The sequence below is a fragment of the Streptomyces sp. NPDC032745 genome, assembly GCF_055579465.1.
The window spans coordinates 247,711-471,801 of record NZ_JBVING010000003.1 but is presented as its reverse complement, the minus strand read 5'-3'; the positions used below and the strand labels follow the sequence as shown (position 1 = coordinate 471,801).

The window sequence follows — 224,091 nt, the reverse complement described above, 5'->3', positions numbered from 1 at the left end:
GCGCACGCCGCCGCGGTGGCCGTCGCCGAGGCGCCCGCCAAGGCGTACAACCCCCTCTTCATCTACGGGGAATCGGGTCTTGGCAAAACGCATCTGCTGCACGCCATCGGGCACTACGCGCGGAGCCTCTACCCCGGCACCCGGGTGCGGTACGTGAGCTCCGAGGAGTTCACCAACGAGTTCATCAACTCGATCCGCGACGGCAAGGGCGACGCGTTCCGCAAGCGTTACCGCGAGATGGACATCCTGCTCGTCGACGACATCCAGTTCCTCGCGAGCAAGGAGTCGACGCAGGAGGAGTTCTTCCACACCTTCAACACGCTCCACAACGCCAACAAGCAGATCGTGCTGTCCTCCGACCGGCCGCCCAAGCAGCTCGTCACCCTCGAGGACCGGCTCCGCAACCGCTTCGAGTGGGGCCTGATCACCGACGTCCAGCCGCCCGAGCTGGAGACCCGTATCGCGATCCTGCGCAAGAAGGCCGTCCAGGAGCAGCTCAACGCCCCGCCGGAGGTACTGGAGTTCATCGCCTCCCGCATCTCGCGCAACATCCGCGAGCTGGAGGGGGCGCTGATCCGGGTCACGGCGTTCGCGAGCCTGAACCGGCAGCCGGTCGACCTGGGCCTGACCGAGGACGTCCTCAAGAACCTGATTCCGGGCGGCGAGGACTCCGCGCCCGAGATCACCGCGTCGGACATCATGGCGGCCACCGCCGACTACTTCGGCCTCACCGTGGACGACCTGTGCGGCTCCTCGCGCAGCCGCGTCCTGGTCACCGCCCGGCAGATCGCCATGTACCTGTGCCGGGAGCTCACGGACCTGTCCCTGCCGAAGATCGGGGCGCAGTTCGGCGGCCGCGACCACACCACCGTCATGCACGCGGACCGCAAGATCCGCGCGCTGATGGCGGAGCGGCGCTCCATCTACAACCAGGTCACGGAGCTCACCAACCGCATCAAGAACGGCTGAGCCGGCTCTCCCCGCCGCGGGCCCCGTGCACGAGCCGTGCACGGGGCCCGCGGGCGCACTCACAGGGCTGTGCGCGGGCCGTCAGGGCCTCTTCAAACGCATCCAGAGGGCGCTTCCGGGGTACTTCGGGGGCGCCCTTCTTCGTCCGCGCGCCCCTGACCTGTTCGAATACGCCCCCTGTGGAGCAACTCATCCACAGATTCCCGGACTTTCCTCCGTCCACAGGCTGGGGACGGCTTCCGTCGCCCACAATCTGTCCACAGGGGTGCAGCATGAGGCTCCATCAAGCCTGGTCAGCTGCCTGTGGAATTGTGCGCAAGCGTCATCCACAGGCTGTGGACAGAAACTTCATCCACAGGCTCATCCACTCCTCTGTCCACCGCCGACCCACAGGTTGCCGGATCCTGTGCACAGGATCCGACGAGTTACCCACACCGTTGTCCACTGTTCGGCAACATCGCACCCCCCGTCACTGCCCCGAGTGAAAGCCGTCACACAGAAGTCGACGTTTGGGCTGTGGAGTACCGGGGGAAAGCTGGGGACACACCTGTGGAGTAGTCGGGGTCACCTGGGGATGGCCTGTGCAGAACTTTTCGTTCTCCACAGAGACACCGTGTTGTCCACCGGTGTCACCCACAGGGCCGGTGGATAAAAAACGCGGGTTGACCTGCGAGAACGGGCTTATCCACCGTTTCCACAGGCCCTACTACTACCCCCATAGAGAGTTAGGCCGGTTTCGGTTTTCAAGCGGGTCCTGTGCACAACTCGGTGGGGACGCCTCCCCGACACCTCGCTCCCGACTTGACCTCCGGCAGCACCGACTGTCGGCGCCGTACGTCAGACTGGTCCCCGGCAACGAGGCCCCGAGCCAGCCAGGGCATCGAGGCATCGAGCCGACGACGAAGGCCGGCAGACGAGCGAGCAACAGCAGGAGGCGGTTCCGGTGAAGATCCGGGTGGAGCGCGACGTACTCGCGGAGGCGGTGGCCTGGGCTGCCCGTAGCCTCCCGGCCCGGCCGCCGGTGCCCGTTCTCGCGGGCCTGCTGCTGAAGGCCGAGGAGGGCACCCTGTCCCTCTCCGGCTTCGACTACGAGGTCTCGGCCCGCGTCTCCGTCGAGGCGGACGTCGAGGAGGACGGCACCGTCCTCGTCTCCGGCCGGCTGCTCGCCGACATCTGCCGCGCCCTCCCCAACCGCCCGGTGGAGATTTCCACAGACGGTGTACGGGCGACCGTGGTCTGCGGCTCCTCGCGATTCACACTCCACACCCTGCCTGTGGAGGAGTACCCGGCGCTGCCGCAGATGCCGACCGCGACCGGCACCGTGCCCGGTGAGGTCTTCGCCTCCGCCGCCGCCCAGGTCGCCATCGCCGCCGGCCGCGACGACACGCTGCCCGTGCTGACCGGTGTCCGCATCGAGATCGAGGGCGACCGCGTCACCCTGGCCTCCACCGACCGCTACCGCTTCGCGGTCCGCGAGTTCCTGTGGAAGCCGGAGAACCCGGACGCCTCCGCCGTGGCCCTGGTGCCCGCCAAGACGCTCCTGGACACCGCCAAGTCCCTGACCAGCGGTGACACCGTCACCCTGGCGCTCTCGGGCTCCGGCGCGGGCGAGGGCCTCATCGGCTTCGAGGGCGCCGGCCGGCGCACCACCACCCGCCTGCTCGAAGGCGACCTGCCGAAGTACCGCACGCTGTTCCCGACGGAGTTCAACTCCATCGCCGTGATCGAGACCGCCCCGTTCGTCGAGGCCGTCAAGCGCGTGGCCCTGGTCGCCGAGCGCAACACCCCGGTCCGCCTCAGCTTCGAGCAGGGCGTGCTGATCCTGGAGGCCGGCTCCTCCGACGATGCACAGGCTGTGGAACGTGTGGACGCCAAGCTCGAGGGCGACGACATCTCGATCGCCTTCAACCCGACGTTCCTGCTGGACGGCCTGAGCGCGATCGACTCCCCGGCCGCGCAGCTGAGCTTCACCACGTCCACGAAGCCGGCGCTGCTCAGCGGCCGCCCGGCGGTCGACGCCGAGGCCGACGAGGCGTACAAGTACCTGATCATGCCGGTGCGCCTGTCCGGCTGACGCACGCCCACGTCGGGCCCGGTCTCGCAGGCTGCGGGGCCGGGCCCGACGGCGTTCGCCCCGCGCACGCCCCCCAAAACCGTTCAGCGCCCCGTACGGGCTCCCGTACGGCCCGCCCCTGGAGCGCCCGTGGGGCCGGGCGGCACGGCCCGGCGTAGGCTCGGAGCCTGGGTGTCCCCGGGGATTCCGGGGAACCCGGCACAGACGGCCACAACGCTTAAGGAACCACCTGATGGAGCTTGGTCTCGTCGGTCTCGGCAAGATGGGCGGCAACATGCGCGAGCGCATCCGCCGCGCAGGCCACACCGTCATCGGATACGACCGCAACCCGGACCTCGCCGATGTCCACAGCCTGCGGGAACTTGTGGACAGCCTGCAGGCCCCCCGCGTCGTGTGGGTGATGGTCCCGGCGGGCGCGGCGACGCAGTCCACCGTCGACGAGCTCTCGGAGCTGCTCTCGATCGGCGACATCGTGGTCGACGGCGGCAACTCCCGCTGGACCGACGACGAGAAGCACGCCGGGGAGCTGGCGGCCAAGGGCATCGGCTTCGTCGACTGCGGTGTCTCCGGCGGCGTGTGGGGCCTCGAGAACGGCTACGCGCTCATGTACGGCGGCGCGAAGGACCACGTGGCACGGGTCCAGCCGATCTTCGACGCCCTCAAGCCGGAGGGTGAGTTCGGCGCCGTGCACGCGGGCAAGGTCGGCGCGGGCCACTTCGCGAAGATGGTCCACAACGGCATCGAGTACGCCATGATGCAGGCCTACGCCGAGGGCTGGGAGCTGCTCGAGAAGGTGGACTCGGTCACCGACGTCCGCGAGGTCTTCCGGTCCTGGCAGGAAGGAACGGTCATCCGTTCCTGGCTGCTCGACCTGGCCGTGAACGCGCTGGACCAGGACGAGCACCTGGAGCAGCTGCGCGGCTTCGCGCAGGACTCGGGCGAAGGCCGGTGGACGGTGGAGGCGGCGATCGACAACGCCGTGCCGCTGCCCGCGATCACCGCCTCGCTCTTCGCGCGGTTCGCGTCCCGCCAGGACGACTCGCCGCAGATGAAGATGATCGCCGCGCTGCGCAACCAGTTCGGCGGCCACGCGGTCGAGAAGGCGTAGCCGCCCGCCGAAGAGGCACGGCACCACAGCAGCACAGAGCAGAGCAGCAGGAAGCCGGGGGAGGTCGGCGTCGCATGCATGTTTCGCATCTCTCACTGGCCGACTTCCGCTCGTACGCCCGGGCCGAGGTTCCCCTCGACCCGGGCGTCACGGCCTTCGTGGGCCCCAACGGCCAGGGCAAGACGAACCTGGTCGAGGCCATCGGCTACCTGGCGACGCTGGGCAGCCACCGTGTCTCCTCGGACGCCCCGCTGGTACGGATGGGCGCGGACCGGGCGGTCATCCGCGCGGCCGTCACCCACGGCGAGCGCCAGCAGCTGGTGGAGCTGGAGCTGAACCCGGGGCGGGCGAATCGCGCCCGGATCAACCGGTCCTCGCAGGTCAGGCCCCGGGACGTACTGGGCATCGTACGGACGGTGCTGTTCGCGCCGGAGGACCTGGCCCTGGTGAAGGGGGACCCCGGGGAGCGCCGGCGGTTCCTCGACGAGCTCGTCACGGCCCGCTCGCCGCGGATGGCGGCGGTCCGGTCGGACTACGAGCGGGTGCTCAAGCAGCGCAACACCCTGCTGAAGTCGGCGGCGATGGCCCGCCGGCACGGCGGCCGCTCCATGGACCTCTCCACCCTCGACGTATGGGACCAGCACCTCGCGCGCGCGGGCGCGGAGCTGCTGGCGCAGCGCCTCGACCTGATCGCGACGCTGCTGCCGCTTGCGGACAAGGCGTACGAGCAGCTCGCACCCGGCGGCGGCCCGCTGGGGCTCGCGTACAAGTCCTCGGCCGCCGGCGAGGCCGGCGAGACGGTGGACAGCGGTACGGCGCGCACGCGCGAGGCGCTGTACGAGGTGCTGATGGCGGCCCTGGCGGAGGTGCGCAAGCAGGAGATCGAGCGGGGCGTGACCCTGGTGGGCCCGCACCGCGACGACGTGCTGCTGCGCCTCGGCGACCTCCCGGCCAAGGGGTACGCGAGCCACGGTGAGTCCTGGTCGTACGCGCTGGCGCTGCGCCTGGCCTCGTACGAGCTGCTGCGCTCGGAGGGCGCCGAGCCGGTGCTGATCCTGGACGACGTCTTCGCGGAGCTGGACGCACGGCGCCGGGAGCGGCTGGCGGAGCTGGTCGCTCCGGGCGAGCAGGTGCTGGTGACGGCGGCGGTGGACGACGACGTTCCGGGTGTCCTGGCGGGAACCCGGTTCGGGGTGTCCGGCGGTGAGGTGACCCGGCTGTGAGCGACGAGAAGAAGGAACCGCGCAAGGTCCCGGAGCCCTCGGGCGTGGACCTCGCGCGGCAGGCGCTGGCGGCGGCCCGGGAGCAGGCGCGGGCCCGCGGCAATGCGGCCGGGGCGAAGAAGGGGAGCCGGCAGCCGGGACTGCGCTCGGGTGCGCGCGCGGACGGCCGCGACCCGATGCCGTTGATGGCGGCGCTGGACCGGCTGCGCACGGAGCGCGGCTGGGAGATGCCGATGGCGGTCGCGGGCGTGATGGAGCGCTGGCCGGAGATCGTCGGGCCGGAGATCGCGGCCCACTGTGAACCGGACCGGTACGAGGACCGTGAACTGGTCGTGCGGTGTGATTCCTCGGCATGGGCGGCGCAGCTGAAGCTGCTGGCCCCGCAGCTGGTGGCGCGGCTGAACGCGGACCTGGGGCAGGGCACGGTCCGGATGATCAAGGTCCAGGGCCCGGGCGGACGCCCGAAGCGGTACGGACCGCTGCGCTCGCCGGGCAGTACGGGCCCGGGGGACACGTACGGATAGCCGCGCGGCCGCGCCCGCCGCGGTCCGTGGGAGGGCCGGTCCACGGCCCGGCATACCGGTCGGTGCGTCTCTTTCGCGCACCCGGTGCGCCCGTCGTCCCGGGTGGCGTCCCTCACGGTAGCGGGAGGTTGACAGGCCGAAGCGCTGGATGCCCGTGTGAGCCTCTTTGAGCCCCTTCCCGGATATGGGGAGTCGGAGAGAGGAGGTTCAGGGCGGCACATGCGGACTCAGGTACCGGCAAACCCCCATTCATGTCCGTGGTACCGGTAGACTGAAGCGAATCCCGCCCGCTTGCGGGATTCGCTGATACACGCTGACAACGCAGATCGACGCAGCCGCTCCTGCTTGCATGCCTGCTGGCCCGGAGTACGGCCTGTGCTGTGCCAGAAAGGGCGCTTCGTGGCCGATTCCGGCAACCCCAACGACAACCAGTCCACAGCCGGCGAGAACGGCGAGGTAACCGCCTCGTACGACGCCAGCGCGATCCAGGTCCTCGAGGGCCTGGACGCGGTCCGCAAGCGGCCAGGCATGTACATCGGCTCGACCGGTGAGCGCGGGCTGCACCACCTCGTGTACGAGGTGGTGGACAACTCGGTCGACGAGGCCCTGGCCGGGCACGCGGACACCATCGACGTGACGATCCTCGCCGACGGCGGTGTGCGGGTCATCGACAACGGCCGTGGCATCCCGGTCGGCATCGTGCCGTCCGAGGGGAAGCCGGCGGTCGAGGTCGTCCTGACGGTCCTGCACGCGGGCGGCAAGTTCGGCGGCGGCGGCTACGCCGTCTCCGGCGGTCTGCACGGTGTGGGTGTGTCCGTCGTGAACGCCCTGTCGACGAAGGTCGCGGTCGAGGTCAAGACCGACGGCTACCGCTGGACCCAGGACTACAAGCTCGGTGTCCCGACGGCGGCCCTCGCGAAGAACGAGGAGACCGACGAGCACGGCACGTCCGTGACGTTCTGGGCCGACGGCGACATCTTCGAGACGACCGAGTACTCCTTCGAGACGCTGTCGCGGCGCTTCCAGGAGATGGCCTTCCTCAACAAGGGCCTGACCCTGACGCTGACCGACGAGCGCGAGTCGGCGAAGGCCACCGTCGGCGCCGACGACCCCGACGCGGACACGGCCGAGCCCACCGCGCGCACGGTCAAGTACTACTACGAGGGCGGCATCGTCGACTTCGTGAAGTACCTGAACTCGCGCAAGGGCGAGCTCATCCACCCGACCGTCATCGACGTCGAGGCCGAGGACAAGGAGCGCATGCTCTCGGTCGAGATCGCGATGCAGTGGAACTCGCAGTACACGGAGGGCGTGTACTCCTTCGCGAACACGATCCACACCCACGAGGGCGGTACGCACGAAGAGGGCTTCCGCGCGGCGCTGACGGGTCTGGTGAACCGTTACGCGCGCGACAAGAAGCTGCTGCGGGAGAAGGACGACAACCTCGCCGGTGAGGACATCCGCGAGGGTCTGACGGCGATCATCTCGGTCAAGCTGGGCGAGCCGCAGTTCGAGGGCCAGACGAAGACCAAGCTGGGCAACACGGAGGCCAAGACCTTCGTGCAGAAGGTCGTCCACGAGCACCTCAACGACTGGTTCGACCGCAACCCGGTCGAGGCCGCGGACATCATCCGCAAGTCGATCCAGGCGGCCACGGCGCGCGTCGCGGCCCGCAAGGCCCGTGACCTCACCCGCCGCAAGGGTCTGCTGGAGAGCGCCTCGCTGCCGGGCAAGCTGTCCGACTGCCAGTCGAACGACCCGACCAAGTGCGAGATCTTCATCGTCGAGGGTGACTCGGCCGGTGGCTCCGCGAAGTCCGGCCGCAACCCGATGTACCAGGCCATCCTGCCGATCCGCGGCAAGATCCTGAACGTCGAGAAGGCCCGTATCGACAAGATCCTCCAGAACACCGAGGTCCAGGCGCTGATCAGCGCCTTCGGTACCGGTGTGCACGAGGACTTCGACATCGAGAAGCTCCGCTATCACAAGATCATCCTGATGGCGGACGCCGACGTCGACGGCCAGCACATCAACACCCTGCTGCTGACCTTCCTGTTCCGCTTCATGCGGCCGCTGGTCGAGGCCGGTCACGTGTACCTGTCGCGCCCGCCGCTCTACAAGATCAAGTGGGGCCGGGACGACTTCGAGTACGCGTACTCGGACCGCGAGCGCGACGCCCTCGTCGAGCTCGGCAAGCAGAACGGCAAGCGGATCAAGGAAGACTCGATCCAGCGCTTCAAGGGTCTGGGCGAGATGAACGCCGAGGAACTGCGCGTCACCACCATGGACGTCGACCACCGCGTGCTCGGCCAGGTCACCCTGGACGACGCGGCCCAGGCCGACGACCTGTTCTCCGTGCTCATGGGCGAGGACGTCGAGGCGCGGCGCTCCTTCATCCAGCGCAACGCCAAGGACGTTCGGTTCCTCGACATCTGAGTCGGCCTCCGCTGACCGCCTGAAAGGACTTCTGACCAGCAATGGCCGACGAAACCACCCCCACCGCCGAGAATCCCGCGGAGGAGCAGCCCGTGCTGCGCATCGAGCCCGTCGGGCTCGAGACGGAGATGCAGCGCTCCTACCTCGACTACGCGATGTCCGTCATCGTCTCGCGCGCGCTGCCCGACGTACGGGACGGCCTCAAGCCGGTCCACCGTCGTGTGCTGTACGCGATGTACGACGGCGGCTACCGGCCCGAGAAGGGCTTCTACAAGTGCGCCCGCGTCGTCGGTGACGTCATGGGTACGTACCACCCGCACGGTGACAGCTCCATCTACGACGCCCTGGTCCGCCTGGCCCAGCCGTGGTCGATGCGGATGCCGCTGGTGGACAGCAACGGCAACTTCGGCTCCCCGGGCAACGACCCGGCGGCCGCGATGCGCTACACCGAGTGCAAGCTGATGCCGCTGGCCATGGAGATGCTCCGGGACATCGACGAGGAGACCGTCGACTTCACGGACAACTACGACGGCCGCAACCAGGAGCCGACGGTCCTGCCGGCCCGCTTCCCGAACCTGCTGGTCAACGGCAGCGCCGGCATCGCGGTCGGTATGGCCACCAACATCCCGCCGCACAACCTGCGCGAGGTCGCGGCCGGCGCCCAGTGGGCGCTGGAGCACCCGGACGCCTCGCACGAGGAGCTGCTCGACGCGCTCCTGGAGCGGATCAAGGGTCCTGACTTCCCGTCGGGCGCCCTGGTCGTGGGCCGCAAGGGCATCGAGGAGGCGTACCGGACCGGGCGCGGCTCGATCACGATGCGCGCGGTGGTCGAGGTCGAGGAGATCCAGAACCGCCAGTGCCTGGTGGTCACGGAGCTTCCGTACCAGACCAACCCGGACAACCTGGCGCAGAAGATTGCCGACCTGGTCAAGGACGGCAAGATCGGCGGCATCGCCGATGTCCGCGACGAGACCTCGTCGCGGACGGGCCAGCGTCTGGTGATCGTGCTCAAGCGCGACGCCGTCGCGAAGGTCGTGCTGAACAACCTGTACAAGCACACCGACCTCCAGACGAACTTCGGCGCGAACATGCTGGCGCTGGTGGACGGCGTGCCGCGCACGCTGTCGATCGACGCGTTCATCCGCCACTGGGTCACGCACCAGATCGAGGTCATCGTCCGGCGGACGAAGTTCCGCCTGCGCAAGGCGGAGGAGCGGGCGCACATCCTGCGCGGCCTGCTCAAGGCGCTGGACGCGATCGACGAGGTCATCGCGCTGATCCGGCGCAGCAACACCGTCGAGATCGCGCGCGAGGGCCTGATGGGCCTCCTGGAGATCGACGAGATCCAGGCCAACGCGATCCTCGAGATGCAGCTGCGGCGCCTGGCGGCCCTGGAGCGGCAGAAGATCGTCGCCGAGCACGACGAGCTCCAGGCGAAGATCAACGAGTACAACGCGATCCTGGCCTCGCCGGAGAAGCAGCGCTCGATCGTCAGCGAGGAGCTGGCGGCCCTCGTCGAGAAGTTCGGCGACGACCGGCGCTCCAAGCTGGTGCCCTTCGACGGCGACATGTCCATGGAGGACCTGATCGCCGAAGAGGACATCGTCGTCACGATCACGCACGGCGGCTACGTCAAGCGCACCAAGACCGAGGACTACCGCTCGCAGAAGCGCGGCGGCAAGGGCGTGCGCGGCACGAAGCTGAAGCAGGACGACCTGGTCGACCACTTCTTCGTCTCCACCACGCACCACTGGCTGCTGTTCTTCACGAACAAGGGCCGGGTCTACCGCTCCAAGGCGTACGAGCTGCCGGACGCCGGCCGCGACGCCCGCGGGCAGCACGTGGCGAACCTGCTGGCCTTCCAGCCGGACGAGAAGATCGCCCAGATCCTCGCGATCCGCGACTACGAGGCGGCTCCGTACCTGATCCTGGCCACCAAGGGCGGCCTGGTGAAGAAGACGGCGCTCAAGGACTACGACTCGCCCCGTTCGGGTGGTGTGATCGCCATCAACCTCCGCGAGACGGAGGACGGCAGCGACGACGAGCTGATCGGCGCCGAGCTGGTGTCCGCCGAGGACGACCTGCTGCTGATCAGCAAGAAGGCGCAGTCGATCCGCTTCACGGCGACCGACGACGCGCTGCGCCCGATGGGCCGCGCGACCTCGGGCGTGAAGGGCATGAGTTTCCGCGAGGGTGACGAACTGCTCTCCATGAGCGTGGTCCGGCCCGGTACGTTCGTCTTCACCGCGACCGACGGCGGTTACGCCAAGCGGACGCCGGTCGACGAGTACCGCGTCCAGGGTCGTGGTGGTCTGGGAATCAAGGCCGCGAAGATCGTGGAGGACCGCGGGTCGCTCGTCGGTGCGCTCGTGGTGGACGAATCGGACGAGATTCTCGCCATCACGCTCGGCGGTGGTGTGATTCGTACGCGAGTCAATGAAGTCAGGGAGACCGGCCGTGACACCATGGGCGTCCAGCTGATCAACCTGGGCAAGCGCGATGCCGTGGTCGGTATCGCTCGTAACGCCGAGGCCGGTCAGGATGCTGACGAGGTCGAGGAGACCGAGGCAGCCGAAGGACAGGCCGCCGAGGCCGCCGAGGGCACGCAGCCCTCGGCCGGGGAGCACGAGGAGTAAGTCGTGAGTGGAGCCACGGGCGCCGGACCGGCCAAGACTGGGGACGACGGTGCCCGTGGCCCCGCCGCGGACGCCCCTAGTGGGGGCGCGGCCGCCGAGGGCAGTGGGAGAACCGTGACGGACACCCGCAAGCCGAAGCAGGAGAAGGCCGCGGCCGGCCAGCAGCCGGAGCAGCCGTACCACCCGCCGCAGGCGTACGCGGCGCCCTCGGGCCCGGGCGCGCCGCGGGGTGCCGGGGACTCCGGTGCGCAGCGCAAGCCGCGTACGGGGGCCCGTACGACGCCCAGGACGCGCAAGGCGCGGCTGCGGGTGGCCAAGGCCGACCCGTGGTCGGTGATGAAGGTCAGCTTCCTGCTGTCGATCGCGCTGGGCGTCTGCACGATCGTGGCGTCGGTGGTGCTGTGGATGGTCATGGACGCCATGGGCGTCTTCTCGACCGTCGGCGGCACCATCAGCGAGGCGACCGGCTCGAACGAGAGCAACGGCTTCGACCTCCAGTCGTTCCTGTCGCTGCCGCGCGTTCTGATCTTCACCTCGGTCATCGCGGTGATCGACGTGGTGCTGGCGACGGCACTGGCGACGCTGGGCGCGTTCATCTACAACCTGTCGGCGGGCTTCGTCGGCGGTGTGGAGCTCACGCTCGCCGAGGACGAGTGACCGCCGAATGACCTGCGGGGACGCCCGCAAGGAACGGATTTTGGCGTGACCGTGTCTGTGCGCTAATCTTCAGGAGTCAGCGCGCAGCGCGGATGGGGCTATAGCTCAGTTGGTTAGAGCGCATCCCTGATAAGGATGAGGCCACAGGTTCAAATCCTGTTAGCCCCACAGTGTCGAAGACCCCCAGGCCCATGGCCTGGGGGTCTTCCTCGTAGGGTCAGTTGAGGCCTTCCCAGGTCACCGAACGGTATCGGTGCGTGTGTATTGTTGGCCGTCAGAAGTCCCCAACGTCAATGAAAGACGAGGTCGCGCGGTGAAGAAGCTGCTCCTGGTCGCACTGGCCGCCATCGGCGGGCTCCTCGTGTACCGCCAGATCCAGGCGGACCGCGCCGAGCAGGACCTGTGGACGGAGGCAACTGACTCCGTGCCTTCCGGTTCCGGTGTGTGAGACCGAAAGCTGATCTCATGAAGCCCCGGCTGCCGCTGCGGCCGGGGCTTTGTGCTGTTCTGTGACAAAAAGTTACGTTATGCAAAGATTTGGCTTGCGTTAGCAAAATCGGGGTGGGCGTGATGGCTCGGGTGCGGAAGACGGTGCTGGTGGGGGCGGCGGCCCCGGGGCTGGCTCTGGCGCTGGCCGTGGGCCTGCCGGGGGTGGTGCAGGCCGCCACGGCGCCTCCGCAGCCGCTGCCGGCGTACCAAGGCGCCCCGGGCGCCAAGAGGATCGAGGGCAAGGCCAGCAGCGCGGACGCCCCGCTCGTGGCCGCCGGGCAGGTCTACACGGACACCGTGGCCCCGGGTGAGCGCGTCTACCGGCTCAACCTCGACGACGCCTCCAGCGCGTACTTCTCCGCGGTGCTCCAGCCCCCGCGCGGGGCCAAGGTCGGATACGGCGACGGCCTCGAGGTCGCGATCATGACCAAGGAGGGCGCGCGCTGCCCGGACAACCCCGGCCGGGCCGGCTTCGGCCACGACCCCGTCCCGATCGGCGCGGCCGCCGTACGGCGGCTCGAGGAGGACGCCGAATGCCAGGGCGCCGGGGTCTATTTCGCGAAGGTCACCCGCACCGCCGCCAAGGACTCCGACCAGAGCGCGTGGCCGGCGGAACTCCTGCTCCGGCGCGAGCCCGGCCTCGCCACGGGCAGCGCCCCCACCACTGCGCCCAGCGTCTGGCCCTCGGCCTCGCCGACGCTGCCCGCCGCCGAGCCGGTGGCGCGGACCGGCGGCACCGGCTTCAACGACGCCCGCGCCCTGGGCAGCGGGGTCTGGCGCGACGACCTGCGGCCCGGGCAGACCCGCTTCTACCGGGTACCGCTGGACTGGGGGCAGCAGTTGGGGCTCAGCGCCGAGGTGGCCGACGCCAGGATGACCAAGTCGTACGGGTCCGCCTCCAACGGGCTCACCGTCTCGCTCTACAGCCCGTACCGGAGCCTGGTCACGGACAAGGACATCTCCTACAGCGGCAAGCAGGCGGGCCTCACCCTGCCGAAGACGGCCCCGGTGGCGTACGAGAACCGCTTCTCGGACACGGAAGGGGCGCGCGGGGCCGGGGTGGCCGGCTGGTACTACATCGCCGTGACCCTTGGCGGGAAGGTCGCCGAGTTCACCGAGGACGCGAGCCCCGTGCCGCTGACCTTGCGCATGGACGTCACCGGCAGCCCGGCCAAGGCGCCCGCGTACAAGGAGAGCCTGACCGCCGCCGGGTTCGGGGTCGGCGCCGACGACCGGGCCGCGGCCAAGGACGGGCTCACCGCCCCCGAGGCCACGGAGGCGGCCGGCAACCGCTCGGTGATGCGGGTGGTGGCCGGCGCGGGCTTCGGCACCGGGACGGCGCTGCTGCTCGTGCTCGGCGGCTGGATCCTGCTGGCCCGGCGGGGCCGGAGCGCATAGCCCCGCAGCCGGATGCCCGGGGCCGGGTGCCGGGGCCGGCTGCCCGGGGCCGGGTGCCCGGGGTCTCAGACCCCGGTCAGTGCCCAGACGCCCACGGCGAAGCAGAGCAGCGCGGCGACCAGGATCCCGGCGGTGACCTTCGGCGGGGGCGGGGCGATGCCGCCGGTCCGGGCGGGCGGCGGGGCGGGAGCCGCCGGGTGCGGTACGGCCGGCGGCCCCGGCGGCGCCAGGTGGAAGCTGCTGGTGCCGGTCCCGTCGGCCGGGACCGCGTACGGGGAGGCGGCCGCGTACGGGGACGTGGCCGGGGCCGCGTACGGGGAGGCGGGGGAAGCGGCGTACGGGGAGGCCTGGGCCGTCGTGACCGTGCCGCGGGGATCGGCGCGGGCGGGCTCGGACGGCGCCGCCGCGGTCGTAGCCGCCGCGGGCGGGGCGCCGGACGGCTGCACCGGCACCGCGGCCGCGGTGGGCGCCCCGGGGGTCACCGCAGCCGTGCTCTGGGGGCCCTGGGGGCCGAAACCGGCGGGGAGCGGGCCCAGTTGGTCGAACACCTCCACCGGCTCATCGTCCGGCGCGGGCGGCGGGAGCAGCTCCACGGCCTCGGCAAGGGCCTTGCGGGCCCCTGTGGCGGTCCGGAACCGGCTCTGGGGGTCCGGCTGCAGGAGGTTCGCGACGACGTCCCAGAGCGGCGCGGGGACGCCCTCGGGGGCACCGGGGGTGCCGTGGGCGAGGAAGTGCTCCACCAGGGCCCGGGAATCGGGCTTGCGGCCCTGGAGGAGGTACAGGGCGACCAGCCCGACGGCGAAGAGGTCCGCGGGGAAGTCGGGTTCGGAGCCCAGCAGTTGTTCGGGGGCGAAATAACCGGGCGTCCCCACCACGTAGTCGGTCTCGGTGAGCCGGGGCTCGCCCTTGCGCATCGAGATGCCGAAGTCGGACAGCCGCAGGTGCGGCCGTCCGGTTCCCGTGGCCTCCATCAGGATGTTGGCCGGCTTGATGTCGCGGTGGACGACACCTTCCGCGTGCACCGCGGCCAGCCCCGACAGGAGCTGGTCGAGCAGCGTGCACACGAAGCGGGGCGGCAGCGGCCCGTAGTCCGCGATCACGTGGGCGAGGGAACCGCCGGCGACCAGGTCCATCGTGAACAGGACCTTGTCGTCGTCCGCCGCCCAGCTGGCCGGGGCCAGCACGTGCGGGTGGTCGATGCGCAGCGCCTGCTCCCGTACGAAGCGCAGCAGGGTGTGGGCGTCGCTCTGCTGGAGGACCTTGGCGGCGACGTACCGGCGGCGCCGGTGGTCCCAGGCCCGCCACACGGCGCCCACGCCGCCGCGGCCGATCGGATCGATCAGCTCGTACCGGCCGGCGAAGATCTCACCCATCGCTGCGCCCGTCCCCCGTACCCGTCCGCCGTGTCAGTTCTGGTGCGACTCGTAGTGGGCGACCGCGTCCGCGGTACGGCCCGCGCCGTAGACCCGGAGGAACTCTGCCAGTTCCGGATGGCTGGGGGCGAGGGAGTCGGCCGCGTCGATGATGTCGCCAGCCGCGGAGACCGAGCGCAGCAGCGACTGGATCTCCCGGACGACGCGCTTGACGGTGGGCGCGCCGGAACCGGTCGTGGTCTGGCCGCTGTTGCTGAGGACGGAGCCGCCCTGGGTCTTCTTGATCTCGTCCATCCGGTCGGTGGCCTCGGCCGCGCTGACGCTTCCGTCCGCCACCTGGCCGGCGAGGTCCTGGAGCGCCTGGACGCGCTGGACCACGGCCGGGTTCCCGATCTTGGCCCGCTGGCCGCTCATCAGCTGGGAGAGCATGGGCGCGGACAGGCCGAGGACGGCAGCGAGGCGGGCCTGGTTCAAGCCGAGGTCATCTATGAGCCGTCGGAAGAGAGCGCCGAGCGGCTCCCCGTACCAACTGCGCTGAAGTTCCCGGGCTCTGGCCGTGGCCTCTTGCTGTACAGCGTCCACTCTTAGTACTCCCCTACTTCGCTGGTGCGAACCTCGCGAGCATCTTACGGAGAGTGGTCGCAGGGCGGGAGTCCCTATCATTTTGCGAGATGCGGGGGTACACCCGGTACTCTGTTCTGCGGAACGGCAACTTCTTCGCGGGAGAGGGCCGCGTCCACCCTTTCGGGGCTTTAGCTCAGTTGGTAGAGCGCTGCCTTTGCAAGGCAGATGTCAGGAGTTCGAATCTCCTAAGCTCCACAGCATCAGAGGCCCCCTGGCCAGCGGAAACGCCGGCCAGGGGGCCTCTTCGTGCGTGGTGGGGCGGCCGCGCGCGGCCGCTGCTAGAGGTCGATCCAGTAGCGGCGCTTGGGGCCGATGAGCGTCTCGCGGACGTCCTCCAGGACGCCGCCGCCGCGCTCGATCGTGCGCACGGACCCCGTGTTGTCCGGGTCGCACGTCAGCAGGACCCGGTCCATTCCCATGATCCTGGCCTCGTGCAGGACCCCGCGGAGGGCCCAGCCGGCCAGGCCGCGGCGGCGGGCGGAGGGCCGCACGCCGTAGCCGATGTGGCCGCCGGCGTCGAGGAGGAACCCGTTCAGGTAGTGGCGCAGGTCGATGGCGCCCAGATAGGTGTCGTCCTCGGCGATCCACCAGTACGTGGCGTGGACGCGGCCCTGCTCGACCGGGACGGTGCGGTCCCCGTACCGGCGCAGCCGCTCGGTCCAGGCGGCGAAGCCCTCGGCGCTGTCGACGTCGTCGTCGGAGCCGAGGCCGGCTCCGTCCATGTGGGCGTCGGGACCCCATTCCTCGCGGGCGGCGAGCCAGGAGGCGTGCAGCCGGGGGGAGGGGAAGATGAGCTCGGGCATCCGGGGACAGTAACAGCCCGGCGGCAGCCCGGGCGGCCCGCCGGCGGGCGGGCCCGGTGTCCCCCGGTTGGCGCCGTCACAGGGCCGGGCGGCCGCTCCTGTCCGACAGTGGGGGAAGGCACCGAGCCAGGGGGCGACACCACCGCCGGAGGCGTAAAGACATGGGACTCTTCGACTTCCTCAAGTCCGACAAGAAGAAACACGAGGCGGCCGGGAAGGCAGCGGCGGCCTCGTCCGCCGACTACGCGTCGAAGTACAGCGACGCCGTCTCGGCCACCAAGGCCGCCGCCGAGCGGATGGCCGCCGCGGCTCCGCCGAAGGCCGCACCGGTTCCGCCGAAGCCCACTGCGGCACCCCACTCGCCGTACACCCCGACCCCGTCGTCCGCCGCGCACAAGGCGGTTCCCGCGGCCCCGGCGTCGCGGCCCGCGCCGGCCGCCGCGCAGCTCGTGTACACCGTGCGGGCCGGGGACTCCCTCTCCTCGATCGCCCGCCGGGAGCTGGGCAACGAGGCCCGCTGGCGCGAGCTCTACGCCATGAACAGGGGCGTCATCGGCTCCAACCCCGAACTGATCCGCCCGGGGCAGGTGCTCACCCTCCCCCGCTAGCCGGGCGGGAGGGCGGGAACGGCGAGAGGCCCGGATCCACCGGATCCGGGCCTCTCGCCTGCCGTCTGCGTCGGACGCCTGCCGTCTACATCAGGTTCTCGGCTACATCAGGTTCTCGTCCGCCGGGCCGGACCCGGCCTCGCGCTCCTTCGCCGCCAGCTCGTCGTCGAAGCTGGCCTGTTCGCGGTCCCGGGACAGCTCCGTGGCCGCCGGCGGCTCGACGAGCCAGTCCGGGTTCGACTGCTGGTCCCACCACCGCCACGCCATGTACGCTCCGGCGGCCACGACGCCGACCACCGCCACCCACTTGAACGCCCGGCCGGTGCAGGCCCGCCGCTCGTTGCGCCTCACCAGCTTCTGCACTTCCTTGGCCGACACCTGGCCGCGCAGCGCCGCCAGGGCCGCCGTCGACCGTGACGCGGCCTCCTCGGCCACCGGCTGGGCCGCCGCCAGCGCGCTCTCGAGCCTCGGCTGCGTGTAGTCGGCCGCCTGGCGTGCCGCCCGGCGCGTGTGGTGCACCGCCATGGTCGCCGCCCGGTCGACGTTCGGCGGCACGTGTGTGCGCGCCGCCTTCATCCGCGGGTGCAGATGGCAGTCGTACGCCGTACGGGCCTGCCGTGCCGCCTCGGCGGTCGCGTACGACACCTTCGGTGCCAGCCGCTCGTTCGCCTCGGTCGCGTAGTGCACGGCGGCTTCCCTGGCGGTTGCTGCGTACGGCGCCACCACTTCCGCTGCGTGCCTGACCGTGTCCCTGGCGCTTTCGGCGGCCAGGTGCACGCTGTCCTTGCGGGTCACGGGATCCTCCTCCTCGGTGGCGGACACAGTTCACCTTTCCACCCTTTGTCGGATCATGCCTGCCATATCACCGAGCGGCATGCGTGACAGGGCATACGGGTGGAGGATTTCTGTGCCGTGCAGCCCTCCGTGGGAGGATCTGGAACCGACAGTGATGACTATGGAAGGCAGATCCGTGGCCGAGAAGCTCTACGCCACCCTGAAGACCAACCACGGCGACATCGAGATCGAGCTGCTGGCGAACTTCGCCCCGAAGACGGTCAAGAACTTCGTGGAGCTGGCCACGGGCGCCCGCGAATGGACCCGTCCCACCGACGGCCAGAAGACCACCGATCCGCTGTACGACGGAACCGTCTTCCACCGCGTCATCAGCGGTTTCATGATCCAGGGCGGCGACCCGCTCGGCAACGGCACCGGCGGCCCGGGCTACCAGTTCGCCGACGAGTTCCACCCCGACCTGGCCTTCACCAAGCCGTACCTGCTCGCCATGGCCAACGCCGGCCCGGGCACCAACGGGTCCCAGTTCTTCATCACCGTCGCCCCCACCGCCTGGCTGACCCGCAAGCACACCATCTTCGGCGAGGTCACCGACAAGGCCAGCCAGAAGATCGTCGACGACATCGCCGGCCTGCAGACGAACCCGCGCACCGAGCGCCCCCTCGACGACGTGATCATCCAGTCCGTCGTCGTCGAGAAGCGCTGACCGCAGAGCCCGGGCTGCCGGGCCCCGGGAACCTTTCCGCCCCGCCCGTCCGTCCTGGATGTGTACCGGACCGGCGGGGTGCGCCCCTGCCCCGCCGCTGATCGAGGGGACCGATGGACACCGACCGTCTGCCGGGCTGCTACCGCCACCCGGACCGCGACACGGGGATCCGCTGCATGCGCTGCGAGCGGCCCATCTGCCCCGAGTGCATGATCAGCGCCTCGGTCGGCTTCCAGTGCCCCGAATGCGTCCGTGACGGCTCCGGCACCGGCCACGGCCCGGCCGCGAACGCCCCGCGCACCGTGGCGGGCGGGGTGGTGGCCGACGATCCCCACCTCATCACCAAGATCCTCATCGGGATCAACGTCGCGCTGTTCCTGGTGGGGCAGCTCGCGCCGGCGGTCGTCGTCCAGCTGGAGCTGCTCGGGCGGTACGTCGAGTACTTCGGCGGCCCCGTCGAAGGCGTCTCCACCGGCCAGTACCACCGGCTGCTGACCTCGGTGTTCCTGCACGTGGAGTGGTGGCACATCGCGGGCAACATGCTGGCCCTCTGGGTGATCGGCGGCCCGCTGGAAGCGGCTCTGGGCCGGGCCCGCTACCTCGCCGTCTTCCTGCTGTCGGGCCTGGGCGGAAGCGCCCTCGTCTATCTGCTGACCGCCCCGAACACGCCGACCATCGGCGCCTCCGGCGCCATCTTCGGCCTGCTCGGCGCCACCGTCGTCCTGGTGCGCCGGCTGCGCTACGAGATGCGCCCGGTGATCACCATGGTCGTGCTCATGCTGGCGCTGACCTTCGTGCCCTTCGGCGGCAGCCTGTCCGTGTCCTGGCAGGCCCACATCGGCGGCCTGGTGACCGGCCTGCTGGTCGGTCTGGGCATGGTGGGACCGGCCGCCGGCAGGACGCGCACGCTCATCCAGTGGGGGACCTGCGCGGCGGCATTCCTGCTGGCAGCGGCGGTGGTCCTGATCCGTACGGCCGAACTCACCTGATCACACCGGCGTCAACACTCCACAGGGTTATCCACAGATCTTCTGTCTTTTCCTCAGGTGTGGATGACGCTGTGGATAACTCATGGGGAGAGCTTGTCGGACCCGGTGCGCCTGTGCTTGTCGGCGCCGGGAACGGGCCCGGCTACTTCCACTGCGTGGAGACGCCGAACCCCGCCGCGATGAAGCCGAAACCGACCACGATGTTCCAGTTGCCCAGTGCCTCGATCGGCAGCTGGGTCTCGGTCACGTAGAAGACGACGATCCACGCGAGACCGATCAGGAAGAACGCCAGCATGACCGGGGCGACCCAGCTGCGGTTGGTCAGCCTGATGGTCTGCGCCTGCTTCGCCGGCGGCGGCGTGTAGTCGTCCTTCTTGCGGATACGTGACTTCGGCACGAGGGGCTCTCCTGTCGATGCGCTGGGGACCTTGCCTGCCCCGGGCGTCCGTTAGCGTAGTGGACCTGTGGCGTTGAAGGAGAAGGGTACGTTGAGCAATTCCGACGACTCCTCCGCGGGTCCCCGTCGCCGGGCCAGACCGGTCCGGCTGCTGACGGCCGCCGTTTTCGCCCTGGCCGGTCTCATCTTCGTCACCAGCTTCAATACGTCCAAGGGTACGAACATCCGGACGGACGCCTCGCTCCTCAAGCTCTCGGACCTCATCCACGAGCGCAGCCAGAACAATGCGCTGCTCGAGCAGAGCACCGCGGCCGTCCGCAACCGGGTGGACGCCCTCGCAGAGCGTGACGACGGCAGCACCAAGGCGGAGGACGCCAAACTGGCCGCCCTGCGTGTCGCCTCCGGCACCGAGCCGCTGTCCGGCAAGGGCCTCACGGTCACCCTGAACGACGCCCCGCCGAACGCCACCGCCCGCATCCCGAACGTGCCCGAGCCGCAGCCCAACGACCTGGTGATCCACCAGCAGGACCTCCAGGCCGTGGTGAACGCCCTGTGGCAGGGCGGCGCCCAGGGCATCCAGGTCATGGACCAGCGGCTGATCTCCACCAGTGCGGTGCGCTGCGTGGGCAACACGCTGATCCTCCAGGGCCGGGTCTACTCGCCCCCGTACAAGGTGACGGCGGTCGGCGACCCGGCCGCGCTGCGCAAGGCCCTGGCGGCCTCCCCGGCCCTGCAGAACTACCAGATGTACGTGACGGCGTACGGGCTCGGCTGGAAAGTGGACGAGCACAAGGAGCTGACACTTCCCGGGTACTCCGGCACAGTGGACCTCCACTATGCGAAGCCGCTGGATGCCTCTTCCGCGACCAGTACGCCGTGACGTCGTACTGCGCCTGGTGGTGCGGACCTTCAGCGAGGTGTGCCTGACGGCGGGCACGCTGATCGTGCTCTTCGTCGCGTACGTCCTGCTGTGGACCGGGGTCAAGGCCGACCGGGCCATGGACGGGGAGATGGCGCGGATGCGCGACCGCTGGTCCTCGGCCGCCGTGCCCGCACCCGCCCCGGCCGCGAGCCCGCCCGCGAGCCCGGCCGCCACGCAGCCCGCACCCGCGCCGCCGGCGCAGGACCGGCCCGGATACGCACCGGGCCAGGCCTTCGCCGAGATGTACATCCCGCGCTTCGGCCCGGACTGGAACAAGCCGGTCCTCGAGGGCACCGGTACGGAACTGCTGAAGAAGGGCCTCGGCCACTACGCGGGCACCGCCCGCCTCGGCGGCACCGGGAACTTCTCGGTGGCGGGTCACCGGCGGACCTACGGCGACCCCTTCAAGGACTTCCCCGAGCTGCGCCCCGGCGACGCCGTGATCCTCAAGGACGCGACGGCCTGGTACACGTACACGGTCCGCAGCGAGCCGCTGCGCACGCTGCCCACCGACGTCGGGGTGGTCGACCCGGTGCCGCGCAGGTCGCCGTTCACCGGCCCCGGGCGGTACCTGACGCTGACGACCTGCGATCCGGAATGGGGCCACAGCCACAGGCTGGTCGTGTGGGCGGAGCTGACGCAGACCCGGACGGTCGCCCAGGGCCGCCCGGAGGGTTTGCCGAGCTGACCCACCCGGCCGGGCCGCTGCCTTTAGTCTGTTTGCGTACCGCCCCCGCGGTGCGGTGGGTTGTTCGTGGACGGATAAGGAAACAGACGGCATGTACGGCTGGATCTGGCGGCATCTGCCGGGCAACGCGTGGATTCGCGCGATGATCTCCCTCGTACTGGTCCTCGCGGTGGTCTTCGTGCTGTTCCAGTACGTCTTCCCGTGGGCCGAGCCGCTCCTCCCGTTCAACGACGTAACGGTGGACGAGGGATCGGGAGCCACTCCGTGAGCGCGCGCATTCTGGTTGTCGACAACTACGACAGCTTTGTCTTCAACCTGGTCCAGTACCTGTACCAGCTCGGCGCCGAGTGCGAGGTGCTGCGCAACGACGAGGTCGAACTCGCCCACGCGCAGGACGGCTTCGACGGCGTGCTGCTGTCGCCCGGGCCGGGAACGCCGGAGCAGGCGGGCGTCTGCATCGACATGGTCCGCCACTGCGCCGACACCGGGGTCCCGGTCTTCGGCGTGTGCCTGGGCATGCAGTCCATGGCCGTCGCGTACGGCGGCGTCGTGGACCGGGCGCCCGAGCTGCTGCACGGGAAGACCTCGCCGGTGGTGCACGAGGGCCTCGGCGTCTTCGAGGGGCTGCCGTCGCCGTTCACCGCGACCCGCTACCACTCGCTCGCGGCCGAGCCGGGGACCCTGCCGGACGTGCTGGAGGTCACGGCGCGCACCGAGGACGGCATCATCATGGGGCTGCGGCACCGGGAGCACGACGTCGAGGGCGTGCAGTTCCACCCCGAGTCGGTGCTGACCGAGTGGGGCCACCGGATGCTCGCGAACTGGCTGGTGCGCTGCGGGGACGCGGGGGCCGTCGAGCGCTCGGTGGGGCTGGCCCCGGTGGTGGGCAAGGCCGTCGCGTGACCGCGGTCGCGCCGTCCGCGCCCACGGAGGGCCGGGCCGCGCGGCGCAGGGCAGCTCAGGAGGCCGCGAAGCGCTCGCGGAGGCGGGGCGGCGGGCGGCGGCGCAGGCGGCCCGTGTCGGGCGGCCCGGTGGTCGTCGTGAGCCGGCTCGCCGGGGAGCTGTTCATCACGCTGGGCGTGGTGATGCTGCTGTTCGTCGCCTACCAGCTCTGGTACACGAACGTGCTGGCGGAGCGGACGGCGAACGGGGCGGCGGGTTCGCTGCGGCAGACCTGGGAGCGGGACCCGGGCTCGGCCGCCGCGCCGCCCGTCTCGGCGTTCGAGCCGGGGCAGGGCTTCGCGATCCTGTACATCCCGAAGCTGGACGTGAAGGTGCCGGTGGCGGAGGGGATCAGCAAGCCGAAGGTGCTCGACAAGGGGATGGTCGGGCACTACGGGGACGGCGCGCTGAAGACGGCGATGCCGGCCGACCAGCAGGGCAATTTCGCACTGGCGGGCCACCGCAACACCCATGGCGAACCGTTCCGCTACATCAACCGGCTGGTGCCGGGCGACCCGGTCGTCGTCGAGACGCGGGACGCGTACTACACGTACGAGATCACCTCGGCGCTCGCGCAGACACCGCCGACGAACGTGTCGGTGATCAAACCGGTGCCGGAGGGCTCGGGATTCACATCCCCGGGCCGGTACATCACGCTGACGACCTGCACCCCGGAGTTCACGAGCACCTACCGGATGATCGTATGGGGCAGGATGACCGGTGAACGCCCCCGCAGCCAGGGTGCTCCGCCCGCGCTGACCAGCCCGTAAGGACGAACAAGCAGTGTCACGTGCCGCACCGCCGCCCCACCAGAGCCGCAGTGTGCTCGCCGGGTTCCTGAGCCTGCTGGGCGAGTTCCTGATCACCGTGGGCCTGGTGCTGGGCCTGTTCGTCGCGTACTCGCTGTGGTGGACGAACGTGCTCGCGGACCGGCAGGCCTCGGCGCGCGGCGACGACGTCCGCCGGCAGTGGCAGAGCGCCCCGGGGGCGAACGCGCCCGCGGCGCCGGGGGCGCTGGACACCATGGACGGCATCGGCTTCCTGCACGTGCCGGCGATGAAGAACGGCGAGGTCCTGGTCAAGCGGGGCACGGCGCCGGACCTCCTCAACGACGGCGTGGCCGGGTACTACACCGACCCGGTGAAGGCGGCCCTGCCGTGGGAGCCTTCGGGGAACTTCTCGCTGGCGGCGCACCGGGACGGGCACGGGGCGAAGTTCCACAACATCGACAAGGTGAAGAACGGCGACGCGGTCGTCTTCGAGACGCGGGACACCTGGTACGTGTACAAGGTCTTCGCGGAGCTGCGCCAGACCTCGAAGTACAACGTGGACGTGATCTCGGCGGTCCCGAAGGAGTCGGGGCGGACGGCCCCGGGCCGTTTCATCACCCTGACGACCTGCACGCCGGTCTACACGTCGAAGTTCCGGTACGTCGTGTGGGGCGAGCTGGTGCGCACGGAGAAGGTGGACGCGAAGCGCACGCCCCCGGCGGAGCTGCGCTGACGGGGACACCGGTCCGGCGACACCGGCACCTGACACGTGAAAGCCCCTGTGAGCGGCTCTGAGGCCACTCACAGGGGCTTTCGTGCGTCTCCGGGCGGAACGGGCCGCCGGCTAGCGCCGGCCGCCCGTCAGGCCGCCGAAGAACGTCCCGCCGTTGTTGTTGCCGCCGTCCTGCTGGCCGGCCACCGTCTGGACGTTGATGACCCGGCCCGCTTCCACGGGCGTGCCCGCCGGGGGATCGGTCTGCATGACGATCGCCTTGTCGTCCGTCGGACCCGCGATGACCTGGAGGGTCAGGCCCCGGCTCGCGAGGTCCGCCTTGGCCTGGGCGACCGTCTTGGTGATCAGCTGCGGGACCTGGGTCTGCTGGCCCGCCTTGGCGATCTGGACGTTGACCGTCGTGCCCACCGCGAGCTGCTCGCCCGCCTGGTACTGCTGCTGGACGATCGTCTTCGGCGGGGCACCGGGAGAGTCGACCTCCGTCACGCTGCCCAGCTTGAGCTTGGCGTCGTTCAGGGCCTTGACCGCTGCCTCCTTGGTCTTCCCGAGGAGGTCGGGCATGTCGGACTTCGACTGCTCCTTGGCGACGGTCAGGGTGACGGTCGAGCCCTTCGGGGCCTTGCCGCCGCTCTTCGGGGTCTGGTCCAGGACGGTGCCGGCGGTCCGCTCGGACTCCTGGGTCTTCTTCTCGACCGCGAAGCCCTTGTCCTTGAGCGCCTTCTCCGCGTCCTCGAACTTCACGTTGAGGACGTCGGGCACGTCGATGTTCGGTGCGCCCGAGGAGACCTTGACCTTGACCGTGGAGCCCTTGTCGACCTTGGTGTCGGGCGCCGGGTTCTGCGAACAGATGTTGCCCTTGGGCTGGTTGTCGCAGGCCTCGTCGGCTTCCTTCTCGACCTTGAGGCCGACGTTGTCGCCGGTCTTCTGCGCCTGCTCGAGGGTCTCGCCGATGAGTTTCGGCACGCTCGGCCGGTTGTCGGCGCCGCCGCTGAAGAGGGAGCGGCCGATGAGGATGGCGCCGACCAGGACGAGGATGCCGGCCGTGACCAGCAGGATCGTCGAGGCCTTGCTCTTCTTCTGCTGGCGGCGGCCGTGGCCGCCCTGGTCGTAGCCGTTCTGGCCCTGGTCCCCGTAGCCGTAGCCGCCGTCGCCCGGGGGCATCGGCGGGAGCATGGAGGTCTGGCCGGAGTCGGCGGCGCGCAGGGCGGTGGTGGGCTGGTCGTAGCCCTGGTGTCCGTAGCCGTGGCCCTGGTCGGGGTAGCCGTAGCCCGGGGCGCCCATGGCGGCGGCCGCCGCGACGGGCTGGCCCTCGAGGCAGGCCTCGATGTCGGCGCGCATCTCGTCGGCGGACTGGTAGCGGTAGTCGGGGTCCTTGACCAGCGCCTTCAACACGATCGCGTCCATCTCGGGCGTGATCTCGGGGTCGAAGTTCGACGGCGGCTGGGGTTCCTCCCGTACGTGCTGGTACGCGACGGCGACCGGGGAGTCGCCGATGAACGGCGGCCGGACGCTGAGGAGTTCGTACAGCAGGCAGCCCGCGGAGTAGAGGTCGGAGCGTGCGTCGACCTGCTCGCCCTTGGCCTGCTCCGGGGAGAGGTACTGGGCGGTGCCGATGACGGCCGCGGTCTGCGTCATGGTCATGCCGGAGTCGCCCATGGCGCGGGCGATGCCGAAGTCCATGACCTTGACCTGGCCGGTGCGGGTGAGCATGACGTTGGCGGGCTTGATGTCGCGGTGGACGATGCCGGCGCGGTGCGAGTACTCGAGGGCCTGGAGGATGCCGATGGTCATTTCCAGGGTGCGCTCGGGCAGCAGTTTGCGGCCGGAGTGCAGGAGCTCACGCAGGGTGGAACCGTCGACGTACTCCATCACGATGTACGGGATGGAGATGTTGTCGACGTAGTCCTCGCCGGTGTCGTAGACGGCGACGATCGCCGGGTGGTTCAGGGACGCGGCCGACTGGGCCTCGCGCCGGAACCGGGCCTGGAAGGACGGGTCGCGGGCGAGATCGGCACGCAGGGTCTTGACGGCGACGGTACGGCCGAGCCGGGTGTCGTGGGCGAGGTAGACCTCGGCCATGCCACCGCGGCCGAGCACGTGGCTCAGCTCGTACCGGCCGCCGAGGCGACGCGGCTCTTCCATAACGTTGCAGCCCTCTCCGTCAGTCCCGACCGCACCCGTGTGTGGTCCGGCGGTGTGCTGTTCGCGCAAAGGCTACCGGCCGATCGTCGGTGATCGGTTCGTGACCACAGGCTGATACCGGACCGGTACCGTACGCTCGTATCCGGGCGGGAACAGTGATGTGGATCACTCTAGTTCGGCTTTTTTTGCGCCCCTGTCGGCCTTTGCGCTCCCCCGTCAGCCCTGGTTCTTCAGGACGGCTTCCATGACGGCCTTCGCGACCGGGGCCGCGAGGCCGCCACCGCTGATGTCCTCGCGGTCGGCCTCGCTGTCCTCGATGACGACGGCGACGGCGACCGGGGAGCCCTTGTCGGTCTTGGCGTAGGAGATGAACCAGGCGTAGGGCCGCTTGGCGTTCTTCTCGCCGTGCTGGGCGGTGCCGGTCTTGCCGCCGACGGTGACGTCCTTGATCTTGGCCTTGCCGCCGGTGCCGTTCTCGTTCTCGACGACGTTGACCATCATCCGCTGGAGCTTCTGCGCGTTGGCGGGGGAGAGCGGGCGGCTCATCTCCTGCGGCTCGTGCTTCTCGATGACGTCGAGGTTCGGGGCGGTGAGCTGGTCGACCATGTACGGCTTCATCAGCTTGCCGTCATTGGCTACGGCCGCGGCGACCATCGCCATCTGGAGCGGGGTGGCGGCGGTGTTGAACTGGCCGATCGCGGAGAGCGAGTTGCCCGGCCGGTCCATGTTCTTGTCGTAGATGCTGGCGAACGCCCGGACCGGGGTGTCGATCTTGTCGTTGTTGAAGCCGAACTTCTGCGCGGTCTCCAGCATCTTGTCCTTGGTCACCTTGTCGGCGATGTTGGCGAAGACGGAGTTGCAGGACACCTGCAGCGCGAAGTTGAGGGGCGCCTTCTCGCAGCCCTTGGCGTGGTTGACCATCGGGGTCTTGGTCGTCGGCAGGAAGAACGGCTCGGGGGTGTCCGTCGGCGCGTCGATGTCGGTGACGACGCCGTGCTCCAGCGCGGCGGCGGCGGTGACGACCTTGAACGTCGAGCCGGGCGGGTAGGTCTCGCGCAGGGCGCGGTTGACGAGCTTCTTCTCCGGGCTGTCCTTCAGCTCGACCCAGGCCTTCTCGTCGGTCTTGGAGTTCCCGGCGAAGCTGGACGGGTCGTACGAGGGGGTGCTGACCAGGGCCAGGATGGCGCCGGTGCGCGGGTCGATCGCGGCGACGGCGCCCGTCTTGGTGCCGAGCTTGTCGAACGCGGCCTGCTGGGCCTCGGGCATCAGCGTGGTGACGACGTTGCCGCCGGCCTTCTTCTCGCCGGTGAACATGCCGATGGTGCGGTCGAAGAACAGCCGGTCGTCGTTGCCGGTGAGGATCTTGTCCTCGAGGGACTCGAGCTGGGTGGAGCCGAAGGCCTGGGAGGCGTACCCGGTCACGGGCGCCCAGAGCGGGCCGTTGGTGTAGGTCCGCTTGTACTTGTAGTCGCTGCCGTCGGTGGTGTCCGACCCGGTGATGGCCTGGCCGCCCGCGACGATGATGTTGCCGCGCTGGGTGGCGTACTGGGCGATCTGGACCCGGCGGTTCTCCTTGCGGGTGCTGAGTTCCTCGGCCTGGACGTACTGGAGCCAGTTGGTCCGGATCAGCAGGGCGAGGACGAGCAGCCCGCAGAAGATCGAGATGCGGCGCAGGGGCTTGTTCATGACGGGCGGACCACCTGGGTCATCTCGGAGTCGGGGGACGGTGCCGGGGCCGGGGCGGGGCGGCGTGCGGTGTCGCTGATCCGGATGAGGATCCCGATGAGGGCCCAGTTCGCGAGGACGGACGAACCGCCGGACGCGAGGAAGGGCATGGTCATGCCGGTCAGGGGGATGAGGCCCATGACGCCGCCGGCGACCACGAAGATCTGCAGGGCGAAGGCGCCGGAGAGGCCGATGGCGAAGAGCTTGCCGAAGGGGTCGCGGGCGGCGAGGGCGGTGCGCACGCCGCGCTCGATGATCAGGCCGTAGAGCAGGAGGAAGGCCATGACGCCCGCGAGGCCGAGCTCCTCGCCGACCGTGGAGAAGATGAAGTCGGAGTTGGCGGCGAATCCGATGAGGTCGGAGTTGCCCTGCCCCCAGCCGGTGCCGAGCACCCCGCCGGAGCCGAAACTCATGATCGACTGGCCGACCTGCTCGCAGGCGCCCGACTTGGAGTAGCAGGCGAAGGGGTCGAGCCAGGCGGTGACACGGGCCTTGACGTGGCTGGCGGTCGCGCCGACGACGGCGGCGCCGGCCACGCTCATGACCAGGCCGATGACGATCCAGCTGGTGCGCTCGGTGGCCACGTACAGCATGATCACGAACATGCCGAAGAAGAGCAGCGAGGTGCCGAGGTCGTTCTCGAAGACGAGGACGAGCAGGCTCATCGCCCAGATCATCAGGATGGGGCCGAGGTCGCGGCCGCGCGGCAGGTAGAGGCCCATGAAGCGGCGGCTGGCCAGGGCGAGCGCGTCGCGCTTCACCATCAGGTAGCCGGCGAAGAAGATCGCGATGACGATCTTCGCGAACTCACCGGGCTGGATGGAGAAGCCGCCGACGCTGATCCAGATCTTCGCGCCGAAGACGTCGGCGCCGAGGCCCGGCACGACCGGCAGGATCAGCAGGACCAGCGAGGCGGCCATGGAGATGTACGTGAACCGCTGCAGGGTGCGGTGGTCCTTGAGCAGCAGCAGCACGCCGGCGAACAGGGCGATGGCGAGCGCCGTGTACATCATCTGGCGGGGGGCCGACTCGGAGAAGTGGCCGAAGCTGCGCTTGGCCAGGTTCTGCAGCCGCTCGGACTGGTCGAGCCGCCAGATCAGGACGCAGCCGAGCCCGTTGAGCAGTGTCGCGATCGGCAGCAGCAGCGGGTCCGCGTACTTCGCGTAGCGGCGCACCACGAGGTGGGCGATGCCGGCGAGGACGGCGAGGCCGCCTCCGTACGCGACCATGCCGGGAGGCAGCTTGCCGTGGATCGACAGGCCCACGTTGGCGTAGGCGAAGATCGGGATGACCACGGCGAAAACGAGCAGCAGGAGCTCGGTGTTCCGCCGGCTCGGCAGCTCGATGGCGCCGATGGTGGTCGTGTTGGTGACAACGCTCATGGTGTGGCAGGCCCCCTGTGCCCGCGGGTGTCTACTACTGCTTGCCGCAGAGGCCGACCAGCGACTGCTCCGTGGGAGTCAGGCTGGGGCCGGGTGCTGGTGGGTTCTGCGCTTCCGCGGCGCGGCGCTCCTCGTCCTTCTTGCAGGCGGTGACCTGGGCGCCGAGTTCGTCGATCTTCTGACGGGCGCCGTCGAGGCTGGTCTCGGTGATGGTGGCCTCGACCAGCTTGCGCTTGAAGGGCGGCAGGTACTTCAGTTCGATGTCGGTGCGGTCGGTCTCCACCTTGGAGAGCTCCAGCGGGCCGAGGTTCTGGCTGATGCCGCGGAACAGCGCGACGTGCTCGCCCTTGACGCCGATGTAGAACTGGGTCTGGGTCCAGCGGTGGGCGGCGTAGAGGCCGCCTCCGACGACACCGGCGACGATCAGCAGGATCAGGGTGCGGGTGGTCCACTTGCGCCCTTTGCCGCGGCGCCGGCGGGGGTGGTCGTACGTGTCGTCGTAGCGGGAGTCGTCATCGTACGGGTCGGGTTCGCCGAAGCTGCCGTACGCGCCGCCCTGGCCCTGGTCGGGGTATCCGTAGCCGGGCGCCTCACCGCTGCCGGGGGGCCCGAAGGCACCGGCGGGCGGGGGGACCTGGCGGCCCAGGCCGGAGGCGCGGCCCGCCGGGGTCTGCATGGCGTTGCCGTCGAAGAGCTGGTGCTGGTTCTCGGCGACCGCGCCGACGACGACCGGGGTGTCGTTCAGCTGGGCGGCGAGGGTGTCGCCGCTGTCGGTGTCGAGGACGTCCGCGACGATGCAGGTGATGTTGTCCGGTCCGCCGCCGCGCAGGGCGAGCTGGATGAGGGCCTGCACGGTCTCGTGGGGGCCGTGGTAGCCGGCGAGCGTCTCTTCCAGGGTCTGGTGCGAGACGACGCCGGAGAGGCCGTCGGAGCAGATGAGGTAGCGGTCGCCGGTGCGGACCTCGCGGATGGAGAGGTCGGGCTCGACGGTGTCACCGCTGCCGAGCGCCCGCATGAGGAGCGAGCGCTGCGGGTGGGTGGTGGCTTCCTCTTCGGTGATGCGGCCCTCGTCGACGAGGCGCTGCACCCAGGTGTGGTCCTGGGTGATCTGCGTGAGGACGCCGTCGCGGAGCAGGTAGGCGCGGGAGTCGCCGACGTGGACGAGTCCGAGGCGCTGGCCGGTCCACAGGAGCGCGGTCAGGGTGGTGCCCATGCCCTCGAGCTGGGCGTCCTCCTCGACCATGACGCGCAGCTGGTCGTTCGCGCGCTGCACGGCAGTGGCGAGCGAGGTGAGGATGTCGGAGCCCGGGACGTCGTCGTCGAGCTGCACGAGCGAGGAGATCACCTCGGAGCTCGCGACCTCGCCGGCGGCCTGGCCGCCCATGCCGTCGGCGACGGCGAGGAGACGGGGTCCGGCATAGCCGGAGTCCTCGTTGCCCTCGCGGATCATGCCCTTGTGGGATCCGGCGGCGAACCGCAGGGACAGACTCATGCGCACCTGCCCAGTCGACGCTTCCTCCGGGTACAACCGGTCTCGAGCCACACTGCCCACCCTCCGGTCGGGAGCGCGCTCGGGTCCGTGTCCTGGGTGGGCCGGACTGCCGCGGCTCGCTCGCTCCGCTCGCTCATTCTCGTACTACTTCCGCAGCTCGATGACGGTCTTGCCGATGCGGATCGGGGCGCCCGGCGGAATGGGCGTCGGGGTGGTCAGCCGGGTCCGGTCGAGATACGTGCCGTTGGTGGACCCGAGATCCTCGACGATCCACTGGCCGTCACGGTCGGGATAGATCCTGGCATGGCGGCTGGAGGCGTAGTCGTCGTCCAGCACGATCGTGGAGTCATGTGCCCGGCCGAGCGTGATCGTCTGGCCCGCCAGGGCAACGGTGGTGCCCGTGAGGGTGCCCTCCGAGACGACGAGCTTGGTCGGCGCTCCGCGGCGCTGGCGCTGCTGCGGTGGCGCGGCGGTCTGCCGGCCTCCGGCCTGCGCCGGCGCTCCGGACGCGGCGCTGCCGCGGCGCGAGCCGCGCTGCGTGACGCGCGTACCGAAGAGGTCGCTGCGGATGACCTGGACGGCCACGATGACGAACAGCCACAGAACGGCCAGGAAACCCAACCGCATGACCGTCAGGGTCAGCTCTGACATTGCCCCCGCTTCACCCTTCGGCTTGCCGGTAAATGATGGTGGTGCTGCCCACGACGATCCGCGAGCCGTCGCGGAGCGTAGCGCGGGTGGTGTGCTGCCCGTCCACCACGATGCCGTTGGTGGACCCGAGATCCTGGATCGTCGAGGGCGTTCCGGTCCGGATCTCACAGTGCCGGCGCGAGACGCCGGGGTCGTCGATCCGCACGTCGGCTTCGGTGCTTCGGCCGAGTACGAGCGTGGGGCGCGAGATCTGGTGGCGGGTGCCGTTGATCTCGATCCAGTGGCGCCGGGTGCCGCCTGCGGCCGGTACGGGGGCCGGCCCGCCGGCGCCCGGCCGGCGGGCGGCCGCGGCCGCGCCCGGGGGCGGTCCGGCCGGCATCGGCGGTGCGGCGACCGGCGGGTAGCCGTAGCCGCCCTGCTGGTTCTGGGGGGCCTGCGGCTGCGCCTGGGAGGTGCTGGAGGCGAGCGTACGGCTGCGGACCCGGTAGAGCCCGGTGTCGAGGTCGTCGGCCTTCTCCAGGTGGACCTTGATCGGGCCCATGAAGCTGTAGCGCTGCTGCTTGGCGTAGTCGCGGACGAGGCCCGCGAGCTCGTCGCCGAGCTGCCCGGAGTAGGGGCTCAGCCGCTCGTAGTCACCGGCGCTGAGCTCGACGATGAAGTCGTTGGGGACAACGGTCCGCTCGCGGTTCCAGATCGTCGCGTTGTTGTCGCACTCGCGCTGGAGCGCGCCGGCGATCTCGACGGGCTGGACCTCGGACTTGAACACCTTGGCGAAGGTGCCGTTCACCAGACCTTCGAGTCGCTGCTCGAACCGCTTCAGGACTCCCATGGGGCACCTCCTCCGTCGTTGTCGCCCTGTACTGCTTACTGATCGTATCCACGCGTGGCGGATTCGGCTGGTTCCCCCTGGGTCCCATGCGCAGGAGTGTTGGTCCTCACAAGGGATCGTAGGGGCGCTCAGGGGACAGTGTCCCGCACCGGACGTGCGGTGCGGGAGGGGCATTCGGAGTCGGGTCGACGGGTGCGGGGAAAGCGATGTGAATCCACCCCGTCCGACGTGCTAATGTTTCGACGTCGCCAGGGGAACGGACCGAAAGGGAAGATCCACTGGGGAGCTGCTCGGGCGAGTGGCGGAACGGCAGACGCGCTGGCTTCAGGTGCCAGTGTCCTTCGGGACGTGGGGGTTCAAATCCCCCCTCGCCCACATCGACGAAACGGTCGTCATCGCGAAAGCGATGGCGGCCGTTTCGCTTTTCCCGTGTTCTGGTGGGGTGTTGACCGCGAGCGGGTCGTTCCTGCGGATCGCCGGAGGGCCGATCCCGTGCCGTGCGCGGGGAGTTGGCCGTCGAGGCGGTACCGGCCGTGGTGTCGGCCGTACGACTTTCGTCACGCAGGGCGCGACGAAAGAGGACGGTCCGGCGGGGGCGCGGGTGTCTAGGGTCGGTCGCGTGGATGTGACGGCGAGGATGCGGGCGGGCTGGGACTGGCTGACGGGCCCCGAGCCGTGGACCCGGCGGATGCTGGCGGGGGACCTGGTGATCGCCGGGCTGCTCGCGCTGCTCGGTCTGGGGGTCGAGGAGCTCGACAACGGCAGCGTGCAGCGGATGATCGGCAGCGCCGCCGCTGTGGTGCTGCTCACGCTGCTGAGGCGGCGCCTGCCGGCGGCGACCCTGGTCGTGGCGTCGGCGGTGTCCCCGTTCCTGCCCGGCTCCTTCCTGGTCATGATCCTGCTGGGCTGGTCGGCGGGGCGCCGGATCGTCGGGGTGGGCCGGGCGCTGACCGCGTTCACGCTGGCCTTCCTCGCCTCGGTCGGCTTCGGTGTGCTGCAGGCGTGGTCCGACAAACGGCCCGTACTGGTGATCGTCTTCTCCACGCTGATGTTCCTCGCGATGACGGTCATGCCGGGTCTGGCCAGCCGCTACTGGTCGCAGCGCCGGACCCTGCTGCAGGCGCTCCAGGAGCGCAACGGGCAGCTGATGCGGGAGCGCGCGATGGTCGCCGGGCAGGCCCGGCTGCGCGAGCGCCAGCGGATCGCCCAGGACATGCACGACAGCCTGGGCCACCAGCTGGCGCTGATCTCCGTGCACACCGGAGCCCTGGAGGTGGACCCGAAGCTCACCGACCGCCAGCGCGAGACCGTGGGGGTGCTGCGACAGGCCTCGGTCGCGGCGATGCACGAGCTGCGCGAGGTCGTCGGGATCATGCGGGACGGCGTCGAGGCGCCGGTGCCGGTCGAGGAGGCCCAGCCCGCGGCGCGCGGCGTGGCCGGGATCGCCGGGATCGTGGAGGCGGCGCGGAGCGCGGGGACCGACGTACGGATGACCTCGGCGGGGCGGCCGAGGCCGCTGGTCGCGGCGTGCGACCACGCGGCGTACCGGATCGTGCAGGAGGCGCTCACCAACGCGTACAAGCACGCCCCGGGGGCGCCGATCTCGGTGGAACTGCGGTACGAGGACGACTCGCTGGTGGTGGAGATCGCCAACGGGCCCGCGACCGGGCCGGGCACGGGCGAGGTGGTGTCGGGCGGGCAGGGGCTGACGGGGCTGCGCGAACGGGCCCGGCTGGTCGGCGGGATGGTGCACGCGGGCACGACCGACGGCGGCGGGTTCCGGGTGGCCGGGGTGCTGCCGTACGGGACGGAGCCGGCGGGCGTGGAGGACATCGCCGACGACTTCGGGCAGCAGGCGCAGGCTCTGGGGCTCGCGACGGCGCCGCCGATGGACTGGGCGGCGGTGGACCGGGAACTTGCCGTACGCAGCCGCAGCCGGACCGGGGGCGTCGCGATGGGATGCGGGATCGCCTTCGCGGCGGTGGTGCTGCTGGTGATCGTCATCGGGGCCGGGGTGGTGCTGCTGCTGGGCACCGCGGGCAACGCGATGATCAGCCAGGGCGACTACGACGAGGTGCGGGTGGGCGAGTCGGAGGAGGAGGTCCGCGGCCGGCTGCCCGACGGCGAGAGTTTCCTCACCGAGGGCCTGGACCGGAAGGGACCGGAGCGGCCGGAGGGCTCGCGGTGTCTGGCGCTGCTGTCGTCGGGCGACTCGGGGCTGTCCACCGATACCGTTTTCCGGTTCTGCTTCAAGGACGGCAAGCTCATCGACAAGCAGGCGTACGAGGTCAAGCAGTAGGAGCGCGGGTGACAGCCAAGGTGATCCGAGTGGTGATCGCTGACGACGAGCCGCTGATCCGGGCCGGGATCAGGATGATCCTGACCTCGGCTCCGGACATCGAGGTCGTCGCGGAGGCGGCGAACGGCCGCGAGGCGGTGGACCTGGCCCGCGCGCACACGCCGGACGTGATGCTGCTGGACATCCAGATGCCGGTGATGGACGGCCTGACCGCGCTCGGTGAGCTGGGGCGGGCGGCACCGGAGGTACGGGCGCTGATCCTGACCACCTTCGGGGAGAAGGAGAACGTGCTGCGGGCGCTCGGCTCGGGCGGCGCGGGGTTCCTGCTGAAGGATTCGGCGCCGGGCGAGCTGATCGGCGCGGTGCGGGCCGCCGCGGCCGGGGACGCGTACCTCTCGCCGGGGGCGACCCGGCACGTGGTCGACCAGCTGGCCTCGGGACAGGCCGCGGGGCGCGGCGAGGAGGCCCGGCGGCGGGTGGCGGAGCTGAGCGAGCGCGAGCGGGGGGTGCTGGCGCTGCTGGGCGAGGGGCTGTCCAACGCGGACGCGGGCCGGCGGCTGCACATGAGCGAGGCGACGGTGAAGACGTACGTGAGCCGGATCCTGGCGAAGCTGGGCTGCGAGAACCGGGTTCAGGCCGCCCTGCTGGCCAGGGACGCCGGGCTGTAGATACGGTCGGGCCGAATTGATGTTGTCGGACGGGACGGTCCGACGAGTACGGGTACGGGCGGGGGCGGCACGGATGGTGGCGGTACCGGAGCAGCGGGTTGCGGAGCCGGACGGGACGACGGGCCGTGCGCCCGGCGCGGCGGACGGCGGGCGGATACCCGCGGTCGGGGGGTTCGCCCCGCGGGCGGTGGCGGGCTCGCCCAAGGAGGCGGGCAGGGCGCTGCGTACGCGGGTGCCGCGCTCGGCGCACGCGCACTTCGAGGCGCCGGCCGGGCGGCCGGACGCGGTGCAGGCGGTCGAGGAGTCCAACGTCGGGCGGGTCGCCGAGCTGGCGCCGATCCGGGTGGGCCGGATGGCCGCGAACCCGTTCGCGTTCCTGCGCGGATCGGCCGGGCTGATGGCGCACGACCTGTCCGGCGGTCCGGTGACCGGGGTCGGCGCGCAGATCTGCGGCGATGCCCATGCGGCGAATTTCGGCCTGTACGGGGATGCCCGCGGCCGGCTCGTCATCGACCTGAACGACTTCGACGAGACCGTGTTCGGCCCGTGGGAGTGGGACCTGAAGCGGCTGGCGACCTCGCTCGTCCTGGCCGGGCGGGTGGCCGGCGCGGACGAGGAAACCTGCCGGGCCGCGGCGCACGACACCGTGGGCGCGTACCGCCGGACCATGCGGCTGCTGGCCAAGCTGCCGGCGCTGGACGCCTGGAACGCCATCGCGGACGAGGAGCTCGTCTCCCACACCGACGCCCGCGACCTGCTGGGCACGCTGGAGCGGGTCTCGGAGAAGGCCCGCAACAACACCTCGGCGCGGTTCGCCGCCAAGTCCACCGAGGCCGGCCCCGACGGGGGACGACGCTTCGTCGACGCCCTGCCGGTGCTGCGCCGGGTCGGCGACGCCGAGGCGGCGGCCGTGGCGGCCTCGCTGGGCCCGTACCTGAAGACCCTCCAGGGGGACCGGCTGCCGCTGCTGGCCCGCTACGCCATCCACGACGTGGCCTTCCGGGTGGTCGGCACCGGGAGCGTCGGCACCCGCTCGTACGTGGTGCTGCTGCTGGACCACCGGGGCGAGCCGCTGGTGCTCCAGGTCAAGGAGGCGCGGCCGTCGGTGCTGCTGCCGTACCTGCCCGCGCTGGGCTTCGAGTCCGCGGTCGAGGAGCACGAGGGCCGCCGGGTGGTGGCCGGGCAGAAGCGGATGCAGGTGGTCTCCGACATCCTGCTGGGCTGGACCACGGTGGAGGGGCGGCCGTACCAGGTGCGGCAGTTCCGCAACCGCAAGGGCAGCGTGGACCCGGCGGCGCTGGCGGCCGACCAGATCGACGACTACGGGCGCATGACCGGCGCCCTGCTGGCCCGCGCGCACGCGCACAGCGCCGATCCGCGGCTGCTGGCCGGGTACTGCGGCAAGAACGACGAGCTGGACGAGGCGATGGCCACGTTCGCGGTGGCGTACGCCGACCGGAGCGAGGCCGACCACGCGCACCTGCTGGCGGCGGTGCGGTCCGGGCGGATCGCGGCGGAGGCCGGGGTCTGAGCGGGTGGTGGCCCGATCACGGTCCGGTTTGCGATCCGCGTCACGGTCCCGGGTCGATGTTCCACGTGAAACATCGACCCGGCCCGACCGGCCTTAGGGTGGCCGGGTGAGCGAGCAGCAGACTGAAGACACCGGCGACGAGCGCCCCGAGGCGCGCCTTGAACGGGCCGTGCGGGCCGCCGAGCAGGCGCTGATCGAGTTCGAGATCGCCGTGGAGACCTTCCGGGTGGAGGTGGAGAACTTCTCCCGCCTGCACCACCAGAAGCTCGGCCCGATGTACTCGAGGCTCGACGAGCTGGATGCGCTGATCGCCGAGGCGAAGGCGGCGCGCAGCGGCGATGCCGAGGATCTGCGACGGGCCCGGGACGCCCGCTCGCTGGTGATGCCGATGCCGGGCGTGGACGAGCTGTTCCACGACTGGATGGGTTCGGAGGGCATCTCCGACGACGCGTCCGCGATGCTCACCGACCGCGCGGTGCGGCCCCCGGAGCGGGTGCGGCCGACGGAGGAGGTACGCCGGCTGTACCGCGAGCTCGTCCGCCAGGCGCACCCGGATCTCGCCCGGGACGAGGCCGAGCGGGAGCGGCGCGATGCGTTCATCGTGCGGGTGAACGCGGCGTACGCGCGGGGCGAGGAGCAGGTGCTGCGCGAGCTGGCCGAGGAGTGGGCGGCGGGTCCCGTGCCGGAGGCCGTGCGGCAGCTGAACGAGAGCGAAGAGCTGTACGCCCGGCTGGAGTGGCTGGCGCGGCGCAAGGAGCTGCTGTCGGTGCTGGCGCGGGAGCTGGAGGACAGCGCGATCGGGTCGATGCTGCGGATGGCGCCGGAGGATCCGGACCGGCTGCTGGAGGAGATCGCGGAGCAGCTGCTGGCGCAGGTCTCCGAGCGCGAGTCGGAGCTGGCCGGGCTGGGTGGGGCCTGAGCCTGCCGGGTGCCGTGCGGCGCCGTTGCGCTGGGCGGTGCCCACGCCTCGAGCGCCGGCGGGGCTGGATTTGGCGGGGCCGGGTTCGGCCCGGGCTCGGATAGGTCTCGGATAGGTTGGGAGTCAGATCTGCGATGAGAGAAGGCGACGTATGAACTTCGGACCGCTTCCCTCGGTGGACGCCGCCGCGGTGCCCTCCGAAGGCTTTGTCCTCGACGTCCGTGAGGACGACGAATGGGCTGCCGGACACGTGGAGGGCGCCCTGCACATCCCGATGAGCGACTTCGTGGCCCGCTTCGGTGAGCTGACGGAGGCCGCCGAGGACGGCCGCCGCGTGCACGTGATGTGCCGCGTCGGCGGGCGCTCCGCTCAGGTCACCCAGTACCTGGTGCGCCAGGGCATCGACGCCGTGAACATCGACGGCGGCATGCAGGCCTGGGACGGCGCCGGGCGCCCGATGGTGACCGACAACGGGAACCCGGCCTTCGTGCTCTAGCGCGCCACGCGTCGGCCGCCAGGGGTCGGCCGTCAGGCGAGGGCGTGGGCGGCCAGCAGGTCGCCCAGCGCCTCCTCGTGCGCGGCGGCCGGGCCCAGCTGGAGCTCCAGCTGTTTGGCCCACGCGTGGTAGCGGTGCAGCGGGTAGTCGGTGTCGGCGCCGAAGCCGCCGTGCAGGTGCTGCGCCGTCTGCACGACCCGGCGTACGCCCTCCGAGGCCCAGATCTTGGCGACGGCGACGTCCCCGGCGCTCGGCAGCGGGCCGCCGGCTCCGCCGGTCGCCGCGTCGAGCCGCCATGCGGCCTGCCAGAGGGTGACCTCCATGGCGCGCAGGTCGATGTAGCGGTCGGCGGCCTGGACGGCGACGGCCTGGAAGGTGGCCACCGGGAAGCCGAACTGCTCGCGCTTGCCGGTGTATTGGCTGGTCATCGAGAGGACTCCCTCGCCGAGTCCGAGTGCCAGGGCGCAGGTTCCGGTGGCGAGGAGCTGGCGGAGCCGCTCCCAGGCCCCCGGGGTGTCGATCAGATGCGTCGTGGGCACCCGTACGCCGTCCAGGGCGAGTTCGGCGAGCCGTTCCCCACTGGTGGAGACCTGCTCGGCCAGGGTGAGGCCCTCGGCGGCGCGCGGGACGAACGCGAGGACGGCCTCGCCCTCGCCGGTGTGGGCCGGTACGGCGATCCAGTCGGCGCCGTGCGCCCACGGGACGGCCGTCTGGACCCCGTCGAGGGTCCACCGGGCGCCCTCGCGGCGGGCGGTGACGGCGAGTTCCGCGGGATCGTGGCCGCTGCGCCCGTGGGCGGCGGCGGTGAGGACGAGCGTGCCCCGCCCGGCGTCGGACAGCAGGGCGGCGGCCAGTTCGGGGCTGCCGTGGGCCTGGACGGCCATGGCCGTGGCGCAGTGCTCCAGCAGCGGAACCCGGGCCAGCACCTTCGCCGCCTCGCGCAGCACCAGGCACAAGGCGATCGCGTCGAGGCCCGCCCCGCCGTGCTCCTCGGCGAGGACCAGGCTCAGCAGGTCGGACGCGGCGAGCTTGGCCCACAGCGGCCGGTCGAAGTCCTCCGCGACGGCCCCCGGGGTCAGCGCGGGGCTGGGCACGCCGTCCGGGGCGACGTCCGCGAAGACGGCCTTCGCCGCCTCGACGGCGGCCTGCTGCTCCTCGGTGAAGGTGAAGTCCACTGCCTGTCCTCCCGCGCGCACCGGATCCCGGTCAGGCCCGGTCCGGACCTGACGGTGCGTCAAGATAGAGCAGGATGAAGGAAATGGACAGCCTCAGCGGTCGAAGTCGATCTCCACTTCCTCGGTCACCGCGTGCGACTGGCAGGCCAGCACGAACCCGGCCTCCGTCTCCTCCGCCTCCAGCGCGAAGTTCCGGTCCATCCGGACCTCGCCCGTGACCAGGAACGCCCGGCAGGTGCCGCAGACCCCGCCCTTGCAGGCGTACGGGGCGTCCGCGCGGTTGCGCAGCACGGCGTCCAGCAGGGACTCCCCGTCGCGGACCGGCCAGGTGCCGGAGCGGCCGTCGAGCCGGGCCGTGACCCGTACGTGGGAGGGAGCCGCGGCCGGGGCCGGCGGTGCCGTGTCCTCGACGTGGAAGATCTCCTCGTGGATCCGGGTCCGGACGACGCCGAGCGTGCCCAGCGCCCGCTCCGCGCCCACGACCAGCCCGTACGGGCCGCACAGGAACCAGCCCGTGACGTCGGCGACCGGCAGCAGCGCGGGCAGCAGGGCCTTCAGCCGCTCCTCGTCGAGGCGGCCGGACGGCAGCCCGGCCTCCTGCTCCTCCCGGGACAGGACCGTCACCAGCTGGAACCGCTCCGGGAAGCGGTCCTTGAGGTCGGCGACCTCGTCCAGGAACATCGTCGACGCCGCCGTGCGGTCGCTGCGGACCAGGCAGAACCGGGCGTCGGGCCGCGCCGCCAGCAGCGAGGCGGCGATCGACAGCACCGGGGTGATCCCGCTGCCGCCGACGATCGCCGCGTAGTGCCCGGCGGCCGGCGCGGCGGCCGGCTCCAGGACGAACCGCCCGGCCGGGACCATCACGTCCAGCACGTCCCCGGCGGCGATCTCCTTGTGCGCGAACGTGGAGAACTCGCCGCCCTCCACCAGCCGCACGCCCACCCGCAGCGCCGCCGGGCCGGGGCCCGCGGGGTCCGGGGCAGGGGAGCAGATCGAGTACGTACGGCGGATCTCCACGCCCTCGGGGGTGCTGCGGCGCAGCGTGAGGTGCTGGCCGGGGGCGTGCAGGTACTCGCCGCGCAGCTCCTCGGGGACGCGCAGGGTCAGCGCCACGGAGTCGTCGGTGAGCCGGTCGACCGTCGCCACCGTCAGGGGGTGGAAGGCGCCGTGGCGCGCGGGGCGCCCGGAGCCCGACGTGGGCGACGGCGTGGACGCGGCCATCTACAGCTCCTTGAAGTGGTCGAACGGTTCACGGCAGGCGGTGCAGCGGCGCAGCGCCTTGCATGCGGTGGAGGAGAACCGGCTGAGCAGTTCGGTGTCGGTCGATCCGCAGTTAGGGCAGCGGACCGAGAGGGTGACCGGGACCGGCCCGCCGGCCGCGTGCGGCCGCGGCGGGGCGATGCCGAACTCGGCGAGCTTGCGCCGGCCCTCGGCGCTGATGTCGTCGGTCGACCAGGCCGGGGCCAGGACGGTGCGCACCTGCACGTCGGGGATGCCGTGGCCGGTCAGGACCCGCTCGATGTCGGCGGACATGGCCTCGATGGCGGGGCAGCCGGTGTAGGTCGGGGTGAGGGTGACCTCGACGTGCCCGTCCTCGTGCATCCGCACGCCGCGCATCACGCCCAGCTCGGCGAGGGTGAGCACGGGCAGCTCGGGGTCGGGCACGGAGCCGGCGAGCTCGGCCAGCTCCGCCTCCAGGCGGGTCATGGCCTCGGGAGCCTCGGGCCCGCCCGTCGGGGCCGGGGCGCGGGGCGTGTCCGTCACCATGACGCCCCCGGATGACTGCGGTGCAGGTGCTGCATCTCGGCGAGCAGCCTGCCGAACGACTCGGTGTGCAGGCCCTGCCGGCCGGCGCCGGCCGCCCAGGCGCCGGTGCGCGGGCCTTCGGGGAGCGCGAGCCCGGCCCGCTCCAGTACGCCGCCCACGGCGGCCAGCCAGCGGCCTTCCAGGGCGGCCCAGTCCACGCCGTCGATGCCGTCCACCGGCTGGAACATCTCGCCCGTGAACTTCCACAGCGCGTCCAGGGCGGCCTGCATGCGGGCGTTGCTCTCCTGCGTGCCGTCGCCGAGCCGCAGGGTCCATTGCTCGGCGTGGTCGCGGTGGTACGCGGTCTCCTTGACGGCCTTGGCCGCCAGCGGGGCGAACAGGCCGTCGCCGACGGCCAGTTCCGCGTACAGCTCGTGCTGGTGGAAGGAGAAGTAGAGCTGGCGCGCGATGGTGTGGGCGAAGTCCCCGTTGGGCTGCTCGACCAGCTGGAGGTTGCGGAAGGACCGCTCCTCACGCAGGAAGGCCAGCTCGTCCTCGTCCCCGGCCAGGGACAGCAGGATGCGGGCCTGGCCGAGCAGGTCGAGCGCGATGTTCGCGAGGGCGACCTCCTCCTCGAGGACGGGGGCGTGACCCGCCCACTCGCCGAGGCGGTGGGAGAGGATCAGGGCGTCGTCCCCCAGTGCGAGGGCTGCCGACTGGACGACATCGGGCTGAACGGCATCGGTGCTGGTCACAGGTGGTGCACCCCCTCGGGGATCTCGTAGAAGGTCGGGTGCCGGTACGGCTTGTCGGCCGACGGGGCGAAGAACGGGTCCCGCTCGTCCGGCGAGGACGCGGTGATCTCGGTGGAGGGCACCACCCAGATCGAGATGCCCTCGCCGCGCCGCGTGTAGAGGTCGCGGGCATTGCGCAGGGCCATCTCCGCGTCGGGTGCGTGCAGGCTGCCCGCGTGCGTGTGCGAGAGGCCGCGGCGCGAGCGCACGAACACCTCCCACAGTGGCCAGTTCTGCGTCATACCCCTGCCTCCTCGTTCGTTGCCGTGCTCTGTATGGCGGTGTGTGCGGTCCGGGCGGAGTGCTTCTCCGCGTACGCCGCGGCCGCCTCGCGGACCCAGGCGCCTTCCTCGTGGGCCCGGCGCCGCTGGCCGATCCGCTCTTCGTTGCACGGGCCGTTGCCCTTGAGCACGTCCCAGAACTCGGCCCAGTCGATCGCACCGAAGTCGTGGTGCCCGCGCTCCTCGTTCCACTTCAGGTCCGGGTCGGGCAGGGTCAGGCCCAGCGCCTCGGCCTGCGGAACGGCGATGTCCACGAAGCGCTGGCGCAGCTCGTCGTTGGAGTGCCGCTTGATCCGCCATGCCATGGACTGCGCGGAGTGCGCCGACTCGTCGTCCGGCGGGCCGAACATCATCAGCGAGGGCCACCACCACCGGTTCACGGCGTCCTGCGCCATCGCGTGCTGCGTCTCCGTGCCCTTGGAGAGGGCCATGAGGAGCTCGAAGCCCTGGCGCTGGTGGAAGGACTCCTCCTTGCAGATCCGGACCATCGCACGGGCGTACGGCCCGTACGAGCAGCGGCAGATCGGCACCTGGTTGGTGATCGCCGCGCCGTCCACGAGCCAGCCGATCGCGCCGACATCGGCCCAGGTCAGGGTGGGGTAGTTGAAGATCGAGGAGTACTTCTGCTTGCCGGAGTGCAGCTTGTCGAGCAGCTCGTCGCGGCTGGTGCCGAGGGTTTCGGCGGCGCTGTACAGGTAGAGGCCGTGGCCGGCCTCGTCCTGGACCTTGGCCATCAGGATCGCCTTGCGGCGCAGCGAGGGCGCACGGGTGATCCAGTTGGCCTCGGGCTGCATGCCGATGATCTCGGAGTGGGCGTGCTGGGCCATCTGGCGGACGAGCGAGGCGCGGTACGCCTCGGGCATCCAGTCGCGCGGCTCGACGCGCTCGTCGGCCGCCACAGCGGCGTCGAAGGCCGCCGCGAGCTGTGCCCCGAGGTCAGCCCCGAGGCCTGAGTCCTGCCCCGTTTCCGGGGTCACTGCCACCATCCCGGCCCCCTGCCAGAGATTGTTGACCGCCCGACCGACCGATCGTTCGGTTCGTACTCTTCAATGGTGGGTCGGCGGCCCGTAGGGTGTCAACCTCTGAGGTCAACCCTGTGGACGCCGGACGATCGGGGCGGGATGGATTCGAACGAGCGCGAGCCCGCGGAAGAGGCTGTTCCGCCGGTCGATCCGCCGGTCGATCGCCTTGCTGTTCCGTCGGCGCGCCCGCCGGTCGATCCGCCGGCCGGTCCGGCGGACGAGGCGCCTGCCGATCCGGCGGACGAGCGGCCGGCCGGACCGCCGGCCGGTCCGGTGCCGCCCCGGGCGCCCGGGATCGCCGGCCTGTCCGCCCCGTACCGGGTCGTCACGGCCCTGGCCCTGGCGGCCGTGGGCCTCGCCGCCTGCGGGCACCTGGCGCTGGTCTTCCTGCACGTCGCCCCGTCCAACACGGTGAGCAAGCAGCACGCGAAGACGGTCGACGACTGGATCTACCCCGAGTTCGAGCAGAACTGGAAGCTCTTCGCCCCCAACCCGCTCCAGCAGAACATCGCGGTGGAGGTACGGGCGGAGGTGCGCACGGCAGCCGGCGGCGAGCCGGTCGCGAGCGGCTGGCGCGACCTGTCCGCGCAGGACGGCGAGGCCATCCGGCACAGCCTGCTGCCGAGCCACGTGCGGCAGAACGAGCTGCGCCGGGCCTGGGACTTCTTCACCGGCTCGCACGACGAGGACGACAAGCCGATCGGCGAGCGAGGGGAGCTGTCGGAGCAGTACCTGCGGCGGATCGCGCTGGACCGGCTCGCGGACGACGGGGTCGCCGCGGGCGGGATCGTACGGATCCAGCTTCGCTCGGCGACGCGGGCGGTGGCGGCGCCGCCCTGGAGCGACGAGAAGACCGACACCCAGACCTACTACCGGGAGCTGCCGTGGTGGACGGTGTGAGGCGGGCGCGCGCCGCCGCCGGCCGGGCGGTCGCACAGGTCACCGGACGGGCGCTGGGCCCGTACCAGAGCGCCGTCGTCCGCATCGGCTTCTCCGCCACCTGGCTGTTCTTCTTGCTGAGGGAGTTCCCGAACCGGCACGAGCTGTACGGGCCGGACGGGCCCTGGAGCTTCGGGCTGGCGGAGCGGCTGATCGACTCGAACCACGCCTTCACGGTGCTGATGTGGTCGGACTCCACGCTGTGGTTCGAGATCGTCTACGCCGTGTCGGTGCTGTCGAGCGTGCTGCTGATGCTGGGCTGGCGGACGCGCGCGATGTCCGTGGTGTTCATGGTCGGGGTGCTGTCGCTGCAGAACCGCAGCGTGTTCATGGGCGACGGCGGGGACAACGTCATCCACCTGATGGCGATGTACCTGGTGCTGACGCGGTGCGCACAGGTGTGGTCGCTGGACGCGCGGCGCGCACGGCTGCGGGGGTCGGCCTCGGCCGGGGCGGCCGGGCCGGTGCTGTGGGGCGTGCTGGGCGCGGTGTTCGCGTACGGGGCGGTGGCGGCGGGGTTCGGCTACGGCTGGCTGGCGGCCTTCGCGGCGCTGTGGGTGGTCTGCGCGGTGTGGTGGATGGTGGACCGGTACGAGCCGGAGGGCGAGGGGCGGGCGGTCCTCGACGTCCTGGCGAACCTGGTGCACAACGCGGGGCTGCTGGTGATCATGGCTGAGGTCTGTCTGATCTACGCGACGGCCGGCTGGTACAAGATCCAGGGGTCGCGGTGGCAGGACGGGACCGCGCTGTACTACCCGCTCGGGCTGGACTACTTCACGCCGTGGCCGGGGCTGTCGTCGGTGGTGGCGGGGAACGGGACGCTCGTGATGCTGCTGTCGTACGGGACGGTGGCGGTGCAGGTGGCGTTCCCGTTCACCGTGTTCAACCGGCGGATCAAGAACGTGCTGCTGGGGGTGATGATGCTGGAGCATGCCGGGATCGCGGTGCTGCTGGGGCTGCCGTTCTTCTCGTTGGCGATGATCGCCGCCGATGCGGTGTTCCTGCCGACGGGGTTCTTGGTGTGGCTGGGCGCCAGGGCCTCCGGCCCGGTGGGGTCGGTGGGGTCTGCGCCCGTTCCGGCGGAGGCCGGGCGGGCCCTTGCGCCGGCGGAACCGAGCCCTGGCGTGCGCTGACCGGCCGGGGTGTGCGGGCTCCGTCGCCGGGTGCCGGCCACGGACCCTCCCCCGGCCACCGCTGGGGGGACCCCAGCGCCTCGAACGCCGGCGGGGCTGGAATCGGCCGGGCTGGAATTAGGGTCGGCTGTATGAGTGAGCAGAGTGGGCGTGAGTGGCGGGTTGCGGCCGAGCAAGGGGATCTCGTGCTGCTCGACGGCTTCCATGCGCTGAAGCACGCCCTGCGGTTCGGGGCCGATGTGCGGGCCGTCGTCGCCGACGATCCGGATGCCGTACGGGCGCTCGCCGGCGAGCTGGCTCCGGATGTGGCGGGCGAGGTCGGGCGGCTGGTGCGGAAGGCCGAGCTGCGGACGCTGCTGCCCCGGGTCCACCCCACCGGGGTCGCGGCGCTGGCGGTACGGCCCGACCGGGCCGAAGGGCGGGCCCGGCTGGACCGGCAGCCCCGGACCGCGCCCGTCGTCGTGCTCGACAACCCCCGCAACCTCGGCAACGTCGGCGCCGTGGTCCGGCTCGCCGCAGGCTTCGGTGCCACCGGAGTGGTGACCCGCGGCGACCTCGACCCCTGGCACCCGAACGTGGTCCGGGCCGGGGCCGGGCTGCACTACGCCACCACGGTCGACCGGGTCGAGATCGACACCCTGCCCTCCGGGCCGGTGTACGCGCTCGACCCGGAGGGCGAGGACATCCGCACCCTCACCCTCCCGGACGACGCCCTGCTCGCCTTCGGCTCGGAGCGGCACGGCATCTCACCCGAGCTGCGTGACCGGGCCGACCACCTGGTCTCCCTGCCGATGAGGCCGCAGGTCTCCAGCTACAACCTGGCCACGAGTGTGGCCATGACGCTCTTCCACTGGGGCGGACCCCACGCCGGTTAGGCCTGGCGGCGGACCTCCACCACGCGGAAACGGTTCGAGACGAAGGCTCCGTCGCACAGGGCCGCGTTCGCCGCCGGGTTGCCGCCCGAGCCGTGGAAGTCCGAGAAGGCCGCGGTCTGGTTGACGTAGACCCCGCCCGTCAGGTTCAGCGACAGCTGCGCCGACTCCTCGAGGCAGACCTCCTCGATGGCCCGCTCGGTGTCCGCGGAGGTGGTGTAGGCGCCCACCGTCATCGCGCCCTTCTCCCGCACCGTGCGGCGCAGGAGGTCCAGGGCGTGCGCCGTGGAGTCCACGGCGACCGCGAAGGAGACCGGGCCGAAGCACTCCGAGAGGTACGGGGCCGAGTCGTCCGGCTTGGCCGCGTCCAGCTTCACCATCACCGGCGTGCGGACCACCGCGTCCGGGAACTCCGGGTTCACCACCTCGCGGGAGGCCAGCGCCACCTCGCCGAGGCCGGCCGCCGCCTCCAGGCGGGTCTTGACGTCCGGGTTGACCAGGGCGCCGAGCAGCGCGTTGGCCCGGGCGTCGTCGCCGAGCAGGCCGCCGACCGAGGCCGCGAGGTCGGCGACGACCTCGTCGTACGACTTGTGGCCGGCGTCCGTCTCGATGCCGTCCCGCGGGATCAGCAGGTTCTGCGGGGTGGTGCACATCTGGCCGCTGTACAGGGAGAGGGAGAACGCCAGGTTGGACAGCATTCCCTTGTAGTCGGAGGTCGAGTCGACGACGACCGTGTTGACGCCGGCCTTCTCCGTGTAGACCTGCGCCTGGCGGGCGTTGGTCTCCAGCCAGTCGCCGAACTCGGTCGAGCCGGTGTAGTCGATCAGCTTGATCTCGGGGCGGACGGCCAGGGTCTTGGCGATGCCTTCGCCCGGGCGCTCCACGGCCAGCGCCACCAGGTTCGGGTCGAAGCCCGCCTCGGCGAGGACCTCGCGGGCCACCTTCACCGTCAGCGCCAGCGGGAGCACGGCGCGCGGGTGCGGCTTGACCAGGACCGCATTGCCCGTGGCCAGGGAGGCGAACAGGCCCGGGTAGCCGTTCCACGTCGGGAACGTGTTGCAGCCGATCATCAGGGAGACGCCGCGCGGGACGGCGGTGAAGGTCTTTCCGAGCTCCAGCGGGTCCCTCTTGCCCTGCGGCTTCGACCAGTCGGCCTGGCCCGGGACGCGGGTCTGCTCCTCGTACGCGTACGCCACCGCCTCCAGGCCGCGGTCCTGTGCGTGCGGGCCGCCCGCCTGGAACGCCATCATGAAGGCCTGGCCGCTGGTGTGCATGACCGCGTGCGCGAACTCGTGCGTCCGCGCGCCGATCCGGGCCAGGATCTCGATGCAGACCAGGGCGCGCACCTCGGGACCGGCGTCCCGCCAGGCGCCCATGCCGGCCTTCATCGCGGGCAGCAGCACGTCGGGGTCGACGTGCGGGTACTCGACGCCCAGCTCGGGGCCGAACGGGGACACCTCGGCGCCCGTCCAGCCGTCCGTGCCGGGCTGGCCCAGGTCGAAGCGGGTGCCGCGGACGGCCTCGAAGGCGGCCAGCCCGTCGGCCGGCGCGGTCTCCCCGTAGGCCTTGGGGTGCTCCGGATGCGGGGACCAGTAGGCGCGGCTGCGGATGGCCGCCAGGGCCTGGTCCAGGGTGGACCGGTGCTTGTCGGACAGCTGGGGGACGGTGAGCTCGGCGGCCATCAGGGACCAACTCCTCGTTGAGCCGGGCAAGATCAGGCTGGATCGCAGACTGAGATCAGGCAGGGGCGGGTGAAGAAGAGCAGACTGGAGTTAGAGTAACCGAACGATCGGTCGGGACAAGAGGGCCCGGCAGACCTGTGGATAACCCGGTGCGGGAGGATCAGGACATGACAGCAATCGAGCGGTCCCGCACTGTGGCGGTCGTCGGCGCCGGCACCATGGGGCAGGGCATCGCCCAGGTCGCCCTCCTCGCAGGTCACCGGGTGCTGATCTACGACATCAACGCCGAGCTCGCCGCCGGCGGCGTGGGCATCGTCCAGGACCGCGTCGACCGCATGGCCGCGAAGGGCCGTCTCGACCCCGCCGAGGCCGAGGACGCGATCGGCCGGATCGCTGCGGCCTCCGCCCTCGCCGACCTCGCCGGCGCCGCACTCGTCATCGAGGCCGTCGTCGAGGACGCCGCCGTCAAGCGCGCGCTCTTCGAAGCACTCGAAGGGGTGGTCGCGCCGGACGCCCTGCTGGCCACGAACACCTCCTCCCTCTCCGTCACCGAGCTCGCCGCCGGCCTCGCGCACCCCGGCCGCTTCCTCGGCCTGCACTTCTTCAACCCGGCCCCGCTGCTCCCGCTCGTCGAGGTGGTCAGCGGTTTCGCGACCGATCCGGCCGCCGCCGAGCGCGCGTACCGCACCGTGCTGGGCTGGGGGAAGACGCCGGTCCGCTGCGCCGACACCCCCGGCTTCATCGTCAACCGGATCGCCCGCCCCTTCTATGCCGAGGCCTTCGCGGTGTACGAGGAGCAGGGCGCCGACCCGGCCACCATCGACGCCGTGCTCCGCGAGTGCGGCGGCTTCAAGATGGGCCCGTTCCAGCTGACCGACCTGATCGGCCAGGACGTCAACGAGGCCGTCACGCGCTCCGTGTGGGAGTCCTTCTTCCGGAGCCCCAAGTTCACCCCCTCCCTGGCGCAGCGCCGGCTGGTCCAGTCGGGCCGCCTGGGCCGCAAGTCGGGCCACGGCTGGTTCCCGTACGGCCCCGACGTCCAGGCCCAGGCCCCGCACACCGCCGGTCCCGAGGCCGCCCCGGAGAAGGTCGGCGTGGTCGGCGACCTCGGTCCCGCCGCCGGGCTCGTCGAACTGCTGGAGGAGGCCGGGATCGCGGTCACGTCCACCGAGCACGGGGGCCCGTACATCCAGCTGCCCGGTGAGGGCCAGCTGGTGCTCGCGGACGGCAAGACCGCGATCGAGTTCGCCGACGTCGTCTACTTCGACCTCGCACTCGACTACCGCGGCGCCACCCGGATCGCGCTGTCCGCCGGCGAGGACACCAGCGAGCGGACCCTCGCCGAGGCGGTCGGGCTGTTCCAGAAGCTCGGCAAGCAGGTCTCCGTCATCGGCGACGTGCCCGGCATGATCGTGGCGCGCACGGTCGCGATGCTGATCGACCTGACCGCCGACGCCGTCGCGCGCGGTGCGGCCACCGCCGAGGACATCGACACGGCGATGCGGCTCGGCGTCAACTACCCGCTGGGCCCCTCCGAATGGCACGGCCGGCTGGGCCGCGACTGGGCGTACGACCTGCTGCACCACCTCGACGAGCGCTGTCCCGGCGGCCGCTACGCGCCCTCGCTGGCGCTGTTCAAGCTGGGCTACGCGGAGGATGCCGAATGACCACCGCCAGGCGGGACACGTACACCCCCGAGACGCTCCTGTCGGTCGCCGTCCAGGTCTTCAACGAGCGGGGCTACGACGGCACCTCCATGGAGCACCTCTCCAAGGCGGCGGGCATCTCGAAGTCCTCGATCTACCACCACGTGGCGGGCAAGGAGGAGCTCCTGCGCCGGGCCGTCAGCCGCGCGCTCGACGGGCTCTTCGCCGTCCTGGAGGAGCCCGGTGCCGTACGCGGCCGGGCGGTCGAGCGGGTCGAGTACGTCACGCGGCGCACGGTCGAGGTCCTGGTCGCCGAGCTCCCGTACGTGACGCTGCTGCTGCGGGTCCGGGGCAACACCCGGACCGAGCGCTGGGCCCTGGAGCGCCGGCGCGAGTTCGACCACCAGGTCGCGGAGCTCCTCAAGGCCGCCGCGGCCGACGGGGACCTGCGCGCTGACGTGGACATCCGGCTGGCCACCCGCCTGCTGTTCGGCATGGTGAACTCCCTGGTGGAGTGGTACCGCCCGCACCCCGGCACCACGGCGGACCAACTGGCCGACGCGGTCGTCCACATGGCGCTGGACGGCCTGCGGACCGTACGCGGTCGGTGACCGGCCAAGATCCCTGCGATCTGGCCGCATATTTTCTGATCGATCGCCGCGCGGGGTCTGTACGATGAGCATGCTTTCGAACATGTTCAAGCAGTCATAGAAAATGGGGGGGCCGGTGCGCAGTCGCCGTCTCGTAGTTTCCGCTGCCGTCGTCGTCGCGGCCAGCGTTGGTTTCATCCCGGGCGCAGCCCAGGCGGCCGGTCCGGCCGCGGGTCCGTCCGCACCGGTGGCCAAGGGGGTGTCCGCTCCCGGAGCGGACCTGGCCAAGCTCGGTGCATCCGAAGTCAAGAAGTTCCACAGCCCCGCGGAGCACTCGGTCCGCAAGTCCCTGCCCGCGGCCAAGGGCAAGGCCGGCGCGAGCGCCACCGCCCAGGGCGCGGAGACCGCCGCCGCCGGCAACCCGGACCTGGGCGTCGTCCTCAACGCGCAGAGCACGTCCGCGCACGGCATCGAGCTGCGGGCCCAGGTCCTCAGCTCCCCGGGCGCCACGCTCCGCGTCACCTACAACTGGGGTGACGGCGCGACGGACGGCGTCGACGCCGTCCCCGGCCAGGAGGTGTCGCTCAAGCACAGCTACGCCGAGCTCGGCGAGTACAACGTCAAGGTCACCGTCACGGACACCGTGAACCAGGCCGAGGTCGTCAACGAGCTCCCGCTGTCGACGGTCGGCTCGGACTTCACCCCGTACGCCCCGACCCGTCTCCTGGACACCCGCACCGGCACCGGTGCCCCCATGGGCATGGTCCAGGCGTACTCCTCGGCCAAGGTGAAGATCGCCGGCAACGGCAAGATCCCGGCGGGCGTCACGGCCGTGGCCCTGAACGTCACCGTCACCAACGCCGCCAACCCCGGGCACGTCACGGCCTTCCCCGGCGGCGGCACGCGTCCGACCACCTCGAACCTCAACTTCGAGGCCGGCCAGACCGTCCCGAACCTGGTGGTCGTGCCGGTCGGCAAGGACGGCACCGTCGAGCTCTACAACGGCAGCTGGACGGCGGTCGACCTGATCGCCGACATCACCGGCTACTTCACCCGCACCGCGGCCAGCGGCTACACGCCGATGGCCCCGGTCCGCGCCGTGGACACCCGCTCCGGCCAGGGCGCGCCCAAGGGCCAGGTCGCGGGCCGCGGCACGATCGGCGTGCAGCTCGGCGGCTGGTACGTGCCCGCCAACGCCACCGCCGTGGCGCTGAACGTGACCGCCACCAACCCGCGCGAGGACGGCCACCTGACGGCCTACCCGAGCGGCCAGCAGGCCCCGAACACCTCGAACGTGAACTTCAAGGCCGGGCAGACCGTTGCCAACTCGGTGGTCGTCCCGGTCGGTGCCGACGGGAAGGTCAACGTCTTCAACGGCGCCTGGGCGGGGGCCGACGTGATCGTCGACGTCGTCGGCTACTACAGCCCCGACAGCTCGGGCTCCTTCATGCCGGTCACCCCGGGCCGGATGCTCGACACCCGTGCCTGGGCTTACGGGCCGATGTACGCCCGTGGCTACATCTGGATGCCCATCTCCCACGGCGAGGAGGGCATCGCGGGCTACGTCCTGAACACCACGGTGACGAACACCAAGGACGCGGGCTTCCTCTCGGTCGCCCCGGACACGAACACGCCGGACCAGTACGAGAAGGGCACCGAGGAGCAGCTGACGCGTCCCACGGCGTCCACCCTGAACTGGACGGCCGGCAAGACCGTTCCGAACCTGGTCCAGGCGAGCTCCGGCGGGGTCAACGGAGTCGTCGACTTCTGGAACCAGAGCTGGGACACCGCGGACCTGATCGTCGACATCTTCGGCTACTACGAGACCAAGTGATCCGCCGGTAGGCGCCTCGCACAGCGCCCCGGGAACGGCCCTTCAGGCCGCTCCCGGGGCGCTGCCGTTTCTCCCGTCGGCTACTCCTCGGAGATCGCCGGGCCGCCGCTCGGGCCGGTGTCCAGGAGGTCGGTCTCCTCGAAGACCAGCAGCGTGCGCGTCGAGAGGACCTCCGGGATGGACTGGAGGCGGGTCAGCACCAGCTCGCGCAGGGTGCGGTTGTCCGGCGTGTGGACCAGGAGCAGGACGTCGAAATCGCCGCTGACCAGGGCGATGTGCGCCGCGCCCGGGAGCTCGCGGAGCTTCTCGCGGACCGTGCGCCAGGAGTTCTGGACGATCTTCAGGGTGATGTACGCGGAGGCGCCCTGGCCTGCCCTTTCGTGGTTGACGCGGGCCGTGAACCCGCGGATCACGCCGTCGTCGATCAGCCGGTTGATCCGGGCGTAGGCGTTCGCCCGCGACACGTGGACCTGCTCGGCCACCGACCGTATCGACGCGCGGCCGTCCGCCTGGAGCAGCCGCATGATCGAACGGTCGATGGGATCCAGGGCGCGGGGCGGTGCCTGTGGGGCGGAAGGCGCACCGCCCGGTGGGACCGGTGCGGAACCCGCTGCGGCCATTTGTTCATCCGGCATTGCCCACGGCCTCCCTCTCCTGGACGTCCTGCACCCATCCCAGGGCCCCGGCGCCACTTTGTCCACAGCCTGGAGCCGCCTGTAGCCAAATTGCGCCATCGACCGAACAATCGGTTGGTGAGGCCCCTCACACGCCCCCGGCCACCGCGGGGGGTACCCCCGGGGCGCCCAGACGACTTCCCACGAGGAGGTGTACGCCGCCATGACGGTCCAAGAGCTGCCCGGTGCCGGTGCGTCCCACCGATCCACCCCGCCGCCCGCCTGGAGGCCCCGTACGGATGCCGCCCCGCTGCTCCCGGACCCCGAGCCGTACCGGGTGCTGGGCACGCCGGCCGCCGAGAAGCTCGATCCCGAGCTGATGCGCCGCTGCTACGCCGAACTGGTGCGCGGCCGCCGCTACAACGCCCAGGCCACCGCCCTCACCAAGCAGGGCCGGCTCGCCGTCTACCCCTCCACCGTCGGCCAGGAGGCCTGCGAGATCGCGGCCGCGCTGGTCCTGGAGGAGCAGGACTGGCTGTTCCCGAGCTACCGCGACACCCTCGCGGCCGTGGCGCGCGGACTCGACCCCGTCCAGGCGCTGACCCTGCTGCGCGGCGACTGGCACACCGGCTACGACCCGCGCGAGCACCGGATCGCCCCGCTGAGCACCCCGCTCGCCACCCAGCTGCCGCACGCGGTCGGCCTGGCGCACGCGGCCCGGCTGCGCGGCGACGACGTGGTCGCCCTCGCCCTGGTGGGCGACGGCGGCACCAGCGAGGGCGATTTCCACGAGGCCCTGAACTTCGCGGCCGTCTGGCAGGCCCCGGTGGTCTTCCTCGTCCAGAACAACGGCTTCGCCATTTCCGTCCCGCTCGCCAAGCAGACCGCCGCCCCCACCCTGGCCCACAAGGCCGTCGGGTACGGGATGCCCGGCCGCCTCGTCGACGGCAACGACATCGCCGCCGTGCACGAGGTGCTGTCCGAGGCGGTGCGGCGGGCCCGGGCCGGAGGCGGACCGACGCTGATCGAGGCGGTCACGTACCGCATCGAGGCCCACACGAACGCCGACGACGCGACCCGCTACCGCGGCGACGCCGAGGTCGAGGCGTGGAAGGCGCACGACCCGGTGCAGCTGCTGGAGCGCGAGCTGACCGCACGCGGGATGCTGGACGAGGCGGGCATCCAGGAGGCCAAGGACGCCGCCGAGGCGATGGCCGCGACGCTGCGCGAGCGGATGAACGCCGAGCCCGTGCTCGACCCGATGGACCTGTTCGAAAACGTCTACGCGGAGCAGACCGGCCGGCTCCGCGAGCAGGCGGAGATGCTGCGCGCCGAGCTCGACGCGGAGGAGCAGTCGTGACCACGGTGGCCGTGAAGCCGGCGACGATGGCGCAGGCCCTGGGACGGGCCATGCGCGACGCGATGGCGGAGGACCCGACGGTCCACGTCATGGGCGAGGACGTCGGGACGCTGGGCGGGGTCTTCCGGATCACGGACGGCCTCGCGAAGGAGTTCGGCGAGGACCGCTGTACGGACACCCCGCTCGCGGAGGCCGGGATCCTGGGCGCCGCGGTGGGCATGGCCATGTACGGGCTGCGGCCGGTCGTGGAGATGCAGTTCGACGCGTTCGCGTACCCGGCGTTCGAGCAGCTGATCTCGCACGTGGCGAAGATGCGCAACCGCACGCGCGGCGCGATGCCGCTCCCGATCACCATCCGGGTGCCGTACGGCGGCGGCATCGGCGGGGTGGAGCACCACAGCGACTCCTCCGAGGCGTACTACGTCGCCACTCCCGGCCTGCACGTGGTGACCCCGGCGACCGTCGAGGACGCGTACGGGCTGCTGCGCGCGTCGATCGCGAGCGACGACCCGGTGGTCTTCCTGGAGCCCAAGCGGCTGTACTGGTCGAAGGCGCAGTGGAACCCCGAGACGCCGACGGCCGTACCGGGGATCGGGAAGGCACTCGTCCGGCGTACCGGCACGAGCGCCACGCTGATCACGTACGGGCCCTCGCTGCCGGTGTGCCTGGAGGCGGCCGAGGCGGCGCGCGAGGAGGGCTGGGACCTGGAGGTCGTGGACCTGCGCTCGCTCGTCCCGTTCGACGAGGACACGGTCGTGGCGTCCGTACGCCGCACCGGGCGCGCAGTGGTGGTCCACGAGGCCAACGGCTTCGGCGGACCGGGCGCGGAGCTCGTCGCCCGCATCCAGGAGAAGTGCTTCCACCACCTGGAGGCGCCGGTGCTGCGGGTGACGGGCTTCGACATCCCGTACCCGCCGCCGATGCTCGAGAAGCACCATCTGCCCGGTGTGGACCGGATCCTGGACACCGTGGCCCGCCTGCAGTGGGAGAACTGATGCCGCAGGTAATGGAGTTCAAGCTCCCCGATCTCGGGGAGGGACTGACCGAGGCCGAGATCGTCCGCTGGCTTGTGGCGGTGGGCGACGTCGTCGCCATCGACCAGCCGGTGGTCGAGGTCGAGACGGCCAAGGCGATGGTGGAGGTGCCGTGCCCGTACGGCGGTGTGGTCACCGCCAGGTTCGGGGAGGAGGGCACGGAACTCCCCGTCGGAGCACCGCTGATCACGGTGGCGGTGGGTGCGGGCGAGGACGAGGTGGTGGAGCCCGAGGACTCCGGCTCGGGCAACGTCCTGGTCGGCTACGGGACGGACCACTCGCGCACGGCGCGTCGGAGGCGGGTGCGACCTGGCTCCGCAGCGCCTGCTGTTGCCGCTGCTCCCGCACCCGCTCCCGCTCCCATCGCACCTGCTCCCGTCACGCCCGTACCCGACGCGTCCGGTCCCGTCCCGGTGATCTCGCCGCTGGTGCGGAAGCTGGCGCGGGACCACGGGATCGACCTGCGCGCGCTGCGCGGCTCCGGGCCCGAGGGCCTGATCCTGCGCTCGGACGTCGAGGCGGCGCTCCGCGCGCCGGAGCCGGTGGCCGTTCCTGCGTCCGCCCCCGTGGCGGCCGCGGTGAGCGGTGAGCGGATTCCGCTGAAGGGCCTGCGGGGCGTCGTGGCCGAGAAGCTGTCGCGCAGCCGCCGGGAGATCCCGGACGCCACGTGCTGGGTCGACGCCGATGCGACCGAGCTGATGGCGGCGCGGGCCGCGATGAACGCCGTGGGCGGGCCGAAGATCTCGGTGCTCGCGCTGCTGGCCCGGATCTGCACGGCCGCGCTGGCGAAGTACCCGGAGCTCAACTCGACCGTGGACCTGGCGGCGAACGAGATCGTGCGGCTGCCGTCCGTGCACCTGGGCTTCGCGGCGCAGACGGAGCGCGGCCTGGTGGTCCCGGTGGTCCGGGATGCGCAGGCGCGCGGCGCCGAGTCCCTGTCGGCGGAGTTCGCCCGCCTCACCGAGGTCGCCCGGGCCGGGAAGCTGGCTCCGGCGGACCTGACGGGCGGGACGTTCACCCTGAACAACTACGGGGTGTTCGGCGTGGACGGTTCCACGCCGATCATCAACCACCCGGAGGCGGCGATGCTCGGCGTCGGCCGGATCGTGGCGAAGCCGTGGGTGCACGAGGGCGAGCTGGCGGTCCGGAAGGTCGTCCAGCTGTCGCTGACCTTCGACCACCGCGTCTGCGACGGCGGCACGGCCGGTGGGTTCCTGCGGTACGTGGCCGACTGCGTGGAGTCCCCGGCGGTGCTTCTGCGTTCGCTGTAACGGGGGCCCTGCGGGGCTTGTCCCCTACCCGCCCTTCCCCTGTTCCCTGGGGCTCCGCCCCGGACCCCGCGCCGTTTGAGGACCGGGTCCGGGCTGAGCCCGGTGAACGGGAGGAGGGCGGGGCGGGGAGAGAGCTCCGCGCAGCGGGACCCGTCAGGTGGTCAGGAGCAGCTTGCCCACGTGCGTGCTCGATTCCATCGTGCGGTGGGCCTCGGCGGCATCCCGCATGGGGAAGGTGGCATGGACCACCGGGCGGACACGGTCCGCAGCAACCAGCGGCCACACGTGCTCCCGCACGGCCGCGACGATGGCCGCCTTTTCCGCCGCAGGCCGCGCCCGCAGGGAAGTGGCCGTGATCGCCGCCCGCTTCGCCAGCAGTGCGCCCAGATTGAGCTCTGCCTTCACCCCGCCCTGGAGCCCGATCACCGCGAGCCGGCCGTTCACGGCCAGGGCGTCCAGGTTCCGCGCCAGATACTTCGCGCCCATGATGTCCAGGATCACGTCCGCGCCGGCGCCGCCCGTCGCGGCCCGCAGCTCCGCCACGAAGTCCTGCTCGCGGTAGTCGATCAGGATGTCCGCGCCCAGCTCCTTGCAGCGGGCCAGCTTCTCCGGACCGCCGGCCGTCACCGCCACCGTCGCGCCGATCGCCTTCGCCAGCTGGATGGCCATCGTGCCGATGCCGCTGGAGCCGCCGTGCACCAGTACCGTCTCGGCAGGGCGCAGGTGGGCCACCATGAACACGTTCGACCACACGGTGCAGACCACCTCGGGCAGCGCCGCCGCCGTCACCAGGTCCACGCCGGCCGGGACCGGCAGCAGCTGGCCCGCCGGGACGGCGACCCGCTCCGCGTACCCGCCGCCGCCGAGCAGCGCACACACCTCGTCGCCCACCGCCCAGCCGGACACCCCCGGCCCGACGGCGGCGATCCGCCCCGAGCACTCCAGTCCGGGGTAACGGGAGGCGCCGGGCGGGGGATCGTAGAACCCCTGGCGCTGGAGGACGTCGGCGCGGTTCACGGCGCTCGCCGCGACGTCGACGAGGACCTCGCCCTCGCCGGCCACCGGATCGGGTACTTCGGCCCAGACGAGGGCCTCGGGGCCGCCGGGCTGTTCGATGGTGATCGCATGCATGGCCCGGAGGGTACGCCACCCCGGCGCCCCTAAGGGCTGTCGGCGGGTCCCGTCGTCATCGGCGGCGAGCCGAGCGGCGCCGCGCGCACGATGGTGATGAGACGGTCCGTCAGCTGGAGCGGGCTCGCGTGCGGGTCGTCGTACGCGAGCAGCCGGTGCCCGCGCAGCACGCTCACCACCAGGTCCTCCGTCTCCCGTACGCCCCTGCCGACCTCGGCCTTCCGCACGGGCCGTTCGATCAGGTCCAGCCCGCTGCCCTGCTGGATCAGGTCCTCCATCACCGTGCCCGCGCTCGGGCTCAGCACCGAGAGCCCCAGCAGCCGGCCGGCCGCGCTCGCGCTCGTGATGACCGCGTCCGCACCCGACTGGCGCAGCAGCGGTGCGTTCTCCTCCTCGCGGACCGCCGCGACGATCTTCGCGCCGCGGTTCATCTGCCGAGCCGTCAGCGTGACCAGCACGGCGGTGTCGTCGCGCTGCGTGGCGATGACGATCTGACGGGCCTTCTGCAGCTCGGCGCGGAGCAGCACATCGGAGCGGGTGGCGTCGCCGACGACTCCGGTGAAGCCCTCCGCGTTGGCCGTGTCGATCACCTTGGCGCTCGGGTCCACGATGACGACCTGCTCCTTCCGGAGACCGGTGGCCAGCAGCGTCTGCAGGGCCGAGCGGCCCTTGGTGCCGAAGCCGACGACGACCGTGTGCTCACGCAAGTTCTTCCTCCAGCGGCTCAGCCGCCACTCTTCGCGGGTCTTCTCGGTCAGGACCTCCAGTGTGGTTCCGACCAGGATGATCAGGAAGAGCACGCGCAGGGGTGTGATCAGCAGGATGTTGGTCAGTCGCGCACTGTCGCTGTACGGGACGATGTCGCCGTAGCCGGTCGTCGACAGGGTCACCGTGGCGTAGTAGACGCAGTCGAGGAAGTCGACCTGCTCGTTGGCGTTGTCGTGGTACCCGTCGCGGTCCAGCCACACGATCAGGACCGTCAGGAACAGCACGAACAGGGCCATCAACAGGCGTTTGCCGACCTGCCGGAGAGGCTTCTCCACGACGCGCTTGGGCAGTTTGATGCGCCGTGAGACGAGTTTCTCGTCGGCGCCACGGGCCATCGCGTCCTGGCCGTGGAGTTTCACGTGAAACATCCTCCCGAGACCCACGGCAGATCCAGGATCTCGAGGTCCTGCCCGTCGTGCGCTCCGTGCGGCGGTACGACGGCCAGCCCGTCGGCGGCGGCCACGCCGCGCAGCATCGCGGGGCCGTTGTAGCGCAGCGGCACGGCGTGCTCGTCGGTCAGCAGGACGGGCACGAGCCGGGTGTCGTACGGGTGGCCGGGTACGTCGCCCTGCACCGGGACCGTGTACCGGGGCCGCTGGCGGCGGCCGGCGAGGGCGCGCAGCAGCGGTTCGGCGAGGGTCAGCAGCCCCGATACGGCGGCGAGCGGGTTGCCGGGCAGGCCGACCAGGTGGCGGACCGGGTCCTGGCCGTGGGCCCCGTCGCCGAGCCGGGCCAGCAGCATGGGGTGCCCGGGGCGTACGGCGACCCCGTCGACCAGCAGTTCGGCGCCGGCCTCGTGCAGGACGGGGTGGACGTGGTCGACGGGGCCGGAGGCGGTCCCGCCGGTGGTGAGGACCAGGTCGGCGTCGGAGCACGTGATGGCGTCCAGCAGGGCCTTGGCTCCGGCCGGGTCGTCGCCGAGCCGGCGGGTGGCGGTGACCTCGGCGCCCAGCCGGGTGAGCCACGGGCCGAGCATGGGGCTGAGGGCGTCCCGGATCAGGCCGTCGTGCGGGCGGCCCTCGGTGAGCAGTTCGTCGCCGAGCACCAGGATCTCGACGCGGGGCCGGGGCCGGGTGGTGAGTTCGTCGTACCCGGCGGCCGCGGCGAGGCCCAGGACGGCCGGGGTGACGAGGGAGCCGGCGGGCAGCAGCAGATCGCCGGAGCGGCACTCCTGGCCGCGCGGGCGGATGTCCTGGCCGGTGAGGACGGCCCGGTCGGCGTGCAGCTGGGTGCCGGACTCGCGGGAGTGCTCGCTGCGGATCACGGCGGTGGTGTCGGCGGGGATCCGGGCGCCGGTGGCGATCCGTACCGCCTCGCCGTCGGCCAGCGGCTCGGGGCGGTCGGAGCCGGCCAGCACACCGCCGCCGGGGCGGACGGTCCAGGGGCCCGGGCCGGCGACGGCCCAGCCGTCCATGGCGGAGGTGTCGAAGGACGGCAGATCGGTGAGGGCGTCCAGGGACTGGGCCAGCACCTCGCCGAGCGCGTCGGCCAGGGGGACCCGGTGGGTGCGGGGCCGGATGCCGGAGCCGGCGCGGACGGCGGCCTCCCGGGCCTGCGGCCAGCCTGCGGCGCGGTGGGCGCCGGCCGCGCCGGACCGGGGATCGCGGCTGACCAGGGCCAGGGCCTCGTCGAGGGCCTGGAGGGTGTGGTCGGCGTCGGTGGGGGTCATCCTGAGCCGTTCTGTTCGGCCTCGGCCTCGGCTTCGGCGGCCCAGCGCAGGGCCAGGTCGGCTGCCTTGCGGGAGGCCTCGGCGACGGCGGTGGCGGGGTCGGTGCCGGTGGCTTCGGCCCGGGCGGCCGCGTAGCCGACCAGGAAGGTGGTCAGGGGGGCGGCGGGCCGGGCGACACCGTGTGCGGCGTCGCGGGCGAGGTCGAGCAGGGTCTTGGTGTCGACGGGGAGGTCGATTCCCAGCTCGGTCTTGACGGCGGTGATCCATTGGTCCAGCACGCTTCCATGCTCCCTGATCCTGGCGCGGGCGGCTGCGAGATCGTCCCAGGTGTCGCAGTCGAAGGAGGCGAGTGGCGCAGTGTCCGTCACCTTGGCCAGATCCAGCTCGGCGGTGAGGGCGCGCAGGGGGAGGCCGGAGAGGCCGCCGTGCTCGGCCGCCAGGAGGGCGATCTCGCGGCGCAGGGGTTCGGCGCGGTAGGCCGCGACGAGCGGCTGGTCGCGGCCGGTGGGGTCGCGCAGCAGGGCGCCGTCGCCTTCGGGGGCGGGGGCGTGGAGGAGGGCGTGCACCGTGGCCCGGTCGAGGAACGGGAGGTCGGCGGAGAGTACGAGGACCAGCTCGGCGGTGGTCTGGCGCAGACCGGCGGCGAGGGCGGCGACGGGGCCGGCGCCGGGCGGGTCCTCCCGGGTCCAGCGGACCGGGCGGGAGGTGGGGCGGCGGCCGCCGACGACGACGGTGGTGGTGGCGTCCGTGCAGGCGTCCAGGACGCGGTCGAGGAGGGCGCGGCCGCCCACGTGGAGGGCGGGTTTGTCCGCGCCGCCGAGTCGTCTTGCGGCGCCGCCGGCCAGGACGATCGCGTCGTAGGTCATACCCATGAGTATGCGCGGGCCATGTTCCCTGTGGGGAGCCGTACTTACCCGGGGGCTCCGCCCCCCGGAACGCCGGCGGCGCCGGATGCCCCGGTGGGGCCGGAAACGACGGTGGCGGGGCTCGGAAGCCCCGCCACCGCGGTCCCTTACAGGTACGGGCCCGAGCGGATGGCGCCGTGGGCGTCTTCCTCGTCCGTCGGGGCGCCCGGGGGCAGGGCGCGGCGCATCTGTTCCAGCTGGGCCCGCGCCGCCATCTGCTGCGCGAACAGGGCCGTCTGGATGCCGTGGAAAAGACCTTCCAGCCAGCCCACCAACTGGGCCTGCGCAATGCGCAGTTCCGCCTCGGAGGGGATCGCTTCCTCCGTGAACGGGAGCGACAGGCGCTCCAGTTCCTCGACCAGTTCGGGAGCCAGACCGTCCTCCAGCTCCTTCACGGACGCTGCATGGATGTCCTTGAGACGGACCCGGCTGGCCTCGTCCAGAGGTGCGGCGCGGACCTCTTCCAGAAGTTGCTTGATCATGCTGCCGATCCGCATGACCTTGGCGGGCTGTTCGACCATCTCCGTCACCGGGACCTCGCGCGACTCGTCATCGGCGCCGCCGACCGGCATCCCGTCCTGCCCCACGATCAGGCCGTGCGGGGGGCTGTCCTGCGACCGTTCACTCCTCGGCATCTCCATGCCGTCATTCTCTCGCACACCGTCTTACTCACACGGTGTGCCCCCGTACGGGCGTGATCCACCCTGTACGGGGGCGTGAACGCACAGTGACGGTCAGCCCGCCGCGCGCCGGGCCATGGCGCCGCTGGACTTGGTGACCAGGGCCGCCAGCAGGGCCGCACCCAGCGGGACCACGACGAGCAGCCCGCCGAGGGTCTCCCACGGCACCGCGATCGGCACGTACAGCACGTCGTTCGCGTCGCCGGCCATCTCCATGAGGTGTTCCGTCTCCCGCCGTTGGACGAGCCGCAGGCCCACCGCCGGCAGGATGCCCGCCGCCGAGCCCAGGACCACGCCCATCAGGGCCACGACCCCGCACTGGAAGCCGCTGAGCGTCCGTCGCACCCGCGGCGGTGCGCCGACCGCCGCCAGGGTCTTCAGATCGGCCTCGGCGTCGGCCTGAGCCAGTCCGGTGGCGATGCCGGCCGCGCCGATGGTGACCAGGCCCGCGAAGACGGTCAGGGCCAGCCCCGTGATGTCGGCCCCGGCCTGGTAGCCGGCCTCGATGGTGACGGGGGCCTCGACGCCGATCTGGTCGATCCGCGCGGCCACCCGCTGCTTCTGCCGACTGGTGGGCGTGCCGTCCAGCGTGAAGTACGAGGCGAACGGCACGGTGGTCAGCCCGGCGCTCTTGGCGGCGGCGGGCGGCAGGATGAGCTGCAGGCCGTACCCCTCGGCGGTGTCGGGCGCCTGGTGGACGGCGAAGACCTTGTCCTCCCCCTTCGGATCGACCCCCGGCTCGAAGACGTCGTTCTTGTTGTCGATCAGCCGCACGGTGACCTTGCCGTCCTTGACGTTGCGCCGGTCGAACGAGACGCCCTTGCCCTCCTTCAGGGCGGACACCGCACCCGGATCGGTGACGGCGAGCGCCGTCAGCAGCTTCTCGTCGGCGATCACCGCGTAGAACCGCGTCTGGTGGCGGTCGTACTGGCACCGCGGGTCCTTGCGCAGCGCCTTCTTCTCCGCCGGGCCGAACGAGTCGGCTCCGTCCTTGGCCTCGTAGAGCGGGCAGCGCTGCTCCTTGGGCCGCATGATCTCGACCCGGCCGCAGCCTTCGGGGCCCGTGAACCTCTCACAGCCCGGCTTGCCGTACGAGATGTAGGCCACGTCCGCCCGTACGGCCAGCGGGAGTTCCTGCGTCACCGCCTCGCGGACGGCGCCTATGTCCTTGCTGCGGCCGAGCTCGTTGACGGCCACCATTCCCACGCCGTCCGGGAGGTCGGCGACGTACTCGTGGCGGGCCTGCAGCTCCATGCTGTGCTGGTACGTGGCCACCGCGACGGTGCCGGCGACCGCGGCCAGGACGGCGGCCACGGCGGGGGCGGTACGGCCCCGGTTGCGTACGGCGTCGCGCAGGGCGAGTCGCGGCGACAGCGGCAGCCAGCGCCCGAGCCGCCCGAACAGGCCGACCAGCACCGGGGTGAGGGCGACGATGCCGAGCTCGGCGATGGCGCTGCCGCCCGCGACGACGGTGGAGCCCATCTCGGAGGCCGTGCCGTAGAGGGCGATCGCGGCGCCGGTGGCCAGGGCGATCAGGCCGAGGACGGGCAGCACCCGGTTGGCCCGGCGGACCCCGCGGCGGCCGGTCAGCGAGGCCAGCACGGTCTGCCGGGAGGCGGTGACGGCCGGGGCGATCGCCGCCAGCAGGCCCGTCACGACGGCCAGCAGGGCGATGCCGAGGATTTCCAGCGGGCGGAACGTGAATCCGCCGAAGCGCGCGCCGAGGTTCTCCTCCAGCACCGGCCGCAGCCCCAGGGTGAGGGCGGCACCGAGGACCGTGCCGCTGACGGCGGCCGCGGCGCCGATGACGAGGCCGCCGGAGAGCACGATGGCCCGGATGTGGCGCCGGTCGCCGCCGTTGGCGCCGACCAGGCCGAGCTGGCGGCGCGAGCGCCGGGCGCCGACCGCGAAGGCGGGTCCGGCCAGCAGGCAGATCTCCAGCATCGCGAGGCCGACGACCGTGGCCAGGACGGCCAGTTCGGTGGTCGGAAGCCCCTTGTCCGGGTAGTAGTAGCCCAGCTCCTTCTGCTGGGCGATGTACGGAACCTCGGACTCGGCCGGTGGGTCGAGGTGCACCGCGCGGGAGACCACCTGCACGCTCTTCGTGTTGAGCGCCTTGACCATGTTCCACGTGAAACCATCGCCGCCGACCTTGACCAGGTAGGTGTCGGTGGCGACCACCCCGGGGACCCCGGCGGCCTGGAAGGCCTTGTCGAGCGGGGCCAGCAGGGTGCCGTACGGGGCGAGGATCTCGGTCTTCTTGAGCTCGGAGGGCAGCTCGTACGCGCCCACGATCCGGTACCACGTCTCCGAGCCGCGTGCGCGGAACTCGGAGCCCACGAAGAACCCGGACTCCTCCAGGAAGGCGGTCGTGGCGACGACCTCGCCCGCCTCCGCGGCCAGCCGCCCGCGCTTCATCTCGATCATGCCCTTGACCAGGGGGCTGGCCGCGTCGATTTCCCGCAGATCGGTTTCCAGAAGGCCGTACCGGGTGCGGATCTTGGTGTGCGCCGTGCTGTCCTTGAGGGTCTGGGAGCCCGCCGGGATCACCGAGGGCAGCAGGTTCGGATCCGGCTCCGCGGTGGGGTTGTACTTGTCGAAGCCGCCGACGGGCATGGAGTTCCTGCCCTCGACGTCCTGGTAGACGGGCCCGGTGAGTTCCGATTCGCTCAGCCGGGCGTCCGCCGTACCGATCTGACGGGACACCTTCTGCTCGGGCGAGAGCTCGGCGCTGCGCATGGTGAGATCGGCGGCGCTCACGCCGACGATCGGCAGGGCGATCATCGCGAGGACGAGGGCGCTGCGGCCCTTCGCGCGCCAGGCGTCGCGGCGGGCGATCCGGATGGCCGCGATCCAGGCGTGGTACGAGGACTTCACCGGCCGGCCGCCTGGCCCGAGAGCAGCGAGTCGGCCTGGCTGCGCAGGGTCTCGTCGACGACGCTGCCGTCGCGCAGGAAGACCACGCGGTCCGCCCAGGCGGCGAACCGCGGTTCGTGGGTGACGAGGATTCCGGCGGCGCCCGCGTCGCAGCGCGAACGCAGCAGGGCGAGGACGGATTCGCCGGTTTCGGAGTCGAGGGCGCCGGTGGGCTCGTCCGCGAGGACCAGTCGGCGGTCGCCGACGAGGGCGCGGGCGATGGCCACGCGCTGCTGCTGGCCGCCGGACATCTCGTCGGGGAAGCGGTCGGCGAGCTGCCCGAGGCCCATCTCCTCCAGCGCCGCCAGGGCCGAGACGCGGGCCTTGCGGGCCGAGGTCCCGTCGAGTTCACGCGGCAGGGCCACGTTCTCGGCGGCGGTGAGGGCCGGGATCAGGTTGTAGTCCTGGAAGACGTACCCGATGCTGCGGCGGCGCAGCGCGGCCAGCTGCTTGCGGCTCGCGGTGGTGATGTCGGTGCCCTCGACGATGACATGGCCGCTGGTGGGCGTGTCGAGGCCGCCGGCCAGGGTGAGCAGCGTGGACTTGCCGGAGCCGGAGGGGCCCATGACGGCGACGAGTTCGCCGGGGTACACGGACAGGTCGATCCCGCGCAGGGCGTGCACCTCGGTGGCGCCGCTGCCGTGCGTGCGGGTGAGCTTGTCGAGCCGGAGCACGGGCTGCCCGGACGGTGCGGGCGGTACGGGCTGTATGCGGGGTGCGGACTGCTGGTCAGGCATGGAGGTCCCCCCTGGGACGGTGGTGGCTTCAGCCCCGCGGCGTGCGGAAGGAGCGGGACTTCGGTGCGGCGGCGACGGCGCCGGTGTCTGCGGCCCGGGCGGCGGCGCCGGTCTCTGCGGCCCGGGCGGCGCCTGTGTCTGCGGCCTGGGTGGGGTCGGGCTCGGCTCTCCGGTCGGCCGGCAGGGAGAGCCGTACGAGCCGTGATTCCGAGTGGTCGAGCCAGCGGGCTTCGGCCTCGGTCTGGAAGATCAGCTGTTCCAGGACCAGCAGCCAGGCCACGTCGTCGCGTTCGCGGGACTTCCCGCTGTCGATCGCGGCGAGCGCCTGCGCCTTGAGCCGGGTGTAGTCCTGCATCGCCTTGATCGTGGCGTGCCGCTGGGCCTGGATGACGGCGCGGATGTCCACGCCGGGGGCGCCCACGGCCATGGCGAGCTTGATGGACAGCTCGTCGCGGGGCGGGTTGGTGCGGTCGACGGGGCGCTCGTACCACTGGTGCAGTTCGGCGCGTCCGGAGTCGGTGATGGCGTAGAGGGTGTGCCCGGCGGAGTCCTCGCCGCCGGGTGCGACGAGGCCGTCGCGTTCCAGCCGGGCGAGGGTGGTGTACACCTGCCCGACGTTGAGCGGCCAGGTGGAGCCGGTGCGGGATTCGAACTCGGTACGCAGCTGAGAGCCGTACCGAGGACCCCTTTCCAGCAGGGCGAGAAGGCCGTGGCGGATCGACATACTCAGTATGTATACCGAGTATGCCGACCGCCGCAACCGTCCTGAGGAGTAGGCCGGAAGGGGGAGGGCGGGCCTCGCGTCCCACCCGGGGCGGGGTCAGATGCTCTTGCGCAGCCGCATCCCGAGGTAGCCCAGACCCAGCCCCATCAGGGCGAATCCGGTACCGAGCGGCAGTATGTGCGCGGCCAGATCGGCGGCGCGCTCGTTCGGTCCGGTGCCGAGCGCGGTGACCGCGGGCGGCGGGCTCGGCGGGACCGGCGATGCCGGCGGTACCGCCTTCGGGGTGGCCGGCCGGTGGTGCGGGCGCACCGGGAGGGGGCGGGCGGCCAGCACGGTGTCCGGGTTCGCGGGCTCGGCCGCCGGCCGCCCGGGCCGCTCCCGGCCGACCCCGGCGGCGCTGCCCGCGAGCTCCTCGTACGCCTCGTGGGGTACGTCGGCCACGGGGTCGGTGCCGGCGGGTTCGGGGGGCTCGGCGGTTTCGGGGGTGTCGTCCGGATCGGCCTTCGGGGCCTTGCCGGGAGCCCGGGCGGAGGAGTCCGCAGCGGCCGGGGCGAGCGGGCGTGCGGCCGCGGCGAGACCGGCGGGGGACGAGGCGGCGGCGGACGAGGCGGATGCGGTGGGGGCGGCGGGGGACAGCGCGGCGGCGGCCACTGCGGCCCCGGCCAGCCAGCGCTGTGCGCGGAGGCGTTGAGTCACGGGGGCCCCTCCCGTCCCGAGCGCCGAGATGTTGTGCTCAGGTTGCCACGGTGGGACAAAACGGGCATCCCGGGCGCCCCGTAGGGTCGCCCGGGATGCCGTCCCGGTTACTCCTTATTGCCCCGACTACTCCGGATTGCCGGTCGACACGGTCAGCGTGTACTCCGTGCCTTCCTTGTCGATCTTGTCGCCGGGCCGCGGGTTCTGGTCGAGCACGGTGTCCTTGCCGTACACGGCCTCGTCCTTCTCGACGATCTTGTACTTGCCGCCGGAGGCCTGGATGCACTCCTTGACCGAGAGCAGGTTCTTGTAGCGCAGGTCGGGCGCCGTGTACTTGGTGGCGTCGCTGTAGTGCTTGCTCGGCTCCTTGCACTTGGACGACTCGATCGTGCGCGAGACGTCCGGACCCTTGAAGCCGGCCTTGGCCGAGGCGGACGTGGAGGCCCCGGGCGACGCGGTCGCGCCGTCCGCCTTGTCCTTGTCGCCGTCGCCGTTCATCGAGATCGCCGCGATCAGACCGCCGACGGCCAGCAGCGCCACCGCGATGGCGCCCACGATCACCGGCATGTTCCGCTTGTCGCCGCTCCCGGAGCCTGCGCCGGCCGGGGCCGCGGTGGCCGCCGGCGAGATGGTGAACGGCGGCGGGGTCTGCGGCGCGTACTGCTGCTGGTGCGGAACCGGCTGCTGCTGGGGCGGGTACGCGTACCCGCCCTGCCCGTGCGGCTGCGCCACCGGCGGCGGGGTCTGCGGTGCGTACGGGGACGGCGGCGGGGTCTGCGGTGCGTACGGCTGCTGCACCGACTGGGCCGGCGCCTGGAACCCGGAGTCCACCGGCGGGAACACGGCCGAGCTCACGCCCGCTCCGCTGGCGCCCGTGTGCGAGCCCGGGACGATGACCGGGGCACCGGCCTGGCCGGCCGACATCACCCGCGCGACCTCGTCGCGCATGGCGGCGGCCGTGGGGAAGCGCTCGTTCGGGTTCTTCTTCAGGGCGCGCGCCACCAGTGCGTCCATCGCCGGGGTGACGGAGCGGTTGATGGAGGACGGGGCGACCGGCTCCTCCTGTACGTGCGCGTACGCGATGGCCAGCGGCGAGTCCGCGTCGAACGGGATCCGGCCGGTCAGCAGCTGGAAGAGCATGATGCCGACCGAGTACAGGTCGGAGCGGGCGTCCACGCCGCGCCCCAGCGCCTGCTCGGGCGACAGGTACTGCGGGGTGCCGACGACCATGCCGGTCTGCGTCATCGAGGTGACCCCCGACTGCATGGCCCGGGCGATGCCGAAGTCCATCACCTTGACGATGCCGCGCTTGGTCATCATCACGTTGCCGGGCTTGATGTCGCGGTGGACCAGGCCCATCTCGTGGCTGACCTCCAGCGCGGCCAGCACGTCGGCCGTCACCTTCAGCGCCTTGTCCGCGGGCATCGCCCCGTACTGGCGGATGTCCGTCTCGAGCACGGAGCCCAGCGGCTGGCCCTCCACGTACTCCATCACGATGTACGGCATCACCGCGGCGTCGCCCGCCCCGGGACCGCTGAACGTCACTTCGCCTTCACCGGTATCGAATACCGAGACGATGTTCGTGTGCGACAGTTTCGCAACAGCCTGCGCCTCACGGCGGAAGCGCTCGCGGAAGGACTGCTCCCGGCCGAGATCGCTGTGCAGCGTCTTGATGGCGACCTGCCGGTCGAGCGCCGAGTCGTACGCCAAGTACACGGACGCCATGCCGCCCGCGCCCAGCAAGTCCCTTAGCTGGTAACGGCCACCGGCCAGAGAGCCGCCCGCGTACTGGCCCTGAGTGCCGTCCTGGCTCATGACTGTTGCTTCCCCTCGGGATGTGTCCCTACGCCTCTGGCTGAGCGCATGTCGGGCCCAGTCTGCCGGAGGGCAAGCACACGTCAAGCCAGGTGCCCGTTCCGTGACCGCGGGGCCACGGCGCGCCATTGTCCGAACGGCGACCTGTTCCGAGGCTGTAGCGTTCATCGGAGCACCCGAAAAGGACCTACCGCTGAGCGGCGGCCGAGAGAGACGACGGCGAGGACTGATGGCACCCGAACCCGAGGGAAACGGCGCCGGGATGGCCGAGGGTCCTGAGCATTGGGGCGCCGGCGGCCTGGTCGGCGACGGCAGGTACCGGCTCACCCACCGCCTGGGCCGTGGCGGTATGGCGGAGGTGTTCGCCGCCGAGGACGTCCGGCTGGGCCGGACCGTCGCCGTGAAGCTGCTGCGCCCCGACCTCGCCGAGGACCCGGTCTCCAAGGCCCGCTTCACGCGTGAGGCGCAGTCGGTCGCCGGGCTCAACCACCACGCCGTCGTCGCCGTGTACGACTCCGGCGAGGACAAGGTCGGCCCGAACACCGTCCCGTACATCGTCATGGAGCTGGTCGAGGGCCGCACCATCCGCGACCTGCTGATCAGCGCCGAGGCCCCGGGCCCCGAGCAGGCGCTGATCATCGTCTCGGGCGTGCTCGAGGCGCTCGCGTACTCGCACCAGCACGGCATCGTGCACCGCGACATCAAGCCCGCCAACGTCATCATCACGGACGCAGGCGCCGTGAAGGTGATGGACTTCGGCATCGCCCGCGCCCTGCACGGCGCCCAGTCGACGATGACGCAGACCGGCATGGTCATGGGCACCCCTCAGTACCTGTCGCCCGAGCAGGCGCTCGGCAAGGCGGTGGACCACCGCTCCGACCTGTACGCGACCGGCTGTCTGCTGTACGAACTGCTCGCGCTGCGGCCCCCGTTCACCGGCGAGACCCCGCTGTCGGTGGTCTACCAGCACGTGCAGGACGCGCCGGTCCCGCCCTCGCAGCTGCCGGAGGGCCACCACATCCCGCAGGAGCTCGACGGCCTCGTCATGCGCTCCCTCGCGAAGGACCCGGACGACCGGTTCCAGAGCGCCGAGGAGATGCGCGGGCTGGTCCAGTACGCGCTGCAGATGCTGCACGACCAGGGGTCGAACACGGGCACCTGGAACACCGGCCCGGTCACCATGTCCCTGCCGCACGGGCGCGGCGGCGCGGCGCAGACCACGGCGATGCCGATGGGCCAGCCCGGCGGTCAGCAGAATTACCCGGCGCACGCCACGACCTCGCAGTTCCAGCAGCCGATGGTGCCGCCGCTGAACCCGGACGACGGCTCGGCCTTCCCCGGCGGGGGCGGGTACGACAACCACGGCCACGGCGGTGGGCCGGGCGGCCGCGACGGCTACGACGGCTACGACGACCGCGGCAGCAGCCGGTGGAAGCTGTGGCTGTTCGCGGTGCTGGCGATCGTCGCGATCGCGGGCGGCGTGGCGTACGCCGTCAACTCCGGTGCGGGCAAGAACAAGGACGACAACACTCCGCCCGCCGTCCAGAGTTCCTCGAGCGGTCAGCAGACGCCCCCGTCCGCGCAGCAGAGCACGCCGTCGCACGAGACGCAGCCCTCGCGCTCGTCGGAGGAGTCCGCGCCGCAGCCGAGCCGCAGCAGCAAGTTCACGCCGAGCTCCAGCCCGTCGACGTCACCGTCGTTCAGCTCGTCGCCCTCTGCGTCGACCAGTCCGTCGAAGACGCCGTCGAAGTCGTCGTCGCCGTCGAAGAGCGTGAGCCCGCCGGTGGACCCGCCGAATCCGGTTGACGAACCTTAGGCACGACGAGTGAACGGGCCCGGCGGAATTCGATTCCGCCGGGCCCGTTCGCGTTGATCGGTGAATGTGCAGCTCAGAGGGCGTGCTGGTACTCCCGGTCCGGGTTGCCGGCCAGCGAGTGAACGGTGACGAACTGGGGCTCGATACGCATGTAGACGGGGTCGAAGTCCGCGCCGTCCACGAAATGCGGGACCGGTCCGAACAACTCGAGTTCCGGGGTGGCCGGCTCGACGATCCGCGCCGTTCCGGTGAACTGCACGGACCACAGACGGGGGTCCCGGGAATTGAAGTTGTCGGCGCCATAGGCCACCACGCTGCCGTTGCAGGCCTGGTGGTGGCCGAATCCGGCGTGCATTCTCAGAACGACCTCGCCGTCCACCACGACGTGGCGGGCGAGGGCGAGGAAGGGGAGCGCGCGCATGCTGGTGGCCACCCTGCCGTACGGCACCCGGCGCAGCAGTTCGATGGCGTGGAGTTCCTCCGGTGACATGCGTCCACTGTCCGGTACGGATGCTCCGCCGGAAAAGAGGAAGCCGCCCCGACGATCGGGGACGTTGGTCCCGAGTGAACGGCCCCGGGGTCAGGCCCGCTTCTCGGCCTGCAGCCGGGCCACGTACGCGGCGGCCTGGGAGCGGCGCTCCATGCCCAGCTTGGACAGCAGGCTGGAGACGTAGTTCTTGATGGTCTTCTCGGCCAGGTGCAGGCGCTCGCCGATGACGCGGTTGGTCAGGCCCTCGCCGATCAGGTCGAGGATCTTCCGCTCCTGCTCGGTGAGGTTGGCCAGGCGGTCGTCACCCTTGCCGTTCTTGCCGTCGCGCAGCCGCTCCAGCACGCGCGCGGTGGCGACCGGGTCCAGCAGCGACTTGCCGGCCGCGACGTCCCGTACGGCGCTCAGCAGCTCGTTGCCGCGGATCGCCTTGAGCACGTAGCCCGAGGCCCCGGCCATGATCGCGTCGAACAGGGCCTCGTCGTCGGCGAACGAGGTCAGCATCAGGCACTTGATGTCCTCGTCCTGGGAGCGGACCTCGCGGCAGACCTCCACCCCGCTGCCGTCCGGCAGGCGTACGTCGAGGACGGCCACGTCGGGCCGGGTGGCGGGAATGCGGACCAGGGCATCCGCGGCGGTGCCTGCCTCGCCGACGATCTCGATGTCCTCTTCGACCGAAAGGAGCTCATGGACCCCGCGACGTACCACTTCGTGGTCGTCCAGGAGGAATACCTTGATTTTTCCGTCTTCGCGCACGAACTCAGTTTCACACACTCACCCCTTCCCTGACGTCGTTACCCGGGATAACGTGCCGTTGTTCCGGCCCCCTGCAAGGCTGTGACCAGTGATTGTTCCCCGCGCCGCGGATTTACTTGGAAATCCAAGCAAAAACGCAGGTCAAGTGGGGTTTCGCAGTTATGCGGCGCACTGGGTAACGTGCATTGCGCAGGGCACTTGCCGGGGCACCTGTCACGCTCGAATCCGCACACGACGCGCACCCACCCCGTGCGCTGGTACGGATCCGGGTGAGCCGCACTGGACCCCGGAGAACCCGGGAGCCGGACCGACGGAGGAGCAACACGTGACCGTGGAGAGCACTGCCGCGCGCAAGCCGCGACGCAGCAGCGGCACCAAGCGGGCGGCAGGCGCGACGAGCGCCGCCAAGGCCCCCGCTGCCAAGGCTGCCGCCACCGCGCAGAACGCCGAGCCCCAGCTCGTACAGCTGCTGACGCCCGAAGGGGAACGGGTCAGCGCCGCAGACAATCCCGATGCTGCGGAGTTCCTGTCCTTCGTCGAGGACATCACCACCGAGGACCTGCGCGGGCTCTACCGCGACATGGTCCTGACCCGCCGTTTCGACGGCGAGGCGACGGCCCTGCAGCGTCAGGGCGAGCTGGGTCTGTGGGCCTCGCTGCTCGGCCAGGAGGCCGCCCAGATCGGCTCCGGCCGCGCGCTGCGCGACGACGACTACGTGTTCCCGACGTACCGCGAGCACGGTGTGGCCTGGTGCCGCGGTGTCGACCCGACGAACCTGCTCGGCATGTTCCGCGGTGTGAACCACGGTGGCTGGGACCCCACGATCAACAACTTCCACCTGTACACGATCGTCATCGGCTCGCAGACGCTGCACGCGACCGGTTACGCGATGGGTGTGGCCAAGGACGGCGCGGACTCCGCGGTCATCGCCTACTTCGGCGACGGCGCGTCCAGCCAGGGCGACGTCGCCGAGGCGTTCACCTTCTCGGCCGTCTACAACTCCCCCGTGGTGTTCTTCTGCCAGAACAACCAGTGGGCGATCTCCGAGCCGACCGAGCGCCAGATGCGCGTACCGCTGTACCAGCGCGCCCAGGGCTTCGGCTTCCCGGGCGTCCGCGTCGACGGCAACGACGTCCTGGCCTGCCTGGCGGTCACCCGCTGGGCGCTGGAGCGGGCGCGCCGCGGCGAGGGCCCGACCCTGGTCGAGGCGTTCACGTACCGCATGGGTGCGCACACCACCTCCGACGACCCGACGAAGTACCGGCGGGACGAGGAGACGCAGGCCTGGGAGGCGAAGGACCCGATCCTGCGCCTGAAGACCTACCTGCTGGCGAGCGGCGGGGCGGACGAGGCCTTCTTCGAGGCCCTGGAGGCCGAGAGCGAGACGCTGGGCAAGCGGGTGCGCGAGGTCGTGCGCGCCATGCCCGACCCGGACACCATGGCGATCTTCGAGAACGTCTACGCGGACGGGCACGCGCTCGTCGACGAGGAGCGCGCCCAGTTCGCCGCCTACCTCGCTTCCTTCGAGTCGGCCGAGGAGGGTCACTGATGGCTGTCGAGAAGATGTCGATCGCGAAGGCGCTCAACGAGTCCCTGCGCAAGGCCCTGGAGCAGGACCCGAAGGTCCTGATCATGGGCGAGGACGTCGGCAAGCTGGGCGGTGTCTTCCGGATCACCGACGGCCTGCAGAAGGACTTCGGCGAGGAGCGGGTCATCGACACCCCGCTCGCCGAGTCCGGCATCGTCGGCACGGCGATCGGCCTGGCGCTGCGCGGCTACCGGCCCGTGGTGGAGATCCAGTTCGACGGGTTCGTCTTCCCCGCGTACGACCAGATCGTCACGCAGCTCGCGAAGATGCACGCGCGTGCGCTGGGCAAGGTCAAGATGCCCGTCGTCGTCCGCATCCCGTACGCGGGCGGCATCGGCGCGGTGGAGCACCACTCCGAGTCCCCCGAGGCGCTGTTCGCGCACGTCCCGGGCCTGAAGGTGGTCTCCCCGTCGAACGCGAGCGACGCGTACTGGATGCTCCAGCAGGCGATCCTCAGCGACGACCCGGTGATCTTCTTCGAGCCGAAGCGGCGCTACTGGGACAAGGGCGAGGTCGACACCGACGCCATCCCCGGCGAGCTGCACAAGGCGCGCGTGGCGCGCGAGGGCTCCGACATCACCCTGGCGGCCTACGGCCCGATGGTGAAGGTGTGCCTGGAGGCGGCGGCCGCGGCGGCCGAGGAGGGCAAGTCGGTGGAGGTCGTGGACCTGCGCTCGATGTCCCCGATCGACTTCGACGGGCTGCAGGTCTCCGTGGAGAAGACCCGCCGGCTCGTGGTCGTCCACGAGGCCCCGGTGTTCCTGGGCACGGGCGCGGAGATCGCCGCCCGCATCACGGAGCGGTGCTTCTACCACCTGGAGGCTCCGGTGCTGCGCGTGGGCGGTTTCCACGCTCCGTACCCGCCGGCCCGCCTGGAGGACGAGTACCTGCCGGGCCTGGACAGGGTGCTCGACGCCGTCGACCGCTCGCTGGCGTACTGAGGAGAGCCGTGACCATCCGCGAATTCAAGATGCCCGATGTGGGCGAGGGCCTCACCGAGGCCGAGATCCTCAAGTGGTACGTCCAGCCGGGTGACACGGTCACCGACGGCCAGGTCGTCTGCGAGGTCGAGACGGCGAAGGCGGCCGTGGAGCTGCCGATCCCGTTCGACGGGGTCGTGCACGCGCTGCTCTTCGAGGAGGGCACCACGGTCGACGTCGGCCAGGTGATCATCTCGGTGCAGACCGGTCCGGCCGAGGCGGAGGCCCCGGCCGCTGCGGTGGCCGCCCCGGCTGCGGCCGAGGCTCCCGCCGAGGCGCCGGCCGCCGCGGCCCGCCAGCCCGTCCTGGTGGGCTACGGCGTCTCCGAGGCCTCCACGAAGCGCCGTCCGCGCAAGGCGGCGCCCGGCGCGTCCGTCGCGGCCGCGGCGCCCGTCGCGCCCGTCGCCGCGCAGAACGGCACCGCCGCTGCGGCCGCCGGGCTGAACGGCAACGGCCACGCCGGCGGGGAGCGCCCGCTGGCGAAGCCGCCGGTGCGCAAGCTCGCCAAGGACCTCGGGATCGACCTGGCCTCCGTGGTGCCCACCGGGGAGGGCGGGGTCGTGACCCGCGAGGACGTGCACGCCGCCGCCGCGGCTGCGATCGCCCCGCAGGCCGCGGTCGCGCAGGCTCCGGCCGCTGCCGCCGTGCCCGCCCAGGCCCAGGTCCAGGCCGTGGCTCCCGCCTCGGTTCCCGGTGAGGCCTCCGCCCGCGAGACCCGGATCCCGGTCAAGGGCGTCCGCAAGGTCACCGCGCAGGCCATGGTCGGCTCCGCGTTCACCGCGCCGCACGTCACCGAGTTCATCACCTTCGACGTGACCCGCACGATGAAGCTGGTCCAGGAGCTCAAGGACGACCCGGACCTCGCCGGTCTGCGGATCAACCCGCTGCTCCTGATCGCCAAGGCCGTCCTCGTGGCCGTCCGCCGCAACCCGGACGTCAACGCGTCCTGGGACGAGGCGGCCCAGGAGATCGTGCTCAAGCACTACGTCAACCTGGGCATCGCGGCGGCCACCCCCCGCGGCCTGATCGTCCCGAACATCAAGGACGCGCACGCCAAGACGCTGCCCGAGCTGTCGACGGCCCTGTCCGAGCTGGTCACCACGGCCCGCGACGGCAAGACCTCCCCGGCCGACATGCAGAACGGCACCATCACCATCACCAACGTCGGCGTCTTCGGCGTCGACACCGGTACGCCCATCCTGAACCCCGGCGAGTCCGCGATCCTCGCGGTCGGCGCGATCAAGCTCCAGCCGTGGGTCCACAAGGGCAAGGTGAAGCCGCGCCACGTCACCACCCTGGCGCTGTCGTTCGACCACCGGCTCATCGACGGTGAGCTCGGCTCCCGCTTCCTGGCGGACATCGCGGCCGTCCTGGAGCACCCGCGACGGCTCATCACCTGGTCGTAGCGGCACCTGCTCGCAGGCGCGCATCCGAAGGCCCCCTCGCCACCGCACCGCGAGGGGGCCTTCGGCGTGCCGGAAAAGTCTTGGCCAGGGGCTCCGCCCGGTGTGATCATCGGGCCGTGACCGTGACCTACCGCGCTGCCATCGCAGACCCCACCGACATCGACCGCGCCGTCGCTTACCAGTCCGACGGGCCGGTCGAAGCCCTCTCCGCCGACAAGATCCGCGAGGAGCTCGCCGAGAACCGGTTCCGTCCCGAGTGGATCTGGTACGCCGAGGACGAGAACGGCGAGGTCCTGGCCCGCGCGCTGTGGTGGGGCCGCGCCGACAGCGAGCGCCCCATCGCGCTCGACTGCCTCCAGGTACGGGAATCCGTCGCCGACCCGGCGGGCGTCGCCGCGGCCCTGCTGGCCGCCGGGCACGAGGCCTTCGGGAACCTGCCGCTCTACAACGTCTCGCTGCCCGGCGACTGGCGGACCCGCCCCGACCTGGTCGAGGCCGTCGCCTGGCGCCAGGAGGCCGCGTACCGGGCGGGTCTGACCCGGGAGATCGAGCGGCTGCGCTACGAGTGGACCCCGGCCGCCGGGACCGCGGAGCCCACCGGGCGCCTGGTGTTCCGCGAGGGCACCGACGAGGAGTTCCACGAAGCCTTCGTCCGGGTGTCCGCCGGCAGCCTCGACCTCGCCACGCAGAACGAGCTCCGCTCGATGGACGCGGAGCAACTGGCCCGCGAGGACATGGAGTTCTACCTCGACTGCCCCGGCGAGCGCTCCTGGTGGCGCCTCGCCGAGCTGCCGGACGGCACCCTCGCCGGCCTGGCCGTCCCGTCCGCGACCCCGTACCACCGCAACGTCGGCTACCTGGGCGTCGTACCGGAGCAGCGCGGCCGGGGCCTGATCGACGAGGTCCTCGCGGAGATCACCCGCTTCCACGCGGCCGCGGGAGCCGGGCGGATCACCGCGACCACGGACACGGTCAACGTGCCCATGGCCGCGGCGTTCGACCGCGCCGGCTACGAGGTCACGGAGATCCGCCTGGTCCTGGAGGCTCAGGAGGTGTAGTACCCCTGCACGTCGACGACCAGGTCGGTGCGGCCGTGCGGGTTGTACAGCTCGATGTAGCCGTCCGCGCTGACCGGGACGATCGTCATGGACGCGATGTCCGTGCCGGTCCGGTAGTTCAGGTTGGACGTGTTCGGCACGGGGGTGCCGGCGGCGTGGGCCGTGATGTGGCCGTCCTCGGTGGCGTTCGTCGAGGTCAGGTTGATGACCACGGCCGCGACGTTCGCGGGTACGCCGTTCAGCCCGGTCACCTTGACGCGGGTGCCGGAGCCGGGGCCGGCCTTGCCGGCCGGGGCGCCCTGGCCGATGCGGGTGTCCAGGACGCGGGTCGGGTTGGCGGGGACGAACAGGCCGCTGGTGCCGACCTCGCCGTCGTACAGGTGGCGCTTGAACCGGCCGACGTAGTCGACGATCAGGTCGACCTCGCCCGCGTTGTTGTACAGGCCGAGGCCGTCGCGGCCCACGTCCATGTACGAGATGTTGGTGACGGTCTGGCCGCGCCCGAAGTTGAGGTCGGAGGTGTTCCAGACCCGCTGCCCGGCCGGGTAGACGGTGACGTGGCTGGCCTCGGTCGGCGCGGTGGCCGTGACCTGGAGGGCGAGCTCGGTGTCGGACTGGGACGGGTCCATGACCGACGAGACGTCCGCGGCGAGCGCCTTCTGCTCGCCGGCGCCCACGCGGCCCTGGCGGTCGCCGATGGCGGTGCGGGTGTCGAGCAGTCGCTTGGGCGTGCCGATCGTGAACGTGGCCCCCGGGTAGCCGCCGTTGGCGCCCTTGGCGGTGTAGAAGCCCTGGAGGTCGACGACCAGGTGGGCGCTGCCGACATGGTTGTAGAGGTCGACCACCCCGTTGGCGCCGACCTGCACGGTCACGCGGTTGGTGGTGACGGTCCGGCCCGCGGTGACGTTGAGGCTGGAGACGACCGGCATGGCCTGGCCGTCCGGGTAGGCGGTGATGAAGCTGTCGACGGTCGGATCGACGACGGTCACGTTCATGACGACGGCGGTCGGGACGGCGCCGCTGCCCAGCCGGAGCGCCTGGGATATGTTGATCTTGGTGACGCTGTCCGGGCCCACCTTGCCGGACGGGGCTCCGTTGCCGACGCGGGTGTCTACGAGGCGGTAGTTGGACACGGAGAAGTAGGTGCTCTCGACCCCCACCTGCGGACCGCTCGCCGCAGCGGCGGTACCGATGGGCAGCAGGGCGCTGCCGGCCAGAACGATGGCGGCCAGGGCCGCGGCGCGGGATGCGCGCATGAGTTTTCCCCCCAGGAAAATGGTGATCACGTGATCACGTGATCGCGCCAGCCATCTCACCACATGGCCGGTCTCCACGGGGTGATTTGACCTGGGAGCCGTCCCCGGGGCGGTGGGCGGCGGGCGGGGCCGGTGGGGGGTAGCCTCCCGCCCGGGGAAGGGGGGCCGGGGTGGCCATCGCCGAGTTGCAGGTGTACTCCGTCGAGGAGGCCGACGTCACGGGCGGCGTGTGCGTGGTCCGCTGCCTCGGCGGGGTCGCGCGCGCCGGACAGGTCTACGCCGTCGGGGAACTGCGGCTCGGCCTGCGGCGGATCGAGCGGTACGGGCGCTCCGTGGCCTTCTTCGATGCGGGGCACGTGGCCAAGGTCCACTTCACGGGCGCCCTGGTCGCGCTGCTCATCCGGGGGCAGGTGCTGACCGCGGTCCCGCCCGGCGGGCATGCGCTCGAGGACATCGAGGCCTGGCTGGCCACCGACCCGCCGCTGCAGGACGAGCCGCATCCGCTGACGCTGCGGACCCTGGCCGTGGGCCGGATGCAGGGGGACTGGCTGCCCGAGGAGACCCGGCTGCGCTGGGGCCGGGTGGCGCTGGCCGCGACCCACCGCAAGGCGGCGTGGGCGGGGTCGCACGAGCTGGACCGCGCGGTCGACGTGGCCGCCGTACGGGGCTACCTGATCCGGCAGTTCGGCCCGGGCCGTGGCGGCGACCCGGCGGCCCTGTGCCGGGACGCGCTGGCCGTGATCGACCTGACCCCGGCGGAGGCGGCCGCGGAGGCCCGCGACTGGCGCGACCTGCCGCGACCCCGCATCCAGCACCTGCGCCGCATCAAGCTGCTGCTGCCCTGGATGGCCCTCGCCCGCCCCCACCTCGCGGACGGCGACCCCCTCGCGGAGGCGGTGGACGCCTGGTCGGAGGTCCGGGCGCTGCTGCCCTAGCCGGGCCCTAGCCGGCCTTCGCGGCGTTGCCGAGCACCTTGGTCGGGGTGATGCGCACGACGACGCGGACGTTCTCGGACGGGGCCTCGGCGTACTCCTTGCCGGCGCCCGGCCCCAGGTACTGCTCCGAGATGCGGATGGCGACCTCGCGGCCCGCGTCCTCGGCGAGGGTGGCCGTGCCGCGGATCTCCACGTAGAGGAAGGGGTTGGCGGTGTCGAAGACGGTCAGCCCGACGCGCCCGTCACGCGCGATGTTCCGCTCCTTGCGGCGGCCCTGCTCGGTGGAGACCAGCAGATCGCCACCGTCCCGGGTCACCCAGACCACCGAACTCTGGGGACTGCCATCGGGGTTGAGGGTGGAGAGCACCGCGGGGTGCGGGGAGTCCAGCAGGCCACGTACGGTCTCGTTCAACTCAATCGTCATGCAGGCGAGGCTAGTTGGGGGCGGCGGAGTCAGTACAGGAATGCGTTCCGACTGGGCGAAGTCGGGGCCGGCGGGACCCTGTCACTTGATGGGTTGGCCGTTGTGCGTGCCGTCGATGCAGGTCCACTGGCCGGTTGCGGACTCGTACTCCGATGTTCCTCCACCTTTCGTGCAGGTTTCCACGTCGACATCGGATACAGCAGCCTGTGCGGCAGGGCTCATGGCGCCGAGAACGGCCAGTACGACGGCGGCGATGAACCCGAGAACTCGTCTACGCATGGGGGCCTCCTGTGAGGACGGGCCATGGGATATTCATGACGTTACTCCGATCGCGTGCGGGCGCACTCCAGGAGCGTTCACCGGCATACGGCGGCAGACTGGTGTCATGGCGAACACACCCGTGGTAGCCGTAAGTCGACCGGATGACCTTGGTTGGCGGCATGTCACCATCAATGACCGTCCTGCGGGCAAGGTCCGCTCCATGGGGGAGCTGCGAAGGCTCATACGCGGCGCTGGTCTGGTATCCGGGTACGACATCCATTGGATCGGCGAGGACTGCACCGGCTGGCCGGATCGCCCGTCGTTCCGACGCATCGTCGGCACTCTCATGGCGGTCGGCCTCCTGGCAACTGCATGCATGCTCTTCGTGATTGGCATGAAGGACACCTTTGGTGCTCTTACCTACTCCGGACGTGTCACGGGAATTATCTTCCTCCTCGCGGCAGTGCTGGAAATCGGTGCAGCGCTGGCAGCTTTCGACTATTGGCACAAGCGAAAAGTGGCCTACTCCGGGATGGTCGCCCTGCTCGGCGCCTCGGTATCCATTGCCGTCGGATTGCTCATGCTCCTCATGCAGCTGATCGACGGCAGGGCGTACACGAATTACGTGCTGGTTTGGGTAATTTTCACAATACTGTCCGTGGGGGCTTTGTGCATACTCGTCCGCGAGCAGGTGTGGAAGCTGGTTCCCAATCCCAGGAGAATCGTGGCCGGAGCGGTCATCTCCAGTCTTCTCGCCATCCCTAACGTCACGTATACGCAGATATATGTTCCCTATGCGACCTCTCCGATCGTGAACAGTGTGGCTTCCTTCGGGAAGTCGAGCCTGAACGAGGATCAGTCGAAAATGTACCTGCCGGTTCATCTGTCCGTGAAGAACTCAGGCCAGATTCCCGTCTACGTCCTCGGCAGCATCTACTGGGTCCACGGCTGGGACTCCGCCCCGAAGAAACCGGCTAAGCCGGGCTTCAGATTGATCCAGGACGGCGAGTTCGTCAGGCCGCCAGGGTGGCAGTTGAACCCGGGGGAAGAATTTTCGGAGGATGAGGTAATCGAGATAATGCAGCCGGGTGCGTTCAAATATGAGAAGGTCAAGGTCCAGGCCGAGCTGTACGCGGTAAGGAAGGACAGGATGACCATAGTCGGCAACTATGAGGGCTCCTTGAAGACCCTGGCCGACCTCAAAAAGGAAGGCAAGGATCAGGATCCGCGGGGGCCGGAGGGCCGGAATCAAACGTACCTGCGATATCAGGCCGAAATCTCGAACAGCAATGAGATCCTCAATGCGACTCGAGGTCGCCAGCGGATAACTCTGTGGTACGTGAAAAAGAAGGAGCGGCCATACATTTATGCGGTTGTGGGGCCGCCGGATGAGAGAGTGAATTTTGACAGCAGCGATCCCAATCGAAACAAGAAAGCCATTGACCGGTACGGTCTGGAACACCTGCGCAGCTCAATGCAGCAGAAACCCTTCGCAGAACTCATGGACATGGCAGAGGGCGAGCCCTCCACCAGTCCGTCGCCCGCCCCGGCGAATTGATGAAGCCCCCTACTTCCAGGGGATGTTGAGCCAGGGGCTCGACGGCTCCGTGGTCAGGGTCAGGTGCGTGGCGAGGGAGCCGGCGTACCACTCGCCGAACTCCTCCTCGTCGAAGTGCAGGCACCGGCCCAGCAAGTAGCCGGCGGAGAACTCCTCCCAGGAGCGGTACGTGTCGCCGGCCGCCTCGCCCGCGCGGAGCACGGCGCGCTCCGCCTCCTCCAGCGTCCCGTAGCGGGTGCCGAGGCCCCAGCGGGCCATCTGGGAGGCCCGGCCGATGTCCCAGCCCTCGACGGAGCGTACGTAACCCCCCTCGGGGAGCAGTCCGTCGGCCCGGAAGCGCTGTTCGTACCGGGCGATGCGCCCGATCAGGCGCTGCACGCCGGCGATCTCGCCCTCGACCTCCGCGGTGGGGCGCGGCTGTGCGACCGTGACGCCGTCGGGGGTGAGCTGCGGTTCGGCGGCCCGTTCGGCGTTGCGGCGCAGGCTGGCCTCGGCGGCGTGCCGCCAGTGCTCGACGTCGACCGGCCCGGCGAAGTCGGAGGCGAGGATCCGGCGGATGCGCAGGACGAACTCCCAGACGGGGCTGACGATCTCGGCGTTCAGCATGCGGTGCAGGACGTCGAGCCAGTCCTCGCGGGTGGTGATGCCCCAGGACTTGCGGAGGCGTTCGCGCTCGCGGGTGTAGCCGCTCCCGTGGTAGGCGAGCGCGTTCCAGAACTCCCCGTTGCTCACGGCCAGATGGGCGCCCACGGCCAGTCCGCGGGCGACGGGCCCGTGCAGGGGTCCGCCGGTGTGCAGGGCGTGCACGGCGCCGGGGGCCAGGCCCCAGGTGGTCGAGGCGTCCCAGTGGGCGCGCCAGCGGGCGAGGTCGGCCGGGCCGGTGGTGAGGTAGGCCTCGGCGGGGCTGCCGGGGTTCACGGCGAGGTACGGCGGGTCGCGGTGGTCCCAGGCGTTGGCGAACCAGGCCAGGCTCTGGCGTACGAAGACGGTCTCGGCGGTGGGGACGGGCAGCATCCCGCGGGTGTAGACGGGGAGGGCGTGGCCGACCGGATAGAAGCGGGCCTGGGTGGGATCGGCGTCGATCTGGGTACGGGGCTGGGCGAGGAACAGCTCGGCGCGGGCGAGTGCGTCGAGGTACCGGCCCCACTCGCCGGCGCTCTTGGCCTCGTACAGCTCTCTCTCGATGGCGCTCGGCGCGATCCAGGTCCCCATACGGGCCAACCCTAACGGCGCCCGCCGACGCAGAGCTCGGCCCATACCGTCTTGCCGACGATCCTCTCGTCGTCCCCCCACCGCTCAGCGACGGCGCCCACGATCTGCAGGCCCCGGCCGTACTGCTCGTCGTCGGCAGCCGCTCGCGGTGCGGGCCGCCGCTCGCCTTTCGGATCGGTGACCGCGATGCGGAGCACTGCTCCTGAGAGCTGTACCTCCACCCGTAGGTACCGGTCCCGCAGCGAGCCGTGCAGCAGCGCGTTGGTGGTGAGCTCGCTGGTCAGCAGCGCCGCGTCCGAAGCCAGCTGGGGCAGCCCCCACGCCACCGCGAGCCAAGCGGCTCGCCGCCGGGCCGCGGGCACCGAGTCCTGCCGGGGCGGGTAGTTCCGCACGTCGCATCGCGTCGGCTCGTCCATGTGTACGTGCACCTCCGATGGGCGGTGGCTCCGCCGTGCGGGCAGCACGGTGCACTTCCGCCAACTGGGCTTGGGCAGTGAGCAGTTCGTCACCGACGGTAGGGGTGGCCGAACTTTATGCGCAAGCTCTTCCGGAGATATCTATCCCCAGGGAGTAGTTGTGCCGAGCGAGTGGCGCGGGAAGACTGCTTCCGGTACATGGAGGTGGTTCAAGTGGCGACAAGTCAGACTGCGTTGGGCAACCGGGTCTCTACGGTGCTGGCACGACGGCTGGGTGGTGAGCTGCTTCGCCTCCGGGACGCGGCGGGCCTGACCCAGCCGCAGGCGGCGCAGGTGCTCAGCGCGACGGCGGCGAAGGTCGCCAAGATGGAACGCGGCTGGGTCCCGTTCAGGGACCCGGATGTCGTGGCTCTGTGCAAGCTCTATGGGGAGACGGACGAGGCAGTCGTCGGCGGTCTGCTCGCTTTGGCCAAGCTGGATCGCGAGCGTCGCAAGGCCAAGGGCTGGTGGCAGCACTCACCTGATGCCGGTTCGATGGCGGAGTACATCGCGATGGAGGACGTCGCGACCAAAGTGCGCACCTGGCAGCTGTCCCTGATCCCCGGCCTGCTCCAGACCGCCGACTACGCCCGTGCCCTCGCCGTGAGCGACGAGTTCTGGCAGGACCCGGACGACATCGAGCGCGTCGTCGCCATCCGTGTGAAGCGCCAGAACCGGCTGTGGAGCGACGTGCCGCTCCAGGTCCACGCGGTGATCTGGGAGGGGGCGCTGCGACAGGAGGTCGGCGGCGTCGCAGTGATGAGTGCGCAGCTCGCCCACTTGCTGCAACTGGCGGACATGCCGAACGTTCACGTGCAGGTGCTGCCGTTCCGTGCAGGTGGGCATCCGTGCATCGTCGGGCCGTTCAACGTCATCTCGTTCGCGGAGGCGGACGCAATGGACGTCGTCCACGTCGATGTCATCGGATCTACGGTCTGGGTCGAGAGCCGTGAGCAGAGTGCCGAGTACAGCCGGTACTTCGACCGCACGGCCAGGATGAGCCTGGCTCCTCGTGACTCCATCGATCTGATCGACAACATTCGTAAAGGGTTTCAGGCATGACGCAGTTCGAGTTCGTGAAGTCCAGCTACAGCGCTTCCAGCGGGGAATGCGTCGAGGTGGCCACGAACGTGGCCGGGACCGTCGCCGTCCGGGACAGCAAGCGGGCCGACGGGGCGGTCGTCGAGATCACCGACCTGGCCTGGGCATCCTTCGCGCGCACGCTGTGATCTGAGCTGCCCCATGGTGGGCCGGCCACCATGCCCGGGCCGTGGCGAGGTGGGGCGGGCACCCCTGGGGGCGTATGCCCCGGGCGTGGGGCGGGTGGGGTGCGTGGTCCACCTCGGCTCCAGCGGGGCTCGACCCGGCTGCGAATCGTTGCTGCCCTGGCCAAAGGGTTGTGGTGCGCTGCATCGAATGATGATTCGGGTTCGCCTGGTTCTTTCGGGCTGATGGCCCGCCGTGCATGCCGGGCCGAATGTGTGTGACGGGTCCACCTGGTTCTCCCGCCTCCCCCGACCGCAGGGTTGAGGGGCTGGAGAGAACGTCGGGGGAAGGGATGTATCCGTCATGAGCGCACCGAGTCTCGAACGCCTGGAGACCCTGAGCAGCCGGTTCGTACCGGACCTGGTCGTGGCCGAACTCTGCGCCGAGCTGTTCGCCTCGCTGCCGCGCAGCGACCAGCGGCGCAAGGGGGAGGTGTACCTGCGCGGTCTCCTGAAGGCCGAGGGGCGCAAGTCGATACGCAATATCGCGGCGCACGTCGGCGACCGGGCGGCCGAGCAGAGCCTGCACCACTTCGTGGTCTCGTCCACCTGGGACTGGGGTCCGGTACGGGCCGCCCTCGCCCGGTATCTGGAGCGGGCGCTGCGACCCCGTGCCTGGGTCGTGCAGCCGGTGGTCATCTCCAAGGCCGGCACGGAGTCGGTCGGAGTGGCCCGCCGCTTCGTGCCCGAGCGGGGCCAGATGGTCAACAGCCAGGTGGCGTTCGGGGTCTGGTCCGTCGGCGAGGAGCACGGCTGCCCGGTGAACTGGCGGCTCGCGCTCACCCAGAAGTGGCGCGACAGCGTCGGCCCCCTCTCCCCCAACGTCCACGAGTCGGAACTGGCGACCAGCCCGCTCGAATGCGCCGCCGGAGCCGTCGAGGAGCTGCGCGACTGGGTCGGGCAGATCCGCCGTCCGGTGGTGTTCGACCTGCCCGACGTCGATCCGGCCGCGGTGGCCCGCCGGTTCGGCCCGGCCGGGACGCACTTCGTGGCCTCGGCCCGCGGCTCGATGCGGGTCCGCTGCGTGGACCCGGTGCTGCCGAGCAGCGGAAACCGGGAACTCGCGGCGCACCAGCTGCTGTTGATGGCGGGTACGTTGCGCCGCCCGGTGACCTGGGTGGACCCGCTGACCCTCCAGCAGCGCACCACGCTGGTGGTCGGTGTACGGGTGGAGCTGCCGCAGGCGCCCCGGCCGCTGCTGCTGTTCGGCGAGTGGAGCGATCCGCGCGGCTGGCCCGAGCAGTGCTGGGTCACCGACATGACACAGGCGCCTCCCGGCGGGCTGCTGCGGCTCGCGAAGCGGGCGCAGAACGTCGAGGCGGACTTCAGGCACGTCTCGCGGAAGGTGGGGCTCACCGACTTCGGCGGCCGCTCCTTCGGCGGCTGGCACCGGCACACCACCCTGGCCTCCGCCGCGCACGCGGTGCGGGTGCTCACCCAGGGGGCCGGCGACCGCTGAGGGCTGTCCTGCCGCGGTCGTCAGCCGATGGTCTGCCGGGGCTGGTCACCGCGGGGGCCCTTGTTCAGCGCCTGCCGGGTCCGCTGGAGCTGGAGGGCCAGCTGCACCTGGAGGGCCTGGGTCGGCTTCTGCCAGTCCTCGCCCAGGATCTCGGTGATCCGCTCCAGCCTGCGCGAGACCGTGTTCGGGTGGACGTGCAGGGACTCGGCCGCCCTGGAGGGGCTGTTGGCCGAGGCGAAGTACGCCTCCATGGTGCGGATCAGCTCGGTGTACTGCTGGTCGTCGTAGTCGAGGACGGGGCCGATGGTGTCGTTGATGAATCCGGCGATGTTCGGCTTCTCGGAGAGCAGGACGCCGAGGAAGCCCAGCTCCTCGGGGGACGCCGTGCTGCCGGGGCCGGTGAGCGCCGCGACCGCGTCCAGGACCCGGCGGGCCTCCTGGTACATGTGGACGATCCCGCCCGGATCGTCGACGGGACCGGCGGAGCCTGCCGTGACGGGCTTGCCGAGCACCTCGGAGAGCTCCTTGGAGGCCGTACGGGCGATGGCCCCGGCCCGGGTGCCGGGCAGCAGCAGCACCACGATGTCGCCGTCCACGCTCTTGAGGCCGTGGTGGCGGTTGGCGTACGAGGCGGCCCAGGCGAGCACGCGGCCCTGGACTCCGCCCTCGGGCCGGGCGATCACGATGACGTGGGGTTCGTCGAGGTCGAGCGCGAGGCGGCGGCTCTGCTCCGCGATCTGCACCGGGGACAGCGAGGTGCCCCGCAGCAGGTCGTGGAAGAACTCGTCCCGCATGTGGCCCTCGGCGGCGGCCATGCCCTGCTCCATCAGCAGCACCACGGCGGTGACCTGGGCGGTGAGCGCGAGGAGCTGGATCTGGCGGTCGCTGGCCGGCTCGTCGCAGACCAGGATGAGCGTGCCCAGCATCTCGTCGCCCGCGGCGACCGAGGCGACCCACACCCCGTTGCCCGTGCTGCGCGGCTGCCGGTCGGTGTGCGCGTCCAGCAGGACGGTGCGGATCTCGGCCTCGTCCAGCTCGGGGGGCTCGCCGCCAGGGCAGGCCAGGTTGCGGCCGGCCGCGTCCCGTACGAGCAGCGTGCCCTCTAAGTCCTTGACCGCCTCGGCGGCCAGGTTGCCGAGGCCGCCGCCCTGGAGCACCAGGTCGAGCAGGCGGCCGTGCGTCTCGCGGAGCTGGCGGGCGGTGGTGGAGGAGTCCATGGCGCGGGAGGTGTCCTGCTCCAGCTCCACGACCTCGTACCGGGTCTGCTCCAGCAGCCGGGCCTTTTCGATCGCAACGGTGGCGAGGTCGGCGAGCGAACTCATCAGCGACACCTCGTCCGGGGTGAAGTGCCGGATGTGCCGGTCCGCGACGTACAGGGCGCCCAGGGTGGTGCCGGCGTGCCGCAGCGGGACGGCCATGACGGCGTGCAGCCCCTCGGCCTGCACCACCTCGTCGATGACGGGACTGTGCTGGAAGGTTTTGTCACTCATGTAGTCGGCCGACCAGAACGGGGCCGATCCGTCCGCCGCGCGCTTGCCGACGCCCCCGCCGGTCAGCGGGATGGCGAACCCGATGGTGAGCGCGGAGGCGTGGCCGTCGGCCGAACGCACCCTGGAGCACTGCGCGTCGAGGTCGTCGAAGCTGACCCAGGCCATGTCGAGCCCGAGCAGCAGCCGGGCCCGGCGGGTGATCACCTTCAGCAGCTCGTCGAGGTCGTACGGCAGGGTCAGGTCGCGCGCGGTGTCCACGAGGGCGGCCAGGCCGGCCTCGCGCTGCTGGCGGCGTACGAACAGCGCCCGGATGCCGAGACTCTGGTCCCTGGCCCTGGTCAGCTGGGCGAGGGCGTCCCCGGACAGGCCGGACTCACGGGCTTTGCGGACCACGTCATCGAAGGCAGCCGCAGGCGCCTCTCTGTTCAGCAGTTCCAGCATTTCGTAAGCGTGGTCAACCACGACTTCTCCCCCGACCCCCATAAAAGCCGTTCACGATTGCACCAACCGAGTGCAAGCAATCCCTGGCCTGCCTGAAAGTATCTCTTGGGGCAAGAACCGGTCAAGAAACACTCGAGAAGCGATCCAGGTCAGCGACGCGGAGGGTGATCGGATCACCACGGTCCATGAGTGATGCTGTCACGTGAACACCTTCTGGTCGAGGCTCACTCAAGGGCAGGCTGCTCACCGAGCGTTCCGGTGCCGGCACCACCATCGGCACCACCAACGGCCTGATGTTTCCTTGGGGGAGTTCGCATGTCTCAGGTGTCACAGCTGTCTCAGCTCCAGAGCTACGAGCGGTCGCTGCTCCGCAGCCGGCTGTCGCTGACCCGGCAGGACCGGCCGCGGGTGTTCACGCTCGGCGACCGCGAGTGGGACCTGTTCGACGAGGTCTTCGCCCCCGTCTACTCCCCTTCGACGGGTGTGGCCCTCGAGCTGCTCGGCCTCAACAAGCTTGCGTCGAGCCCGCGTTCCGGTTCGTTCCTGGAGATAGGGTGCGGCACCGGCGTGATCGCCGTGACCGCCGCGCTGGCCGGATATGACCGGGTCGTGGCGGCCGACATCAGCCCCTCCGCCGTCGAGAACGCCTCCGTCAACGCGGAGCGGCACGGGGTGGCGGACCGTCTGCAGGCGCTGCACAGCGACCTGTTCTCCGGGCTGCGCGAGAGCGAGCGGTTCGACGTCGTCTTCTGGAGCTCCAACTACGTGATGGGGCCCGAGAGTTACGAGTACAAGTCGGTGCACGAGCGGGCATACGTGGACACCGGGTACCAGGCTCACCGCCGTTACCTGGAGCAGGCCGTCCACTGGACCACCCCGGGCGGCCGCGTCCTGCTGCACTTCAGCGACCGCGGCGACCTGGCGGCACTGCACGAGATGGCGGACGGAAGCGGGCGCGAGTTGTCGACCGTGGCGAGCTACCGGGTCCGCGAGGGGGAGTACGGAGAGGACATGGTCGAGCACATGCTGCTCGAAATCAAGCCAATCTCGGCGTGATTCAGACGGGGGGGATATTTCATCATGCGCACGTTGCTCGTCGACAACTACGACTCGTTTACCCATAACCTCTTCCACTATCTGACCGAGGTCAATGGCCGGGAGCCGGAAGTCGTCCGAAATGACGACCCGCACTGGAAGATCACGGAACTCGGCGCGTTCGACAACGTCGTGGTCTCGCCCGGCCCCGGCACCCCGGGCAGGGCGGCCGACTTCGGCATCTGCGCCGAGATCGTCGAGCGCTCGCCGCTGCCGCTGCTGGGCGTCTGCCTCGGCCACCAGGGGATCGGGCACGTGCACGGCGCCACGGTCGCCCGTGCGCCGGAGCCCTGGCACGGCCGCACCTCGCCGGTCGTGCACGACGGCACCGGCCTGTTCGCCGGGCTGCCCTCCCCGATGGAGGTGGTCCGGTACCACTCCCTCGCCGTGACGGATCTGCCGGCCGAGCTCGAGGCCACCGCGTGGACGCCGGACGGCATCCTGATGGGGCTGCGGCACCGGACGCGGCCGATGTGGGGGGTGCAGTTCCACCCCGAATCGATTTGCAGTCAGTACGGGATCGAGCTGCTTGCAAACTTCGCCGATCTGACCCGCGCGCACCAGGCGAACCAGGCACATCACACGAACCACGAGCACCACGAGCACCACGAGCGCCACGCGACGGGGGCCCGCCGCCCAGCCGCCGCACCCGTCGCCGCACCCGCCACCGGCACCGCTCCCGCTCCCGCCGCCGAGGTCCCGGTCCGCCGGCTCCGGCTGGTCACGCGCGAGCTGCCCACCCGCTGGTCCCCCGAGACCGTCTACGACCAGCTCTTCCGCGGGAACGACCACGCCTACTGGCTGGACAGCAGCCTGCCCGGCGGCGACCGCGGCCGGTTCTCGGTCATGGGCGACGCCACCGGGCCGCTCGCCCGGGTCGCCACCGCCGACGTGTGGAGCGGGTGCGTCACCGTCGAGTCGGCGGGCGGTGCGAGCGAGCTGGTCGCCGCCCCGTTCCTGGAGTGGGTCGACCGCGACCTGCGCTCCCTGCACACCGAACTCCCCGAGCTCCCGTTCGACTTCGCGCTCGGCTGGGTCGGCTACCTCGGATACGAGCTCAAGGCCGAATGCGGCGGCGATCTCGTGCACCGCTCGCCGGTGGCCGACGCCACCATGGTCTTCGCCGACCGCGCCCTGGTCTTCGACCACGTCGCGAACACCACCCACCTGCTGGCGCTGGCGGAGGGAACCGGCGAGGAGTCCGCGGCCGCGGCCGACGCCTGGCTGATCGGCACGGCTGAACGGCTGGCCCAGCTCGCGGGCCTGAGCCTGCCGGCCCCCCGGCCGACCGCCCCGAGCGGGGAGATCCGGCTGCGGCACGACCGCGGGGCCTATCTGGACCTCATCGACTCCTGCCTGGAGGAGATCGCCGCCGGCGAGACGTACGAGGTCTGCCTCACCAACATGGCCGAGGCCGAAGCCCGCCTCGACCCGTGGGCCGCGTACCGCACCCTTCGCCGCACCAGCCCGGCGCCGTTCGCCGCGCTGCTCCAGTTCGGCGAGCTGTCCGTGCTCAGCACCTCGCCCGAGCGGTTCCTGCGGGTCTCCCGCGACGGGCTCGTGGAGTCCTCGCCCATCAAGGGCACCCGGCCGCGCGGCAGCACCCCGCAGGAGGAGGCGGAGCTGATCGCCGACCTGCTGACCGACGAGAAGGACCGCTCCGAGAACCTCATGATCGTCGACCTGGTCCGCAACGACCTCGGCCGCTGCGCCGTACCGGGTTCGGTCGAGGCCGAGGAGCTGTTCCGGGTCGAGACGTACGCCACCGTCCACCAGCTGGTGAGCACCGTACGGGCGCGCCTGCGGCCGGAGCTGTCGGCCGTGGACTGCGTACGGGCCGCCTTCCCGGGCGGGTCGATGACCGGGGCCCCCAAGATCCGCACGATGCAGATCATCGACCGGCTGGAGGCGGGTCCGCGCGGGGTGTACTCGGGGGCCATCGGCTACTTCTCGCTCTCGGGCGCCGCGGACCTGAGCATCGTGATCCGTACCGCCACGGTCACCGCCGACCGCGTCCGGTACGGGGTCGGCGGGGCCGTGGTGGCCCTGTCCGATCCGGCTGCCGAGTACGAGGAGACGGCCGTCAAGTCGGCTCCGCTGCTGGCGCTGACGAATACCCGGTTCCCGGAGAGGCGGCGAGACCGGATCCCGTCCTGACCCCCCAGCCGTGCTGGAGGCGGGTGAGCTCCTCCGTCTCCAGCACGGCGGCGACCTGACGGGCGGGCACGCCGACCCGTTCCAGGGCCCGGAGGGCGCATGCCGCCTCCCCGTCGGCGTTGAGGAGGGTGTCACCGGTCAGCTCCGGCTTCCGGGCGGCGGCCTCCAGGGTGTCCACGGACAGGGCGAGCCCGGTGTTCCAGCCCACCAGGGCGCCCACGCCGCCGTCGGCGCCGGTACCCCACAGCAGCCGCGGCTGCGGGGCCCCGTTGGCCCGGAGCACCCGCCACCAGTCCCCGGACAGCCGTTCCTCGCGCAGCCGGTACATCGTGCGGGCCACGGCCAGTCCCGCGGCGCCGCGCACCTCGTGCCGGGGGCCGACGCGGAGCTCGTCCAGCCGGGCGTCGACCGCCACGTCGAGCAGGCCCACCGGAAAGGAGGCCACCATCGGGGCGGCGCCCAGCGGCCGGCCGCAGGAGAGGGAGCGCTCCAGCCCGTCGAGGTAGCCGTCGAGCACCTCGGAGTACCGCTCGTCCGAGAAGACCATCGAGGCGTGCACCCCGATCCCCTCGGCGAGGCAGTCGGACAGCACCCGGGGACCCGCCGGGGTCATGGGGATGCGGACGAGCGCGTTGGGGCGGTCCACCGCCCGGTGCACCGCGCGGGCCGCCGCGCCCATCGCCTTCACGTCATGGGCGCGGCGCGGGGGGACGGGCACGGAGACCTGGCCCACGGTGCCCTTGCTGATCTCGTACACGGGCAGCAGCAGATCGCAGGCGCGGCGGAGCTGGGCCACACTGCTGCCCGCGGGCGCGAGGGCATTGTGGAAGTGGGCGCCCAGGGTCGGGTACCGGGCTCCGGCGTCGAAGTCCCCGGGGTCCTGCGTGCTCAGCCACGGCGAAACCCCCTCGGACACCAGTTGCTTCAGCAGCGCTCCAGCTCCTTGACTAACCACGAACACGACCTTAGAACGTCATGACATCTGTATGAACTGAACCGTTGATGGTGTGTCAAGTACCGGACCCGCTAGGTCCCGTGTCCTCTCACGTGTGCGGACCTTAAAGGGTTCGGCACCGACCCCGGTCCAACGCCCGGGTACTGCGTCAGGTTTATTTCGGGCCCTTGCTTTCAACCTGACCGAATGCGGCCCCACCTGACGTAGTGGCGAATCTCTTGTGGTTCCCCCGAATGCCTGTTTCACAGACTTCTGGCTGCATCTGATGTCACGGCAGGTTCAGCACTGGGAGGTGCCGCATGCACGGTGTTGCACGCTGGAAATCATTGCCCGCGGGCCAACAGCCCGTTTGGCCGGATGAAGACGCCCTGGAGAATGCCAGGGCCGAACTCGCCGAAGCACCCGCCCTCGTCCGTCCGCAGGACGTCGAAGCCCTTCGCGTCCTGCTCGCCGCGGCCGCGCGGGGCGAGGTGCAGGTCATCCAGGGCGGGGACTGCGCGGAGGACCCCGCGGAGTGCACTCCCGGCTATGTGGCGCGCAAGGCGGCGCTCCTCGACGTGCTGGCCGGTGTCATGAAGACGCGCTCGCTCAAGCCCGTCATACGGGTGGGCCGGCTGGCCGGCCAGTTCGGCAAGCCGCGTTCCCAGCCGACCGAGACCGTCGGCGGCATCGAGCTGCCCGTCTACCGCGGCCACATGGTCAACAGCCCGGAGCCCGACCCCGAGCTGCGCCGTCCCGACCCCCGGCGCCTGGTCGCCGGCTACCGGGCGGCCGCCGGGGCCATGGGCTGGCTCGGCTGGCACGGCGAGGGGCGCCCCTCCGCGGCCGAGGCCCCGGTGTGGACCAGCCACGAGGCGCTGCTGCTGGACTACGAGGGCCCGATGCTGCGCACCCAGCCGGACGGCTCGGTGCTGTTGACCTCGACGCACTGGCCGTGGGTCGGCGAGCGCACCCGCGAGCTGGACGGCGCCCACATCGAGCTCTTCGCGACCATCGCCAACCCGGTCGCCACCAAGGTCGGTCCGAAGATGACCCCGGCCGAGCTGGTGGAGCTGTGCGGGAGGCTCGATCCCGAGCGGGAGCCGGGCCGGCTCACGCTGATCTCCCGGATGGGCCAGGGAACGGCCGCCGAGAAGCTGCCGGAGCTGGTCCGCGCCGTGCACGACGCCGGGCACCCGGTGCTGTGGCTGTGCGACCCGATGCACGGGAATACCGTCAGCCTGCCCGGTGGCGTCAAGACCCGTTATGTGGAAACGGTCGTACGCGAGGTCGAGGAATTCCAGAAGGCCGTCGTCGACAACGGCGGAGTGGCTGCCGGGCTCCACCTGGAAACGACCCCGGACCTGGTCCACGAATGCGTTTCCGACAAATACCACGTCGACGAACTGGGCGAGAAGTACACCTCGTTCTGCGACCCGCGCCTCAATGTCGACCAGGCCATCGAGGTCGCCTCGGCCTGGCGCGGCTGAGGCCGAAGAAAAAGAGGGGGTTTCTCCATCATGGAAGGAAAGATCGCTCTGGTCACCGGAGCGGCCGGCGGCATCGGCGAGGCGATTGTCCGCGCCCTGGCCTCCCGGGGCGTCCGGGTGGCCGCGGTCGACCGGGACGCCCACCGCCTGCGCGACGTCGCCAAGTCCGTCGCGGAGGAGGGCGGCCGGGTCGATCCGTTCCCGGCAGACGTCACCTCCAGCGCCGACGTCGAATCGCTGGTCGACGACGTCGAGGCGCTCGTCGGTCCGCTCGACTTCCTCGTCAACGCCGCCGGCGTGCTGCGGCTGGCCGAGGCACGCACCCTGACCGACCAGGAGTGGAGCACGACGTTCGCGGTCAACACCACGGGCGTCTTCTTCGTCTCCCGGGCCGTCGTCAACCGCATGGTGCCGCGCCGCAGGGGCGCGATCGTCACCATCGCCTCCAACGCCGCGGGCACCGCCCGTACCGAGATGTCCGCGTACGCCGCCTCCAAGGCCGCAGCGACGATGTTCACCAAGTGCCTGGGGCTGGAGGTCGCCAAGTACGGCATCCGCGCGAACCTCGTGGCGCCGGGCTCGACGGACACCCCGATGCTCAACTCCATGTGGCAGGACGAGAGCAGTGCGCGGGCCTCCATCGACGGGGTCCCGGACGCGTACCGCGTCGGGATCCCGCTGGGCAAGCTGGCGCGTCCCGAGGACGTCGCCGAGGCGGTGGTCTTCCTGCTCTCCGACAAGGCCGCCCACATCACGATGCACGACCTCACCGTCGACGGCGGTGCGGCGCTCGGTGCCTGAGACCGGTGCAACCAGTCAGCGAACCGTGAACGAGAGCGTGAACGAGAGGGAGAAACGCATGGCAGGCATACCTGCGATCAACCCCTATCCGATGCCGTCGGCGGCCGACCTGCCCGCCTCCGGCGTCGACTGGGAGATCGATCCGGACCGCGCCGTCCTGCTGGTGCACGATCTGCAGAAGTACTTCCTGGCCCCCTTCCCCGCGGGCGAGCAGCCCGTCGTGGACCTGTCCCGCAACGCCGGCGCACTGCGCGTGCGCGCAGCCGAGCTCGGCATCCCGGTCGCGTACACCGCGCAGCCGGGCGGTATGACCCCCGAGGAGCGCGGACTGCTCGGGGACTTCTGGGGCCCGGGCATGCAGCCCAGCCCGGAACACCGCCAGGTCGTGGACCCGGTGGCGCCCGCCGCCGGCGACTGGATGCTCACCAAGTGGCGCTACAGCGCCTTCTTCAAGACCGATCTGCTGGAGCGGATGCGCGCACAGGGCCGCGACCAGCTGATCCTCTGCGGTGTGTACGCGCACGTGGGCGTCCTGGTGACCGCGGTCGACGCTTTCACCAACGACATCCAGCCCTTCCTGGTCGCCGACGCCGTCGCCGACTTCAGCTGGGAGGAGCACCGGATGGCGCTCGAGTACGCCGCCGGCCGCTGCGCCCGCCTGACCACCACCAAAGAGCTCCTGACGGCCCTCCCGGACCGGGTGGCCGCCTATGCGGGAGCGGGAGGGGAATCCGCATGACCGGAGACCTGCTGGGCCGGATCCTGACCGGCCGACCGCCGGCCTTCGCGCTGATCCACCGTCCGGAGACCACCGTCAACGGGCACCTCGACCTCTTCCTCGGCGAGTTCGCCGAGGCGGCCACGCTCGCCGACATCCCGCTCCGGGACGTCGAGGCGGGGGCCGGCGCCCGCCAGGACGTGCTCACCCTGGTCCCGTACCGGCAGCTCGCCGAGCGCGGTTTCGAGGCGCCCGACGACGGCACCCCGCTGCTCGCCATGGTGATCGAGGAACAGGCGCAGGTGCCGCTCGCCGCCGTCCTGGCGGGGATCCCCGACGCCCCCGTCCACCTCGCGACAGGCGGCGACTTCGACATCGACGACGACACGTACGCCGAAACGGTTCGCCGCGTCATCGCGGACGAGATCGGCACCGGCGCCGGCGCCAACTTCGTGATGAAGCGGTCCTTCGTGGCCGACATCAGCGAGTACTCCGTCGGTGCGGCGCTGCGCTTCTTCCGCCGGCTGCTGGAGCGGGAGACCGGCGCGTACTGGACCTTCATCGTGCACACGGGCGGGCGCACCCTCATCGGTGCCTCGCCCGAGCGGCACGTGAGCCTCTCCGGCGGCCGGGCCGTGATGAACCCGATCAGCGGCACGTACCGGTTCCCCGCGTCGGGGCCCGAACTGCCCGGCGTCATGGACTTCCTCGCCGACCGCAAGGAGGCCGACGAGCTGTACATGGTCGTCGACGAGGAACTCAAGATGATGGCCCGGATCTGCGCATCGGGCGGCCGGGTCGTCGGGCCGTACCTCAAGGAGATGGCCCGTCTCGCCCACACCGAGTACTTCATCGAGGGCCGCACCTCCCGCGATCCCCGCGAGATCCTGCACGAGACCCTGTTCGCGCCGACCGTCACCGGGTCCCCGCTGGAGAGCGCGGGCCGGGTCATCAAGAAGTACGAGCCCCAGGGCCGCGGCTACTACAGCGGTGTGCTGGCCCTGATGGGCCAGGACGAGAACAGCGAGCGGACGCTGGACTCGGCGATCCTGATCCGCACCGCCGACATCGACGGCGCCGGCCGGATGCGCATCGGCGTCGGCGCGACCCTCGTGCGCCACTCGGATCCGCTGTCCGAGGTCGCCGAGACCCGCGCGAAGGCGGCCGGCCTGCTCGCGATGTTCGAGCCGTCGGGGCCGCGCCGCTTCGGCGACCACCCGGACGTACGGGCGGCCCTGAGCCGGCGCAACGCGACGATCGCCGGGTTCTGGCTGGACGACGACGCCTCCCGGGCCCGGCCGGTCCCGCTGCTCATGGGCCGCAAGGTGCTGGTGGTCGACGCGGAGGACACCTTCACCGCGATGATCGAGCACCAGCTGCGGGCCATGGAGGCCGACGTCACGGTCCGCCGGTTCGACGAGCCGTACAGCTTCGCCCCGTACGACCTGGTCGTGATGGGGCCGGGGCCGGGCGACCCGCGGGAGGTGGACGACCCGAAGATCGCGCACCTGCGGTCCGCGGTGGACACCCTCCTCGGTGAGGGGCGGCCGTTCCTCGCGGTCTGTCTGAGCCACCAGGTGCTCAGCACGAAGCTGGGCTTCGCGCTTAAGCGCCGGGACCAGCCCAACCAGGGCGTGCAGCGGGAGATCGAGCTGTTCGGGCGGCGCGAGCGGGTCGGCTTCTACAACACCTTCGCCGCGCAGAGCGCCTCGGACACCGTCGAGGTGCCCGGGATCGGCACGGTCGAGGTGTGCCGGGAGCCGGGGACCAGGGAGGTGCACGCGCTGCGGGGGCCCGGTTTCCGCTCGATGCAGTTCCACGCGGAGTCGGTGCTCACGGAGGACGGCATCCGCATCGTCAGCGAAGCCCTGTCCGGACTGCTCCAGGAGCAGTCCGTATGAGCATGAAGGCGACGGTGGCCTGGTGGGACCTGAAGGACTCGGGGCACAGCATCGACTCGCTGCGGGCGTACCTGCGCGATGAGGCGGTCGACCGGTTCGCCGCGGTCGAGGGGCTGCGGCTGAAGTTCTGGATCGCGGACCCGGCGACGGAGCGCTGGGGCGCGGTGCTGCTGTGGGAGTCCGCGGAGGCGGCGGCGCGGCCGCTGGCCCCGCGCGCGGCCGAGCTGATCGGGCGGGCGCCGGTGCAGTACACGGTGTTCGACGTGGAGGCGACGGTCGAGGGCGTCCACACGCTGCCCGGGAAGGTGTGAGGCACGAGAGCGCGTACGGCCCCTCACGGCCCCCGGGGGCGTGAGGGGCCGTACGCGTGGGTGTCACGCCCTCTGGTCCGCCCCTGTGGTCATCACCTGGCGCAGGACCTCCGTCATGGCGTCCAGCGTGCCGTGGAAATCGCAGTCCAGATCCCGCAGATAGGTGTTCTGCGCGAGGATCGCGGCCGCCGGGCGGTCGGTCAGGGTGATGCTCAGCGTGAGCGTGAGCCGGCCGTCCGCGTCCTCTCCGATCTCATTGCGTATCTCTGCGATGTCGGTGTCGTCCAGATGCCGGTAGGTAATGCGTCCGGCGCTCTCCTGCGGGGTGACGCGTTGTACGAAGGTCAGGTCACCGCGCCGGATTTCCCGGAGAAATCCATCGGCGTACCGTTCGTTGATCCGGCAATCCGTAATGGCCGGAACATAGCCGGTGGGGAACTCCGCCTTGTGCAGCAGAGCCTGCCACAGGCTCTCCCGCGTAGGAGCCGGACACCCCTCCTGAACTGCGCCGACGACTGGACGGGTCCACGAAAGCGTCAGCATTGATCTCCCCTTTCCGCAGCTAAGCCGGCGTGCAGCATCGGTCGGGCGAACAGCGGTGTCAAAGCCGGGCGGAGCATTGCGTCACCTGCCCCCGGAACCTGACGGAATGAGCAAAGGCCACTGCCTCAACGGCTGTTGTTTCTTGCAGGGTGACGGTTGGTCGGTGGCGTTCCGCGGAGCGCCTTCCCGTTAAATCCGAAGCGGAGAATCAGGAGAACGCTGATGTCTGAACGGTTCGACGGCCAGGTCGTCCTCGTCACCGGAGGAGGCGAAGGCATCGGCCGGGCAGCGGCGGTTGCCTTCGCCCGGCTCGGCGCACTGGTGGTGGTCTCGGGCCGCCACCCGGAGACGCTCGAAGGAACGGTCAAGCTGATCCGCGACGCGGGCGGGCAGGCCGACAGCGTGGTCGCCGACGTGTCGGAGACGACGGCCGGCGCGGACGCCGGCGCCGCGTACGTCGTCGCCGAGACGGTGCGCCGGCACGGCGCCCTGGACGTGGCCTTCAACAACACCACCGAACTGGGCCCGCACCAGTCCGTCGCGGACATCGACGAGACGGTCTGGGCCCACACCCTGACGGCCAACCTCACCGGCGTCTGGCTGTCCATGAAGCACGAGATCGCCCACATGGAGACCGCCGGAGGCGGGGTCATCGTCAACACCGCCAGCAACATCGGCGCCCAGGGCATGCTCCCCGGCCTCGGCGCGTACGCCGCGTCCACGGCCGCCGTCAGCGCCCTGACCCGGACCGCGGCCCGCGAGTACGTCGCCCAGTCGATCCGCATCAACGCCATCAGCCCCTGTCCGCTGGGCCGGGGAGCCAGCGTCGAGGAGATCGCCGACACCGTGGTCTGGCTCTGCTCCGACGCGGCCGCGTACATCGTCGGGCACGACCTCGTACTCGACCGCAAGACCAGCGAGTAGAGCGGTGGCCCGTCGCATGCAGAGATTCCCCCGTCCCTCCGAACGTGCCCCGGCCGCCGGGGCCGTCGGCGATCCGGGCGAGCCCGGCTGGTCCAAGCGGGACAGCGTCGTGGCCGAGGCCGAGGCCGAGGGCGAGGCCTTCGCCGAGGCCGGGACCGGGCTCGAGCTCGAGGCCGACGCCGAGGGCGTCGTGCCCGACGTGGTGCTGATCGCCACCGGCAGCGAGATGCGCATCGCCCTCGACGCCCGCGCCATCCTGCACCGCGAGGGCATCGCCGCCCGGGTGGTGCCGATGCCCTGCCCCCAGCCGCCGCCCGGCGCCAGGGCCCGGGTGTCCGTGGCGGCCGGCTCCGCGCTCGGCTGCTACGAACTGCTCGGCGAGGCCGGCATCCCGGTCCGGCTCGACCAGTGCGGCGAGCGCGGCCCGTACACCGCGCTGCACGGGCAGCACGGCTTCAGCGCAGCCCGGGTGGCCGCCACCGCCCGGGCCGGGCTGGCCCGCGCAGAACACCGGGAGAGCGCGTGAGCACGGCCGTACTGACCGCCCGGATCCCGGGCTCGAAGAGCATCACCAACCGGGCGCTGCTGCTGGCCGCCGCGGCCGACGGGGTCTCGCTGCTGCGGGCCCCGCTGGTCAGCGCGGACACGGTCGCCTTCCGGCAGGCCCTGGCCGGCCTCGGCGTCCCCGTCGTGGAGGGCGAAGACGGCTGGAAGGTCACCGGCAGCGGGCGCGCCCCGGCCGGCGGGGGAGCGGTGTGGTGCGAGGACGCGGGCACCGCGGCCCGGTTCCTGCCGCCGTTCGCGGCGACCGGCTCCGGCGCGTTCGCCTTCGACGGCACCGACCAGCTGCGCGCCCGGCCGCTGCGGCCCCTCGCCGAGGCGCTGGGCCGGCTCGGCGCGGACGCCCGCGTCACCGAACCCGTCGGCGGGCTGCCGCTGACCGTCGCCGCCCGGGGCCTGACCGGCGGCGAGCTGACCGTGGACGCCTCGCTCAGCAGCCAGTACCTCACCGGACTGCTGATGGCGGGACCGCTGATGCGCCAGCCGCTGACCGTACGGGGCGAGGGGCTGGTCAGCCGCCCGTACATCACCATGACCCAGGAGCTGATGCGGCACTTCGGCGCTTACGTCGACGAGTTCGAGGGCGGCGCGATCCAGGTGCTGCCCGGCGGCTACCGGGCCGCCGAGCTCGACGTCGAACCCGACGCCTCCACCGCCTCCTACTTCTTCGCGGCGGCCGCCGTCACCGGCACCGCCGTCACCGTGCCCGGCCTCGGCCTGGGCAGCGTCCAGGGCGACCTCGGATTCGTGGAGGTGCTGCGCCGGGCGGGCGCCCGGGTGGAGATCGGCGACGGGGCGACCACCGTCACCGGCACCGGGGCGCTGCGCGGCGGCTTCGCCGTCGACATGGGCGACATCTCCGACACCTTCATGACACTGGCGGCGGTGGCCCCGCTCGCCGACGCGCCGATCACCGTCCACGGCATCGGCCACGCACGGCTCAAGGAGTCCGACCGGATCGCCGCGGTCGAGGAGAACCTGCGGGCCCTCGGGATCCGCACCGAGTCAGGACCGGACCGGCTCACCGTCCATCCGGGTCGCCCCAGGGCCGCCCGGATCGCCTGCCGCCGGGACCACCGGATCGCCATGGCGTTCTCGGTACTGGGCCTGCGCGTCCCCGGCATCACGCTCGACGACCCGTCCTGTGTCGGCAAGACCTTCCCCGGCTTCCACGCCGAACTGGGACGGCTCTTCCCGGCCCACCGCTCGGGCACCCACAGTCACTGACAACGAAAGGGATGTGAGAACCCCCATGGCCGACATACTCATCGCCGGCGGTGGCATCGGTGGCCTCGCCGCGGCGCTCGGACTCGCGAAGCGTGGACACCAGGTCACCGTCCTGGAGCGCAGGGACGTCTTCACCGAGGTCGGCGCAGGCATCCAGCTCGGTCCGAACGCCTTCCACGCGCTCGACCTGCTGGGCGTGGGCCAGGAGGTCCGCGACCGCGCCGTCTTCATCGACGAGCTGCGCTTCATGGACGGCACGACCGGCGAGAAGGTCGCCGCGATGCCGGTGAAGGAGAAGTACCGGGGCCGGTTCGGCAACCCGTACGCCGTCGTCCACCGCGTCGACCTGTACCTGCCGCTGCTGGAGGCCGCCCGCCGCCACCCCGGCATCGAGCTGCTGGGCCGCCACCACGTCGTGGCCTACGAGCAGAAGGCGGGCGCGGTCTCCGCCGTCCTCGCCGACGGCCGGCGCCTCACCGGCGACGCGCTGATCGGCGCGGACGGACTGCACTCCGCGATCCGGCAGCAGATGATCGGCGACGGGGCCCCGCGGGTCTCCGGGCACACCATCTACCGGTCGGTGATCCCGATGGAGGAGGTGCCGGAGGAGCTGCGGTGGAACACCGTCACCCTGTGGGCCGGCCCCAAGTGGCACTTCGTCCACTACCCGATCGCGGGCGGCGAGCACTTCAACCTGGCCGCGACCCGGGACGACGGCGCCACGGAGGCCGTGGCGGGCCTGCCGGCGGAGCACGGCCACGTGGTGAACTCCTTCCCCGAACTGTCCGGTGCCGCACGGCGGTTGCTGGAGCTCGGCCGGGACTGGAAGTCCTGGGTGCTGTGCGACCGCGATCCGGTCGACCGCTGGACCGAGGGCCGGGTGGCGCTGCTGGGCGACGCCGCGCACCCGATGCTCCAGTACGCCGCGCAGGGCGCCTGCCAGGCCATCGAGGACGCGGTGCTGCTGAGCGGGCTGCTGGACGGCTGCCCGGCCGATTTCGAGCAGCGGCTGGAGAAGTACAACGCGGCGCGGCGCGAGCGGACGGCGCAGGTGCAGCTGGTGGCCCGGGAGATGGGGCGCCAGCTGTACCACGCGGCGGGCGGGGCGCGGGTCGAGCGCAACGCGATGCTGGCCTCGCTGTCGGACGACGACATGTACGACAAGGTGGCCTGGCTGCACGGCGCGTACGACTTCGACCGGCTCACGGCAGGCTCTTGACGTAGGCCTCGAGGGCTGCGGTGACGCGGTCGCGGTCGGCGGTGGAGATGTTCGTCCCGGCCGCCTGCTGGAGGAAGTAGTAGACGAGGGAGGCCGTGCAGATGTCTGCCTGCTCCTTGGGGAGCAGGCAGATGAGACGGCTCGTGACAGGGCGTTCGCCACGGAAGTTCAGGAGGCGGAGGTGGCCCTTGACGTCGGGCCCCACGGACTCTCGGATGGTTCCGACGTAGAGACCCGGGACGCCGGTGGGGAGGTTCACCGTCTTTCCCGTGTCCTGTGCCCTGCACGTGCTCTCCGTGGCGTCCGGGTCCCCGTCCAGGTACTTCAGCAACTCGGGCGCGGTCTTGCCGAAGTCGGAGCAGTCCAGGGCCACCCCGGTCACCACGTCTTCCATCAGACCCACCCCGAAACTCTCGAAGTCGAGCGGGGTGTCACCCACGTGTACCTGCCGGTACACCGCGGAGTCGTAGGAGACGAGAGTGCACGTCTTGCCCGCCGGCGCCATCAGGTAGGTCTTCGGATCCGCCGCGTACACCTGGGCGCCTGCCGGCACGGTGAGCCGGCTCGGCAGGCGGACCGAAGGCGGCGGGGGCGCGGGTGTTCCTTCCAGGGGCGTACCGGTCCGAGAGCAGGCGGTGACGGAGACCTCCTGGGAGGGCAGTTCGACCGGCTTGGCCTCGGGCAGCGTGGGGATCACCAGCTTCTCGAGCACGGCGTTCAGCTCGGCGGCGTCCTGCGTGAACTGCGGTGCGGCGGCCTTGACCGCCGAGGCGAGCCGGGTCAGGACCTCCTGCTCCGCCGCGGGCACGCGGTAGCCAACGAACCGGAACTCCAGTTGCAGGCCGAGGGCGTCCATCCGGTCGCGGACCGTTTTGTTCATCGCGGCCGGGTCGCCGCCGCAGCCGTCGGTGCCCTGCGTGGTGACGACGACGATGCGGTTGCGCTTGCTGCCGCGCAGCGGAAAGCGCCCCGAGAAGTCGTCGATCGCGGCCAGGAGCCCGCTGTTCAGGGTCGCCCGGCCGCCCGGGGTCAGCTCGTGCGCCGCAGCGCCGATCCGCTGCGCGTTGCCGGTCCCGCTGCCCACCAGTTCGCGGGTGTTGCCCGGTTCGCCGCAGGCGCCGCCGAACCGCCGCAGGGACAGCGCATCGCGGTCCCCGCTGTTGCGGGCTGCGGCGCCGACCGCATCGGCGAGCGCGCCGAAGTCCCGCTGTGCCCCCGCGGGTCCGGGGTCGGAGGTGTCGACGAGGAACGCGGTGCGGTACTGCGGGGTGGACCGCACGACGTACACGACGGTCGCCCCGACGGCCACCACGGCGACCACGAGAACCACCAGGGCGACCCGTAACCAGCGCCTGCGCGGCCGCGCCGCCACGGGGGTCGTCATCGGGCCGCCGGGGCCTTGGCGCGCAGGGCGGCGAGTGCCTTGTTCATCGCGTCCACCTGGGTGTTGTAGTCGGTGGCGGCCTTCTCGAAGGCCTCGTGGCGGGCGTTCAGCGGGGCCTTGTCGCGTGCCGCCTCCAGCATTCGGTCGGCGGCGTCGAGCACGGTCTTCTGCTGCTCGCGCAGCTGCGAGGCCCGGTCGTTGATGTCGCGCCCTTCGGGGGTCTTCGCCCGGCCGTCGAGGTCCTCGAACTCGGCGGCGACGTGCGGTTCCCGGGCTCGGTCCAGGTTCTGGCCGGCCTCCCCCAGGCGGCCTTCGTCGATCTCCCGTACGGCGGTGTTGATACGGGTCACGGCCGGGTTGAGGACGTCCACGATCTTCGTGGCGTTGCGCAGGACCGGTTCGGTGTTGGTCGACCATTCCAGGGCCGCGTCGAGGTCCGCCCGGGTGTTCGCGAAGACCGGCTCGGCCGGGTTGGAGCCGGCGGTGGCGATCGACTTCAGGCTCTCGCTCTGGTTCTCGGGGACCTGGTAGCCGATCAGCCGGAACTCGATCTTCAGGCCGGCCGCCCGGATCCGGTCCGCGATCTCCCGCCGTACGAAGTCGGTGTCGTCGTCGCACGCGTCCTTGCCGTGCCGGGTGACGACGACGATGCGGCTCACCTGCTTGGCGCGCTGATCCGCGCCGAACGCGAACGTGCCGGAGAAGTCGTCGACGGCCTGGACGATGCCCCGCAGCAGGGTGGCCCGGCCGCCCACCGTGGCCTGCTGGGCGGCCCGGACGATGTCCTGCCGGTTGTCGGTGCCGAAGTCCACCAGCTGCGCGGTGTTGCCGTCCGTACCGCACTCGCCGCCGAACCGGCGCAGGGCCAGGGCGTCGGAGTCGCCCGCGTTGCCCACCACGGTCCTGAGGGAGGCGGCGACGGCGTCCGCGTCCCCGGAATCCGCGACGGCGGTCGCGTCCATGAGGAACTGCGTCTTGTAGGTCGGTGCGTAGGCCGGCAGCACCCAGCGCACCACCGCCCAGGCCCCGCCGCCGATCAGTGCCAGGACCACGAGAACGAGGAACGTGTTCCGGATGCCGCGCGGGACGCGGATGTCGAGGATGCGCAGGTCTCGGCCGGCCTGGTAGACCCGGGCGTCGCCCGACGCGGTGGCCTCCTGCCGCACACCTGCCCGTTGCGCCTTGGCGTCGTCGTCCGCGCCGGCGGAGTCCGCTGAGGGAGATCCCGTCATGCCGACCATCGTCAGTTACAACACATGATCACTTTAAGTGGCCGGACGGTTTGTTTTGGTCGCCGTCACCGCCGCCGCGCGCCGCACCGACCGCGAGGGCGGCCGGTGCAGCGGCGGCGCCGTCCGGGCCGGGTCAGACCGTGAGGACGATCTTGCCCGTGGTGTGGCGGGACTCGCCGAGCTCGTGGGCCTTGCGCACGTCCTGGAGGGGGAAGGTCTCCGCGATCAGGGGGCGCAGCCGGCCCGTGTCGACGAGGGTGGCCAGTTCCTGCAGGACCATGTGGTCGGGGGCCACGTTGACCGTGATGGCGCGGACGCCCGCCGCGGTCGCCTTCGCGGTGATCTCCTCGATCCCGAGGGGGTTCGTCACGCCGATGTAGAGCCCGCCGGGACGCAGGGTGCGCAGGGAGCGGTCCTCGTACTCGCCGCCGACCAGGTCGAGTACGACGTCCACGTCCTGGACGGCTTCGGTGAAGTCCTGCGCCGTGTAGTCGATCAGCTCGTCGGCACCCAGCTCGCGCAGCAGCTCGTGCTTGGCCGCGCTGGCCGTGCCGATGACGTACGCGCCGCGGGACTTGGCGATCTGGACGGCCAGGTGGCCGACGCCGCCGGCCGCCGCGTGGATCAGCACCCGCTGGCCCGCCTGCAGGTCCGCGCCGTCGACCAGGGCCTGCCAGGCGGTCGAGCCGGCGAGCGGCAGGGCGGCCGAGGAGACGTGGTCGAGGCTGCCCGGCTTGCGCGCGAAGTGGCGCGCGGGCGCGGCGACGTACTCCGAGTACCCGGCGGCCTCGTCGGGGAAGGAGGGGAGGCCGAAGACCTCGTCGCCGACCTTGAACCGGTTCTCGCCCGCCGCGACCGCCACGACGGTGCCGGAGACGTCCCAGCCGACGCCGAACGGCGGGGTCATCCACAATCCGAATGCACGGATCTTCCAGTCGATGGGATTGACGCCGGCGGCGTGGGTCTTTACCAGAATTCCCGCGGGACCGGGAATGGGGAGCGGGGAATCCGTCAGGTTCAGTACTTCGGTGCCGCCCAGGACGTCCTGGCGGACCGTGCGCATCGTTTCTGTCATGCATTCAATGATCGCAACTGGCAAAGCCGAATCCCCGTCGATATTTGGCCATTCACGACCTGACAGACCGGCCCGTAATGGTTTTTGCGCCGAAGGCGCCTGCTCAATGCTGGGGTATATGACTCAGCTGCGATCACTTGGTTCGGCCGGCCCTGAGGTTTCCGCTCTCGGCCTCGGCCTGATGTCCATGTCCGACTTCTACGGCCCTGCCGACCGGGCCGAGGGAGTCGCCACCGCGCACGCCGCCATCGACGCCGGGATCACCCTCCTCGACACCGGCGACTTCTACGGCAGCGGCCACAACGAGCTCCTCCTGCGCGAGGTGCTGCAGAGCCACGACCGCGAGCAGCTCACCCTCAGCGTCAAGTTCGGCGTCCTGCGCGACCCGTCCGGCGGCATCCTCGGCGTCGACTGCCGTCCCGAGGCCGTCAAGAACTCCCTCGCCCAGACCCTCCAGCGGCTCGGCACGGACTACGTGGACGTCTACCGCCCGGCGCGCCTCGACCCGGCGGTGCCGATCGAGGAGACCATCGGCGCCATCAAGGAGATGGTGGAGGCCGGCCACGTCCGGCACATCGGCCTGTCCGAGATCGGCGCGGAGACCCTGCGCCGGGCCTCCGCCGTGCACCCGATCTCCGACCTCCAGATCGAGTACTCGCTGCTCTCCCGCTCCATCGAGGACGAGATCCTGCCGACCGCGCGCGAGCTCGGCACCGCCATCACCGCGTACGGGGTGCTCGCCCGCGGCCTGCTGTCCGGCCGCTGGAACCACCAGCGCGCCACCGCCTCCGACGACGGCCGCAGCAACTTCCCGCGCTTCAGCGGCGCGAACCTCGACCGGAACCTGCAGCTGGTCGCGGCCCTGGGCAAGGTGGCCGAGGCCAAGGGCGTCACCACCTCGCAGCTGGCGATCGGCTGGGCCATGGCCCAGGGCGTGGACGTCGTCCCCGTCGTCGGCTCCCGCCGCCGCGACCAGCTCACCGAGGCGCTCGGCGCCCTCTCCCTCGAGCTGACCGCCGAGGACGTCGCCGAGATCGAGCGGGCCGTCCCCGCCGAGGAGGTCGCCGGGACGCGCTTCGACGCCGAGGGCATGGCCATGCTCGACAGCGAGAAGAAGGGCTGAGCATGAGGCCCTTCTGCAGCGCCGCCCAGTGGCAGGCCGAACTCCTCGACGTCGAGGCGTACCTCGACCGCCTGGGCATCACCGGGCCGCTGGAGCCGGATGCGCAGACCCTGCGCCGGCTGCACCGGGCGCACGCCCTGACCATCCCGTTCGAGAACCTCGACATCCTGCTGGGGCGGGGCATCGACCTCGACGTGGACGTCATGCAGTCCAAGCTCCTGCGCAGCCGGCGCGGCGGGTACTGCTACGAGCACAACATGCTCTTCGCAGTGCTGCTGGAGCGGCTCGGGTACGAGGTCACGCGGCTGTACGCGCGCCCGCTCCTGGACGCGCCCAAGCCGCTGCCCCGGACCCACCTGATGCTGAGCGTGGCCGTGGGCGAGGAGACGTACCTCGCCGACGTGGGCTTCGGCGACGAGGGCCCGCTGGAGCCGATCCTGGTCTCCGACGGGACCGTCTCGGACCAGGGCGGCTGGGTGTACCGGCTGGCCCGCGAGGAGGGCAGCGACAAGGAGTGGGTGCTCTCGCTGAAGCGGGACGAGGGCTGGTTCCCGCTGTACTGGTACGCCACCGAGGCGCACCACCACATCGACTGCGTGGTGGCGAACTACTTCATCTCCACGCACTCGAGCTCGCCGTTCACCGGCCGCGTCTTCCTGGAGCGGATCGCGGAGGACTGGCGGCTGAACCTCAACCACCGCAAGCTCACGCTGACCCGGGCCGACGGCACCGTCGAGGTCCGGCACGTGGCGGACGGGGAGGTGCGCGAGCTGCTGGCCAAGCAGTTCGGGATCGAGCTGACCGAGGAGGAGGCCGCGGTGGTCGTCGCAGCGCTGCCGGCCCCCGAGCCCTCCTGAGCCCGTACGGCCCCTGCGGGGCCCGTGGTGCGCACCCGGCCGGTGCGCACCGCGGGCCCCGCTGCGTTGGCGGTGCGGGCGGCTTACGCGACAAAGCCGTACGGGCCCGGCTGGGGGGAGCCGGGCCCGTACGGCGGGCGCCTGAGGGGGCGCCGAGGGGGGTGAGCGCGGTGCAGGGGTGTGCGGGGGATGTGCGGGGTCAGCGGGGCTGGACGGCGATGCGGGTGGCCTTGCCGGTGGAGGCACCGCTGGTGACGAAGGAGCCGTCCAGGTTGTTGATGGTGAAGGCGAAGTCGAAGTTCGCGGTGTTCTTGCCGGTCACCGAGATGTTGGCCTTGAAGGTGATGGTGGAGGCGGCCTTGCCGTCCGCGCCGATCAGGAAGGCGACGTCGGTGTCGGAGTAGGTGCCGCAGCCGGTCTGGCGCCACTCGCCGTGCGAGGCGGTCGTGGTGTTGTTCGGCGAGGTGAAGTTGACGACGCCGGCGGTGGCGGTGGCGCTGCCGTAGTAGCTGCCGAGGAAGGTCTCGTGGGTGTTGTCGTCGACGACCTTCCAGCTGCCCGGCAGGGTGTAGCAGCTGCTGCCGCCCTCGACCGCGGCGTTCGCGGAGCCCGTGACGGCCGTCGCGGTGGCGAGCGCGGCGACGCCCGCGAAAACGGCGACCTTGATACGGGTGCTCTTGCGCATGTGGTTGTCTCCCATGGAATTGATGAGTATTCCTGCAATTCCTATGATGGCGCGGTGAATTCACGAGAGGTATGGACCAGGTGTCGATCCGTCAGGTCGGCTCGATACGGTCGTCATGGCAGAAAGAACCCCTGTGCCGCACGCGCAATGCATACGGCACAGGGGTGTGGATATCAGGGAAAGGATATTCAGTCGATCTGCATGACGATGCGAATGGCCGGGTCGACGTCCGGCTGCTTCGGCATGGCGGCCGGGTCGATGACCAGGCCGAAGTCCTCCTCGTACGCGGCGCGCAGGGCGGCGTCGTCCGCAAGCTCCACCCTCACGGTCCCGTTCTCGTCCGTACGCGTCAGCTCCCGGCCGTTGACGGTGACCCGGCCGCCCTCGTTCTGGATCGAGCAGATGAGGTTGTGCAGGAACACCGAATCGGGCGCCGTGCGGTACCACCACAGCGTCGGGTAGAAGTCCTCGATCCGCACCGGCCGCTCGTCGAGCCGGTACTGGATCTCCCCGTTCAAGTGGACCTGGAGGAAGCCCTCCTCGGGCCGGGTCACCCGGTAATCGCCGTGCGGGTCCTTCTGGACCTCCGCCGACCCGGTCTCCAGCGGGAACCGGCTGTTCTTGCCGAAGCCCACGTCGATCAGCCGGTCCCCGTCCTCCAGCCGCACGCGCAGCGCCAGGTGGCACAGCGGCGCGCCGAACTCGCCGCCGAGGAAGACCTGGCCGGAGAGGATCTCCACGGAGAAGCCGAGCGCCTCCAGGAGGTGCCCGAAGGCGGGGTTCAGCTCGTAGCAGCCGCCGCCGCGCCGGCGGGTGACGATCTTCTCGTACAGGAAGTCCCGCTCGAGGCCGAGCTCGGCGCCTTCGACGTGGTAGTCGATGTTCTCGAAGGGCACCGACAGCACGTGGCGCTCCTGGAGGTGCCGCAGGGCGTGGATGTCGGCCTTCTCCGGCCGGCGCGCGCCGATGCGCTCCAGGTACGCGTCCACCATCGCATCGCTGAGCATGGTCTTCGTCCTCTCCTCTGTCATCGGGACCACCCGGTCGGCGGGATGTTGTGGTTCACCCGGAACACGTTCTGCGGGTCGTACGCGTCCTTGACCGAGACGAGCCGGGCGTACGTCGCCTCGTCGTACGCCGAGCGCAGGTGCTCGGGCGTGCTCTCCAGGGCGCTGATGAAGCTCAGGAACGGGCCGCCGATGCGCCAGGGCTCCATCGTCTCGATCAGTCGCTCCTGGAACTCCCGTACGTCCTGGATGTGTTCGGGCCAGACGGGGGCGCCCGCGAACAGCGTGTACGCGGTCTCGCGGTGCGGCAGCGCGTTGGGGTGCTCGGGCTGCCGGCCCAGGGCGCCGCCCAGGTGGCGCAGCTCGATGCCGGGGCGGACCGCGTCCACCCCCTCCTTGATCAGCGGCAGCAGGGTGTCGATCGCCGCGTCGTCGAGCTCCCGGATCCGGGTGGAGCGCTCGTAGTAGACGAACGGGACGGTCGGGTCCATGTTGATCTCGGCGACCCGGGTGTACGGCATGTCCGCGACGGTGTCGAGGACGGCCGGCGCGATCTCCCGCAGCGGGCGCACCAGTTCCTCGCCCTCCGCGACGGGCCCGTTGTAGGCGATCCGGATGTGCGCGAGGAAGCGGCCGCGGACCGGCTCCGGCAGCACGTCGATGTCGGGGAAGCGCATCACGGCGATCGAGGACTGCATCGCGTCGGGGACCGCCCGCGTCCAGTCGCGCCAGGTGCGCAGGATCTCGTCGATGTGCTCGCCGGGGAGGAACAGGCCGCCGCCGTAGAGCCGGGCGACGGGGAAGAGGCCGATCTCGATGGAGGTGACGACGCCGAAGTTGCCCTTGCCGCCGCGCAGCGCCCAGAACAGGTCCGGGTGCTCCTCGGGGGACACGAACCGCAGCTCGCCGTCCGCGGTGACCAGGTCGATGCTCTTCACGTGGTCGGCGGAGTAGCCGTAGGAGCGGCCGAGCGGGCCGAGGCCGCCGCCCAGGGTGTACGAGACGACGCCGACGCCGGGGGAGGCGCCGTTGAGCGGGGCCAGCCCGAAGGCGGCGGCCTCCTCGATGACCCGGCTCCACTGGACGCCGGGCTCGATGCGGGCGGTACGGGTGCGCGGGTCGATCCGTACGCCGTCGAGGTTGCGGGTGCTGATCAGCAGGGCGCCGTCGGCGGGCAGCGCGACGCCGTGTCCGGTGGCCTGGACCGCGACCGCGATGCCGTGGCGCGCGGCGAAGCGCACCGAGGCGAGGATGTCGGCGGTGCCGTCGGCGAGGACCACGGCGGCGGGCCGGGCGTCCGGCAGGATCCGGTTGAAGCCGAGCGCCTCGTCCTCGTACGCGTCGGTGCCGGGCAGCAGGAGCGGCCCGCGCAGCTCGGACGCGAGCGCGTCGAGGTCGTCGGTGGTCACGGCGGTGGTGGTCACTGAGGAGGTTCCTTTCGCTGGCGGGGTGCTCACTCGGCGGCCTTGCCGGCGGAGCGCAGGCTCGGGAGGGTGAGCGCGGTGAGCAGCACCACGACGCCGCCCAGCCAGGCCACGGTGATCAGCTCTACCTGGTCGACGATCAGACCGCCGACGAGCGCGCCGAGCGCGATGGCCAGGTTGAAGACAGACACCCACAGGGCCGAGGCGGCCTCCATGGCGTCGGGCGCGGACTTGAGCATCCAGGTCTGCAGGCTGACGGAGACCCCGCCGAAGGCCAGGCCCCACAGGACCAGCAGGGCGATGCCGCCGGCCTGGCTCTTGCCGAGCAGCGGGAAGAGCAGCATCGCGGCGGCCAGCGCGACGATGATGACGGCCATCGTGCGGCCCAGGTTCTTCGCGACGGCCGCGCCGGCGACGAAGTTGCCGATGATGCCGGCGACGCCGAAGCCCAGCAGCAGGACGCTGATCAGGTCCTCGTCGATGCCGGAGACCTGCTGGAGCATCGGGCTGACGTACGTGTACGCGGCGAGGTGCCCGGTGACGATGAGGGCGGTGGCGATGATGCCCGAGCGGACGCCGCGGTTGGCGAACTGGCCCATCAGCTCACCCACGCTGACGGGCTTGGTGGCGGGCAGCGAGGGCAGCAGGACCAGCAGCGCGACGAGGACCGCGAAGGCGAGGACGCCGAGCGTGGCGAACGCGGTGCGCCAGCCGGCCAGACCGCCGATCAGGGTGCCGGTCGGCACGCCGAGGACGTTGGCGGCGGCGACGCCGCCGAAGATGAGCGCGGTGGCCCGGGGGATCGCGGCGGGCTGCACCAGCCGGAACGCGAGACCGCCGGCGACGGCCCAGAAGCCGCCGATCGTGATGCCGACGAGGACGCGCGAGGCGAGCAGGATCCCGAAGTTGGGCGCGAGGACGGTGACCAGGTTGGCGACCGCCATCACGGTCATCAGGCCGACGAGCAGGAAGCGGCGGTCCATGCGGCCGACGACCACCGGGATCAGCGGCGCGGACAGCGCGGCGACGAGGCCGGGCACGGTCACCATGAGGCCGGCCGTGCCCTCGGAGACGTGCAGGGCGCCGCCGACCGAGGTGAGCAGGCCGATGGGCAGCTGCTCGGCCGTGACGAGGGTGAAGATGCCGACGGCGACGGAGACGACGGCCAGCCAGCTCTTCAGGGAGGTGCGTTCCGGCGCCTGCGCCGGTGCGGCGGTCTCGGCGGGTGTTTCGAGTGTTGCCATGACAAGAACCTCATTCGTGTCTCTGGGGGCGGTGGGCCGCGCCGCCGGGAGCCGGCAGGTCGGCCGCGGGGCAGGTCAGGTGCGCGGGACCCAGCCGGACTCGTCCCAGAACCGCAGCTGCCGCAGCTTCGACGTGGTGGCGATCTCCGCGACCTGCTCACCGCCGAGGACCAGCGTGCTGGGGTGCTCGGGATCGAAGACCGGCCATACGGGGCTGCTCGGGCCGGCGGGCACGCCGTCGCGGGCGAAGGCGGCCACCAGGTCCATGAAGGTCTCGGAGACGGCGCGCTCGTGCGGTCCGTCGTGGAACAGGGGCATGCTCTCCGGAACCGGGTAGGTGGCGGAGACGGCCGAGGGATCGCCGTACGTGCCGAACAGGAACGGCGAGGTCGCCTCGTGCGGGGTGCCGTGGTGCGGCGGCCGTACGGGGTACGCGAACTCCATGACGTACTGCGGCGATCGGCCGTGCCGGGCGTGCCGCTCGGACAGCCGCATGATCTGGTAGCGGAACAGCGCGTCGCCCCAGATCTCCGTCCACAGCGACAGCGGGTCCAGCGGGAGCCCGTCGGCCTCGGCGGCCTCGCGGTAGGCGGCTATGCAGGCGTCGGCCAGCTCGTACGGGGCCTTGTCCATCCCCTTCTCCAGCACGCCGCGCACGGCTTCGCGGAGCTCTGCCGCGTCGGTGGGCGGCGGGGTGGGGGTCGGCTGCGGGGGGCAGGGGCCGGTGTAGAACGAGCCCTCGGTCCGGGCGTGGACCGCCAGGATCGGCACCTCGGGGGTGGGCAGTTCGTAGTCGAAGGCGCTCATCCAGCGGCCGTCGACGACCGGGCCGCGGAACTCGCGGCCGCTGCCGACCTCGCGCTCGCCCGGCAGCCCGCCGAACACCTCCTCCCAGGCGCCCATCAGGGCGGCCGCGGGGACCTCCCGCAGGCCCGGCACCGTCGTGCCGAGCCGGCGCGCGACCGACTCGTACGCCCGGCGGGAGTCGGCGGGGGACAGCGAGGTGGACGGCTCCCACACGTGGCAGGCGCTGATCGGGACGATGCGGCGGACGATGCCGCGCATCTCGGGCAGGAGCGCGAGCTGCCAGGTGCTCGCCCCGCCGGCGGAGGTGCCCGCGACGGTGATGTTGCCGGGGTCGCCGCCGAAGGCCGCCGCGTTCTCGTGGACCCAGCGCAGCAGCGCCACCTGGTCCTGCAGGCCCCAGTCGGCGAAGTCGCCGGTGTCGGGGTCGGTGAACTCCTCGTGCAGGCCGAAGCCGAGCGCGCCGAGGCGGTAGTTGAACGTGACGACGACGAGGTCGCCGCGGTCGGCGAGGCGGGCGCCGTCGTAGACGGGCAGACTGCCGCCGCCGACCATCCAGCCGCCGCCGTGGATGTAGACCAGCACCGGCCTGGCGTCCTCGGCGTCGGCGTCGGCGTCCTCGTCGGCGACGGCGCCGCTGCCCGGGGCCTGCGCGGGGGGCGTGGCCGGCGTCCAGACGTTGGCGTACAGGGAGTCCTCGGCGCTGCCGGGGATGATCGGCTGGAGCGACTCGGGGGCGAACGCCGTGGCGTCGCGCACCCCGCTCCACGGGACGGCCGGCCGCGGAGAGGCGAAGCGCAGGGCACCGACCGGCGGCGCGGCGTACGGGATGCCGCGGAAGACGGACAGCCGTCCGCAGCGTTCCCCGGCGATCACGCCGGCGCTGGTGTGCGCGAGCACGGATCCGGCTTCGGCATCGTTTTCTGGCGAAGGGCGGTGGGCGGCTGAGGTGGCCATTGCCGTGGGTTCTCCATCGTCATCGGCGGGCGGTCAGTCACGCCGACTCCACGGTGACCATTCGAACCGAATGTGCCGCGTCGGATGACTCCGGACCATCCGATGCTGGTAACCGCGCGAGAACCCCGCAACAAGCGGAAGGGCACTGTGTCAGGTACCGGGTTGTCCGTCAGATCGATTCGGCAACGACGGGTGGCCGTGTATTTTCATTCGGCGTACGCTGCCTGGTTCGAATCGTCAAGGAGAATGCGATGCTGGACGACGCAGGAGTGGCCGAATACCTCGAGCGGATCGGCGCGAAAAGGCCGGAGAAAGCCGATCTCGAAGGTCTGCGCCACCTTCAGGAGCGGCATGTCCTCACGGTGCCCTTCGAAAACATCGACTACCACCTCGACCGCGAGATCCACCTCGGCGAGCAGGTCGTCGACAAGATCGTGCGGCAGCGGCGCGGCGGCGGCTGCTACGAGGTGAACACGGCCTTCGCGGTCCTGCTGGACGCCCTCGGGTACCGGGTCGAGATCCTGCCGGGCCGGGTCTACCGGCCGGACGGGCTGGGGCCGGCGATGTGCCATCTCGCGCTGCGGGTGACCCTGGACGAGCCCTGGCTGGTCGATGCCGGATTCGGCCGCAACAGCCGCCATCCGCTCCGCTTCGCCACCACTGACGTGCAGCAGGACCCGAACGGGGAGTACCGGGTCGCGGCGGCCGAGGCCGGCGGCTTCGACGTGTCCCTGGAGCGGAACCCGCTCTACCGGATCGACGACCGCCCCTGCCGGCTCGAGGACTTCGGGCCCACCCTGTGGTGGTGGCGCAGCAGCCCCGACTCGCCGTTCCTCCAGGAGCTGTTCTGCTCGCTGCCGCTCGCGGACGGCCGGGTCACGCTCAAGGGGAAACGCCTGATCAGGGTCGAGGGCGGGGTGCGCACGACCGAGCAGCTGGAGGGCGACGAGCAGATCCTGGCCGCCTACCGAACCCACTTCGGAATGCTGCTCGACGAACTCCCGCAGACGGTGGCGCAAACCAGACCGTCGGGATCCAGCTGACCTGACACAGACAGTTGACGGACTCATCCGAATGCCGTGGACCGGCTGCTGCGGCCAGGCGCACGATGCGAAGAGTACGGCGTTACTCCGTATCCGGAAGGAGCATTGTGTCCATCGTTGATCCCTTGCTGGAATTTCCACTCGACACCCAGCCGGACCCCGACGAATTCCTGCGCGCCGCCCTGCGGTGGCATTTCTCCCCGGAAACGGGTTCGCCGTTCTGGCTGGAACGCGCAGGAACTCTCGGATTCGATCCGTTGACCGACATCGGCGGATTCGCCGACCTGGGCAGGTTCCCCAACCTCGCCAACGAACTGCGCCACGTACGGGCCGAGGACCTCATACCCCGCGGTTACGGCGAGAAGCCCGAGGTCGTGGGCGTCTACGAGAGCGGCGGCACCACCGGCGCCCCCAAGCGCATCGTCCTGCTCCGGGAGTGGCTGGACCGGCTGCTCGCCTGGAGCAGCGCCCAGCTGGACCGCCACGGCGTTCCGCAGAACGTGAACTGGCTGGTCGTCGCCCCGACCGGGCCCCACATGGTCGGTGACGTGATCAAGCGGCAGACCGCCTTCCGCGGCGGCCTCGCCTTCACCGTCGACCTCGACCCGCGCTGGGTCAAGAAGCTGATATCCGACGGCAAGGGCGCCGAGGCCGGCGCGTACGCCGAGCACATCGTCGACCAGGTCGCCTTCCTGCTGCAGACCCAGGACATCGGCGTCCTGATGTGCACGCCGCCGGTCCTGGAGCGCCTCGCCCGCCGCGAGGACCTCGCCAAGCTGATCGACGAGAAGGTCAAGGCGATCAACTGGGTCGGCACCCAGATGGACGCCGACACCCGCTACCTGTACCGCACCGAGGTCTTCCCCAAGGCCCACCTCTACAGCGGCTACGGCTCGACGATGATCCTCGGCAACGCCAGCGAGCGTCCGGGCCTGTCCGACGACGACCCGTGCATCTACGACCCGTTCTCCCCCCACATGATCTTCGACGTGGTCGACCCCGAGACCCGCGGGACCGTCCCGTACGGCGAGCGCGGCCAGGTCGTCATGCACCACATCAGCAAGAGCCTGTTCATGCCGAACAACCTCGAGCGCGACTACGCGACCCGCGTGCCCGGCCCCGAGGGCATCTGGCAGCTCGGGGACTCCGTGGCGGACATCGCGCCGGTCCAGGAGTTCGACAACGAGACCGTCATCGAAGGGGTCTATTAATGGGCGCCGGGAGCGCCGGGAGCGCCGGGAGCGCCGGCAGCACCGGGAGCGCCGGCCTGATCACGCTGGACGCACTCGGGCCCGCCGGATCCTTCCGCGCCCGCAAGCGCATGACGGTCACCGATGTGACGGGCGCCCCGGTCGCGGAACTCAGCCTGGTCCCGAAGCTGTTCGTGACCCGCGCGATGGACGCCCTGCGCAAGGCCGGCTCGCTGCCGGCCGACGAGCGGACGGCGGCGCTGGCCCGGGCCGGGAAGATCTTCGCCGAGGAGACGATCGACGGGCTGTCGTTCGCCGAGTACGAGCACACGGTCGCCCGGGTCTCCGGCGTGCCCATCGGCGTCGTGCGGGCCGCGACCGCCGCCATCATCGAGGCGACGGAGCAGTCCCGGTTCGCCGCGTACCAGGCCCGGCCGACCGGTGCGGTGGACGACTGGCGTGCCGGGGAGACCCGTACGGGCAGCGCCGTGTGGACCCGGCGCGGCGACGTGTTCGCCGTGCACGCCGCCGGCAACCACCCCGGCCCGCACTCGCTGTGGGTCGAGGCCCTCGCCCTCGGCTACCGCGTCGCGGTGCGGCCCTCGCGCCGCGAGCCGTTCACCCCGCACCGGCTGATCTCGGCGCTGCGGGCCGCGGGCTTCGGCAACGACCAGGTCGTGCTGCTGCCCACGGACTACGAGGCGGCGGACGAGATCCTGCGCAGCGCCGACTACGGCCTGGTGTACGGCGGCGACGACGTCGTGCGCAAGTACGCGGGCACCAACGTGCTGCCGCAGGGCCCGGGCCGCTCCAAGATGCTGGTCCCGGCCGGTGTCGACTGGCGCGACCACCTCGACACCATCGTGGACTCCATCAGCCACCAGGGCGGTGTGGCCTGCATCAACGCCACCACCGTGCTCGTCGACGGCGACCCGGCGCCGCTCGCGCAGGCCATCGCGGAGCGGCTGGCCACGATCCCCAGCCTGCCCCCGGAGGACGCGAAGGCCGTCCTCGCGGTGCAGCCGGTGGAGGGCGCACGTGCGATCGAGAAGTTCCTGCTCGCCAAGGCGGCCGGGACCACCGCGCACCTCGGCGGCGACGGCATCGTGGAGGAGCTCGGGGACGGCAGTGCCGTACTGCGCCCGGCCGTGCACCAGCTGGAGCGGCCGGACGCCGAGCAGGCCGGCATCGAACTGCCCTTCCCCTGCGTGTGGGTGGCCCCGTGGTCGCCGGCCGACGGGATCGGGCCGCTGCGCAACTCGCTCGTGCTGACCGCGTTCACGCAGGACGAGGCGCTGATCGACGCGCTGCTCCAGGAGCCCACCATCAGCAACGTCTACCTGGGCGACCACCCGACGTACTGGATCAGGCCGGGTGTTCCGCACGACGGCTACCTCGGCGAGTTCCTGATGCGGACCAAGACCGTCATCCGCGACTGACGCACCGAACGGGTCCGGGCCTCGGCCCGGACCCGTTCACGCACGGCACACCGCCGCGTGCGCACAGGTCTCCCGCCTTCCCTTTCTTCCCGTCACCCAGTCATCCCGTCACCCACAAAGGAGCGTATTTGTCATGTCCATGAATGGAACGGTCGGTTCCAGACCTGCGAGACCGCCACGGCTCCCCTCGCTGACCGGACTCCGCTTCCCCGCGGCCCTCCTGGTCTTCTTCTTCCACGCCTCCCTCGGGGTGCCGTGGATCCGGCTCTTCGAGGACGACGCGGCGAACGACGCGTTCGCCAAGTACGCCTCGCAGGCCGGCGCGCTCGGCGTCACCTTCTTCTTCGTGCTCAGCGGCTTCGTCCTGACCTGGTCGGCCCGCGACCAGGACACGATGCGGGCCTTCTGGCGCCGCCGCTTCGTCAAGATCTACCCGAACTACGTGATCACCTGGGCGCTCGCGCTGCTCACGTTCGCGGCGGTCATGACGAAGCCCTGGCAGGCCGTGGTCAACCTGCTCATGGTGCAGGTGTGGGTACCGGACTTCGCCACCAACTTCAGCGTGGACCCGCCCAGCTGGTCGCTCGGCGCCGAGGCGATCTTCTACCTCGCCTTCCCGCTGCTGTTCCTGCTGATCAAGAAGATCGACCCCGCGCGGCTGAAGTGGTGGATAGGCGGCGTCGTCGCCGCCATCTGCCTCACCCCGACGCTGACCTACGCGGTCATCCCGGGCGGCGGCATGCAGATGCCCGGCGCCGACGGCACCTCGACCGTGCAGTACTGGTTCGCGTACGTCCTGCCGCCCGTCCGGCTGCTCGACTTCGCCCTCGGCATCCTGGTCGCCCGCGCCGTCATGGCGGGCCGCTGGCGCAACATCGGCACGACCTGGTCGGCGCTGCTGCTGGCCGTGAGCTACGCGGTGGCCATGAACGTGGAGCACCTGTACGCGCAGCGCTCGGTCACCCTCGTCCCGATCGTGCTGCTGATCGCGGCCGTCGCCACGCGCGACGCGGAGAACAAGCCGACGCCGTTCAACAACCGGTTCATGATCTGGCTCGGCGAGATCTCCTTCGCCTTCTACCTGCTGCACTACATCGTCCTGTCCTACTCCCGGGAACTGCTCGGCGATCAGCTCTACTCGACCCCGGTCGGCATCGCCCTGATCGCCGCCCAGACCGTCGTCGCCGTGCTGCTGTCCTGGGCGCTGTACGCCTGGGTGGAGGCGCCGATCACGCGCCGCTTCTCCAGCTCCCGGAAGGCCAGGGCGGCGAAGGCAGCGGCGGCCGAGGCCGCCGTCCGGGACGCCGGCCCGTCCGGCTCCGAGGGCCGCACCCTCGAGACCGTCTGACGCCCCTGCGCTCCACCGCACGGCCGCGCCGTCCCCACCGGCGCCCCACCGGCCCTGCCCTGCGCCGCCCTTCGGGTTCCCGGGACCCGAAGGGCGGCGTCCTGCTTCCTGCCTCGCTCAGGCCGCGCCGGCCAGCAGCCGGTGGCCCGCCGCGGGCAGGCCCAGGCCGACGTACGGGCGCAGCTCGCCGTACGCGCGGGCGTCACCGACGAGGATGCCGCCGAGCAGGGTCCGGCAGTCCGCGTCCAGCACGAGCTTCGCGTACGTACCCGCAGCCTCGTCCAGCCGGCTCAGCTCCACCGCGCCCGCGGCGGCCGCATGCGCGTCCCCGAAGCTCGCCACCTCCACGCCGAGCAGCTTGAGCCGGGTCGACAGGTCCGCCTCCCCGAACGGCTCCCCGCCCAGGCCCAGCAGCTGCCGGGCGACGGAGGCCGCCATCCGGTAGCCCGGTGCGGCCAGCCCGTGGCAGCGGCCCGACACGGCCGCGCATTCGCCGATCGCCCAGATCCGCTCGTCCCGCGTCCGGCACAGCTCGTCGACCAGGAACCCGCCGCGCTCCCCCGTGGCCAGGCCCGCCGCGCCCGCGAGCTCGTCCCGCGGCCGCACCCCCGCCGAGAACACCACGACGTCCGCCTCGAGGGAAGTGCCGTCGGCCAGCACCACCGAGGCCACCCGGCCGTCCGGGCCCGCTTCGAGCGCCGCCGTCGCCACACCGCAGTGGATCCGCAGCCCGCGCTGCGCCACGCGCCGCCCGAGGACGTGGCCGCCGGCCGCGTCCACCTGCAACGGCATCAGCCGCGGGGCGAGTTCCACCACGTGCGGCTCCATGCCGAGCAGCCGCAGCGCGTTCGCGGCCTCCAGACCGAGCAGCCCGCCGCCGATCACCACGCCGGGGCGGCCCGGCACGGCGGCGGCGCGGATCGCGTCGAGGTCGCCGAGCGAGCGGTAGCCGAAGCAGCCGGGCAGGTCGCGGCCCGCCACGGGCGGCACGAACGGCCGCGAGCCGGTGGCCAGGACGAGCGCGTCGTACGCGACCACGTCGCCGGCGGTGGTGGTCACGGTGCGCGCCGCCCGGTCCACGGCGGCCGCGCCGGTGCTCAGCCGCAGCTCCAGCAGCGGGTCGTCCGGGGACCCGGGCCCGGCCAGGGCGAGGTCCGCCGCGCTCCGGCCGTCGAGGTACGAGGACAGCGCGACCCGGTCGTACGCGGGATGCGGCTCCTCCCCGAGCACCACGATCCGCCAGGCCCCGGCGGCATCGAGGCCCCGCAGCTCGGCGACGAGCCGGTGCCCGGCCATACCGTGCCCGGCGACGACGAGGGTACGAGCGGTACGGGTCATGACGTGCTGCCCCCTTCGGGCCGTACGGCCGCACACAGCGCGCGGACGACGTCCGTGCAGCCGCCGCAGCCGGTGGTGGCGCGGGTGGCCGCGGCGATCTGCGCCAGATCGGCGGCGCCGCCCCGGCAGGCCTCGGTGAGGGTGTGTTTCGTGACGTTGTTGCAGCGGCAGACCACCGCGTCGCCGGGGAGTTCACCGGCCCCCGGCGCGGCCGGTGGGATGCCGAGCAGCAGCTCCAGCCGCCCGGCCGGCACGGGCAGGCCGAGCTCGTACAGCCGGCTCACGGCGGCGATGGCCCGCGGCAGCCCCAGCAGGACCGCCCCGGTGATCCGCTGTCCGTGCAGGGTGAGGCGGGCGTACCGGCCGCGCGCCGGATCGGTGAACGCGACCACCTCCGCGCCCTCGGGCGCCGGCCCGCCCCGGCCCAGGCGGACCAGGTCGACGCCCGGCACCCGCAGCCGGGTGATCTGCCGGGTGCCCCCGTACGCCGCAGCGCTGCCGGTGAGCTGCCGGGCCAGCGACTCCGCCTGCGCCCACGCGGGTTCGAGGTGCCCGGCGGTGTCCCCCGGGTGCTCGGCGCAGTCGCCGATGGCGTGGATGCGCGGGTCGTCGGTGCGCAGCAGTGCGTCGACGACCACGCCGGTGCGGACGGTGAGCCCCGCCCGGCGGGCGAGCCCGGTCTCGGGGACCGTGCCGGTGCACAGCAGCAGGGTGTCGGCCGCGAGCACCAGACCGTCGTCGAGGGTGAGCTTGCCGGGGCAGTACGCGGCCGCCGTCCGGCCCGGGTGGACGTCCACCCCGAGGTCCTCCAGGCGCCGGGTGAGCAGCGCACCCGCGGCGGCGTCCAGGTGCCGGTCCAGCGGATGCGGCCCGCGGTGGACGAGGGCCACCTCGTGCCCGGCCCGGCCCAGCGCGGCGGCGGCCTCGACCCCGAGCAGCCCGCCGCCCAGGACGACGGCGGCCCCCGGGGGCGCCGCGGCGCACCGCTCGGCATCGGCGAGGGTCCGCAGCGCCGTCGCACCCTCGGTCGCCGGCCCCGGGATCCGGGGGACGGCCGGGCGGGACCCGGTGGCCAGGACCAGCGTGTCGTAGCGGTGCACGGAGCCGGCCGTGCCGTCGGTGGAGTGCACGAGCCGGCGCGCGCGGTCGATCCGGGTCACGGTGACCCCGGTGTGCAGGCGGATGCCCGCGGGCAGCGCGGGCAGGGCCAGGGCGGGGGCCGGCAGCGTCCCGTCCAGGACGGAGCCGAGCAACGCCCGGTGGTACGGGGCCTGCGGCTCGGCACCGAGCACGGTCACACCGCCCCGGTGCCCGTGGTGGTGCAGCCGCTCCGCGAACCGCTGCGCGGCCGGGCCGCCGCCGATCACCAGCACCTCGCCCGCGCTCACGGCCCCGCCTCGGCAGGCTCGATCCGTACCGCGCACACCTTGAACTCCGGCATCTTGCTGCGCGGGTCGAGCGCCGCGCTCGTGATCAGGTTGGCCCGGCCCGCCCCGGCGAAGTGGAACGGCAGGAACACCGTGTCCGTCCGCAGCGAGGGGACCAGCCGGACCCGGGCCAGCGTGCTGCCGCGCGCCGAACTCACCCGGGCCCACCCGCCGCCGGTCAGCCCGCAGCGCCCGGCCGTGTCGGGGTGCACCTCCACGAACGCCTCCGGCGCGGCCGCGGCCAGCTCCGGGACCCGGCGGGTCTGCGCACCCGACTGGTACTGGGCGAGCACCCGCCCGGTCGTGGCGTACAGCGGGAACGCGGCGTCGGGCGTCTCGGCGCCGTCGCGGTGCTCGACCTCGGCGAACCGGGCCAGCCCGTCCGGGTGGGCGAAGGCGTCGAGGAACAGGCGCGGGGTGCCGGGGTGTGACGCCGCGCCCTCGGCGGTCTGCGGGCACGGCCAGTGCAGCGCCTCACCCGCGTCGAGCCGCTCGTAGCTGATGCCCGAGTAGTCGGCGCGCCCGCCCTGCGAGGCCCGCCGCAGCTCCTCGAACACCTCGCGCGGCGCGGTCGCGAAGCGGCCTGCGGGCTGGCCGAGCCGGACCGCGAGGCCGTGCAGGACGTCCAGGTCGCTGCGTGCCTCGCCGGGCGGGTGCAGCAGCCGCCGGCGGCGCAGCACCCGGCCCTCGAGGCTGGTCATCGTGCCCTCCTCCTCGGCCCACTGGGTCACGGGGAGGACGACGTCCGCCAGCTGCGCGGTCTCGGACGGCACGAAGTCGGCGACGACCAGCAGGTCCAGGGAGTTCAGCCGTTCCCCGATCCGGGCCGCGTGCGGCGCCGAGACCACCGGGTTCGAGCCGAAGACGAGCAGGGCGCGCGGCCCGCCCTCCGTGCCGAGCGCGTCGAGGAGTTCGTACGCACTGCGCCCGGGGCCCGGCAGCGCGTCGGGTTCCACCCCCCACACCGCGGCGACGTGGGCGCGGGCGGCGGGGTCGGTCAGCATGCGGTAGCCGGGCAGCTGGTCGGCCTTCTGGCCGTGCTCGCGCCCGCCCTGGCCGTTGCCCTGGCCGGTCAGGCAGCCGTAGCCGCTGCCCTCGCGGCCGGGCAGGCCGAGGGTGAGGGCGAGGTTGATGAACGCGGCGACCGTGTCGGTGCCCTTGCTGTGCTGTTCGGCGCCGCGCCCGGTCAGTACGTACGCCCGCTCCGCGCCGGCCAGCAGCCGGACCGCCTCGCGCATGTCGGCGACCGGGACCCCGGTGACCCGCTCCACCCGCTCGGGCCACCAGGCGGCGGCCCGGGCCCAGGCGGCGTCGAAGCCGGTGGTCCGCTTGTTCAGGTAGCCCTGGTCGGCGTGCCCCTCGACGACGGCGAGGTGGAACAGGCCCAGGGCGAGCGCGAGATCGGTGCCGGGCGTCGGCTGGAGGTGCAGGGCGGCGCCCTCGGCGGTGGGGGTGCGGCGCGGGTCGATGACGATCAGGGCCGCCCGGTTCAGGTGGCGCATCAGCGGCGGCATGGTCTCCGCCGGGTTGGCCCCGGCGAGCAGGATCACGTCCGCGCCGCCGAGGTCGGTGACGGGGAACGGCAGGCCCCGGTCGAGCCCGAAGGCCGCCACGCCTGCGGCCGCCGCCGAGGACATGCAGAACCGGCCGTTGTAGTCGATCTGGCTGGTGCCCAGCGCGATCCGGGCGAACTTGCCCAGCTGGTAGGCCTTTTCGTTGGTGAGCCCGCCCCCGCCGAACACGCCGACCGCGTCGGGGCCGTGCAGGGCGCGGATCTCCCGCAGCCGGGCGGCGATCGTGTCGAGCGCGGCCTCCCAGGTGGCGGGGGCGAGCACGCCGTCCGCGCCGCGCACCAGGGGCCGGGTGAGCCGCCCCGGGGTGTCCAGCAGCGCGGGCGCCGTCCAGCCCTTCTGGCACAGCCCGCCCCGGTTCACCGGGAACTGCGTCGGCTCGACGGTCGTACGGCCTGCCGCGCGCGTGAGCCGCGTACCGCACTGCAGTGCGCAGTACGGGCAGTGCGTGACGGTCTCGGTGGAGGCGACGGCCCCGGACGGTGCGGTGGTCTCAGACACGGGAGGCCCCGGTCCGCACGCGCTCCGGCGCGCTCTCGCCGGCCGGCCGCCTGCGCAGGTAGACCGCCCAGGTGACCAGGACGCACACCAGGTAGAAGCCGAGGAAGGCGACGAAGGCGGGTTCGCCGGACCCGGCGGGGCCGCTGTACGCGCTGCGGAAGACCAGGTTGACCCCGACCCCGCCGAGCGCACCCACCGCGCCCGCGATGCCGATGACCGCACCCGACAGCCTGCGGGCCCGGGCGAAGGCGGCCGCCGCGTCGTGGCCGGAGGTGACCTCCTCCTCCGCCTGCCGGGCGAAGACGGCCGGGATCATCTTGTACGTCGAGCCGTTGCCGATGCCGGTCAGCACGAACAGGGCGGTGAAGCCGGCGACGAAGAGCCCGTACGAGCCGTGCGCCGAGGCCAGGAGCAGCACCGTGGTGCCCGCCGCCATCGCGCAGAACGTCAGCAGCGTGACCCGGGCCCCGCCCCACCGGTCCGACAGCAGCCCGCCCACCGGCCGGAACAGCGAGCCGAGCAGCGGTCCCAGGAAGGTGTACGAGGCGGACTCGAGCGGGGTGGCGCCGAACTGGCTCTGCAGCACCAGCCCGAAGGCGAAGCCGTAGCCGATGAACGAGCCGAAGGTGCCGACGTAGAGGAGCGAGATCCACCAGGTGTGCGGGTTGCGGGCGGCCTCGCGCTGGGCGCCGGGGGCGCTGCGTACGGCCGCGAAGTTGTCCATCTTCAGGGCGGCGAGCAGCGAGGCCGCCACGATGAGGGGGAGGTAGACGGCGATGACGTACGCGGGGTGGGTGCTGCCCGCGGTGGCGATGACGAGCAGGCCGATCAGCTGGATCGCGGCGACCCCGAGGTTCCCGCCGCCCGCGTTGATGCCGAGGGCCCAGCCCTGCAGGCGCTGCGGGAAGAGGGCGGTGATGTTGGTCATCGAGGAGGCGAAGTTGCCGCCGCCGACTCCGCCGGCGGCGCCGATCAGCAGGAACACCCACAGCGGGGTCCCGGGGCGCTGCACGAAGTACAGGGCGGCGAGGGTGGGGACGAGCAGGACGGCCGAGGCGAACGCGGTCCAGTTGCGGCCGCCGAAGCGGGTCACGGCGTAGCTGTAGGGGAGCCGGAGGGCGGCGCCGACGAGGGTGGGGACGACGACGAGCAGGAACTTCTGGGCGGGGGTGAAGCCCAGGCCGATCGCGGGTGACATGAAGAGCACCAGGACCGACCACATGCTCCACACCGAGAAGCCGATGTGCTCGGAGAGGACGGAGAGGATCAGGTTGCGGCGGGCGGTCTGCTTGCCGGAGCGCTGCCAGAACTCCTCGTTCTCGGGGTCCCAGTCCTCGATCCAGCGTCGGGCTGCCGGCCTTGCGGGCCGTGCGGGCGGCGTCATGGCTCCTCGGCTTTCTGTTCGGCGACTGACCCTCTGAACTATACAGTTCAGTTCAGTTAATCTCCATGGGTCATCCGGAGTTCAGTGCGGCCGGGTCAGCGCGCGGTCCACCAGCAGGCCCGCGCCCCCGGTGTACGTCCCGGGATCGCACAGCCGCGCCAGCTCGTCCGTGCTCCGGCTCCCCTTGAACACCGGCTCCTCGGCGAGCAGTTCGTACAGGGGCCGGCCGCTCTCCTCGGCCGCGGCCGAGACCCGGGTCAGCAGCTGCTTCGCCGCCGCCTTGCCCAACTCCGGTGCGAGCACGGCCGCGATCCGCTCGGAGACCACCTGACTGCCGGTCAGCAGCAGATTGGCCCGCATCCGCTCCGGCCGGGCGGTCAGCCCCTCGGCCAGCTCGACCGCGGTGTGGGCGGCGCCGCCGACCAGCCGCAGGGACTCGCGCAGCAGCTGCCATTCGGCGTGCCAGGCCCCGGCCGAGCGCTCGTCCTCCGAGACCAGGCACTGCACGAGTCCGGTGGCGAGGACCGGGACCTGGAGGGCGGCGCTGCGCAGCAGCGTGCTCAGGACCGGGTTGCGCTTGTGGGGCATGGCCGATGAGCTGCCGCGGCCGGCCACGGCGGGCTCGGCGACCTCGGCGACCTCGGTCCGGGCGAGGTTCTGCACGTCGATCGCGATCTTCCCGAGGGCGCCGGCGGTGAAGGCGAGCGCGGCGGCGAGATCGGCCATCGGGGTGCGCAGTACGTGCCAGGGCAGGGCGGGGCGGGCGAGTCCGGTCTCGGCGGCGAAGGCCCCGACCAGGTCGTCCAGGTACGCGCCGGGCTCGAGCGGGCGGTCCGCGCCGTCGATCCGGGCGTATTCGAGGTAGCCGGCCAGCGTGCCGGCCGCGCCGCCGAGCGACACCGGCAGCCCGTCGTCCTGCACCCGGGCCAGGCGCCGGTCGGCGTCCAGGACCAGCTGCCGCCAGCCGGCCGCCTTCAGCCCGAAGGTGGTGGGCACGGCCTGCAGGGCCAGCGTCCGGCCCGCCATCGCCGTGTCCCGGTGCTCACCGGCCAGCCGGCCCAGGGCCTCGGCGGTGCGGGCCAGGTCGGCCCGGATCAGCTTCAGGGTGCGGGCGGCCACCAGCATGGCGCCGGTGTCGAAGATGTCCTGGCTGGTGGAGCCGCGGTGCACGTACTCGGCGGCTCCGGTGCCCTGCGTGTCCTGCTCCGCGACCACCCGGGTCAGCGCCTGCACCAGGCCGACCACCGGGTTCGCGGTCTCCCGGGCGGCCAGGGCCAGCGCCCGCAGGTCGAGGTCCTCGGCCCGGGCCGCCCGCGTGATGGCCTCGGCGGCGGCCCCCGGGAGGGTGCCGAGTCCGGCCTGGGCCCGGGCCAGGGCGGCCTCGGCGTCGAGCATCGCCTGGAGCCAGGCCAGGTCGGAGACGGCCTCCTCGGCAGGGGTGCCGGCCCGTACCGGCGACAGCAGCCCCGCGTCGGTGAGCGCGTCCTGCGCTGCCCGGCTCATACGAGGACGCCGGTCAGGTCGGTCTCGGTCGGCAGCGGTGCGACACCGCTGGGGACCAGGCTCGCCGCCGGGAGGGCCAGGACGGAGCGGGCTATGGCGTCGGAGTCGCCGAGGGTGACCGAGTCGACGCCCGGGCGGATGCCGGCCGCGGTGACCCAGTGCACGGACTCGGTGGGCACCCCGTACGCGAACCGGCGCGGGTGGGCCCGGCCGCGGGCGTCGAGCAGCCGGTACGGGCGCTCGGTGACGGCGAGGCCGCCGGACTCGTAGCTGCTGCCGTCGGCGCCGGCGATCCGGTACGTGGTGCACTGCTCGGTGTCGAGCAGGTGGCGCAGCAGCGGGTCGTCGGTGCGCCGCAGGTCGGGCTCGGGCAGCCGGGCCTCGATCAGGACGGTGGCGCGGACCGCGGGACCGGGCACGGTACGGGACTGCGCGATGAAGGTCGCATCGGCGCCGGCGGCGGTGTCGACGCGGATCTCGGTCCCCGGACCGGTCAGGACGAGCACCCCGGCGTCGATGAGGGCGATCATCTCCTCGATGCGGGAGGCCGGCGGGCCGATGGAGAGGAAGGCGTTGAGCGGCGTGTACCAGCCCTCCAGGTCGTCGCGGTGCGAGTCGCCGTCCAGACCGCCGTGGTCGACGGCGAGGCGGATCTCGTTGCGCAGGTCGCGCATCACGTCCAGGGCCGCCTTGAGCGGGCCGCTGAGGTTGCCGGCCCTGGCCTCCGCGACATCCTTGGCCAGGTACGCCACCAGCCAGTCCCGGAACTCCTCGCGGCTGGTGAACTCGCGGTCGCCGTACGGGCGGGAGAGCTTCTCCCAGTCCCAGCGCTGCTCGTCCTCGATGCCGTAGACGTCCAGCAGCGAGCCCCGGTCCCCGGCCGACTCCAGCGAAAGGTAGCGCTTGGTGAAGCCCTCGCGCTCGGCGCCGCGGCCGCGGGTCTCCAGGAGGGTGCCGTAGTACACGCTCTCCGTCTCGCGGGAGATGAGCGGCCACAGGTCCGCGGAGAAGCTGATGCCCTCGCCGTCCTCGGAGCGGCGGCGCATCTCGGCGATCTTCTGCGGGGTCAGCAGGCGGGGCAGGTAGCGGCCGTAGGCGCCCTTCTCGTTCTCGCCGCGGGCGTGGTACGGGATGCCGCGCCGCGAACTGGCGTACAGGACGGGCTCGTTGCCGGAGGGGCGGTAGACCAGGCGGCCGTCCCCGGCGCGGACGAAGGTGCCGCCGCGGCCGGCGGTGAAGAGCGCCATGTGGTCGAAGAAGTTCAGGCCGAGGCCGCGCAGCAGGACGTTCTCACCGGGCCCCACGACGTTCAGGTTCAGGTCCGCCGGGTTGGCGGGCGTGACGTACGTCAGGTGGTGGATCCGGGCGAGGCTCGCGGTCTTCGCCTCGCGGGGGGTCAGCCGGGCCGGTACGTGGCCCTGCGCCATCACGATCGCGTCGAGGTCGTTGAGCCGGGTGCCGTTCTCGAGGCGGACGCCCTGCTGCCCGCCGGTGGTGCCGTGCGTATCGGCCATGGCCACGGCCCGGGAGCGGTGCACCTCGACGGTGACGTGGGCGGGGGCGCTGCGCACGACGCGCTCGAAGGTGGCGCGCAGGTAGCTGCCGTAGAAGGCGCGGGTGGGGTAGGTGTTCGGGCCCAGCCGGCGGGCCTCGGCGAGGGTCGCCTCGTCGGCGCTGCCGTCTGCGGTCGCGGATCCGGCGACGCCCTGGGCCCACTCGTACAGGCTCGGGCCCGGCTCGATCGGTCCCTCGGTGCGGACGCTGTCGTCGGTGTAGATGGTGATCTGGGAGGCCACCGTGTTCATCAGCAGGTGCTGGGACTGGTCGGAGCGCCAGACCTGGCCGGCGCCCGGCGCCGACGGGTCGACCACGTGGACGGTGACCGCGGAGTGCCGGGGGTTCCTGCGCTCGTTGGCGCACAGGCGCTCCAGGACGGAGAGGCCGCGCGGGCCGGCGCCGATGATGGCCACCTGGTGCTGTCCCTGCTTCTGTGCCTGGGGCTGGTTCATCGCTGCTCTCCGTTCGGGGCGGTGTTCTCGTCGGTGGTGCGGGCGCCGTGCATCCAGGCCACGTAGTCGTGGAGCTCCTCGGGGGTGTACGAGGACAGCTGGTCGTTGCGGGCCGAGGCTGCGGCCCCGGAGGTGTGCCAGAGCTTGATGCTCTCCCGGGCGAGGAGCTGGATCCGGGCGGTGCGCTCGCGCCGCTCGGCGTTGAACTTCTGGAAGCGCTCCGGGAGTTCGTCGGCGCCGCAGTCGAGGAGGTCGCCCAGGATCACGGCGTCCTCGAGGCCCTGGCAGGCGCCCTGCGCCACGTAGTGGAGCATCGGGTGGGCGGCGTCGCCGAGGAGGGCGACCCGGCCGTCGGTCCAGGTGTCGACCGGGTCCCGGTCGACCAGCACCCAGGACTTCCAGCCCTCGCCCAGGGCGAGCAGGCGCTGTGCGTCCTCGCCGAGGGCGGCGAACTCGCGGCGGATGTCGCCCGGGGAGGCGGGGACACCGGCGAGCGTCTCGGTCGCGTTGTTGTCGCTGCTGGCCGCGAGGTTGAGGTACTTGCCGCCGGCGATCGGGTAGTGCACGAAGTGGCAGTGGGGCCCGGTCCACCAGGTCACCGAGGTGAGGTGGCGCAGCTCCTCGGGGACCTGCTCCATCGGGATGACGGCGCGGTAGACGGTGATCCCGGAGTTGCGGGGCGCGCCGTCGCCGACGAGCTGGGCGCGGATCGCGGAGTGGATGCCGTCGGCGCCGATCAGGGCGTCGCCGGTGATCCGCTCGCCGTCCTCCAGGAGGACCGAGGCGCCGGTCTCGTCCTGCTCGTACCCGATGGCGGTGGCGGCGCTGCGCAGTTCGATGGAGTCGTCGGCGTGGCAGGCCTCGAGCAGCTTGGTGTGCAGTTCGGCGCGGTGGACGACGGCGTACGGGTTGCCGAACCGTGCGCGGTAGCGTGCGGTCAGGTCCATGCTGACCACGTGCCGGCCGGTGACCCCGTCCATGAACCGGAGCTCGTCCATCTGTACGGCGGTGGCGCGGACGGCGTCTCCGAGGCCGAGGCGGTCGAGGGCGTGCAGGCCGTTGGGCGCGAGCTGGATGCCGGCGCCGATCTCGGCGAACTCGGGGGCGCGTTCGAGGACGAGGACGCGGTGTCCCTGGCGGGCGGTGGCGAGGGCGGTGGCCAGCCCGCCGATCCCGCCGCCGACGATGATCAGCTTCGACATCAGACGTTCTCCTCGGTGCGGTCGGCGGTGGCGCCGGCGGTGGCTCCTGCGGTCACTGCGGCAGGGGCGCCGGCGGTGAGCAGCCGGGCGAGCTCCAGCCGCTTGATCTTGGTGGTGGCGGTCTGCGGCAGTTCGGACTGGCGCCACTGGACCGGCTCGGCCATCGGCGGCAGTCCGGCGACGGCGGCCTTCCAGGCCCGGGGGTCGAGGGGCTTGTCGTCCTTGGTGCAGACGACGGGGACGGCGCGGCCGCTCTCGTCGGGGATGATGATGACCTCGGCGAGCTCGTCCAGCCGGGTGAACAGGGTGTCCTCGGCGGCGAGGGTGGAGCCGAAGCCCTCGATCAGGTCGACCTCGCGGTCGAGCAGGTGCACGCAGCCCCACTTGGTGCGGTAGCCGACGTCGCCCATCCGCCACCAGCCGTCGTTGACCTGCTTGTCGTAACGTTCCTGCTCGCCGAGGTAGGTGACGATCCGGCCGTCGCTCTTGACCTCGATGAAGCCCGGGTTGGTCTCGGAGGGCGGCAGTCCGTTGCGGCTGACGACGCGGACGTCGGTCATGCCGGGGAAGGGCATGCCCACGCAGCGGCCGTCGGCGTCGAGCCCGCGGCGCTTGGAGAAGGAGCGGGCGACGGCCGGACCGATCTCGCTCTGCCCGTACAGCTGGCCGAAGACCGGGGCCTTGCGCTTCGTCGCCTTGAGCAGCCGCTGCACGGTCCGCGGGTGGATGGCGTCGAAGGTGCTGCTGAAGAGCTTGACGTTGGCCAGCGGCCGGCGGGGGTCGTCGGCCAGCTCCTCCCACTCCATGAAGGAGTTGGGGTGTGCCTCGAGGATGCCGGGGCGCAGCTGGGCGAAGAGGTCGGCGGCCCGCTTGGGGTCGGAATCGGCGAGGACGACGATCGGGAAGCCGCGGAAGAGGGAGATGGCGAGGGCGGTGATGAGCCGCGAGTGGACGAAGGAGACGTGCATGGCGATGGTCTCGCGGCCCGGTATGAGCGGCTTGGTGATCGCCGCCTGCGGGCGGTAGCGCGCCTCGAGGGTGGCGCCGGTGTGGACGGCGAGCTTGGGGGTGCCGGTGGTGCCGGAGGTGTGCGTGATCAGGGTGGGGTGCTCGGGCGGCATCGTCACGGCGGGGACCCGGGGGACCCCGGCGAGCGAGGCGAGCTCGGTGGCGTCCTGGTAGCTGCCGGAGGTGAGCAGGACCTGCCCGGCCTCCCGGAAGACCGAGGCGGGCAGTTCGGTCTCCAGCTTGTTCTGGTCGGTGAGCAGGTAGGGCTGATCGGTGCGGCGTACGAGTTCGGCGACGGTCTCGCCGTCGAGCTTCGGCGACAGCAGCACCGGGACGGCGCCGATGCGGGCCACCGCGCAGGCCAGCAGGGTGATGTCGAAGCCGTCGGACTTGTAGACGACGACCCGGCGGCCGGGCCGTACCTCGGCGGCCCAGAGCCTCGAGGCCATGTCGTCGATCAGGTCGGCGACCTCGGCCACGGTCGCCCGGCGCCCCAGGCCCGGAGCTATGTCCAGGTCGTGATCGAGGATCACGACGTTCGACGGGTGCTTTCTCGCGGCCCGCTCGAAGAGCGTTCCGAGCCGGATTCCCTTGTTCCCGATGCGCTGCAGGATCATCGCCTTGACCTTTCCCAAGTAAGTTGCAATGACGATCAGTTACGGAAGAGGAGAGGAAGAGGAAGCTCAGGAGCCGGTCGCGCGCAGTTCCGTCTCGATGACGACCTTGATGCGCTCGAGGGTCGCGGCGAGGTCGCCGGCCACCTTCTCGCCCCACTCGGTGAAGAACTGCTGCTTCTGCTCCTCGTCCATCTCGGCGGTGATGCCGCGGATCCCCTCGGTGGCGGAGCCCATCCGGAAGTGGTGGACCAGGAGGCTCTCCTTGCCGTCCGGCTCGATGGAGAAGCCCCAGACGCTGTCCTGCTTCTCGCCGGAGCTGTTGTGCATGGCCCACTGGAAGGTCCGGCCGGGCTCGGCGGCGACGACCTCGGCGTACGTCGTCCACTTGCCGCGCACCACCGGCGCCCAGGAGACGACGTCCTCGCTCCGCTCGTTCTCGCCGCGGAACACCGAGCCGACCGCGCCGGGGGCGCCGGTGGTCCACTCCCCGCCGAGGCACTCGGGGCTCCACTCGCCGCTCCGGGCCAGGTCGCTGACGACGGCGTACACCTCGGCCGGCGTGGCGGAGACGTGGACCTGGGCCCGGGACCGGAAGAGGGGAGTCTGGGTGCCGCTCATGGGGTGACCTCCTGTTGCTGGACTGTCTCGAGTGCTTGCTCGCCCGAGTGCTCGTTTGCCTGTGATGGCTTCAACTGCGCTGCCCGGCGCCGTGTTTGGCGCTCTCAGCTAGATGAACCATACAGTTCAGTTCAACTGAACGCAACGGTACAGTTCAGTTGGGTCCTAGACTGGGCTCGCACCTTCGAGGAGTAGGGACCGACATGACCGCAAGGATCAGCGCCACCGAAGCCCAGCAGCAGCCCGTTCCCACCGGCGCGCGCGCAGCGCGCAAGCGCGAGGCCATCCTCGAGGCGGCCCGCACGGTGTTCCTGCGTGAGGGCTTCGGGGCCGGAGTGGACCAGCTCGCCGCCGAGGCCGGCGTCTCGAAGGTCACCGTCTACAACCACTTCGGCAGCAAGGAGAACCTGTTCAACGCCGTGATCGGGCAGACGCTCGACGAGGCGCTGGAGGTGGCCCAGACGGTGATCCAGGCCCGGCTCGCCGAGTCGGACGACGTCCGCACCGACCTGCTGGAGGCCTGCCGCACCTGGGTCGCGGGCCTCACCACCCCGGAGGTGCTGGCGCTGCGCAACGTGATCGCGGGCGAACGCCACCGCTTCCCGCAGCTCGGCGCCACCTGGCAGGAGGAAGGTCCCGGCCGCCAGCACGCAGCCCTGGCCACGGCCCTGGGCCGCCTCGACGACCGCGGCCTGCTGCGCATTCCGGACATGGAACTGGCCGTCCTCCAGCTCTCCGGCCTGGTCCTCTCCCCCCACCTGGTCTACGGCGCCTACGGCACGGCCCTGGACGGGGACCTGGCGGAACGCCTCATCCAGGGCGGAGTGGACATGTTCCTCCACCACTACGCAGTGGACCCGGAGACGGCCTAACCGGGCCGGGGCGGTACCCGCGCGGACCCCGGCGGGACGTCAACCGAAGTCCCCGTCAGCCCACTTGGCGCGACGAGATCTTGCCCCGTCCCCCGCCGCCGTGGTTAATGGATGGTCGCCGGTCCATGACACGGCACCACCTTGCAGACCAGGGGGACACACCACATGGAGAACTCGCAGCCGGCGGGCGGAGCGCCGCAGGCGCCGCCGACCGCCGGACCCCGGAACGCGTCGCAGCCCGGGCAGACGAACGGTTCCTTACCCGTGGGGCCGAGCGCCCCGCCTCCGCCGCCCTCGGCGCCGCCCGCATCGCCGCCCTCGGCGCCGCCTTCGATGCCGCCTTCGATGCCGCCGCAGGCCCACGGCATCGAACTCCGCATCAGCAGAAGGATCCTGTGGGTGGGCGGCGCCGCCTACCCGCTGGAGAACATCGCCCGGGTGTACACCCTCACCCTGCACCCCAGGCGCAAGGACGCCACGATCCGCTTCCTGCGGAACCTCGCCGTCGTCCTGGCCGGCGCCTTCGCCCTGACCATTCTGGCCGGGCTGACATCGCTCGCGAACCGCGAGGCGGCGGAGAGCATCCTCAGCTTCGTCTGGCTCGGTGCGGCAGCCGCCCTGGTCTGGTCCCTCGTGGAGTGGCTGTCGGTCCTGACGGCTTCGTCGCACTACGTGCTGGCGGTCGAGACCTCGGGCCCGTCGATAGCGGTGGTCACCAGCAAGGACCCCGGCACACTGCACCAGCTCGTCGGCCAGATCACCCACGCCATCGACAACCCGGACACCGAGCTCCGCGGGGTGCGGGTGGACACCATCGTGATCAACCCGAGGAACTACCACTTCGGCGACAACGTCAACATGTACGGCGGTTCCAACAACGTGGGGATGGGGACCCGGTGAGCGGCGACAACTACTACTTCGGCGACAACGTCAACATGACCGGCGGCACCGGCAACACCGGCATGGTGAAGAACGTGGGCGCCCCGGCCGCCGCCCCCGGAGCGGATCCGGAACTGGCAGCGGCCGTCGAGGAGCTCCGCCGCCTGATCGGGGAGCTGCGCGCGCAGCTCCCGCCGGCGAGCGCCCAGGTGCTGGACTCCGCCCTGCCCGCCGCCACCGGCGAGACGCCGGTCCCCGCGGAGTCGCGGCAGAGTGCGCTGATGTCGATCGCCGGCATCGCCGCCGTGGTCGGCCCGCTGGGCCAGCCGATCGTCGAAGCCGTGGCCAGGATCCTGGACCTGCTGGCCGCCTGACCCCTGCGGTCGCGCCGGGGCCCAGCCCGCCCTGCCCCGGCACGGCCGGAGGGCCTACCCGTGGTGGTCCGAGACGCCCGAGCTGTTCGTCCTCACCATCAGGGGCGGCTGCTCGGCGTGCTACGGATCGCCGGTCAGTGCAGGGACAGCCAGGTGATGCCGGCGGTGGCGGTCGCGGCGGCTGCGGCCAGGGCGGCAGGCTTCCAGCGGCGGAGTGTGTAGGCGAGGAGCAGGGCGGTGAGGACGACGGCCAGTGTGCCGATCGTGGCTCGCAACGGCCCCTGACTGTAGGCGTATTCCTCGAAATGCCGTATGAGCCACACTAACCAGGCCAGCCTCATGGCGCCCCCTTTTGTCCCTTTGTGATCTCGGGGAAGGGTAACCCGGCAGAAGGGTGACCGGGGGCGCCAGGGTTCGGCGGCGCCCCCGTCGTGGTCAGTCCTCGTAGCGGCCCAGGCGGTCCGCCGCGTAGTCGTCGAAGGCCTGGTCGATCTCCTCGGGGGTGTTCATCACGAACGGGCCGCTGCGGAAGACCGGTTCGCGGATCGGCTCGCCCGTCAGGAAGAGCAGGTCGGCGCCGACCGGGCCGCCCTCGACGCGCACCGTGTCGCCGTCGTTCCCGAGGACCGCCAGTTCGCCGTCGGCCAGCTCGCTCGAGGCGACCCTGCCGCTGCCGGACAGGACGTACACCGCCGCATTGCGGCCGGCCGGCGCCGGGAGTTGCGCGCTCGCGCCCGGGGCGATCGACGCGTGCACGACCGTCACCGGGACCTGGGTGTCGAAGGGGCCGGTCACGCCGAGCGCCGAGCCTGCGATGACCTTGAACCAGGAGCCGTCCAGGTTCCGGACCACCGGGATCTCCGCAGCGCCGTGGTTCTGGGTGCGGGGCCGCAGCCCCTTGCGGGCGGCGGGCAGGTTCACCCAGATCTGCAGGTTGTGCTGGAGGCCCCCGGCCGCGCGGAAGGCTTCGGTCGGCTGGGCCGAGTGCACCACACCCGCGCCCGCCGTCAGCCACTGCACGGCGCCGGGCGGTACGACCCCGCGGTTGCCGGTGGAGTCCGCGTACTCGATATCGCCCTCCATCACGTACGCGATGGTCTCGAAGCCGCGGTGCGGGTGGTCGGGGGCGCCCTTCGGCTCGCCCGGGCCGAGGTCCACCGGGCCGACCTGGTCGACCATCAGGAAGGGGTCCAGCTGCGGGATCTGCGGCGTGGGGAAGGGCCGGCGGACCGGGAAACCCTCGCCCTCCAGGGTGTGGACCGGCTGCAGTACGTCGATCACCGAACGGATCGCGGTGGTCTCGACAGCGGAAACCTGCGTGGTCATGATGCCTTCTCTCTTTCGTTCGGGGTCGTCGCTCTGCGGGTAAATGAACCATACAGTTCAGTTCAGTTCGATGTCAGTTATACGGGAGGGCCCGTCCTCGATCAAGTCCTGCGGACCAACCCGCCCGCGGATAACTGACAGATACCGCCCACCGCCGTTGTCGGCGCATCCTGCGCGCGGCCAGACTCCTGCTCATTCACCGACGTTCACCTCGCAGGAGCATGCCGGATCCGGCATTCGCTGCACATGTCACCTTTGCGGAAGGACAGTTCATGCCCGAGCTCAAGATCCTGGCCATCTCCGGCAGCCTGCGCGGCGCCTCGTACAACAGCGCCCTCGTGCGCGCCGCCCAGAAGTTCGCCCCCGGTGACCTGGCCATCGAGATCTACGAGGGCCTGCGCGACATCCCGCCCTACGACACCGACCACGACGTCGAGCCCGCCCCGGTCGCCGTGGCCGACCTGCGGCGCCGCATCGCCGAGGCGGACGGCATCTTCATCGCCACCCCCGAGTACAACTACGGGATCCCCGGTGTCCTGAAGAACGCCCTGGACTGGGCGAGCCGCCCGGCCCTCAACTCCTCGCTGACCGGCAAGCCGATCGCGATCGCCGGCGCCGCGCAGACCAACTTCGGCACCGTGCGCGCCCAGCTCGCGCTGCGCCAGATGTTCCTGTGGACGGACTCCAAGGTCGTCGGCAAGCCCGAGCTCATGATCTTCCGCGCCCAGGAGCGCTTCGACGACGCCGGCAACCTGACCGACGAGACCACCGTCGAGATCCTGCAGGGGCTGCTCTCCGCGCTCGGCACGAAGATCCGCGAGACCCGCGCCAACGCTGCCGCCGGCCTCTGATCCACCGGCTGATCCGACGGCTTGTCCGCCGGCTGATCCGCCCCACCGGCCGGAGTCGCCAGCTCCTGCACGTTCCCCCCTCTCCGAAGGGCCGCTCACACCCCCCGTAGCGGCCCTTCGGCCTTTCCGGGATGCGGGAGGGGATCCGTACGGGACCCCCTCCCGCATCCCGCCCCCGGGAGTTGACGAAGCCTTCGCGGTGCTGTGCGCGAACCCCGGGGGGCCTTGCGAGGATCGCCTCATGCGTGCAGCCTTCATCGAAGAACTGGGCCCCGCCGAGAACATCCGCTACGGCGAGATGGCCCCTCCGGCCCCCGGCCCGACGGACGTCCTGGTCGAGGTCGAGGCGGTGTCCGTCAACCCGGTGGACACCTTCGTGCGGTCCGGGCTGTTCCGCACCCCCCTCGAGTTCCCCTTCGTGATCGGCCGCGACCTGGTCGGTACGGTCGTGTCGGCCGGCCCCGGAGCGGCGGGCTTCGCCCCCGGCGACCGCGTCTGGTGCAACAGCCTCGGCCACGGCGGCCGCCAGGGCGCCGCCGCCGAACAGGCAGTGGTCCCGGTCGACCGCCTCTACCGGCTGCCCGCCGCCACGGACGCCGCCGAGGCCGTAGCGGTCGTGCATCCCGCGGGCACCGCGTACCTCGCCCTGTTCACCCACGGCCGGGTCCGCCCCGGCGAGAGCGTGCTCGTCGCCGGCGCCGCCGGGAACGTGGGGAGCGCCCTGATCGTCATGGCCGTCGAAGCCGGCGCCCGGGTCGTCGCCACCGCCGCTGCGCGCGACGCCGAGCACTGCCGGGCGCTGGGCGCCGAGACCGTCCTCGACTACAAGGACCCCGAACTGGCCGCCCGCATCCGCGAGTTCAGCCCGCAGGGCATCGACGTCCACATCGACACCTCGGGTACGAACGACCTGGCCGCCGCCGTCGAACTCCTCGCCCCCCGCGGGCGGATCGTGCTCCTCGCCGGCGCCCGCTCCCAGCCCGTCCTGCCCGCCGGGCCGCTCTACATGAAGGACGGCTCCGTCGTCGGCTTCGTGATCTCGCACGCCACCGCCGCCGAACTCGCCGAGGCCGCCACGTCGATCAACCGCCTGCTGGCGAACGGCAAGCTGCGCGCCCGCTCCGTCGAGCGGGTCCCCCTGTCGGAGGCGGCCCGTACGCACCGGCGCATCGAGGACGGCGAACTGCACGGCAGCCGCGTGGTGTTGCTGCCCAAGGAGTCCTGACGGCAGACCTGACGGCAGACCCGACGGCAGACCTGACGGACTGGCCTTACGGCGCCGCCCGCTGCTGACGGCGACTGCCAGACTCGCGGCATGGACGACTCCCCAGAGGCCCAGGCCCAGGCCCAGGTGAAGGCCCATGCCCATGCCCACGCCGAGCCCCTGGCCGACCCGCCTCCGCGGAAGAGCGGGGCGCGGTTCGCGCTTCTCGGCGCCGTGCAGCTCATGCTCAACGCCTCGGTGTCGGTGACGTTCGCCGCCGGTCCGGCCATGCAGCGGGAACTCGGCCTGAGCCGGATCGACCTCATCATCGACAGCGCCGCGTACGGCCTGGCCTTCAGCGGCCTGCTGCTGCTCGGCGGGCGGCTCACCGACCGGATCGGGCAGCGCCGGCTGTTCACCCTCGGCACGGCCCTGTTCGCCGTCGCCTCGCTCGCCGCGGCGCTGGCCCCCAGCTCGCACACCGTCCTCGCCGCCCGCTTCCTCCAGGGCTGCGGGGCCGCCCTCGCCGCCCCCGCGGCCATGGCCCTGCTGCGGGTCGTCTTCCCCGAGGGCAGGGCCAGGGCCACCGCGCTGGCCCGCTGGGGTCTGCTGGCCAGCCTCGGCGCCGCCGTCGGCATCGTGCTCAGCGGGGCGCTCGTCGCCTGGCTGAACTGGCGGTGGAGCTTCGGGCTGCTCGCCGCCGCGGCCGCGGCCGTACTGGCCCTCACCTCCCGGTCTCTGCCGGCCGGGCCCGCCCCGGTACCGGTCCCCGTGGACCTCCTCGGCGCCGTACTCGGCACCCTCGCGCTCTCCACCCTCGGCTACGGCTTCGTGATGGTCGGCCCGCACGGCTGGGCCGCGCCGCAGGTCCTCGCCCCGCTCGCGCTCGGCGCGGTCCTGCTCGCCGTGTTCGTCGCCGCCCAGCAGCGCGTCCGCGCCCCCCTGCTGCCGCCCGGCTTCCTCGCCTCGCGCTACCGCGCGACCGCGCTGGTCTGCGCGCTGCTCGGCCCGGCGATCGGCGCGAGCACCGCCTTCCTGCTGGCCCTCTACTTCCAGCAGGTACGCGGCTATTCGGCGCTGCAGAACGCGCTGGCCTTCATCCCGTACAGCGCGATGCTGCTCGGTGTCGGCTTCGTCGCGGGCCGGATCGTCGCCCGCCTCGGCATCCGCGCGGTGGCGGTGGGGGGACTGGCGGTCATCGCCGCCGGCCTCTTCCTGATCGGCGGCGTGGGGCTGCGTACGGGCTCGACGCCGTACGTCCTCGCGGGCCTGGTCATCCTGTCGGCCGGCATCGGCACGCTGATGTCCGCCGCGGTGCCGGGGGCCGTCAGCGGGGTCCCGGAGGAGCAGTCCGCACTCGCCGGGGCGGTGGTCAACACGGCCATCCTGGCCGGGCCGACCATCAGCCTGGCCCTGATCACCTCGGCCGCCGACGCCCGGACGGCCTCCCTGCTGGCCGCCGGGGACCCGGCGGCCGCGACGGGCGGGTACGCGTTCGCCTTCGAGGCGGCCTGCGCGGTGTTCCTGCTGGCCATCGGCCTGGCGCTGTACGGGCTGGCACCCGCCCGCCGCGGCCGCGGGGGCGACCGGACCGGTCAGGCCGGGGTGGAGGTCCCGACAGCCGCCGCGATCACTCAGGGTGAGGGTGTCACGAGGGTGCAGCACAGCTGAAGAGTGAAGCGATCCGTGCAGGTCAGTGGAGTTGGTGCGCCGAGTTCACGGCGTTTCACCGGGGTTCGTACGTCGGCCTCCGGTTGCCGGATGTGACGGAGTGGCCGTGAGTGGACAGGGGGCGAGTCCCCTGCCCCCGACATGTCCCGTGTCCCACGTCCATGTCACCACTCTGCCTCTGAACAGGAGAGAGATCTTGCACCGCATCACCCGCTACACCCTCCCCGCCGCCCTCTGCGTGACGCTGCTGTCCGCGTCCCCCGGTCTGGCCGGAGCGGCCAACGCCCCTGCCAGGCCGTCGGCGCCCGTGGCGAAGAAGTCCATCCCGGGTACCGAGGCGCTGACCGCGCAGGTGCAGGCCCTGGGCTCCGCAGGCGTGCTGATCACGCCCGTCACCAACTTCCTCGGGGAGGTCCTCAAGTCGCCGGACGGGAAGCTCCCGGAGGCGGACCTGGCCGCGCACAAGCAGAAGATCGACGCGGCGCTCGCGGGCCTGAAGCAGACGTTCGCGGCGGTTGCCCCGGCCGCCCCGGCCGCGCCCACCGCACCCGAGGCCCCGGCCAAGCCCCCGGCCGACGCCCCGGCGGCCCCGGTGGTCCTGCCCAAGCCGCCCGCGGAGGCGCCGAAGCCCCCGGCTGACGCGGTCAAGCCCCCGGCGGACGCGGTGAAGCCCCCGGCGGAGGCGGTGAAGCCCCCGGCGGAGGCCGCCAAGCCGCCCGCCGACGCAGCGAAGCCGGTGGAGGCGGCCAAGCCCCCCGCCGAAGTGGCGAAGCCCCCGGCCGACGTGGCGAAGCCCCCGGCCGAAGTGGCGAAGCCCCCCGCCGACGTGGCGAAGCCCCCCGCCGACGTGGCGAAGCCCCCGGCCGACGTGGCCAAGCCCCCGGCCGAAGTGGCCAAGCCCCCGGCTGACGCAGCGAAGCCGGTGGAGGCGGCCAAGCCCCCGGCCGAAGTGGCCAAGCCCCCGGTCGACGTGGCGAAGCCCCCCGCCGACGTGGCCAAGCCCGTCACCCTCCCGGCCGCGGCCCCGGCGCCCCTGCCCGCCGTCGCCCCCGTCTCCGCGCGGGCTGCCAGGGCCGGTGCCCCCCTCGACCTCGTCGCCGCCGCGGTCGACCACCTCAAGGCGTCCGTCGACGAAGTCGCCAAGGCGGCCGGCCCCTGCGGCTGCACGACCGACGCCAAGGACAAGGCCACGGACGTCGTGAACGACCTCGGCAACACCGTGGTCGCCCTGTTCACCGGTCTCGGCCTGCCCGGCATGCCGGCGGCCGCCCCGGCCCCCGCCCCGGACCCGGCCGAGTAGCTCCGCGCCGAGCCCCCGTCCGCCCCCGGTGTCCCTCCGACGCCGGGGGCGGACGCGCGCACCCCGTACGACCCCCCGTGCGACCGCGCGACCTTGCGGACACCCTTGACGCGCCCCGCCCCCGGATGGACGCTCCCGGATCTCGCATCCGAACGGTTGCAGCTGGGGGGCTGGTATGCCGGAGCAGTCTGTCGAGCCCGAGTCCGATTCCGTCCAGACGGTGGGGGAGCTGCGCGCGCAGCTCGTGGAGCGCGGAGCGCGCTGGTCCGTCATCGAGCACCTCGCCGACGAGGAGGCCGTGCCCCGGCCCTCCCTCGGCCTGGAACCCGGGGCGAACCTCACGCCCGCCGAGGAGGTGGGCCCCGTCGACCTGCGCGGGATCATCGGGCACGAGAGCGGCAATCCGCATCTCACCCGGCGCCGCGCCGCCCACGGGCTGCTGCCCGGAGCACCCGGCGGGCCGGTCGTCGGGGCCCGCCCCGCTGCCGTCGACTGGCGGGGCCGCTGGGGCTGGCCCTGGATCACCAAGGTCAAGGACCAGAACCCGTGCGGCTCCTGCTGGGCCTTCGGGGCCGCGGGCCTCGTCGAGTCCATGGCCCGCATCGAGCACGACGTCTGGGCGGAGCGGTCCGAGGGGGACGTCCACGACGGTCTGAAGTTCACCTGCGGCCAGGGCTCCAACCCCGAGACCGCCCTCGACTGGGTCAAGACCAACGGCGGCCTCGCCGATCCGGACTGCTGGCCCTACTCCCCGCCCCCCTCCACCGTCCCCGCCGACCGCCGCGACGCCTGGCGCGCCGAGTACACGCCCAGCTGGGACCGGTCCGGCCGGACCGTCCGTATCACCGACTACGTGCGCCTCGGCGACGTCGAGCAGCAGAAGGTCTGGCTCGACACCGTCGGCCCGCTGACCGCCTGCTTCGACGTGTACGACGACTTCTTCGGCCTCGGCTCCGGCGTCTACCACCGCACCAGCGACCGCCTCGCGGGCGGCCACTGCGTGCTGATCGTCGGCTACGACGACGCCGCCGGCTGCTGGCTGTTCAAGAACTCCTGGGGGCCGGGCTACCACGTCGGCGGGTACGGGCGGATCGCCTACGGCGAGGTCAAGATCGACTACTGGGCCAAGTGCGGCCTGCGCGGCACCAACATCGACCCGTGGAGCAAGCGCCGCCTGCACACCGGCAACGTCTACGAGAGCGGCAACGGCCGCGCCCACCGCAACTTCGAGCTGCTCGCCACTGCCGGCGGCGGCCGTCTCCAGCACTGGTGGCGCGAGGGCGACGCCCCCTTCCCGTGGGCCCGCGCCCAGAGCTACGCGAACGACGCCTCCGGCCAGCCCGCCTTCACCGGCACCACGTACAACCGGAACATGGAGTCCGTGCACGTGACCACCGGCGGCCGGCTGCGCCACTGGTTCTACGAGCAGTCCGCCGGCGTCTGGCGCGACGGCGGCGCCTTCGGGCCGGGCGACGCGGCGATCGGCTCGACCCCGGCGTTCATCCAGAGCGACTACGGCAAGCCGGGCAACTTCGAGGTGGTCGTCCGCACCGCCGACGGCCGCCTCAACCACTGGTGGCGGATCAACGGCGCCCCCTGGACCTGGAACGACGGCGGCCGCTTCGCCTCCGGCATCGCCCATTTCGGGCCCGCCCTCGTGCAGACCCGCAGCCGCCACCTCGACCTCGTCGCCACCCGTACGGACGGCCGCATGCAGCTGTGGTGGCGCGACGACCCGAACGGGTTCGCCTGGCGCCCCGGGGAGGTCTTCGGCAGCGGGATCACCTCCGCGCCCTGCCTGATCGAGGCGCAGTACGGGGCGGCCGACGAGGACACCGCCGGGAACTACGAGCTGTGCGCGGTCGTAGCGGGCGGTCGCATCGAGCACTGGTGGCGCGGCAACGCCTCCGGCTCCGCCTGGAGCCGCAGCGCCGCCTTCGGCCACGACGCGCTCGCCGTCACCGGGATGCTCCAGGGCAGCTTCGGGTTCAACCTGGAGGTCATCGTCCTGCGCACGGACCGGCAGCTGCAGCACTACTGGCGGGACGGGGCAGGCTGGCACGAGGGGCCGGTGATCGGCCCCGCCTGAGCCGGGAGGTCGTCGCGGGTGGAAGTGCGCAAGGTCGCCCTCGGCGCCGGTGAGTCGTACGAGCTGCGGCTCACCGGGCGCGGGGCGCGCGGGTACGTGTGGACCTGGCAGGTCACGGGGGACGCGGACGCCGTCTCCGTGAGCGACGTGAGCGAAGGCCCGCCGCCGCCCGCGGAGGTCCTCCCCGGCGCCCCGCTGGAGCGCACGTACGTCGTCCGGGGCCGCTGCCCCGGCGGGCGGGCCCGGATCCGCTTCGCGCAGATCCGCCCGCCCTACCCGCAGGAGGCCCCGTACGACGAGTTCGTGCTGGAAGTGGAGGTCACCGCCGCGGACCACGGACGCTGAGCGCCCATTGCTGTACGGCCTCCAGCGGGCCCCGTTCGAAGCGGCGCAGCCAGAGCCGGGACCCGGCGACCAGGACGAGGCTCACCGCCGCCCACAGGCCCATCACCCACCAGGGCCCGCTCCCGCCCAGCCGGTCGGCGAGGCCCAGCCCGATGCCGTAGCAGAGCAGCATGCAGAGCAGGTTCTGGCCGACGTAGCAGGACAGGGCGGTCCGCCCGACGGAGCCGAGGGCGCCGGCCCCGGGGACCCGGAACCGGTCGAGGGCGCACCCGATCAGGCCGATGTATCCGACGGCGACCAGCGGGGCGATGCCGTACCGGCCCAGGGCGAAGAAGTCGTGGCCCCCGAGCGCGGCGGCGGCGCCCAGCGGCAGCCCGAGGCCGAGGCCCCAGGCTGCCATCCGGACCCGGATCCGGCGCCCGTCGGCGCTCGCTGCGAAGGCGCCCGCACGGTGCAGCCGGACTCCGAGGAGGAAGAGGAAGACCAGGAGCCCGAAGGAGAAGACGGGCTCGATGCGCAGCGCGAGGGCGTGGTCGAGCCGGAACGCGATCTGCTCGAGGTAGCCGCCGTGGGCGTACAGCCGGACCGCGGCCGGATCCGGTGACTTCGGCGGCCCGGATTCCGGCTCGGCCAGGTTCCCGAGCGTCACGAGGCCGATCAGGGTCAGGTGCAGGCCGCCCGCGGTCCACATCGCCACCCGCCGCACCCTCTCGGAGCGGGCCAGCAGCCAGGCCACCAGCAGGGCGGTGACGGCGTACCCCATCAGCACGTCCCAGGCGAAGACCAGCACGAAGTGGACGGTCCCCTCCAGGAAGAGGAACGCGGCCCGCCGAGGGTAGCGCCCGGGCCACGGCTCGCCGCGCCGCGCGGCGGAGTCGTACTGGATGGCCAGTCCCACGCCGAACAGGATCGTCAGCAGGGACAGGAACTTCCCGTCGGCGAGGAAGCGGAACACGGTCTCGGCGATGTTGGCGGCGGACGGGTCGGCGACCGGGTCGGGCAGGTCCAGGCCGCCCTGGAGCACGCCCCACTCGGAACCGGGGGAGGCGAAGATCCAGACGTTGGTCATCAGTGTGCCGAGGATGGCGGCGCCGCGCAGGACGTCGAGGAGCGGGAGCCGGGTCGAGGTCACCGCGGGGGCGACGAGGGTCGTGTGGGCCATGACTTCAGCGTCCCGGCGCGCGGGACCCCGTACGTCCTGCGGGTGGACGAAGCCCGGGTACATCCTTCGATGCAGTGCCGCGGGGCGGCGGTCCACATCCCGGACGGGGTGACCGGTGCACCCCACATGTATCTATCCTGTGCGCATGCCGCCAGCCGCGCCCCCCGCCCCGACCGCCGCCACCGCTGCCGAACGCGTCTACCGACACGTCAAGCAGGCCGTGCTGATGGACCGCCGCTACGAGGGCGGCACCCTCCTCACCGAGGGCGAACTCGCAGACGCCGTCGGGGTGTCCCGTACGCCGGTCCGCGAGGCGCTGCTGCGGCTGGAGACCGAGGGGCTGCTGAAGCTGTACCCGAAGAAGGGCGCGCTGGTGCTGCCGGTCTCCGCGCAGGAGATCACCGACGTCATCGAAACCCGGCTGCTGGTCGAGGAGTTCACCGTACGCAGGGCGGTGCCGGCGCCGCCCGCCCTGCTGGAGCGGCTCGCCGGACTGCTGGAGGAGCAGCGCCGGCACGCCGCCGACGGCGACCTCGCGGCGATGATCGCCGCCGACCGGGGCTTCCACGCCGAGATCGTGCAGAGCGCCGGGAACGCGATCCTCTCCCGCCTCTACGACCAGCTCCGCGACCGCCAGCTGCGGATGGGCGTGGCCCTGCTGCACGCGCATCCCGAGCGCGTGGAGCGGACGCTCGCCGAGCACGCGGAGATCCTGGAGGCGCTGCGGGCCGGGGACGCGGAGACCGCGGCCGCCGCCGTACGGGGCCACGTGGGCCGGGTCGAGGCGCTGGTGCGGGGGCCGGGCCGGTGACCGGGCCCGTGGTGTTCAAGGATCCTCCGGGGGGCCGGAAGGCGGTGACGGTCTGGTCCATCGGGGTCGCCGTCTACTTCGTCGCGGTGATCTTCCGTACCAGCCTGGGCGTGGCCGGCCTGGAGGCGGCGGACCGCTTCCACGTCAACGCCTCCGCCCTCTCGGCCTTCTCCCTCCTCCAACTCCTGGTCTACGCGGGCATGCAGATACCCGTCGGCCTGCTGGTGGACCGGCTCGGCACCAAGAAGGTGCTCACCCTGGGCGCGGTCCTCTTCACGGCCGGCCAGATCGGCTTCGCGCTCTCGCCCTCGTACGGGATGGCCCTGGCGGCGCGGGCCCTGCTGGGCTGCGGCGACGCGATGACCTTCATCTCCGTGCTGCGGCTGGGCACCCGGTGGTTCCCGGCCCGGCGCGGCCCGCTGATGGCGCAGCTGGCGGGCCTGGTCGGCATGGCCGGCAACCTGGTCTCCACGCTGGTGCTGGCCCCCGTCCTGCACGGGGTCGGCTGGGTCCCGGCGTTCGCGGGCAGCGCGGTGGCGGGTGTGGCCGTCCTGATCCCCCTCACGCTCTTCCTGCGGGACCACCCGGAAGGCCACGAACCGCCGCCGGCAGGCGCCACGGGCGGCCAGGGTTTCGTACGCCGCCAGATCCGGGACTCCTGGACGGAACCCGGGACCCGGCTGGGCCTGTGGGTGCACTTCACGACCCAGTTCCCGGCCATGGTGTTCCTGCTGCTGTGGGGGATGCCGTTCCTGGTCGAGGACCAGGGGCTGGCGCGGACCACCGCGGCGGGGCTGCTGACGCTGGTGGTGGCCTCGAACATGTGCTTCGGCCTCGTCTACGGCCAGCTGATCGGCCGCCGTCAGTCGGCCAGGATCCCCCTGGCGCTCGGCACGGTCGCCCTCACGGCGGTGTTGTGGGCCTCGGTCCTGGTCTACCCCGCCCCCCACGCCCCGATGTGGCTCCTGACCACGCTGTGCGTGGTGCTCGGTACCTGCGGCCCGGCGTCGATGATCGGCTTCGACTTCGCCCGCCCGGCGAACCCGGCGGAGCGCCAGGGCACCGCGTCGGGCATCACCAACATGGGCGGCTTCCTGGCCTCGATGACGACCCTGCTGGCGGTCGGCCTCCTGCTGGACGCCACCGGCGACGACTACCGGATCGCCTTCTCGTCGGTCTTCGCGGTGCAGCTCCTGGGCCTGACCCAAATCCTCCGCCTGCGCCCGGCGGCCCTGACCGCGGAGCGCACCGGCCTGCAGAACGCCTTGCCTCCGACCGAGTTCACCGCCGGGGCCGGCACATCCAACGGGGCCGGCACATCCAGCCCCGCCGGCGTTTGAGGCGCGGGGTGCGGGGCGGAGCCCCGAAGCCCGGCGGGGCAACACCAGCCCCGCCGGCGTTTGAGGCGCGGGGGTGCGGGGGCAGAGCCCCCGAAGGCCCGGGCGCAGCCCGGGGGCGCTTGCGCGGCGGCGCGGCACCCGAAACCGGTCCAGCCCCCGGCAGGGCCTGGCAGGGCCTGGCGGGACAGACCCCCGTCCGGTCCCGCCCGGCCCGGGCCATGCCGACCCTACGGCCGCGCAACGCCCCTGGATGTGCCTGGTGCGCACAGCCCGTTGATGTTGCGCGCAAGGGCCTCCCGGACCGCCCGGTGCCGGAACTCGGTGGGGCTCGTCCCGTACGCCTCCCGGAACATCCTGCTGAACACGGAGGCGTTGGTGAACCCCCACCGCCGCGCAACGGTGTGGACGGGGCTGGTGAGCAGCCCGGGGTTCCCGAGATCGGCCCGGCACCGCTCCAGCCGGCGCCGCCGGATCCCGGCCGCCACCGTTTCGCCCCGGTCCCGGAAGAGCTGCTGGAGACGGCGCAGCGAGATGCCGTGCCGGGCGGCGACGGCGGACGGTGTCAGCTCCGGATCGCCGAGGTTGTGCTCGACGAAGACCTCGATCCGCTCCAGCAGGGCACGGGTGCGGGCTTCGGGCGAGAGCTTGTCCTGCGCGCCGAGCTGCCCGGCCAGGCAGGCGCCGACCAGGTCGTGGGCGACCGTTCCCAGCCGGCTCAGCTCCGCCGGCCCGCAGTCGGCCGCGTGCGCCGCCAGCGACTGCATGTACTGGGCGAGGATCGCCCCCATGCCGTGGCCGCCCGGGATCCGGTGGGCCAGCAGCTGTTCGACCCGCGCGCCGCGCAGCGGCATCGCATCGCGCGGGAAGGACAGGACGATCGCCCGGACCCGGCCCCCGTCCACTTCCGGGACGGCGTCCGACTCCATCGGCAGCGAGGTGTCCCAGAGCACCATGTCCCCGGTGAACAGACCCGATTCGCCCCGGTTCTGGGCGAGCGCCATGGCCCCGGTGGTCACGAGCCCCAGCTGGTACTGCTCGGGATCGCTGCGCCGTACGTGGGCGGCGGTGCGCTGCGAGCGCAGCGAGCTGAACTCGAACGACGACACCTGCACGCCGCCGAGGTCCAGGACGGAGGCCTCGGCCCAGAAGTCCCGGACGCGTTCACTGCGGATCGCCGTGGGCACGAGCTCCTGCGCGATCACATCGGTGAACCAGTCGAGCCGCTCCGGCGCCGGCACCGCGGCAGCCGACATCCTTGACCACACCCCCGAAAACCCCCTTCTCCCGCCATGCGCTGTCCCGTCCATGACAGGGACGTGCCATCGGCAGAAGCGGTTCTCGGCCGCGGTGAAGGGCGAGCGGGGGCCGCAGTGAGGGCGAGCGGGGGCCCGCAGTGAGGGCGAGCGGGGGCCCGCAGTGAGGGCGAGCGGAGGGCGCCGTGCGCAGCCCGCGCCGCCCCGCGGCTACGGGGTGACGGCGAAGTTCGCCAATATGGCCGCGGCCAGCTCCGGGTCGCCTTCCGCCTTCACCCGGTCGGCCACGGCGTGGGGCCGGACCCGCCCCGCCGCGAGGCGGACGTACGTCTCCCAGTCCATCGTCAGCGTCACGGCCGGCCCCAGCGACGGCGTCCCGTCCACCGTCCCGCGCCCCGCCGCGTCCACCCGTACCGTCCGCATGAACTCCACCGGACCGTGCACGTCGATCACCACCGCCGAGCCCGCCGGCGCCCCCGCCAGCTTCGCGACCACCTTCGGCAGCCCGGAGAGCAGGATGTCCCGCGCCACGAACGCCCCCGGCGAGTCCCAGTTCCCCGGCACGCCCAGCGTCGCCCGCAGGTCCTGCTCGTGGATCCACACGTCGAACGCACGCAGCCGCAGCGCGAGCTCCAGCGTCACCTGGTCGCCCAGCGGCCCCCGCACCATGGTGTCCGGATCCCGCTTCTCGTTCCGCAGCTGACGCGACCGCCGGATGATCGTGTACTCGAGCTCCGAGGTCATCTCCGGCGCGGTGTGGTGGCGCCGGACGTCAACCTGCACCTCCATGTACCGGCTGAACTCGTCGACCACGTGCCGCAGGTCCCTTGCGACGGTGTGGATCGGCCGCGGATCCCCCAGCTGCTCGCACTCGATGCCGATGATGTGTGACACCACATCACGGACGGACCAGCCGGGGCACGGCGTCGCCCGGTTCCACTCGCCCTCCGTCAGAGGGAGGACCAGCTCGGATATCGCCTCGATGGAGTGCGTCCACGCGTCGGCATAGGGCTGGAGGCTGGGATGCGGCTGGACGGTCAACGGGACCCCTCGCGTGCTGTTCAGTGGCGCATTTTCTGGAAGCGTGTGGACTGCTTCCAAAACTACGCTGCCGGTGAGCACCCCGGCAGTGCTTTCGTGTGACGATCGTAGGCCCGAGTTGACGGCTTGAATGCCAGGACGGTGGTACTGTGCGCGCCTCGCTGATCCAAATCGCGGTGACCGACGGGGAGTCGGTCGCTTCCCGACGTGCCCGGGTGGCCGATCTCGTACGGGATCAGGCCGGCTCGGATCTGGTCGTCCTGCCCGAATTGTGGACGGTGGGTGCCTTCGCCTACGAGCAGTTCGAGACCGAGGCCGAACCGCTGGACGGCCCGACGTACGAGGCGATGTCGAAGGCGGCGAGCGACGCCGGGGTCTGGCTGCACGCCGGCTCGGTCGTGGAGCGCGCGGGCGACGGCTCGCTCTACAACACCGCCCTCGTCCTCTCCCCGTCCGGCGAGCTGGCCGCCACGTACCGCAAGATCCACCGCTTCGGCTTCGACCAGGGCGAGGCCGTGCTGATGACGGCCGGCGACTCCCTGACCACCGTGACCCTGCCGGAGCAGGTCCTCGGCATCGCCACCTGCTACGACCTGCGCTTCCCCGAACTGTTCCGCGGCCTGGTCGACGCCGGGGCCACGACGATGGTCGTGGCCGCGGGCTGGCCGGCCCGCCGCCGCGCCCACTGGACCCTGCTGAACCGGGCGCGGGCGGTCGAGGACCAGTCGTACGTCCTGGCCTGCGGGCTGGCCGGTACGCACGCGGGCGTCGAGCAGGCCGGACACAGCCTGGTGGTGGACCCCTGGGGCGAGGTCCTGGCCGAGGCGGGCCCCGCCGAGGACGTCCTCACCGTGGACCTGGACCCGGCGAAGGTCACCGAGACCCGCGACCAGTTCCCGGCCCTGAAGGACCGCCGCCTGGGCCGCGGGTAGCCGGTGTCACTCCTCCTCGATCCGGCAGCCGTCCCCCAGGGCCGGCATTTTGCCCCTGACCAGGTCTTTCATGCCCGCATCGATGCCCGCGATAGGTTGCCGTCATGCCCCTCCTCTACGTGACCGACCTGGCGTACCCGGCGCGCGGCCGCCGGTACTGCGACGAGGACATCCTCCTCACCTCCCGCCTGCGCGAGCACTTCCCGCTGGCCCTGTGCCACCCGCTGGACGCGGCGGGCATGACGGCGGGCTTCGACGCGGTGATCGTCCGCAACAGCGGCCCGGTCCTGCACTACCAGGAGGCGTACGACGCCTTCCGCGCGGCCGCCCTCGCCGCCGGCACCCGCGTCTACAACCCGCTCACGGGCCGCGGCGACATGGCGGGCAAGCAGTACCTCCTCGACCTCACCGCCGCCGGCTACCCGGTGATCCCCACGATCGACGACCCCGCGGACCTCGCCCTGCTCCCCTCGGTCCCCTCGTACGCGGTGAAGCCCAAGCAGGGCGCGGACTCCATAGGCCTGACCTTCACCCCGCACCCGGCCGGCCCGGCGGGCGAGAACCTCATCCAGCCGCGCATCGACTTCGCGTACGAGGTCTCCTTCTACTTCGTCGACGACGCCTTCCAGTACGCCCTCTACGCCCCGGACCCGGCCCGGCGCTGGGAGCTGAAGCCGTACGAGGCCACACCGGCGGACCTCGACTTCGCCCGCAGCTTCATCGAGTGGAACACCCTCTCGCACGGCATTCAGCGGGTGGACGCCTGCCGCGCCCCCTCGGGTGAGCTCCTGCTGGTCGAGCTCGAGGACCTGAACCCGTACCTCTCGCTGGACCTCCTGCCCCCGGCGACCCAGGAGGCCTTCATCACCGCTCTCACCGAATCCCTCCACTCCTTCCTCACCGTCTGATGTCAGAGGGGGATGCCAGGCTTCCCCCCATGGACAAGCAGACGTTCTGGAAGCTGATCGAGACGGCCCGGTCCGAGGCCGAACCGGACCAGGTGGCGGTGCGGGCCTCGGAGTTGCTGGCGAGCCGCCCGGAGGCCGAGATAGCCGCCGCCCAGCAGGTCCTGTGGGACCTGCTGGCGGAGTCCTACCGCAGCCCCCTCTGGGCCGCGGCCTACATGATCAACGGCGGCTGCTCGGACGACGGGTTCGACTACTTCCGCGGCTGGCTCCTGACCCAGGGCGAGGAGGCGTTCACCCGCGCCCTGGCCGACCCCGACTCCCTCGCGGACCACCCCGCGGTCCGGGACGCGGCGACGGAGGGCCTGGAGCTGTGGGACGAGGCGGCCCTCTCGATCGCCTGGACGGCGTACGAGGCGGCCACGGGCCGCGAACTCCCGTCGGACTCCTTCACGATCAGCTACCCGCCGCTGGACCCGTCCTGGGACTTCGACTTCGACGACACGGCGGAAACCGCCACCCGCCTCCCCCGCCTGAGCGCCCTCTTCGACTGAGCGGCCCCGGGGAAGTGGGGCACGCCTCCACGGCGCCCGGCACGGCAGCACGCCGAGGCACCGCACCGGACGACGCGGAAACGCACCCCACTTCCCCGAGGCCGCTCAGAGCCCGCTGGTGTCGAGATCGATCCCGAACGGCTCCGGCAGCCGGACCGTCTCCCCGAACGGGTGCGGCCCGTCGACCTCGGTGTAACCGAGCCGCCCCGGCCCCGAGAACAGGGTGACGGTCTTGTCGAGCCGGTCGACCAGCAGGTACAGCGGCGCACCGTACTCGGCGTACCGCTTGCGCTTGACGACCCGGTCGGTCCCGGCGGTGGCACGTGAGGTCACCTCCCCGACCAGCAGCGTCTGATCGGGCGCCAACGCACCGGATCCGCGGGCGAGTTCCCCGGGGACCACGGCGATGTCGGGGACGTACCAGTTCAATGACCCCGGCAGGTCGAGGTCTCCAGACCCGTCGATGCACTCCAGCGCGTCGACCGCCTCGGAAAGCTGCGAGCGCATGACGTCCCGCACGTATTCGTGGTCCCACCCGGACGGCAGGTCGTGGATGACCCCTTCGACCAGCTCGGCGCGGCCACCGCTGACACGCTGCACGGCGTACTTCAGCGCTCGCTCGGGATCGATGCCCTCGCCGTAGGTGTGCCCGGTGGTCATCTCGGGACGCCCTCCTTCGCCGCCTGCGAGCAGCGTCCCATGAGGGCCCGCCCGCCGTCGTCACCCCTGGGGGTGTCGTCGTACGGCCGTGACCGGGCGTTCATGGGCGGATGGCAAGCTTGAAGCATGAACGATGCCGTCCCGGCGCCTACCCCCGCGCCCGTGCCCCGCCGTGCCCGTCTCCGTGCCCCCGAGCTGATCGGCAAGGGTGGCTGGCTGAACACAGGTGGGAAGGATCTGACCCTCGCCGACCTGCGGGGACGGATTGCGATCCTCGATTTTTGGACCTTCTGCTGCATCAACTGCCTGCACGTCCTCGACGAGCTGCGCGAGCTGGAGGAGAAGCACCGCGACACCGTCGTGATCATCGGCGTGCACTCGCCGAAGTTCGTGCACGAGGCCGAGCACGCGGCCGTCGTCGACGCCGTCGAGCGGTACGAGGTGCACCACCCCGTGCTGGACGATCCCGAGCTGGCCACCTGGAAGCAGTACGCCGTACGGGCCTGGCCGACGCTCGTCGTGATCGACCCCGAGGGGTACATCGTCGCGCAGCACGCCGGTGAAGGGCATGCGCATGCCATTGCGCGGCTCGTGGAGGAGCTCGAGGCCGAGCACGAGGCCAAGGGGACGCTGCGGCGCGGCGACGGGCCGTACGTGGCGCCCGAGCCGGTGGCGACCGACCTGCGGTTCCCCGGGAAGGCTCTCGTGCTGCCGTCCGGGAACCTGCTCGTGTCGGACTCGACGCGGCACCAGCTCGTGGAGCTCGCCGCCGACGGCGAGAGCGTCGTACGGCGCATCGGCAGCGGGGAGCGCGGGTTCGGACCGGACGCCTTCAGCGAGCCCCAGGGGCTGGCGCTGCTGCCCGACGGGTCCGTCGTCGTCGCCGACACCGTCAACCACGCGCTGCGCCGCTTCGATCCCGCGACGGGCGCCGTCGAGACCGTCGCCGGTACCGGGCGGCAGTGGTGGCAGGGCTCGCCGGCCTCCGGGCCGGCCCTGGACGTGGACCTGTCCTCGCCGTGGGACGTGGCCTGGTGGCAGGGCAAGGTGTGGATCGCCATGGCGGGCGTGCACCAGCTGTGGACCTGGGACCCGCAGACCGGGACCGTGGCCGTCGCCGCGGGCACGACCAGCGAGGGCCTGCACGACGGGCCCGCGCTCGAGGCCTGGCTCGCGCAGCCGTCCGGGCTCGCGGCCGCCGGGGACCGGCTGTGGATCGCCGACTCCGAGAACAGCGCCCTGCGGTACGTGGAGCCCGACGGCGAGGGCTACGCCGTACGGACCGCCGTCGGCACCGGCCTGTTCGACTTCGGCCACCGGGACGGCGACGCCGGCCAGGCACTGCTCCAGCACCCGCTCGGGGTGACCGCGCTGCCCGACGGCTCGGTCGCGGTGTGCGACACGTACAACCACGCCCTGCGCCGCTTCGATCCGGCGACCGGCCAGGTCTCCACGCTGGCCACCGACCTGCGGGAGCCCAGCGACGCCGTGCTGGTCGGCGAGGACATCGTGGTCGTGGAGTCGGCCCGGCACCGGCTGACCCGGCTGCGGCTGCCGGAGGAGGCGGTACGGGTCGATGCCGTCGCCCACCGCACCCAGCGGGCCGCCACCGAGGTCGCCCCGGGCACGCTCCGGCTCGACGTGGTGTTCCAGGCGCCGACCGGGCAGAAGCTCGACACCCGCTACGGGCCTTCGACGCGGCTGCTGGTCTCCTCGACCCCGCCGGAGCTCCTGGTGGCGGGCGAGGGGGCCGGGACGGACCTGTTCCGGGAGCTGGCCCTGAACCCGGACGTCACCGAGGGGGTCCTGCACGTCTCCGCCATGGCGGCGTCGTGCGACGACGACCCGGCGAACGAATACCCGGCCTGCCACGTGCACCAGCAGGACTGGGGCGTGCCGGTGACCGTCACGGCGCAGGGCGCGAGCCGCCTGCCGCTCGTCCTCGCCGGCATGGACGCCTAGGGCGAAGAGGTCCGGCCGGGGCCCCGCTGCGGGGCCCCGGCCGGAGGGGCTCAGTCCTCTTGCTTCCCGGGCTTCCCGTGCTTCCCGGGCTCCGCCTTCTCGTTCCTCTCGACGTCGGCGACCAGCAGGTTCGGGTCGATGCCGGTGAGGAAGGCGCCGCTGGGGACGTAGACCTTGTGGTGGCGGACCGCCACCGAAGTGGGGCCGGACAGGCCGTCCTTCCCGGTCAGCACGACGGTGTGGGTGCCGTCCGGCCGGACCAGGGCGAGCTCGCTGCCGGTGTTGTTCAGCGCGGCGAGCAGCGTCGTGCCGTGTCCGGCGAACGCGAAGTCGTCGATCCCCGTCAGCCCGGTGGCGTGGGTCCTGATCGTCCCCGCGGACCCGTCCTCCTCGACCGGGATCCGCAGCAGCGTGCCCCGGTCGTAGTTCGACACCCAGACCGCGTGGTCGCGCACCTTGATGCCGTTGGCGCCGATGAACGTGGCCGGCTCGAGCGCGGCGCCCGTGGCCCACGTCGTCACCGCCGGGTGTTCGTCGTCCAGCGAGACGCGCCACACCGTGCCGAGGACGGAGTCGGCGCCGTAGAGAAGGCCGCGGTGCTCGTCGAGGGCGAGGCCGTTGGCGAAGCCGTCCGGCGGCAGGTCGGCGAGCTTCCCGACCTCGCCGTCCGGGGTGATCCGGTAGATGCCGGTCAAGGCCGTCCCGGTGTTGAAGGCGACGTAGAGCGTCCCGTCGTGGGTGCGGACGATCCCGCTCACGACGGCGGCGCCGACGAGGGGCGTCTTCGGGTCCGTGACGTCGGGCAGCGTCGCGAGGAGCCGTCTGTCGCCGTGCCGGTCCACCCGGACGACCTGGCGGGCGAAGGCGAGGGTCAGATCGGCGGAGCCGTCGGGCTCCAGGGCGATGTTCTCCGGTGTCTCGCCCGCCTTGAAGTCGAAGCGTGCGACGATCCGCGGGTCCGTCAGGGAGAGTGCGGGCGCCGGCGGGCCGGCTGCGGCCGCGCCTGCGGCGGGGGCGGACGCGAGCAGGGCGAGGACGAGGCCCACGGCGCCCGCGGCGCCGGCGATGCGCGGCATACGGAGTCTGCGGGCCGTTCGGGGCATGCGGGGCATGCGGAGCAGGCGGAGCACGGGACTCTCCTTGTCGGCCTGACGGGACGGGAGTCCAGCACAGCATGACGGAGTGTCATCATCGGCTCATCGCACCGCGGCGCCCCTCAGATCGACCCACCCGGCCGAAGCCCGCGCCGCCTCCCGGGCATCCCGGCAGGCGGCGCAGCGCGCGCTCCGTACGGCGGCGCGGCGGCGTCAGCCCTCCAGGAAGGCCACCAGTGCGTTCGCGAGCAGGTACGGGTCGTCCGCACCGCACAGTTCGCGGGCGCTGTGCATCGAGAGGATCGCGACGCCGATGTCCACCGTCTGGATCCCGTGGCGGGCGGCCGTGATCGGGCCGATCGTCGTGCCGCAGGGCATCGAGTTGTTCGAGACGAAGGTCTGCCACGGCACGCCGGCCCGCTCGCACGCCGCCGCGAACACCGCGCGTCCGCTGCCGTCCGTCGCGTACCGCTGGTTGACGTTGACCTTCAGGATCGGGCCGCCGTTGGCGCGCGGGTGGTGCGAGGGGTCGTGCCGCTCCGCGTAGTTGGGGTGCACGGCGTGACCGGTGTCCGAGGACAGGCAGATGGTGCCCGCGAAGGCGCGCGCACGGTCCTCGTAGGTGCCGCCGCGCGAGAAGACGGAACGTTCCAGCACGTTCCCCAGCAGCGGGCCGTCCGCGCCCGTGTCCGACTGCGAGCCGTTCTCCTCGTGGTCGAACGCGGCCAGCACCGGGATGTGGTCCAGCTTCCCGGCGGTCGAGACGGCGGCCAGCGCCGCGACGCCCGCGTGCACCGAGATCAGGTTGTCCATCCGCGGGCCGGCCACGAGCTCGCGGTCGCGCCCCAGGTACGACGGCGGCTCGATCGAGTGGACCATCAGGTCCCAGCCGGCCACCGAGCCCTGTGCCAGGCCCTCTTCCTCCTCCAGGAAGGCGATGAGGTCGCCCTCCTGGACCTCGCCGAGGCCCCAGATCGGCTGCATGTGGCGCTGCTTGTCGAGCTTGAGGCCGTCGCTGTTGACCGACCGGTCCAGGTGGACCGCCAGTTGCGGGACGCGCAGCAGCGCGCGGTCCACGTTCACCAGACGCTCGCTGCCGTCGCGCAGGCTCAGCCGGCCCGCCAGGCCCAGGTCCCGGTCCAGCCAGGTGTTGAGCAGGGTGCCGCCGTAGATCTCGACGGCGATCTGCCGCCAGCCCTGTGATCCCGTGTCAGGCAGCGGCTTGACGCGGAGGTTGGGGGAGTCGGTGTGCGCGCCGACGATCCGGAACGGGGTGTTCGCGGTCGCGCCCTCCGGGACGAACCAGGCGATGAGCGCTCCGCCGCGGAGGACGAACCGGCCTCCGCTGCCCGAGTCCCAGGCGTCCGTTTCCGACAACTGCCTGAAGCCTGCCTTTTCCAGCCGCTCGGCCGCATTGGCCACGGCGTGGTACGGCGACGGACTGGCCGTCAGAAAGGTCATCAGATCGTCGGTGTGTCCGCGGTCGAAGCGGGCGGGAGAGCTCATGTGGTTCACCTTAACGACGGTCGTGTTCGCCATGGTCGGACTGCGGCGGATAGCCGTAGCGCCGGGGCCGCGGGCTGTGTGGTCCACTTCCCGGCGGCTTTTCAGCCCGGCGGGCGCTCGAATCGGCGCTGCAGCTGCCTGCGCTCGCCCCGGCGGATGCGCGGGAGCATCTCCGGGGCCGTCGCGGAGCGCTGCGCGCGTCTCTTGCGTCCGGCGCAGAAGATACAGGCCTCACCGGGCGGCGCGTCCGGATCGATGGGTGCGCCGGGGTGCTCGGAGCAGCCGGAGGCGTTGCGCGGCCGGGACAGTTCGCGGGCCACGATGAACGCCCGGTGGAGATCGTCCGCGATCCGTACGAACTCCTCGGCGGGGGAGGAGAAGCCCAGGTGGAAGCGGCGGTCCTCGACGGTGCGGAGGTGGTCGCGCAGGGCCTGCAGGGTGTACGGGGGGTCGGGTACGGGATAGCCCAGCCGGCGCTGTTCCCCGGCGGGCGGGGCGGCGGCGGCCGCGCGGGCGCCGCGGGCGCCGCGGGCGCCCTGGGCGCGCAGCCCGAGGCGGCGCCGGTCGTTGCAGATCAGGCAGCGGCCCCAGCCGTCGGGCGCCTCGGGGTCGAGGGCCCCGTTGGGGTGCTCGGAGCAGCCGGTGTAGCTCTTGGCGGGGGCGAGCCCGGCGGCGGTCTGGAAGGCGGTGTAGAGGGCGTCGGCGACGGCCTCGTACTCCGCGGGGTGGGCGCCGTCGTACAGCTCCCGCAGATGGTCGCCGAGGCTGCCCAGGGCGGCCTGCAGCTCCTTGAGGGCGTACGGCCGCCCGGTCGGGACGGAGTACCCCCTGCTGTTGCCGTGCTGCTCTGCTGGGCTCATACCTACGAGCGTCCCATGAACCACCGACAACCTGTGAATGCCGCCGGTAGGCCGCCGGTACGCCGTCCGTACGCCGCCGGTACGCCGACGGCCGGACCCCTGCAGAGGGTCCGGCCGCCGGTGCGCGACTGCAGATGCGGCGCAGCCGGGTGGCTAGAACGCGGCCTCGTCGAGCTCCATCAGGGTGTTGTCGACGGCCTCGGCCAGCGCGCGGGCGACCGAGACGTTCGGCAGGACCTGCGAGGCGAAGAACTTCGCGGCCGCGATCTTGCCCGTGTAGAACGGGACGTCCTTCGCGGAGGCGGTTGCGAGCTTCTCGGCGGCCACGGCCGCGCCCTTGAGCAGCAGGTATCCGACGACCACGTCACCGGACGCCATCAGCAGGCGGGTGGTGTTCTGGCCGACCTTGTAGATGTTCTTGACGTCCTCGCCGGTGGCGGTGAGGTCGACGATCATCTGGCCGACGATGGCCTCGAGGTCGACCGCGGCCTTGGCGAGCGCGTCGCGGGAACCGGCCAGCTCCTCGCCGCCGGCGGCCTCGGCCAGGAACTTCTTGATCGTCTCGGAGAGGACGTTCAGCGAGGCACCCTGGTCGCGGACGATCTTCCGGAAGAAGAAGTCCTGGCCCTGGATCGCCGTGGTGCCCTCGTAGAGGGTGTCGATCTTGGCGTCCCGGATGTACTGCTCGATCGGGTATTCCTGGAGGTAACCGGAACCGCCGAAGGTCTGCAGCGACTGGGCGAGCTGCTCGTACGAGCGCTCCGAGCCGTAGCCCTTCACGATCGGCAGGAGCAGGTCGTTCAGGCCGATCTCGGCGGAGGCGTCCTCGCCCGCGGCCTGCTTGACCTGGATCGCGTCCTGGACGGAGGCGGTGTACAGGACCAGGGCGCGCATGCCCTCGGCGTACGCCTTCTGCGTCATGAGCGAGCGGCGCACGTCGGGGTGGTGCGTGATGGTGACCTTGGGCGCGGTCTTGTCCATGAAGTTCGCCAGGTCCGGGCCCTGCACGCGCTCCTTGGCGTACTCCAGCGCGTTCAGGTAGCCGGTGGAGAGGGTGGCGATGGCCTTCGTGCCGACCATCATGCGGGCGAACTCGATGATCATGAACATCTGGCGGATGCCGTCGTGCTTGTCACCGATCAGCCAGCCCTTGGCGGGGTGCTGGTCGCCGAAGGTCATCTCGCACGTGTTGGACGCCTTGAGGCCCATCTTGTGCTCGACGTTCGTCGCGTAGACGCCGTTGCGCTCGCCCAGCTCGCCGGTCTCCCAGTCGAAGTGGAACTTCGGGACGAGGAAGAGGGACAGGCCCTTGGTGCCCGGGCCGTGGCCCTCGGGGCGGGCGAGGACGTAGTGGAGGATGTTCTCCTCCATGTCGTGCTCACCGGACGTGATGAAGCGCTTGACGCCCTCGATGTGCCAGGAGCCGTCCTCCTGCTGGATGGCCTTGGTGCGGCCGGCGCCGACGTCCGAACCGGCGTCCGGCTCGGTGAGGACCATGGTGGAGCCCCAGCGCTTCTCGACCGCTATCTGCGCGACCTTCTTCTGCGCCTCGTTGCCCTCTTCGAAGAGGATGCCGGCGAACGCCGGGCCGGAGGAGTACATCCAGATGGCCGGGTTCGAGCCGAGCAGCAGCTCTGCGTAGGCCCAGATCAGGGAGCGGGGCGAGGTGGTGCCGCCGATCTCCTCGGGCAGGCCGAGACGCCAGTACTCGGAGTCCATGAAGGCTTCGTAGCTCTTCTTGAAGGACGCCGGGACGGGCGCGGTGTTGGTGGCCGGGTCGAAGACCGGCGGGTTGCGGTCGGCGTCCGCGAAGGATTCGGCCAGCTCGTTCTCGGCGAGGCGGGCGATCTCGGACAGGACGCTCTTGGCGGTGTCGGTGTCCATCTCACCGAACGGGCCGGTGCCGTACAGCTTGTCGCGGCCGAGCACCTCGAAGAGGTTGAACTCGATGTCGCGGAGATTCGACTTGTAGTGCCCCATGGCGACGGCTCCGTTAAGGCTCGGGAAGACAGGTTCCTCGTACATACCAATCGGTAATGTCATGATGCTACCCGCGGGTAATAAGACGCAACCCCCCACCGGCCGACTGTGACCAGGGTCAAGCCCGCAACCCTGGCGGGAATGCGCGTCCACGGGGCGCGGGGCGCTCGGTAGGCTTCGCCCTATGTACGGCTACGACCAGAACGTGAGCGCAGGGCAGCAGTACGCCGCCCCGCAGCAGATGGCCGGCGGGTACGGCGAGCAGCCGCTGTACCCCGAGCCCTCGCCGCCGTCGCTCGCCGACGCGGTGCGGGCCTTCACGACCGGGTCGCTGTCCGCCGAGGACTTCCAGCAGATCTTCGCCACGTCGAAGGTCTACTGCCCGCGCGGCGAGACCCCGGGCTTCCTGGCGCTGCACAACACGCAGCAGCCGGTGATCCCGATGTTCACCACGCTCAAGGAGCTCCGCCGCTACGCAGGCAAGGAGTCCAAGTACTTCGTGATCACCGGCGCCGAGGTGATCGACCTGCTGCCGACCGGGTACGGCTTCGTCCTCGACATGGAGGGCGACCACCGGATGGTCTTCGATGCGAAGGCCGTGGAGCAGATGGTCGACTTCGCGATGCGCCGCATGTACGGCTAGACGCCGTAGGTGCAGGTGAGCGGCTTCGGGCCCCGGGGAAATAACCCCGGGGCCCCTTCTGTTCTGTGGGGTGTGGCAGAAAGTTCGAGTTTCAACTAAACTCGACGCAGAAGGAGGTTCCGACCATGCCTGCAGTGACTGTGGAGAACCCGTTGACGCTCCCCCGCGTCGCCGAGCCCGCCCCGGAGACCGCCGCCCGCAAGGTGCTGGCCGTCACGACCGCTCCCGGTGGGTTCGAGGGCGAGGGGTTCCCGGTGCGCCGCGCGTTCGCCGGGATCAACTACCAGTACCTCGACCCGTTCATCATGATGGACCAGATGGGAGAGGTGGAGTACGCACCGGGCGAGCCCAAGGGCACCCCGTGGCACCCCCACCGCGGCTTCGAGACCGTCACGTACCTGATCGACGGAACCTTCGTCCACCAGGACAGCAACGGCGGCGGCGGAGTCATCAACGGCGGCGACACCCAGTGGATGACCGCCGGCTCCGGCCTCCTGCACATCGAGGCCCCGCCGGAGTCCCTCGTCGTGTCGGGCGGCCTCTTCCACGGCCTCCAGCTGTGGGTGAACCTCCCGGCCTCCGACAAGATGATGCCCCCGCGCTACCAGGACATCGGCGGCGGCCAGGTGCAGCTGCTGTCCACCCCGGACGGCGGCGCCCTGCTCCGTGTGATCGCAGGTGACCTGGACGGCCACGCCGGCCCCGGCATCACCCACACCCCGATCACGATGATCCACGCGACCGTCACCCCGGGCGCGCAGGTCACCCTCCCGTGGCGCGAGGACTTCAACGCCCTCGCGTACGTCATGGCCGGGCGCGGCAGCGTCGGCACCGACCGGCGGCCCGTCCACACCGGGCAGACGGCGGTCTTCGGCGACGGCGGCTCGATCACGGTACGGGCGGACGAGTCCCAGGACTCGAACACCCCGGACCTGGAGGTCATCCTCCTCGGCGGGCGCCCCATCCGGGAGCCGATGGCGCACTACGGGCCGTTCGTCATGAACAGCCGGCAGGAGCTCCAGCAGGCCTTCGACGACTTCCAGGCGGGCCGGCTGGGGACCATCCCCACCACCGCCCGGGAGCGCACGAAGTCGGCGGAGCAGCACTCCTGACCGCGGCGGCGCGGCCGGGCGCACGCTAGGTCGTGTCGTCAAAGTCCCGTCGGGCCCGACGCTACTTTGACGACAGCCCTTAGCGGCGCAGGGCCTCCGCCGGCTGCGTGCGGGAGGCCCGCCAGGCCGGATACAGGCCGGCCAGCACCCCGGTGACCAGTCCGATCAGCGGCGCCACGGCGACGGTGACCGGCGACATCACCGGGGTCCAGTCGCGCAGCGCCGACACCCCGACCACGGTCAGCGTGCCGAGCGTGGTGCCCACCAGGCCGCCCATCGCACCCTGCGCGGCGGACTCGGCGAGGAACTGGGCGGTGATGTGCCGCCCGCGCGCCCCGAGCGCCCGGCGCAGCCCGATCTCCCCGGTCCGCTCCAGCACCGCGACCAGCGTGGTGTTGGCGATCCCGACCGCCCCGATGACCAGGCAGATCGCCGCCAGCAGCAGGAACAGCTGGTCGAGGTCGGAAGTCACCCCCGCCCGCAGCGTCTTCGGGTCCGGCGGCGGCACGGGCGTCAGCCAGTCGGGACGGTCCGGGCGCAGCGCGAGCGGGAGTTCCGCGGCCACCTGCCGGGCCGCGCCGAGCTCGGTCACCACCAGCATCCGGGCCCGCTGGGCGTTGTCCGGCGGCCCCCACAGCTTCTCGGCGGTGCCCCGGGGCACGATCACCGACAGCAGCAGGTCCGGCTTGCGGTCCGCCCCGCTCGCGATGCCGATCACGGTGAACGGGTGCTCGCCGATGAACACCGCCGGGCGGCTCTCCAGCGTGGTGATGCCGAGACGTGCCGCCATCGCCGAGCCCACCACCGCGACCTGTTCGGTGCGCCCGTCGTGGAAGGCGTCGTACGCACGGCCCGAGCCCAGCGTGAGCCCGGCCGCGCGCAGCATCCCGGGGGAGGCCGCGACCACCGGGATCCGCTCGCCGGTCGCCCCCGCGACCGGGGCGGACCGTACGGTGGTCTCGCCCAGCGGCACCGGCCAGAACACCCCTGCGGCGCGCACCCCGTTGAGCGTGCCCGCTCGGGCGTCCGCGTCGCGCGGGAAGGCGAGGGGCACCTGCCGGGCGGGCTGGGGATCGCCGCCGCCCGCGGTGTCCTGGACGCCGACCTCGGTGGCCGTCAGCGCGTTGAAGCGGCTGTCGATCTGCGAGGAGGCGGTGGCCGTGAGGCCCAGGATCGCCACGAAGGTACCCACGCCCAGCACGGTGCCGAGGCCGGTCAGCGCGGAGCGGGCGGGCCGCTGGAGCATCCCGGCCAGGGCCTCGGAGAGCAGGTCGCGCAGGGACAGCCGGGAGGGCGTGATCCCGGTGTCCGGCCGCCGCCTCCGCCAGATGCTCCCGATGCTCCTCACACGGGCACTGATGCTCCTCATGCAGGGACGACCTCGCTCAGCACTCCGTCGCGGATGGACACCGTCCGACGGCCGCGGGCGGCCACGTGGGGGTCGTGCGTGATGACCAGCAGGGTCAGCCCGTCGGCGTGCAGCGCGTCCAGCAGGGCCAGTACGGCGCCCGCCGTGGCGGTGTCCAGGTTTCCGGTGGGCTCGTCGCACAGCAGCAGCGAGGGTTCGGCGACCAGGGCGCGGGCGATGGCCACGCGCTGGCGCTCGCCGCCGGACATCCGGGTCGGGAGATGGCCGGTGCGGTGGCCGAGGCCGACCCGCTCCAGCGCCGAACGGGCCCGGTCGGCGCGCTCCGCGCGCGCGATGCCGTTGTAGACCATGGCGAGGCGGACGTTCTCCAGGGCGCTGCGGTGCGGCAGGAGATGGAAGGACTGGAAGACGAAGCCGATGCGCTGCCCGCGCAGGGCGGTCCGGTCGCGGTCGCGCAGGGCGCCGGTGTCGATGCCGTCGAGCAGGTACCGGCCGGTGGTCGGGGCGTCGATGAGCCCGGCGACGTTCAGGAAGGTGGACTTCCCGGAGCCGGAGGGGCCGGTCACGGTGACGTACTCGCCGCGCCCCACGGTCAGTTCGCAGGGCCGCAGCGCCTGGACGGGCGGCGGTCCGGGGTAGGTGAGGCCGACGCCCTCGAAGCGTACGACCGGGGCGGCGTCCGGGGCGGCGTCCTCGGCCGGGCGCGAGGCCGGGGCCGCGGCCGGGTGGGCGGCGGTCATGGCCTCGCCTGCGCGACGAGCACCCGGTCGCCGTCGGCGAGCGTGCCACCGCCGACCGGCTCGACCTGGACCATTCCCTCGGCCGACATCCCGGCGCGGACCTCGACCCGGCGCCGGGCGTCCGCGGCGGCCGGGTCCTTGCCCAGCACCGTGACGGTGGTCCGGCCGTCGGCGCCCGCCGAGACGGCGGAGAGCGGTACGACGAGCACCGGCTCCCCGGACGAGGCGGCGGTCACGGTGAGCCGTACGCCCTGACCCGAGAGCCGGGGGTCGAGGCTCTGGTCGGGCTTGACGGTCAGTGCGTACCCGCCGGCGTCCTGCGCGGTGGCCGGGGGGCTGTCCCCGGAGCCCGCGCCGGAACCGGCGCCCAGGCCGCCGCCCGTCGGGGAACCGGCCGCGGCCCGGGTCGGGTCGGTGGCGACCGAGCCGACGGTTCCGGTGGCGGTGAGCCCGGTGGCCTCGGACAGCACCTCGACCTTCATCCCGGCCTTGACCAGGTCCTTCTGGTGCGCCGGGAGTGAGGCCCGGATCACCGGGGCGCCCGCCGAGAGGGTCAGCAGCCCGTCCGGGACGGCTTCGCCGACCGCGGCCTTGACCGCGTCCACGCGGGCCGGGAAACCCTTGACGAAGACGAGCTCGTCCGCCGGGACCATGGGGCCGGCCGCCGCCCGGGCCGCCTCCAGGCGGGTGGTGGCCTTGGCCAGGTCCTGCTGGGCGAAGACGAGTTGCTGCTGCGCCTCGGCGGTGTCGGCACCACCGCCCGCCTTGGCCTTGGCGAGGGCGCTCTTGGCGGTGGTGACCTGCCGCTGGGCGGTATCGGCGGTGTCCTCCGCCGCCTGGAGCTTCTCGGCGTCGCCGGGGTCGGCCGGCCGCGGGGTGTAGCCGAGTGCGGCGTAGAGCGCGGTGACGGCGGCTTTCGTGCCGGCGCCGTACGTGCCCGCCGGATCCTTGCCGGTGGCGTGGCCGAGCGCCTTGAGCCCCTCCTGGAGCTGCCCGACGTCCTTGCCGGTGGCCCCGGGCTTCAGGTCCCGGTACCCGGGCAGGGCCCCGGCCAGCGCGAACACCGGCCGCCCCGACACCTCGACCAGTACCTCGCCGGCCTGTACGGCGGCCCCGGGCTGTTTGCTGACCCGCGTGACCACGGGCTTCCCGCCCGTCCCGGCGGCAGCGGCGGCCCCGGCCCCCGGGGACACCGTCAGCGACTGCTCGGCGGTGACCGTGCCCCGTACGACCACGGAGGAGGTGAGCACCCGCCGTTCGACCCGGTCGGCGAGGACGGACGCGGGCGGCGCCGCGGCATCGGCCGCGACCTGCGCGGGGGAGCGGATGGCGCCGGCGAGGACCACCCCGGCCACGGTGAGGGCGACGGCGCCCGCGACGACCCAGATCAGGATCCGGCGCCGCCGGCCGAGCGAGGCCCGTACGTCCGCGGGCCCGCCGACGGCGTCCGGCTTCTCGGCGACGTCCTTCTCGGCGACGTCCTTTGCGACGGTGTCCTTCTCGGAGGCGCCGTTCTCGGCGACGTCCGGCTCCTCGGGGGCGGCGGCCTCTTGATGTTTCACGTGAAACCCACTTCTTCGTTCAGCAGTTCTCGCCGAGCACCTCGAGGGAACTCACCTTCCACGGCGCGCCCTCCTTCTCGCGGGTCAGCGTGAAGGCGCCCATCTGGGTCGGCTTGTCCTGGAGTTGGTCGACGGGCTGACCGGTCTTGGCGTCATGGATGAGCCAGCGGTCCAGATCGACGCAGTCGTGCAGGATCCGGGTCTGCGCGCCGGAGGTTTCCACGCCGTCGATCCGGTGGCCCACCTCGCCGAGCAGCACCTGGCCGCCGGTCTTCGAGTGGGCGAGGTTGTCGCGGAGCTCCTGCAACTGCCGGCCGGTGGCTACCCGTTCGACGGCCGGATCCTGGGGATCGGGCGCCCGGTTCGCCGCGAGCCAGGTGGCCCAGTACGTGTCGTACGCCTGCTGCACGTCCGGGCTCGGCGGCTCCAGCGCCGACCGGGTGCTCGCACCGGTCGGGGAGGCGGCGGAATCCGCGGTGCACCCGGTCACCAGGAGCAGTGCCAGAGCCGCCGCCGCGGCCGGCAGCAGGGCGCGAACGCCGGTCCGCGGGCCGGCCGGGGCCCTCACGCCGAGCCGTCCTTCAGGACCTTCTCCGCATGCTTGACCTGCTCGTCCAGGCGCTTCTTCTCCTGGTCCAGATCCTGCTTGCGCCGTTCGATCAGGCCCTTCTGGTAGGCCGTCAGGACCGCGCTCCAGGTGTCGGTGAGCTTCGTCTTCTGTTTGCAGGACACGTCCGTGGTCGCGGCGGTGATCTCCTCGGAGGTGACGGGCCCGGTCCACCGGGTGCCCTCCATCTGCTGGAGCTCCCAGGGCGTCTTCACCTGGAACCCCGCATCGCGCATACAGGTGCTCCACTGCGTGATGCCCGCGATGATGCGGCTGTCGCCGCGCGCCCGGTCACCGGCCTGCTGCGTGAGCTGGTCGACCAGGCTGTTGCCGGCCGGGGCCGCGGACGGGCCGGTGGTGCTCCTCGGGTACAGCTTGCGGTCGGCCTCGCCCGAGCAGCCGCCCTCCGGGGCGCCGGGATGCGCCGGTTCGCCGTCCTGCGGGCCGAACAGGGCGGCCGTCTCGTTCGGGTCGCGCTTCTTCTCGCCCGCCGCGTTGCGGTCCGGTATTGCGCCGGACCGGTACCCGTACTTCTTCGCGGATTCGGCGTCCACCAGGCCGATTCCGGTGGTGGCCCGGTGCGCGCCGGCGACGGTGACGTAGGTGCTCGCGTTCTTGAAGGAGGCGAATCCGATGCGGTGCATACAGGACTCGGTGAGCAGGTCCTGTGCCTGCTGGAGCACCTTCGCCTGGTTCTGGTCGAAGGCGTAGGCGTCGAGCGGGAGTGCGGCGTTCGCAGGGTCCGCCTGCGGTGTGACGTTCACCTGTGGTTCGGCCGTGGGACCGCCCGATCCCCCCTGTTCCGCCGCCGGTTCGGCGGTGCAGGCGCCGAGCGCCGCCACCGCGACGGCACCGGCCAGCAGCAGGGGCAGCCGTTGGCGTGCGTGGAGCACGATCAGCCTTTCCGTGGTGGGACTGGTGGTCGTACACTGCGCGGCACACCCGGGGCCGGGACCGATTGCAGCGGTCCCGGCCCCGGGCGGCGTTCGAGCGCCCGATCAGCAGGTGGCGCCCGTGGGAGCCCACTTGGTGAGCAAGGTCATCGAGCTGAACCCGGTGACTCCGGTGTTGTTGTTGCGGTGCTTGTCCCACCACTGGTTGCCGTTGATCACGGTGCCCGACTTGTAGCAGATGGGCGTGATGGTGTGGCTCCGGTAGCCGAGGCCGTTCACGGAGGCCGAGGTGTTGGAGTTGGAACGGATCCGCACCCCGTCCTCGGTGTAGTCGCCGGCGTGGGCGACGGTCACGGAGCCCATGACGATCGTCGCGGCGGAGAGTGCCACTGCGGTGAACCTTGCTGCCTTGCGCACGCTGTCTCCTCTTGGATATCGGACACGTCGTGGTGCAGCCGAGAGGAAAGCTCCGCGGTGCAAGTGCTGCAGCGGCCCCCCGGTCCGGTGAAAGACGATGGCACGAAGACGAATGCCGTACCAGGGGGATCCGGGCGTGCGGCGGAGACCGGCTTGAATGCTGCGTTTCGGGGCGCGTGGCCGGTTACACGGACTCTTCAGATCCTTTTGGGCATTTCCGCAGGAGGGGGCCGTGGCCGGAAAACGGACCCCTCGGGTTCTCCGCGAACGGATGATCGAGGACCGTTTCGCGGTTGTCCTGAAACCCCTTGTTACTCGGGCTCCTTGTGTTCCTCGGGGCGCTCGGCCCCCGCGTAGCGCCCCCGAAGCTCCGACACCACGCCGAACGCGGCCGCCGTCAGCGGCACGGCCAGCAGCATGCCCAGGATCCCGGCGACGCTGGCTCCGGCGGTGATGGCGAGCAGGACCACGGCCGGGTGCATCTGCACGGTGCGGCTCTGGATCACCGGCTGCAGGACGTGCCCCTCCAGCAGCTGCACGGCGAGCACCACGCCCACGGCCCACAGGCCGATGACCCAGCCCCGCTCGGCGAAGGCGACGAGGACGGCCACCGCGCCGGAGATGAAGGCGCCGAGGTACGGGATGTACGCGCCGACGAACACCAGGGCGCCGAGGCCGACGGCCCCGGGGACACGGAGCACGAGCAGGCCGACGGTGATGAAGAAGGCGTCGATCAGGGCGATGAAGGTGGTTCCGCGCATGAAGCCTTCGACGGCCGCGAAGGCGCGGCGGGCCATGGCCTCGACGGTGTCGCCGGTGGCGCGCGGCGCGAGCGAGCGCAGGGCTGCGGCGGCTCGGTGGGAGTCGCGCACGAAGAAGAACATCAGCAGCAGGGCGAGGACGGCGGTGGCGAGCATCTCGCCGACGACGCTGATGCCGGCGATGACGCCGGAGGCGGCGGTACCGCCGTACTTGGCGAGCAGTTCCCTGGCGTTGGAGGCCAGGTCCTCGAGGGAGGTCCCGGCGGCCCCGAAGTGCTTGGCGAGGACTTGCCCGGCCTGCTTGAGAGAGCCGACGATCTGGTCGCCGGTGCTGATCAGGGCGTGGACGACGACGTACGTGGCGCCGCCGAACACCACGAGCACGGTGAGGCAGGTGAGCGCGGCGGCGAGGGAGCGCTGCACCCCCGTCCCCACGAGCCGCCGGTTCATCGGCCCCAGCAGGGCCGCTCCGAGCAGAGCGAGCAGCACCGGCGTGACGACGGCTTTGAAGGTGATGCACAGCCACACGCCGACGGCGACCACGCCGGTGACGAGCAGGACGGCCGCGCACCACGCGGCCAGTCGCCTGACCGGCGGGGGAAGCAGAGTCAGCACAGGTGCATCAAACCATGGCATTCCGGCGTGGATCGGGCACGCCGCCCGCACCGACGGCCCGGGCTGGGACGGGTGGTCGTCCTTCAGCCGCCCTTTGCCTGTTCGTACATCTCGAACCAGATCGACTTGCCCTCGCCGCGCGGGTCCACGCCCCAGGTGTCCGCCAGCATCTCCATCAGCAGGACGCCCCGCCCGCTCGAGGCCATCTCGCCCGGATGCCGCTTGTGCGGCAGCTCGTCGCTGGCGTCCGCCACCTCGATGCGCAGCCGCCGCGCCCCCAGCTCGCCCACCGCCTCCGCGACCAGCAGCGCGTCGCCGTCCGTGTGCATCAGGACGTTCGTGACCATCTCGGAGACGATGAGCACCGCCGAGTCCACCTGCTCCTCGTCCGCCCAGTCGTGCAGCAGCTCCCGGATCTGCCGGCGTGCGCCCGCGATCCGCTCCGGCTCCGCCTGCGCCACGGTCAGCACCGTGCGGCGCGTCGGCCGGGTCAGCTGCGCCGCCGGGGCTCCGCAGCCGCAGTCCGCGCCGTCCCGGCACAGCAGGACGACGGCTATGTCGTCCTCGCGCCGGTCGGCCAGCGGGCCGGTGGTGTGGTGGGAGGAGGGCCCGTGCACGGCCTGGACCAGCAGGTCGGCGAGCTTCTCCAGGTCGTCGGACCCATGGGTCCCGGGATCGTGCGTCTCGGATTCGAGGATCGCCCGCAGCCGCGCCCAGCCCGTGTCCAGGTCGTGCCCGCCGGTCTCGATGAGCCCGTCGGTGCACAGCATCATCGTCTCGCCGGGCTCCAGCGTGAACTGCGTCGTCGGGTAGTCCGTGTCCGGGACGATGCCGAGCGGGAGGCCGCCGGCGGTCGGGCGCATCAGCACCGTGCCGTCCGTCATCCGGATCACGGGGTCGGGGTGGCCGGCGCGGGCCACCTCGAGCAGCCCGGTCTCCGGGTCGCACTCCACGTACAGGCAGGTCGCGAAGCGGGGGCTGTGGAAGTCGGACTCCTCGTACGAGTCCGCCTCCTTCGAAGAACACAGCCCGGCCAGGAAGCGGGAGGCGCGGGAGAGGACGGCGTCCGGCCGGTGGCCCTCGGAGGCGTACGCGCGCACTGCGATCCGCAGCTGGCCCATCAGCCCGGCGGCCCGCACGTCGTGCCCCTGCACATCCCCGATGACCAGGGCGAACCGTCCCGAGGGCAGCGGGATCATGTCGTACCAGTCGCCGCCGACCTCGAGTCCGCCGCCGGTGGGGACGTACCGCGCGGCGATCTGCATGCCCGGGATGTCGGGGCCCAGCATCGGCATCATCGACCGTTGCAGGCCGGAGGTGAGTTCCCGCTCGGATTCGGCCACGCCGGCCCGCTGGAGGGCCTGGGCCAGCATCCGGGCCACCGTCGTCAGGACGGACCGCTCGTCCGGCGAGAAGGACACCGGGTGCTTGAACGCGGCCATCCAGGCGCCCATGGTGCGCCCGGCGACGATCAGGGGGAGGAAGGCCCAGGAGATCCGGCCGAAGCGCTGGGCGAGCGGCCAGGTGGCCGGAAAGCGCCGCTTGTAGTCCTCGGGGGAGGGCAGGTAGATCGCCCGCCCGGTCCGGACGACCTCGGCGGCCGGGTAGTCCGTGTCCAGCCGCATGTCCGTGAAGGGGTCCTCGTCCCCGGGACCGTGCCCGTGGTGCCCGATGATCGCCAGCCGGTCCCCGGCCACCCCGAAGACCGCCAGCCCGTCGGGGCTGAAGCCGGGCATCGAGAGCGAGGCGGCGACCCGCAGCACCTCGGCCGTGGACCGGGCCTCGGCGAGCGCCCGCCCCGCGTCCAGCAGGAAGGCCTCGCGGGAGCGCCGCCAGTCGCCGGTGATCGGGGTGTGCACGGCGGTGGTGCCGGGCTGCGGCTCGGCGATCTCCTGGATGGTGCCGATCAGCTCGTAGTCGACGCGGCCGTCGACCGAACGGTTCTCCAGGGGTTTGGAGCGGCTGCGTACGGTCCGCAGCACCCGTCCGTCCTCGTCCATGATCCGCAGCCGGGCCTCCGCGAGGGTGCCCTCGGCCACCGCGAGATTGACGATCCCGTTGATCTCGTTCCAGTCCACCGGGTGAAATCGCGACCGTACGGCGACCTCCGGCAGGACGACGGGCTCCGCGGGCAGCCCGAGGAGCCGGGCGGCCTCGCTGTCCAGAGTGACCGTCCCGGAGGCGTTGTCCCATCGCCACAGGCCGGTCGCGATGGCGGCCAGGACGTCCTCGGTGCGCACCCGGTCATCTTTACAGGTCATCCCCCCGGCGTGCCTGTTCACGGGGGCTGCCGGGCACTCCCGCACGGTCCCCGGCCCGGACGGTAACCTTGTGAGGGTTGAATCCACCCTGGTATCGCGAAGAACTGGATGACTGATGCATCGGTACAGGTCCCACACCTGCGGCGAGCTCCGCGCCTCTGACGTCAACGCCGACGTCCGGCTGAGCGGCTGGCTGCACAACCGTCGAGACCTGGGCGGCATCCTCTTCATCGATCTGCGCGACCACTACGGCATCACGCAGCTCGTCGCCCGCCCCGGCACCGCCGCGGCCGCCGTCCTGGACAAGCTCTCCAAGGAGACCGTCGTCCGCGTCGACGGCAAGGTCGTCTCGCGTGGCGCCGAGAACGTCAACGCCGACCTGCCCACCGGCGAGATCGAGATCGAGGCCGTCGAGGTCGAGGTGCTCGGCGCGGCCGCCCCGCTGCCCTTCACCATCAACACCGACGACGGTGTGAACGAGGAGCGGCGCCTGGAGTACCGCTTCCTCGACCTGCGCCGCGAGCGCATGCACCGCAACATCATGCTGCGCTCGGCCGTCATCGCGTCGATCCGCTCCAAGATGGTGGCCCTCGGCTTCAACGAGATGGCGACCCCGATCCTCACGGCGACCTCGCCCGAGGGCGCGCGTGACTTCGTCGTCCCGTCCCGCCTGAACCCGGGCAAGTTCTACGCCCTGCCGCAGGCCCCGCAGCAGTTCAAGCAGCTGCTGATGATCTCGGGCTTCGACCGGTACTTCCAGATCGCGCCGTGCTTCCGCGACGAGGACGCCCGCGCCGACCGCTCGCCGGGCGAGTTCTACCAGCTCGACGTCGAGATGTCGTTCGTCGAGCAGGAGGACGTGTTCCAGCCGATCGAGCGCCTGATGACCGAGCTCTTCACCGAGTTCGGCAACGGCCGCGAGGTCACCTCGCCGTTCCCGCGGATCCCGTTCCGCGAGTCGATGCTGAAGTACGGCAACGACAAGCCCGATCTGCGCGCCAAGCTTGAGCTCGTCGACATCACCGACGTCTTCGAGGGCTCGGAGTTCAAGGCGTTCGCCGGCAAGCACGTGCGTGCGCTGGCCGTCCCGGACACCGCCGCGCAGCCGCGCAAGTTCTTCGACGGCCTCGGCGAGTACGCGATCTCGCTGGGCGCCAAGGGCCTGGCGTGGGTCCGCGTGGGCGAGGACGGTTCGCTGACCGGCCCGATCGCCAAGTTCCTCACCGAGGAGAACGTCAAGGTCCTCACCGAGCGCCTGGGCCTGCTCCCCGGCCACGCCGTGTTCTTCGGCGCGGGCGAGTTCGACGAGGTCTCCAAGATCATGGGCCCGGTCCGGGTCGAGGCCGCCAAGCGCGCCGGCCAGTTCGAGGAGAACGTCTTCCGGTTCTGCTGGATCGTCGACTTCCCGATGTACGAGAAGGACGAGGAGACCGGCCGGATCGACTTCTCGCACAACCCCTTCTCCATGCCGCAGGGCGGCATGAAGGACCTCGAGGAGAAGGACCCGCTCGACATCCTGGCCTGGCAGTACGACATCGTCTGCAACGGCATCGAGCTGTCCTCCGGCGCCATCCGCAACCACGAGCCCGAGGTCATGCTGAAGGCCTTCGCGATCGCCGGTTACGAGGCCGAGACCGTCGAGCGCGAGTTCGCCGGCATGCTGCGTGCCTTCCGTCTCGGCGCCCCGCCGCACGGTGGCATCGCCCCGGGCGTGGACCGCATCGTGATGCTGCTCGCCGACGAGCCGAACATCCGCGAGACCATCGCCTTCCCGCTGAACGGCAACGCGCAGGACCTGATGATGGGCGCGCCCACGGTCCTCGAGGAGTCCCGCCTGCGCGAGCTGAACATCGCGCTGCGCAAGCCGGTGGAGACGAAGCCGGCGGAGGCCAAGCCGGTCGCCGAGGCCGTCCACCCGGACGCCGCGCGGTAATCGCCGTACGCAAGACGAAGGGCCCGGGATCCGATGGATCCCGGGCCCTTCGTCGTACGTACGGGCGGGGCTCAGAAGCTCTGGAGCAGGCCCTTGACCAGTGCGCTGGAGGTCAGCTCCGCGGGGGCGGGGCCGGCGTGGAAGAAACCGGCGTTCTCGGCGTCCAGCTTGCGCAGGAAGTCGAAGGCCTTGGCGTCGTGGTCGCCGAAGGCGACGAACTGCCAGTGGACACCGGGTGCGGAGGCGGCGGCGTCGGCGAGGGCCTGCTTGGCGGGCCGGACGCTGTCGGGGGCACCGTCGGTCTGGAACACCACGAGGGCGGGGTGGTCGCCGCCGTCCTTCTGGTGGCGCTCGAGGACCTGCTCCACGGCGCGGTGGTAGCTGGTGCGTCCCATGTGGCCGAGTTCGGCGTGGCGGGCCTCGACCCAGGCGCCGTCGTGGGCGTCGAGGGTCAGGTCGGCGGTGCCGTCCACGTCCGTGGAGAAGAACACGGTGTGCACGGTCGCCTCGTCGTCGAGGTGGGCGGCGAGGGCGAGGGCGTGGTCCGCGAGGTGCTGGGCGCTGCCGTCCTTGTAGAACGGGCGCATCGACCCGGACCGGTCCAGGACCAGGTACACCTTGGCCCGTGCACCGGCCTTGCCCTTGCCCCGGAGCACCTGCCCGGCGGCCTTGTAGGCCCCGGCCACCCCGGGCGCCTGCCGCTTCACGGCGGCCAGCGCATGAGCCGGCCCCTCCCCGCCGACCGGCTCCACCACGATGCCCGCGGCCTCGACCTCGTCCTCGACCACCGCTTCCGCCGCGGGGACCTCGACCTCGACTGCGATGACCTCGGCCTCGGGCTGTACCTCGGCCACCGGCTCGGCGACGGCCTCGGTGGCGGTCTCCGGCGCGGGCGCCTCCGCCTCGGCCGTAACGGCCTCGGTGACGGCCTCTGCGGGCTCGGCCTCGACCACCGGCTCCGCCGCGGGGGCCTCGGCCTCGGGCTGTACCTGGGCCACCGGCTCGGCGACGGCCTCGGTGGCGGTCTCCGGCGCGGGCGCCTCCGCCTCGGCCGTAACGGCCTCTGCGGGCTCGGCCTCGACCACCGGCTCGGCCGCGGGGGCCTCGACCTCGGCTGCGACGACCTCGGCCTCGGGCTCGGCCGCGGGGGCCTCGGCCTCGGCTGCGACGACTTCGGCCTCGGGCTCGGCCGCGGGGGCCTCTGCCTCGGCCGTAACGGCCTCGGTGACGGCCTCTGCGGGCTCGGCCTCGACCACCGGCTCCGCCGCGGGGACCTCGACCTCGGCTGCGACGGCCTCGGGCTCGGGCTGTACCTCGGCCACCGGCTCGGCGACGGCCTCGGTGGCGGTCTCCGGCGCGGGCGCCTCGGCCTCGGCCGTAACGGCCTCTGCCTCGGCCACCGGCTCCGGCTCGGCTGCCGGTTCGGCGACCGGCTTTGCCGCAGCCGGGGGCTGCTGCTGAACCGACCCCGGCATGGGGCGGCGGGCCTCCGGGACCGTGGGGTCCGGCGCCGGGGCGGTGAGAAGGGTCCCCGGTTCGCGGTCCCGCGGAGCGGACTGCGGGGGAACCGTCGGATTGTCGAAGGACGCCGCGACCAGTTCGGCCGCCACGTCCAGGGGGGTGCGTTCCGCCTGGCTCGGGACGGCTGCCGAAGTGCCGTCCGTCGTCTCCGGAACCGGCTCGGCAGACCGTCCGAACACCTTGCGCAACAAGCTCCGAATACCCATGGGCCAGGCCTTTCGCATGAGTGCGTGCGTCATTTGTCCGTGCTGCGCGGTTGATCCCTGCCCAGAGTGGACACGTAAGGTTATCGGCCGCTTGGCTGGAACTTCGGCAGGGGCGCCCTTCGTGGCGCCCGGCCCGCCCAGCACACACCCCATCTTGCCGAACTCCCGCACCGACGTGCCGGGTTCACCGGGCGTTCATCCCGCCGCCGCCGCATCGGCGCAACTCGCGCCTACCGTCACCGCTGGATTCGACCGACATGATGTCGGCGCCGTGCATCTACGGAGGACATTCGTGCGCAAGCTTCTGCCGCTCATAGGCAACCCGCATGGGGGCGGCCGTTCCGCTCTCACCTGTCGCTACCGCTGTGGTGACGCCTGCTTCCACGAGGTGCCGAACAAGAGCGACAACGAGTACGTCGGCGACGTCATCGCCCGCGCCTACTCCCGCCGCTCGATGCTGCGCTCCGCCGCCGTCGTCACGGTCGCCACCGCTGCCGGTACCGCCATCACGCTCAGCGGCAACGGCTCCTCGGCCACCGCCGCCCCCGCCGCCGACGCCCAGGGCGCCTCGGGCGCCGCGGGCGCCGCCGATGCCGCGGGTGCCCGCGGTCTGCGCTTCAAGGCCGTCGCGCCGAACACCGACGACCGGGTCACCGTCCCCGAGGGCTACGAGCAGAACGTGGTCATCCGCTGGGGCGAGCCGATCGTCAAGGGCGCTCCGGGGTTCAACGCCGACAAGCAGACCGCCGCCGCCCAGGCCGGCCAGTTCGGCTACAACAACGACTTCCTCTCGCTGCTCCCGCTCGGCGGCGAGTACGAGCGCCAGCAGCTCCTCGTGGCCAACCACGAGTACACCGACGAGATCCTCATGTTCAAGGGCTACGACCCGGCGAACCCGACCCGCGAGCAGGTCGAGATCGCCTGGGCCGCGCACGGCCTCGGCGTCGTCGTCGTCCAGGAGGACCACCGCAGCGGCAAGCTGACCGCGGTCAACCGCCACCAGCTCAACCGCCGCCTCACCGCGACCAGCGAGTTCAAGCTCACCGGCCCGGCCGCGGGCAGCGCCCTGGTGAAGACCTCCGCCGACGCGACCGGCACCAAGGTCCTCGGCACGCTCAACAACTGCTCCGGCGGCACCACCCCGTGGGGCACCACGCTGCACGGCGAGGAGAACTTCAACCAGTACTTCGCCAACGCCGGCCAGGTCACCGAGCCCGTCCAGGCCGCCCGCCTGAAGCGCTACGGCGTCACCGCCGGCGCCACCGAGCGCAAGTGGGAGCGCTTCGACAAGCGCTTCGACGTGCTCCAGGAGCCCAACGAGCCGCACCGCTTCGGCTGGGTCGTCGAGCTCGACCCGTACGACCCGAACTCCACCCCGCGCAAGCGCACCGCGCTGGGCCGCTTCAAGCACGAGGGCGCCCAGCCCCGCCTGACCGAGGACGGCCGTCCGGTCGTCTACATGGGCGACGACGAGAAGTTCGACTACTTCTACAAGTTCGTCTCGTCGAAGCAGATGAAGAAGGGCAACTCGCGCGCGGCGAAGGAGCACAACCTCACGCTGCTCGACGAGGGCACCCTGTACGTCGCCAAGCTGACCGGCGACTCCCCGGCCGCGGAGATCGACGGCTCCGGCAAGCTCCCCTCCGACGGCCAGTTCGACGGCTCCGGCGTGTGGATCAAGCTCCTCACCTCCTCCCCCTCCGGCAACGTCTCGCACGTCGAGGGCATGACCGCCGAAGAGGTGGCCGTCTTCACGCGCGAGGCCGGCGACAAGGTGGGCGCGACCAAGATGGACCGCCCCGAGGACATCGAGCCCTCGCCGCGCACCGGCCGCGTGTACGTGGTCCTCACCAACAACAGCGACCGCGGCAAGGCCGGCAAGGCCGGTGCTGACGAGGCCAACCCGCGCAACCTGAACAAGCACGGCCAGATCCTGGAGCTCGCCGAGAACTTCGACGACCCGGCCGGTGACGGCTTCGCCTGGCGCCTGTTCCTGGTCGCCGGTGACCCGAAGGACCCGTCCACCTTCTTCGCGGGGTTCCCGAAGGACAAGGTCAGCCCGATCTCCTGCCCGGACAACGTGACCTTCGACCCGCACGGCAACCTGTGGATCTCCACGGACGGCAACCAGCTCGGCTCCCACGACGGTCTGTTCGGTGTCGCCACCGCCGGTGACCGCCGCGGTGAGCTGAAGCAGTTCCTGACCGTCCCCCGCGGCGCCGAGACCTGCGGCCCGCTGGTCCAGGACAAGCGCGTCCTGGTGGCCGTCCAGCACCCGGGCGAGATCGACGGCGCGTCCGTCGAGAAGCCCCAGTCGGTGTGGCCCGACGGCCCCGGCAAGATCGTCCGTCCGGCGGTCGTGTCCGTCTGGCGCAAGGACGGCAAGAACATCGGCGTCTGACCGGCCGGTAGGCACGGTCGGTTGACCGGTTGACCGGTTGAATCCACCCCTGGGCGGGCGGTGTTTCACTGGGGGCACCTCCCAGCGGTAGCTGGGGGAGAAACACCGCCCGCCCGGGGGCGTTTCGCCCTGAATGTTCGTTCGTCAGGCGTTCGTGAGGCGTCCGACGGGGAGCCTGAGCGTGGTCACCGCCCCACCGTCGGGTGCGTTGGCAAAGCTCAGGTCGATCTCCAGCACCGCCGCCTGGCCGGCCGCGATCGTCAGGCCCAGCCCGTGGCCCCGGCCGCGGCCGGGGTCCCCGGTGCGGAACCGCTGCGGGCCCTCCTCGATCAGCTCGGGCGGGTAGCCGGGCCCGTGGTCGCGCACGACCACCACCGGGCCCTCGACGGTCACCTCGACCGGCGGTTGCCCGTGCTTGTCGGCGTTGACCAGCAGATTGGCCAGGATCCGGTCCAGCCGTCGCCGGTCGGTGAGCACCACCGCGTCCCGGATCACCCGTACGGAGGCCTCCAGACGGGTCGCCGCGACGGCCCGCTGTACCGCCTGGCCGAGTTCCACCCGGGCCAGATCCGCCTGCTCGACGCCCGACTCCAGCCGGGAGATCTCCAGCAGGTCCTCGGTGAGCAGGTGCAGGGCCTTGAGCCTGTCGTTGATCATCTCCTTGGGGCGGCCCTCCGGCAGCAGGGCGGCCGCGGCCAGCGAGCCGGTGAGCGGAGTGCGCAGCTCGTGCGCGACGTCCGCGGTGAAGCGCTTCTCCGCCTCGATCCGCTTCTGGAGGGACGCGGCCATCGAGTCGAGCGCCTGCGCCACGTCCCCCACCTCGTCCCGGTGGCGCGGCAGACGCCGGCCGCTGCCGTCGTACGCGCCGCGCGGACCGTCCTCCTCGGCGGGAAACCCCACGCGGGCGTCCAGGTCGCCGGCGCTGATCCGGCGGGCCACGGCGGCCGTGGTCGTCAGCCGCCGACTGATCCGGTGGGCGAGGAACACGCCGGCCAGCGCGACCACTCCGGCTGCCAGCGCCGAGGAGGCGAGGATCGCGGTGTCGATGTCCCGCAGCCGGTGGCGGGTGCTCTCGTACGGGATCCAGACGGTGAGGGCCATGCCGTCGGCGGGTGCGGCGGCCCACATGACGGGTGCGCCGTCGTGCTCGCCGACCATGCTGCCGGTCAGGCCGCGGGCCACCAGCTTCCGCAGCGGCCCCGGCAGCCCGGGCGGGTCGAGGGAGAGGTTCACGTCGCCGTGCGCGGTGCCGTACTGGTAGTGGGCGAGGGCGTGGTCCAGCTCCCGGTCCGCGTCCTTGCGCACCTCCCCGACGATCTGCCGGGCCACCACGTTGTGCACGAGGATCCCGAGCGCCGCCGCGACCGCGCAGCACACCGCCGCGATGGACAGGGCGATCTTCCAGCGCAGGCTGCTCATGACCCGCATCGCGCCCGGCCCCTCAGACCCTGCTCGTCGAGCACGGGATGGCGCTGTCCTTCGTGCCGGCGCATTCGTCGAGGGTGAGCTGGGAGAGGTTCATGATCCCGGCCTTCGGGTCCCACACGTAGTCGGAGACGGAGACCTTGTCCGCGTTCGAGGTCGGCTCGCGGACCGCCAGGTGCTCGGCGGCCACCTCCACGCCCTCGAGCACCCCGCGCCGGGACAGGATCCGGGCGATCGACCCGTCGTCGCGGACGGTGTAGACGCGCAGTTCGCTGACCCGGCCGTCGACGTCCAGGGCGGTGATCAGCTCTTCCCGGCCGTCGCCCGTCACGTCGCGCAGGACCGCGGGCCGCACCGGGCAGTGCGGACCTCCGTCCACAGCCTGTGTACACAGCGCGAGCCGCTGCACCGCCCGGGGGTCGACGAGTCGCCCGGTCCCGTCGTCCTCGGCGGTGGCGGCGGTGATGTCGGCCCGTAGGACCTCCACCGCGTTCACGCCCCGCATGCCGGGGTTCGCGACCTTGGGCAGTCCGGGGACGACGGCTGCCTTGCCGGGCTGCTGGCCGGGGCCGGGCGGGTCCGGGTGGATGTTCTCCCACAGGGTCTCCGGGGCGTGCACCGTGCCCAGGTCGCCGTCGTCGCGCAGCCCCTCCACATCGGCGCACCCGGCCGTCGCCGCGAGGACGGCGGCGAGGAACGGGGCCGCTGCGCGGCCGCGCGGGGAGAGGCGCCTCATGCACCGATGCTCTCCCGTCCCGGCCGTGCGGGCCCGGCCCCGGGGCCGTTCGGGCGACGGATGCGGTCCGCCGCCCGGTGGGCGGCCCGGGGTCAGTGGTCCGCGGAGGCGATCGCGCGGGCCGCCGCGACCTCCTGGCGCACCGGGGCCAGGACTGAGGTCTCGTCCCCGGGCCGTGGGGCGGCGGGCCGCAGCTGGGCGGGGGTCCGGGCGCTGCGCACCCCCTCGGCGAGGGCGCGCAGGTCGGTGATGACGCTCGCCACCTCCTCGTCGCGGGGGGCTTGGGCGCCGTGGTTGACCCGGACCCGGGCGGCGGTGGTCGCGTCCACGATCCGCTCGACGGCGACCACCAGCGGCCACCAGGCGGCTGCCCGTGCCCCCGTCGGCGGCGGCTCGGTCAGAGCCCGCTGGAACTCGTTCCGTACGCCCGACATGTCCCGGTAGATCCGCCGCCGGGCCTGGAGCCGGGCGGTCCGGGCGGCCTGCCGCCCGGCCTCCGTCTCCGGATGGCCGCCGAAGGCCCGCTCCACGTACCGGGCCGCATCGTCCACGGTGTCGGCGAGCCGGTCGCCGATCCGGGTGTGCCAGCTCTCGGGCCACAGCAGATAGCCGAAGACGAGGGTGATGGCGCAGCCGATCAGGCTGTCCAGCAGCCGGGGCCGGATCAGGTCGAAGCCCTGGTGGTTGAGGAGGTCCGAGAGCAGCAGGATCACCGGGGTGATCGCGGCGGTCTGGAAGGCGTACCCCTTGACGGAGAACACGGGGATCAGTGCGGCGAGCACCACCATCACCGGCACGTCCCACCAGCCGCGCGGCACCTCGGCGAGCACGGCGGCGGCCACGACCAGCCCGGCCGCCGTTCCCAGGGCGCGCAGCAGGGCCCGGGAGAACACCGAGCCGAAGTCGGGCTTGAGGACGAAGGTGACGGTCAGCGCGACCCAGTAGGACCGCTCGACCGGCACCAGGGAGACCAGTGACTGGGCCAGCCCGATGCACAGGGCGAGGCGCAGCCCGTACCGCCAGGAGGCGCCGGACAGCACCATGTCGCGCACGGCCCGCCGGGCCCGGACCGTCAGCGCGGCGGGCCGGCCGAGCCGGTCGTCGATGTTGTGCAGATCCGGGTCGGGCAGGCGCACGATGGCCGCCGCATGCCGCAGGGCCGCGTCGAGGGCCCTTTCGGCGGGGGTGTGCGGCGCGGGCAGCTCCAGTACGGGCTTCCCGGTGCGGCCTCGTTCCACGGCCTCTGCAAGGTCCCGTACGGCCGCCGGGATCTCGGGCGGCAGGGCTCTGCCGCGCAGGTGCATGGCGGGCGCGGCCTCGACCAGCGGGATCACCACGTTCAGCTGGGCCAGCATCCGTACGAGGGAAGGGCTGCGGCCGTGCACCCGGGCGCGGCGGCCCAGCACGAGGTCGTAGGCCTGGTTCAGGGCATGCGTGACCTGCCGTCGGCGCTCGTCGTAGTCCGGTCCGCCCGCGGCTTCCAGGGCGTCGGCGACGGCCCGGTAGGTGGCCGCCACGGCAACGCGCTCCGGTTGCCGCCCGCGCAGCGGCCAGCCCAGCAGGGTCAGGAGGAGGACGAACAGCCCGCCCGCGCCGAGCAGCAGCGGGGCCGTCCACCAGGGCCGGGGGAGCGGCAGGCCGGCGCCGATCACGGCGTTGAGGAGCAGCAGCAGTCCGGAGACGGAGGCGACCGTGCCGATCGAGGAGATCATCCCGGAGACGAGGGCGATCAGGGTGAGGGCGCCGACGGCGAGCCAGCCGTGGCCGAAGACCAGGGTGCCCAGGGCGACTCCGACCGCGCCGAAGAGCTGCGGGACGGCGATGTTCAGGATCCGCATCCGGTAGGCGTCGGCGGTGTCGCCGATGACCCCGGACAGGGCGCCCATCGAGACGAGGGCCCCGTACGCGGGCTCGTTCAGGGCGAAGCCGACGGCGAGCGGGGCGGCCATTGCGACGCCCGCGCGCGCGGCCGCGGCCCAGGGGATCGGGGCGGTGCTCGGCCGCAGTCCCTGGAGCAGCCAGGCGGGCGGAGCCAACGGACGGTGCCGGGGTCGCCCGGACGGTATCTGTTCGGTGCGTTCGGTGCTCATTCAGCTTCCGTGCGGCCGCTCGTGAATCGGTTCTTCTGCGCTGTTCCGTGGTCTTGCGTTCTTCTTGCGTTCTTCTGGGGCGGTCTGCGTGCGTTGGTACCTTCCGAGCTTATGGGGTGCGGCGCACTCGGCCCGTCAACCAGGCGGCGAGAGCGGCGCCGAGCCCGATCGCCAGAATCACCCAGGCGGTGGTGCGCAGGAACGCGGTGAGCGCGTCGTACACCGCTGCGGCGGCCGTCCGGTCGATGTCGGCCGGCAGGTCGTCCAGCGTGAGCCGGCGGCAGACGGCCACCGCGATCCACAGCAGGACGGCGCCGACGGCGACCCCCAGACCGGTGGCGATCACGGCGCGGCGCCGGTGGACGGCGACGCCGATCGCCGCCGCGGCCAGCACCACGGTCAGCACGGGAAGCCAGATGCCGGCGATCTGCAGCATGCGGAAGCCCTTCCTGAGCGCGCCGAGATTGTCGTATTCCATGACCTTCACCGATACGTGGGTCACGGGGATGCGGTCGGCGAACGGCACCCCGTCGGCGACCAGTTCCCCTTTGATCTGCTCGATGACCGGCGCGAGGTCGATGGTGACGGCGTCGCCGTCGCCGGTGGTGAGGGCCTGGAGGAAGGCGGCGTGCGCGGCGCGGTTGGCCGCGTCCCAGGCGGTGCGGTAGGCAGGGGTGCCCGCGAAGGAGCGCAGGGCCTCGCCGAGCAGGGCGTCGACCCCGCCCTGGAAGGGGCCGGCGTCGATCTGCCCGGCGAGGGCGCGGCTCGCCTGGGTGACGACGACGCCCTGGACGGCAGCGTTCTCGGCCAGCGGGGACATGGCGGCGGTGTACCGGTCGGCGTTGCCCAGTTCGCGGTCGGCCCAGTACGCGACGGCGCCGGCGGGCACGAGGAGGGTCACGAGGACGACGAGTACCGCCGAGAGGAAGGTGCGCACGTCACCAGGGAAAGCCGGGACGGTACGGGGCGCGAGCGGTGCTGCTGCGGGCGGGTGGCGGGCGGGTGGCGGGCGGGTGGCGGGCGCTGGGACGGGGGCCGGTGGTGTGGCGCGGCGCGTGGCACCCTTGCGCAACAGATTCTGGATGTCTAGTGTCCAGATTATGAGGATGAGCGAAGGCGTCGAATGGGCGCTGCACAGCTGCGTCAACCTGGCCTGGGCCGGTCCCGGGCGCGCCGTCCCGGCGGCGCGGCTGGCGGCCTGGCACGACCTTCCGGCGGCCTACCTCAACAAGCAGCTCCAGGCGCTGGCCCGGGCGGGCATCGTGATCTCCACGCCCGGGCCCCGGGGCGGCTTCCGGCTGGCCCGCCCGCTCGCCGAGATCACGCTCATGGACGTGGTCGCCGCCGTCGAAGGCACCGAGGAGGCCTTCCGGTGCACGGAGATCCGGCAGCAAGGGCCGGGCGGCGCCCCGGTCGCGGACGACGGCCCCGCGTGCGCGATCGCGCACGCCATGAACCGGGCGGAACTGGCCTGGCGCCAGGCCCTCGCTGCCGAAGACCTCGACGGGATCCGGCGCCGCGCCGAACTGCAGGCGCCGCATGCCGCGTCCCGGCTGCGTGCCTGGCTCGCGGCCGGGCCCGGCGCAGGGGCCGGCTCCGGGGGCCGGTCGCCGGGCGGCGAGCGGCCCACCTCACGACCGACCGACCAGGACAACTGACTCTGGAGTTTGGAATGACGCGCAGCATCACCAACCCGGCAGGACTCCACGACCCCACCGGCTTCGGCTACAGCCACATCGTCTCGGCCCCCGGCGAGCAGGTCTTCATAGCCGGCCAGTACGGCTCCGACGAGAGCGGCCACGTCGTCTCCGAGGACTTCGGCGATCAGGTCGAGCAGGCCTTCGTCAATCTGCGGGCCGCCCTGGCGGCCGTCGGCCTCGGGCCCGCCGACGTCGTCCGGCTCGGCACGTACATCGTCGGGCACGACCAGCAGAAGCTGGAGATCCTGCTCAAGCACCTGCACGCCACGTGGGGCACCGAGCTGCCCGCCCAGACCCTGATCGGCGTCGCCTCCCTCGCCCTGCCCGGGATGCTCTTCGAGATCGACGCCGTGGCGGTACGCGGCCGCTGATCCACCGATCCACCGATCCGCTGATCCACTTGCCGGTCGGGGGTGGCGGGTGTGCCCTGGATGATGGGAGAGAGGAGCCCTGTCATGGCACATGCGGCACCCACCGCCCCGATGAGGCGGCACTGGCAGGCGACCGGCACGGACGACGCGATCAAGGGCCAGTTGACGCGGGCCCTGCTCCTCGGACTGGTCTACGGAGTCTGGGCGGCCTTCATGAGGCGCGACACGGACGGGGTCGACGCGGGCAACGTCTTCTACGGGATCCTGTGCGGCGCCGTGTTCGCCGCCATCATGTTCACGCTCGCCCGTGTCGGCCCCCGGCTGATGCGGGAGTTGCACGCTACGGCGTACGGCGCCTTCGCCGGTATCGCCGTGGGCTACCTGTACAGCCTGGCCGACCACTCGATCCTCCGCTCGTGCTGGGTCGGCTTCATCACCGGCGTCGGCATCGGGCTGGCGGCGTTCTACCGCTACTACACGCGCGAGCCCTGACCGGAAAACCGGGGCAGGCGCCGGTCCCGCACGGGAACCGGCGCCTGCCCGTATCCCGGGGGTCAGTCCTCGGGCGAGGAATCGGAGCCGGTGGCAGAAGTGGCCACCGCGGCCACGGAGGCGGCGGGGGCGGGGGTGTCCTCGCCATCGGTCCCACGGCTCGGCTGCTTCGGGGCCGGCGGGGTGTAGCGGGTGACCTCGGCGCGGAGCATGGCGTTCAGGGCGGCGTACGGGTCGATGGGCATGCCGGAACCTCACGGTGTTCGGGGTGTGTGTGGGGGTACGCGCTGCTGCTCGGCCCGCTCAGCAGCGCAGGACCACACTCCGCACCGTCCACGCGGACGCCATCGGCCCCGCCGACCCGAACGAGTCGGCGTGCATCGCCCGACCGGCCTGTTTCACGTGAAACACCGGCCGCGGCAGCTGCCGTACACCCGGCAGCCCGCGCACGACCAGGCGGACGGCGGGGCGCACTTCGGGATCCGTGGCCGGATCGGACTCCCCCTCGACGGGGGCGCCCGGCTCGCTCGGCGCGCCGGACCCGGTGCGCTCGACGGCAGCGGCCGCCGCTGCGGCCGTCGTGACGGCGGGACCGGACGCGAACAGGCACAGCAGCACGACACAGGCCGCCGAAAGGGCCCTGGCCAGTGCCGTGCGTGCATGCCGTGTCCCGCTCATGCGAGGGGTCTGCCCCGACACGCCGGGCAACTCCCCGACCGGACCGCAGAAGCCCCCGACCGGGGGACGAAGACACCCCCCTCGGCTGACAGAAGCCCAGGCGGCTGCCGGTGCACGGGGCGGTCGGGGGCGGTCGGGGGCGGCGCCGGCGGGGTCAGCCGGTGCGGTGCCGGCCGGTCAGCCGCGCCAGGACCGTGGTCTCACCGCTGACCAGCCGCAGTTGGGCCCGCCCGGGCCGCTGCCCGCGTCCGCTGATCCCGCCGGGCGAGACCCGGTCGACGGTGAAGACGGCGGTACGGCCGTCCGCACGCGCGATCTCGACCGTCAGCCCGCGTCGCAGCTCGGCGAGGTGCAGGTGGGCGGCCGTGACCACGGCGATGCCGGCCGAGCCCGGGGCCGGGGTGTCCTGGTCCCAGGAGGCCTCGTCCCCGTCCCCGCCCAGCGGCACGTCGACCCCCAGACTCGGGATGTGCAGCCGCAGTGGCAGTGCGGCCCGTAGCGGGGTGATGGCGGCGGCTCGCGCGGGTCGGGGGCCCTTGCCGGCGGAGTGCTGCCCGGAGTGCTCCAGCTGCTCGACGAGCCGGCGGTGACCGGACAGGCCCAGGGCCCGCGAGGGCAGCGCGTCGGCGGCAGTGGCCGCGGTGGGCCGCGCGCCCTCGGTGCTCCGCAACATCCCTATGCCGGTGCCCAGCAGAGCCACTGTCAGCACGCCGACCACCCACTTGGCGCGGGGCATGGAATTTCCTCCTGGTCCGATCCCCCCGGCTCCGGCGGCCGGGTCTCCTGAGAGCAGTGGAACCCCTCCCTGCCCGTCAGTACCGGTTACAACGCCGAAGACTGACGTCGCGTCACAGGCGTGTCGGCACCCCGCCCCGGACGTCTTCCCAGCTGGTGACGGGTGTACCGGCCCTGTCCCGAGGATTGCGCAAGATACGGCCGAACGAGTGCACCACGCACTGCGCCCGGGTGGACGGCGGGCCGATGCCCGTCGCGGACGGGCCGGCGGCCCCCCGGGGCAGGGAGGTCAGACGAGGACGAAAGCGATCGCCGCCGCCCCCATGAGGGCGGCGGCGAGGTGGATGGCCGGGTGGCCGTGGTCGCCGAACCAGAGGTGGCGGGCCAGGCCGCCGAGGGCGGCCAGGGCCGTGATGATGCCGACCTGGGCCAGTAGCGTGGCGGCGGTGAAAGGGGCCAGGAGCAGCAGAACGGAGTTGAGCCAGAACGGGACGGCGCCCGTCCAGCCGCGCCATTCCCAGATCGCCGTCCGCATGTACTACCGGCCCCCTCATCGTCAGCTCGCGGGCTGTACAGCCTCCTGGGGTGCGGCGGCCGGGGCAAGGGCCCGTTCGGCAAGAAAACCGAAGGCCAGGCCGAAAGTCGTCCACATCGCGACCTGGATGGCCACGGTCGCGAGGCGGAACTGCCAGATGAGGGCGGCCGGGAAGTCCGCCGGGACCTCGTTGATGCCGGGCAGGGCCGCGTACGCGATGGCGACCACCGCGACGAAGCCGACCGAGGCGACGATCGACGCGTTCCAGTTCCCGAGCTTGGGCGCCAGGCGCCGGCCCAGGATGAGCGCGCCCGCGGACAGCAGCGCGCTCAACGCGATCATCAGGATGTAGAGGGTGGTCCTCCGGACGACGGTGTCGGGGTCCCCGACGGCCGGCGGGTTGGACGGGTACTTGAGGAACGGCACCAGGTTGAAGGCGACGAACAGACCGCCCGAGACCAGCAGGGCCGTGGCCCGCGGGCCGAAGCGGCCGATCCGGCCCAGGGCGTAGCAGAACACGAGCGCGGCGATGCCGCCGAGCGCGATCCCGTACAGGAGCGTGCCGGTGCCGAGGCCTGCCGTGGCCTGGAGGGCCCGGCTGACCGGGGCCGCCTCCTCGCCGTGCTCGTGGGCGGCGTGGCCCGCCTCCTCGATGGCGATCGCCGCGTCGACCTTGGCCTCACCGAGGACGTACGCCACGAGGAACGCGGCCACGCCGGCGAGCAGCCCGGCCAGCATGCCCCGGACCAGCAGGACGCGGGGGGAGATGGAGTTCATGGTTCGGTTCTTCCCTTGCTGGGGCGGAGATCAGTGGCAGGGGAAGCCGAGGAGGTGGCGACCGTCGTGCATCCACTCGTGGACGGTGTCGCCCTCGAAGAGCGCGGTGGCGCCCTGCTCGGCACCGACGAGGTAGAGCAGGACCAGCATCAGGACGCCGACGAACAGGGCCCAGGGGGCGAGCGCGGAGAGCGAGATCGGGGTGACGGCAGGGGCCGTCGTGGGCACGGCGGAGTGAGCCATGGCAGAACCTCCAGAGGGAACACGCGTCCCGGTCAGTGGTGCTCGCGACGACATGGCGGGTCTGACTTCTCCTCCCCCTCCGGGAGGATTCACAGTGGCGCGACCGTGCCGGATTTTCACCGGTACTTCCGTCATACCGTCGTCTTTTTTAGGTTGTCGTCCGAGACCGTACCGCGTTTACGCTCCCCTTATGAAGAGCGACGTAGTACGAGTTCAGTTCGTGAGACGTCCATTCGAGGACGCCGCACGGCAGGCGCGCTTCGGCCACGGCGACCCCTGCCCGCAGTACGCGGGCCTGCAGGGCCCGGACACGGGGGAGTGGGCCGGGCGGACACTGGACGAGGTCGCCGCCGAGGATCCGGCCGGCGTCCGGAGCTGGCTGACGGACCCCGACTACGCGCCGCCCGGCGGGGAGTCCGTCATGGCGCTGATCGCCCGCGTCGGCGCCGCCCTCGCCGCCCTGCCCGCGGGCACGCATCGCGCCGTCGTCGACCAGGCCGTCGTACGGGCGGCCGTGGTGTCCGCGCTGGAACTGCCGGCCGCCGCGTTCTGGCGCCTCGACGTACGGCCGGACACGGTGACCAGCCTCACCGGCCGGCTCGGGCGGTGGAACCTCCGGCTCGGGCAGCCGGTCGAGAAGTAGCCGGAGCAGAACGGGCCGCAGGCAGCAGGACGGCCCGGACCCCGCGACGCGGTCCGGGCCGAACGTGTGCAGGAGCCGTCAGGCGGCGATCCAGTCGCTCGTCGCGATCACCGGCTGCACGCCGTCGCGGTGCACGGTGCCCTCGATCAGGCCGTACATCCGGTCCGCCGCGAAGTAGACCTCGTTGTCGTTCTTGAGGCCGAAGGGCTCCAGGTCGACGAGGAAGTGGTGCTTGTTGGGGAGGTTCAGGCGTACCTCGTTGACCCGCGGGCAGTGGTCGAGCACCCGCTCGGCCATCTGGTTGAGGGTCTGCTGCAGCGAGTACGAGTAGGTCTCGGCGAACGCTTCCAGCATGTTCTTGCGGACCTTCTTGTACGACTGGTCCCAGTCGTACGAGGCGTCGTCGGCGGCCAGCGCCGAATGCGCCCAGCGCGCGGTGACCTTGGTCGCCAGGATGCGGTCGTACGCCTCCTTGAGCGTCGTGTACTCGTCCTTGATGTAGCCGTGGAACTCGGAGTTCGTCGAGTTCATCACCGTCAGGTCCTTCAGACCCGAGATGACCTGCAGGCCGGTCGTCTCGCTGTAGGTGATCTGCGCGGTGCGCACCTCCTGGCCCTTGCGGACGAAGGAGTGCTGCTCCTTGCGCGTCGGGACCGGGATCCGCTCCCAGGCGTACTCCTCGATCCGGATCTGCGCCTCGCGGATCGGCGACTGGGAGGAGACGAAGTGCTTCGCGAGCAGGATGCCGAAGGCCTCGGGGGAGGCGATCCCGTGCTCCTTGCCGAAGGCGTACACCGTGTTCTTGGTGGTGTCCGTCGGCAGGCAGTTGGCGTTGTCGCCGGTCAGGTGGACGTCGCGGAACTCGCCGCGGAGCGCGACCGAGACGTTGAGGTCGCGGATCTCGTGCCACGAACCGTCGCCGCCCTTGCGCGTGACCTTGACGATGCGGTTCTCGGCCTTGCCGTACTGGTTCTGCGCCAGGACGTGCTTGCTCATGGTGTCTTCCTTCGGTGCCTCGGGAACACGGAGTCCGGTGGTCTGGATCCCGTACGCCCGGCGTCCAGCGCCCGCCCCCGACCGCAGGACGTCCCGCTCCCCGCCGTTCGGCCCCGAGGGGCCGCCCCGGGACTGACGTGCATCCCGGTCCGTAGGTGCTGCTTCGGATTGCAACATGTGCGAGGGGCGTTGTTACCCGTACAGATCATCCGAACACCGGCACCCGCGGCTTGGGTGACCGCACAGCGCAGCAGGTCAGACGGTGTGCGTATCCGCGACCGACAGCGCCTCGTCGAGGATCGCGAGGCCCTTGGCCACGTCCTGCGGGCCGATGTTGCAGGCCGGGGCGATGTGGATGCGGTTGCCGGCCGTCAGCGGCCACAGCCCGCCCTTCTTGCAGGCGGCGGCGAATTCCGCCATCGGCGCGTTGTCCGCTCCGGAGGCGTTGTACGGGACGAGCGGCTCGCGCGTCTGCCGGTCCCGTACGAGCTCCAGGGCCCAGAACGTGCCCAGACCGCGGACCTCCCCGACCGACGGGTGCTTCTCGGCGAGGGCGCGCAGGCCCGGCCCCAGCAGCTCCGCGCCGGTGCGGGCGGACTGCTCGACGATGCCCTCCTCCGCCATGACGTTGATCGTCGCCACGGCAGCCCCACAGGCCAGCACGTGCCCGGAGTAGGTCAGCCCGCCCGGGTAGGGCCGGCGGGCGAAGGTCTCGGCGATGGCAGCCGAGATGGCGACCCCGCCGAGCGGGACGTATCCGCTGGTCACGCCCTTGGCGAAGCAGATCAGATCGGGGGTGACCCCCCAGTGCTCGGAGGCGAACCACCGCCCGGTCCGGCCGAAGCCGACCATGATCTCGTCCAGGATGAAGACGATGCCGAAGCGGTCGCAGAGCTCGCGGACCCCGGCGAGGTAGCCGTCCGGGTGCACGAGCACGCCCGGGGCTCCGCCGACGGTCTCCAGGATGATCGCGGCGATGGACTGCGGCCCTTCGAAGACGATGGTGTCCTCGAGGTGGCGCAGGGCGCGCTCGCACTCCTCGGCCTCGGTGGCCGCGTAGAAGGGCGAGCGGTAGGCGAAGGGCCCCCAGAAGTGCACGACACCGGCGGTCGCGCTGTCGTTGCCGAAACGGCGGGCGTCACCGGTCAGGTTGATCGCGGTGGAGGTGGCCCCGTGGTACGAGCGGTACGCGGACAGCACCTTGGGCCGGCCGGTGTGCAGCCGGGCCATCCGTACGGCGTTCTCGACCGCCTCGGCGCCCGCGTTGGTGAAGAAGATCTTGTCGAGGTCGCCCGGGGTGCGCTCGGCGATCAGACGGGCCGCCTCCGAGCGGACGTCGACGGCGAAGCCGGGCGCGACGGTGCAGAGCTTGGCCGCCTGCTCCTGGATGGCCGCCGTCACCTTGGGGTGCTGGTAGCCGATGTTGGTGTAGACGAGGGCGCTCGAGAAGTCGAGGTAGCGGTTGCCCTGATAGTCCCAGAAGTACGAGCCCTCGGCCCCGGCCACGGCGAGCGGGTCGATGAGCTCCTGCGCCGACCAGGAATGGAAAACATGCTTCCGGTCGGCGTCTTTCACGGCGGCGAGCGCGGCGGCGGCTTCTGCGTTCATGTTCCGAGCGTAGTTGTCCACGATGCGGACCCCGGGGAGGGGCGAAACCCCGGCCGCCGCTACTTCGTGCCCGGCGTCCACTTCATTCCGAGCCGGTACGCGCGCGAGATGACGTCCTGTACGCCCGGACCGTCCTCGGGGGTGAACCACCGCACCTCGCGGTTGACCACTAGCTCGTTCTTCCGGCGCTTGATCAGGGCGATGGCACAGGACCGCGCCTGCGGCGGACACTCGTCCAGCCGGACCTCGAACCGGTCCCCGCGCGGGGACGACAGCGTTACGACGGCGTCGAGCCCGCGGAAGTCCCCGGGGCCTTCGTAGATGTAGACGAAGAGCAGCAGCTTCGAGAACTCGGCCTGGTGGTCGAGGTTGATCACGAGGTTCTCGCCGACGTCACGCGCGCCGGTCCGGTCGTCCGCGTCCAGTGCGACGAACGGGAAGTCGTCCACCGCCCCGAACGCGTTCCCGAGCGCCTGCACCACGGTCTTGCTGCCGTCCCGGCACACGATCATGCAGCCGAGGTCCAGGTCGACATCCGCCACTGCGCCCGCCCGCAGGGCGCCTCGCAGCCGGCCGAACAGGCCCCGGGCCGTCTGCGCCTCCCGCTGGGCGGCCGCGCGCGGCGACGTCCAGTTCAGGTTCACCCGGATCAGGCCCGAGGTCACCCCGTGCTTGTCCAACGACACCGCAGGGGCGGCCTTGGTGAGTATCACGCTTCTCGGCTCGGTCATTTCGCCGGCGCCTTTCCCGGAGGGTACGGGGGCTCCCACCGTACGGTCCGCCGTCCCGCGCGTGGCCGATACGGCGAAACCGGGGCTGATCCGGGGCCCGTACGCGGCACAGTCCGGGCCCTCCGCCGCGGTCACCGGAAACGGGACCGGGAGATCATCCGGCCGGAATCCACGCGCACATGACGCACCGTCCGGTTACCGTCCATGCGTGCACTGACGATCGCGACACGAGGATGTGACAGGTGAGCGAGCAGGAAGCCCTGGCCCGGCGCTTCGAGGAGTACCGCCCCCATCTGCGGGCCGTGGCCTACCGGATGCTGGGCTCGATCAGCGAGTCCGAGGACGCCGTGCAGGAGGCCTGGCTGAGGCTGAGCCGCTCGGACGTCACCGCCGTGGAGAACCTGGGCGGCTGGCTGACCACCGTCGTCGGCCGGGTGTGCCTGGACATGCTGCGCTCGCGCACCACACGGCGCGAAGACCCGCTGCAGGACCAGGACGGGTACGTCCGGCTGCCCGACCCGGTCGTCACGGGGCTCGCAGCCATCGATCCGGAGCACGAGGTCCTCGTCGCCGATTCCGTGGGCATCGCGCTGCTGGTGGTCCTGGAGACCCTGGCTCCCGCCGAGCGGCTCGCCTTCGTCCTGCACGACCTGTTCGCGGTCCCCTTCGACGAGATCGCCCCGGTCCTCGGCCGTACCGCCGCCTCGACCCGGCAGCTCGCCAGCCGCGCCCGCCGCCGGGTCCAGGGGGCAGCGCCCGCCCCCGACACCGACCTGGTGCGCACCCGGGAGGTCGTGGAGGCCTTCCTCACCGCCTCGCGCGGCGGGGACCTCGACGCGCTCCTCGACGTCCTCGACCCCGATGTCGTGGCCCGCGCCGACGGCGGCACGCTGCGCCCCAGCGCGGTCCGGCGCGGTGCGACCGACGTCGCCTCGAGCGCCGTCATGTTCGCCCGCTTCGCCGCGGCCGCCCACCCGGTCTTCGTCAACGGCTTTCCCGGGGTGCTCGCCATGGCGGAAGGCAAGCCGCTGTCGCTCATGGCTTTCACCGTCAAGGACGGAAAGATCGTCGCGCTCGACATCCTCGCGGACCCCGAGCGCCTCGCCCGGATCGATCTGGGGGCCGTCCTGGGCGACTGACCCGTACCCGCCGAACCGCCCGGCCCGGTTCCGGTCTTGTCGAGGATCACCAGCGAATCCTCGGTGGACCGGGAAAGCTTGCATTGATTCGAATATCAATAACCGGCCCAGTCGTCGGAATCTTCGCTCGAACCCTTGCGCTTCCTGGGCGGTTTGGGCAGGATCTGGTTCCTGTTCAGCCGCCCGGTCGTGCGATCCGCAACCAGGTCGGCTCTCCGAGGGCCGGGAACGCCACCGCGAAGCCGCCCGAAATTCCGACGCGCCGGGCCTCCCCACGAATTCGCCCCGGCCCTTTTCCCGCCTCCCCTCTCCCTCCCCCTTTCTTTCCTCTTTCCCTCCCCCTTTCCCTTGGTACGCCTCCAGGAAAGACGTGATCGTGAGCAAGCACTCTGGTGCCGGAGGGAGTCTGCGGGCCGACGCGCTGGGCACGTTCGACTCCGTCGTGATGGCCGTGGCGGGCTGCGGCCCGGCCTACACCATCGCGGGCACCTTCCCCGCACTGATAGCCGCCGTCGGTGTCGCCGGCCCGGCCGTCCTCCTGTACTGCGCCCTCCCCGTCCTCGGCATCGCCCTCGCCTTCCGCCACCTGGGCCGCCTCGACCCGAATGCCGGGGCCTCGTACTCCTGGACGGGCCGGTCGCTGCATCCCTTCCTCGGGTTCCTCAGCGGCTGGGCGCTCGTCGTCTCCGCCACCGTGTTCATGGCCTCCACCGCCCTGCCGGCCGGCGCCGCGACGCTGTCCCTGTTCGGGGCCCCGGCGGTCGGCCACACCGCCCTGGCCACGGCCGTCGGCGCGGGCTGGTTCCTGCTCGTGGCCGGCGTCGTGATGTACGGCGCCCGGATCAGCGCCCACGCCCAGACCGCCGTCACCGGGACGCAGCTCGTACTGCTCCTGGCCTTCGCCGTCGCCGCCCTGTCCACGGACGGCAACGTGGCGGACTTCTCCCTCTCCTGGTTCGGCTTCGGCCACTTCGACGGCCAACACCACTTCGTGACCGGCGCGTTGATCGCCGTCTTCGCCTACTGGGGCTGGGACGTGACCAGCAACCTCGGCGAGGAGACCCGCGGCGGCCGCCGCAGCTCGGGGTTCGGCGGGGTGATCGGCGTCGTGACGTGCTTCGCCCTGTTCGTCGTCTTCACGATCTCCGTCAACATCCTCGTCGGCGCCGACGTCGTACGGCAGAACCCCGAGTCCTTCCTGACCGTCTTCGGGGACGCGGTCTGGCCCGGCTGGGGCGGCCGGCTGCTCGTTCTCGCGGTGCTCCTCTCCACCGTCGCCACGCTGGAGACCTCGCTCATCCAGGCCACCCGCACCCTGTTCGCCATGGGCCGCGACCGCACCCTCCCCCCGGCGTTCAGCCGCATCCACTCCGGTCGGCAGACGCCGTGGACCGCCACCGCGGTCGTCGCGGGCGTCGCGCTCGCCTTCACCGTCGCGGCCAACCTGGGCTCCGGCGCCGGCTCCGGAGCGCGGCTGCTCGCCGACGCGGTCAGCGGCGTGGGCCTGCTGATCTGCTTCTACTACGGCCTCGCCGCGTTCTCCGCCGTCGTGGTCCACCGCAAGCAGCTGTTCGCGTCCGTGGGGAACCTGCTCCTCATCGGCCTGTGGCCGCTGGGCGGCGGGCTGTTCATGGTGTGGATCTTCGTGCGGTCGCTGACCGAGCTGAACGCCCTCGCCCTCGGCATCGGGCTCGGCACGCTCGTGCTGGGCGTCGTGCCGATGCTGAGGTACCGGCAGTACGGCCGCTCGTACTACGAGGCGGTCCCGCTGGACCCCGAACGGGCCCGGGCGGTGGACGCCTCGTACGGAGTCACCGACCTCGACCCCTCCTCCCGGGCCGGCACGGACCGGCCCGACGAACTCCTCACCGACTTCTGAGCCGTTGGTCCGTACGTCCGCAGGTCCGCAGGTCGGCAGATCCGTCGGTCCGTTGGTCCGTTGATCCGAGGAGGGTCCTGCCCGCATGGCCATGGCCTGGAAACGCCGCCGCCCCCCGGCGGCACCGCAGTACGATCCCGCATTCGGCGACAAGGACCTGTCGGAGGCCTGCCAGGACGTCGCCGCCGGCCGCTGGCAGGGCCTGCGCGACCTGCTCGCGGCCGGTGCGCCCGGCGACTGGGACCGGCGCAGCCACCGGATCCGGCTGCTGGCCGACGCCGCCGCGGACCGGCGGGTCGCCGAGGCCTGGCAGGCCTCCGAGCCGGACAGCCCCGACGCGGTCGTGCTCCGCGCGGACATCGAGGTGATGCGGATGTTCGCGGTCGCCCGCCGCGGGACGATGCCGGCCGTGAACCGCCTCGACTGGACCGCCCGGATCTGCCTGCAAGCCTCCGAGGCGGCCCCGGAGGACCCCCATCCGTGGGTCTCGCTGGTGACCCTGGCGCGGCTGTACGAGGGCGGGCACGCCGCCATGGGGCGGTGGTGGCAGGAGCTCTGCGCCCGCGACCCGTACCACCGGGAGGCGCACCACCAGGGGCTGCGCTACATGTCCGCCCGCTGGCACGGCTCGCACGGCCAGGCGTACAACTTCGCGCGTGACCGCGCGGCCGCCGCCCCGCTGGGCTCGTCCCTCGCGGTCCTGCCGCAGGTGGCCCGGGCGGAGCAGTACCGGCACCGGGCCGAGAGCGAGGGCAGGAACAGTCTGGACCTGCTGCACCACTGGAGCGGCGACGCGGGACGCTGGGACCTGCGGACGACGATGGATCGCTGGATCAGGGCCGGTACTGCCCCGCAGGCCCAGGACGTGGCCGACCTCAACCACCTGGCCCACGGCCTGGTCCACGCCGACATGCTCGCGGACGCGGCCACGGTCTTCGACCTCCTGGACGGCCGGGCCACCCGGGTCCCGTGGGCGTACACCGGCGACGCGGAGGAGCAGTACGTCCGCTGGCGGGCCCGCGCCCGCGCCGCCGCCCGCTGACCGGACGGCGGCGGGAGGAAGGAGCCCCGCTCCTGCTCGGCCCCAGCCGGTGAGCCGGCTGCGGACTCAGGACACCCGGGCGGCCGCCCCGGCCTCGCCGGAGCCGGAGCCGGACTCGGACTCGGCGTCCGTCAGGATCGCCTTGCCCCTCTCGCCCGAGATCGCGGCGAGCAGGGCCGCCTTGCGGGCGGCGAAGAACCCGTCGAAGTCGTCGGCCCGCATGAGGGCGGGGCCGGCGACGTGGGTGTGGACGTGCGCGTCCAGCTCCTCCGGGCCGATCTCGGCGGTCTTCGCCAGCTGCGCCAGGTAGGCGGAGGGGCCTGGCTGCCGGTGATCCATGCCGGCGGGGGGCGGGCATCGTCGCAGCTGCCCGCGCGCCCGGCCACCGGGCCGGTACCCGGCCCGGCAGGAGCCGCTTCAGCCCGCAGCCTTCTCGATGAGCGCGCCGATACGTGCCTCGTCGGCGGCGGTGAGCTCCGTCAGGGCGTAGCTGGTGGGCCACATGGTGCCGTCGTCGAGACCCGCCTGGTCGCTGAAGCCGAGCGTCGCGTACCTCGACTTGAACTTCTGCGCGCTCTGGAAGAAGCAGACGACCTTGCCGTCCCTGGCGTACGCGGGCATGCCGTACCAGAGCTTCGGCGAGAGACCCGGCGCACTGGACTTGACGATGGCGTGGAGCCGCTCGGCGAGGACGCGGTCCGCGTCCGGCATCTCGGCTATCTTCGCGAGGACGTCGCCCTCCGCGTCCGCCTTGGCCGCGCGCGAACCGCGGCGCGCGGTCGCCTTCAGCTCCCGGGCGCGCTCCTTCATCGCGTCGCGTTCTTCGTCCGTGAATCCGTCGTACTTCTCGTCGGCCGCGCCGGTGCTCTGGGTGGACGTCTGCGTGTTCTTCATTGCAGGTTTCCTCTCGCGGGTTCTTGGAAGCTGATCGGCTGTGGTCCGGGCGGGTGCAGCGGGTGCAGCGGGGGCGGCGCGGTGGTCAGCCGAGCCAGCGGCCGTCGCGCATGAGGGTGCGTCCCTGCAGCTCGTTGGCCTCGCGCCAGGCCTGGATGCGGTGCGGCCGGATCAGGAAGTACTGGTAGGGCTCGTCGAGCTCGCGCGGGTCGAAGCCGGTCCTGGCCGCGAACGCGTCGCCCGTCTTCGGGGCGAGGCCGGCGGGGTCCACCGGCTCGGCGGTGCCGTCGACGAGGACGACGTCGCGCGTCGGCCCGAGGCCGAGCCGCACCCGGCCGTCCGCCAGCAGGTTGCGGCCGGTGACCGAGGAACGCGGCGTCGAGATCAGGAACGCGGTCCCGTCCCAGAGGTACGAGAGGGGGATCAGGTGGACGCCCGGGGAGCCGGGCGTCGCGACCCAGAGATCGACGTCGGTCTCCAGTCGCGCGCGGGTGTCCCGCAGCCTCTCCTCGAGCCCACGCGGCGGCGCGCTTGTCATGCTTCCTCCAGTCGTACGGTGTTCATCGGCCGGCGGTGCCGGATCTGCGGTGCCGGATCAGGGCGTGGTCGCCATCGATGCGGCTTCCCAGGCGAACCCGTCCGGGTCGGTGAAGGAGCCGGCGCCGCTGCCCAGTACGAGCCGGTGGGATCCGGCGCCGTCGGCGGGGACGCCGAGGTCCTTGGCGAGGGCGTGGCGCCCGTACAGCGCCAGCTTGACGCCGCCCGAAGGGGCGTCGAACTGGACGTACTTGCTGCCGAAGCTCTTCGCGACGGCGAGGCCGTGGCCGACGTAGAACCGCTTGCTCGCGGACACGTCCGCCGTTCCCAGCAGGAGCACGATCTCGTCGATCTGCCGGGTGTCCGGGCCGGTGTCCTTCTTCGCCGACGTGGCGACCTTCCAGATCGTCCCGTCGGGGGCCCGTACGACGCCGCCGTAGCCCCAGAAGGACTTCGAGGCGGGCTTCAGCGTCGTGGCGCCGGCGTCGAGGGCGGCACCGATGAACGCGTTGACGGTGGCGGGCTGGGACACCGTGAGGGCCAGGGCGAAGCCGCGGAAGCCGGATGCCGGTGCCTCCGAGGCCTGCAGGCGTACCTGGGCGCGCAGGCCGAAGGCGGTGTAGAAGCGGTCGGCGGCCGTGTGGTCGGCCACCTCGAGGGTGACGGATGCGAGGGAGTTCATGCCGATCACGCTAGTTCCGGCCCGGTCGCGGGTGCTTCTCGATTCCTGACCGGTCTGGTGACCTGCTTCGCCACGCACGACGGTATGCCCGCCGCCCCGTCCGCCGCGCGGCGCCGGTAGACGCTGGGCGGCATGCCGACCAGCTCGGCGAAGCGGGTGCTGAAGGTGCCCAGCGACGAGCAGCCGACCGCGAAACAGACCTCCGTGACGCTGAGGTCGCCGCGCCGCAGCAGCGCCATCGCGCGCTCGATGCGCCGCGTCATGAGGTACGAGTACGGCGACTCGCCGTAGGCCAGCCGGAACTGGCGGCTGAGGTGCCCGGCCGACATGTTCACGCCGCGGGCGAGCGCCTCGACGTCGAGAGGCTGCTCGTACTCCCGGTCGATCCGGTCGCGAACGCGGCGCAGCCGTGCGAGGTCGCTCAGGCGCTGCGCGGCGGTGAGTGCGCTCATCCAGGCAGGATGGCACATGGGGGAACTCCGTTCATCGATGTTCGCGATCACCGAGACGGCCTGCAACCGGCAGGCGGTGGTGGGGTGTTCGCCGGTGATGGGGGAGCGGGCGGTGGTGGCCGGCGTCCATGAGCGACGACGGCCGCCGGGGCCGAGGGGCGGTCCGGCCGCCGGGGTCAGCGGAGCTCTTGGATGCGGACCAGGTTGCCCGCGGGGTCGCGGAAGGCGCAGTCGCGTACGCCGTACGGCTGCTCGGTCGGCTCCTGGACGACCTCGGCGTCGGTGGCCTGCACCTTCTCGAAGGTGCCGTCGAGGTCCCGGGTGGCCAGCAGGATCCAGCCGTAGGTTCCCTTGGCCATCATCTCGACGATGGTGCGGCGCTCGTCCTCGGTGATCCCGGGGTCGGCGGCCGGCGGCGCCAGGAGGATGGACGTGCCGGGCTGGTCGACGGGGCCGACCGTGATCCAGCGCATCTTGCCCTGGCCGACGTCGCTGCGGACCTCGAAGCCGAGGGCGTCGTGGTAGAAGGCGACGGCGGCGTCCGGGTCGTCGTGCGGGAGGGCGGTCGTGTGAATGGTGATGTCCATGACCATCACGCTAGCCGCGGCGCAGCGACCGGGCTTCTCGATTCCTGACCTGTCCAGGCCACGGGTCGAGCCACCGGGTCGAGGGTCAGGCCACCGGGTCAGGCCACCGGGTCAGGCCGCGGGACCGGCGGACCATTCGACGAGCGGGGGCCGCACCTGGGCGCACAGGGGCCGGCCGCACGCATCGGTGAGGCGCAGGCGCGCGAGCAGACGTCCGGAGCGCAGCGCGGCGGCGGTGGTGTCCGGGTCGACGGCATCGAGCATCAGCTTGGCGCGGCGGAACATGGCGAAGGCACCCGCTTCGTCGACGCTGCCCCAGCTCAGGTAGATGAAGCGGGCCGCGGGGCGGCCCTGGACGTACGGCCCCTTGAGGTCGAAGCCCGTGTCGGTCGGCGTCGCCGTGCACTCCAGCGTCCACGTCGCCGAGTCGGCGTCCCCGGGGTACGGATCCAGCAGCTCCTCCCTGCGGTCGCGCCGCTGGACCGCGACGTGGACGTTGCCGTAGCCAGGGAAGTCCGGGCCGGCGCCGCAGGTGCGGCCGGGCAGGTCGACGGCTTCGATCCGGATCTGCACGGGGCCCCCGGCCCGCGCCGTCGCCGCGGTCACCGGCCGATGGCGTGGGCCGCTGCCGCCAGTGCCGCCTCGGCCTCCCGTACCGTCCGGCGGACGATCTCGCCGGCGGGCAGGACCTCGTGCACGAGGGCGGCCGACTGGCCGGTGAACGGGAGGTACTCCTCGCCGCCGCCGGCGCGGATCGCGGCCATCACGCGGGGCACGATCTCCTCGGGGTCGACCTGGTCGGGGTGCTCGCGCAGGGCGTCCAGCAGCGGAGTGCGCAGGCAGCGCGGTACCCCGACACTGCCGGGGCGGTTGAACGGCGGCAGGATCCGCTCGCTGTTGACGACCTTCACCGCATCCCCGGCAGCGGACTCGACGATCCGGTCCTTCCACGCCTGCGACACGTTCATCTCCGTCGACGCGAGGAAGCGCGTCCCCATCAGCACGCCCTGCGCGCCGAGCGCCAGAGCCGCGGCCAGGCCACGCCCGTCGGCGATCCCGCCGGCCGCGAGTACGGGTACGTCGTCCGCCAGGTCCACGACGTCCGGGACCATCACCATCGTGCCGACGTCCCCGCCGTGCCCGCCGGCCTCGCTGCCCTGCGCGACCAGTACGTCCGCTCCGGCCCGCAGTGCCTCGTCGGCCTGGCGGAGGTCGGTGACCAGCTGGATCCAGAGGATGCCGGCATCGTGGGCCCGGACGATCAGGTCGGGCGGCACCGCAAGGTGGAAGGAGATGGCTGCCGGCCGCTCCTCGATCGTGGCCTGGAACGCCTCCTCGTTGAGGGGGCGGGTCGTGTGGTTGATCGCGAACGGCCGGTCCGTCAGCTGCCGCAGCCGGGCCCACTGCTCCTTCAGGTCAGGAAGGGGCCGGACGGCGGTGCCCAGACTGCCCAGGCCGCCCGCCCGGCACACCGCCGCGGCGAGATCGACCTCCTCCCAGGGGCCGAAGGCCGCGCAGACGACCGGGGCGTCGATTCCGAGAAGTCGGCATACAGGGGTGGTCAGCATCCAGCACCTCCAGCAGCTGCGCCCGGCCTCCGCGCTGAGCGGAGCCGTCCGCGTCGCATGCTCCTGCGTCCATCGTCTCGCGCCCGGACGCACGTGTCCCCCCCCGGCACCCCAGCGGGCGAACGAGCCCCGCGAGGTCCGGGCAACACCACAGCCGCGGGCCACTGACCCGGAGCTCTTCGAGCGAGCTCGGCTCCCCATGACGGTCCGGGTGTGCAGCCGGCCGCGCGCGTACCGCGCACATCGGCTGATGATGGGGAGTACGGCCGAACACGCGGAGCTGATCATGACGGGTTGGCGTGTCAGGGACTACGCCCAGGACGATCTCGAAGCGGTGATCCGCGTCGATGCGGAGAGCAGTACGGCCGAAGAGCCACCCCTCTTCCCGCTGTCGGATGCCGTGGCGGCCCTCCAGGCTCTCCACCCGGCGGTGGTGGCCACGGCGGACGAGGTGGTGGTCGGTGCCGCGGTGAGCCGGGTGGAGGGTGACCGGGCGTGGATCCTGCGCATCTGCATGGCGCCCGCCTGGCGGCAGCAGGGGCTGGGCAGCGACCTGATCACGTCTCTGGAGCACCGGCTCTTCGCCGGTGGTGTCCGGACGGTGCACGCGGTCCTGCCCGACGGCGAGACCGGTGCCACCGCCCTGCACAACTGTGGGTTCGGGGCCCGTCCGGGCCTGGTCCTCTTCGAGAAGCGCGGGCGGGTGACCCCTCAGGCGGTCAGCATGCTCGCGTCGCTCGGAGCGGAGCTGCCCCCCGGGGGACTGTGGCAGAAGGTCGCGGGGATGCAGCGGGAGAAGGAGCTCATCGAGCGGCGCCTGGTCCTGCCGCTGGCCCATCCCGAACTGGCCGCCCAGCACGGGGTGGAGCTGCCGCGGGCGGTGATGCTGTTCGGTCCGCCGGGGACCGGCAAGAGCACGTTCGCGCACGCGATAGCCAGCCGCCTGGGATGGCCCTTCCTCGAACTGTTCCCCGCCCGGCTGGCCGCCGAGTACGGGCTGGCCAGCGGGCTGAACCGGCGCTTCGACGAGATCGCCCGGCTCGACCACGTCCTGGTCTTCATCGACGAGGTCGAGGAGATCGCCGGGACCCGCAGCGGCGCCGACGCGACCGCGGTCGGCGTCGTCAACGAACTGCTCAAGGCGATCGTCCGCTTCCGGGGCCAGGACGGCCGGCTGCTCGTCTGCGCCACGAACAACGTCACCACGCTCGACTCCGCGTTCCTGCGGCACGGCCGTTTCGACTACGTACTGCCGATCGGCCCGCCCGACCACCGCGCCAGGACCGCGCTGTGGGAGAGCTACCTGGCCCGAGCGGGCGCGGAGGCCGACGGCGCGGTGCTGGCGACCGCCACCGAGGGGTTCACCCCCGCCGACATCGCCCATGTGGCGCGCACCGTCTCCCAGGTCCAGTTCGAGCGCACCTTCGACACCGGAACCCGGACCCGCCCCACCACCGACGACTACCTGGGCACCATCGGCGAGACCAGGCCCACGGTCAGCGCCGCCATGGCCCAGGAGTTCGCCCAGCAGACCGAGACGTTCGCCCGCATCTAGGCCGTCTCTTCCTCCTCGGCCTCCATGCGCCGGATCCCCTCGTGGGTGAGGGTGACCATCGAGGGGGTGTTGCCCGGGTCCCAGTCGACGGTGATCAGTCCTTCGCCCGCCAGGTAGGTGCAGGCGGCGGCCAGGTCCTGTTCAGGTACGTGGAGGTCGCGCCGCAGCTGTGCTCCGGTGATGCCGAGGAGCCGGTTGCCCTCGACGGCTTCGTACAGGACCCGGAGCACCTGTTCGCGGTAGGTCTTGCGTTCCCGCAGTGTGGCCATGACCGCGTCCTTTCGTGTGCGGGAGTGGGCTCCGGGGCCCGGTTGGGGCTCTCAGGTCTCGTCGGAGTGGGCGCCGGTGCCGGCGGGGGTCCTGCTGGTGGCCAGCCAGGAGCGGGCGGGGCCGGCGGGTGTTGCAGTGTCCACGGTGAGGTGGAGGCGGGTGTCGCCGTCGAGACCGGGATAGCTGCGCTGTTCCATGCCCGCGAAGCAGTGGCGAAGCGCCTCCGCGACTGCGCGGGCGGCTTCGGGCGTGTGCGCGATGATCCGTACCTCGGCGTGCCCGAGCGAGGGCAGTGTCTGGGTCTCGATGTACTTCACGTGGGCGTGGGTTCCCTTCGGGGAGTGGGCGCGAGGCCGGCAGGCCGGGGCGCCGTGGCGCCCCGACCGCTGCCCCCGGTCGGAGGAAGGTGTGTTCCTCACCGGTCGGCATCCGTGTGGTGGGCTCGACGACCGGTGTCGTCCGGCAGGCCGGGAGGCCTCGGCAGGGGGTCGCTGAAGCGGTAGGCCGTGATCCGCGCGTCGTGCTGAGCGTTGAGCAGGTGGATCCAGCGCATTCCGACGGCGATCGCGAGGATGAGCACCGCGATGAGGACGATGGTCTCCACCGAGCTCACCTCCAGCCGTTCGCGGGCAGCGGCAGGGCGCTTCGTCCCATCGGCTCCCCGAAGGGCGACATGCAGGCCCCGCCTTCACCCTCCCAGGTGGCTTCCCGGCGGCGGGCGTCGCGGATGCCGCGCCCGATGACGGTCTCGTTGGCCATCAGGACTTCAGCGGTCAGGCCGCTGCCGGGGATCGCCGCGGCGGCCATCAGGCGGGCAGCGGCGGCGGGTGCGGTCTCCGGCGGGATGACGAGGAGGTCCCAGCGGCCGACGGTGTAGGAGAGCAGGATCAGCTTGTCGGGGTGCTGTTCGGTGAACCAGCCCACGTGCAGCTTGCGCCCGGCCACGGCAACCGTGTGCGGTACGACGGGCCAGCGGCCGGGATTCACGGTGACGCGGGTGACGCGGCCCCAGGTTTCCTCCAGGGCGGCGGCGAGCGGTGGGAGCTCGGCTTCGAGGTCGCGGGAGTAGGGCCACCAGGCCCCGTCCAGCTGGCCGGCGAGGGTGGTCTTCGGGGTGAGGGACAAGCGAGCCGGGAGCTCTGCGGCGAGGTCGCGGGGCGCGGTCCGGTCGAGGGTGGTGGTCATGATGCGGACCTGCCCCCGGACTGCCCGTCGGCAGCCCGGTTTTTAGGCGATCGCCGGAAATGACACCCGCATGAAAGCCGGTGCGCGAAGTACTCCCGGTGCTTTCACTGTACGCCTGTTCGGCAGGCCATGGCCTATCTGACCAGGTATTTTCCGGCGGGCGGTGGAGCGGGCGGTGGAGCGGGCGGCGGGAGTACCGTGAAAGGACGACAGGCCCGCGCACGTCGCCTGCGGCACCGGCACCGGTGCCGACCTGCGGCGCAGTACGGCCGCACCCGTAGACGGGCGAACCCACATGGCTGACTCCGACATCCCGCACCCTTCCCCGCTGCTCCTGCCGGATGAGATCCACCAGGCGGTCAAACCGGGTACGGCCTTGCTGCGGCTGGAGACCACCCGGTCCCGGGAGGGACTTCTGGACGGTGCGTGGTGGCCGCGCACCCGGGACATCGAGACCGAGCTGCCGGCGCTGATCAGCGTGTTGTCGGGGCATCTCGGGCCGATCACCCGGGTGGGCGTGGACGCGTCCGCCTGGAACGGCCTCCCGGCCCGCCTGGTCATCGACGGTCAGGTCGTGCACCTCGACTCCGACCCGGTCGGCGACGACACCGTCCTCGTCACCCGCGGCCACAACGACCACTTCGCGCTGCTGGTGGTTCCCCCGGACACCACCGCCGACGCCGCCCGCGAAGCGATGGCCCGTGCCGTCCGCGCCGACAACGTCACCCAGGCCGCTCAGATCCTCATCGCCACCACACCCGAACCCACGGACGGCGGCTCCGCCGACCCGGCGGCCTGATCCCGGAGCCTCAGCGGCCGAGGTACCGCTCGACGGCCGCGGCGACGGCCTCGGGGGACTCCTCCGGCGCGTAGTGCCCGGTGTCCGGGAGCACCTCGAGCTCGGCATTCGGGTACCACTGCATCCAGGTGGCCCGCATGGCCTCGGGCCCCAGCGCGGGGTCGTTCGCACCGGCGAGGAGGAAGACCCGGGCCGGGTTGTCCTTCACCCGCTCGTGGAAGTCGACGCCCGCCCAGGAGTCCAGATAGGCGCGGAAGGCTGCCGCCGACGAATGCGCCACCGAGCGCCCGGCCATGGCATCCAGCCAGGCGTCGTCGTGCAGCCCGCCGGTGGTGTGGTCGATGATCGCCCTGCGGTTGCCCGGATTCTCCGCGGCACCGGCGAACAGCTCCCGGGTCTCCCCTTCGAGCGGGAAGCCGGATGCGGGCACCGCTGAGATGCCGATGATCGAGCGGATCCGCGACGGGGCGTCCAGCAGCATCAGCTGGGCCGCCTTGCCGCCCATGGAGTGGCCGATCACCGAGAAGGACTCCCAGCCCAGATGGTCGGCTACGGCCAAGGCGTCCTCGGCGACCTCGTCCATCGTGAACGCGCCGTCGGAGTCGATCGCCTCGCCGTACCCGCGGCAGTCCAGAAATGCGTAGCTGAACGCGTCCCCGTTCAGGTACTCGCGCATCGGGTCGAAGCTCGACCGGTCGCCGAACCAGTTGTGCAGTAGGAGGGATCGTTCGGAGCCGGTGCCCAGTACGTCGTGCGGAATGACCTGTCCTGTCACGACATCCCCTGCTCATCAGGTGGTCGCGTACGGCCGGCGTCGCCGGCGGTCAAGTCTCGCGATCTCTGTGGGGCGAGGGCGGTGCGAAACCCCGCGCCGCGGGTATTCGCTGTCTGTCCGGATCTACGAGCGACGGTGCCACAACGACCCCGGCACATTCACACGCCGGGGCCGCCCTTCCGGGTCGCCACACGTGAGAGTGCAATGACCCACTTGCCATGGTATGCCCGTGGCGCATCTCCGGCATTAGGGGGCTTTTCGTGCGAGGGGCCGACTACCCGGAGGCGGGTCTGGAGTCGATCCCTCGCGGCTGGCATATTACGCAAAGCGCGATTTGTCATTCGCGTCGATGAAAAGCAGCATAAGGATATTTGGATTCTAGTTATTCGGGCATTAAAATATGGCCGGTCGGGTGAGAATAAATGCAAATCGAGACCGCCATTCGCCCGGCGCCAATTGTCGTCCGCGACACGCCGCCAAAGCGGAGCCAGTGGGTCCGGTCGTGGCAATCTGCTCGCCTGTGCAAGGTTTTCGAGCGGAGGTGTGCGTCCTGTGAGCGCCACTGTAAATCCCACCGTCAGCAGGCGCCGACTGGGGTCGGAGCTACGCCGGCTCCGGGAGATCAGCGGTATGACGACACAGCAGGTGACGGAGCGCCTGTTGATCTCCCAGCCCAAGATCAGCCTGCTGGAGAACGGCCGCCGTCTCATCAAGCCGCGCGACGTGCGCGATCTCTGCGCGCTGTACGGAGTTCAGGATCAGCAGCGGGTTGACCATCTGATGCAGCTGGCCAGGGAATCGGGTCAGCAGGGCTGGTGGAACTCCTACGGCGACATTCCGCACGGCGCCTACATCGGTCTGGAGGCCGAGGCGGCCGCGATCCGGCTCTACGAGCCGCTGGTGATCCCCGGCCTGCTGCAGACCCCCGCCTATGCCCGGGCGGTCATTGCAGGAACGATCCCTCATGTCACCCCCGAACAGGCCGCCGCACGCCTCCAGGTGCGGCTGCGGCGCCAGGACCGGCTGGGAGCCCCGCGGAACCCGCTGCGCTTATGGGCCGTACTGGACGAATCGGCGCTGCGGCGCGTCGTGGGCAGCCGCGAGGTCATGCGCAAGCAGCTGGACCATCTGATCCACCTCGGTGCCCAGCCGCACATCACCATGCAGGTTCTCCCTCACGGTGTGGGTGCGCACCCGGGTGTCTCGGGACAGTTCTCGCTGCTCGAGTTCGCCGACGCCACCGATGCGAGCGTGGTGTATCTGGAAAGGTTCACCAGCGACCTCTATCTGGAGAAACGTTCCGACGTGCGGCTCTACGGCGATCTGTATGCGCACTTGCAGGCTCAGGCGCTGAGCCCGGACCGTACCCGGCATTTCATCGACGAAGTCATGAAGGCGTACACCGGCCCGGGATGACGTGAGGGCCGATCTCGGAGCTGATCACTCGCGAGCGCTACTGAGCCCCTGGACGATGTGTCCAGGGGCTCAGCCGCCGAACGGCGGACGGGACGTCCTGCGTGCTTGACCGGGCTTCAGCCCCTGCCGCCGACCCGTACGCAGCAGTCGGTGACGGGAGTGCGGAGCGTTGGCCGATCCGGCCGAGTGCTCGAGACCCGAAGGGTCAGGGGCGTGACGCGGTCAAGTCTGCGATGGGCTAGTCCTGTCGGGTTGTCGTACCTCGCCGGATTCTCTTCATGGTGAAGAGGACCGAGCCTCCGACGAATGCCAGCGCTGCTGCAGAGGCAGCCATGATGCCGGTCCCGCTGCTTGAGCCGGCCCCCGCCGGCTGCTGGCCGGTGGCGGCGCTCACGTGGGCGAAGTTGACGGTCTTGGCCGCGTGGCGGGGAGCCTCGGGGCCGGGACCCTCGGGGCCGGGATCATCGTCCTGGCTGTTCGGCAGGAAGTCGGCCCACGGCGGCTTGCCCTCGTCGTGGTCGTCCTGACCGTTCCCGTTCTCGCCCTTGTCGTGGTCGCCGTCCTCGTCCTTGCCGTGATCGTCGCGGCCGTTTTCGCCCTTGTCCTTGTCCTTGTCGTGGTGGCCGTTCCCGCCCTTGTCCTTGTCCTTTTCGTGGTGGCCCTTCCCGCCGTTGTCCTTGTCCTTGTCCTTGTCGTGGCCGTGGTGCCCCTTCTCGCCCTTGTCACCGCGAGGCCCCTTGGGGCCTACAGGTCCGGCGGGCCCGGTGGGTCCGACAGGTCCTGCGGGTCCTGCGGGTCCGGTCGGGCCGGGGGATCCGGGGGCACCGGGGGCGCCGGCGCTGCCCGTCGGGCCGGGGGCGCCGGGAGCGCCGGGGGATCCGGGGGCGCCGGGAGCGCCGGGAGCGCCGGGAGCACCGGGAGCGCCGGGGGCGCCGGGGCTGCCCGTCGGGCCGGGGGCGCCGGGAGCGCCGGGAGCGCCGGGGGATCCGGGGGCGCCGGGGGATCCGGGGGCGCCGGGGGCGCCGGGGGCGCCGGGGCTGCCGGTCGGGCCGGGGGCACCGGGAGCGCCGGGGGCACCAGGAGCGCCGGGGGCGCCGGGCTCACCGGGGGCACCAGGGGCGCCGGGGCTGCCGGTCGGGCCGGGGGCACCGGGAGCGCCGGGGGCACCAGGAGCGCCGGGGGCGCCGGGCTCACCGGGGGCACCGGGAGCGCCGGGGCTGCCCGTCGGGCCGGGGGCACCGGGGGCACCGGGAGCACCGGGGGCGCCGGGGGCACCCGTCGGGCCGGGGCTGCCCGTCGGGCCTGGGGCACCGGGAGCGCCGGGCTCACCCGGGGCACCCGTCGGGCCGGGGGCACCGGTCGGGCCCGGAGCACCCGTCGGGCCGGGGCTGCCGGTCGGGCCGGGGGAACCGGTCGGGCCGGGAGGACCGCTCGGACCGGGAGGACCAACAGCGCAGGTCGGCCTCGTAATGGTGTTGTTGTCCATCGTGACCGCGGCCACACGCGCCAGGGCGCGGCCTTCGATCACGGCGCTGTTGTTCAGCGTGATGGACTGCATGGCCAGGATGGTGCCCTTGAACTGGGTGGTCGTGCCGAGGGTGGCGGAGCTGCCGACCTGCCAGAACACGTTGCAGGCGTTTGCTCCGTTGATGAAGGCCACGGAACTCGACGAAGCCGTCATCAGGGTCGTGGGGATCCGGAAGATGAAGACGGAGTTGGGGTCGCCCAGGCCGTCGAGGGTGACCGTCCCGGTGAGTTGCAGGGACGGCGGGGACGCCGGGGCCGTGTAGACGCCGGGCGTCAGCGTCAGTCCGCCGATCTCGTCCGAAGCGAGAATGGTCCCGGGCCCCCGGCCTGCCGCGTCGTCGTAGGCGACGACGAGGTCGGACTTCGCCTGAGCGGCGGCGGCGTTGGGGGCTACGCGCGTCACTCCGTTGACGATGCCGGGCGGGAAGCCGGTCACCGATGAGCCCGGATAGAGGCCCAGGTCGCCGTTGATGACGGTGGGGTTCGTGTTGGTGACCGTCGAACCGGCCAGGACCCCGTAACTGGCGGTGGTCCCCAGCAACACGGGGGCTTCTGCGGCGTGGGCGAGGGTCGGGACCAGGGCGGCCGACGCCAGGAGCGCTGCGGGGAGCAGGGCGAAGGCTCCCCGTTTGAGCAGATTGCGTTGAGGGCTTGTGTCGGGTGGAGCCGACCGGATGACATCCGATGCCATAACAGGGCCTTTCTTGTTGCTTCGATCCTCAGTCCTCCCGGAGGAGGATTCCGAGCGCCCGCGACGATGACTGCTCAGGGCCGCAAGCTCCCTACCTGCGTCGGCGCGCAGGCTCACCCTGAGCAGGGGGACCCGCAGAACGACTCCCTGTCAGGGGTGGTGATGCGCCGTCACCCGGCAGTATGCACGCATATTTCACAGCAATAGACCACAAATCGGAAAAAAGGGGCTGCATGAGTGACGCAGCGTCACTTCATGAGTGACGCAGCGTCAGGAAGGCGGATGTATCGCATGCCCGTGCGAATCGGTTGCATGGTCACAGTGGGGAGCACGCGCGGACAGGCTGGATCCGATCCGCTTGACCTGCGGGATCAGCGGCTCGGGTCCCGAGGCCGTCGGCCCGGCGGACGCGACGGGGTGGCCGGTGGTGAACGCGAGGCGCCGGCCGCGCTGCGATCAGAAGGCCGTGCACTTCGGCCACGGCCCGCGGGGCCGAGTCCGAAGTCCCGTGCAGACGGCATGCGTTGGTGGGCCCGACCTCATGGCGGCGCGCTGCCCGGGGGCGGTGCGGTGCCCTCGCTGCACCTACGGGAGGGTGGTAGGCCCGTCCGAGTAGCCGGCGGAGGTCTGGGCAATAAAGCAGGCCCAGGTCTGTGACCTGGGCCTTCTTTCAAGAGCGGATGACGGGAGCCGTGGCGGCCCTCCGGGGCTCCTGGACGGTGCGTGGTGACCGCGCACCCGCGACACCGGAACCGAGCTCCCGGCGCTGATCAGCGTGTTGACGGGCATCTCGGGCCGATCACCCGGCCGGGCCCGGGGCGCGTGGTGCGCTGGTCAGAGCCCTTCGTCGTGCAGGTCCTCTTCGCGCAGCAGGTCGTCCTCGCGGCGGCGCGAGGCCTCCTTCTGGCCGGGCTTCTGTCCCTTCTCCCGGGACTGCCTGCCCGGCTGGGGCTGCGCGGGGTCTCCGGGGCGGCGATGGTGTTCCTGCGCCTCGCGGCCCTTGCCCGAGTCCTGACGCTTGTCCTGCGAACCGTCCATGACGGCGACTCCTCTTGATGCGTGGGGTACGGATTCCTCTCGGATCACGCTGACACGCACAGCGACGGTCTGCATCATGGCGACTGCGAAGCGAGGCACACGGATGACGTCCTCCCCGTTTGCCGGCCGCTGCTTACCCGTTCCCGCTGGCACGTTGTGGCACGGCCCTCGAGGGGCGTCGGCGCCGGTGCCGGGCTGTTTCCCCCGGGGCGAGCGGACGGGGCGCGGCCCGGAGCGGGTGGCTCCCGGCGTCGTTCACTGCTGCTGAGGCAGGCTGTTGACGCGGTGGGGCCCCTTTCAGGGGGTCAGTGGTGTGCAGCCGCCACGCCGGGCGCCGGTGTCCCCGGCCGCAGGTCCTACGTCTCGACCGCGGCAGGGTCGAGGGAGTCGACGTCCTCCATGAAGCTCAGCATCCGGGCGTTGACCACGTCGGGGTGGTCGATCTGCGGGCCGTGGCCGGTCGCGGCGATGATCTCGGCCCGGGCCCCGGGTACGAGGCGCGGTACCCGCTCCAGCTGCCGCTGCGGGTGTAGCAGAAGGCTGCGCTTGCCCATGATCAGGTAGAGCGGGGTCCGGATGGAGCGCAGCGCGTCCTCGGCGAGCGGTAGCGGTGCGGGGCGGCGGATCCGGAAGGCCCGGGCGCCCGCCTGGACCCACTTGCGCAACTCGGGAACGACGATGACCGGCTGTTCCAGCCAGGAGGCGAGGCGCGGACGCAGCGCTTTGGGGGCGAAGCTGGCGAAGAGGCTGACGAAGACCCAGGCGAAGAAGCGCAGGCCCACCTTCTCCAGGCCGCCGGGGTCGAGGGCGGTGACCGAGGCGAGCCGTCCGGGCCGGCGGTGTGCCTGGTTGAGCACCAGCCAGCCGCCGTAGGAGGAGCCGACGAGGTGGACCCGGTCCAGGCCGAGCGCGTCGAGGGCCTCGTCCATCCACTGAGCGGCCCGCTCGGGCTGCCACATGGGCTCGCGGTGGACGCTGCGCCCGGCGTCGCCGGGGGTGTCGAGCGCGTAGACGGGCCGATCGCCGCTGAGTGCGGGGGTGTTGGGGTACCACATCGCCGAGCAGTAGCCCGCGCCGTGGATCAGGACGACCGGCGTGCGGGATTCGGCGGCGGGGTCCGTGGGCCCGTACCGGTAGACGTGCGTGGTGCCGAAGCTCGTCTCGACGTCCGTCTCGGAACGAACGGGTGCGCCCATCGCGTAGAGGACGTCGCCGGCGGCGAAGTAGCGGTCGCGCAGGGCGTCGTTGACGTAGCGGCCGACGTCGCGGCGCACAGGGGTCGTGGTCTCGGGCACGGGGCACCTCCGGAAGATCCGTTCTTCGTGATACGAGCGTACCATGATGGTGGTACGGCAGTACCATAAAGGGGACCCCACCACCGACGGGCGGAGACACCAGCACATGCCAAAGCGCGTGGATCACGAGGAGCGGCGCGCCCAGATCGCCGATGCGCTCATCCGGGTCGCCGGGCGGCGAGGGCTTCACGCCGTCGGCATGCGCGACGTGGCTGCGGAGGCCGGCGTGTCTCTACGGCTCGTGCAGTACTACTTCGAGACCAAGGAGAAGCTGCTCTTCTACGGACTCCAGCACCTGACCGACCGCTTCACCGCACGGGTGGGCGCCCGCCTCGCCGCCGCCGGTCCGGCTCCCGGCCCGCGAGCGACCATCGAGGCGCTGCTGCTGGCCTCCCTGCCGACCGACGAGGAGGGCCGCACCTTCCACCTCCTCTACAGCTCCTACTCGATCCTGTCCGTGACCGACGAGGCGCTGGCCGCGCAGCCCTTCATCGACAACCCCGACGCCGCGGAGAATGCCGTCACCGGCTTGCTCGAACAGGCCAAGGCGGCAGGCCTGGCCGACGACGGCATCGACGCGCGCACGGAGGCGATCAGCCTGCTCGCCATGGCGGCGACCATGGGCACCAGCATTCTCGTGGGCCAGCGGAGTCCGGAGTCGGCCATCGCAGTACTCCACCACCACCTGGACCGGATCTTCGCGACCGCTGAGACGCCGGCGACCGGATAGGGCCCGATCCGATGCGCCGCTACGGCGCTTGTGGCACGCGCCGTTCAGGTGAATGCGGCCGGCACCGGAACCACGGGGCGTGACTCGGGCCGACCGGATGTCCGGCTGTTCGGTTTCCGCGCCGAGCGGTGAGCAGTTCTCAGGCCGAGAGGGATGCTCCGTCCGTCCGGCGCCCGGCGCCGCCGGACCCCGGGAAACCGACCGCTCGATTCGTGGGCTCGAACTCGTTCTGCCCGGTCCGCGGCAGCTCCTGCGCGTGTTCCCGGAACCGCCTCAGGCGGTCAGGGCCGCAAGCTCCGCGTTGGCGCGCTCGGCGACCAGGGCGAGGACGCGGCCGGCGGCAGCCAGGTCCTCGGCGGGTATCCCGCCCCAGATGCGGGCGCTGACGGGGGCGGTCTCCGCGCCGAGGGCGGCCATCAGCTCGCGCCCTGCATCCGTGGGGCGAAGGTGCGCGCCGTCGGCGACGAGCAGCTGATCGGCCAACAGCTCGTCGAGAGTCGCGTGGATGTCGGCCGGATCGGCCTTGAGGGAGCCCCGGACCTGGGTGACGAGATCGTCCGGCGTCTGCGGGGCGTCGGCGGTGATGGCGGCGCGCAGGGCGATCTGCTGCTGGAACGTGACGCCGTGGCGGGCCAGGACGTGCTCCAGGACGCCGCGGGCGGCGTAGTGCGCCAGGCCGAGGGCGCGGGCGTCGGCGACGGATGCGGTGGTGGTCATGGTGTTGTCCCCTGAGTGCTCTTGTCGTCCGGTACGGATGGAGAGAGAGGCGCGTCGAGCAAGGTCGTCAGCTCGTCCGCGAACGCGCGCGTCCGCGGGGCGTCGAGGCCTCCGAGCGGCTCCAGCAACTGTCGGTGCAGTTCCTGGACCACCGCGATGGCCTGCCGTGTGACGGCCTGGCCCTGCTCGGTGAGGGCGAGCTGTACGGCGCGCGGGTCGCGGGGATCGCGGGTGCGCTCGATCAGGCCGGCCGACTCCAGCGCGCGCGCCAGCTTCGAGACGTACAGCGCCTCCAGGCCGGTGTGGTCGGCGAGTCGGCGCTGACTGGGCCGCTCACCGGCGCGCTGCATGCCGTGCAGCGACGCGACCAGTGAGTACTGCGCGTGGGTGAGGCCCAGTGGAGCCACCGCGCGATCGACCGCGACGCGCCACTTGTTGGCGAGCCGCCACACCAGGAAACCGGGCGTGGGGCCCGGTGGAACCTTGCTCATGCCAAATAGAGTACATGGCTACTATGTCCATGGCTACTATTTTCTGGCGGACGTGACGGCGCGGACGGCACGGGTGGCACGGGTGGCACGGGTGGTCGGCGTAGGCGACGGCCGACCCGGTGTCGTGCCGCAACGGGGTGCCGCCGGCACGTTGTGGCACGCCCTTCTCGGCGGAGAGGCCGGGAAGGGGTGACCGGATCAGCGCACCCGCGATGCCGTGCACCACGTCAGCCGGTGCTCGCAGTTCGGCCACGGCGAGGTCAGGCCGCAGCCTCCACCCGTGCACCGCTCAGGGTCTCCTGCCGTACGACACGCCGGCGCCGGGACGGCATGCCCGCCGTCGGGTTGGCGACGCTCCAGGCCGCTGCCTTGCAGATCAGTTCCTTGAAGAGGACGGCCACGCGGCCCGTCATGGCCTTGTCGACCGCTCGGTCGTCGGCGGTGACGAACTGGATCAGGCCCTCCTTGCGGCCGAGGGAGATGCACTGCTTGGAGTAGTGGATGGCGACCTCGGGAACCTTGGCACCGGCGAGCCGGGCCGCGATGGCGTCGGCGGCCTGCCAGGCCATGGGGACGCCCGAGGCGCAGGACATGCGCAGGGGCATGTCGCCCGGGCCCATCGCCATCGCCGCGTCGCCCACGGCGTACACGTCCGGGTGGGAGACCGAGCGCATCGTGGTGTCGACCACGATCCGGCCGTCGTCGGCGAGCTCCAGGGCGGTGGCCCGGGCGATCGGGTGGACGGCGAAGCCGGTGGTCCAGACCGTGACCTCGGCGGGGATGGTCCGGCCGTGGGCCGCCGTCACACCGTCCGCCTCCACGGCGGTGACCGCGGTGTGTTCGTGGACCGTGATGCCGAGCTCGTCCACGACCTTCCGCAGGTGGGCGCGGCCCTTCTCCGAGAGCCAGTCGCCGAGGGCGCCGCGGGCGGCCAGGGAGACGTCGAGGTCCGGACGAGCCTCGGCGATCTCGGTCGCGGCCTCCAGGCCGGTCAGGCCGCCGCCGACCACGACCACGGGCCGGCCGGCGTCCAGCGCGGCCAGGCGATCGCGAAGGCGGAGGGCGCCGGGGCGGCTGGAGATCTCGTGGGCGTGCGTGGTGGCGCCGGGGACGCCCCCGTCGTTCCAGCCGCTGCCGAGGGCGTAGATCAAGGTGTCGTACTCCAGTTCCTCCCGCTCGGGGCCGTTCGCGGCGGTGACCACCACGGTCTTGCGGTCCACGTCGACGGCGGTGACCTTCGCGAGCTTCAGCTCCACACCCGTGCCCGCGAACATCTCGCCGAACGGCCGGGGCTTGAGGTCCTGGCCGGCCGCGAGCTGGTGCAGCCGGACGCGCTCGACGAAGTCGGGCTCGGGGCTGACGAGGGTGATGGTTACGTCCTCGCGGTGCAGTCGCCTGGCGAGGCGGCCGGCGGCGACCGCACCGGTGTAGCCGGCTCCGAGGACGACGATTCGGTGCTGCATGTCCGTGCTCCTGTCTGGGCGGGGCCGCCGTTGTCCGGCGTGGTTTCGCCCCTTGAACCGGGCAGCCCCGCGTTTCCTGACAGGATCGAAGTGTGACCTGCGCCACACACCCTCAGAGGGTGTGGAGCGGGGCCTCCCCGTGGTCCGCAGCGGCCCACTGCTCGGTCGCGCGGACGAGCTTGTCGGGGTTGACCTGGTTGCGGACCGCGGCGATGCCCTCCGCGGTGACCTCCAGGCAGGTGATCGCGACGACCCGGCCGTCCACGACAGCCACGATGGCGGGCCCGCCGTTCGCGGTCGTGGCGTAGATCCCGGGCGCGCCGCCGACATGGGCCCGCTTGGCCGCGCTGGGCTTGAACAGGCCGCGCATGAACGTGGCGACCGCGAGCGCGCCCTCGAACGCCTTCGCGCGGGCCGGGACCTTCCCGCCGCCGTCGCCGACCGAGACGGCGTCCTGGGTGAGCAGGCGTACGAGGGGTTCGGTACGGCCACTGGTCGCCGCGGCCAGGAACTCCTCGACGATCCTCCGGGCGGCGGCCGCGTCGATGTCGGTGCGTGCCGTGCCGTCCGCGACGTGCTTCTTGGCCCGGTGGTAGATCTGCTGGCTGGCGGTCTCGGTGATCTCCAGGATCTCGGCGATCTCCCGGTGCGGGTACTCGAAGGCCTCGCGCAGCACGTACACCGCCCGCTCGCCCGGCGACAGGCGCTCCAGCAGGACGAGGACGGCGTACGACACCGACTCGCGCTGCTCGGCGGTGTCGGCCGGGCCGAGCATCGGGTCCCCGGCGAGCAGCGGCTCGGGGAGCCACCTCCCCACGTACGTCTCGCGCCGGGCGCGTGCCGAAGTGAGCATGTTGAGGCACCAGTTGGTGAGGACCTTCGTCAGCCAGGCCTCAGGCACCTCGATCCGCTCGACGTCGGCCGCCTGCCAGCGCAGGAACGTCTCCTGCACGGCGTCCTCCGCCTCACTCGCCGAGCCGAGCAGCCGGTAGGCAATGGCCTCCAGCCGGGGCCTGGCAGTCTCGAACCGGTCCACGTCGCTCATGATCAGGGCCATGCTCGCGATCCTAGGCGCCCCGGGCTTTTGCTCGGCCCGGCAGGCAGAGGTTCCTGCGTCGTACGCGATGTCGCGGGACGTGGACGACTGGCTCGCCGAGCAGCAGACCGAGACCAAGAAGGAGGGGTTGGCGCGACCGGGACACGGGTGCGGTCAACTTCCGGGAGTACGCCCTTCAGTGGGTGGACGAGTGGGGGCTCGCTGCCACGACCGACGAACTCACCGGCGGCTCCTGAGGCTGCACCTCCGTCGATCACGATGTCGGCGTCTGGGTGCGGTCCGCCGAGCCCGGGCTGAATACCGGGAAGCGGGCGCCGGGCGCGACCAAGTCCGAGGCAGCTAAGCGGTTCATCGTCCTGCCGGAGTTCATGCGGGGTGATCCCAAGCTGCACAAGTATCTGTACGCGGACCAAAAGCCGGACGGGCTGCTGTTCGTGGGGCTGAAGGACACGATGGTGCGGGCCGGCCAGTCCTCGGGGAAGGCGGCCATGATCTACCAGCACTCGAACCTCGAGCGGCATCGGGAGGTCGCCGTCATGGAGCGGATGATCCGCCGATGGCCGGGGCAGCGGGCAGCTCCCCGTCGGGAAGCAGGCGTGCAAGCGATTCGCGGACGAGCGGCTCGACGGACCGGCCGCGCCAGCTTGTCAACCGTCTTTGATCCGTTTCATGGTCAGGTCACCGCGCATGCGCTCGATCTGTGCCATGTGCAGGTCGAGGAACGCGCCGATCACGACGGTCGACACCTTCCTCAGCACCACACCGGCCCCTCACCCCCACTCTGGCGAACGGAGCAGCCATGTCCCTGCCCCTGCTTGAGACCCCTCCCCAGGTCCGCCCGCTCCAGGGCCGCACCGCCCTCGTCACCGGCGGCGCCACCGGCATCGGCGCCGAGATCGGACGCGCGCTCGCCGTCGCCGGCGCGACGGTCGCGGTCAACCACCTCGGTCAGGACTCCGACGCCCACGCCCTCCTCGCCGCCTTCGAGCGTGATGGCAGCCCCGGCATCGCGGCAAACGCCGACCTCACCGACCCCGGCGCCGTCCAGACCATGGTCGACCTCGTCCGGGCCGAAATCGGGCCCATCGACATCCTCGTGAACAACGCCGGTTCCTACCCCCGCGTCCCCTGGCAGGACACCGACGAGGCCGCCTGGAACTACTCCCTCGACGTGAACCTCACCGCCCACTACCGCACCTGCCACGCGGTGACCCCCGGCATGATCGAACGCCGCTGGGGACGGATCGTGAACATCGGCAGCGTCAACGCCCGGGCTGGTCGCACGAACCTGGTCGCGTACAGCACTGCGAAGGCCGACCTCCTCGGCCTCACCCGCTCCGTCGCCCGCGAACTGGGTCCGTACGGGGTCTGCGTCAACACGGTCATGGCCGGCGCCATCCAGGTCGAGGCGGAGAACACCATCCCCGCCCAGCACCTTGCGCGTCCGGAGGACCAGATCAAGCGCCAGTGCGTCCCCCCGCCGTGGACGGTCCGAGGATGTCGCGGCCCTGGTCGCGTTCCTCGTGGGTCCCTCCGCGTCGTTCATCACTGGGCAATCCGTCCACGTCGACGGCGGCTGGCTGCTGCACTGAGACGCCAACAAGCAAGGAGACAGACCGAAATGAAGGAACGAGTCCGCGCCGTCCTCGTCACCGCTGACGACACGATGCTGGTCATCCGCCGCACGAAGCCAGACATCCCCGAGTACTGGGTGCTCCCCGGTGGCGGCGTCGAGGCCGACGACGAGTCCCGGGAGGCCGCCCTCCACAGGGAGATCCACGAGGAGATCGCGGGGAAGGCCGACATCATCCGCCTCCTCCACACGATGGAGTCCGACGAGGAGCGTCAGCTCTTCTATCTCGCCCGCATCACGACCTGGTCCTTCGACGACCGCACCGGTCCCGAGTTCAGCGCCGAGGGCCGCGGCCAGTACGCGCTGGAGGAGATCCCGCTGACCGTCGAGGGCCTCGACGGCATCGACCTCAAGCCCGAGGAGATCGCCCACGTCCTGCGGGGCGCCATCAGCGCCGGAACCCTCGGAGGCGAGGCAACGCGCTGAGCCTTCGACGCGTCAACACATCGCCAGGGCCGGCACTGAGATGAGCCGGCCCTGGTGGCATGCCCATCGTTGCTGGCCTTGCCCGCGGTTTCTGAGGCCGAGCGGCGGCCGAGCTGATCCGCCGCAACCCGTGCCGCATCAGGGGCGCCGGAAGCGAGCAGGCCAAGGAGCGCTCGACCGCGACCGTCGCCCAGGTCGACGAACTCGCCGAGGCCATGGGCCCGCGCTGGCGGCTGATGGTCTACTTCTGCGCCTACGGGCCTATGCGTCCGGAGGAGCAGGCGGCCCTGCGGCGGACCTCGGTCACTCTGGACCCCCTGGCCGTACGGATCACCGAGGCTGCCCCGGAACTGAACACCGGCCGCCGCCTCGAGGGCGACACGAAGTCTGCGGCGGGCGTCCGCACCATCCACCTGCCGGCCTTCCTCTACATGGAGGTCAAGCGGCACCTGGACTGGTTCGCGGAGAAGGAGCCCGACGGCCTGCTGTTCGTGGGGGAGAAGGGGGCGCCGTTGCGGCGCACGACCTTCGGCCGGAAGTGGGCCAAGGCCCGCGCGAAGGTCGGCCTGCCGAAGGACTTCCGCTTCTACGACCTGCGCCACACCGGCCACACCCTCTCCACCCAGTCCAGCGCGACGCTCAAGGACACGATGGTCCGCGCCGGCCAGTCCTCGGAGAAGGCCGCAATGATCTACCAGCACTCCGACGACGAGCGTCAGCAGGAGGTCGCCGAGGGCATCGACGCCAGAGTGCGCGCCGCCCGCGACAAGGGGTTGGTGAAGAGGCCGGCGAGGGGCGCCTGACGACGGGTGGGTGGGAAGGACTGCGCGCCTCCCTCGCCCACCGCTCTGAGTTTGGCTGCGTGTGCCGTTCGGCCGGGTCCGGCGGCCGGGGTACGGCACACGGCCTCGGTCGCTCCCGCTGTGAAACGCCCCGGCCCACGGCATCCTTGGCTCGTAGGCGCAGTCGTCACACTGCGGATGGTGGATTGGGTGTTTCGGTGGTGCGGCGGTATTCGGCGTTGATGCGCTGGGCTTCCGCGAGCTGGTCTTCGAGGATGACGATGCGACAGGCAGCCTCGATGGGGGTGCCCTGGTCGACGAGCTCTCGCGCGCGGGCGGCGATGCGCAGCTGGTAACGGGAGTAGCGGCGGTGTCCGCCCTCTGAGCGGAGCGGGGTGATGAGGCGGGCTTCTCCGATGGCGCGGAGGAAGCTTTGGGTGGTGCCTAGCATGGCTGCGGCCCGGCCCATGGTGTAAGCGGGGTAGTCGTCGTCGTCGAGACGATCGTCGAACGATTCGTGTGCTGTCATTTGCACCTCTCTCTGTGGAACGCGTGGAGGGGCCCTGGTGCCGTACGGCACCAGGGCCCCGAAGGAACTGCTACACCATCTGCCGACCCTAGTACTGCGTCGGCCTTCTGTTTCCGCGGGCCTGACCTGCACTCGGCCGGGGGCGCGGGGATCGCGGTTGCTTGACCGGAGACCACCTCACTATCGATGTCCTGCGGTACCCGGGCTCAGCCTTCGACCCGGGCGATCCTGATGGCGGTCAACTCCTCCGTTCTTCCCTCTGGACCGATCACTTGCCAAACGGGGGACTACGTACTGCTGTTGATGCGAACTGCTCAGTGGCCTGCCGTAGCGCCACTTTCCGGCAGCCAGCCCCGTCGCCCATCCTGCGTCTGCTCTGGCTTGGAACCCCACTGCCGAACTTCCCGGTACGCGCGCCCGCAGCCGACGCCTTTACCGAGGTACCGCTCACTGACTGCACTGCTGGTACTGCGAACTGCACTTACTGAACCGCCACTGCGTCAACTGCGGTACTGCTCGTGGCAGCCCCTGATCACTGCGGGCCGCCCGGTCCGGTCGTCAGTCCCGTCGCCGTCCTGCAACTGCTCTGGCTTCGGAACTCCACCACCGCACCGCCCTGCGCACTGCGTGAACTGATGCCCGGCAGTTCGTCTCTCCGGGCCTTGCTCGATCTTGGCTACGAGAGAAACCATAGCCATGCCGCAATCGAATGTCTACTGTGGCCATCATAGATTTTCGTGTGTTCGACGAGGAGGTAATCGGGGTCGAACGCAGCCCTGCATCCGCGCGCTGGGCAGCCGGCAGGTGCTACCGCCTCCAGCCGCCCCAGCGCCTCAGCGGGCTGAGTGCACGGATCGCAGGCGCCGGGCCGCCAGGGTGGGGCGAGGAATAGAGTCGGCTTCCATGTCGAAGCCTGACGAGCTGCTCGTGAACGTCGCCGCCCTGGTGGAGTCCGGGCAGAGCAACCAGATGTCCCTGACCGTGGTCACCGGCGGTGCTGTCATCACCGGTCGGCTGGCTCCCGAAGCCGTGTGGAGGCAGCGGGTGTCGGAGGTGCTGACGGATTCCGCCCGTCTGGGCGAGTTCTCCGCCGTGTTCACCGCCATGCCGCGTATGGAGGCGCCGCCCACGCATCTGCACTTTCACGTGGCGCGGATCTTGCAGGGAACCGTGGGCATCCCGGAGACGGGCGGGATGTACCGCGTCTCGATCGAGGATGTCAGCGCCTGGACCGTGGGCGACTTCAGCTACTCCGACCACTGACCCGCCACTACGACCAGAACCCGCCCTCACAGAGGTGAGGGCCCGACCGGGACGAGCCGGTCGGGCCTTCACTCGTGTAGGGGGTGTGCCGACAGCGGCGCCCCGCCCCTGCGGTCAGGCATTGCGGAAGTCCTGGAACGGGGTGGGGCGGGATTGGGCGGCGGGCTGGGGCTGCCGCAGTTCTGCCTGGCCGAAGAGGAGTGCGTAGCCGCCGGGAAGCTGGTGGAGGATTCGGGGCAGGAGGTCGGGGCCTGCGAGCCGGGAGACGACGGCGAGTACGGCGCCGGTGTCCCAGCGCGCGGTGGCCGGGGTGCCCCCGGTGCGGGCGGCCAGGTCTTTGACGAAGCCCCAGCCGGTGAGTTGTTCGGTGTCGGGGATCTGGGCGGTCAGGGTGAGGGCGGCCTCGACGGGCAGGCACTGCGCGAGGTCGACGCGTTCGTCTCCGGTGATCTGCCGGCCGAGGGCGGCCAGGACAGCGCGGACGGCTTCCTCGGCGCGTTCGCGGGTGGGATAGGCGCCTTCGTAGCGCACGCGCTCCAGCATCTGGTCGAACGTCATGGCCGCGAGGGACGGGTTCGCTCGAGGCTGGTCGTACATGGTGCTGAGGTTGCCTTTCTCTTCGAGGGCTCGGTTCATGCCGGCCGCGGTCAGGTGGGCTGGGGGTGGCCGAAGAGGAGGTCGTAGCCGGGCGGGAGCTGCAGCAGGACCTCGCGCATGAGGACGTCTCCCGCCGCGGCGGCCACGGTGGAGAGGACCGCGCCGATGTCCCACAGGGCCGTCTTCTCGGTGGCGCCTTCGATCCAGGCCGCAGTCGCGCGGATGAAGCGTTCGGGTGAGAGCGGTTCGGCGGCCTGCAGGGGGTTGAGGAGGATCAGGGCGTACGTCTCGGGGAGCCGGGCGGCGAGCTCGGCCCGCACGGTGCCGACCAGGTGTGCGCCCAGCAGGGCCAGGACGACACGGGCTGCCCGTTCGGCCTCCTCCCGAGTCTGATACTCGCCGCGTTCCTGGACGTGGTCCAGGAACGCCTCCCGGCGCATCGTCATCACGTCACCTCCGGATGGGGGTGAAGGGGCGAGGGTGCGGAGGACGGGGTGCCGGAGGGGGAATCGGTTCCCCGTCCTCCGCCGCTGGTGCCGGGCTTTTCAGCCGGAGATCTGCTTGCGGCCGGACTCGCCGCCGATGCTGATCTTCCGCGGCTTGGCGCGCTCGGCGATCGGGATCCGCAGGGTCAGGACACCCGCGTCGTAGTCGGCTTCGATGCGCTCGGTGTCGAGTGTGTCGGCCAGCATGATCTGGCGGGAGAAGACGCCCAGCGGCCGCTCGGAGAGCTCCATCTGCACGCCGTCGGACTTCTCCGCGGGCCGGCGCTCGGCCTTCACGGTCAGCATGTTCCGCTCGACGTCGATGTCGATCGCCTCGGTGCTCACTCCGGGCAGGTCGAAGGCGATCACGTACGCGTCGCCCTGGCGGTAGGCGTCCATCGGCATCACGGACGGCTTCGACCATGTGCCCGATGCACCCGAGAGCTGCTGAACGATCCGGTCCATCTCGCGGAACGGGTCAGTGCGCATCAACATCGCGAAACACCTCCAGTTGGTTCAGGCAGGAACTGCCAATGCGCTTCAACGTGCTCCCGTTGTAACATGTCATCGAAACGATGACAAGCAAGGAGTCATCTGGAGGATGACAGCGACGGAGAGTGTCATGAACGAGGCCGCCGAGCCGACCGCACCGGTCCCCTTCCTGGCCGCCGCTGCGGCACTGGAGACCATCAACCGGGCCGTCAAGGACGCGCAGCAACCCCACGCGACCACGTCTACGGGCAACGCGGCGCCCACGACGGATTCCGGCCCGCATCCGGCTCTGGCCGCACTGCTGATGCTGCGCGAGGTCCGCGAGCAGCTCGCGGGCTGGGAGAGCGGACTGATTGAAACCGCCCGCGGCCAGGGTGCGAGCTGGGCTGACCTCGCCGGCCCCCTCGGGGTCGCCAGCCGCCAGGCCGCCGAACGCCGTTACCTGCGACTGCGCCCCGGCACCGTCGGAAGCACCGGCGACCAGCGCGTCCAAGCCACCCGCGACACCCGAGCCGCCGACCGCACCGTGACCGCCTGGGCCCGCGACAACGCGGCCGACCTGCGCCGACTCGCCGGCCAGGTCACCTCCCTCACCGGCCTGCCCGCCAGTGCGCAGGGCGCCGTCGGCGACCTGAATCTGGCCCTGGCCGACAATGACGCCGCCCGTCTCGTCCGTCCCCTGACCGACACCCGGCCCCATCTGCGGCCCGAAGACGCCGAACTTGCCGAGCGCATCGACGCCCTGACCCGCCACACCGACCAGCTCCGCCAGGACACCCGCGACCAGCGCAGCACGTGATCCGCAATATCGATACGGCACGGGCCCGGTCCGGACTGCCCCGCTCCCCAATCGACCGCCCGCCCTGCCCGCCCACTATCCCGCTCGCCCTCAACGGTGGCTTTGTGGAAGCGAATTCACACTGAGGAGCCCCGGTTGTGGTGCAGGTCGCACGAAGGGCGTCTCGTGATTCGAGACTGCCTGGGCTTGAGGTGGCGGATGTGGTGCGCCGCGACGCCTCCGAGCAGGCGATTCCCGCGAGTTGGGGCACGCGGAGGGCGCGGCGAGTGCTGAGAGGTCTAGACAACGAAGAAGGCCCAGGTCGCTGACCTGGGCCTTCTCTCAAGAGCGGATGACGGGAATCGAACCCGCGCTATAAGCTTGGGAAGCTCATGTTCTACCATTAAACTACATCCGCATAACGTTCCAGTTGCCTGGATCGGTACCGTTGCACACTCTACCCCATGATCGACCCCCGGTGAATCGACCGCGGGGTCGTCGTCATGTGTGGGGTGCACCGAGGGTCGTGGGGGCGGGAGTTGGGGCGTACCGTACGGGTGCGCAGTGGTGCTCGAGGGCCGCTGGAGTGGCGGCTGGAGCAGGTCGCGATCATCCCCTAATGTGGCGATTCGTCGCAGTACAGCAGGTTGGGGAAAGGGACTCGATGGAGAACACCGTCGTCCGTTGTGCCGAAGGGCACGTTTTCAGTACCGCTTCGTTCCCGCTGCAGCACCTCGGTGCCGGCCGGATCGGGCCCGGGCGGCTGCTGCGGTGCCCGCGGTGTGCCCGGCTGAGGCATGCCGTGCCCGTCGGTGCGGCCGTCAAGCGATAGTCCGACAGGCGCGCGGGCGCCCGCTCTCGATTGCGGGAGGCCCGCGCGCACTGCGTATCCTCGGGATGTGCTTCTCTCAGACAAAGACATCCGGGCCGAGATCGACAGCGGACGGGTTCGCATCGACCCGTTCGAGGAATCGATGGTGCAGCCCTCCAGCATCGATGTACGTCTCGACCGCTTCTTCCGGGTGTTCGAGAACCACCGCTACGCCCACATCGACCCCGCCACCGAGCAGCCGGATCTGACCCGGATGGTCGAGCCGGAGGGCGACGAGGCCTTCATCCTGCACCCGGGGGAGTTCGTACTCGCCTCGACGTACGAGGTCATCTCGCTGCCCGAGGACATCGCCTCCAGACTGGAGGGGAAGTCCAGCCTGGGCCGCCTGGGGCTGGTGACGCATTCGACCGCCGGGTTCATCGACCCCGGGTTCTCGGGGCACGTCACGCTCGAGCTGTCGAACCTCGCCACCCTCCCGATCAAGCTGTGGCCCGGGATGAAGATCGGGCAGCTGTGCATGTTCCGGCTCAGCTCGCCCGCCGAGTTCCCGTACGGGAGCGAGCGGTACGGATCGCGGTACCAGGGCCAGCGCGGCCCGACGGCCTCGCGCTCCTTCCAGAACTTCCACCGCACCCAGGTGAGGCACGAGGCATGAGTGACGTAGTACGCGAGAACCTGAACTACGAGGGCTTCGGACGCGCCGTCCGCGAGCTCGCGCAGACCATCGCCGACGACGGCTACGAGCCCGACATCATCCTCAGCATCGCCCGCGGCGGCGTCTTCGTCGCCGGCGGTCTGGCGTACGCGCTCGACTGCAAGAACATCCACCTCGTGAACGTCGAGTTCTACACGGGTGTCGGGACCACGCTGGAGATGCCGGTCATGCTGGCGCCCGTGCCCGAGGCGATCGACTTCACCGACAAGAAGGTCCTCATCGCCGATGACGTGGCCGACACCGGGAAGACGCTGAAGCTCGTCCACGACTTCTGCCTGGGCCACGTCGCCGAGGTCCGGTCCGCCGTGATCTACGAGAAGTCGCACTCGCTCGTGAAGTGCGAGTACGTGTGGAAGAAGACCGACGAGTGGATCAACTTCCCGTGGTCGGTCGAGCCGCCCGTCGTGAAGCGTGAGGGTCAGGTTCTCGACGCCTAGACGCCCGGTCCCGATGGACGGGACGCGAGGAGGGGCCCCGGCGCTCGTGCGCCGGGGCCCCTCCTCGTATCTGCTTGCCTACAGCGTGCCCAGCTTGATGATCGACAGCAGTGCGACCAGCTGGATCGCGGACGCGCCCAGCGCCTTCGGCCACGGCAGGTCGTGCGACTTGCTGACGAGCGAGGTGAACAGGGCGCCGGCCGCCAGCCAGGTGACCCAGCCCAGCACCTGCACGAGCATGTTGTCCCCGCCCAGGAACACGGCGAAGAGCAGGCGTGGTGCGTCCGTGATGGACATGACCAGCATCGACAGGCCCACGGTCGGCTGCCACGCGCCGTCGCCGCCCAGCTGGCGGGCCAGGGTGTGCGTGACGCCGCCCAGGAGCAGCCCGCAGATGACGAAGGCCACGCCCGCGCTGAGCACGATCGGGACGGCGTTGGCGAGCGTGGCGTCCATGACGTCCTTGCGGGCGTCGTCGAGGCCGAAGACCGCGAGCAGGCCGTACAGGAACGTCACGATGAGCGCCGGGCCCCAGACCGCGTAGTCGCGCATCTGCAGGAAGGTCGGCCCCGGCCGCATCACGATGCCGCGGAGCAGCTCCTTCCACGGCAGCCGCGGGCCCGTCGGCGCGGCCGCCGAGGCGCCCGCGTGGTACGTCGCGCCCTGACTGTACGGGTCCTCGCCGTACGCGAAGACCTGGGTGTGCCCCGGGTTGTCGTTCGCGTACGAGCCGCCGCCCGGGCCTCCCTGGCCGTACGGGGGCTGCTGCTGCCCTTGGGGAGGCGGCTGCTGCTGTCCGTACGGCTGTCCGTACGGGTCGAAGTACTCGGGCTCGCCATGGCCTCCGGCGGCGGGCTGCTGAGGCCACTGCTGCTGGGGAGGGTAGGGCTGCTGGCCGTACGGCGCCTGCTGCTGACCGTACGGCTGCTGCCGCGGGGGTTGTTGGGGAGCGCGGTTGTTGTCCCTGCCGCGTCCGATCCTGAATCCAGCCACGTGATCGAACGTACCTGGTCCCGGGAGCGGTGGTGGGCGGGCCGCCGGAATAAGCACCCTTTGCGGCTGACCTGTGACATCCCCTAGGGGAACCCCGGGGGGCTGTCCCCACCGCGGGGGAGGGGGGTTAATTGTCTGGTTTACCTGGTTGCCGGGGAGCCTGTGGTGGTTCGTTACATTCCCTACGGATTACGTAGATGTCGGGTCCGTAGCTTCGTGTCTGTCGCCGACGAGCCATGAGTACTTGCCGTCGAGCGCCGGGCACAGAGCACCGAGCATCGAGCACCGAGCTACGAGAAGAGCCCCCACATGCGCAGCACTCGCCGCACCACCCTTCGTACCGCCGCCGTCTTCGCCGGCGCGGCCACCGTTCTGGCCCTCCCGGTCGGGTCCGCGTTCGCGGACTCGCCGTCCGGGCCGGGGCCGGAGGTTCTGCCCGGGGTTGAGCAGCCCGCGACGGACCCGACGGGTCCGGTTCCTCCGACCGACCCTGTGCCCCCGGTGGGCCCGACACTGCCGACGGTGGACCCGACGGTCGACCAGACCACGCCGCCGGTCAAGCCGGAGAAGCCGACCCGGGTCTTTGTGACCACGGTCAAGCTCGCGGACGGGTCGATCGCCAAGGTCTACAAGATCGGCAACGGCCACTTCGAGGCTGAGGTCTTCGCCGGGTCGGCGAAGCTGGACACGCTGGTCAGCAAGGGGGGCACCCCGGCGTACGGGCAGAACAACGGCCTGCACGTCGTCTTGCAGCCGAACGGGACCGTGACCTCGTGGGTGGAGGGGGAGCAGAAGCCGAGGCCGGTGGAGAAGCCGAAGCCCGTCGAGAAGCCGAAGCACGAGGTCAAGAGGGAGAGTTCGGTCCGGATCACCATGCCGGACGGTCGGATCGCGAAGCTGATCGACGGCCCGAAGGGCAAGCGCGTCGAGATCTCGATGCGGAACGGGAACCTGCTCGGGACGGTCGACCTGAAGCACCCGAGCGCGCAGAACGACGGCTGGACGTACCGGATCGTCCAGGACGGGAAGCGCGTGAAGTTCGTCGTCATCGACGGGAAGGGCGGCGGGAGCAGCTGGGTGTACGACTTCGACGGGAAGCTGATCGAGAAGTACACCGCCGAGGGCGTCGGCGCGGGCGCCAAGAAGGTGGGGGCGGGGGAGCGTGTGGTGCCCAAGGGTGGCGTGAAGGCGGGGGCGGAGGGGGCCTCTACGGGTGACACGCCGATGGTCGTTGCCGCCGGCGGGGGGATGGCTGCCGTGGGGGCGGCGGGGCTGGGCTTCGCCCTGCTGAAGCGGGGCCGCGCCGACCGGGCCTGACCGGGCCGGGGCCGGGGCCGGGCCGGCCGCTGCGCGGGGCCTGCTCCCCACCCCGCCCCTTCCCGAAACCGGGGGCTGCGCCCCCGGGCCCCCGAACGCCGGAACGGCCGGTCCCCTGAGCGGGGACCGGCCGTTCCGGCGTCGCGTTCTGCGGACGGACTACTTGGCGCTGCCGCCTTCGGCCGACGCCTCCGGCTCGTCCCCGGCAGCCGCTGCCTGCGCCTCGGCACCGGTCTCAGCCTCGGCTTCGGCCTCGGCACCGGCCGCGGGCTGGGCCTTGGCCGCAGCCTCCGGCTCGCCCTTGGCCTTCGGCTCGGCGGCAGTCTCCGGTTCGACCGCGGCTTCCGCCTCGGGCTTTGCGGCGGCCGCAGCCTGCGGCTCGCCTTCGCCCTGGGCCTTCGTCTCGGCTGCAGTCTCCGGTTCGACCGCGGCTTCCGCCTCGGGCTTTGCGGCGGCCGCAGCCTGCGGCTCGCCTTCGCCCTGGGCCTTCGTCTCGGCTGCAGT

General features: G+C 71.7%; 208 protein-coding genes, 4 tRNA genes and 6 pseudogenes (1 of these 218 only partly in view). 101 read left to right on the top strand and 117 right to left on the bottom strand.

All coding sequences use genetic code 11. From position 1 onward, the window contains the following. The 11 genes and pseudogenes from dnaA to ACZ5WG_RS09980 form a co-directional block, all read left to right on the top strand. A pseudogene (gene dnaA / locus ACZ5WG_RS10030) lies at positions 1–969 on the top strand (chromosomal replication initiator protein DnaA); its annotated part reaches 144 nt to the left of the window's first position; the annotation flags it as partial. A gap of 943 nt (positions 970–1,912) precedes the next feature. Then, positions 1,913–3,043 (top strand): DNA polymerase III subunit beta, encoded by a 1,131-nt coding sequence (gene dnaN / locus ACZ5WG_RS10025; protein ID WP_030153167.1) that lies wholly within the window; start codon positions 1,913–1,915, stop codon positions 3,041–3,043. Positions 3,044–3,275: 232 nt separating this feature from the next. Then, positions 3,276–4,151: a phosphogluconate dehydrogenase (NAD(+)-dependent, decarboxylating) gene (gnd, locus tag ACZ5WG_RS10020; RefSeq protein ID WP_468721991.1), complete on the top strand. Its 876-nt coding sequence runs from the start codon at positions 3,276–3,278 to the stop codon at positions 4,149–4,151. A gap of 74 nt (positions 4,152–4,225) precedes the next feature. After that, the gene (gene recF / locus ACZ5WG_RS10015) at positions 4,226–5,374 is read left to right on the top strand and encodes a DNA replication/repair protein RecF (RefSeq protein WP_468721989.1); all 1,149 of its coding nucleotides are present in this window, start codon (positions 4,226–4,228) and stop codon (positions 5,372–5,374) included. Then, on the top strand, positions 5,371–5,898 hold the full coding sequence (locus ACZ5WG_RS10010) for a DciA family protein (protein WP_468721988.1): 528 nt from the start codon (positions 5,371–5,373) through the stop codon (positions 5,896–5,898). The genes recF and ACZ5WG_RS10010 overlap by 4 nt, the downstream gene beginning before the upstream one ends. A gap of 375 nt (positions 5,899–6,273) precedes the next feature. Further along, entirely contained in the window at positions 6,274–8,334 is a 2,061-nt protein-coding gene (gene gyrB, locus ACZ5WG_RS10005) for a DNA topoisomerase (ATP-hydrolyzing) subunit B (protein WP_468721987.1), read from the top strand. A 41-nt stretch (positions 8,335–8,375) separates the two neighbouring features. Further along, on the top strand, positions 8,376–10,970 hold the full coding sequence (gyrA, locus tag ACZ5WG_RS10000) for a DNA gyrase subunit A (RefSeq protein ID WP_468721986.1): 2,595 nt from the start codon (positions 8,376–8,378) through the stop codon (positions 10,968–10,970). 3 nt (positions 10,971–10,973) lie between these two features. Beyond that, positions 10,974–11,627 carry a DUF3566 domain-containing protein gene (locus tag ACZ5WG_RS09995; protein ID WP_468721985.1) on the top strand — a complete coding sequence of 218 codons (654 nt, stop codon included), beginning with the start codon at positions 10,974–10,976 and terminating at the stop codon, positions 11,625–11,627. A 94-nt stretch (positions 11,628–11,721) separates the two neighbouring features. After that, a tRNA-Ile gene (locus tag ACZ5WG_RS09990) sits at positions 11,722–11,795 on the top strand. A 145-nt stretch (positions 11,796–11,940) separates the two neighbouring features. Continuing rightward, the gene (locus ACZ5WG_RS09985) at positions 11,941–12,075 is read left to right on the top strand and encodes a DLW-39 family protein (RefSeq protein ID WP_208809277.1); all 135 of its coding nucleotides are present in this window, start codon (positions 11,941–11,943) and stop codon (positions 12,073–12,075) included. 122 nt (positions 12,076–12,197) lie between these two features. Beyond that, complete coding sequence (locus ACZ5WG_RS09980; protein WP_468721984.1) at positions 12,198–13,514, top strand: hypothetical protein; 1,317 nt, start codon at positions 12,198–12,200, stop codon at positions 13,512–13,514. Positions 13,515–13,579: 65 nt separating this feature from the next. Here ACZ5WG_RS09980 and ACZ5WG_RS09975 read toward each other — a convergent pair whose 3' ends face one another. Together ACZ5WG_RS09975 and ACZ5WG_RS09970 are read right to left on the bottom strand one after the other, a co-directional pair. Then, positions 13,580–14,887 (bottom strand): serine/threonine-protein kinase, encoded by a 1,308-nt coding sequence (locus ACZ5WG_RS09975; protein ID WP_468721982.1) that lies wholly within the window; start codon positions 14,885–14,887, stop codon positions 13,580–13,582. A gap of 33 nt (positions 14,888–14,920) precedes the next feature. Further along, positions 14,921–15,469 carry a helix-turn-helix domain-containing protein gene (locus ACZ5WG_RS09970; RefSeq protein ID WP_030857694.1) on the bottom strand — a complete coding sequence of 183 codons (549 nt, stop codon included), beginning with the start codon at positions 15,467–15,469 and terminating at the stop codon, positions 14,921–14,923. A gap of 164 nt (positions 15,470–15,633) precedes the next feature. Here ACZ5WG_RS09970 and ACZ5WG_RS09965 point away from each other — a divergent pair. Beyond that, positions 15,634–15,706: transfer RNA gene (locus tag ACZ5WG_RS09965), tRNA-Ala, on the top strand. 83 nt (positions 15,707–15,789) lie between these two features. On the opposite strand, the gene ACZ5WG_RS09960 is transcribed toward ACZ5WG_RS09965, so the two are convergent. Beyond that, entirely contained in the window at positions 15,790–16,314 is a 525-nt protein-coding gene (locus ACZ5WG_RS09960) for a GNAT family N-acetyltransferase (RefSeq protein ID WP_468721980.1), read from the bottom strand. Positions 16,315–16,475: 161 nt separating this feature from the next. On the opposite strand from ACZ5WG_RS09960, the gene ACZ5WG_RS09955 reads away from it, so the two are divergent. Then, entirely contained in the window at positions 16,476–16,922 is a 447-nt protein-coding gene (locus tag ACZ5WG_RS09955; RefSeq protein ID WP_468721978.1) for a LysM peptidoglycan-binding domain-containing protein, read from the top strand. 102 nt (positions 16,923–17,024) lie between these two features. Here the strand turns inward: ACZ5WG_RS09955 and ACZ5WG_RS09950 are convergent, their stop codons facing one another. Continuing rightward, a complete protein-coding gene (locus ACZ5WG_RS09950; RefSeq protein WP_468721977.1) occupies positions 17,025–17,717 on the bottom strand; it encodes a DUF5324 family protein in 693 nt (230 codons plus the stop codon). Positions 17,718–17,892: 175 nt separating this feature from the next. On the opposite strand from ACZ5WG_RS09950, the gene ACZ5WG_RS09945 reads away from it, so the two are divergent. Together ACZ5WG_RS09945 and ACZ5WG_RS09940 are read left to right on the top strand one after the other, a co-directional pair. Continuing rightward, positions 17,893–18,420: a peptidylprolyl isomerase gene (locus ACZ5WG_RS09945; RefSeq protein WP_468722283.1), complete on the top strand. Its 528-nt coding sequence runs from the start codon at positions 17,893–17,895 to the stop codon at positions 18,418–18,420. Positions 18,421–18,533: 113 nt separating this feature from the next. Next, a complete protein-coding gene (locus ACZ5WG_RS09940) occupies positions 18,534–19,409 on the top strand; it encodes a rhomboid family intramembrane serine protease (RefSeq protein WP_468721976.1) in 876 nt (291 codons plus the stop codon). A 142-nt stretch (positions 19,410–19,551) separates the two neighbouring features. On the opposite strand, the gene crgA is transcribed toward ACZ5WG_RS09940, so the two are convergent. Continuing rightward, complete coding sequence (crgA, locus tag ACZ5WG_RS09935) at positions 19,552–19,806, bottom strand: cell division protein CrgA (RefSeq protein WP_030153143.1); 255 nt, start codon at positions 19,804–19,806, stop codon at positions 19,552–19,554. Positions 19,807–19,897: 91 nt separating this feature from the next. Between crgA and ACZ5WG_RS09930 the strand changes: the two genes are divergently transcribed. The 6 genes from ACZ5WG_RS09930 (at position 19,898) to ACZ5WG_RS09905 (ending at position 23,861) form a co-directional block, all read left to right on the top strand. Continuing rightward, on the top strand, positions 19,898–20,686 hold the full coding sequence (locus ACZ5WG_RS09930; RefSeq protein ID WP_468721974.1) for a DUF881 domain-containing protein: 789 nt from the start codon (positions 19,898–19,900) through the stop codon (positions 20,684–20,686). After that, a complete protein-coding gene (locus ACZ5WG_RS09925; RefSeq protein WP_468721972.1) occupies positions 20,658–21,416 on the top strand; it encodes a class E sortase in 759 nt (252 codons plus the stop codon). Before ACZ5WG_RS09930 ends, ACZ5WG_RS09925 begins: the two co-directional genes overlap by 29 nt. 91 nt (positions 21,417–21,507) lie before the next feature. Beyond that, positions 21,508–21,684 carry a hypothetical protein gene (locus ACZ5WG_RS09920; protein WP_468721971.1) on the top strand — a complete coding sequence of 59 codons (177 nt, stop codon included), beginning with the start codon at positions 21,508–21,510 and terminating at the stop codon, positions 21,682–21,684. Next, complete coding sequence (locus ACZ5WG_RS09915) at positions 21,681–22,319, top strand: aminodeoxychorismate/anthranilate synthase component II (RefSeq protein WP_468721970.1); 639 nt, start codon at positions 21,681–21,683, stop codon at positions 22,317–22,319. The genes ACZ5WG_RS09920 and ACZ5WG_RS09915 overlap by 4 nt, the downstream gene beginning before the upstream one ends. Next, positions 22,316–23,128: a class E sortase gene (locus ACZ5WG_RS09910; RefSeq protein WP_468721969.1), complete on the top strand. Its 813-nt coding sequence runs from the start codon at positions 22,316–22,318 to the stop codon at positions 23,126–23,128. Before ACZ5WG_RS09915 ends, ACZ5WG_RS09910 begins: the two co-directional genes overlap by 4 nt. Positions 23,129–23,141: 13 nt before the next feature. After that, complete coding sequence (locus ACZ5WG_RS09905; protein WP_383506868.1) at positions 23,142–23,861, top strand: class E sortase; 720 nt, start codon at positions 23,142–23,144, stop codon at positions 23,859–23,861. Positions 23,862–23,972: 111 nt separating this feature from the next. Here the strand turns inward: ACZ5WG_RS09905 and pknB are convergent, their stop codons facing one another. The 6 genes from pknB to ACZ5WG_RS09875 all read right to left on the bottom strand — a co-directional run bounded on the left by pknB (position 23,973) and on the right by ACZ5WG_RS09875 (position 32,082). Next, positions 23,973–26,003 carry a Stk1 family PASTA domain-containing Ser/Thr kinase gene (gene pknB, locus ACZ5WG_RS09900; protein WP_468721968.1) on the bottom strand — a complete coding sequence of 677 codons (2,031 nt, stop codon included), beginning with the start codon at positions 26,001–26,003 and terminating at the stop codon, positions 23,973–23,975. Positions 26,004–26,219: 216 nt separating this feature from the next. After that, a complete protein-coding gene (locus ACZ5WG_RS09895; protein WP_468721967.1) occupies positions 26,220–27,689 on the bottom strand; it encodes a peptidoglycan D,D-transpeptidase FtsI family protein in 1,470 nt (489 codons plus the stop codon). Beyond that, positions 27,686–29,110, bottom strand: a complete 1,425-nt coding sequence (locus tag ACZ5WG_RS09890; RefSeq protein ID WP_030292699.1) for an FtsW/RodA/SpoVE family cell cycle protein — start codon at positions 29,108–29,110, stop codon at positions 27,686–27,688. The genes ACZ5WG_RS09895 and ACZ5WG_RS09890 overlap by 4 nt, the downstream gene beginning before the upstream one ends. A gap of 34 nt (positions 29,111–29,144) precedes the next feature. Next, positions 29,145–30,602, bottom strand: a complete 1,458-nt coding sequence (locus tag ACZ5WG_RS09885) for a PP2C family protein-serine/threonine phosphatase (protein WP_468721965.1) — start codon at positions 30,600–30,602, stop codon at positions 29,145–29,147. A 144-nt stretch (positions 30,603–30,746) separates the two neighbouring features. Continuing rightward, positions 30,747–31,253, bottom strand: coding sequence for an FHA domain-containing protein FhaB/FipA (locus ACZ5WG_RS09880; RefSeq protein WP_266627537.1), 507 nt, complete (start codon positions 31,251–31,253; stop codon positions 30,747–30,749). A 10-nt stretch (positions 31,254–31,263) separates the two neighbouring features. After that, positions 31,264–32,082 carry an FhaA domain-containing protein gene (locus tag ACZ5WG_RS09875; RefSeq protein WP_468721964.1) on the bottom strand — a complete coding sequence of 273 codons (819 nt, stop codon included), beginning with the start codon at positions 32,080–32,082 and terminating at the stop codon, positions 31,264–31,266. A 292-nt stretch (positions 32,083–32,374) separates the two neighbouring features. On the opposite strand from ACZ5WG_RS09875, the gene ACZ5WG_RS09870 reads away from it, so the two are divergent. The 6 genes from ACZ5WG_RS09870 to ACZ5WG_RS09845 all read left to right on the top strand — a co-directional run bounded on the left by ACZ5WG_RS09870 (position 32,375) and on the right by ACZ5WG_RS09845 (position 37,995). After that, positions 32,375–32,457 (top strand) — tRNA-Leu (locus ACZ5WG_RS09870). A gap of 262 nt (positions 32,458–32,719) precedes the next feature. Then, positions 32,720–34,381 (top strand): sensor histidine kinase, encoded by a 1,662-nt coding sequence (locus ACZ5WG_RS09865; protein ID WP_468722282.1) that lies wholly within the window; start codon positions 32,720–32,722, stop codon positions 34,379–34,381. Between the two features lie 8 nt (positions 34,382–34,389). Further along, the gene (locus ACZ5WG_RS09860) at positions 34,390–35,049 is read left to right on the top strand and encodes a response regulator (RefSeq protein WP_468721962.1); all 660 of its coding nucleotides are present in this window, start codon (positions 34,390–34,392) and stop codon (positions 35,047–35,049) included. A 73-nt stretch (positions 35,050–35,122) separates the two neighbouring features. Beyond that, positions 35,123–36,580: a DUF2252 domain-containing protein gene (locus ACZ5WG_RS09855; RefSeq protein ID WP_468721961.1), complete on the top strand. Its 1,458-nt coding sequence runs from the start codon at positions 35,123–35,125 to the stop codon at positions 36,578–36,580. Between the two features lie 106 nt (positions 36,581–36,686). Next, complete coding sequence (locus ACZ5WG_RS09850; protein WP_468721960.1) at positions 36,687–37,499, top strand: J domain-containing protein; 813 nt, start codon at positions 36,687–36,689, stop codon at positions 37,497–37,499. Between the two features lie 151 nt (positions 37,500–37,650). Continuing rightward, positions 37,651–37,995, top strand: coding sequence for a rhodanese-like domain-containing protein (locus ACZ5WG_RS09845; protein ID WP_385587088.1), 345 nt, complete (start codon positions 37,651–37,653; stop codon positions 37,993–37,995). Between the two features lie 32 nt (positions 37,996–38,027). Here the strand turns inward: ACZ5WG_RS09845 and ACZ5WG_RS09840 are convergent, their stop codons facing one another. The 6 genes from ACZ5WG_RS09840 to paaA all read right to left on the bottom strand — a co-directional run bounded on the left by ACZ5WG_RS09840 (position 38,028) and on the right by paaA (position 42,977). Next, on the bottom strand, positions 38,028–39,170 hold the full coding sequence (locus ACZ5WG_RS09840; protein WP_468721958.1) for an acyl-CoA dehydrogenase family protein: 1,143 nt from the start codon (positions 39,168–39,170) through the stop codon (positions 38,028–38,030). A 93-nt stretch (positions 39,171–39,263) separates the two neighbouring features. Further along, positions 39,264–40,391, bottom strand: coding sequence for a 2Fe-2S iron-sulfur cluster-binding protein (locus ACZ5WG_RS09835; protein WP_468721957.1), 1,128 nt, complete (start codon positions 40,389–40,391; stop codon positions 39,264–39,266). Beyond that, positions 40,392–40,937 carry a 1,2-phenylacetyl-CoA epoxidase subunit PaaD gene (gene paaD, locus ACZ5WG_RS09830; protein WP_399250720.1) on the bottom strand — a complete coding sequence of 182 codons (546 nt, stop codon included), beginning with the start codon at positions 40,935–40,937 and terminating at the stop codon, positions 40,392–40,394. It lies immediately after the preceding gene. Further along, the gene (gene paaC, locus ACZ5WG_RS09825) at positions 40,931–41,671 is read right to left on the bottom strand and encodes a 1,2-phenylacetyl-CoA epoxidase subunit PaaC (RefSeq protein WP_468721955.1); all 741 of its coding nucleotides are present in this window, start codon (positions 41,669–41,671) and stop codon (positions 40,931–40,933) included. The genes paaD and paaC overlap by 7 nt, the downstream gene beginning before the upstream one ends. After that, positions 41,668–41,952: a 1,2-phenylacetyl-CoA epoxidase subunit PaaB gene (gene paaB, locus ACZ5WG_RS09820; RefSeq protein WP_030292728.1), complete on the bottom strand. Its 285-nt coding sequence runs from the start codon at positions 41,950–41,952 to the stop codon at positions 41,668–41,670. The genes paaC and paaB overlap by 4 nt, the downstream gene beginning before the upstream one ends. Beyond that, positions 41,949–42,977 (bottom strand): 1,2-phenylacetyl-CoA epoxidase subunit PaaA, encoded by a 1,029-nt coding sequence (gene paaA, locus ACZ5WG_RS09815; protein WP_468721954.1) that lies wholly within the window; start codon positions 42,975–42,977, stop codon positions 41,949–41,951. Before paaA ends, paaB begins: the two co-directional genes overlap by 4 nt. A 135-nt stretch (positions 42,978–43,112) precedes the next feature. Between paaA and ACZ5WG_RS09810 the strand changes: the two genes are divergently transcribed. From ACZ5WG_RS09810 to ACZ5WG_RS09800, 3 genes are all read left to right on the top strand, one after another. Then, the gene (locus ACZ5WG_RS09810; RefSeq protein WP_468721952.1) at positions 43,113–43,913 is read left to right on the top strand and encodes a DUF5819 family protein; all 801 of its coding nucleotides are present in this window, start codon (positions 43,113–43,115) and stop codon (positions 43,911–43,913) included. Next, positions 43,901–45,085, top strand: a complete 1,185-nt coding sequence (locus ACZ5WG_RS09805) for an HTTM domain-containing protein (RefSeq protein ID WP_468721951.1) — start codon at positions 43,901–43,903, stop codon at positions 45,083–45,085. Before ACZ5WG_RS09810 ends, ACZ5WG_RS09805 begins: the two co-directional genes overlap by 13 nt. Positions 45,086–45,216: 131 nt before the next feature. Then, entirely contained in the window at positions 45,217–45,960 is a 744-nt protein-coding gene (locus ACZ5WG_RS09800) for a TrmH family RNA methyltransferase (protein ID WP_468721949.1), read from the top strand. Here ACZ5WG_RS09800 and paaN read toward each other — a convergent pair. Continuing rightward, a complete protein-coding gene (gene paaN, locus ACZ5WG_RS09795; RefSeq protein ID WP_468721948.1) occupies positions 45,957–47,639 on the bottom strand; it encodes a phenylacetic acid degradation protein PaaN in 1,683 nt (560 codons plus the stop codon). The two genes, ACZ5WG_RS09800 and paaN, sit on opposite strands and share 4 nt — an antisense overlap. A gap of 167 nt (positions 47,640–47,806) precedes the next feature. On the opposite strand from paaN, the gene ACZ5WG_RS09790 reads away from it, so the two are divergent. The 3 genes from ACZ5WG_RS09790 to ACZ5WG_RS09780 all read left to right on the top strand — a co-directional run bounded on the left by ACZ5WG_RS09790 (position 47,807) and on the right by ACZ5WG_RS09780 (position 51,709). Next, on the top strand, positions 47,807–49,306 hold the full coding sequence (locus tag ACZ5WG_RS09790) for a 3-hydroxyacyl-CoA dehydrogenase (RefSeq protein WP_468721947.1): 1,500 nt from the start codon (positions 47,807–47,809) through the stop codon (positions 49,304–49,306). Beyond that, complete coding sequence (locus ACZ5WG_RS09785; protein ID WP_053787048.1) at positions 49,303–49,896, top strand: TetR/AcrR family transcriptional regulator; 594 nt, start codon at positions 49,303–49,305, stop codon at positions 49,894–49,896. The genes ACZ5WG_RS09790 and ACZ5WG_RS09785 overlap by 4 nt, the downstream gene beginning before the upstream one ends. A gap of 115 nt (positions 49,897–50,011) precedes the next feature. Beyond that, positions 50,012–51,709 (top strand): PKD domain-containing protein, encoded by a 1,698-nt coding sequence (locus ACZ5WG_RS09780; protein WP_468721945.1) that lies wholly within the window; start codon positions 50,012–50,014, stop codon positions 51,707–51,709. Positions 51,710–51,789: 80 nt separating this feature from the next. On the opposite strand, the gene ACZ5WG_RS09775 is transcribed toward ACZ5WG_RS09780, so the two are convergent. Next, the gene (locus tag ACZ5WG_RS09775) at positions 51,790–52,344 is read right to left on the bottom strand and encodes an Lrp/AsnC family transcriptional regulator (protein WP_468721943.1); all 555 of its coding nucleotides are present in this window, start codon (positions 52,342–52,344) and stop codon (positions 51,790–51,792) included. 202 nt (positions 52,345–52,546) lie between these two features. Between ACZ5WG_RS09775 and pdhA (ACZ5WG_RS09770) the strand changes: the two genes are divergently transcribed. The 3 genes from pdhA (ACZ5WG_RS09770) to ACZ5WG_RS09760 are packed head-to-tail and all read left to right on the top strand — an operon-like array spanning position 52,547 to position 55,988. Beyond that, entirely contained in the window at positions 52,547–53,683 is a 1,137-nt protein-coding gene (gene pdhA, locus ACZ5WG_RS09770) for a pyruvate dehydrogenase (acetyl-transferring) E1 component subunit alpha (protein ID WP_468721942.1), read from the top strand. Further along, entirely contained in the window at positions 53,680–54,678 is a 999-nt protein-coding gene (locus tag ACZ5WG_RS09765; protein WP_468721941.1) for an alpha-ketoacid dehydrogenase subunit beta, read from the top strand. The genes pdhA (ACZ5WG_RS09770) and ACZ5WG_RS09765 overlap by 4 nt, the downstream gene beginning before the upstream one ends. Next, positions 54,678–55,988 carry a dihydrolipoamide acetyltransferase family protein gene (locus ACZ5WG_RS09760; RefSeq protein WP_468721939.1) on the top strand — a complete coding sequence of 437 codons (1,311 nt, stop codon included), beginning with the start codon at positions 54,678–54,680 and terminating at the stop codon, positions 55,986–55,988. Before ACZ5WG_RS09765 ends, ACZ5WG_RS09760 begins: the two co-directional genes overlap by 1 nt. A 153-nt stretch (positions 55,989–56,141) precedes the next feature. Here the strand turns inward: ACZ5WG_RS09760 and ACZ5WG_RS09755 are convergent, their stop codons facing one another. The 10 genes from ACZ5WG_RS09755 to ACZ5WG_RS09710 all read right to left on the bottom strand — a co-directional run bounded on the left by ACZ5WG_RS09755 (position 56,142) and on the right by ACZ5WG_RS09710 (position 68,029). Continuing rightward, complete coding sequence (locus tag ACZ5WG_RS09755) at positions 56,142–57,119, bottom strand: NAD(P)H-quinone oxidoreductase (protein WP_468721938.1); 978 nt, start codon at positions 57,117–57,119, stop codon at positions 56,142–56,144. A 29-nt stretch (positions 57,120–57,148) separates the two neighbouring features. Beyond that, positions 57,149–58,255 (bottom strand): potassium channel family protein, encoded by a 1,107-nt coding sequence (locus tag ACZ5WG_RS09750; protein ID WP_468721937.1) that lies wholly within the window; start codon positions 58,253–58,255, stop codon positions 57,149–57,151. Continuing rightward, positions 58,243–59,556 (bottom strand): molybdopterin molybdotransferase MoeA, encoded by a 1,314-nt coding sequence (locus ACZ5WG_RS09745; protein WP_468721935.1) that lies wholly within the window; start codon positions 59,554–59,556, stop codon positions 58,243–58,245. Before ACZ5WG_RS09745 ends, ACZ5WG_RS09750 begins: the two co-directional genes overlap by 13 nt. Then, complete coding sequence (locus ACZ5WG_RS09740; protein ID WP_468721934.1) at positions 59,553–60,422, bottom strand: NTP transferase domain-containing protein; 870 nt, start codon at positions 60,420–60,422, stop codon at positions 59,553–59,555. The genes ACZ5WG_RS09745 and ACZ5WG_RS09740 overlap by 4 nt, the downstream gene beginning before the upstream one ends. A gap of 146 nt (positions 60,423–60,568) precedes the next feature. Further along, entirely contained in the window at positions 60,569–61,102 is a 534-nt protein-coding gene (locus tag ACZ5WG_RS09735) for a bacterial proteasome activator family protein (RefSeq protein ID WP_030292759.1), read from the bottom strand. A 93-nt stretch (positions 61,103–61,195) separates the two neighbouring features. Next, positions 61,196–64,018: an FtsX-like permease family protein gene (locus ACZ5WG_RS09730; RefSeq protein WP_468721932.1), complete on the bottom strand. Its 2,823-nt coding sequence runs from the start codon at positions 64,016–64,018 to the stop codon at positions 61,196–61,198. Further along, positions 64,015–64,794, bottom strand: coding sequence for an ABC transporter ATP-binding protein (locus ACZ5WG_RS09725; RefSeq protein WP_468721931.1), 780 nt, complete (start codon positions 64,792–64,794; stop codon positions 64,015–64,017). The genes ACZ5WG_RS09730 and ACZ5WG_RS09725 overlap by 4 nt, the downstream gene beginning before the upstream one ends. A 28-nt stretch (positions 64,795–64,822) precedes the next feature. Continuing rightward, positions 64,823–65,518 (bottom strand): PadR family transcriptional regulator, encoded by a 696-nt coding sequence (locus tag ACZ5WG_RS09720; RefSeq protein WP_468721929.1) that lies wholly within the window; start codon positions 65,516–65,518, stop codon positions 64,823–64,825. A gap of 96 nt (positions 65,519–65,614) precedes the next feature. After that, entirely contained in the window at positions 65,615–66,214 is a 600-nt protein-coding gene (locus tag ACZ5WG_RS09715; RefSeq protein ID WP_468721928.1) for a hypothetical protein, read from the bottom strand. A 126-nt stretch (positions 66,215–66,340) separates the two neighbouring features. Further along, complete coding sequence (locus ACZ5WG_RS09710) at positions 66,341–68,029, bottom strand: protein kinase domain-containing protein (protein WP_468721926.1); 1,689 nt, start codon at positions 68,027–68,029, stop codon at positions 66,341–66,343. 229 nt (positions 68,030–68,258) lie between these two features. Here ACZ5WG_RS09710 and ACZ5WG_RS09705 point away from each other — a divergent pair, with 229 nt between their 5' ends. Beyond that, positions 68,259–69,845, top strand: coding sequence for a protein kinase domain-containing protein (locus ACZ5WG_RS09705; protein WP_468721925.1), 1,587 nt, complete (start codon positions 68,259–68,261; stop codon positions 69,843–69,845). A gap of 73 nt (positions 69,846–69,918) precedes the next feature. Here ACZ5WG_RS09705 and ACZ5WG_RS09700 read toward each other — a convergent pair whose 3' ends face one another. Both ACZ5WG_RS09700 and ACZ5WG_RS09695 read right to left on the bottom strand, forming a co-directional pair. Continuing rightward, positions 69,919–70,335, bottom strand: coding sequence for a pyridoxamine 5'-phosphate oxidase family protein (locus ACZ5WG_RS09700; RefSeq protein WP_468721924.1), 417 nt, complete (start codon positions 70,333–70,335; stop codon positions 69,919–69,921). Between the two features lie 90 nt (positions 70,336–70,425). Then, on the bottom strand, positions 70,426–71,088 hold the full coding sequence (locus ACZ5WG_RS09695) for a response regulator (protein ID WP_390081836.1): 663 nt from the start codon (positions 71,086–71,088) through the stop codon (positions 70,426–70,428). A gap of 325 nt (positions 71,089–71,413) precedes the next feature. Between ACZ5WG_RS09695 and pdhA (ACZ5WG_RS09690) the strand changes: the two genes are divergently transcribed. The 4 genes from pdhA (ACZ5WG_RS09690) (at position 71,414) to ACZ5WG_RS09675 (ending at position 76,120) form a co-directional block, all read left to right on the top strand. After that, positions 71,414–72,637 carry a pyruvate dehydrogenase (acetyl-transferring) E1 component subunit alpha gene (pdhA, locus tag ACZ5WG_RS09690; protein WP_468721922.1) on the top strand — a complete coding sequence of 408 codons (1,224 nt, stop codon included), beginning with the start codon at positions 71,414–71,416 and terminating at the stop codon, positions 72,635–72,637. Then, positions 72,637–73,617, top strand: coding sequence for an alpha-ketoacid dehydrogenase subunit beta (locus ACZ5WG_RS09685; protein ID WP_030857582.1), 981 nt, complete (start codon positions 72,637–72,639; stop codon positions 73,615–73,617). Before pdhA (ACZ5WG_RS09690) ends, ACZ5WG_RS09685 begins: the two co-directional genes overlap by 1 nt. 29 nt (positions 73,618–73,646) lie before the next feature. Then, positions 73,647–75,062: a dihydrolipoamide acetyltransferase family protein gene (locus ACZ5WG_RS09680; protein WP_468722281.1), complete on the top strand. Its 1,416-nt coding sequence runs from the start codon at positions 73,647–73,649 to the stop codon at positions 75,060–75,062. A 122-nt stretch (positions 75,063–75,184) separates the two neighbouring features. Next, positions 75,185–76,120, top strand: coding sequence for a GNAT family N-acetyltransferase (locus ACZ5WG_RS09675; RefSeq protein ID WP_468722279.1), 936 nt, complete (start codon positions 75,185–75,187; stop codon positions 76,118–76,120). Here ACZ5WG_RS09675 and ACZ5WG_RS09670 read toward each other — a convergent pair. Next, positions 76,108–77,376: a hypothetical protein gene (locus tag ACZ5WG_RS09670; RefSeq protein ID WP_468721921.1), complete on the bottom strand. Its 1,269-nt coding sequence runs from the start codon at positions 77,374–77,376 to the stop codon at positions 76,108–76,110. The two genes, ACZ5WG_RS09675 and ACZ5WG_RS09670, sit on opposite strands and share 13 nt — an antisense overlap. Before the next feature lie 170 nt (positions 77,377–77,546). On the opposite strand from ACZ5WG_RS09670, the gene ACZ5WG_RS09665 reads away from it, so the two are divergent. Then, complete coding sequence (locus ACZ5WG_RS09665) at positions 77,547–78,311, top strand: hypothetical protein (RefSeq protein WP_468721920.1); 765 nt, start codon at positions 77,547–77,549, stop codon at positions 78,309–78,311. 7 nt (positions 78,312–78,318) lie between these two features. Here ACZ5WG_RS09665 and ACZ5WG_RS09660 read toward each other — a convergent pair whose 3' ends face one another. Beyond that, positions 78,319–78,735 carry a PPOX class F420-dependent oxidoreductase gene (locus ACZ5WG_RS09660; RefSeq protein ID WP_389411553.1) on the bottom strand — a complete coding sequence of 139 codons (417 nt, stop codon included), beginning with the start codon at positions 78,733–78,735 and terminating at the stop codon, positions 78,319–78,321. Between the two features lie 81 nt (positions 78,736–78,816). After that, positions 78,817–79,014, bottom strand: a complete 198-nt coding sequence (locus ACZ5WG_RS09655) for a hypothetical protein (protein WP_468721919.1) — start codon at positions 79,012–79,014, stop codon at positions 78,817–78,819. Positions 79,015–79,120: 106 nt separating this feature from the next. Here ACZ5WG_RS09655 and ACZ5WG_RS09650 point away from each other — a divergent pair, with 106 nt between their 5' ends. After that, entirely contained in the window at positions 79,121–80,554 is a 1,434-nt protein-coding gene (locus ACZ5WG_RS09650) for a hypothetical protein (RefSeq protein WP_468721918.1), read from the top strand. Positions 80,555–80,563: 9 nt separating this feature from the next. Here ACZ5WG_RS09650 and ACZ5WG_RS09645 read toward each other — a convergent pair whose 3' ends face one another. Both ACZ5WG_RS09645 and ACZ5WG_RS09640 read right to left on the bottom strand, forming a co-directional pair. Next, positions 80,564–81,766, bottom strand: coding sequence for a DUF1266 domain-containing protein (locus ACZ5WG_RS09645; protein WP_468721917.1), 1,203 nt, complete (start codon positions 81,764–81,766; stop codon positions 80,564–80,566). Positions 81,767–81,777: 11 nt separating this feature from the next. Then, entirely contained in the window at positions 81,778–82,182 is a 405-nt protein-coding gene (locus tag ACZ5WG_RS09640; RefSeq protein ID WP_468721915.1) for an ATP-binding protein, read from the bottom strand. 213 nt (positions 82,183–82,395) lie between these two features. On the opposite strand from ACZ5WG_RS09640, the gene ACZ5WG_RS09635 reads away from it, so the two are divergent. From ACZ5WG_RS09635 to ACZ5WG_RS09625, 3 genes are all read left to right on the top strand, one after another. Next, complete coding sequence (locus ACZ5WG_RS09635; protein ID WP_468721913.1) at positions 82,396–83,283, top strand: helix-turn-helix domain-containing protein; 888 nt, start codon at positions 82,396–82,398, stop codon at positions 83,281–83,283. Then, on the top strand, positions 83,280–83,450 hold the full coding sequence (locus ACZ5WG_RS09630; RefSeq protein WP_328620909.1) for a DUF397 domain-containing protein: 171 nt from the start codon (positions 83,280–83,282) through the stop codon (positions 83,448–83,450). Before ACZ5WG_RS09635 ends, ACZ5WG_RS09630 begins: the two co-directional genes overlap by 4 nt. A 340-nt stretch (positions 83,451–83,790) precedes the next feature. Further along, positions 83,791–84,945: an IS701 family transposase gene (locus ACZ5WG_RS09625; RefSeq protein WP_468721912.1), complete on the top strand. Its 1,155-nt coding sequence runs from the start codon at positions 83,791–83,793 to the stop codon at positions 84,943–84,945. A 20-nt stretch (positions 84,946–84,965) separates the two neighbouring features. Here ACZ5WG_RS09625 and ACZ5WG_RS09620 read toward each other — a convergent pair whose 3' ends face one another. Continuing rightward, positions 84,966–86,897 carry a helix-turn-helix domain-containing protein gene (locus tag ACZ5WG_RS09620; protein ID WP_468721911.1) on the bottom strand — a complete coding sequence of 644 codons (1,932 nt, stop codon included), beginning with the start codon at positions 86,895–86,897 and terminating at the stop codon, positions 84,966–84,968. A gap of 294 nt (positions 86,898–87,191) precedes the next feature. Here ACZ5WG_RS09620 and ACZ5WG_RS09615 point away from each other — a divergent pair, with 294 nt between their 5' ends. Together ACZ5WG_RS09615 and pabB are read left to right on the top strand one after the other, a co-directional pair. Beyond that, positions 87,192–87,932 carry a 50S ribosomal protein L11 methyltransferase gene (locus tag ACZ5WG_RS09615; protein ID WP_468721909.1) on the top strand — a complete coding sequence of 247 codons (741 nt, stop codon included), beginning with the start codon at positions 87,192–87,194 and terminating at the stop codon, positions 87,930–87,932. Between the two features lie 24 nt (positions 87,933–87,956). Continuing rightward, the gene (gene pabB / locus ACZ5WG_RS09610) at positions 87,957–90,128 is read left to right on the top strand and encodes an aminodeoxychorismate synthase component I (protein ID WP_468721908.1); all 2,172 of its coding nucleotides are present in this window, start codon (positions 87,957–87,959) and stop codon (positions 90,126–90,128) included. Here pabB and ACZ5WG_RS09605 read toward each other — a convergent pair. Then, the gene (locus ACZ5WG_RS09605) at positions 90,055–91,044 is read right to left on the bottom strand and encodes a transaldolase family protein (RefSeq protein ID WP_468721907.1); all 990 of its coding nucleotides are present in this window, start codon (positions 91,042–91,044) and stop codon (positions 90,055–90,057) included. The genes pabB and ACZ5WG_RS09605 overlap by 74 nt on opposite strands. 338 nt (positions 91,045–91,382) lie before the next feature. Between ACZ5WG_RS09605 and ACZ5WG_RS09600 the strand changes: the two genes are divergently transcribed. Genes ACZ5WG_RS09600 through ACZ5WG_RS09580 form a run of 5 tightly spaced genes read left to right on the top strand, consistent with a single transcriptional unit; the run spans position 91,383 to position 96,283 of the window. Next, entirely contained in the window at positions 91,383–92,552 is a 1,170-nt protein-coding gene (locus ACZ5WG_RS09600; protein WP_468721906.1) for a 3-deoxy-7-phosphoheptulonate synthase, read from the top strand. 30 nt (positions 92,553–92,582) lie between these two features. After that, complete coding sequence (locus ACZ5WG_RS09595) at positions 92,583–93,353, top strand: 2,3-dihydro-2,3-dihydroxybenzoate dehydrogenase (protein WP_030302457.1); 771 nt, start codon at positions 92,583–92,585, stop codon at positions 93,351–93,353. Between the two features lie 58 nt (positions 93,354–93,411). Then, positions 93,412–94,092, top strand: a complete 681-nt coding sequence (locus ACZ5WG_RS09590) for an isochorismatase family protein (RefSeq protein WP_468721905.1) — start codon at positions 93,412–93,414, stop codon at positions 94,090–94,092. Continuing rightward, entirely contained in the window at positions 94,089–95,972 is a 1,884-nt protein-coding gene (locus ACZ5WG_RS09585; RefSeq protein WP_468721903.1) for an anthranilate synthase family protein, read from the top strand. Before ACZ5WG_RS09590 ends, ACZ5WG_RS09585 begins: the two co-directional genes overlap by 4 nt. 2 nt (positions 95,973–95,974) lie before the next feature. Continuing rightward, complete coding sequence (locus ACZ5WG_RS09580) at positions 95,975–96,283, top strand: hypothetical protein (protein WP_468722277.1); 309 nt, start codon at positions 95,975–95,977, stop codon at positions 96,281–96,283. 63 nt (positions 96,284–96,346) lie between these two features. Here the strand turns inward: ACZ5WG_RS09580 and ACZ5WG_RS09575 are convergent, their stop codons facing one another. Then, entirely contained in the window at positions 96,347–96,826 is a 480-nt protein-coding gene (locus ACZ5WG_RS09575; protein ID WP_468721901.1) for an AtaL-like protein, read from the bottom strand. Between the two features lie 222 nt (positions 96,827–97,048). On the opposite strand from ACZ5WG_RS09575, the gene ACZ5WG_RS09570 reads away from it, so the two are divergent. The 4 genes from ACZ5WG_RS09570 to ACZ5WG_RS09555 are packed head-to-tail and all read left to right on the top strand — an operon-like array spanning position 97,049 to position 100,757. After that, positions 97,049–97,750 (top strand): SDR family oxidoreductase, encoded by a 702-nt coding sequence (locus ACZ5WG_RS09570; protein ID WP_266665664.1) that lies wholly within the window; start codon positions 97,049–97,051, stop codon positions 97,748–97,750. A gap of 16 nt (positions 97,751–97,766) precedes the next feature. Further along, positions 97,767–98,276 (top strand): transketolase-like TK C-terminal-containing protein, encoded by a 510-nt coding sequence (locus ACZ5WG_RS09565; protein ID WP_468721900.1) that lies wholly within the window; start codon positions 97,767–97,769, stop codon positions 98,274–98,276. Beyond that, positions 98,273–99,538, top strand: a complete 1,266-nt coding sequence (gene aroA, locus ACZ5WG_RS09560) for a 3-phosphoshikimate 1-carboxyvinyltransferase (protein WP_468721898.1) — start codon at positions 98,273–98,275, stop codon at positions 99,536–99,538. Before ACZ5WG_RS09565 ends, aroA begins: the two co-directional genes overlap by 4 nt. Positions 99,539–99,563: 25 nt before the next feature. Next, positions 99,564–100,757 (top strand): 3-hydroxybenzoate 6-monooxygenase, encoded by a 1,194-nt coding sequence (locus ACZ5WG_RS09555; protein WP_468721896.1) that lies wholly within the window; start codon positions 99,564–99,566, stop codon positions 100,755–100,757. On the opposite strand, the gene ACZ5WG_RS09550 is transcribed toward ACZ5WG_RS09555, so the two are convergent. The 3 genes from ACZ5WG_RS09550 to ACZ5WG_RS09540 all read right to left on the bottom strand — a co-directional run bounded on the left by ACZ5WG_RS09550 (position 100,741) and on the right by ACZ5WG_RS09540 (position 104,448). Next, positions 100,741–102,141 (bottom strand): hypothetical protein, encoded by a 1,401-nt coding sequence (locus ACZ5WG_RS09550; RefSeq protein ID WP_468721894.1) that lies wholly within the window; start codon positions 102,139–102,141, stop codon positions 100,741–100,743. The genes ACZ5WG_RS09555 and ACZ5WG_RS09550 overlap by 17 nt on opposite strands. Beyond that, positions 102,138–103,373 carry a hypothetical protein gene (locus ACZ5WG_RS09545; protein ID WP_468721893.1) on the bottom strand — a complete coding sequence of 412 codons (1,236 nt, stop codon included), beginning with the start codon at positions 103,371–103,373 and terminating at the stop codon, positions 102,138–102,140. The genes ACZ5WG_RS09550 and ACZ5WG_RS09545 overlap by 4 nt, the downstream gene beginning before the upstream one ends. 133 nt (positions 103,374–103,506) lie before the next feature. Further along, positions 103,507–104,448 carry an NADP-dependent oxidoreductase gene (locus tag ACZ5WG_RS09540; protein WP_468721892.1) on the bottom strand — a complete coding sequence of 314 codons (942 nt, stop codon included), beginning with the start codon at positions 104,446–104,448 and terminating at the stop codon, positions 103,507–103,509. 118 nt (positions 104,449–104,566) lie between these two features. Between ACZ5WG_RS09540 and ACZ5WG_RS09535 the strand changes: the two genes are divergently transcribed. Continuing rightward, positions 104,567–105,571 (top strand): aldo/keto reductase, encoded by a 1,005-nt coding sequence (locus ACZ5WG_RS09535; RefSeq protein ID WP_468721891.1) that lies wholly within the window; start codon positions 104,567–104,569, stop codon positions 105,569–105,571. Between the two features lie 2 nt (positions 105,572–105,573). After that, entirely contained in the window at positions 105,574–106,428 is an 855-nt protein-coding gene (locus ACZ5WG_RS09530; protein WP_468721890.1) for an arylamine N-acetyltransferase family protein, read from the top strand. Between the two features lie 199 nt (positions 106,429–106,627). Here the strand turns inward: ACZ5WG_RS09530 and ACZ5WG_RS09525 are convergent, their stop codons facing one another. The 5 genes from ACZ5WG_RS09525 to ACZ5WG_RS09505 all read right to left on the bottom strand — a co-directional run bounded on the left by ACZ5WG_RS09525 (position 106,628) and on the right by ACZ5WG_RS09505 (position 112,549). Further along, entirely contained in the window at positions 106,628–107,113 is a 486-nt protein-coding gene (locus ACZ5WG_RS09525) for a hypothetical protein (protein ID WP_266665655.1), read from the bottom strand. A gap of 188 nt (positions 107,114–107,301) precedes the next feature. Then, positions 107,302–108,144, bottom strand: coding sequence for an arylamine N-acetyltransferase family protein (locus ACZ5WG_RS09520; RefSeq protein ID WP_468721888.1), 843 nt, complete (start codon positions 108,142–108,144; stop codon positions 107,302–107,304). Continuing rightward, positions 108,141–109,544 (bottom strand): FAD-binding oxidoreductase, encoded by a 1,404-nt coding sequence (locus ACZ5WG_RS09515; RefSeq protein ID WP_468721886.1) that lies wholly within the window; start codon positions 109,542–109,544, stop codon positions 108,141–108,143. The genes ACZ5WG_RS09520 and ACZ5WG_RS09515 overlap by 4 nt, the downstream gene beginning before the upstream one ends. Before the next feature lie 29 nt (positions 109,545–109,573). Continuing rightward, on the bottom strand, positions 109,574–110,788 hold the full coding sequence (locus ACZ5WG_RS09510) for an MFS transporter (RefSeq protein WP_468721885.1): 1,215 nt from the start codon (positions 110,786–110,788) through the stop codon (positions 109,574–109,576). A 75-nt stretch (positions 110,789–110,863) separates the two neighbouring features. Continuing rightward, positions 110,864–112,549, bottom strand: a complete 1,686-nt coding sequence (locus tag ACZ5WG_RS09505) for a carboxylesterase family protein (protein WP_468721884.1) — start codon at positions 112,547–112,549, stop codon at positions 110,864–110,866. Positions 112,550–112,800: 251 nt separating this feature from the next. On the opposite strand from ACZ5WG_RS09505, the gene ACZ5WG_RS09500 reads away from it, so the two are divergent. The 4 genes from ACZ5WG_RS09500 (at position 112,801) to ACZ5WG_RS09485 (ending at position 117,569) form a co-directional block, all read left to right on the top strand. Next, positions 112,801–113,592, top strand: a complete 792-nt coding sequence (locus tag ACZ5WG_RS09500; RefSeq protein ID WP_468721882.1) for an arylamine N-acetyltransferase family protein — start codon at positions 112,801–112,803, stop codon at positions 113,590–113,592. 107 nt (positions 113,593–113,699) lie between these two features. Next, complete coding sequence (locus ACZ5WG_RS09495) at positions 113,700–114,803, top strand: phenylacetate--CoA ligase family protein (protein ID WP_468721881.1); 1,104 nt, start codon at positions 113,700–113,702, stop codon at positions 114,801–114,803. Continuing rightward, positions 114,803–116,221 carry an aldehyde dehydrogenase family protein gene (locus ACZ5WG_RS09490; RefSeq protein ID WP_468721880.1) on the top strand — a complete coding sequence of 473 codons (1,419 nt, stop codon included), beginning with the start codon at positions 114,803–114,805 and terminating at the stop codon, positions 116,219–116,221. Before ACZ5WG_RS09495 ends, ACZ5WG_RS09490 begins: the two co-directional genes overlap by 1 nt. 133 nt (positions 116,222–116,354) lie before the next feature. Then, entirely contained in the window at positions 116,355–117,569 is a 1,215-nt protein-coding gene (locus ACZ5WG_RS09485) for an acyltransferase family protein (protein ID WP_468721879.1), read from the top strand. 117 nt (positions 117,570–117,686) lie between these two features. On the opposite strand, the gene ACZ5WG_RS09480 is transcribed toward ACZ5WG_RS09485, so the two are convergent. From ACZ5WG_RS09480 to ACZ5WG_RS09440, 9 genes are all read right to left on the bottom strand, one after another. Continuing rightward, the gene (locus ACZ5WG_RS09480; protein ID WP_468721878.1) at positions 117,687–118,907 is read right to left on the bottom strand and encodes an NAD(P)/FAD-dependent oxidoreductase; all 1,221 of its coding nucleotides are present in this window, start codon (positions 118,905–118,907) and stop codon (positions 117,687–117,689) included. Further along, on the bottom strand, positions 118,904–120,295 hold the full coding sequence (locus ACZ5WG_RS09475) for an FAD-dependent oxidoreductase (RefSeq protein WP_468721877.1): 1,392 nt from the start codon (positions 120,293–120,295) through the stop codon (positions 118,904–118,906). The genes ACZ5WG_RS09480 and ACZ5WG_RS09475 overlap by 4 nt, the downstream gene beginning before the upstream one ends. Continuing rightward, positions 120,292–122,406, bottom strand: a complete 2,115-nt coding sequence (locus ACZ5WG_RS09470) for a molybdopterin oxidoreductase family protein (RefSeq protein WP_468721876.1) — start codon at positions 122,404–122,406, stop codon at positions 120,292–120,294. Before ACZ5WG_RS09470 ends, ACZ5WG_RS09475 begins: the two co-directional genes overlap by 4 nt. Next, positions 122,399–123,790 (bottom strand): MFS transporter, encoded by a 1,392-nt coding sequence (locus tag ACZ5WG_RS09465; protein ID WP_468721874.1) that lies wholly within the window; start codon positions 123,788–123,790, stop codon positions 122,399–122,401. Before ACZ5WG_RS09465 ends, ACZ5WG_RS09470 begins: the two co-directional genes overlap by 8 nt. Positions 123,791–123,871: 81 nt before the next feature. Continuing rightward, a complete protein-coding gene (locus ACZ5WG_RS09460; RefSeq protein ID WP_468721872.1) occupies positions 123,872–125,293 on the bottom strand; it encodes a nitrosuccinate lyase in 1,422 nt (473 codons plus the stop codon). After that, positions 125,290–127,302: an FAD/NAD(P)-binding protein gene (locus tag ACZ5WG_RS09455; protein WP_468721871.1), complete on the bottom strand. Its 2,013-nt coding sequence runs from the start codon at positions 127,300–127,302 to the stop codon at positions 125,290–125,292. Before ACZ5WG_RS09455 ends, ACZ5WG_RS09460 begins: the two co-directional genes overlap by 4 nt. Next, a complete protein-coding gene (locus tag ACZ5WG_RS09450; protein ID WP_468721869.1) occupies positions 127,299–128,504 on the bottom strand; it encodes an FAD-dependent oxidoreductase in 1,206 nt (401 codons plus the stop codon). The genes ACZ5WG_RS09455 and ACZ5WG_RS09450 overlap by 4 nt, the downstream gene beginning before the upstream one ends. Next, a complete protein-coding gene (locus tag ACZ5WG_RS09445; RefSeq protein ID WP_468721868.1) occupies positions 128,504–130,129 on the bottom strand; it encodes a class I adenylate-forming enzyme family protein in 1,626 nt (541 codons plus the stop codon). Before ACZ5WG_RS09445 ends, ACZ5WG_RS09450 begins: the two co-directional genes overlap by 1 nt. A 66-nt stretch (positions 130,130–130,195) precedes the next feature. Then, entirely contained in the window at positions 130,196–130,747 is a 552-nt protein-coding gene (locus ACZ5WG_RS09440; protein ID WP_468721867.1) for an SRPBCC family protein, read from the bottom strand. A 203-nt stretch (positions 130,748–130,950) separates the two neighbouring features. Between ACZ5WG_RS09440 and ACZ5WG_RS09435 the strand changes: the two genes are divergently transcribed. Then, a complete protein-coding gene (locus ACZ5WG_RS09435) occupies positions 130,951–131,619 on the top strand; it encodes a TetR/AcrR family transcriptional regulator (protein WP_468721866.1) in 669 nt (222 codons plus the stop codon). 104 nt (positions 131,620–131,723) lie between these two features. On the opposite strand, the gene ACZ5WG_RS09430 is transcribed toward ACZ5WG_RS09435, so the two are convergent. Then, entirely contained in the window at positions 131,724–131,999 is a 276-nt protein-coding gene (locus tag ACZ5WG_RS09430; protein ID WP_468721864.1) for a hypothetical protein, read from the bottom strand. A gap of 19 nt (positions 132,000–132,018) precedes the next feature. Here ACZ5WG_RS09430 and ACZ5WG_RS09425 point away from each other — a divergent pair, with 19 nt between their 5' ends. Together ACZ5WG_RS09425 and ACZ5WG_RS09420 are read left to right on the top strand one after the other, a co-directional pair. After that, entirely contained in the window at positions 132,019–132,519 is a 501-nt protein-coding gene (locus tag ACZ5WG_RS09425; protein ID WP_468721863.1) for a DUF6232 family protein, read from the top strand. Next, positions 132,516–132,872, top strand: coding sequence for a hypothetical protein (locus tag ACZ5WG_RS09420; protein ID WP_468721861.1), 357 nt, complete (start codon positions 132,516–132,518; stop codon positions 132,870–132,872). The genes ACZ5WG_RS09425 and ACZ5WG_RS09420 overlap by 4 nt, the downstream gene beginning before the upstream one ends. A 134-nt stretch (positions 132,873–133,006) precedes the next feature. On the opposite strand, the gene ACZ5WG_RS09415 is transcribed toward ACZ5WG_RS09420, so the two are convergent. Together ACZ5WG_RS09415 and ACZ5WG_RS09410 are read right to left on the bottom strand one after the other, a co-directional pair. Beyond that, a complete protein-coding gene (locus ACZ5WG_RS09415) occupies positions 133,007–133,147 on the bottom strand; it encodes a hypothetical protein (protein WP_468721859.1) in 141 nt (46 codons plus the stop codon). Between the two features lie 160 nt (positions 133,148–133,307). Further along, positions 133,308–134,198, bottom strand: coding sequence for a pirin family protein (locus ACZ5WG_RS09410; protein ID WP_468721858.1), 891 nt, complete (start codon positions 134,196–134,198; stop codon positions 133,308–133,310). 272 nt (positions 134,199–134,470) lie between these two features. Between ACZ5WG_RS09410 and ACZ5WG_RS09405 the strand changes: the two genes are divergently transcribed. The 6 genes from ACZ5WG_RS09405 (at position 134,471) to ACZ5WG_RS09380 (ending at position 141,658) form a co-directional block, all read left to right on the top strand. Further along, entirely contained in the window at positions 134,471–135,049 is a 579-nt protein-coding gene (locus tag ACZ5WG_RS09405; RefSeq protein ID WP_468721856.1) for an NADPH-dependent FMN reductase, read from the top strand. 241 nt (positions 135,050–135,290) lie between these two features. Further along, complete coding sequence (locus ACZ5WG_RS09400) at positions 135,291–136,274, top strand: NADPH:quinone reductase (RefSeq protein WP_468721854.1); 984 nt, start codon at positions 135,291–135,293, stop codon at positions 136,272–136,274. 90 nt (positions 136,275–136,364) lie between these two features. Next, positions 136,365–137,924 (top strand): MFS transporter, encoded by a 1,560-nt coding sequence (locus tag ACZ5WG_RS09395; protein ID WP_468721852.1) that lies wholly within the window; start codon positions 136,365–136,367, stop codon positions 137,922–137,924. Between the two features lie 196 nt (positions 137,925–138,120). Then, a complete protein-coding gene (locus tag ACZ5WG_RS09390; RefSeq protein WP_468721851.1) occupies positions 138,121–139,224 on the top strand; it encodes a ribosomal eL19 family protein in 1,104 nt (367 codons plus the stop codon). A 175-nt stretch (positions 139,225–139,399) separates the two neighbouring features. Continuing rightward, entirely contained in the window at positions 139,400–141,313 is a 1,914-nt protein-coding gene (locus ACZ5WG_RS09385; protein WP_468721849.1) for a C1 family peptidase, read from the top strand. Between the two features lie 18 nt (positions 141,314–141,331). Continuing rightward, on the top strand, positions 141,332–141,658 hold the full coding sequence (locus ACZ5WG_RS09380) for a protease inhibitor I42 family protein (RefSeq protein ID WP_468721847.1): 327 nt from the start codon (positions 141,332–141,334) through the stop codon (positions 141,656–141,658). Here ACZ5WG_RS09380 and ACZ5WG_RS09375 read toward each other — a convergent pair. After that, positions 141,633–142,820 (bottom strand): DUF418 domain-containing protein, encoded by a 1,188-nt coding sequence (locus ACZ5WG_RS09375; protein ID WP_468721845.1) that lies wholly within the window; start codon positions 142,818–142,820, stop codon positions 141,633–141,635. The two genes, ACZ5WG_RS09380 and ACZ5WG_RS09375, sit on opposite strands and share 26 nt — an antisense overlap. Positions 142,821–142,965: 145 nt before the next feature. On the opposite strand from ACZ5WG_RS09375, the gene ACZ5WG_RS09370 reads away from it, so the two are divergent. Further along, on the top strand, positions 142,966–143,631 hold the full coding sequence (locus tag ACZ5WG_RS09370; RefSeq protein ID WP_468721844.1) for a GntR family transcriptional regulator: 666 nt from the start codon (positions 142,966–142,968) through the stop codon (positions 143,629–143,631). Beyond that, a complete protein-coding gene (locus tag ACZ5WG_RS09365) occupies positions 143,628–144,971 on the top strand; it encodes an MFS transporter (protein ID WP_468721842.1) in 1,344 nt (447 codons plus the stop codon). Before ACZ5WG_RS09370 ends, ACZ5WG_RS09365 begins: the two co-directional genes overlap by 4 nt. Positions 144,972–145,198: 227 nt before the next feature. Here ACZ5WG_RS09365 and ACZ5WG_RS09360 read toward each other — a convergent pair whose 3' ends face one another. Further along, a complete protein-coding gene (locus ACZ5WG_RS09360; RefSeq protein WP_468721841.1) occupies positions 145,199–146,224 on the bottom strand; it encodes an AraC-like ligand-binding domain-containing protein in 1,026 nt (341 codons plus the stop codon). 210 nt (positions 146,225–146,434) lie between these two features. Then, complete coding sequence (locus ACZ5WG_RS09355; protein WP_468721840.1) at positions 146,435–147,265, bottom strand: maleylpyruvate isomerase family mycothiol-dependent enzyme; 831 nt, start codon at positions 147,263–147,265, stop codon at positions 146,435–146,437. 149 nt (positions 147,266–147,414) lie between these two features. On the opposite strand from ACZ5WG_RS09355, the gene ACZ5WG_RS09350 reads away from it, so the two are divergent. The 3 genes from ACZ5WG_RS09350 to ACZ5WG_RS09340 all read left to right on the top strand — a co-directional run bounded on the left by ACZ5WG_RS09350 (position 147,415) and on the right by ACZ5WG_RS09340 (position 149,656). Further along, positions 147,415–148,197 (top strand): carbon-nitrogen family hydrolase, encoded by a 783-nt coding sequence (locus ACZ5WG_RS09350; protein ID WP_468721839.1) that lies wholly within the window; start codon positions 147,415–147,417, stop codon positions 148,195–148,197. A gap of 104 nt (positions 148,198–148,301) precedes the next feature. Beyond that, on the top strand, positions 148,302–149,105 hold the full coding sequence (locus ACZ5WG_RS09345) for a hypothetical protein (protein ID WP_468721838.1): 804 nt from the start codon (positions 148,302–148,304) through the stop codon (positions 149,103–149,105). A gap of 29 nt (positions 149,106–149,134) precedes the next feature. After that, on the top strand, positions 149,135–149,656 hold the full coding sequence (locus tag ACZ5WG_RS09340; protein ID WP_468721837.1) for a DUF4240 domain-containing protein: 522 nt from the start codon (positions 149,135–149,137) through the stop codon (positions 149,654–149,656). Positions 149,657–149,761: 105 nt separating this feature from the next. Here ACZ5WG_RS09340 and ACZ5WG_RS09335 read toward each other — a convergent pair whose 3' ends face one another. Further along, the gene (locus tag ACZ5WG_RS09335; RefSeq protein ID WP_468721835.1) at positions 149,762–150,316 is read right to left on the bottom strand and encodes a Uma2 family endonuclease; all 555 of its coding nucleotides are present in this window, start codon (positions 150,314–150,316) and stop codon (positions 149,762–149,764) included. A 126-nt stretch (positions 150,317–150,442) separates the two neighbouring features. Between ACZ5WG_RS09335 and ACZ5WG_RS09330 the strand changes: the two genes are divergently transcribed. Beyond that, positions 150,443–152,278: an NHL domain-containing thioredoxin family protein gene (locus tag ACZ5WG_RS09330; RefSeq protein WP_468721834.1), complete on the top strand. Its 1,836-nt coding sequence runs from the start codon at positions 150,443–150,445 to the stop codon at positions 152,276–152,278. A 50-nt stretch (positions 152,279–152,328) separates the two neighbouring features. Here the strand turns inward: ACZ5WG_RS09330 and ACZ5WG_RS09325 are convergent, their stop codons facing one another. From ACZ5WG_RS09325 to ACZ5WG_RS09310, 4 genes are all read right to left on the bottom strand, one after another. Beyond that, on the bottom strand, positions 152,329–153,408 hold the full coding sequence (locus tag ACZ5WG_RS09325) for a hypothetical protein (RefSeq protein ID WP_468721833.1): 1,080 nt from the start codon (positions 153,406–153,408) through the stop codon (positions 152,329–152,331). A gap of 177 nt (positions 153,409–153,585) precedes the next feature. Further along, the gene (locus ACZ5WG_RS09320; protein WP_468721831.1) at positions 153,586–154,878 is read right to left on the bottom strand and encodes a M18 family aminopeptidase; all 1,293 of its coding nucleotides are present in this window, start codon (positions 154,876–154,878) and stop codon (positions 153,586–153,588) included. Positions 154,879–154,979: 101 nt separating this feature from the next. Next, positions 154,980–155,738, bottom strand: coding sequence for a hypothetical protein (locus ACZ5WG_RS09315; RefSeq protein WP_468721830.1), 759 nt, complete (start codon positions 155,736–155,738; stop codon positions 154,980–154,982). A gap of 153 nt (positions 155,739–155,891) precedes the next feature. Further along, entirely contained in the window at positions 155,892–157,718 is a 1,827-nt protein-coding gene (locus ACZ5WG_RS09310; protein WP_468721828.1) for an acyl-CoA dehydrogenase, read from the bottom strand. Between the two features lie 184 nt (positions 157,719–157,902). Between ACZ5WG_RS09310 and ACZ5WG_RS09305 the strand changes: the two genes are divergently transcribed. Together ACZ5WG_RS09305 and ACZ5WG_RS09300 are read left to right on the top strand one after the other, a co-directional pair. Then, the gene (locus ACZ5WG_RS09305; protein ID WP_030302361.1) at positions 157,903–158,361 is read left to right on the top strand and encodes an SseB family protein; all 459 of its coding nucleotides are present in this window, start codon (positions 157,903–157,905) and stop codon (positions 158,359–158,361) included. Between the two features lie 125 nt (positions 158,362–158,486). Further along, entirely contained in the window at positions 158,487–159,473 is a 987-nt protein-coding gene (locus ACZ5WG_RS09300) for a pirin family protein (RefSeq protein WP_468721827.1), read from the top strand. A 79-nt stretch (positions 159,474–159,552) separates the two neighbouring features. Here ACZ5WG_RS09300 and ACZ5WG_RS09295 read toward each other — a convergent pair whose 3' ends face one another. The 8 genes from ACZ5WG_RS09295 to ACZ5WG_RS09260 all read right to left on the bottom strand — a co-directional run bounded on the left by ACZ5WG_RS09295 (position 159,553) and on the right by ACZ5WG_RS09260 (position 168,677). Continuing rightward, the gene (locus ACZ5WG_RS09295; protein WP_468721826.1) at positions 159,553–160,842 is read right to left on the bottom strand and encodes an ABC transporter permease; all 1,290 of its coding nucleotides are present in this window, start codon (positions 160,840–160,842) and stop codon (positions 159,553–159,555) included. After that, positions 160,839–161,582 (bottom strand): ABC transporter ATP-binding protein, encoded by a 744-nt coding sequence (locus ACZ5WG_RS09290; protein WP_468721824.1) that lies wholly within the window; start codon positions 161,580–161,582, stop codon positions 160,839–160,841. The genes ACZ5WG_RS09295 and ACZ5WG_RS09290 overlap by 4 nt, the downstream gene beginning before the upstream one ends. After that, positions 161,579–163,144: an efflux RND transporter periplasmic adaptor subunit gene (locus ACZ5WG_RS09285; RefSeq protein ID WP_468721823.1), complete on the bottom strand. Its 1,566-nt coding sequence runs from the start codon at positions 163,142–163,144 to the stop codon at positions 161,579–161,581. Before ACZ5WG_RS09285 ends, ACZ5WG_RS09290 begins: the two co-directional genes overlap by 4 nt. Before the next feature lie 19 nt (positions 163,145–163,163). Further along, positions 163,164–163,712, bottom strand: coding sequence for a hypothetical protein (locus tag ACZ5WG_RS09280; RefSeq protein WP_468721821.1), 549 nt, complete (start codon positions 163,710–163,712; stop codon positions 163,164–163,166). Then, the gene (locus ACZ5WG_RS09275) at positions 163,709–164,644 is read right to left on the bottom strand and encodes a hypothetical protein (protein WP_468721820.1); all 936 of its coding nucleotides are present in this window, start codon (positions 164,642–164,644) and stop codon (positions 163,709–163,711) included. The genes ACZ5WG_RS09280 and ACZ5WG_RS09275 overlap by 4 nt, the downstream gene beginning before the upstream one ends. A 105-nt stretch (positions 164,645–164,749) precedes the next feature. Continuing rightward, positions 164,750–165,061, bottom strand: coding sequence for a hypothetical protein (locus tag ACZ5WG_RS09270; RefSeq protein WP_468721818.1), 312 nt, complete (start codon positions 165,059–165,061; stop codon positions 164,750–164,752). 311 nt (positions 165,062–165,372) lie between these two features. Then, positions 165,373–166,434 carry an AI-2E family transporter gene (locus ACZ5WG_RS09265; RefSeq protein WP_468722276.1) on the bottom strand — a complete coding sequence of 354 codons (1,062 nt, stop codon included), beginning with the start codon at positions 166,432–166,434 and terminating at the stop codon, positions 165,373–165,375. Between the two features lie 86 nt (positions 166,435–166,520). Beyond that, the gene (locus tag ACZ5WG_RS09260) at positions 166,521–168,677 is read right to left on the bottom strand and encodes a SpoIIE family protein phosphatase (RefSeq protein ID WP_468722274.1); all 2,157 of its coding nucleotides are present in this window, start codon (positions 168,675–168,677) and stop codon (positions 166,521–166,523) included. A 136-nt stretch (positions 168,678–168,813) separates the two neighbouring features. On the opposite strand from ACZ5WG_RS09260, the gene aspS reads away from it, so the two are divergent. Then, positions 168,814–170,631, top strand: coding sequence for an aspartate--tRNA ligase (gene aspS / locus ACZ5WG_RS09255; protein ID WP_468721817.1), 1,818 nt, complete (start codon positions 168,814–168,816; stop codon positions 170,629–170,631). Between the two features lie 71 nt (positions 170,632–170,702). On the opposite strand, the gene ACZ5WG_RS09250 is transcribed toward aspS, so the two are convergent. After that, a complete protein-coding gene (locus tag ACZ5WG_RS09250; RefSeq protein ID WP_468721815.1) occupies positions 170,703–172,358 on the bottom strand; it encodes a VWA domain-containing protein in 1,656 nt (551 codons plus the stop codon). Positions 172,359–172,650: 292 nt separating this feature from the next. On the opposite strand from ACZ5WG_RS09250, the gene ACZ5WG_RS09245 reads away from it, so the two are divergent. Beyond that, a complete protein-coding gene (locus tag ACZ5WG_RS09245) occupies positions 172,651–174,759 on the top strand; it encodes a PhoX family protein (RefSeq protein WP_468721813.1) in 2,109 nt (702 codons plus the stop codon). Between the two features lie 144 nt (positions 174,760–174,903). Here ACZ5WG_RS09245 and ACZ5WG_RS09240 read toward each other — a convergent pair whose 3' ends face one another. From ACZ5WG_RS09240 to ACZ5WG_RS09225, 4 genes are all read right to left on the bottom strand, one after another. Then, positions 174,904–176,187, bottom strand: a complete 1,284-nt coding sequence (locus ACZ5WG_RS09240) for a sensor histidine kinase (protein ID WP_468721812.1) — start codon at positions 176,185–176,187, stop codon at positions 174,904–174,906. A 13-nt stretch (positions 176,188–176,200) separates the two neighbouring features. Then, entirely contained in the window at positions 176,201–176,920 is a 720-nt protein-coding gene (locus ACZ5WG_RS09235; protein ID WP_468721811.1) for a hypothetical protein, read from the bottom strand. A gap of 92 nt (positions 176,921–177,012) precedes the next feature. Next, entirely contained in the window at positions 177,013–179,010 is a 1,998-nt protein-coding gene (locus ACZ5WG_RS09230; RefSeq protein ID WP_468721810.1) for an FUSC family protein, read from the bottom strand. Between the two features lie 109 nt (positions 179,011–179,119). Further along, a complete protein-coding gene (locus tag ACZ5WG_RS09225) occupies positions 179,120–179,947 on the bottom strand; it encodes a hypothetical protein (protein WP_468721809.1) in 828 nt (275 codons plus the stop codon). A gap of 169 nt (positions 179,948–180,116) precedes the next feature. Here ACZ5WG_RS09225 and ACZ5WG_RS09220 point away from each other — a divergent pair. The 3 genes and pseudogenes from ACZ5WG_RS09220 to ACZ5WG_RS09210 form a co-directional block, all read left to right on the top strand. Then, a pseudogene (locus tag ACZ5WG_RS09220) lies at positions 180,117–180,581 on the top strand (RrF2 family transcriptional regulator); the annotation flags it as partial. 101 nt (positions 180,582–180,682) lie between these two features. Continuing rightward, on the top strand, positions 180,683–181,081 hold the full coding sequence (locus ACZ5WG_RS09215) for a RidA family protein (protein WP_468721807.1): 399 nt from the start codon (positions 180,683–180,685) through the stop codon (positions 181,079–181,081). Between the two features lie 84 nt (positions 181,082–181,165). Beyond that, complete coding sequence (locus ACZ5WG_RS09210) at positions 181,166–181,573, top strand: hypothetical protein (protein ID WP_468721806.1); 408 nt, start codon at positions 181,166–181,168, stop codon at positions 181,571–181,573. Between the two features lie 62 nt (positions 181,574–181,635). Here ACZ5WG_RS09210 and ACZ5WG_RS09205 read toward each other — a convergent pair whose 3' ends face one another. From ACZ5WG_RS09205 to ACZ5WG_RS09180, 6 genes are all read right to left on the bottom strand, one after another. Then, positions 181,636–181,818, bottom strand: a complete 183-nt coding sequence (locus tag ACZ5WG_RS09205) for a hypothetical protein (protein WP_468721804.1) — start codon at positions 181,816–181,818, stop codon at positions 181,636–181,638. Positions 181,819–181,876: 58 nt separating this feature from the next. Continuing rightward, positions 181,877–182,251, bottom strand: coding sequence for a hypothetical protein (locus ACZ5WG_RS09200; RefSeq protein WP_468721803.1), 375 nt, complete (start codon positions 182,249–182,251; stop codon positions 181,877–181,879). Positions 182,252–182,405: 154 nt separating this feature from the next. Then, entirely contained in the window at positions 182,406–182,987 is a 582-nt protein-coding gene (locus ACZ5WG_RS09195) for a class F sortase (protein WP_468721801.1), read from the bottom strand. Positions 182,988–183,275: 288 nt separating this feature from the next. Beyond that, positions 183,276–183,521 (bottom strand): hypothetical protein, encoded by a 246-nt coding sequence (locus ACZ5WG_RS09190; RefSeq protein ID WP_468721800.1) that lies wholly within the window; start codon positions 183,519–183,521, stop codon positions 183,276–183,278. 21 nt (positions 183,522–183,542) lie between these two features. Beyond that, complete coding sequence (locus ACZ5WG_RS09185) at positions 183,543–184,298, bottom strand: CbtA family protein (protein WP_365951089.1); 756 nt, start codon at positions 184,296–184,298, stop codon at positions 183,543–183,545. 30 nt (positions 184,299–184,328) lie between these two features. Then, positions 184,329–184,541 carry a CbtB domain-containing protein gene (locus tag ACZ5WG_RS09180; protein WP_365951090.1) on the bottom strand — a complete coding sequence of 71 codons (213 nt, stop codon included), beginning with the start codon at positions 184,539–184,541 and terminating at the stop codon, positions 184,329–184,331. Positions 184,542–184,761: 220 nt separating this feature from the next. On the opposite strand from ACZ5WG_RS09180, the gene ACZ5WG_RS09175 reads away from it, so the two are divergent. Then, positions 184,762–185,184, top strand: coding sequence for a histidine phosphatase family protein (locus ACZ5WG_RS09175; protein WP_468721799.1), 423 nt, complete (start codon positions 184,762–184,764; stop codon positions 185,182–185,184). A gap of 78 nt (positions 185,185–185,262) precedes the next feature. Here the strand turns inward: ACZ5WG_RS09175 and pucL are convergent, their stop codons facing one another. The 3 genes from pucL to ACZ5WG_RS09160 form a co-directional block, all read right to left on the bottom strand. Continuing rightward, the gene (gene pucL, locus ACZ5WG_RS09170) at positions 185,263–186,180 is read right to left on the bottom strand and encodes a factor-independent urate hydroxylase (protein WP_468721798.1); all 918 of its coding nucleotides are present in this window, start codon (positions 186,178–186,180) and stop codon (positions 185,263–185,265) included. A 255-nt stretch (positions 186,181–186,435) separates the two neighbouring features. After that, on the bottom strand, positions 186,436–187,788 hold the full coding sequence (locus tag ACZ5WG_RS09165) for an aminotransferase class III-fold pyridoxal phosphate-dependent enzyme (protein WP_468721796.1): 1,353 nt from the start codon (positions 187,786–187,788) through the stop codon (positions 186,436–186,438). Positions 187,789–187,847: 59 nt separating this feature from the next. Continuing rightward, positions 187,848–188,519, bottom strand: a complete 672-nt coding sequence (locus ACZ5WG_RS09160; RefSeq protein WP_468721795.1) for a hypothetical protein — start codon at positions 188,517–188,519, stop codon at positions 187,848–187,850. Between the two features lie 242 nt (positions 188,520–188,761). Between ACZ5WG_RS09160 and ACZ5WG_RS09155 the strand changes: the two genes are divergently transcribed. From ACZ5WG_RS09155 to ACZ5WG_RS09145, 3 genes are all read left to right on the top strand, one after another. After that, a complete protein-coding gene (locus ACZ5WG_RS09155) occupies positions 188,762–189,658 on the top strand; it encodes a sigma-70 family RNA polymerase sigma factor (protein ID WP_468721793.1) in 897 nt (298 codons plus the stop codon). A gap of 376 nt (positions 189,659–190,034) precedes the next feature. Next, positions 190,035–191,537: an APC family permease gene (locus ACZ5WG_RS09150; protein WP_468721792.1), complete on the top strand. Its 1,503-nt coding sequence runs from the start codon at positions 190,035–190,037 to the stop codon at positions 191,535–191,537. 85 nt (positions 191,538–191,622) lie between these two features. After that, complete coding sequence (locus ACZ5WG_RS09145; RefSeq protein WP_468721790.1) at positions 191,623–192,579, top strand: hypothetical protein; 957 nt, start codon at positions 191,623–191,625, stop codon at positions 192,577–192,579. Between the two features lie 66 nt (positions 192,580–192,645). On the opposite strand, the gene ACZ5WG_RS09140 is transcribed toward ACZ5WG_RS09145, so the two are convergent. The 8 genes from ACZ5WG_RS09140 to ACZ5WG_RS09105 form a co-directional block, all read right to left on the bottom strand. After that, positions 192,646–192,918, bottom strand: coding sequence for a hypothetical protein (locus ACZ5WG_RS09140; protein WP_468721788.1), 273 nt, complete (start codon positions 192,916–192,918; stop codon positions 192,646–192,648). Between the two features lie 78 nt (positions 192,919–192,996). Beyond that, positions 192,997–193,473, bottom strand: a complete 477-nt coding sequence (locus ACZ5WG_RS09135) for an iron chaperone (protein ID WP_468721787.1) — start codon at positions 193,471–193,473, stop codon at positions 192,997–192,999. Positions 193,474–193,558: 85 nt separating this feature from the next. Further along, complete coding sequence (locus ACZ5WG_RS09130) at positions 193,559–194,011, bottom strand: pyridoxamine 5'-phosphate oxidase family protein (protein WP_468721785.1); 453 nt, start codon at positions 194,009–194,011, stop codon at positions 193,559–193,561. Between the two features lie 57 nt (positions 194,012–194,068). After that, a complete protein-coding gene (locus tag ACZ5WG_RS09125; protein ID WP_468721783.1) occupies positions 194,069–194,692 on the bottom strand; it encodes a glyoxalase in 624 nt (207 codons plus the stop codon). A gap of 5 nt (positions 194,693–194,697) precedes the next feature. Continuing rightward, a complete protein-coding gene (locus tag ACZ5WG_RS09120) occupies positions 194,698–195,144 on the bottom strand; it encodes a helix-turn-helix transcriptional regulator (protein WP_266627284.1) in 447 nt (148 codons plus the stop codon). 176 nt (positions 195,145–195,320) lie between these two features. Beyond that, on the bottom strand, positions 195,321–195,731 hold the full coding sequence (locus ACZ5WG_RS09115; RefSeq protein ID WP_468721781.1) for a VOC family protein: 411 nt from the start codon (positions 195,729–195,731) through the stop codon (positions 195,321–195,323). Between the two features lie 111 nt (positions 195,732–195,842). Continuing rightward, positions 195,843–196,304 (bottom strand): DUF5990 family protein, encoded by a 462-nt coding sequence (locus ACZ5WG_RS09110; RefSeq protein WP_468722273.1) that lies wholly within the window; start codon positions 196,302–196,304, stop codon positions 195,843–195,845. 29 nt (positions 196,305–196,333) lie between these two features. Continuing rightward, a complete protein-coding gene (locus ACZ5WG_RS09105) occupies positions 196,334–197,299 on the bottom strand; it encodes an NAD(P)H-dependent flavin oxidoreductase (protein ID WP_468721780.1) in 966 nt (321 codons plus the stop codon). A gap of 286 nt (positions 197,300–197,585) precedes the next feature. Here ACZ5WG_RS09105 and ACZ5WG_RS09100 point away from each other — a divergent pair, with 286 nt between their 5' ends. Beyond that, complete coding sequence (locus ACZ5WG_RS09100; RefSeq protein WP_468721779.1) at positions 197,586–198,854, top strand: ATP-binding protein; 1,269 nt, start codon at positions 197,586–197,588, stop codon at positions 198,852–198,854. Here ACZ5WG_RS09100 and ACZ5WG_RS09095 read toward each other — a convergent pair. The 4 genes from ACZ5WG_RS09095 to ACZ5WG_RS09080 all read right to left on the bottom strand — a co-directional run bounded on the left by ACZ5WG_RS09095 (position 198,851) and on the right by ACZ5WG_RS09080 (position 200,309). Next, entirely contained in the window at positions 198,851–199,123 is a 273-nt protein-coding gene (locus ACZ5WG_RS09095; RefSeq protein ID WP_468721778.1) for a hypothetical protein, read from the bottom strand. The genes ACZ5WG_RS09100 and ACZ5WG_RS09095 overlap by 4 nt on opposite strands. Before the next feature lie 51 nt (positions 199,124–199,174). Further along, positions 199,175–199,441 (bottom strand): hypothetical protein, encoded by a 267-nt coding sequence (locus ACZ5WG_RS09090; protein WP_468721777.1) that lies wholly within the window; start codon positions 199,439–199,441, stop codon positions 199,175–199,177. A 98-nt stretch (positions 199,442–199,539) separates the two neighbouring features. Beyond that, a complete protein-coding gene (locus ACZ5WG_RS09085; RefSeq protein WP_468721773.1) occupies positions 199,540–199,728 on the bottom strand; it encodes a hypothetical protein in 189 nt (62 codons plus the stop codon). A gap of 5 nt (positions 199,729–199,733) precedes the next feature. Beyond that, positions 199,734–200,309 carry a DUF5994 family protein gene (locus tag ACZ5WG_RS09080; protein WP_468721772.1) on the bottom strand — a complete coding sequence of 192 codons (576 nt, stop codon included), beginning with the start codon at positions 200,307–200,309 and terminating at the stop codon, positions 199,734–199,736. A gap of 295 nt (positions 200,310–200,604) precedes the next feature. Here ACZ5WG_RS09080 and ACZ5WG_RS09075 point away from each other — a divergent pair, with 295 nt between their 5' ends. After that, complete coding sequence (locus tag ACZ5WG_RS09075; RefSeq protein WP_468721771.1) at positions 200,605–201,108, top strand: DUF5994 family protein; 504 nt, start codon at positions 200,605–200,607, stop codon at positions 201,106–201,108. Positions 201,109–201,118: 10 nt separating this feature from the next. Here ACZ5WG_RS09075 and ACZ5WG_RS09070 read toward each other — a convergent pair whose 3' ends face one another. Then, positions 201,119–201,883 carry an alpha/beta fold hydrolase gene (locus ACZ5WG_RS09070; RefSeq protein WP_468721770.1) on the bottom strand — a complete coding sequence of 255 codons (765 nt, stop codon included), beginning with the start codon at positions 201,881–201,883 and terminating at the stop codon, positions 201,119–201,121. A gap of 552 nt (positions 201,884–202,435) precedes the next feature. On the opposite strand from ACZ5WG_RS09070, the gene ACZ5WG_RS09065 reads away from it, so the two are divergent. Next, positions 202,436–203,299, top strand: coding sequence for a helix-turn-helix domain-containing protein (locus ACZ5WG_RS09065; protein ID WP_468721768.1), 864 nt, complete (start codon positions 202,436–202,438; stop codon positions 203,297–203,299). A gap of 238 nt (positions 203,300–203,537) precedes the next feature. On the opposite strand, the gene ACZ5WG_RS09060 is transcribed toward ACZ5WG_RS09065, so the two are convergent. The 3 genes from ACZ5WG_RS09060 to ACZ5WG_RS09050 form a co-directional block, all read right to left on the bottom strand. Then, complete coding sequence (locus ACZ5WG_RS09060) at positions 203,538–205,517, bottom strand: ice-binding family protein (RefSeq protein ID WP_468721766.1); 1,980 nt, start codon at positions 205,515–205,517, stop codon at positions 203,538–203,540. An 834-nt stretch (positions 205,518–206,351) separates the two neighbouring features. After that, the gene (locus ACZ5WG_RS09055) at positions 206,352–206,555 is read right to left on the bottom strand and encodes a hypothetical protein (RefSeq protein ID WP_468721765.1); all 204 of its coding nucleotides are present in this window, start codon (positions 206,553–206,555) and stop codon (positions 206,352–206,354) included. Positions 206,556–206,911: 356 nt separating this feature from the next. Beyond that, complete coding sequence (locus ACZ5WG_RS09050; protein WP_468721764.1) at positions 206,912–207,850, bottom strand: alpha/beta fold hydrolase; 939 nt, start codon at positions 207,848–207,850, stop codon at positions 206,912–206,914. Positions 207,851–207,956: 106 nt separating this feature from the next. Between ACZ5WG_RS09050 and ACZ5WG_RS09045 the strand changes: the two genes are divergently transcribed. After that, positions 207,957–208,580 carry a TetR/AcrR family transcriptional regulator gene (locus ACZ5WG_RS09045; RefSeq protein WP_468721763.1) on the top strand — a complete coding sequence of 208 codons (624 nt, stop codon included), beginning with the start codon at positions 207,957–207,959 and terminating at the stop codon, positions 208,578–208,580. A 273-nt stretch (positions 208,581–208,853) separates the two neighbouring features. On the opposite strand, the gene ACZ5WG_RS09040 is transcribed toward ACZ5WG_RS09045, so the two are convergent. From ACZ5WG_RS09040 to ACZ5WG_RS09020, 5 genes and pseudogenes are all read right to left on the bottom strand, one after another. Continuing rightward, positions 208,854–209,297: a MarR family transcriptional regulator gene (locus tag ACZ5WG_RS09040; protein ID WP_468721762.1), complete on the bottom strand. Its 444-nt coding sequence runs from the start codon at positions 209,295–209,297 to the stop codon at positions 208,854–208,856. Beyond that, complete coding sequence (locus ACZ5WG_RS09035; RefSeq protein WP_468721761.1) at positions 209,294–209,788, bottom strand: MarR family winged helix-turn-helix transcriptional regulator; 495 nt, start codon at positions 209,786–209,788, stop codon at positions 209,294–209,296. Before ACZ5WG_RS09035 ends, ACZ5WG_RS09040 begins: the two co-directional genes overlap by 4 nt. A gap of 260 nt (positions 209,789–210,048) precedes the next feature. After that, complete coding sequence (locus ACZ5WG_RS09030) at positions 210,049–211,251, bottom strand: NAD(P)/FAD-dependent oxidoreductase (RefSeq protein WP_468721760.1); 1,203 nt, start codon at positions 211,249–211,251, stop codon at positions 210,049–210,051. Positions 211,252–211,363: 112 nt separating this feature from the next. Next, complete coding sequence (gene sigJ / locus ACZ5WG_RS09025; protein ID WP_468721759.1) at positions 211,364–212,308, bottom strand: RNA polymerase sigma factor SigJ; 945 nt, start codon at positions 212,306–212,308, stop codon at positions 211,364–211,366. 549 nt (positions 212,309–212,857) lie between these two features. Next, positions 212,858–213,033 (bottom strand): annotated as a pseudogene (locus ACZ5WG_RS09020) (ATP-binding protein); the annotation flags it as partial. A 74-nt stretch (positions 213,034–213,107) separates the two neighbouring features. Here ACZ5WG_RS09020 and ACZ5WG_RS09015 point away from each other — a divergent pair. The 3 genes and pseudogenes from ACZ5WG_RS09015 to ACZ5WG_RS09005 form a co-directional block, all read left to right on the top strand. Beyond that, a pseudogene (locus ACZ5WG_RS09015) lies at positions 213,108–213,680 on the top strand (SDR family NAD(P)-dependent oxidoreductase); the annotation flags it as partial. Positions 213,681–213,929: 249 nt separating this feature from the next. Next, complete coding sequence (locus ACZ5WG_RS09010; protein ID WP_468722271.1) at positions 213,930–214,367, top strand: NUDIX hydrolase; 438 nt, start codon at positions 213,930–213,932, stop codon at positions 214,365–214,367. A 110-nt stretch (positions 214,368–214,477) separates the two neighbouring features. Further along, positions 214,478–215,170, top strand: a pseudogene (locus ACZ5WG_RS09005) (tyrosine-type recombinase/integrase); the annotation flags it as partial. A 166-nt stretch (positions 215,171–215,336) separates the two neighbouring features. On the opposite strand, the gene ACZ5WG_RS09000 reads toward ACZ5WG_RS09005, so the two are convergent. Then, entirely contained in the window at positions 215,337–215,678 is a 342-nt protein-coding gene (locus tag ACZ5WG_RS09000; protein ID WP_468721757.1) for a MerR family transcriptional regulator, read from the bottom strand. Positions 215,679–216,581: 903 nt separating this feature from the next. Here ACZ5WG_RS09000 and ACZ5WG_RS08995 point away from each other — a divergent pair. Further along, positions 216,582–216,941 (top strand): hypothetical protein, encoded by a 360-nt coding sequence (locus tag ACZ5WG_RS08995; RefSeq protein WP_468721756.1) that lies wholly within the window; start codon positions 216,582–216,584, stop codon positions 216,939–216,941. Between the two features lie 114 nt (positions 216,942–217,055). Here ACZ5WG_RS08995 and ACZ5WG_RS08990 read toward each other — a convergent pair whose 3' ends face one another. From ACZ5WG_RS08990 to ACZ5WG_RS08980, 3 genes are all read right to left on the bottom strand, one after another. Next, positions 217,056–217,538: a DUF2267 domain-containing protein gene (locus tag ACZ5WG_RS08990; RefSeq protein ID WP_468721754.1), complete on the bottom strand. Its 483-nt coding sequence runs from the start codon at positions 217,536–217,538 to the stop codon at positions 217,056–217,058. Between the two features lie 50 nt (positions 217,539–217,588). Next, positions 217,589–217,984, bottom strand: a complete 396-nt coding sequence (locus ACZ5WG_RS08985) for a DUF2267 domain-containing protein (RefSeq protein WP_393744835.1) — start codon at positions 217,982–217,984, stop codon at positions 217,589–217,591. 99 nt (positions 217,985–218,083) lie between these two features. Beyond that, positions 218,084–218,518 carry an Hsp20/alpha crystallin family protein gene (locus tag ACZ5WG_RS08980; RefSeq protein WP_030152943.1) on the bottom strand — a complete coding sequence of 145 codons (435 nt, stop codon included), beginning with the start codon at positions 218,516–218,518 and terminating at the stop codon, positions 218,084–218,086. Between the two features lie 127 nt (positions 218,519–218,645). Here ACZ5WG_RS08980 and ACZ5WG_RS08975 point away from each other — a divergent pair, with 127 nt between their 5' ends. Beyond that, a complete protein-coding gene (locus ACZ5WG_RS08975; RefSeq protein WP_468722270.1) occupies positions 218,646–219,314 on the top strand; it encodes an HSP18 transcriptional regulator in 669 nt (222 codons plus the stop codon). Between the two features lie 326 nt (positions 219,315–219,640). Here ACZ5WG_RS08975 and ACZ5WG_RS08970 read toward each other — a convergent pair. Beyond that, positions 219,641–219,711 (bottom strand) — tRNA-Gly (locus ACZ5WG_RS08970). A 481-nt stretch (positions 219,712–220,192) separates the two neighbouring features. Between ACZ5WG_RS08970 and dcd the strand changes: the two genes are divergently transcribed. After that, the gene (gene dcd, locus ACZ5WG_RS08965) at positions 220,193–220,780 is read left to right on the top strand and encodes a dCTP deaminase (RefSeq protein WP_352216878.1); all 588 of its coding nucleotides are present in this window, start codon (positions 220,193–220,195) and stop codon (positions 220,778–220,780) included. Continuing rightward, positions 220,777–221,277, top strand: a complete 501-nt coding sequence (locus ACZ5WG_RS08960; protein ID WP_030152914.1) for a phosphoribosyltransferase — start codon at positions 220,777–220,779, stop codon at positions 221,275–221,277. Before dcd ends, ACZ5WG_RS08960 begins: the two co-directional genes overlap by 4 nt. A 78-nt stretch (positions 221,278–221,355) precedes the next feature. On the opposite strand, the gene ACZ5WG_RS08955 is transcribed toward ACZ5WG_RS08960, so the two are convergent. Continuing rightward, positions 221,356–222,270, bottom strand: coding sequence for a Yip1 family protein (locus ACZ5WG_RS08955; RefSeq protein ID WP_468721752.1), 915 nt, complete (start codon positions 222,268–222,270; stop codon positions 221,356–221,358). Between the two features lie 309 nt (positions 222,271–222,579). Here ACZ5WG_RS08955 and ACZ5WG_RS08950 point away from each other — a divergent pair, with 309 nt between their 5' ends. Then, positions 222,580–223,587, top strand: a complete 1,008-nt coding sequence (locus tag ACZ5WG_RS08950) for a hypothetical protein (RefSeq protein ID WP_468721751.1) — start codon at positions 222,580–222,582, stop codon at positions 223,585–223,587. Between the two features lie 159 nt (positions 223,588–223,746). Here the strand turns inward: ACZ5WG_RS08950 and ACZ5WG_RS08945 are convergent. After that, a pseudogene (locus ACZ5WG_RS08945) lies at positions 223,747–224,091 on the bottom strand (VWA domain-containing protein); the annotation flags it as partial.

Excerpts from the sequence above, each read along its gene's own strand:
- ACZ5WG_RS09535 (WP_468721891.1), top strand. The coding sequence starts at position 104,567 with ATGACTCAGCTGCGATCACTTGGTTCGGCCGGCCCTGAGGTTTCCGCT.
- ACZ5WG_RS09405 (WP_468721856.1), top strand. The coding sequence starts at position 134,471 with ATGCCCGAGCTCAAGATCCTGGCCATCTCCGGCAGCCTGCGCGGCGCC.
- ACZ5WG_RS09700 (WP_468721924.1), bottom strand. The coding sequence starts at position 70,335 with ATGTCACCGGAGGAACTCCACGCCATCGAACTGCTGCGCCGGGTGCCG.
- ACZ5WG_RS09725 (WP_468721931.1), bottom strand. The coding sequence starts at position 64,794 with ATGCCTGACCAGCAGTCCGCACCCCGCATACAGCCCGTACCGCCCGCA.
- ACZ5WG_RS09035 (WP_468721761.1), bottom strand. The coding sequence starts at position 209,788 with ATGAGCAAGGTTCCACCGGGCCCCACGCCCGGTTTCCTGGTGTGGCGG.
- ACZ5WG_RS09960 (WP_468721980.1), bottom strand. The coding sequence starts at position 16,314 with ATGCCCGAGCTCATCTTCCCCTCCCCCCGGCTGCACGCCTCCTGGCTC.
- ACZ5WG_RS09370 (WP_468721844.1), top strand. The coding sequence starts at position 142,966 with ATGCCGCCAGCCGCGCCCCCCGCCCCGACCGCCGCCACCGCTGCCGAA.
- gyrA (WP_468721986.1), top strand. The coding sequence starts at position 8,376 with ATGGCCGACGAAACCACCCCCACCGCCGAGAATCCCGCGGAGGAGCAG.
- ACZ5WG_RS08960 (WP_030152914.1), top strand. The coding sequence starts at position 220,777 with ATGAGTGACGTAGTACGCGAGAACCTGAACTACGAGGGCTTCGGACGC.
- ACZ5WG_RS09650 (WP_468721918.1), top strand. The coding sequence starts at position 79,121 with ATGGCGAACACACCCGTGGTAGCCGTAAGTCGACCGGATGACCTTGGT.
- ACZ5WG_RS09655 (WP_468721919.1), bottom strand. The coding sequence starts at position 79,014 with ATGCGTAGACGAGTTCTCGGGTTCATCGCCGCCGTCGTACTGGCCGTT.
- ACZ5WG_RS09080 (WP_468721772.1), bottom strand. The coding sequence starts at position 200,309 with ATGACCACCACCCTCGACCGGACCGCGCCCCGCGACCTCGCCGCAGAG.
- ACZ5WG_RS09705 (WP_468721925.1), top strand. The coding sequence starts at position 68,259 with ATGGCACCCGAACCCGAGGGAAACGGCGCCGGGATGGCCGAGGGTCCT.
- ACZ5WG_RS09760 (WP_468721939.1), top strand. The coding sequence starts at position 54,678 with ATGCCGCAGGTAATGGAGTTCAAGCTCCCCGATCTCGGGGAGGGACTG.
- pknB (WP_468721968.1), bottom strand. The coding sequence starts at position 26,003 with ATGGAAGAGCCGCGTCGCCTCGGCGGCCGGTACGAGCTGAGCCACGTG.
- ACZ5WG_RS09680 (WP_468722281.1), top strand. The coding sequence starts at position 73,647 with ATGCCCGATGTGGGCGAGGGCCTCACCGAGGCCGAGATCCTCAAGTGG.
- ACZ5WG_RS09890 (WP_030292699.1), bottom strand. The coding sequence starts at position 29,110 with ATGAGCGTTGTCACCAACACGACCACCATCGGCGCCATCGAGCTGCCG.
- ACZ5WG_RS09590 (WP_468721905.1), top strand. The coding sequence starts at position 93,412 with ATGGCAGGCATACCTGCGATCAACCCCTATCCGATGCCGTCGGCGGCC.
- ACZ5WG_RS09010 (WP_468722271.1), top strand. The coding sequence starts at position 213,930 with ATGAAGGAACGAGTCCGCGCCGTCCTCGTCACCGCTGACGACACGATG.
- ACZ5WG_RS09835 (WP_468721957.1), bottom strand. The coding sequence starts at position 40,391 with ATGGCCGCGTCCACGCCGTCGCCCACGTCGGGCTCCGGGCGCCCCGCG.
- ACZ5WG_RS09510 (WP_468721885.1), bottom strand. The coding sequence starts at position 110,788 with ATGGCAACACTCGAAACACCCGCCGAGACCGCCGCACCGGCGCAGGCG.
- ACZ5WG_RS09210 (WP_468721806.1), top strand. The coding sequence starts at position 181,166 with ATGGCACATGCGGCACCCACCGCCCCGATGAGGCGGCACTGGCAGGCG.
- gnd (WP_468721991.1), top strand. The coding sequence starts at position 3,276 with ATGGAGCTTGGTCTCGTCGGTCTCGGCAAGATGGGCGGCAACATGCGC.
- ACZ5WG_RS09195 (WP_468721801.1), bottom strand. The coding sequence starts at position 182,987 with ATGCCCCGCGCCAAGTGGGTGGTCGGCGTGCTGACAGTGGCTCTGCTG.
- ACZ5WG_RS09095 (WP_468721778.1), bottom strand. The coding sequence starts at position 199,123 with ATGGCCACACTGCGGGAACGCAAGACCTACCGCGAACAGGTGCTCCGG.
- ACZ5WG_RS09855 (WP_468721961.1), top strand. The coding sequence starts at position 35,123 with ATGGTGGCGGTACCGGAGCAGCGGGTTGCGGAGCCGGACGGGACGACG.
- ACZ5WG_RS09565 (WP_468721900.1), top strand. The coding sequence starts at position 97,767 with ATGCAGAGATTCCCCCGTCCCTCCGAACGTGCCCCGGCCGCCGGGGCC.
- ACZ5WG_RS09030 (WP_468721760.1), bottom strand. The coding sequence starts at position 211,251 with ATGCAGCACCGAATCGTCGTCCTCGGAGCCGGCTACACCGGTGCGGTC.
- ACZ5WG_RS09530 (WP_468721890.1), top strand. The coding sequence starts at position 105,574 with ATGAGGCCCTTCTGCAGCGCCGCCCAGTGGCAGGCCGAACTCCTCGAC.
- ACZ5WG_RS09720 (WP_468721929.1), bottom strand. The coding sequence starts at position 65,518 with ATGTCGATCCGCCACGGCCTTCTCGCCCTGCTGGAAAGGGGTCCTCGG.
- ACZ5WG_RS09485 (WP_468721879.1), top strand. The coding sequence starts at position 116,355 with ATGTCCATGAATGGAACGGTCGGTTCCAGACCTGCGAGACCGCCACGG.
- ACZ5WG_RS09330 (WP_468721834.1), top strand. The coding sequence starts at position 150,443 with ATGAACGATGCCGTCCCGGCGCCTACCCCCGCGCCCGTGCCCCGCCGT.
- ACZ5WG_RS09180 (WP_365951090.1), bottom strand. The coding sequence starts at position 184,541 with ATGGCTCACTCCGCCGTGCCCACGACGGCCCCTGCCGTCACCCCGATC.
- ACZ5WG_RS09100 (WP_468721779.1), top strand. The coding sequence starts at position 197,586 with ATGACGGGTTGGCGTGTCAGGGACTACGCCCAGGACGATCTCGAAGCG.
- ACZ5WG_RS09315 (WP_468721830.1), bottom strand. The coding sequence starts at position 155,738 with ATGAGCCCAGCAGAGCAGCACGGCAACAGCAGGGGGTACTCCGTCCCG.
- ACZ5WG_RS09480 (WP_468721878.1), bottom strand. The coding sequence starts at position 118,907 with ATGACCCGTACCGCTCGTACCCTCGTCGTCGCCGGGCACGGTATGGCC.
- ACZ5WG_RS09740 (WP_468721934.1), bottom strand. The coding sequence starts at position 60,422 with ATGACCTACGACGCGATCGTCCTGGCCGGCGGCGCCGCAAGACGACTC.
- ACZ5WG_RS09450 (WP_468721869.1), bottom strand. The coding sequence starts at position 128,504 with ATGTCGAAGCTGATCATCGTCGGCGGCGGGATCGGCGGGCTGGCCACC.
- ACZ5WG_RS09465 (WP_468721874.1), bottom strand. The coding sequence starts at position 123,790 with ATGACGCCGCCCGCACGGCCCGCAAGGCCGGCAGCCCGACGCTGGATC.
- ACZ5WG_RS09580 (WP_468722277.1), top strand. The coding sequence starts at position 95,975 with ATGAAGGCGACGGTGGCCTGGTGGGACCTGAAGGACTCGGGGCACAGC.
- ACZ5WG_RS09810 (WP_468721952.1), top strand. The coding sequence starts at position 43,113 with ATGGATTCGAACGAGCGCGAGCCCGCGGAAGAGGCTGTTCCGCCGGTC.
- ACZ5WG_RS09645 (WP_468721917.1), bottom strand. The coding sequence starts at position 81,766 with ATGGGGACCTGGATCGCGCCGAGCGCCATCGAGAGAGAGCTGTACGAG.
- ACZ5WG_RS09125 (WP_468721783.1), bottom strand. The coding sequence starts at position 194,692 with ATGAACTCCCTCGCATCCGTCACCCTCGAGGTGGCCGACCACACGGCC.
- ACZ5WG_RS09875 (WP_468721964.1), bottom strand. The coding sequence starts at position 32,082 with ATGGGAGTCCTGAAGCGGTTCGAGCAGCGACTCGAAGGTCTGGTGAAC.
- ACZ5WG_RS09165 (WP_468721796.1), bottom strand. The coding sequence starts at position 187,788 with ATGAACGCAGAAGCCGCCGCCGCGCTCGCCGCCGTGAAAGACGCCGAC.
- ACZ5WG_RS09525 (WP_266665655.1), bottom strand. The coding sequence starts at position 107,113 with ATGCGCAAGAGCACCCGTATCAAGGTCGCCGTTTTCGCGGGCGTCGCC.
- ACZ5WG_RS09800 (WP_468721949.1), top strand. The coding sequence starts at position 45,217 with ATGAGTGAGCAGAGTGGGCGTGAGTGGCGGGTTGCGGCCGAGCAAGGG.
- ACZ5WG_RS09540 (WP_468721892.1), bottom strand. The coding sequence starts at position 104,448 with ATGACAGAAACGATGCGCACGGTCCGCCAGGACGTCCTGGGCGGCACC.
- ACZ5WG_RS09570 (WP_266665664.1), top strand. The coding sequence starts at position 97,049 with ATGTCTGAACGGTTCGACGGCCAGGTCGTCCTCGTCACCGGAGGAGGC.
- ACZ5WG_RS09775 (WP_468721943.1), bottom strand. The coding sequence starts at position 52,344 with ATGCCGGATGAACAAATGGCCGCAGCGGGTTCCGCACCGGTCCCACCG.
- ACZ5WG_RS09215 (WP_468721807.1), top strand. The coding sequence starts at position 180,683 with ATGACGCGCAGCATCACCAACCCGGCAGGACTCCACGACCCCACCGGC.
- ACZ5WG_RS08985 (WP_393744835.1), bottom strand. The coding sequence starts at position 217,984 with ATGACGATGCGCCGGGAGGCGTTCCTGGACCACGTCCAGGAACGCGGC.
- ACZ5WG_RS09340 (WP_468721837.1), top strand. The coding sequence starts at position 149,135 with ATGGACAAGCAGACGTTCTGGAAGCTGATCGAGACGGCCCGGTCCGAG.
- pdhA (WP_468721942.1), top strand. The coding sequence starts at position 52,547 with ATGACGGTCCAAGAGCTGCCCGGTGCCGGTGCGTCCCACCGATCCACC.
- ACZ5WG_RS09555 (WP_468721896.1), top strand. The coding sequence starts at position 99,564 with ATGGCCGACATACTCATCGCCGGCGGTGGCATCGGTGGCCTCGCCGCG.
- ACZ5WG_RS09455 (WP_468721871.1), bottom strand. The coding sequence starts at position 127,302 with ATGAACCAGCCCCAGGCACAGAAGCAGGGACAGCACCAGGTGGCCATC.
- ACZ5WG_RS08990 (WP_468721754.1), bottom strand. The coding sequence starts at position 217,538 with ATGTACGACCAGCCTCGAGCGAACCCGTCCCTCGCGGCCATGACGTTC.
- ACZ5WG_RS09305 (WP_030302361.1), top strand. The coding sequence starts at position 157,903 with ATGTACGGCTACGACCAGAACGTGAGCGCAGGGCAGCAGTACGCCGCC.
- ACZ5WG_RS09615 (WP_468721909.1), top strand. The coding sequence starts at position 87,192 with ATGTCTCAGGTGTCACAGCTGTCTCAGCTCCAGAGCTACGAGCGGTCG.
- ACZ5WG_RS09145 (WP_468721790.1), top strand. The coding sequence starts at position 191,623 with ATGGCCATGGCCTGGAAACGCCGCCGCCCCCCGGCGGCACCGCAGTAC.
- ACZ5WG_RS09310 (WP_468721828.1), bottom strand. The coding sequence starts at position 157,718 with ATGGGGCACTACAAGTCGAATCTCCGCGACATCGAGTTCAACCTCTTC.
- pucL (WP_468721798.1), bottom strand. The coding sequence starts at position 186,180 with ATGAGCAAGCACGTCCTGGCGCAGAACCAGTACGGCAAGGCCGAGAAC.
- ACZ5WG_RS09230 (WP_468721810.1), bottom strand. The coding sequence starts at position 179,010 with ATGAGCACCGAACGCACCGAACAGATACCGTCCGGGCGACCCCGGCAC.
- ACZ5WG_RS09040 (WP_468721762.1), bottom strand. The coding sequence starts at position 209,297 with ATGACCACCACCGCATCCGTCGCCGACGCCCGCGCCCTCGGCCTGGCG.
- ACZ5WG_RS09400 (WP_468721854.1), top strand. The coding sequence starts at position 135,291 with ATGCGTGCAGCCTTCATCGAAGAACTGGGCCCCGCCGAGAACATCCGC.
- ACZ5WG_RS08980 (WP_030152943.1), bottom strand. The coding sequence starts at position 218,518 with ATGTTGATGCGCACTGACCCGTTCCGCGAGATGGACCGGATCGTTCAG.
- ACZ5WG_RS09135 (WP_468721787.1), bottom strand. The coding sequence starts at position 193,473 with ATGAAGAACACGCAGACGTCCACCCAGAGCACCGGCGCGGCCGACGAG.
- recF (WP_468721989.1), top strand. The coding sequence starts at position 4,226 with ATGCATGTTTCGCATCTCTCACTGGCCGACTTCCGCTCGTACGCCCGG.
- paaN (WP_468721948.1), bottom strand. The coding sequence starts at position 47,639 with ATGGCCGCCGAGCTCACCGTCCCCCAGCTGTCCGACAAGCACCGGTCC.
- ACZ5WG_RS09045 (WP_468721763.1), top strand. The coding sequence starts at position 207,957 with ATGCCAAAGCGCGTGGATCACGAGGAGCGGCGCGCCCAGATCGCCGAT.
- ACZ5WG_RS08950 (WP_468721751.1), top strand. The coding sequence starts at position 222,580 with ATGCGCAGCACTCGCCGCACCACCCTTCGTACCGCCGCCGTCTTCGCC.
- ACZ5WG_RS09120 (WP_266627284.1), bottom strand. The coding sequence starts at position 195,144 with ATGAGCGCACTCACCGCCGCGCAGCGCCTGAGCGACCTCGCACGGCTG.
- ACZ5WG_RS09575 (WP_468721901.1), bottom strand. The coding sequence starts at position 96,826 with ATGCTGACGCTTTCGTGGACCCGTCCAGTCGTCGGCGCAGTTCAGGAG.
- ACZ5WG_RS09000 (WP_468721757.1), bottom strand. The coding sequence starts at position 215,678 with ATGACAGCACACGAATCGTTCGACGATCGTCTCGACGACGACGACTAC.
- ACZ5WG_RS08975 (WP_468722270.1), top strand. The coding sequence starts at position 218,646 with ATGAACGAGGCCGCCGAGCCGACCGCACCGGTCCCCTTCCTGGCCGCC.
- ACZ5WG_RS09240 (WP_468721812.1), bottom strand. The coding sequence starts at position 176,187 with ATGCGGGTCATGAGCAGCCTGCGCTGGAAGATCGCCCTGTCCATCGCG.
- ACZ5WG_RS09490 (WP_468721880.1), top strand. The coding sequence starts at position 114,803 with ATGGGCGCCGGGAGCGCCGGGAGCGCCGGGAGCGCCGGCAGCACCGGG.
- ACZ5WG_RS09445 (WP_468721868.1), bottom strand. The coding sequence starts at position 130,129 with ATGATCCTGCAGCGCATCGGGAACAAGGGAATCCGGCTCGGAACGCTC.
- paaD (WP_399250720.1), bottom strand. The coding sequence starts at position 40,937 with ATGGTGACGGACACGCCCCGCGCCCCGGCCCCGACGGGCGGGCCCGAG.
- ACZ5WG_RS09335 (WP_468721835.1), bottom strand. The coding sequence starts at position 150,316 with ATGACCACCGGGCACACCTACGGCGAGGGCATCGATCCCGAGCGAGCG.
- ACZ5WG_RS09320 (WP_468721831.1), bottom strand. The coding sequence starts at position 154,878 with ATGAGCTCTCCCGCCCGCTTCGACCGCGGACACACCGACGATCTGATG.
- ACZ5WG_RS09975 (WP_468721982.1), bottom strand. The coding sequence starts at position 14,887 with ATGGGTGAGATCTTCGCCGGCCGGTACGAGCTGATCGATCCGATCGGC.
- ACZ5WG_RS09500 (WP_468721882.1), top strand. The coding sequence starts at position 112,801 with ATGCTGGACGACGCAGGAGTGGCCGAATACCTCGAGCGGATCGGCGCG.
- ACZ5WG_RS09885 (WP_468721965.1), bottom strand. The coding sequence starts at position 30,602 with ATGAGTCTGTCCCTGCGGTTCGCCGCCGGATCCCACAAGGGCATGATC.
- ACZ5WG_RS09075 (WP_468721771.1), top strand. The coding sequence starts at position 200,605 with ATGGCTGACTCCGACATCCCGCACCCTTCCCCGCTGCTCCTGCCGGAT.
- ACZ5WG_RS09200 (WP_468721803.1), bottom strand. The coding sequence starts at position 182,251 with ATGAGCGGGACACGGCATGCACGCACGGCACTGGCCAGGGCCCTTTCG.
- aspS (WP_468721817.1), top strand. The coding sequence starts at position 168,814 with ATGCATCGGTACAGGTCCCACACCTGCGGCGAGCTCCGCGCCTCTGAC.
- ACZ5WG_RS09105 (WP_468721780.1), bottom strand. The coding sequence starts at position 197,299 with ATGCTGACCACCCCTGTATGCCGACTTCTCGGAATCGACGCCCCGGTC.
- ACZ5WG_RS09660 (WP_389411553.1), bottom strand. The coding sequence starts at position 78,735 with ATGACGATTGAGTTGAACGAGACCGTACGTGGCCTGCTGGACTCCCCG.
- paaA (WP_468721954.1), bottom strand. The coding sequence starts at position 42,977 with ATGGTGGCAGTGACCCCGGAAACGGGGCAGGACTCAGGCCTCGGGGCT.
- ACZ5WG_RS09520 (WP_468721888.1), bottom strand. The coding sequence starts at position 108,144 with ATGACAGAGGAGAGGACGAAGACCATGCTCAGCGATGCGATGGTGGAC.
- ACZ5WG_RS09300 (WP_468721827.1), top strand. The coding sequence starts at position 158,487 with ATGCCTGCAGTGACTGTGGAGAACCCGTTGACGCTCCCCCGCGTCGCC.
- ACZ5WG_RS09130 (WP_468721785.1), bottom strand. The coding sequence starts at position 194,011 with ATGACAAGCGCGCCGCCGCGTGGGCTCGAGGAGAGGCTGCGGGACACC.
- ACZ5WG_RS09250 (WP_468721815.1), bottom strand. The coding sequence starts at position 172,358 with ATGGGTATTCGGAGCTTGTTGCGCAAGGTGTTCGGACGGTCTGCCGAG.
- ACZ5WG_RS09385 (WP_468721849.1), top strand. The coding sequence starts at position 139,400 with ATGCCGGAGCAGTCTGTCGAGCCCGAGTCCGATTCCGTCCAGACGGTG.
- ACZ5WG_RS09360 (WP_468721841.1), bottom strand. The coding sequence starts at position 146,224 with ATGTCGGCTGCCGCGGTGCCGGCGCCGGAGCGGCTCGACTGGTTCACC.
- ACZ5WG_RS09140 (WP_468721788.1), bottom strand. The coding sequence starts at position 192,918 with ATGGATCACCGGCAGCCAGGCCCCTCCGCCTACCTGGCGCAGCTGGCG.
- ACZ5WG_RS09115 (WP_468721781.1), bottom strand. The coding sequence starts at position 195,731 with ATGGACATCACCATTCACACGACCGCCCTCCCGCACGACGACCCGGAC.
- ACZ5WG_RS09295 (WP_468721826.1), bottom strand. The coding sequence starts at position 160,842 with ATGAGGAGCATCAGTGCCCGTGTGAGGAGCATCGGGAGCATCTGGCGG.
- ACZ5WG_RS09750 (WP_468721937.1), bottom strand. The coding sequence starts at position 58,255 with ATGTTTCACGTGAAACTCCACGGCCAGGACGCGATGGCCCGTGGCGCC.
- ACZ5WG_RS09735 (WP_030292759.1), bottom strand. The coding sequence starts at position 61,102 with ATGGAGATGCCGAGGAGTGAACGGTCGCAGGACAGCCCCCCGCACGGC.
- ACZ5WG_RS09925 (WP_468721972.1), top strand. The coding sequence starts at position 20,658 with ATGCCTCTTCCGCGACCAGTACGCCGTGACGTCGTACTGCGCCTGGTG.
- ACZ5WG_RS09505 (WP_468721884.1), bottom strand. The coding sequence starts at position 112,549 with ATGGCCACCTCAGCCGCCCACCGCCCTTCGCCAGAAAACGATGCCGAA.
- ACZ5WG_RS09755 (WP_468721938.1), bottom strand. The coding sequence starts at position 57,119 with ATGCATGCGATCACCATCGAACAGCCCGGCGGCCCCGAGGCCCTCGTC.
- ACZ5WG_RS09980 (WP_468721984.1), top strand. The coding sequence starts at position 12,198 with ATGGCTCGGGTGCGGAAGACGGTGCTGGTGGGGGCGGCGGCCCCGGGG.
- ACZ5WG_RS09345 (WP_468721838.1), top strand. The coding sequence starts at position 148,302 with ATGCCCCTCCTCTACGTGACCGACCTGGCGTACCCGGCGCGCGGCCGC.
- ACZ5WG_RS09600 (WP_468721906.1), top strand. The coding sequence starts at position 91,383 with ATGCACGGTGTTGCACGCTGGAAATCATTGCCCGCGGGCCAACAGCCC.
- pabB (WP_468721908.1), top strand. The coding sequence starts at position 87,957 with ATGCGCACGTTGCTCGTCGACAACTACGACTCGTTTACCCATAACCTC.
- ACZ5WG_RS09055 (WP_468721765.1), bottom strand. The coding sequence starts at position 206,555 with ATGGACGGTTCGCAGGACAAGCGTCAGGACTCGGGCAAGGGCCGCGAG.
- ACZ5WG_RS09895 (WP_468721967.1), bottom strand. The coding sequence starts at position 27,689 with ATGAACAAGCCCCTGCGCCGCATCTCGATCTTCTGCGGGCTGCTCGTC.
- ACZ5WG_RS09205 (WP_468721804.1), bottom strand. The coding sequence starts at position 181,818 with ATGCCCATCGACCCGTACGCCGCCCTGAACGCCATGCTCCGCGCCGAG.
- ACZ5WG_RS09685 (WP_030857582.1), top strand. The coding sequence starts at position 72,637 with ATGGCTGTCGAGAAGATGTCGATCGCGAAGGCGCTCAACGAGTCCCTG.
- ACZ5WG_RS09185 (WP_365951089.1), bottom strand. The coding sequence starts at position 184,298 with ATGAACTCCATCTCCCCCCGCGTCCTGCTGGTCCGGGGCATGCTGGCC.
- ACZ5WG_RS09440 (WP_468721867.1), bottom strand. The coding sequence starts at position 130,747 with ATGAGCGGCACCCAGACTCCCCTCTTCCGGTCCCGGGCCCAGGTCCAC.
- ACZ5WG_RS09460 (WP_468721872.1), bottom strand. The coding sequence starts at position 125,293 with ATGAGCCGGGCAGCGCAGGACGCGCTCACCGACGCGGGGCTGCTGTCG.
- ACZ5WG_RS09435 (WP_468721866.1), top strand. The coding sequence starts at position 130,951 with ATGACCGCAAGGATCAGCGCCACCGAAGCCCAGCAGCAGCCCGTTCCC.
- ACZ5WG_RS09550 (WP_468721894.1), bottom strand. The coding sequence starts at position 102,141 with ATGACGACCCCCGTGGCGGCGCGGCCGCGCAGGCGCTGGTTACGGGTC.
- ACZ5WG_RS09235 (WP_468721811.1), bottom strand. The coding sequence starts at position 176,920 with ATGAGGCGCCTCTCCCCGCGCGGCCGCGCAGCGGCCCCGTTCCTCGCC.
- paaB (WP_030292728.1), bottom strand. The coding sequence starts at position 41,952 with ATGACGCAGAACTGGCCACTGTGGGAGGTGTTCGTGCGCTCGCGCCGC.
- ACZ5WG_RS09430 (WP_468721864.1), bottom strand. The coding sequence starts at position 131,999 with ATGCGGAGTTCGATGCCGTGGGCCTGCGGCGGCATCGAAGGCGGCATC.
- ACZ5WG_RS09190 (WP_468721800.1), bottom strand. The coding sequence starts at position 183,521 with ATGCGGACGGCGATCTGGGAATGGCGCGGCTGGACGGGCGCCGTCCCG.
- ACZ5WG_RS09410 (WP_468721858.1), bottom strand. The coding sequence starts at position 134,198 with ATGACCACGCAGGTTTCCGCTGTCGAGACCACCGCGATCCGTTCGGTG.
- sigJ (WP_468721759.1), bottom strand. The coding sequence starts at position 212,308 with ATGGCCCTGATCATGAGCGACGTGGACCGGTTCGAGACTGCCAGGCCC.
- ACZ5WG_RS09790 (WP_468721947.1), top strand. The coding sequence starts at position 47,807 with ATGACAGCAATCGAGCGGTCCCGCACTGTGGCGGTCGTCGGCGCCGGC.
- ACZ5WG_RS09375 (WP_468721845.1), bottom strand. The coding sequence starts at position 142,820 with ATGGCCCACACGACCCTCGTCGCCCCCGCGGTGACCTCGACCCGGCTC.
- ACZ5WG_RS09395 (WP_468721852.1), top strand. The coding sequence starts at position 136,365 with ATGGACGACTCCCCAGAGGCCCAGGCCCAGGCCCAGGTGAAGGCCCAT.
- ACZ5WG_RS09585 (WP_468721903.1), top strand. The coding sequence starts at position 94,089 with ATGACCGGAGACCTGCTGGGCCGGATCCTGACCGGCCGACCGCCGGCC.
- ACZ5WG_RS09640 (WP_468721915.1), bottom strand. The coding sequence starts at position 82,182 with ATGGACGAGCCGACGCGATGCGACGTGCGGAACTACCCGCCCCGGCAG.
- ACZ5WG_RS09710 (WP_468721926.1), bottom strand. The coding sequence starts at position 68,029 with ATGAGCCAGGACGGCACTCAGGGCCAGTACGCGGGCGGCTCTCTGGCC.
- ACZ5WG_RS09545 (WP_468721893.1), bottom strand. The coding sequence starts at position 103,373 with ATGACGGGATCTCCCTCAGCGGACTCCGCCGGCGCGGACGACGACGCC.
- ACZ5WG_RS09160 (WP_468721795.1), bottom strand. The coding sequence starts at position 188,519 with ATGACCGAGCCGAGAAGCGTGATACTCACCAAGGCCGCCCCTGCGGTG.
- ACZ5WG_RS09955 (WP_468721978.1), top strand. The coding sequence starts at position 16,476 with ATGGGACTCTTCGACTTCCTCAAGTCCGACAAGAAGAAACACGAGGCG.
- ACZ5WG_RS09595 (WP_030302457.1), top strand. The coding sequence starts at position 92,583 with ATGGAAGGAAAGATCGCTCTGGTCACCGGAGCGGCCGGCGGCATCGGC.
- ACZ5WG_RS09920 (WP_468721971.1), top strand. The coding sequence starts at position 21,508 with ATGTACGGCTGGATCTGGCGGCATCTGCCGGGCAACGCGTGGATTCGC.
- ACZ5WG_RS09290 (WP_468721824.1), bottom strand. The coding sequence starts at position 161,582 with ATGACCGCCGCCCACCCGGCCGCGGCCCCGGCCTCGCGCCCGGCCGAG.
- ACZ5WG_RS09745 (WP_468721935.1), bottom strand. The coding sequence starts at position 59,556 with ATGACCCCCACCGACGCCGACCACACCCTCCAGGCCCTCGACGAGGCC.
- ACZ5WG_RS08995 (WP_468721756.1), top strand. The coding sequence starts at position 216,582 with ATGTCGAAGCCTGACGAGCTGCTCGTGAACGTCGCCGCCCTGGTGGAG.
- ACZ5WG_RS09880 (WP_266627537.1), bottom strand. The coding sequence starts at position 31,253 with ATGTCAGAGCTGACCCTGACGGTCATGCGGTTGGGTTTCCTGGCCGTT.
- ACZ5WG_RS09865 (WP_468722282.1), top strand. The coding sequence starts at position 32,720 with ATGCGGGCGGGCTGGGACTGGCTGACGGGCCCCGAGCCGTGGACCCGG.
- ACZ5WG_RS09940 (WP_468721976.1), top strand. The coding sequence starts at position 18,534 with ATGGACACCGACCGTCTGCCGGGCTGCTACCGCCACCCGGACCGCGAC.
- ACZ5WG_RS09785 (WP_053787048.1), top strand. The coding sequence starts at position 49,303 with ATGACCACCGCCAGGCGGGACACGTACACCCCCGAGACGCTCCTGTCG.
- ACZ5WG_RS09630 (WP_328620909.1), top strand. The coding sequence starts at position 83,280 with ATGACGCAGTTCGAGTTCGTGAAGTCCAGCTACAGCGCTTCCAGCGGG.
- ACZ5WG_RS09845 (WP_385587088.1), top strand. The coding sequence starts at position 37,651 with ATGAACTTCGGACCGCTTCCCTCGGTGGACGCCGCCGCGGTGCCCTCC.
- ACZ5WG_RS09625 (WP_468721912.1), top strand. The coding sequence starts at position 83,791 with ATGAGCGCACCGAGTCTCGAACGCCTGGAGACCCTGAGCAGCCGGTTC.
- ACZ5WG_RS09060 (WP_468721766.1), bottom strand. The coding sequence starts at position 205,517 with ATGGCATCGGATGTCATCCGGTCGGCTCCACCCGACACAAGCCCTCAA.
- ACZ5WG_RS09670 (WP_468721921.1), bottom strand. The coding sequence starts at position 77,376 with ATGCGCGCATCCCGCGCCGCGGCCCTGGCCGCCATCGTTCTGGCCGGC.